At 39.9% G+C, this 230,686-nt stretch carries 188 protein-coding genes and 7 tRNA genes (2 of these 195 cut by a window edge); 132 read left to right on the forward strand and 63 right to left on the reverse strand.

The genetic code is table 11. The features are described 5' to 3' along the window. On the forward strand, window positions 1–688 hold the 3' portion of the coding sequence (pdxJ, locus tag FFU37_RS02845) for a pyridoxine 5'-phosphate synthase (RefSeq protein ID WP_002958712.1). The gene continues 44 nt to the left of window position 1, outside the view; only the last 688 of its 732 coding nucleotides appear in the window; the start codon falls outside the window, past its left edge; its stop codon occupies window positions 686–688. 80 nt (window positions 689–768) lie between these two features. On the opposite strand, the gene barA is transcribed toward pdxJ, so the two are convergent. Then, the gene (barA, locus tag FFU37_RS02850; protein ID WP_002958711.1) at window positions 769–3,543 is read right to left on the reverse strand and encodes a two-component sensor histidine kinase BarA; all 2,775 of its coding nucleotides are present in this window, start codon (window positions 3,541–3,543) and stop codon (window positions 769–771) included. A gap of 109 nt (window positions 3,544–3,652) precedes the next feature. On the opposite strand from barA, the gene rlmD reads away from it, so the two are divergent. The 5 genes from rlmD (at window position 3,653) to eno (ending at window position 11,151) form a co-directional block, all read left to right on the forward strand. After that, entirely contained in the window at window positions 3,653–4,978 is a 1,326-nt protein-coding gene (rlmD, locus tag FFU37_RS02855) for a 23S rRNA (uracil(1939)-C(5))-methyltransferase RlmD (RefSeq protein ID WP_138488669.1), read from the forward strand. 8 nt (window positions 4,979–4,986) lie between these two features. Continuing rightward, entirely contained in the window at window positions 4,987–7,143 is a 2,157-nt protein-coding gene (gene relA, locus FFU37_RS02860; protein ID WP_138488670.1) for a GTP diphosphokinase, read from the forward strand. A gap of 2 nt (window positions 7,144–7,145) precedes the next feature. After that, a complete protein-coding gene (gene mazG, locus FFU37_RS02865) occupies window positions 7,146–7,943 on the forward strand; it encodes a nucleoside triphosphate pyrophosphohydrolase (RefSeq protein WP_138488671.1) in 798 nt (265 codons plus the stop codon). A gap of 162 nt (window positions 7,944–8,105) precedes the next feature. After that, entirely contained in the window at window positions 8,106–9,740 is a 1,635-nt protein-coding gene (pyrG, locus tag FFU37_RS02870; RefSeq protein WP_033020682.1) for a CTP synthase, read from the forward strand. A gap of 112 nt (window positions 9,741–9,852) precedes the next feature. Then, entirely contained in the window at window positions 9,853–11,151 is a 1,299-nt protein-coding gene (gene eno, locus FFU37_RS02875) for a phosphopyruvate hydratase (RefSeq protein WP_002958706.1), read from the forward strand. Between the two features lie 192 nt (window positions 11,152–11,343). Here the strand turns inward: eno and mutH are convergent, their stop codons facing one another. Then, window positions 11,344–12,015, reverse strand: a complete 672-nt coding sequence (gene mutH, locus FFU37_RS02880; protein ID WP_138488672.1) for a DNA mismatch repair endonuclease MutH — start codon at window positions 12,013–12,015, stop codon at window positions 11,344–11,346. 530 nt (window positions 12,016–12,545) lie between these two features. On the opposite strand from mutH, the gene rppH reads away from it, so the two are divergent. From rppH to FFU37_RS02940, 12 genes are all read left to right on the forward strand, one after another. After that, a complete protein-coding gene (gene rppH / locus FFU37_RS02885; RefSeq protein ID WP_002958704.1) occupies window positions 12,546–13,064 on the forward strand; it encodes an RNA pyrophosphohydrolase in 519 nt (172 codons plus the stop codon). A 30-nt stretch (window positions 13,065–13,094) separates the two neighbouring features. Further along, a complete protein-coding gene (gene ptsP, locus FFU37_RS02890) occupies window positions 13,095–15,359 on the forward strand; it encodes a phosphoenolpyruvate--protein phosphotransferase (protein ID WP_002958703.1) in 2,265 nt (754 codons plus the stop codon). A 90-nt stretch (window positions 15,360–15,449) separates the two neighbouring features. Further along, window positions 15,450–16,259: a sulfite exporter TauE/SafE family protein gene (locus FFU37_RS02895; RefSeq protein ID WP_002958702.1), complete on the forward strand. Its 810-nt coding sequence runs from the start codon at window positions 15,450–15,452 to the stop codon at window positions 16,257–16,259. Between the two features lie 13 nt (window positions 16,260–16,272). Further along, window positions 16,273–17,076 (forward strand): prolipoprotein diacylglyceryl transferase, encoded by an 804-nt coding sequence (lgt, locus tag FFU37_RS02900; RefSeq protein ID WP_039484768.1) that lies wholly within the window; start codon window positions 16,273–16,275, stop codon window positions 17,074–17,076. 10 nt (window positions 17,077–17,086) lie between these two features. Beyond that, window positions 17,087–17,938, forward strand: a complete 852-nt coding sequence (locus FFU37_RS02905; RefSeq protein ID WP_138488673.1) for a thymidylate synthase — start codon at window positions 17,087–17,089, stop codon at window positions 17,936–17,938. 23 nt (window positions 17,939–17,961) lie between these two features. Continuing rightward, window positions 17,962–18,840 (forward strand): UTP--glucose-1-phosphate uridylyltransferase GalU, encoded by an 879-nt coding sequence (gene galU / locus FFU37_RS02910; protein WP_024594910.1) that lies wholly within the window; start codon window positions 17,962–17,964, stop codon window positions 18,838–18,840. Between the two features lie 700 nt (window positions 18,841–19,540). After that, window positions 19,541–20,224 (forward strand): SPOR domain-containing protein, encoded by a 684-nt coding sequence (locus FFU37_RS02915; RefSeq protein WP_024594911.1) that lies wholly within the window; start codon window positions 19,541–19,543, stop codon window positions 20,222–20,224. 107 nt (window positions 20,225–20,331) lie between these two features. Next, window positions 20,332–20,922, forward strand: coding sequence for an SPOR domain-containing protein (locus FFU37_RS02920; protein WP_138488674.1), 591 nt, complete (start codon window positions 20,332–20,334; stop codon window positions 20,920–20,922). A 48-nt stretch (window positions 20,923–20,970) separates the two neighbouring features. After that, entirely contained in the window at window positions 20,971–21,564 is a 594-nt protein-coding gene (locus FFU37_RS02925) for a FlgO family outer membrane protein (protein ID WP_039484754.1), read from the forward strand. A 13-nt stretch (window positions 21,565–21,577) separates the two neighbouring features. Continuing rightward, the gene (locus FFU37_RS02930; RefSeq protein WP_138488675.1) at window positions 21,578–22,279 is read left to right on the forward strand and encodes a FlgO family outer membrane protein; all 702 of its coding nucleotides are present in this window, start codon (window positions 21,578–21,580) and stop codon (window positions 22,277–22,279) included. Between the two features lie 8 nt (window positions 22,280–22,287). Then, window positions 22,288–22,962, forward strand: coding sequence for a FlgO family outer membrane protein (locus FFU37_RS02935; RefSeq protein ID WP_138488676.1), 675 nt, complete (start codon window positions 22,288–22,290; stop codon window positions 22,960–22,962). A gap of 72 nt (window positions 22,963–23,034) precedes the next feature. Continuing rightward, a tRNA-Arg gene (locus FFU37_RS02940) sits at window positions 23,035–23,109 on the forward strand. Window positions 23,110–23,173: 64 nt separating this feature from the next. On the opposite strand, the gene FFU37_RS02945 is transcribed toward FFU37_RS02940, so the two are convergent. The 7 genes from FFU37_RS02945 to FFU37_RS02975 form a co-directional block, all read right to left on the reverse strand. After that, complete coding sequence (locus FFU37_RS02945) at window positions 23,174–24,070, reverse strand: type II toxin-antitoxin system RelE/ParE family toxin (protein WP_138488677.1); 897 nt, start codon at window positions 24,068–24,070, stop codon at window positions 23,174–23,176. Between the two features lies 1 nt (window position 24,071). Beyond that, window positions 24,072–25,139: an AAA family ATPase gene (locus FFU37_RS02950; RefSeq protein ID WP_138488678.1), complete on the reverse strand. Its 1,068-nt coding sequence runs from the start codon at window positions 25,137–25,139 to the stop codon at window positions 24,072–24,074. After that, window positions 25,136–26,350 carry a DUF262 domain-containing protein gene (locus tag FFU37_RS02955; protein ID WP_138488679.1) on the reverse strand — a complete coding sequence of 405 codons (1,215 nt, stop codon included), beginning with the start codon at window positions 26,348–26,350 and terminating at the stop codon, window positions 25,136–25,138. Before FFU37_RS02955 ends, FFU37_RS02950 begins: the two co-directional genes overlap by 4 nt. A 298-nt stretch (window positions 26,351–26,648) precedes the next feature. Further along, window positions 26,649–28,415, reverse strand: a complete 1,767-nt coding sequence (locus FFU37_RS02960) for a replication endonuclease (RefSeq protein ID WP_138488680.1) — start codon at window positions 28,413–28,415, stop codon at window positions 26,649–26,651. A gap of 3 nt (window positions 28,416–28,418) precedes the next feature. After that, entirely contained in the window at window positions 28,419–28,712 is a 294-nt protein-coding gene (locus FFU37_RS02965) for a hypothetical protein (RefSeq protein WP_138488681.1), read from the reverse strand. Next, a complete protein-coding gene (locus FFU37_RS02970) occupies window positions 28,705–28,950 on the reverse strand; it encodes a helix-turn-helix transcriptional regulator (protein WP_008170945.1) in 246 nt (81 codons plus the stop codon). Before FFU37_RS02970 ends, FFU37_RS02965 begins: the two co-directional genes overlap by 8 nt. A gap of 82 nt (window positions 28,951–29,032) precedes the next feature. After that, a complete protein-coding gene (locus FFU37_RS02975) occupies window positions 29,033–29,908 on the reverse strand; it encodes a hypothetical protein (RefSeq protein WP_138488682.1) in 876 nt (291 codons plus the stop codon). A gap of 257 nt (window positions 29,909–30,165) precedes the next feature. Here FFU37_RS02975 and FFU37_RS02980 point away from each other — a divergent pair, with 257 nt between their 5' ends. Then, the gene (locus FFU37_RS02980) at window positions 30,166–30,723 is read left to right on the forward strand and encodes a hypothetical protein (RefSeq protein ID WP_138488683.1); all 558 of its coding nucleotides are present in this window, start codon (window positions 30,166–30,168) and stop codon (window positions 30,721–30,723) included. Between the two features lie 7 nt (window positions 30,724–30,730). Here the strand turns inward: FFU37_RS02980 and FFU37_RS02985 are convergent, their stop codons facing one another. From FFU37_RS02985 to FFU37_RS03010, 6 genes are all read right to left on the reverse strand, one after another. Then, a complete protein-coding gene (locus tag FFU37_RS02985; protein WP_138488684.1) occupies window positions 30,731–31,876 on the reverse strand; it encodes a site-specific integrase in 1,146 nt (381 codons plus the stop codon). Window positions 31,877–32,308: 432 nt separating this feature from the next. Further along, window positions 32,309–34,066, reverse strand: a complete 1,758-nt coding sequence (locus FFU37_RS02990) for a GGDEF domain-containing protein (RefSeq protein WP_138488685.1) — start codon at window positions 34,064–34,066, stop codon at window positions 32,309–32,311. 336 nt (window positions 34,067–34,402) lie between these two features. Next, window positions 34,403–35,443 (reverse strand): IS481 family transposase, encoded by a 1,041-nt coding sequence (locus tag FFU37_RS02995; protein WP_138488686.1) that lies wholly within the window; start codon window positions 35,441–35,443, stop codon window positions 34,403–34,405. Window positions 35,444–35,674: 231 nt separating this feature from the next. Then, on the reverse strand, window positions 35,675–36,607 hold the full coding sequence (locus tag FFU37_RS03000; protein ID WP_002961341.1) for a DHH family phosphoesterase: 933 nt from the start codon (window positions 36,605–36,607) through the stop codon (window positions 35,675–35,677). A 145-nt stretch (window positions 36,608–36,752) separates the two neighbouring features. Further along, on the reverse strand, window positions 36,753–38,201 hold the full coding sequence (locus FFU37_RS03005; protein ID WP_138488687.1) for a dihydrolipoyl dehydrogenase: 1,449 nt from the start codon (window positions 38,199–38,201) through the stop codon (window positions 36,753–36,755). Window positions 38,202–38,282: 81 nt separating this feature from the next. Continuing rightward, complete coding sequence (locus FFU37_RS03010; protein WP_002961336.1) at window positions 38,283–39,011, reverse strand: glutathione peroxidase; 729 nt, start codon at window positions 39,009–39,011, stop codon at window positions 38,283–38,285. A 112-nt stretch (window positions 39,012–39,123) separates the two neighbouring features. On the opposite strand from FFU37_RS03010, the gene FFU37_RS03015 reads away from it, so the two are divergent. Then, window positions 39,124–40,026, forward strand: coding sequence for a LysR substrate-binding domain-containing protein (locus tag FFU37_RS03015; protein WP_138488688.1), 903 nt, complete (start codon window positions 39,124–39,126; stop codon window positions 40,024–40,026). Here the strand turns inward: FFU37_RS03015 and FFU37_RS03020 are convergent. Then, complete coding sequence (locus tag FFU37_RS03020) at window positions 40,023–41,216, reverse strand: flagellar assembly protein FlgT (RefSeq protein ID WP_138488689.1); 1,194 nt, start codon at window positions 41,214–41,216, stop codon at window positions 40,023–40,025. The two genes, FFU37_RS03015 and FFU37_RS03020, sit on opposite strands and share 4 nt — an antisense overlap. A gap of 140 nt (window positions 41,217–41,356) precedes the next feature. Here FFU37_RS03020 and FFU37_RS03025 point away from each other — a divergent pair, with 140 nt between their 5' ends. The 3 genes from FFU37_RS03025 to FFU37_RS03035 all read left to right on the forward strand — a co-directional run bounded on the left by FFU37_RS03025 (window position 41,357) and on the right by FFU37_RS03035 (window position 44,607). Further along, entirely contained in the window at window positions 41,357–41,815 is a 459-nt protein-coding gene (locus FFU37_RS03025) for an LPP20 family lipoprotein (protein WP_138489998.1), read from the forward strand. A 129-nt stretch (window positions 41,816–41,944) separates the two neighbouring features. Beyond that, window positions 41,945–42,652 (forward strand): transglutaminase-like cysteine peptidase, encoded by a 708-nt coding sequence (locus FFU37_RS03030; protein ID WP_002961331.1) that lies wholly within the window; start codon window positions 41,945–41,947, stop codon window positions 42,650–42,652. Beyond that, window positions 42,652–44,607, forward strand: coding sequence for a bifunctional diguanylate cyclase/phosphodiesterase (locus tag FFU37_RS03035; protein ID WP_138488690.1), 1,956 nt, complete (start codon window positions 42,652–42,654; stop codon window positions 44,605–44,607). The genes FFU37_RS03030 and FFU37_RS03035 overlap by 1 nt, the downstream gene beginning before the upstream one ends. 22 nt (window positions 44,608–44,629) lie before the next feature. Here FFU37_RS03035 and FFU37_RS03040 read toward each other — a convergent pair whose 3' ends face one another. The 4 genes from FFU37_RS03040 to FFU37_RS03055 all read right to left on the reverse strand — a co-directional run bounded on the left by FFU37_RS03040 (window position 44,630) and on the right by FFU37_RS03055 (window position 50,880). Then, window positions 44,630–45,217, reverse strand: a complete 588-nt coding sequence (locus FFU37_RS03040) for a response regulator transcription factor (RefSeq protein WP_138488691.1) — start codon at window positions 45,215–45,217, stop codon at window positions 44,630–44,632. A 22-nt stretch (window positions 45,218–45,239) separates the two neighbouring features. After that, window positions 45,240–46,661 carry an HlyD family type I secretion periplasmic adaptor subunit gene (locus tag FFU37_RS03045; protein WP_138488692.1) on the reverse strand — a complete coding sequence of 474 codons (1,422 nt, stop codon included), beginning with the start codon at window positions 46,659–46,661 and terminating at the stop codon, window positions 45,240–45,242. Further along, complete coding sequence (locus tag FFU37_RS03050; RefSeq protein WP_138488693.1) at window positions 46,658–48,796, reverse strand: type I secretion system permease/ATPase; 2,139 nt, start codon at window positions 48,794–48,796, stop codon at window positions 46,658–46,660. Before FFU37_RS03050 ends, FFU37_RS03045 begins: the two co-directional genes overlap by 4 nt. 107 nt (window positions 48,797–48,903) lie before the next feature. Continuing rightward, a complete protein-coding gene (locus tag FFU37_RS03055) occupies window positions 48,904–50,880 on the reverse strand; it encodes a TolC family outer membrane protein (RefSeq protein ID WP_138488694.1) in 1,977 nt (658 codons plus the stop codon). Window positions 50,881–51,118: 238 nt separating this feature from the next. Between FFU37_RS03055 and FFU37_RS03060 the strand changes: the two genes are divergently transcribed. After that, window positions 51,119–78,262, forward strand: coding sequence for an Ig-like domain-containing protein (locus tag FFU37_RS03060; protein WP_175413885.1), 27,144 nt, complete (start codon window positions 51,119–51,121; stop codon window positions 78,260–78,262). A 147-nt stretch (window positions 78,263–78,409) separates the two neighbouring features. Here FFU37_RS03060 and flgN read toward each other — a convergent pair whose 3' ends face one another. The 3 genes from flgN to flgA all read right to left on the reverse strand — a co-directional run bounded on the left by flgN (window position 78,410) and on the right by flgA (window position 79,938). After that, window positions 78,410–78,841 carry a flagellar protein FlgN gene (gene flgN, locus FFU37_RS03065; RefSeq protein WP_039484691.1) on the reverse strand — a complete coding sequence of 144 codons (432 nt, stop codon included), beginning with the start codon at window positions 78,839–78,841 and terminating at the stop codon, window positions 78,410–78,412. After that, window positions 78,834–79,154 (reverse strand): flagellar biosynthesis anti-sigma factor FlgM, encoded by a 321-nt coding sequence (gene flgM, locus FFU37_RS03070; protein ID WP_002959436.1) that lies wholly within the window; start codon window positions 79,152–79,154, stop codon window positions 78,834–78,836. Before flgM ends, flgN begins: the two co-directional genes overlap by 8 nt. 76 nt (window positions 79,155–79,230) lie before the next feature. Beyond that, window positions 79,231–79,938 carry a flagellar basal body P-ring formation chaperone FlgA gene (flgA, locus tag FFU37_RS03075; RefSeq protein ID WP_007581857.1) on the reverse strand — a complete coding sequence of 236 codons (708 nt, stop codon included), beginning with the start codon at window positions 79,936–79,938 and terminating at the stop codon, window positions 79,231–79,233. A gap of 140 nt (window positions 79,939–80,078) precedes the next feature. Between flgA and FFU37_RS03080 the strand changes: the two genes are divergently transcribed. The 17 genes from FFU37_RS03080 (at window position 80,079) to fliD (ending at window position 98,576) form a co-directional block, all read left to right on the forward strand. Further along, window positions 80,079–81,011 carry a chemotaxis protein CheV gene (locus FFU37_RS03080; protein ID WP_002959434.1) on the forward strand — a complete coding sequence of 311 codons (933 nt, stop codon included), beginning with the start codon at window positions 80,079–80,081 and terminating at the stop codon, window positions 81,009–81,011. A 20-nt stretch (window positions 81,012–81,031) separates the two neighbouring features. After that, entirely contained in the window at window positions 81,032–81,862 is an 831-nt protein-coding gene (locus FFU37_RS03085) for a CheR family methyltransferase (protein ID WP_138488696.1), read from the forward strand. Window positions 81,863–82,007: 145 nt separating this feature from the next. Continuing rightward, on the forward strand, window positions 82,008–82,415 hold the full coding sequence (gene flgB, locus FFU37_RS03090) for a flagellar basal body rod protein FlgB (RefSeq protein WP_002959431.1): 408 nt from the start codon (window positions 82,008–82,010) through the stop codon (window positions 82,413–82,415). 5 nt (window positions 82,416–82,420) lie between these two features. Next, on the forward strand, window positions 82,421–82,852 hold the full coding sequence (gene flgC, locus FFU37_RS03095) for a flagellar basal body rod protein FlgC (RefSeq protein WP_002959429.1): 432 nt from the start codon (window positions 82,421–82,423) through the stop codon (window positions 82,850–82,852). Between the two features lie 13 nt (window positions 82,853–82,865). After that, window positions 82,866–83,546 (forward strand): flagellar hook assembly protein FlgD, encoded by a 681-nt coding sequence (locus tag FFU37_RS03100; RefSeq protein WP_039484684.1) that lies wholly within the window; start codon window positions 82,866–82,868, stop codon window positions 83,544–83,546. 58 nt (window positions 83,547–83,604) lie between these two features. Further along, window positions 83,605–84,948 (forward strand): flagellar hook protein FlgE, encoded by a 1,344-nt coding sequence (flgE, locus tag FFU37_RS03105; protein WP_138488697.1) that lies wholly within the window; start codon window positions 83,605–83,607, stop codon window positions 84,946–84,948. 157 nt (window positions 84,949–85,105) lie between these two features. After that, window positions 85,106–85,849, forward strand: a complete 744-nt coding sequence (locus FFU37_RS03110) for a flagellar basal body rod protein FlgF (protein ID WP_007581863.1) — start codon at window positions 85,106–85,108, stop codon at window positions 85,847–85,849. Window positions 85,850–85,870: 21 nt separating this feature from the next. Next, complete coding sequence (flgG, locus tag FFU37_RS03115; RefSeq protein WP_002959420.1) at window positions 85,871–86,659, forward strand: flagellar basal-body rod protein FlgG; 789 nt, start codon at window positions 85,871–85,873, stop codon at window positions 86,657–86,659. A gap of 17 nt (window positions 86,660–86,676) precedes the next feature. Continuing rightward, entirely contained in the window at window positions 86,677–87,360 is a 684-nt protein-coding gene (gene flgH, locus FFU37_RS03120) for a flagellar basal body L-ring protein FlgH (RefSeq protein ID WP_002959418.1), read from the forward strand. Between the two features lie 11 nt (window positions 87,361–87,371). Then, the gene (locus FFU37_RS03125) at window positions 87,372–88,466 is read left to right on the forward strand and encodes a flagellar basal body P-ring protein FlgI (RefSeq protein WP_039484677.1); all 1,095 of its coding nucleotides are present in this window, start codon (window positions 87,372–87,374) and stop codon (window positions 88,464–88,466) included. 165 nt (window positions 88,467–88,631) lie between these two features. Beyond that, entirely contained in the window at window positions 88,632–89,648 is a 1,017-nt protein-coding gene (gene flgJ / locus FFU37_RS03130) for a flagellar assembly peptidoglycan hydrolase FlgJ (RefSeq protein WP_138488698.1), read from the forward strand. Between the two features lies 1 nt (window position 89,649). After that, window positions 89,650–91,692 (forward strand): flagellar hook-associated protein FlgK, encoded by a 2,043-nt coding sequence (flgK, locus tag FFU37_RS03135; protein ID WP_138488699.1) that lies wholly within the window; start codon window positions 89,650–89,652, stop codon window positions 91,690–91,692. Window positions 91,693–91,694: 2 nt separating this feature from the next. Next, window positions 91,695–92,963: a flagellar hook-associated protein FlgL gene (gene flgL, locus FFU37_RS03140; RefSeq protein WP_138488700.1), complete on the forward strand. Its 1,269-nt coding sequence runs from the start codon at window positions 91,695–91,697 to the stop codon at window positions 92,961–92,963. A gap of 277 nt (window positions 92,964–93,240) precedes the next feature. Continuing rightward, entirely contained in the window at window positions 93,241–94,722 is a 1,482-nt protein-coding gene (locus FFU37_RS03145; protein WP_138488701.1) for a flagellin, read from the forward strand. 304 nt (window positions 94,723–95,026) lie between these two features. Next, window positions 95,027–96,505, forward strand: a complete 1,479-nt coding sequence (locus FFU37_RS03150) for a flagellin (RefSeq protein WP_138488702.1) — start codon at window positions 95,027–95,029, stop codon at window positions 96,503–96,505. 155 nt (window positions 96,506–96,660) lie between these two features. Continuing rightward, a complete protein-coding gene (locus tag FFU37_RS03155) occupies window positions 96,661–97,083 on the forward strand; it encodes a flagellar protein FlaG (RefSeq protein WP_138488703.1) in 423 nt (140 codons plus the stop codon). Window positions 97,084–97,142: 59 nt separating this feature from the next. Next, window positions 97,143–98,576 (forward strand): flagellar filament capping protein FliD, encoded by a 1,434-nt coding sequence (gene fliD / locus FFU37_RS03160; RefSeq protein WP_138488704.1) that lies wholly within the window; start codon window positions 97,143–97,145, stop codon window positions 98,574–98,576. 94 nt (window positions 98,577–98,670) lie between these two features. Here the strand turns inward: fliD and FFU37_RS03165 are convergent, their stop codons facing one another. Both FFU37_RS03165 and fliS read right to left on the reverse strand, forming a co-directional pair. Beyond that, complete coding sequence (locus FFU37_RS03165) at window positions 98,671–98,985, reverse strand: hypothetical protein (protein WP_138488705.1); 315 nt, start codon at window positions 98,983–98,985, stop codon at window positions 98,671–98,673. 8 nt (window positions 98,986–98,993) lie between these two features. Further along, entirely contained in the window at window positions 98,994–99,395 is a 402-nt protein-coding gene (gene fliS, locus FFU37_RS03170; RefSeq protein WP_024592736.1) for a flagellar export chaperone FliS, read from the reverse strand. A 422-nt stretch (window positions 99,396–99,817) separates the two neighbouring features. Here fliS and FFU37_RS03175 point away from each other — a divergent pair, with 422 nt between their 5' ends. Continuing rightward, the gene (locus FFU37_RS03175; RefSeq protein ID WP_138488706.1) at window positions 99,818–101,254 is read left to right on the forward strand and encodes a sigma-54 dependent transcriptional regulator; all 1,437 of its coding nucleotides are present in this window, start codon (window positions 99,818–99,820) and stop codon (window positions 101,252–101,254) included. 308 nt (window positions 101,255–101,562) lie between these two features. Here FFU37_RS03175 and FFU37_RS03180 read toward each other — a convergent pair whose 3' ends face one another. Then, window positions 101,563–102,156, reverse strand: a complete 594-nt coding sequence (locus FFU37_RS03180; RefSeq protein WP_138488707.1) for a DNA-3-methyladenine glycosylase I — start codon at window positions 102,154–102,156, stop codon at window positions 101,563–101,565. A 132-nt stretch (window positions 102,157–102,288) separates the two neighbouring features. Here FFU37_RS03180 and FFU37_RS03185 point away from each other — a divergent pair, with 132 nt between their 5' ends. The 31 genes from FFU37_RS03185 to FFU37_RS03335 all read left to right on the forward strand — a co-directional run bounded on the left by FFU37_RS03185 (window position 102,289) and on the right by FFU37_RS03335 (window position 132,580). Further along, window positions 102,289–103,401 (forward strand): sensor histidine kinase, encoded by a 1,113-nt coding sequence (locus FFU37_RS03185; RefSeq protein WP_008168789.1) that lies wholly within the window; start codon window positions 102,289–102,291, stop codon window positions 103,399–103,401. Beyond that, entirely contained in the window at window positions 103,398–104,864 is a 1,467-nt protein-coding gene (locus FFU37_RS03190; RefSeq protein ID WP_138488708.1) for a sigma-54-dependent transcriptional regulator, read from the forward strand. Before FFU37_RS03185 ends, FFU37_RS03190 begins: the two co-directional genes overlap by 4 nt. A 156-nt stretch (window positions 104,865–105,020) precedes the next feature. After that, on the forward strand, window positions 105,021–105,353 hold the full coding sequence (gene fliE, locus FFU37_RS03195; RefSeq protein ID WP_138488709.1) for a flagellar hook-basal body complex protein FliE: 333 nt from the start codon (window positions 105,021–105,023) through the stop codon (window positions 105,351–105,353). A 20-nt stretch (window positions 105,354–105,373) separates the two neighbouring features. Next, window positions 105,374–107,089, forward strand: a complete 1,716-nt coding sequence (gene fliF, locus FFU37_RS03200) for a flagellar basal-body MS-ring/collar protein FliF (RefSeq protein ID WP_039484629.1) — start codon at window positions 105,374–105,376, stop codon at window positions 107,087–107,089. Continuing rightward, window positions 107,082–108,122, forward strand: a complete 1,041-nt coding sequence (fliG, locus tag FFU37_RS03205) for a flagellar motor switch protein FliG (protein WP_007581881.1) — start codon at window positions 107,082–107,084, stop codon at window positions 108,120–108,122. The genes fliF and fliG overlap by 8 nt, the downstream gene beginning before the upstream one ends. A gap of 3 nt (window positions 108,123–108,125) precedes the next feature. Then, window positions 108,126–108,932, forward strand: a complete 807-nt coding sequence (gene fliH, locus FFU37_RS03210) for a flagellar assembly protein FliH (protein ID WP_002959339.1) — start codon at window positions 108,126–108,128, stop codon at window positions 108,930–108,932. Between the two features lie 18 nt (window positions 108,933–108,950). Further along, window positions 108,951–110,285 carry a flagellar protein export ATPase FliI gene (gene fliI / locus FFU37_RS03215; protein WP_002959338.1) on the forward strand — a complete coding sequence of 445 codons (1,335 nt, stop codon included), beginning with the start codon at window positions 108,951–108,953 and terminating at the stop codon, window positions 110,283–110,285. After that, window positions 110,285–110,731 (forward strand): flagellar export protein FliJ, encoded by a 447-nt coding sequence (gene fliJ, locus FFU37_RS03220; RefSeq protein WP_002959337.1) that lies wholly within the window; start codon window positions 110,285–110,287, stop codon window positions 110,729–110,731. The genes fliI and fliJ overlap by 1 nt, the downstream gene beginning before the upstream one ends. A gap of 89 nt (window positions 110,732–110,820) precedes the next feature. Then, window positions 110,821–112,944 carry a flagellar hook-length control protein FliK gene (locus FFU37_RS03225; RefSeq protein ID WP_138488710.1) on the forward strand — a complete coding sequence of 708 codons (2,124 nt, stop codon included), beginning with the start codon at window positions 110,821–110,823 and terminating at the stop codon, window positions 112,942–112,944. Between the two features lie 57 nt (window positions 112,945–113,001). After that, window positions 113,002–113,526: a flagellar basal body-associated protein FliL gene (fliL, locus tag FFU37_RS03230; RefSeq protein WP_138489999.1), complete on the forward strand. Its 525-nt coding sequence runs from the start codon at window positions 113,002–113,004 to the stop codon at window positions 113,524–113,526. Between the two features lie 9 nt (window positions 113,527–113,535). Next, a complete protein-coding gene (gene fliM, locus FFU37_RS03235; RefSeq protein WP_002959334.1) occupies window positions 113,536–114,627 on the forward strand; it encodes a flagellar motor switch protein FliM in 1,092 nt (363 codons plus the stop codon). A gap of 20 nt (window positions 114,628–114,647) precedes the next feature. Continuing rightward, window positions 114,648–115,046: a flagellar motor switch protein FliN gene (fliN, locus tag FFU37_RS03240; RefSeq protein ID WP_002959332.1), complete on the forward strand. Its 399-nt coding sequence runs from the start codon at window positions 114,648–114,650 to the stop codon at window positions 115,044–115,046. After that, complete coding sequence (gene fliO, locus FFU37_RS03245; protein WP_002959331.1) at window positions 115,043–115,426, forward strand: flagellar biosynthetic protein FliO; 384 nt, start codon at window positions 115,043–115,045, stop codon at window positions 115,424–115,426. The genes fliN and fliO overlap by 4 nt, the downstream gene beginning before the upstream one ends. Before the next feature lie 4 nt (window positions 115,427–115,430). After that, window positions 115,431–116,171: a flagellar type III secretion system pore protein FliP gene (gene fliP, locus FFU37_RS03250; protein WP_002959327.1), complete on the forward strand. Its 741-nt coding sequence runs from the start codon at window positions 115,431–115,433 to the stop codon at window positions 116,169–116,171. Between the two features lie 40 nt (window positions 116,172–116,211). Then, on the forward strand, window positions 116,212–116,481 hold the full coding sequence (gene fliQ, locus FFU37_RS03255; RefSeq protein WP_002959325.1) for a flagellar biosynthesis protein FliQ: 270 nt from the start codon (window positions 116,212–116,214) through the stop codon (window positions 116,479–116,481). Between the two features lie 2 nt (window positions 116,482–116,483). After that, the gene (gene fliR, locus FFU37_RS03260) at window positions 116,484–117,263 is read left to right on the forward strand and encodes a flagellar biosynthetic protein FliR (protein ID WP_024596364.1); all 780 of its coding nucleotides are present in this window, start codon (window positions 116,484–116,486) and stop codon (window positions 117,261–117,263) included. Between the two features lie 9 nt (window positions 117,264–117,272). Then, window positions 117,273–118,403 (forward strand): flagellar biosynthesis protein FlhB, encoded by a 1,131-nt coding sequence (flhB, locus tag FFU37_RS03265; protein ID WP_024596365.1) that lies wholly within the window; start codon window positions 117,273–117,275, stop codon window positions 118,401–118,403. A 72-nt stretch (window positions 118,404–118,475) separates the two neighbouring features. After that, window positions 118,476–120,587, forward strand: a complete 2,112-nt coding sequence (gene flhA, locus FFU37_RS03270) for a flagellar biosynthesis protein FlhA (RefSeq protein ID WP_039484610.1) — start codon at window positions 118,476–118,478, stop codon at window positions 120,585–120,587. Window positions 120,588–120,608: 21 nt separating this feature from the next. Further along, on the forward strand, window positions 120,609–122,090 hold the full coding sequence (flhF, locus tag FFU37_RS03275) for a flagellar biosynthesis GTPase FlhF (RefSeq protein ID WP_138488711.1): 1,482 nt from the start codon (window positions 120,609–120,611) through the stop codon (window positions 122,088–122,090). Continuing rightward, window positions 122,083–122,943: a MinD/ParA family ATP-binding protein gene (locus FFU37_RS03280; protein WP_002959312.1), complete on the forward strand. Its 861-nt coding sequence runs from the start codon at window positions 122,083–122,085 to the stop codon at window positions 122,941–122,943. The genes flhF and FFU37_RS03280 overlap by 8 nt, the downstream gene beginning before the upstream one ends. 26 nt (window positions 122,944–122,969) lie before the next feature. Then, the gene (locus tag FFU37_RS03285; protein WP_002959310.1) at window positions 122,970–123,680 is read left to right on the forward strand and encodes an RNA polymerase sigma factor FliA; all 711 of its coding nucleotides are present in this window, start codon (window positions 122,970–122,972) and stop codon (window positions 123,678–123,680) included. 40 nt (window positions 123,681–123,720) lie between these two features. Continuing rightward, window positions 123,721–124,104: a chemotaxis response regulator CheY gene (gene cheY, locus FFU37_RS03290; RefSeq protein WP_004588308.1), complete on the forward strand. Its 384-nt coding sequence runs from the start codon at window positions 123,721–123,723 to the stop codon at window positions 124,102–124,104. Between the two features lie 17 nt (window positions 124,105–124,121). After that, window positions 124,122–124,895 carry a protein phosphatase CheZ gene (locus FFU37_RS03295; protein WP_002959305.1) on the forward strand — a complete coding sequence of 258 codons (774 nt, stop codon included), beginning with the start codon at window positions 124,122–124,124 and terminating at the stop codon, window positions 124,893–124,895. Between the two features lie 15 nt (window positions 124,896–124,910). After that, complete coding sequence (locus FFU37_RS03300; protein WP_138488712.1) at window positions 124,911–127,121, forward strand: chemotaxis protein CheA; 2,211 nt, start codon at window positions 124,911–124,913, stop codon at window positions 127,119–127,121. A gap of 58 nt (window positions 127,122–127,179) precedes the next feature. Continuing rightward, on the forward strand, window positions 127,180–128,343 hold the full coding sequence (locus tag FFU37_RS03305; protein WP_138488713.1) for a protein-glutamate methylesterase/protein-glutamine glutaminase: 1,164 nt from the start codon (window positions 127,180–127,182) through the stop codon (window positions 128,341–128,343). Then, window positions 128,336–129,100 carry a flagellar motor protein gene (locus FFU37_RS03310; protein WP_002959300.1) on the forward strand — a complete coding sequence of 255 codons (765 nt, stop codon included), beginning with the start codon at window positions 128,336–128,338 and terminating at the stop codon, window positions 129,098–129,100. Before FFU37_RS03305 ends, FFU37_RS03310 begins: the two co-directional genes overlap by 8 nt. A 1-nt stretch (window position 129,101) precedes the next feature. After that, window positions 129,102–130,061, forward strand: a complete 960-nt coding sequence (locus FFU37_RS03315; RefSeq protein ID WP_024595392.1) for a flagellar motor protein MotB — start codon at window positions 129,102–129,104, stop codon at window positions 130,059–130,061. Window positions 130,062–130,073: 12 nt separating this feature from the next. Next, window positions 130,074–130,844 carry a ParA family protein gene (locus tag FFU37_RS03320; protein WP_002959298.1) on the forward strand — a complete coding sequence of 257 codons (771 nt, stop codon included), beginning with the start codon at window positions 130,074–130,076 and terminating at the stop codon, window positions 130,842–130,844. Between the two features lie 3 nt (window positions 130,845–130,847). Further along, window positions 130,848–131,639 carry a chemotaxis protein CheW gene (locus FFU37_RS03325; RefSeq protein WP_002959296.1) on the forward strand — a complete coding sequence of 264 codons (792 nt, stop codon included), beginning with the start codon at window positions 130,848–130,850 and terminating at the stop codon, window positions 131,637–131,639. Between the two features lie 24 nt (window positions 131,640–131,663). Beyond that, window positions 131,664–132,161 (forward strand): chemotaxis protein CheW, encoded by a 498-nt coding sequence (locus tag FFU37_RS03330; RefSeq protein ID WP_002959294.1) that lies wholly within the window; start codon window positions 131,664–131,666, stop codon window positions 132,159–132,161. 17 nt (window positions 132,162–132,178) lie between these two features. Next, complete coding sequence (locus FFU37_RS03335) at window positions 132,179–132,580, forward strand: DUF2802 domain-containing protein (RefSeq protein WP_138488714.1); 402 nt, start codon at window positions 132,179–132,181, stop codon at window positions 132,578–132,580. Window positions 132,581–132,593: 13 nt separating this feature from the next. Here FFU37_RS03335 and FFU37_RS03340 read toward each other — a convergent pair whose 3' ends face one another. The 3 genes from FFU37_RS03340 to fliK all read right to left on the reverse strand — a co-directional run bounded on the left by FFU37_RS03340 (window position 132,594) and on the right by fliK (window position 136,812). Next, window positions 132,594–133,922, reverse strand: a complete 1,329-nt coding sequence (locus FFU37_RS03340; RefSeq protein ID WP_039588252.1) for an IS4 family transposase — start codon at window positions 133,920–133,922, stop codon at window positions 132,594–132,596. A gap of 125 nt (window positions 133,923–134,047) precedes the next feature. After that, entirely contained in the window at window positions 134,048–134,356 is a 309-nt protein-coding gene (locus FFU37_RS03345) for an EscU/YscU/HrcU family type III secretion system export apparatus switch protein (RefSeq protein WP_138488715.1), read from the reverse strand. A 2-nt stretch (window positions 134,357–134,358) separates the two neighbouring features. Then, the gene (gene fliK / locus FFU37_RS03350; protein ID WP_138488716.1) at window positions 134,359–136,812 is read right to left on the reverse strand and encodes a flagellar hook-length control protein FliK; all 2,454 of its coding nucleotides are present in this window, start codon (window positions 136,810–136,812) and stop codon (window positions 134,359–134,361) included. Window positions 136,813–136,915: 103 nt separating this feature from the next. On the opposite strand from fliK, the gene ccmA reads away from it, so the two are divergent. Genes ccmA through FFU37_RS03400 form a run of 10 tightly spaced genes read left to right on the forward strand, consistent with a single transcriptional unit; the run spans window position 136,916 to window position 144,636 of the window. After that, complete coding sequence (ccmA, locus tag FFU37_RS03355) at window positions 136,916–137,536, forward strand: cytochrome c biogenesis heme-transporting ATPase CcmA (RefSeq protein WP_100218342.1); 621 nt, start codon at window positions 136,916–136,918, stop codon at window positions 137,534–137,536. Then, on the forward strand, window positions 137,536–138,222 hold the full coding sequence (gene ccmB, locus FFU37_RS03360) for a heme exporter protein CcmB (protein ID WP_002959286.1): 687 nt from the start codon (window positions 137,536–137,538) through the stop codon (window positions 138,220–138,222). The genes ccmA and ccmB overlap by 1 nt, the downstream gene beginning before the upstream one ends. Further along, window positions 138,222–138,959 carry a heme ABC transporter permease gene (locus tag FFU37_RS03365; protein WP_138488717.1) on the forward strand — a complete coding sequence of 246 codons (738 nt, stop codon included), beginning with the start codon at window positions 138,222–138,224 and terminating at the stop codon, window positions 138,957–138,959. Before ccmB ends, FFU37_RS03365 begins: the two co-directional genes overlap by 1 nt. Before the next feature lie 2 nt (window positions 138,960–138,961). After that, on the forward strand, window positions 138,962–139,165 hold the full coding sequence (gene ccmD / locus FFU37_RS03370) for a heme exporter protein CcmD (RefSeq protein WP_002959284.1): 204 nt from the start codon (window positions 138,962–138,964) through the stop codon (window positions 139,163–139,165). Continuing rightward, window positions 139,162–139,641, forward strand: a complete 480-nt coding sequence (gene ccmE, locus FFU37_RS03375) for a cytochrome c maturation protein CcmE (protein WP_002959283.1) — start codon at window positions 139,162–139,164, stop codon at window positions 139,639–139,641. The genes ccmD and ccmE overlap by 4 nt, the downstream gene beginning before the upstream one ends. A gap of 2 nt (window positions 139,642–139,643) precedes the next feature. Next, window positions 139,644–141,614: a heme lyase CcmF/NrfE family subunit gene (locus tag FFU37_RS03380; protein WP_138488718.1), complete on the forward strand. Its 1,971-nt coding sequence runs from the start codon at window positions 139,644–139,646 to the stop codon at window positions 141,612–141,614. Beyond that, complete coding sequence (locus FFU37_RS03385; protein WP_138488719.1) at window positions 141,611–142,180, forward strand: redoxin family protein; 570 nt, start codon at window positions 141,611–141,613, stop codon at window positions 142,178–142,180. Before FFU37_RS03380 ends, FFU37_RS03385 begins: the two co-directional genes overlap by 4 nt. Further along, window positions 142,180–142,641 (forward strand): cytochrome c-type biogenesis protein, encoded by a 462-nt coding sequence (locus FFU37_RS03390; protein ID WP_002959280.1) that lies wholly within the window; start codon window positions 142,180–142,182, stop codon window positions 142,639–142,641. Before FFU37_RS03385 ends, FFU37_RS03390 begins: the two co-directional genes overlap by 1 nt. Continuing rightward, complete coding sequence (gene ccmI, locus FFU37_RS03395) at window positions 142,642–143,895, forward strand: c-type cytochrome biogenesis protein CcmI (protein WP_138488720.1); 1,254 nt, start codon at window positions 142,642–142,644, stop codon at window positions 143,893–143,895. 9 nt (window positions 143,896–143,904) lie between these two features. Next, the gene (locus FFU37_RS03400) at window positions 143,905–144,636 is read left to right on the forward strand and encodes an MlaA family lipoprotein (RefSeq protein WP_039484557.1); all 732 of its coding nucleotides are present in this window, start codon (window positions 143,905–143,907) and stop codon (window positions 144,634–144,636) included. A gap of 147 nt (window positions 144,637–144,783) precedes the next feature. Here FFU37_RS03400 and FFU37_RS03405 read toward each other — a convergent pair whose 3' ends face one another. Further along, entirely contained in the window at window positions 144,784–146,010 is a 1,227-nt protein-coding gene (locus tag FFU37_RS03405) for an EAL and HDOD domain-containing protein (RefSeq protein WP_004335679.1), read from the reverse strand. A gap of 331 nt (window positions 146,011–146,341) precedes the next feature. On the opposite strand from FFU37_RS03405, the gene putP reads away from it, so the two are divergent. Further along, on the forward strand, window positions 146,342–147,817 hold the full coding sequence (gene putP, locus FFU37_RS03410) for a sodium/proline symporter PutP (RefSeq protein ID WP_024595350.1): 1,476 nt from the start codon (window positions 146,342–146,344) through the stop codon (window positions 147,815–147,817). Window positions 147,818–148,091: 274 nt separating this feature from the next. Here the strand turns inward: putP and FFU37_RS03415 are convergent, their stop codons facing one another. Next, window positions 148,092–148,409, reverse strand: a complete 318-nt coding sequence (locus tag FFU37_RS03415) for a YebG family protein (protein WP_004335683.1) — start codon at window positions 148,407–148,409, stop codon at window positions 148,092–148,094. A gap of 314 nt (window positions 148,410–148,723) precedes the next feature. Between FFU37_RS03415 and FFU37_RS03420 the strand changes: the two genes are divergently transcribed. Further along, window positions 148,724–149,020: a ComEA family DNA-binding protein gene (locus FFU37_RS03420; protein ID WP_039484552.1), complete on the forward strand. Its 297-nt coding sequence runs from the start codon at window positions 148,724–148,726 to the stop codon at window positions 149,018–149,020. A 24-nt stretch (window positions 149,021–149,044) separates the two neighbouring features. Here FFU37_RS03420 and FFU37_RS03425 read toward each other — a convergent pair whose 3' ends face one another. Then, entirely contained in the window at window positions 149,045–149,347 is a 303-nt protein-coding gene (locus FFU37_RS03425) for a DUF6170 family protein (protein WP_138488721.1), read from the reverse strand. A gap of 1 nt (window position 149,348) precedes the next feature. Then, window positions 149,349–149,867: a disulfide bond formation protein DsbB gene (gene dsbB / locus FFU37_RS03430; RefSeq protein WP_138488722.1), complete on the reverse strand. Its 519-nt coding sequence runs from the start codon at window positions 149,865–149,867 to the stop codon at window positions 149,349–149,351. Between the two features lie 530 nt (window positions 149,868–150,397). Between dsbB and fadR the strand changes: the two genes are divergently transcribed. Both fadR and FFU37_RS03440 read left to right on the forward strand, forming a co-directional pair. Continuing rightward, window positions 150,398–151,111, forward strand: a complete 714-nt coding sequence (gene fadR / locus FFU37_RS03435) for a fatty acid metabolism transcriptional regulator FadR (RefSeq protein ID WP_004335692.1) — start codon at window positions 150,398–150,400, stop codon at window positions 151,109–151,111. 362 nt (window positions 151,112–151,473) lie between these two features. Further along, window positions 151,474–152,079: a peroxiredoxin gene (locus tag FFU37_RS03440; RefSeq protein ID WP_007378637.1), complete on the forward strand. Its 606-nt coding sequence runs from the start codon at window positions 151,474–151,476 to the stop codon at window positions 152,077–152,079. Between the two features lie 86 nt (window positions 152,080–152,165). Here FFU37_RS03440 and FFU37_RS03445 read toward each other — a convergent pair whose 3' ends face one another. Further along, window positions 152,166–154,757 (reverse strand): TonB-dependent receptor, encoded by a 2,592-nt coding sequence (locus FFU37_RS03445; protein ID WP_138488723.1) that lies wholly within the window; start codon window positions 154,755–154,757, stop codon window positions 152,166–152,168. A 426-nt stretch (window positions 154,758–155,183) separates the two neighbouring features. Continuing rightward, window positions 155,184–155,663, reverse strand: coding sequence for an SsrA-binding protein SmpB (gene smpB / locus FFU37_RS03450; protein WP_004335699.1), 480 nt, complete (start codon window positions 155,661–155,663; stop codon window positions 155,184–155,186). 147 nt (window positions 155,664–155,810) lie between these two features. Here smpB and FFU37_RS03455 point away from each other — a divergent pair, with 147 nt between their 5' ends. Both FFU37_RS03455 and FFU37_RS03460 read left to right on the forward strand, forming a co-directional pair. Further along, entirely contained in the window at window positions 155,811–156,251 is a 441-nt protein-coding gene (locus tag FFU37_RS03455) for a type II toxin-antitoxin system RatA family toxin (protein ID WP_138488724.1), read from the forward strand. Then, window positions 156,248–156,571, forward strand: coding sequence for an RnfH family protein (locus FFU37_RS03460; protein ID WP_138488725.1), 324 nt, complete (start codon window positions 156,248–156,250; stop codon window positions 156,569–156,571). Before FFU37_RS03455 ends, FFU37_RS03460 begins: the two co-directional genes overlap by 4 nt. Window positions 156,572–156,704: 133 nt before the next feature. On the opposite strand, the gene FFU37_RS03465 is transcribed toward FFU37_RS03460, so the two are convergent. Further along, on the reverse strand, window positions 156,705–157,064 hold the full coding sequence (locus FFU37_RS03465) for an outer membrane protein assembly factor BamE (protein WP_004335706.1): 360 nt from the start codon (window positions 157,062–157,064) through the stop codon (window positions 156,705–156,707). Window positions 157,065–157,171: 107 nt separating this feature from the next. On the opposite strand from FFU37_RS03465, the gene FFU37_RS03470 reads away from it, so the two are divergent. After that, window positions 157,172–157,501, forward strand: coding sequence for a GIY-YIG nuclease family protein (locus FFU37_RS03470; RefSeq protein WP_004335709.1), 330 nt, complete (start codon window positions 157,172–157,174; stop codon window positions 157,499–157,501). Window positions 157,502–157,595: 94 nt separating this feature from the next. Here FFU37_RS03470 and FFU37_RS03475 read toward each other — a convergent pair whose 3' ends face one another. Together FFU37_RS03475 and ilvC are read right to left on the reverse strand one after the other, a co-directional pair. After that, on the reverse strand, window positions 157,596–159,515 hold the full coding sequence (locus FFU37_RS03475; RefSeq protein ID WP_138488726.1) for a methyl-accepting chemotaxis protein: 1,920 nt from the start codon (window positions 159,513–159,515) through the stop codon (window positions 157,596–157,598). Between the two features lie 192 nt (window positions 159,516–159,707). After that, window positions 159,708–161,180: a ketol-acid reductoisomerase gene (gene ilvC / locus FFU37_RS03480; RefSeq protein WP_004335714.1), complete on the reverse strand. Its 1,473-nt coding sequence runs from the start codon at window positions 161,178–161,180 to the stop codon at window positions 159,708–159,710. A 138-nt stretch (window positions 161,181–161,318) separates the two neighbouring features. Here ilvC and ilvY point away from each other — a divergent pair, with 138 nt between their 5' ends. The 6 genes from ilvY to FFU37_RS03510 all read left to right on the forward strand — a co-directional run bounded on the left by ilvY (window position 161,319) and on the right by FFU37_RS03510 (window position 166,963). Beyond that, window positions 161,319–162,224: an HTH-type transcriptional activator IlvY gene (gene ilvY, locus FFU37_RS03485; RefSeq protein ID WP_004335717.1), complete on the forward strand. Its 906-nt coding sequence runs from the start codon at window positions 161,319–161,321 to the stop codon at window positions 162,222–162,224. Window positions 162,225–162,340: 116 nt separating this feature from the next. Further along, window positions 162,341–163,387: a GGDEF domain-containing protein gene (locus FFU37_RS03490; protein ID WP_175413886.1), complete on the forward strand. Its 1,047-nt coding sequence runs from the start codon at window positions 162,341–162,343 to the stop codon at window positions 163,385–163,387. 401 nt (window positions 163,388–163,788) lie between these two features. Next, a complete protein-coding gene (locus tag FFU37_RS03495; protein WP_138488727.1) occupies window positions 163,789–164,601 on the forward strand; it encodes a MipA/OmpV family protein in 813 nt (270 codons plus the stop codon). Between the two features lies 1 nt (window position 164,602). Further along, the gene (locus FFU37_RS03500; protein WP_024594944.1) at window positions 164,603–164,983 is read left to right on the forward strand and encodes a DUF3019 domain-containing protein; all 381 of its coding nucleotides are present in this window, start codon (window positions 164,603–164,605) and stop codon (window positions 164,981–164,983) included. Window positions 164,984–164,997: 14 nt separating this feature from the next. Further along, complete coding sequence (locus tag FFU37_RS03505; protein ID WP_024589922.1) at window positions 164,998–165,690, forward strand: response regulator; 693 nt, start codon at window positions 164,998–165,000, stop codon at window positions 165,688–165,690. Between the two features lie 25 nt (window positions 165,691–165,715). Continuing rightward, window positions 165,716–166,963 (forward strand): ATP-binding protein, encoded by a 1,248-nt coding sequence (locus FFU37_RS03510; RefSeq protein WP_138488728.1) that lies wholly within the window; start codon window positions 165,716–165,718, stop codon window positions 166,961–166,963. A gap of 91 nt (window positions 166,964–167,054) precedes the next feature. On the opposite strand, the gene FFU37_RS03515 is transcribed toward FFU37_RS03510, so the two are convergent. Together FFU37_RS03515 and FFU37_RS03520 are read right to left on the reverse strand one after the other, a co-directional pair. After that, window positions 167,055–167,276, reverse strand: a complete 222-nt coding sequence (locus FFU37_RS03515) for a DUF3820 family protein (protein ID WP_024606183.1) — start codon at window positions 167,274–167,276, stop codon at window positions 167,055–167,057. A 350-nt stretch (window positions 167,277–167,626) separates the two neighbouring features. Then, window positions 167,627–169,201, reverse strand: a complete 1,575-nt coding sequence (locus tag FFU37_RS03520; RefSeq protein WP_004335737.1) for a cation:proton antiporter domain-containing protein — start codon at window positions 169,199–169,201, stop codon at window positions 167,627–167,629. A gap of 266 nt (window positions 169,202–169,467) precedes the next feature. Here FFU37_RS03520 and FFU37_RS03525 point away from each other — a divergent pair, with 266 nt between their 5' ends. Beyond that, window positions 169,468–170,211 (forward strand): sporulation protein, encoded by a 744-nt coding sequence (locus FFU37_RS03525; protein WP_138488729.1) that lies wholly within the window; start codon window positions 169,468–169,470, stop codon window positions 170,209–170,211. Between the two features lie 69 nt (window positions 170,212–170,280). Beyond that, window positions 170,281–170,730, forward strand: a complete 450-nt coding sequence (locus FFU37_RS03530; protein WP_138488730.1) for a GNAT family N-acetyltransferase — start codon at window positions 170,281–170,283, stop codon at window positions 170,728–170,730. Between the two features lie 78 nt (window positions 170,731–170,808). Here FFU37_RS03530 and FFU37_RS03535 read toward each other — a convergent pair whose 3' ends face one another. From FFU37_RS03535 to FFU37_RS20270, 6 genes are all read right to left on the reverse strand, one after another. Further along, window positions 170,809–172,164 carry a sodium-dependent transporter gene (locus tag FFU37_RS03535; RefSeq protein WP_138488731.1) on the reverse strand — a complete coding sequence of 452 codons (1,356 nt, stop codon included), beginning with the start codon at window positions 172,162–172,164 and terminating at the stop codon, window positions 170,809–170,811. A 204-nt stretch (window positions 172,165–172,368) separates the two neighbouring features. Continuing rightward, a complete protein-coding gene (locus tag FFU37_RS03540) occupies window positions 172,369–173,661 on the reverse strand; it encodes a sensor histidine kinase (RefSeq protein ID WP_138488732.1) in 1,293 nt (430 codons plus the stop codon). A gap of 19 nt (window positions 173,662–173,680) precedes the next feature. Beyond that, on the reverse strand, window positions 173,681–174,385 hold the full coding sequence (locus tag FFU37_RS03545; RefSeq protein ID WP_024597092.1) for a response regulator: 705 nt from the start codon (window positions 174,383–174,385) through the stop codon (window positions 173,681–173,683). 24 nt (window positions 174,386–174,409) lie between these two features. Continuing rightward, window positions 174,410–174,793, reverse strand: a complete 384-nt coding sequence (locus FFU37_RS03550; protein WP_138488733.1) for a DUF3019 domain-containing protein — start codon at window positions 174,791–174,793, stop codon at window positions 174,410–174,412. Further along, a complete protein-coding gene (locus tag FFU37_RS03555; protein ID WP_138488734.1) occupies window positions 174,783–175,640 on the reverse strand; it encodes a MipA/OmpV family protein in 858 nt (285 codons plus the stop codon). The genes FFU37_RS03550 and FFU37_RS03555 overlap by 11 nt, the downstream gene beginning before the upstream one ends. Before the next feature lie 402 nt (window positions 175,641–176,042). Then, window positions 176,043–176,846 (reverse strand): hypothetical protein, encoded by an 804-nt coding sequence (locus tag FFU37_RS20270; protein ID WP_002963149.1) that lies wholly within the window; start codon window positions 176,844–176,846, stop codon window positions 176,043–176,045. Between the two features lie 112 nt (window positions 176,847–176,958). On the opposite strand from FFU37_RS20270, the gene FFU37_RS03565 reads away from it, so the two are divergent. Both FFU37_RS03565 and FFU37_RS03570 read left to right on the forward strand, forming a co-directional pair. Further along, window positions 176,959–178,113 carry a serine hydrolase domain-containing protein gene (locus FFU37_RS03565; RefSeq protein WP_138488735.1) on the forward strand — a complete coding sequence of 385 codons (1,155 nt, stop codon included), beginning with the start codon at window positions 176,959–176,961 and terminating at the stop codon, window positions 178,111–178,113. Then, on the forward strand, window positions 178,110–178,610 hold the full coding sequence (locus FFU37_RS03570; RefSeq protein WP_002963152.1) for a SixA phosphatase family protein: 501 nt from the start codon (window positions 178,110–178,112) through the stop codon (window positions 178,608–178,610). Before FFU37_RS03565 ends, FFU37_RS03570 begins: the two co-directional genes overlap by 4 nt. Before the next feature lie 83 nt (window positions 178,611–178,693). Here FFU37_RS03570 and yhbY read toward each other — a convergent pair whose 3' ends face one another. Further along, on the reverse strand, window positions 178,694–178,990 hold the full coding sequence (yhbY, locus tag FFU37_RS03575; RefSeq protein WP_002963153.1) for a ribosome assembly RNA-binding protein YhbY: 297 nt from the start codon (window positions 178,988–178,990) through the stop codon (window positions 178,694–178,696). 88 nt (window positions 178,991–179,078) lie between these two features. On the opposite strand from yhbY, the gene rlmE reads away from it, so the two are divergent. The 8 genes from rlmE (at window position 179,079) to FFU37_RS03615 (ending at window position 187,158) form a co-directional block, all read left to right on the forward strand. Continuing rightward, on the forward strand, window positions 179,079–179,708 hold the full coding sequence (rlmE, locus tag FFU37_RS03580) for a 23S rRNA (uridine(2552)-2'-O)-methyltransferase RlmE (protein ID WP_002963155.1): 630 nt from the start codon (window positions 179,079–179,081) through the stop codon (window positions 179,706–179,708). A gap of 66 nt (window positions 179,709–179,774) precedes the next feature. After that, a complete protein-coding gene (gene ftsH, locus FFU37_RS03585) occupies window positions 179,775–181,709 on the forward strand; it encodes an ATP-dependent zinc metalloprotease FtsH (RefSeq protein ID WP_138488736.1) in 1,935 nt (644 codons plus the stop codon). Between the two features lie 79 nt (window positions 181,710–181,788). Beyond that, entirely contained in the window at window positions 181,789–182,634 is an 846-nt protein-coding gene (gene folP / locus FFU37_RS03590) for a dihydropteroate synthase (RefSeq protein ID WP_138488737.1), read from the forward strand. Next, complete coding sequence (glmM, locus tag FFU37_RS03595) at window positions 182,634–183,983, forward strand: phosphoglucosamine mutase (protein ID WP_138488738.1); 1,350 nt, start codon at window positions 182,634–182,636, stop codon at window positions 183,981–183,983. Before folP ends, glmM begins: the two co-directional genes overlap by 1 nt. 71 nt (window positions 183,984–184,054) lie before the next feature. Beyond that, window positions 184,055–184,804, forward strand: coding sequence for a triose-phosphate isomerase (tpiA, locus tag FFU37_RS03600; RefSeq protein ID WP_138488739.1), 750 nt, complete (start codon window positions 184,055–184,057; stop codon window positions 184,802–184,804). Between the two features lies 1 nt (window position 184,805). Continuing rightward, the gene (secG, locus tag FFU37_RS03605; RefSeq protein WP_002962769.1) at window positions 184,806–185,159 is read left to right on the forward strand and encodes a preprotein translocase subunit SecG; all 354 of its coding nucleotides are present in this window, start codon (window positions 184,806–184,808) and stop codon (window positions 185,157–185,159) included. Between the two features lie 80 nt (window positions 185,160–185,239). After that, window positions 185,240–185,324, forward strand: a tRNA-Leu gene (locus FFU37_RS03610). Window positions 185,325–185,532: 208 nt separating this feature from the next. Then, a complete protein-coding gene (locus FFU37_RS03615) occupies window positions 185,533–187,158 on the forward strand; it encodes a methyl-accepting chemotaxis protein (protein WP_138488740.1) in 1,626 nt (541 codons plus the stop codon). Window positions 187,159–187,385: 227 nt separating this feature from the next. Here the strand turns inward: FFU37_RS03615 and FFU37_RS03620 are convergent, their stop codons facing one another. The 3 genes from FFU37_RS03620 to FFU37_RS03630 form a co-directional block, all read right to left on the reverse strand. Beyond that, window positions 187,386–187,793, reverse strand: coding sequence for a type 2 periplasmic-binding domain-containing protein (locus tag FFU37_RS03620; RefSeq protein WP_039484474.1), 408 nt, complete (start codon window positions 187,791–187,793; stop codon window positions 187,386–187,388). Window positions 187,794–187,805: 12 nt separating this feature from the next. Then, on the reverse strand, window positions 187,806–188,954 hold the full coding sequence (locus tag FFU37_RS03625) for a porin (protein ID WP_039484471.1): 1,149 nt from the start codon (window positions 188,952–188,954) through the stop codon (window positions 187,806–187,808). Between the two features lie 321 nt (window positions 188,955–189,275). Further along, window positions 189,276–189,866 carry a LuxR C-terminal-related transcriptional regulator gene (locus FFU37_RS03630; RefSeq protein WP_138488741.1) on the reverse strand — a complete coding sequence of 197 codons (591 nt, stop codon included), beginning with the start codon at window positions 189,864–189,866 and terminating at the stop codon, window positions 189,276–189,278. A 409-nt stretch (window positions 189,867–190,275) separates the two neighbouring features. Between FFU37_RS03630 and FFU37_RS03635 the strand changes: the two genes are divergently transcribed. The 10 genes from FFU37_RS03635 (at window position 190,276) to purF (ending at window position 205,819) form a co-directional block, all read left to right on the forward strand. Beyond that, the gene (locus FFU37_RS03635; RefSeq protein ID WP_138488742.1) at window positions 190,276–192,498 is read left to right on the forward strand and encodes a TonB-dependent receptor; all 2,223 of its coding nucleotides are present in this window, start codon (window positions 190,276–190,278) and stop codon (window positions 192,496–192,498) included. Between the two features lie 255 nt (window positions 192,499–192,753). Further along, window positions 192,754–193,875 carry a 4-phosphoerythronate dehydrogenase gene (locus FFU37_RS03640; protein WP_039484462.1) on the forward strand — a complete coding sequence of 374 codons (1,122 nt, stop codon included), beginning with the start codon at window positions 192,754–192,756 and terminating at the stop codon, window positions 193,873–193,875. Window positions 193,876–193,923: 48 nt separating this feature from the next. Next, window positions 193,924–194,940 carry an aspartate-semialdehyde dehydrogenase gene (locus FFU37_RS03645; protein WP_002962779.1) on the forward strand — a complete coding sequence of 339 codons (1,017 nt, stop codon included), beginning with the start codon at window positions 193,924–193,926 and terminating at the stop codon, window positions 194,938–194,940. A 354-nt stretch (window positions 194,941–195,294) separates the two neighbouring features. After that, on the forward strand, window positions 195,295–199,536 hold the full coding sequence (locus tag FFU37_RS03650) for a FimV/HubP family polar landmark protein (protein ID WP_138488743.1): 4,242 nt from the start codon (window positions 195,295–195,297) through the stop codon (window positions 199,534–199,536). A gap of 279 nt (window positions 199,537–199,815) precedes the next feature. Continuing rightward, window positions 199,816–200,610, forward strand: a complete 795-nt coding sequence (gene truA / locus FFU37_RS03655) for a tRNA pseudouridine(38-40) synthase TruA (protein ID WP_002958360.1) — start codon at window positions 199,816–199,818, stop codon at window positions 200,608–200,610. A 155-nt stretch (window positions 200,611–200,765) separates the two neighbouring features. Beyond that, entirely contained in the window at window positions 200,766–201,641 is an 876-nt protein-coding gene (gene accD / locus FFU37_RS03660) for an acetyl-CoA carboxylase, carboxyltransferase subunit beta (protein ID WP_007376856.1), read from the forward strand. A 25-nt stretch (window positions 201,642–201,666) separates the two neighbouring features. Then, window positions 201,667–202,932 carry a bifunctional tetrahydrofolate synthase/dihydrofolate synthase gene (gene folC, locus FFU37_RS03665; RefSeq protein ID WP_138488744.1) on the forward strand — a complete coding sequence of 422 codons (1,266 nt, stop codon included), beginning with the start codon at window positions 201,667–201,669 and terminating at the stop codon, window positions 202,930–202,932. 11 nt (window positions 202,933–202,943) lie between these two features. Further along, entirely contained in the window at window positions 202,944–203,585 is a 642-nt protein-coding gene (locus FFU37_RS03670) for an SPOR domain-containing protein (RefSeq protein WP_138488745.1), read from the forward strand. 194 nt (window positions 203,586–203,779) lie between these two features. Then, window positions 203,780–204,274 carry a CvpA family protein gene (locus FFU37_RS03675; protein WP_002958356.1) on the forward strand — a complete coding sequence of 165 codons (495 nt, stop codon included), beginning with the start codon at window positions 203,780–203,782 and terminating at the stop codon, window positions 204,272–204,274. An 18-nt stretch (window positions 204,275–204,292) separates the two neighbouring features. Next, entirely contained in the window at window positions 204,293–205,819 is a 1,527-nt protein-coding gene (gene purF / locus FFU37_RS03680) for an amidophosphoribosyltransferase (RefSeq protein ID WP_024596369.1), read from the forward strand. A 114-nt stretch (window positions 205,820–205,933) separates the two neighbouring features. Here purF and FFU37_RS03685 read toward each other — a convergent pair whose 3' ends face one another. Next, complete coding sequence (locus tag FFU37_RS03685; RefSeq protein WP_002958354.1) at window positions 205,934–206,533, reverse strand: Yip1 family protein; 600 nt, start codon at window positions 206,531–206,533, stop codon at window positions 205,934–205,936. A gap of 206 nt (window positions 206,534–206,739) precedes the next feature. On the opposite strand from FFU37_RS03685, the gene miaE reads away from it, so the two are divergent. Continuing rightward, window positions 206,740–207,501 carry a tRNA isopentenyl-2-thiomethyl-A-37 hydroxylase MiaE gene (gene miaE, locus FFU37_RS03690; RefSeq protein ID WP_039484442.1) on the forward strand — a complete coding sequence of 254 codons (762 nt, stop codon included), beginning with the start codon at window positions 206,740–206,742 and terminating at the stop codon, window positions 207,499–207,501. A gap of 2 nt (window positions 207,502–207,503) precedes the next feature. Here the strand turns inward: miaE and FFU37_RS03695 are convergent, their stop codons facing one another. The 3 genes from FFU37_RS03695 to FFU37_RS03705 form a co-directional block, all read right to left on the reverse strand. Beyond that, on the reverse strand, window positions 207,504–208,289 hold the full coding sequence (locus FFU37_RS03695) for a transporter substrate-binding domain-containing protein (protein ID WP_138488746.1): 786 nt from the start codon (window positions 208,287–208,289) through the stop codon (window positions 207,504–207,506). Between the two features lie 54 nt (window positions 208,290–208,343). Beyond that, window positions 208,344–209,081 carry a UDP-2,3-diacylglucosamine diphosphatase gene (locus FFU37_RS03700; protein ID WP_138488747.1) on the reverse strand — a complete coding sequence of 246 codons (738 nt, stop codon included), beginning with the start codon at window positions 209,079–209,081 and terminating at the stop codon, window positions 208,344–208,346. 89 nt (window positions 209,082–209,170) lie between these two features. Beyond that, entirely contained in the window at window positions 209,171–209,662 is a 492-nt protein-coding gene (locus FFU37_RS03705; protein WP_002958350.1) for a peptidylprolyl isomerase, read from the reverse strand. A gap of 155 nt (window positions 209,663–209,817) precedes the next feature. Here FFU37_RS03705 and cysS point away from each other — a divergent pair, with 155 nt between their 5' ends. Further along, on the forward strand, window positions 209,818–211,197 hold the full coding sequence (gene cysS / locus FFU37_RS03710) for a cysteine--tRNA ligase (RefSeq protein WP_039484435.1): 1,380 nt from the start codon (window positions 209,818–209,820) through the stop codon (window positions 211,195–211,197). 72 nt (window positions 211,198–211,269) lie between these two features. Here cysS and folD read toward each other — a convergent pair whose 3' ends face one another. Next, complete coding sequence (gene folD, locus FFU37_RS03715) at window positions 211,270–212,124, reverse strand: bifunctional methylenetetrahydrofolate dehydrogenase/methenyltetrahydrofolate cyclohydrolase FolD (protein ID WP_002958348.1); 855 nt, start codon at window positions 212,122–212,124, stop codon at window positions 211,270–211,272. A 353-nt stretch (window positions 212,125–212,477) separates the two neighbouring features. Here folD and FFU37_RS03720 point away from each other — a divergent pair. The 8 genes from FFU37_RS03720 (at window position 212,478) to clpX (ending at window position 216,909) form a co-directional block, all read left to right on the forward strand. After that, window positions 212,478–212,554, forward strand: a tRNA-Pro gene (locus FFU37_RS03720). A 57-nt stretch (window positions 212,555–212,611) separates the two neighbouring features. Then, window positions 212,612–212,688: transfer RNA gene (locus tag FFU37_RS03725), tRNA-Arg, on the forward strand. Window positions 212,689–212,711: 23 nt separating this feature from the next. Then, window positions 212,712–212,787: transfer RNA gene (locus tag FFU37_RS03730), tRNA-His, on the forward strand. A 14-nt stretch (window positions 212,788–212,801) separates the two neighbouring features. After that, window positions 212,802–212,878 (forward strand) — tRNA-Pro (locus FFU37_RS03735). A 70-nt stretch (window positions 212,879–212,948) separates the two neighbouring features. Further along, window positions 212,949–213,025: transfer RNA gene (locus FFU37_RS03740), tRNA-Pro, on the forward strand. A 378-nt stretch (window positions 213,026–213,403) separates the two neighbouring features. Beyond that, complete coding sequence (gene tig, locus FFU37_RS03745) at window positions 213,404–214,708, forward strand: trigger factor (RefSeq protein ID WP_002958347.1); 1,305 nt, start codon at window positions 213,404–213,406, stop codon at window positions 214,706–214,708. Window positions 214,709–214,872: 164 nt separating this feature from the next. Then, window positions 214,873–215,490, forward strand: a complete 618-nt coding sequence (gene clpP, locus FFU37_RS03750; RefSeq protein ID WP_002958346.1) for an ATP-dependent Clp endopeptidase proteolytic subunit ClpP — start codon at window positions 214,873–214,875, stop codon at window positions 215,488–215,490. Window positions 215,491–215,625: 135 nt separating this feature from the next. Next, the gene (gene clpX, locus FFU37_RS03755; RefSeq protein ID WP_138488748.1) at window positions 215,626–216,909 is read left to right on the forward strand and encodes an ATP-dependent protease ATP-binding subunit ClpX; all 1,284 of its coding nucleotides are present in this window, start codon (window positions 215,626–215,628) and stop codon (window positions 216,907–216,909) included. A gap of 47 nt (window positions 216,910–216,956) precedes the next feature. Here the strand turns inward: clpX and FFU37_RS03760 are convergent, their stop codons facing one another. Then, entirely contained in the window at window positions 216,957–218,285 is a 1,329-nt protein-coding gene (locus FFU37_RS03760) for an IS4 family transposase (protein ID WP_039588252.1), read from the reverse strand. Between the two features lie 211 nt (window positions 218,286–218,496). On the opposite strand from FFU37_RS03760, the gene lon reads away from it, so the two are divergent. The 3 genes from lon to FFU37_RS03775 all read left to right on the forward strand — a co-directional run bounded on the left by lon (window position 218,497) and on the right by FFU37_RS03775 (window position 223,413). After that, window positions 218,497–220,866 (forward strand): endopeptidase La, encoded by a 2,370-nt coding sequence (gene lon, locus FFU37_RS03765; protein WP_024596372.1) that lies wholly within the window; start codon window positions 218,497–218,499, stop codon window positions 220,864–220,866. A gap of 201 nt (window positions 220,867–221,067) precedes the next feature. Continuing rightward, window positions 221,068–221,340: a nucleoid-associated protein HU-beta gene (hupB, locus tag FFU37_RS03770; RefSeq protein ID WP_002958342.1), complete on the forward strand. Its 273-nt coding sequence runs from the start codon at window positions 221,068–221,070 to the stop codon at window positions 221,338–221,340. Between the two features lie 171 nt (window positions 221,341–221,511). Next, window positions 221,512–223,413, forward strand: coding sequence for a SurA N-terminal domain-containing protein (locus FFU37_RS03775; protein ID WP_024606161.1), 1,902 nt, complete (start codon window positions 221,512–221,514; stop codon window positions 223,411–223,413). Between the two features lie 53 nt (window positions 223,414–223,466). Here FFU37_RS03775 and FFU37_RS03780 read toward each other — a convergent pair whose 3' ends face one another. The 7 genes from FFU37_RS03780 to pspF form a co-directional block, all read right to left on the reverse strand. Next, entirely contained in the window at window positions 223,467–223,937 is a 471-nt protein-coding gene (locus tag FFU37_RS03780) for a VOC family protein (RefSeq protein WP_138488749.1), read from the reverse strand. Window positions 223,938–224,024: 87 nt separating this feature from the next. Continuing rightward, window positions 224,025–224,786 carry an ATP-binding cassette domain-containing protein gene (locus FFU37_RS03785; RefSeq protein ID WP_138488750.1) on the reverse strand — a complete coding sequence of 254 codons (762 nt, stop codon included), beginning with the start codon at window positions 224,784–224,786 and terminating at the stop codon, window positions 224,025–224,027. After that, complete coding sequence (locus FFU37_RS03790; protein ID WP_002958338.1) at window positions 224,786–225,778, reverse strand: peptide ABC transporter ATP-binding protein; 993 nt, start codon at window positions 225,776–225,778, stop codon at window positions 224,786–224,788. The genes FFU37_RS03785 and FFU37_RS03790 overlap by 1 nt, the downstream gene beginning before the upstream one ends. Further along, the gene (locus FFU37_RS03795) at window positions 225,779–226,672 is read right to left on the reverse strand and encodes an ABC transporter permease subunit (protein ID WP_002958337.1); all 894 of its coding nucleotides are present in this window, start codon (window positions 226,670–226,672) and stop codon (window positions 225,779–225,781) included. It lies immediately after the preceding gene. Next, on the reverse strand, window positions 226,659–227,693 hold the full coding sequence (locus tag FFU37_RS03800) for an ABC transporter permease (protein ID WP_002958336.1): 1,035 nt from the start codon (window positions 227,691–227,693) through the stop codon (window positions 226,659–226,661). The genes FFU37_RS03795 and FFU37_RS03800 overlap by 14 nt, the downstream gene beginning before the upstream one ends. Continuing rightward, window positions 227,693–229,300, reverse strand: coding sequence for an ABC transporter substrate-binding protein (locus FFU37_RS03805; RefSeq protein ID WP_024596506.1), 1,608 nt, complete (start codon window positions 229,298–229,300; stop codon window positions 227,693–227,695). The genes FFU37_RS03800 and FFU37_RS03805 overlap by 1 nt, the downstream gene beginning before the upstream one ends. 15 nt (window positions 229,301–229,315) lie before the next feature. Then, window positions 229,316–230,380, reverse strand: coding sequence for a phage shock protein operon transcriptional activator (gene pspF, locus FFU37_RS03810; RefSeq protein WP_138488751.1), 1,065 nt, complete (start codon window positions 230,378–230,380; stop codon window positions 229,316–229,318). A gap of 186 nt (window positions 230,381–230,566) precedes the next feature. On the opposite strand from pspF, the gene pspA reads away from it, so the two are divergent. Then, a protein-coding gene (pspA, locus tag FFU37_RS03815) for a phage shock protein PspA (protein ID WP_002958333.1) crosses the window boundary here: on the forward strand, window positions 230,567–230,686 show its start. The gene runs 540 nt beyond the window's last position; the window shows 120 of its 660 coding nt (coding positions 1–120); it begins with the start codon at window positions 230,567–230,569; its stop codon lies beyond the right edge, outside the window.

Genomic DNA, 230,686 nt, shown 5'->3' on the forward strand with positions numbered 1-230,686 from the left:
ACTTCGCCAAGCGCGTGGAACAAGCTATCCTGATCCAGCTCATGCAGCCAGTGTAGCAGAGCATGCAGGCGCAGACGGTATTACGATTCACTTACGTGAAGACAGACGCCATATTCAAGATCGCGACGTTTATGTAATGGCTAAAACCATTCAAACTCGTATGAATCTTGAAACCGCTGTTACCGATGAAATGATAAAAATAGCGCTTGAAGTAAAACCTGAGTACGTGTGTTTAGTACCTGAAAAGCGCGAAGAATTAACAACCGAAGGTGGCTTAGACGTAGCCGGTAATATAGATAAAATTAAAGCAGCAACAAAAACGCTTACCGAAGCGGGTATTAAAGTATCGCTATTTATTGATGCAGATAAAGCACAGTTAGATGCAGCCAAAGAATGTGGTGCTCCTTATGTAGAAATACACACAGGCGCGTACGCTGATGCAACAAATGATACTGATTTACACAAAGAGTTAGAGCACATTCGTGAAGGTGTTAAATACGCAGCAAGCTTAGGTTTGATTGTTAATGCTGGGCATGGTCTTCATTATCATAACGTGAAACCAATCGCTGCAATGCCTGAGATTTATGAGCTAAATATTGGCCACGCTATTATTGCTCGTGCAGCGATAGATGGGCTCGATAAAGCCGTACGAGACATGAAACGATTAATGATTGAAGCAAGAATGTAAGATAAGCAAATATAAGTATTTAAAAAGCTTAATTAAAAAACGCGGTAAATACCGCGTTTTTTGTATCTAAAATTCTAAGCTTATCTTTGCAGTTCGGTCACACTTGCATCTGCAAGTAGGTTTTCAAGCTCGTCCTGTAACTCAAATAATTCAGGTTCAATATTCTCTAACAAGCATTTATTTTTAAGTGATGTTTCAATTGTTTCTGCGAGTGATTTAAGTTTAGGTACACCAGTGTAACAACATGCACCATGAAATTTATGAACAATACTTAACACTTGCTGGCAATCGTTACTCTCTATTGCTTTAGCAAGTAATGTAAGGGTCTCAGGGACACTTAAAAGTAGCATGTTAAGCATCTCTAGCGCTAACTCGCTCTTTCCGCCAGCACGCTGCAGGGCTTGTGCCCAATCAATTCGACTACTTTGAAATGGTGCAGGACTTTGTGGTGTATCTGTTTTAGCTTTGTCACGATTAACAGGAGTCTGTGGACTATGGTCGCTAATAATTTGTTTAAGCATATCTTCATCAATAGGCTTAGTTAAATAGCCTTTAAAGCCATCTTTTAACAGTTGCTCTTTTTCGCTTTGAAGGGCGTGTGCCGTTACAGCGATAATGGGTGTATCTTCATTAAGTGATGATTCTTGTATAAGCTTACATGCGGTTATACCGTCCATAATTGGCATTTGTATATCCATAAAAATTATGTCGTATTTATGACTTTTACTTAAGCTGTATGCTTGTGAACCATTATGAGCCGTTTCTATTACTTCAATCTGTTCACTTAATAAAGTATGAAGAAGTTTTAAATTGGCATCGTTATCATCAACAACCAATACTTTTAACGGCAGTAGAGCTTGATCGTTTTGTTCAATATTATGAGTAGGGTGGTCAAGCCTGTAAGGTGCTGCGAGTACTTCACATAACTTACGGTGATTAAGTGGTTTACTTAAGCATGCATCAGCTCCGCTGCCTATAAAGGCTTCTCGCATATTGTGCGATACAGTATTAAGCATTAAATATAAGTAATCTGTAGATTCACGCACGGCTTTTACATAGCTTTTTAGTTGCTGCATATCATCAACTGATGCCATATGGCCAATTAAGCAAACATCATATTTATGTTCAGTATTTTTTATAGCGTCTAAAAAGCTAGTTTCGTTAAAGCATGCCGTAACGTTTGATTCCCACTGGGTTAATAACGAAAGTACGGCATGGTGCGTATGCTCATGTGGCTCTAAATATAAGATACGCTTACCAATGAGCGATTTAGTCGGTAAGTCATTTGTAAATACGTGATTTGGCAAACTAAACACACTATTGAATGTAAAGCAGGTACCGTTACCAGGCGCAGAATTTAACGTTATACGGCCACTCATTGCTTCAACAATATGCTTGGTAATAATAAGACCAAGGCCTGTACCACCAAACTTACGTGTAATGCTTGAGTCTGCTTGCCCAAATGGAGTGAATAAAGAGTCTTGCTTATCCATAGGTATACCCACGCCAGTATCTGTTACTGACACAAGTAAAGAAGTGCGTTCGTCGTCGAGTAACCGATGGCTTATGTCGACCTTAATAGAGCCTTTTTCGGTAAATTTAATCGCATTACTTAATAGGTTTATTAAGACTTGTTTAAAGCGAGTGGGATCGCCTGTTAAGTCATCCGGTACTTGTTGGTTAATGTAAATGGATAGCTCTAATTGCTTATCGTGTGCGCTAGGAGCGAGTAGTGTCATTACTTCATTTACAGCATCACGAAGTTGAAACTGAATCGACTCAAGCTCCATTGCCCCGGCTTCTAGTTTGGAGAAGTCTAGAATGTCGCTAATAATAGTCATTAAACTATTTGCTGAGAGCATAATAGTGTCGAGGTAATCTTTTTGATGTTTATTCAGCGGTGTTTTATAAAGCTGGCGTGTAAATCCAATAACACCGTTTAACGGAGTACGAAGCTCGTGACTCATTTTAGCTAAAAAGTCTGATTTTACACGGTTAGCATCTTGCGCTTCTTTTTTTGCAAACGAGAGCTCTATATTTGACGTTTCGTATTGCTCTAGTGTTTCGCGGTAGTCGCTTGTTGCTTGATCAATATTTTTTTGCATTTCATCTTTTTGCATCACCATAGTGTGAGCAATGGTGTTTAAGCCTTCTCGAAGTAACTCAAACTCACCAATCATGTTGTCGTTAAGGCCAGTACTTCTTTTACCTTCAACTAACTTGTCGGTTGCAAGTACTAACTTATTCAGCGGCGTCATAAACATGCGGCTTAACCTTAAAGCTAAAATAGCTGCAAACACCAATGATAAAATAATCACAATACCGCTAATTAATAACGCTCGTTGTTGCCCTATAACAGCTTGGTCTTTGTTTAGCTGTATAATAACGGTGCCCAGAGATGACTGAAAAGCCGACGGGTCCCATTTAGAATCGTGACTTGTATGGTTAATAATGGGGGTGAAAAATGTAACAAGCTCATCTGACTTTTGCACATGGGTGGTTTTTAAATTTATGAGCGTTTTTTGACTAATTAACTTTTCAAATGAGCGGTGATAATTACTGGTCATTAATAGCGCATTATTTTTATCAAAAATTGCAATCGACTTAATTGTAGGAGAGTGCTTGTTATGTGTGTAGCTAATAAGGCGATTCAATAGCTGTTTGTTTTTTTCGAGCATGGGTTGCTCAAGCGCAATAGCAAGGGGCTCAGAAATAGTAGTGCCTTGCTGATATAAAATTTCATCAAGCTCAATGTAACGATTTATTGTAAAATAGCCACCAAGTAGTAATCCTATGATCACCGTTGGGATCAGGGTCAGTGTTAAAACAGAATCGCGTAAGCCTAATTTGGTCATAATGAGAGCGTTTTATCGTTATTAGTATGACTTGAGTATATACGGTTCAACACGCATTCTAAAGCATCTAAATATAGGTGCTTCATAAATAAAGTTAAGGTAATGCCTAATGGCGCAAATTTTTAAAGCGAAAAAAAAACCGTTAAAGCAACAAACACTAGAATTAACTATAACGGGAATGGATCATCAAGGGCGTGGCATTGCTAAACATAACAATAAAGTATGTTTTGTAAGCGGTGCATTACCAAACGAAACAGTCAAAGCAACACTCGTCGAAGATAAAGCTAAATACAGCAGTGCAAAAGTAATTAAAGTTATTCAAGCGAGTGAATCAAGAGTAGATGCTTTTTGTGAGCACTATAATCAGTGTGGTGGTTGCCAATTACAGCATTTAGAAGTAAGCCAACAAGTTGTAGAAAAACAAACTGCAGTTACTCAGTTATTTAGTAAGTTTGCTAAATTAAACAGCTTAAACTGGCAAACCCCATTATTAAGTAAACCTGTGCATTACAGACGCAGCGCTCGCATAGCCGTTATGTTTGATAAAGCAGCTAAAAAAATGCGCGTGGGTTACAGAGCAAGTGGCTCAAAAAATATTGTGAGTATTAATAAATGTGCAGTACTTGATGAAGTATTTACAGATGTTTTTACACTTTTTGATGATTTAATTAATCAACACAAAGCACTGCACAGTATAAGCCATTTACAGTTATGCCAAAGTGATAAACAAAACTTTGTTGTTATTCGTCACACTAAAGCAATTAATGATGATACAAAGGCTTTGGTTGAGCACATAACAAAAAGCCAGCAGTTTGAAATTGTATGGCAAAGCGAGAGCGATGCAATAGAACATTCACACTTAGCCATGCCATTTTATTATCTTAAAGAATTTGATCTAAAATTTGAATTTGGTTTAGGTAATTTTATTCAGGTAAATGCACAAGTTAACGAAGCTATGTTAAAGCAAGCTGCAAATTGGCTTGATTTAAAAGGTGATGAAAATTTATTGGATTTATTTTGTGGGATTGGTAATTTCTCATTAGTGTTAGCAAAACAAGCAAAATCTGTAATTGGTGTAGAAGGTGTGACTTCAGCGGTTGCAATGGCTGCTCAAAATGCGCAAACTAACTCTATTACCAATGCGCAGTTTCATTGCTTTGATTTAACCCAAAGCATACAGAGCGCCCCATGGTTTAGCAAAAACTTAGATGTGCTTGTGCTCGATCCTTCTAGGACTGGTGCTATGGCTGTATTAGAGCAATTACCTTTAAAGCAGTTTAAAACTATTTTATATGTCTCTTGTGACCCTGTTACTTTAGCCCGTGACAGCGCAATTATTTCACAAGCTGGCTTTGATCTTAATAAAATTGGGCTAATGAATATGTTTCCTCATACAGGGCATATTGAAACTATGGCGTTATTTCAACGGAGGTAGAACGCATTATGGTAGCTACACGACAATCACATCAACAAGATGAGACAACAGATTTTAGCACTCGGCTTTCATTTCTTGCCTTGTCTGAAGAAAAAACAGAGCTACTTACTAAAGCCCAAGCGCTCTGCGTTAAATGTGATAGTGAAAGCAGGCAAACTACTGCAATCGAAATGGTTGAAATTTTAGCTGAGCTAAATCTCGACCCCGAATCGTTAGCTACTGCGTATTTAACCCCGTATTTTTTAAACGACTTAATATCGCTTGAAACCATCGAAGAGCAGCTTGGGAATAACATTGCCATGCTGCTAACTGGGGTTGCACAAATGGCCACTATTAGTACTTTATCGCATCAAGGTAAAGGCACTATGCAAGTTGATAATATTCGAAAAATGTTATTAACCATGGTTGAAGATGTGCGCGCCGTGGTCATTAAGCTTGCAGAGCAGGTATGTCATTTACGCAATGTAAAAAATGCGGATGAAGAAGACCGCGTCATTGCCGCTAAAGAAACGGCTGATATTTTTGCACCATTGGCAAACAGATTAGGAATTGGGCAATTAAAATGGGAACTAGAAGATTTATCGTTTAGATATTTGCACCCAGGCACCTATAAAAGCATAGCCAAACAACTTGACGACAAACGCCTTACACGCGAAGCCTACATGGAAGATATGGTTGAGCAAGTAAAAAGCCGTTTAAGTGAAGCAGGCATAGAAGCCCAAGTTTATGGTCGTCCTAAGCACATTTACAGCATTTATAAAAAAATGCAGCAAAAAAACTACGAGTTTGATCAGCTTTTTGATATTCGGGCTATGCGTATCGTCGTTGAACGCCTGCAAGACTGCTACGGTGCGCTTGGTATTGTGCACACCAATTGGCGTCATCTTAATAAAGAGTTTGACGACTATGTAGCAACCCCAAAGCAAAACGGCTATCAGTCAATTCATACCGTGGTATTTGGACCTGAAGGTAAAACGGTAGAGATACAAATTCGTACCAGCGACATGCATCAAGATGCTGAGTTAGGAGTGGCTGCACACTGGATGTACAAAGAAGGTGCATTACCAGGGCGCGGCTCGGGTTATGAGCAAAAAATCAGCTGGTTGCGTAAGCTACTCCAATGGCAAGAAGAAGTGGTTGATGGTGGCGATTTAGCAGAAGAGCTTAAAAACCAAGTAGTAGAAGATCGCGTATACATATTTACCCCAAGCGGCGATATTATCGATTTACCACTTGGCGCTACACCGCTTGATTTTGCTTACTACATTCACTCAAATGTGGGGCATCGTTGTATTGGTGCAAAAATATTCGGCAAAATAGTGCCGTTTACGCATCAACTTACAACAGGGGATCAGGTAGAAATACTGACCCAAAAACAACCAAATCCAAGTCGTGATTGGTTAAACCCGTCATTAGGATACATTAAATCATCCCGTGCTAGAGCTAAAATCCATCACTGGTTTAAACAGCTCGACCGCGACAAAAACTTAAGTGCGGGGAAAGAAATTCTCGACAGTGAATTACAAAAGCTCAATTTAACATACAAAGATTTAGAGCCAGCCATCAAGCGTTTTAACTTTAAAGAACTTGATGACTTAATGGTTGCGATTGGTGCGGGCGATGTTCGCCTCAATCAAATGCTTAACTTTGTAAGTGATCGGACAGAAGATGAGCCGGTTATTCGCATTAAAGCACCAAGTAAAGTAACTGGTGATAAAAACGGCATTGTGGTTGATGGTGTTGGCAGCTTAATGAGCCATGTAGCCAAGTGCTGTCGCCCAGTACCTGGCGATGAAATAATAGGTTATATAACGCAAGGTCGAGGAATAGGTGTTCATAAGGAAGACTGTGATTCGTTTAATAACTTAAAAAACCAGCATCCTGAGCGTGTTATTTCGGTAAGTTGGTCTGATGATATTAACGGCTCGTACGCACTAAGTATTAAAATAGAAGCCACCGATCGTTCAGGGCTGATACGCGATATAAGCTCAGTACTTGCTAACGAAAAAGTAAATGTTTTAAACATGAACGTAAATACGGTTGAAGATAATCAGTTAGCTATATTTACAATGCAAATAGAAGTACATGACTTATCGGGGACTAACCGTGTTCTTTCTAAATTACACCAAATTGAAGGTGTACATGATGCCAAGCGTGGTCATTAATCATGAATGATAATACAGCGCTTACACAACTTCTTAGCATAATGAAAACGCTGCGAGATCCCAAGAGCGGTTGTCCGTGGGATCTCAAGCAAGATTTTAAATCTATTGTGCCGCATACGCTAGAAGAAGCGTACGAAGTTGCCGACTGTATTGAATCTGGCAACTTAGATGAGCTTAAAGGTGAATTGGGTGATTTGCTATTTCAAATAGTTTTTTATGCGCAACTTGCACAAGAGCAAAATCTATTTGATTTTAATGATCTAGTAGAGCAATTAAACGATAAGCTTACCCGTCGTCATCCGCATGTGTTTGGTGAAAAAAAAGAGTTAACAGACGATCAATTATCGCAGCAGTGGCAAGCAATCAAAGCACAGGAGCGAAGTGCTAAAGCGCAAACCGAATCCCCTTCTTTTTGGCAAGATATCCCTGGCAATATGCCAAGCTTAAGCAAAGCCAAAAAAATTCAACAACGCGTGGCTTCCCTTGGCTTTGATTGGCCAACGTATCATGGTGCACTAGATAAAGTGAGTGAAGAAGTGCTTGAAGTAAAAGAAGCGATTGAGCAAGACCCGCTATCTGATCATACAGCGGAAGAACTCGGCGACTTACTTTTTGCCACTGTTAATGTTGTACGCCATGTTAAACGAGATCCCGAACAATTGCTTCGTAGCGCTAATGATAAGTTTTCAGCGCGTTTTGAAAAGGTAAACGCTTATTTGCATGCGCAAGGTAAAAGCTTAGATACAGCAACCTTTGAAGAGATGGATAGTGCGTGGGATGCGATTAAAAAAGTAAAATAGGCTTAATGTTAAATAGTGCACATTTTTTGTGCGCGTATTAGCTAATTTTAGCTGGATTGATAAGCAGTGTTTTGGTACAATTTCGCCCCGTCTTGATGATATACCCTTAGGCTCTTCTTTGGGTGTTATATTCCTTTTAATTCCTGATATTCTAGGGTTCGCATGAGTACAAAATTTATCTTCGTTACTGGCGGAGTTGTTTCTTCGTTGGGTAAAGGTATTGCCGCAGCTTCACTGGCCGCTATTTTAGAAGCCCGTGGTTTAAATGTTACCATTTTAAAGCTGGATCCTTACATCAACGTTGACCCAGGCACAATGAGCCCAATTCAACACGGTGAAGTTTACGTTACAGAAGACGGCGCAGAAACTGACCTTGATTTAGGTCACTACGAGCGTTTTATTCGTACCAAAATGACTAGTCGTAATAACTTCACACAAGGCCGTGTATATGAAGACGTATTACGTCGTGAGCGCCGTGGTGAATACCTAGGTGCTACTATTCAGGTTATTCCACATATCACTAACGATATTAAGCAACGTGTATACGACGGTGCTGAAGGTTATGATATTGCTATTGTAGAAATTGGCGGCACTGTAGGTGATATTGAATCACAACCGTTTATTGAAGCAATTCGTCAGATGGGAACTGAAATTGGCCGCGAACGCGCGCTATTTATTCACTTAACGCTAGTGCCATTTTTAGGCCCTGCCGGTGAAGTTAAAACGAAACCAACTCAGCACTCTGTTAAAGAGTTACGCTCAGTAGGTATTCAACCAGATATTCTTATTTGTCGTTCAGACCGTAAACTACCTAATAATGAGCGTGCAAAAATCTCATTATTCACAAACGTAGAAGAAAAAGCGGTTATTTCACTACCCGATGTAGACAGCATTTATAAAATTCCTGCGTTATTAAAAACACAAGAATTAGATAACTTTGTATGTCGTCGTTTTCACTTAGATCCACCAGAAGCTGATTTAGCTGAGTGGGAACAAGTACTTTATCAAGAGTCTAACCCAACGGGTGAAGTGACCATTGGTATGGTTGGTAAATATATTGAATTACCAGATGCGTACAAATCGGTTAACGAAGCATTAAAGCATGCGGGTCTTAAAAACCGCCTAACAATCAACATTGAATACGTAGATTCACAAGACTTAGAAAGCAAAGGTGTTGAATTACTTTCACACTTAGATGCTATTTTAGTACCGGGTGGATTTGGCGGACGTGGCGTTGAAGGCAAAATTTTAGCAGCTAAATATGCACGTGAAAATAAAGTACCATACTTAGGTATTTGTTTAGGGATGCAAGTAGCATTAATTGAATATGCACGTAATGTTGCAGGTTTAACGGATGCAAACTCTACAGAATTTAATGCAAATTCAGAAGCACCGGTAGTTGGCTTAATTACTGAATGGCTAGATGCTGAAGGTAATGTTGAAACACGTAGCGAAAAATCTGATTTAGGTGGCACTATGCGTTTAGGCGCACAAAAATGTCATTTAACGCCTGGTTCTAAAGTACATGGAGTATATGGCAGCGACGAAATTGTTGAACGTCATCGTCATCGCTACGAAGTAAATAATAACTTCGTAGAAATACTTGAAAAAGCAGGCTTAAGCTTTACTGGTTTATCAGAAGATAAAAAACTGGTAGAAATTATCGAAAATAAAGATCACCCATGGTTTATTGCCGCGCAGTTCCACCCGGAATTCACGTCAACGCCACGTGATGGTCATCCGTTATTTGAAGGGTTTGTAGCAGCTGCGCACATCCACCAAAAAGCGAATTCGTAATTTTAAAAGCCGTGCATATTGCACGGCTTTTTTGTTTTAAGGGCTGACTAAGCTATATAAAACGTAGTAAAGTTAGCTGAACTCACCATTTTGGGAATATAGAGGAATCAAGATGTCAGAAATCGTAAAAGTAATCGGTCGCGAAATTATGGACTCGCGTGGTAACCCAACTGTTGAAGCAGACGTACATTTAGCAGATGGTTCTTGGGGTCGTGCAGCAGCACCTTCAGGCGCATCTACTGGTACTCGTGAAGCATTAGAGTTACGCGACGGTGATAAATCACGTTACTTAGGTAAAGGCGTATTAAAAGCAGTTGGTTATATTAATAAAGAAATTGCTGATGCTTTAGCTGGTCAAAATGCATTAGATCAAAACGCTGTTGATAAAGTGATGCTAGATTTAGATGGTACCGAAAATAAAGAAAAATTAGGTGCAAACGCAATCTTAGCTGTATCACTAGCAACTGCGAAAGCAGCTGCACAGTCTAAAAAAGTTGAGCTTTATGAACATATTGCTGACTTAAATGGCACACCAGGTGTTTACTCTATGCCACTTCCAATGATGAACATCATCAATGGTGGTGAGCACGCAGATAACTCTGTAGATATTCAAGAATTCATGATCCAACCTGTTGGCGCTAAAAACTTCCGCGAAGGCCTACGTATGGGTGCTGAAGTATTCCACAGCCTTGCTAAAGTGCTTAAAGCTGATGGTCACTCAACAGCGGTTGGCGATGAAGGTGGTTTTGCACCTAACCTTGCATCTAACGAAGCGGCTCTTGCTGCAATCAAAGTTGCTGTTGCAAACGCAGGTTACGAGCTAGGTAAAGATATTACTTTAGCGATGGATTGTGCTGCATCTGAGTTTTACGACAAAGAAGCAAACATCTACGATCTTAAAGGTGAAGGTAAAAAATTCACTTCTGAAGAATTTAACTTCTTCTTACAAGATCTTACTAATCAGTACCCAATCGTTTCTATTGAAGATGGTCTTGATGAGTCTGATTGGGATGGCTTTGCACACCAAACTAAACTAATGGGTGATAAAATCCAATTAGTAGGTGATGATTTATTTGTAACTAACACGAAGATTTTAAAACGTGGTATCGACAACGGTATTGCTAACTCAATCTTAATTAAGTTTAACCAAATCGGTTCTTTAACTGAAACTTTAGCTGCAATCAAAATGGCTAAAGATGCTGGTTTTACTGTTGTTATTTCTCACCGTTCTGGTGAAACTGAAGATTCAACAATTGCTGATTTAGCAGTGGGTACTGCTGCAGGTCAAATCAAAACAGGTTCACTGAGCCGTTCTGACCGTGTTGCAAAGTACAACCAATTGCTACGTATTGAAGAGCAATTAGGTGATAAAGCACCGTACAACGGTCTTAAAGAAGTTAAAGGTCAGTAATTCTATTTAATATAGAATCTAACTTTTAATTTAGATGATAAAATCCTCGCCTATGCGGGGATTTTTTATGCCTGATACTTTTTCCAAAGAGATGAAAATAAATTGTAGGCTTTAAGCTTGTTGATGTACGCAGCACTAAAGAGTGGTACACAAAAGTATAACGCTTTATTCATACTTTAATTTCTTACGCACTCATAGCTGAAACTGCTGCTTTAAAATATCACCTGTAAAACTGGTTTTTAAATAAAAACCACGGGGTAGGGTTTTAATTATTTGCCCATTTGGGCCAATAGCATCAGTGACTATTTTACTATGAGCAGCTTTAGGGCGTATTTGCATAGCATCGCCTAAATGGCCTGATATTTCGTCGACTCTACCTAGCGCAATTAGCTCCATTTGCTCTTCCCAGTCGCGTTGTAACAAAGCGTCTTGTTCAGGTGAAGGCTGCCACAAAAAGCCGCTGCCGATGGTTCTGTCAAACGGCGCAATATCACGTTCGCTTAAAATTGGCAGCCATAAAACATGATTTAGTTTTTTACGCACAGAGCTGGTATGCCACGTCATTCCCGTCACGTTCATTAAAGGTGTAACCGATACAAACGTAGTTTCCAGTGGCCTACCTTTATAAGAAATAGGCAGTGTTTTTAGCTCAATTCCTAAATCTTCAAAATCGGGGAGGGGTTTTGAGCCTGCAGTAGCGCCTAGTACGTATTCAATGAGTTGCCCAGTCCAGCCTTTTTCACGTAGTAAATCATCAGGTGTTTTAAAATGGTACTGGTTTGCAAGTTGCCCAAGTGTTAATCCGGCAATACTGTTAACGCGTTGTATTAAGTCGTTTATTGAGTGTGGTTTTGTAGGTCGCATATTCTTAATTTCGGTTGTATAAATACCATAGCCATGATAGCAAATAGGCTAAGCCGTGGATATCTTTAGGGTTGTACGTTTTTTGCCCGCCTGTTGTTTGTGTTAATTTTGCACATATTGAAATTAAGCTACTTTACTTTAAGTTACTGACTCTGCAGGTTTTTTTAAATGTTCACGTTCAGTTTTGATTAAGCCATTTAAAAGTTGTAAGGATAAATACAACTATATAAACATGTTTATCCACAGAATCTGTGGAGAAGCTAAGTTTTAAGATCTAATATTGTGGATTTGTTTGCAAAATGAGCGTGTTTTACAAAAGTTATGCACAAACTGTGAGTAACTAGAGGAAAACAAGAACCGCAATAGCTTTGCTGAGTTATTTTCTAAATATTTACCTATTCTCTATTAATTTATCAACATACTAAAAGCTCAAACTTAGCTCACTAATTGGCTTGGGTATAATAGTATTTGCCGTATTGCGGCTAATGTGGAACAATCATTAAAAATCGACTTACAAATGAGGCACTAAGGTGATTGATGCCGAAGGTTTTCGTGCCAATGTCGGAATTGTGATTTGCAATAATCAGGGACAGGTTTTTTGGGCCAGACGTTATGGTCAACACTCTTGGCAATTTCCCCAAGGTGGTGTTGATGATGGCGAAACTGCAGAACAAACCATGTACCGTGAATTACACGAAGAAGTAGGGTTGCGACCAGAAGATGTAGAAATAGTCGCAAGCTCAAAACATTGGTTACGCTATAAATTACCCAAACGATTAATCCGCCGAGACTCTAGTCCGGTGTGTATTGGGCAAAAACAAAAATGGTTTTTACTAAAATTACGCTGTAAAGACGAAGATGTAAATTTACTTAAAACCCATCATCCAGAGTTTGATGATTGGCGCTGGGTAAGTTATTGGTATCCTGTACGACAGGTTGTATCGTTTAAACGGGATGTTTATCGACGAGTAATGAAAGAGTTTGCTCCTTTCGCTATGCCTTTTAATAAGAGAGAACAACATAAAGATCATTGGCGAAGTAAAAGGTAGTAATTTCTCGATACAATAAAGGAGCAGGGTATGCTGGCTACACTGAGATCTATTGCGGAGTCTGTATCGCGACAAGCGAATTTAGACAGCGCATTAGTGTGCTTTGTGCAAATGGTTAAAGATGCCATGAAAACCCAGTGCTGCTCCATTTATTTTGCAGATTACAGCCAAGACAATTTTGTGCTTATGGCAACCGAAGGACTAAACCCCGATGCGGTAGGTAAGTTTAGAATTGGTTTTACCGAAGGTTTGGTTGGCCTAGTAGCGCAACGCGAAGAGCCTATTAATATTGCATTTGCTAAATCGCATCCTCGTTTTAAGCTTTCCCCCGAAGTAAATGAAGAAGGCTACAACGCTTTTTTATCTGTACCCGTTGTTCATCAAAAAAAAGTACTGGGTGTTATTGTTGTTCAACAAAAAATGGCACGTGTATTTAGCCAAGACGAAGAGTCGTTTTTAATAACGCTTTCTGCCCAGCTTGCTTCACAGTTAGCGCATGCTGAGATTAAAGAAATACTCCGCCAAGATGAGTCATCTCATCAAACGTCTGTTTTAAAAGGCGTATCGAGCGCGCCTGGAATAGGTATAGGGCAAGCATTTGTAGTATTACCAAAACTCGATTTTAAATCTATTGAGCTTTTAAAAGACAGTGACGTTACTGAGCAGCGCCGTTTATTTACACAAGCTGTAGCTGCAACGCGCAAAGAATTTAATACCCTATCTATGACGCTAAGCGATTCTATTCCGCACGAAGCTCTTGCGGTATTTGATGTGTATCAACAACTGCTTGACGCTAAAAGTTTAGGGCATAATGTTGAAATGCAATTACAAGAAGGCTGGTGTGCTAAAAGCGCCCTAAAAATTGTAATAGAGCGTTTAATATCTCAATTTAATGCCATGCAAGACCCTTATATAAAAGAGCGTGCTGTTGATGTTAAAGATATTGGCCTTCGTGTATTACATCATCTTGTAAATACCGAGCATGCTGTTAAAAATTATCCGGCCAATACTATTTTAATTGCTAATACCTTAACACCTGCGATGCTTGCTGAGGTGCCAAAAGGTCACTTAACTGGTGTTGTAAGCGTAAATGGCTCTGCAAATAGCCATGCTTCTATATTAACGCGTGCGATGGGGATCCCTGCCATTTGGGGTATAGAAGATTTACCTTTACTGCAGTTTAATGGCAAACCGATGATTTTAGATGCATTTGCTGGGCGTTTATATATATCGCCTTCGCAAATGTTGATGGATGAATACACAGAGTTACAGCATCAAGATAACCTACTTAATAACCGCTTTTTAGCAGAGCAAGACTCAGAATCAATTACGCTTGACGGTGAACATGTTAGCTTATTATTAAACGCAGGCCTTGAGCTTAATACCGAGCAAAGTAGCGCGCATATTTGTGACGGTGTAGGGCTTTATCGAACCGAAGCGTGGTTTATGCAAAAAGGTCAGTTTCCTTCGCAATCAGAGCAAGAAAATTGGTACCGAGAAGTACTAACTAGCTATCATCCTAATCCTGTGGTTATGCGAACATTAGACATAGGTGGCGATAAGGTACTCGATTACTTTAACATTACCGAAGAAAACCCATTTTTAGGTTGGCGTGGCATTCGTATTAGCCTTGATCATCCAGAGTTATTTTTAGATCAACTAAAAGCGATGCTTAAAGCAAACATTGGTTTGGGTAATTTAAAAATAATGCTCCCTATGATCAGCGGCACTGAAGAAGTTGATGAGTCACTTGCGTTATTTGAACAGGCTTATTTTGAGTTAAGTGAAAAATACCCAGAGCAAACCATAGAAAGACCCGACATAGGTATAATGCTAGAGGTACCTTCAAGTGTATTTATGCTTCCAGAGTGGTCAAAAAAAGTCGATTTTTGCTCAGTAGGTAGTAACGATTTAACACAGTATTTATTAGCAGTAGACAGGGCTAATGCACGAGTTGCCGAACTTTTTAACCCTTATCATCCGGGCGTACTCAGGGTACTAAATAAAGTAGCGCGTGAATGTGAGCAATATGAACTGCCATTTAGTTTGTGTGGTGAACTAGGCGGCGATCCTGAAGGGGCTATTTTGCTTATTGCCATGGGTTACAGGCGCCTTAGTATGAATTTATCATCGCTTAATAAAGTTAAATGGGTACTTAGGCGTTTAAATGTTAGTGACATGGAACAACTATTAAGTGAATGCTTAGCGCAATCTACAGCCAAACAAGTACTACGTTTAACGCGAAGCTTTATGCTAGAGCATAAATTAGGTGATTTGTTTTACACTCCTAAATAAGCTTATACGCCTAATTAATTGCAATACACAGATGCTATTAGTTTTATAATCCTTTAATATATAAACCTTAAAAGGGTATTTGAGATTACTATGTATGACTTAGGTTTGTTAGTCGCAAGCTGCGCACTACTAGGCTGTATTGTTGGGTTTTTAGCTGGGTTACTAGGCATTGGTGGCGGTTTAATTATCGTTCCAGTTCTAAGCACTCTGCTACTCTCATTTAATGTAACGTCAGCTGATCATGTATTAGTAATTGCTATTGCAACCTCACTCGCTTCTATTTTATTTACTTCAACGTCTTCAGCGCTGGCTCATCATAAAAATGATAACGTGCCTTGGGATATAGCCCCATGGGTTATGTCGGGCGTGGCTTTAGGTGCACTTATTAGTGGCTTTGCAGCAAGTTTAATCCCTGAACAAATATTGCGTACAGTGTTTGCTATAAGTGTTGTATTTATTGCAGCAAGAATGGTGCTATCCGCGCGTAATAAACCGATGTCAGATAAACCGTTACCGGCAGGTCCTATTTTAGGTGGATTTTCTGCGATAATGGGCGGATTATCAGGTTTAATTGGTATTGGCGGTGGTGCTTTAATAGTACCTATGCTTAATTATTTCTCGGTTGATATAAAAAAAGCAATTGGCTGCGCAGCCGCGTGCGGAATTGTTATAGCATTATTTGGCTCTATTGGTTACATCAGCGCAGGTTGGCATGTTACCGATTTAGAGCATGGTTTTGCTGGGTTTGTTTATTTACCTGCATTATTTGGAATTGTTATTACCTCGTGGTTTGTTGCGCCTATTGGCGCCAAAGCAACTCACTATTTACCTGTTAATACAATTAAAAAAGTTTTCGCGGTGCTGCTTGTAGTTATCGCAATTAAAATGGTTTTTAGCTAAAGGTTTATTTTTTATGGCACTTGAGTTTCCTCAAATTGATCCAATTATTTTTTCTGTTGGACCGCTAAGCGTACGTTGGTATGGCTTAATGTATTTAATAGGTTTTGCATTTGCGATGTGGTTTGCAAATCGTCAAGCATCAAAGCCAAATTCGGGTTGGACTAAAGAGCAAGTAAGCGATTTACTGTTTTACGGCATGTTAGGGGTAATACTAGGCGGGCGTATTGGCTACGTATTGTTTTACCAGTTTAGTTACTTTATAGAAAACCCACTGTATTTATTTAGAATAGACCAGGGCGGTATGTCGTTTCATGGTGGAACACTTGGCGTTATAACTGCCGTCGCAATTTTTTCGTGGACGCGTAAAAAGTCGCTTCTTCAAGTGGGCGACTTTGTTGCACCACTGGTTCCTGTAGGGCTTTTAGCTGGACGTATTGGTAACTTTATAAACGGTGAATTATGGGGCCGAGTTACCGACGTGCCATGGGCAATGGTATTTCCAACGGGCGGTCCGCTTGCGCGTCACCCATCGCAATTATACGAAGCATTTTTTGAAGGCCTAGTGCTGTTTTTAATCCTGCAATGGTTTATTAAAAAGCCACGCCCAGCAGGCAGTGTAGCCGGTGTATTTTTATTAGGCTATGGCGTGTTTAGATTCTGTATTGAATATTTCCGCCAACCTGATGCACAATTAGGTTTATTTGCAGACTTTATTTCAATGGGACAAATACTTTCGTTACCTATGATAGTGGGTGGTTTAGGCTTGTTAATTTGGGCATATAAGAAACCACAACACGTTACACCAGCTAAGGCATAATAAGAAAAGCATGAAACAATATTTAGAATTATGTCAGCGTATTGTTGACGAAGGGCAGTGGGTCGAAAATAAACGTACAGGTACGCGTTGTTTAACCGTTATCAATGCTGATTTAGAATACGATGTGGCTAATAATCAGTTTCCGATGATCACTACACGCAAAAGTTACTACAAAGCAGCGATTGCTGAATTGCTAGGCTATTTACGCGGGTACGACAGCGCTGCGCAATTTCGTGAAATTGGCTGTAAAACGTGGGATGCTAACGCAAACGATAACAATGCATGGCTTAATAATCCTAACCGTAAAGGTGAGGATGACATGGGGCGTGTTTACGGCGTACAAGGTCGTGGTTGGCAACGACCAGATGGCTCAACGCTTGATCAGCTTTCCAAAGTTATTAATAACTTAAAAAATGGCATTGATGACCGTGGTGAAATAATCACGTTTTATAATCCAGGTGAGTTTGAGCTTGGTTGCCTGCGCCCGTGTATGCATACACACACTTTCTCCTTACTTGGTGATACGCTATATTTAACGTCATACCAGCGAAGCTGTGATGTGCCACTTGGCCTTAATTTTAATCAAATTCAGTGTTTTGTGTTGCTTGCGCTAGTGGCTCAAATTACCGGCCACAAAGCGGGTAAGGCGTATCATAAAATTGCTAATGCACATATTTACGAAAACCAACTTGAGCTGATGCGTGATGTGCAGTTAACGCGTAAGCCATTTGCATCACCTCAGTTAAAAATTAATCCAGAAATTAAATCATTAGAAGACATAGAAACGTGGGTAACACGAGACGACTTTGAAGTAACAGGCTATCAATGCCACGAAGCGATTCAATATCCATTTTCAGTATAATAAAAGATTAAGGAAAACATAAAATGAAAGCAGTGATCCCAGTAGCAGGCCTTGGTACTCGTATGTTACCAGCCACTAAAGCAATTCCTAAAGAAATGCTGCCAGTGGTAGACCGTCCTTTAATTCAATATGTAGTAAACGAAGCCGTTGCTGCAGGCATTAAAGAAATAGTGTTAGTAACTCACTCAAGTAAAAATTCAATCGAAAATCACTTCGATACGAGCTTTGAACTAGAAGCTACTTTAGAAAAGCGTGTAAAGCGGCAACTACTTGCCGAAGTGCAAGCAATCTGCCCTAAAGACGTAACCATTATTCACGTACGCCAAGGTGAAGCAAAAGGCTTAGGCCATGCTATTAGTTGTGCTGCGCCTATTATTGGTAACGAACCGTTTGTAGTTATTCTACCGGATGTAATTATTGACGATGTAGAGAGCGATCTTAAAAAAGATAACTTAGCAGAAATGATCGCTAATTTTGAGCAAAACAAGCATAGCCAAATAATGGTTGAGCCAGTACCAATGGATGAAGTAGATAAGTTTGGTGTGGTTGATTTAGGCGATGTTGACCTAAAGCAAGGTGAAAGCTCAGCAATCTTTAATATGGTAGAAAAACCGCCAGTAGACGAAGCACCATCTAACTTAGCTGTAGTGGGTCGATACGTATTAAGCGAAAACATATGGCCGTTACTTGCAAAAACTCCGCAAGGAGCAGGCAATGAAATTCAATTAACTGACGCAATTGCGATGTTAATGGAACACGAAAAAGTAGATGCATACGCTATAAAAGGCCGTAGCCACGATTGTGGAAGTAAAATTGGTTATTTAAAAGCAACTATTGAATTTGCACTTCGTCGCGATGAATTTGCTGATGAATTAAAGTCATTTATTAAAAAACTGATTTAACAGTTAATGTAAATCATGAAAGGCGCCTATATCGGCGCCTTTTTTATGAGTTTTATCAGGGCCTGTTTATCTTTCGAGGTTAAATTTGCAGCAGGCTGTTTGGTATTTAGGCAAGGCAGAGCCTATGTAGTGTGGTTATTCCCCATAAATAGGCGATAACGTAGCATAGATGCCAAACATGCGCTGCCCGAAGGGTTCTGCCTCGGGGCAATTTACTCTTTGTTGCCTACATGGATGTAGGTAAGGGGCGTGAGCAGGACGCGGAAGCTTTACTCGGTTTTTACTTATTCTTACAGGGATGTAAGTCAGTAGAATAACGCAGGAGCAGTTATCGAGCCCACTAGATTACAAACCTCGCGCCGCGATTAAATGGCCCCTAGATTGAACAAATTTTAATTCTGAAAGGTCAACATGCCCTAGAATAAAATAAGGAAAGGAATAGCTCTAAAATAAAAGTTTTTAAGTCATTACAGACATATTGTTATTTATGTTGTAAAGTTTGTGTTAACTGGCATTGAATTTGTATTAAATAATGCTCTCAAGGAAGGGTGGGAGTATGCAACGTTGTGTTTTACAAAACACTGACAAGCATGCGAAGAGCTAAGTTTTATAGCTCACAGCTTAAATAAAGTTAAACGCTTTCTTGTGAGAATGTTTAACTGAAATGTAGTGAAAACACTGCTTTCAGGACAGCAAATACATGTTTATATATAAAAAAAATAACATTGGGCTTTTACTTAGCTTGCTAATGCTTTTATTTGGCACAGCATGCAGCGTTACGCCTGAAATAAAAACCATTGACGAACAACCTCAAAGTAACTCGCCAGACTACGTGTCAATTACAGCCTTGGAGCTTGCTCAACTAAAAGATGCTGCAATGCAGTGGCAACAAGCACGCGAAGGTATAGAGCGAATTTTAAGATTAGAAAAAGAAATAACTTACCTCGTAAATCATATTGATATTATAAACAGCAAAGCTATTGCGCAGTCTAATCAAGGGTATAGCAGCAAGTCTGTACGCTCACCTCGAAACACACGTAATGTTAAATCACGCCAACAAGTTAAACAAAACTACAGTAATAAAAAACAAGCTGTAAAATTAAATAAACCAAAACATGTATTTGCTTTGCAGGTAGCTTCGGTTGACTCAGAGCAAGGTGTGGCTAAAGCATGGCAAGAGCTAAATACTAAAGCAGCACCGTTGTTTAGAGACAAAATATTGACTAACGTAGAAACCGCCAAAATAAACGACAAAATGTTTTACAGGCTAAAACTTGGCTCTTACCAAAACTTTAAAAATGCAAAAGCAGACTGTGACGTATTCAAGCTGTATAAACTCGATTGCATAGTAAGTAACTACACCGATAAGCCAGTAAGGCTGTAGTTAAGAAACTTGCTTAAAAATTGTTTATCCATAAAATACACCCTTCATAATTAAATACGTTTAGGGGATAAATAACCCCCTAAACAACGTCATTTTAGGGAAGTTAAATGTTATTAAAATGGAGTTTAGAATGCATGATGCTAATGGGTGTACTTGTTTTATCTGCATGTAACTCATCTCAACAAGTTAAAATGACTCAAGCAACCCCGCAACCGATTCTTATTGAAAAGTCTGATTTAGAGCAGCTCAAAATCTCTGCGGCACAATGGGAAAGCTCTCAACCAAAAGTAGAGGAGCTACTCAAGTTAGAAAATAAATTAACGCAGCTTGCTACTAATCTAAAACAACTGAATGATTCTGATTCTCTAAATAGTCTTGTAAATGATGAAGTCAATAACGAAAGTATATTAAAAACCCACTCGGCATTGTTTGCTTTACAAATTGCCGCTTTTAAAAATAAAAATGCATTGCATAAGAAGCTCAGCGAATTCCAAGAAAAAATACCACAAAATATTATCTCACCCACTGAGATAAATGTAGAAACCGTAAGTGTTAATAACACAACTTTTTATCGATTGAAGTTAGGTGCTTATAGTAATTCAGCGGACGCAAAAAGTGATTGTTTAGCCCTTATAAAGCAACAAGTAACATGTTTTGTTAGCTATTATGTTCAACAACCTTACAGAAGTACGATATAGGCATACAAATTGCTTCATCCTCAGTATGTTTTGAAGAGGATGGCAATTATGCGCCTTTTACTGCCTTTATTATTTTTAAATTTAGCTGCTTGCAACTTGGTGCCACCACCAGAACCAAGTGTGCCTACAAATGCATCTAAAGCGGCCATGGCTCCTTTTACGGTTAATGATTATGTAGTTAATTTAACGTCGCAACTTAACCACCTAAATGGAGCGTTAAATGCTAATGCACGTGTTGGCGTTAGTAGCTTCTTTTATGCAGACGCACTAGATACAAAATTAGTGACTGGGCAGGCCTCAGGCTTAAGTCAGCAGATCCAAGAAAGTCTGCTTACACAATTTACTCAACTAGGTTATCACACCGTTGAGTACAGACTTGGGAATAACCTTTCTTTATCAGAAAACTCAGACAGTATTTTAAGTCGCGATTTAAGTAAATTACGTAATCGCCAAAATATTGACTTAGTTATCACAGGAACAGTGACTCGCCAGCAGCACGCATACATAGTTAATGCACGGCTTGTGAATATAGAAAATAAACAGGTGCTCTCTGCGGGAAGTACCGAGATCCCAATTAATGTAATGTGGGGCAATGAAAAAATACAGCAACGCGATGGCTACTTATACCGCAGCGAATACTAATCAGGAGCACAAAATGAGAAACCTATTAATTACCCTCTGTTTACCTTTGGGCTTTGGCTGTTCGCATATACTAAATGGTATGGATACAGGTACAGATGAAGCCCAGGTTCAAAATAATAACCAAACAATGCAACTCGTTAATAATCAGCGTGATGTTGCAGATCCAGTATCCAATGACCGTTTATTTCAATCGGACTTTGCTCAAAAAAATAGTCATACTAAGCCGACTCCGCCAATGCGAAAGAACATAAATCATTATGTACGCGGAATAATGCAAGACATGGTTGAAAATCTGCAATATGTTAATGGAAAAACACCATTAGCTGTTTCAAGTTTTGTATTTTTAGATGATGATTTTAATGACAGTAGTTTACTGGGTAATCAAATATCAGAAAGTTTTATGCACGAGCTACATAATTTTGGTATACCCGTTATTGACTTTAAAACAACCGACTACATGCGTGTTACACCTGAAGGAGACTTTGTATTTAGTCGAGATTATTTAGAGCTTAACCAAGATCAAAACTTTAAATACGTACTCGCTGGAACATTAGTGAGTAGTCAAGGAGGAGTCCTTGTAAATGCACGTATTATTGGGCTGCAAAGCAAAGCCGTAGTAGGCACTGCGCAAGGTTTTATTCCGCAGTCAGTTGTTGATGCACTTAATAGTAACTACCGCACTGATGGCATAATGCTTAAGCAAGCAAGCAAGTGAGGCTAACTATGTCGTATATACTAATTACTATCGTTGGATTTACTACTTTAATTGGGTTAACAGGCTGCTCAATGACGCATAATAATGAGCATAACGAAAGCACAACACGAACAGATTACACAGTAAACGGTGGTAATGATCAGCTTAATATTGCTTATAATAATCAAGCGATACAATCGCAAGTTGAATACGATCCATCTCAGCAGTTCACACCACTTAAGCACCATAAAACACTTGCTAACTATGTAGAGCAAATGGCACTTGATCTGGTTGATACGCTTGAGTATGAAAGTGATACCGACACCAATATTAATATTGCCGTTACTACCTTAGTAGATCTTGATTCATCGCTTACTAAAAGCAACCAATTGGGTAATCAAATTTCTGAAACGTTAATTCATCAGTTACAAAAGTTTGGTTATGGCGTGGTTGATTTTAAAACAACCCAAACAATAGATGTAAATAGCCGTGGTGATTTTGCTTTCTCGCGTGATATTGAAAAGCTTAGCGAAGAGCAAATGGCGAGCCATGTATTAGCGGGTACATTAATTTATCGCAGTGATGCTGTTGTTGTAAATACACGTGTAATTAACGCGCATACAAAAAAAATCGTCGCGAGTAGTCGAAAACTAATCCCAATTTATGTACTAAATAAAGAAGATATATACTTATCAAGTAATTAAGTTCAGTTGTCGCTTGATATAAAAAACCAGATGCCGTTATAATTCACACCTCTAAGCACACAGCTTATTTGTGGCCTCTTAGTTAAATGGATATAACGGCCCCCTCCTAAGGGGCAGTTACAGGTTCGATTCCTGTAGGGGCTACCAAAAAAATCAATGAGTTACGGTTTTAACCCTTGCTTCCCACCTTTCTGTGTAGCACATGTGTAGCTCAAGCTGCGTATGTTTTGATAAATATATCTTCGGCTTGTTGTATATTTTGTTTGTATCCTTCATTGTCAGATTTTTTAATGAAACCTACTAAGAGGATATTCTTATTATTGTAAGTTCTATAAAGCATCCTAATCGCTCCTCCTGAAAAGGCACTGAACCTGACTTCCCATAGGCCTGGTGTTCCAACAATTGATTTAAACAGCGGCTCATTGCCTCTGAAGTTTCTTTCATTGCAGTAGCTTAGCTTCTTGTAGACAATATTTTTGTTTTCGATATTTAATTCAGAAAACCATTTTAAGACTTCATTAGATATTAATGCTGTAGAACAAGCCGTATTTAATTGTAGTGAGTTATATATCTCATACAAAAGGCTACCATGCGCTTTTGTAGAGATATTATCAATGATACAAGTATTATGATTGTATTCACCGTTCTGTGTTTTATTAAACTCTAATTGATGATTATTCCACTCTGGAGAAGTGTTCAAGCTTAAGAGTTTTGCACTTAGATGATCAGATATACTAAAAACATCAGAAAATTGATATATACCTTGGTTGGGAAGAAAATATGTGAAGTTGCCAATTTCATCCAATTCATTATCATTAAAAAAATCTAAGGCGGGAGATTTATCTTCTATTTCTAATAAAACTGATAGGAGGTCAAATTCGCTTTGAGCCTCAAGGTAAGTTAAGAAGTCATTATATGTAAACCCCTCACAAAGCTCTAATTCATGCAAACATAAATCTTTTAAAGCATCTAAATAAAAAATGACTCTATCGTTATCTTCTATAAATAATTCCAATACGCCCTGAAGAGCGTCACCAAACAGCTCAACTGCTAACTGTTCAGAATCTGCTGGAAAGCTATTTGTATTAATACAAAGCAAATGATCCATATTACTTCCTTGCTAATTTAGCTCTTACTTTCATTGATTGATCAAAAAAACCATTAGGCCAAAAGTTTAGCTTCCCGTTTTCGTCCATCTTGGGAGTTTGAATCGTTGTTTCGGATTTTGTATTTTCTTTAGATAGGTAATGAAAAACTACATCAGAGTGCGAAACATGTTTCTCTTTGCAGGCAAGTCTAATGCCATCCATCAAATGGTCGCTATGAGTTTCAATTATCATCTGTATGCCGTGAGAAGCGGCAATACCTAGTAAAACCCCCATAGCAGTTTGACCTTTGGGGTGAAGGTGGGTTTCAGGATTTTCAATTATAATGATAGTATTATTTTTTCTTAATTTATCCCACTTATCACCCCAGTCATCATCCCATCCCTGCAGTGGTTTTTCAGCTATATGTCCTAAAATTGTAGTAATTATAGGAAGAGCATTACTTATTCCAAAGCCAACATTTTTAGGTCGGAACTCATCGAATGTAGCTTGTGATATATCAACCTTGGGATTTAGTTTATATTGAAATTCTACATTAGGAGATATTTCAGATAACCATCCTTTTATAGCTAAAGGAAGTGTATCTCCTTCACCATTTTCATGCTGAATCGATTCTGGAACTATAGAAAGTGATAGCTTGTCAATAAACTCATATACATATTCACCTCTATCGCCTATGGTAGGAAAGCTTAAACTATTACTTAGAGGCAAATAAGTCTGAGGGCCAAGTCTATCAGCTGATATAAAAGATAATATAGGTTTTTTCCTAGGAGCTTCTTGCTTTGATTCATCTTCATGAAGTATGAGTTTATCATCTGATTTATCAACAAAGCATAGCTTTATCTCTATTGGTTCGTTTGGGTTTGCGAACTTTGATCTTAGTTCCTTTAAAGAACCATAACCTTCTAGTAAAGGTGATCTATTATTGCATGCTCTTTCATACATTCTTAGTGATTGTATAATTGAACTTTTCCCACAATTGTTTAAACCAGAAAGAATTGTCAACGGTTTAAGTGGTAATTTTAAATCAACAAAAGATTTAAAATTTACTAGGTTTAATGTTTCAATCATAACACTTCCAAATATTTGTTAACTAAGCTATTGAAAGTGTTATACCGAAAGTTAACACCTCTAACTGCTTGTGAAGCATGTCTACTAATAGAGTTAATTAAATCGTCATTCAATAGTTGTTGCTTATAGTCCCTGTTGAATTCAATTTTATTTTTTAGTAGCTTATTAAAGTCCTCTTCAGAAAGTTTACATAAAATGTTTGACCAACATTCGAAGAGAGCTTTATTCACAGGAGTCTTTTTATCATCATGAATTGTAGACTTTCTAAAAGCATGCTCACCAAATAACCTTTTAGCTCTATACATTGCTAATTCAAAGTTATACCTAATTTCATCAATGGAATTTGTTTTTATTACTGGGATCTGGCTTTCAGGAAATAATTTTATGAGTTTACGTTCTTCAAGCTCTGGAAATAAATTAATTACTCTCATTGCATCACTAAGCCATTTATCTAGGCTAGCTTTATAATCAACCTTATCAAATATATAAAATGCGACAAAGCGAAGGATTAGCTCTCTTGTTGCCATCCTTTTATCGTTTATTTTTGAGTTAATGGCGTCGATAAAATATTGACTCCCCATTAATTGTTTTAGCAACTCAGTTGAAGTTCCTTGATATAACGCATGCCTTATTTCTTGGCTTGTTAATGGTAGTCCACCAGTGTTGATTCTTTTGAAAATATTGCGTTTTACATCTTCAGGTGTTCCGGGGTTAATAACAGTAAACCTTAACTCCGTTTCCATTATAGTATTTAGTACTCTTTGACACTTTGGATCTTCTTCCATTTGCGCAAATGTCATTGCACCAAATTTCTTTTGTAGAAACTCTAGCTTTTGTAACTTTAATGGCAAACCAGTCAGTGGACTTAACAGTAAGAAATCTCTAATTGTAGATAATCTTTGTAGGCCATCGACTACCTCCCATTCGCCTTGCTCATTTGCAGATACATAAAACATTGGCAAAGGGATTTTAAGCATAATAGATTCTATCAGCTGACTTTTACGAGTTTCATCCCAAACTTCGTTTCTCTGAAAGTCGGGCGATAAGCGAATAGAGCCTTGTTTCAACCTTCTCTTAATTGCATCCATAGATACAACTTTCTGTTCGATAGATATTTTTTCTGGATCAAAGGGCTCAAGTATTTCTTCTTCAAACTCCTCTTCAAAATCATCATCTGTTAGTCGAGGAGCATCAATATTTATATTTTCCAAGAGAAATCCCTATTACTTAAGTCATTTTTTATATTCTATACAAATTTTATAATAATAGAACCTTAACAAGATACCACACTTAATATAGGCTCAAACTAAAGTACAGTTATTTACAGAACTCCAAGTAAGATCTTTTTTGCCATTCTGGCAAATAGTGAACTAAAGGTTATTTTGGACTTTGAGATAGTATTTGATGTGAGCTAAAGCTCAATAGGTAGCTTTAGCTATTTGAAATGTAGTATTTAACTGTAATTTTATCTAAATGTGATAGCTTTAGCTATTACGTTTTAGCTTTAGGTTATGCCTTTTCTACCTTCCATGAATAGTGCCTTGTGATTATAGCTTTACCAGCGAACCACAATCCTTTTACTTTAAGTATGAGCTCACCATCATAATAACTTTGTAAGCACTCGCCAGTTTCCTCAACGATGTTTAAATCGTAATGTAATTTGATAGGTCTATCTTTTAGCTTTGTGTGTAAACCGCCCATAGCAAGTATGTAGCCTTTCCAATCACTGTTATCAGCAGCAAAGCGAGCTTGTTCTAGTAGGCTATCTTTTTTATCATTAAATATTGAGTGTAAACGTCTTAATTCACGCCATACAGACACGCTAGCACCGCCAATTTGTTGAAACTGGCGAATACACCAACACGATGCCCACGCATCAATACGTTGCGCTACGAGTAGCGAATCGTTACCGAATTTATCTTCGCCAACACCTTCACCATCTATATTTTTCGCTATGTATTTTAAGATATAACCAGTTGCAGAGCCTTTGTTTGGGTCGATTTGTTTAAAGTCACAACGGTTTTCCGCTGCGCCTTTTTCGTCACCATCAACTTCTAACGCGTAATGGCGAATAATTGCCTTTAATGCGTCAAGCTTTTCGCTCTCAATAAAAAACAGCATATGCCAATGCGGTGTGCCGTCATGTTGTGGTTCTGCTACACGAAAACCATAAGGCGCAATATTTTGACGTTTAAACTCTGCACGGGCTTTTTGCCATTGGTGGTTTAAATAGCTATTGGCTTCATCAGGCATAAAACCTTCCCACTTAGGGTTTGCAGCTCCCGACTTTGAAAAGGCACGATGGTACTTAGAAGGGCAGGTAACCGTAATAAAAAGTGCTTCATGGCCTAGCTCTTTCGCTAGGTCTTCAAAGCCTCTTGCACGACATAGTAATTCATCCTTTCGTATCTTAGGGTTTGATACATTTAGGTCGGATATTTCTTTTAACGAGTAGCGTTGCCCTTGCTCGTTAAGTATGTAAGTTGAGCTAAGTAACTCATCATTTCGTTGGCGCTGAGTAATGCGATTTTGAGTTGTTATATTACTTGCATAGATTTCTCTTTTTCTGTTTACGAAATTTAAATGCAGAGCTGCTTTTTCGTTTGCTTGAGTAATGAGTTTACGAAATTTTCGTAGCCACCAACGGTTATCGATATAGCGTTTTATACAGCCTGATATTTTAATGTTGTTTTTAGGCTCTATAGGCGAAACACCAAACTTAATTGCGTAGTTTGATAAAAAATCAAAAAGGGCTTTTTGCTTGGCATCAGCGAATTCGCCACTAATTTCGGTATTAGCAGAGCGAAACACAGCGGATTTTTCGCTATTGGTTTCGCTATTAGTGATTTTAGTACTACGAAACTCACGCAAAACTGTTCGCTCTAGTTCGCTATCATTTTGCTGTTTGTTTTTAGTTTGATAGTAAAGGAAGTTAACTTTTTCGGGGTTAATGGCAATCTGGCGGCAATAGTTTGCACACTCTTTCGCTATGTTGTTAATGTCATCATCAAAGCAAAAAAATAGGTGAGCGAGTTTTTTAGGTAAGAGTTTATAAAGCTTATTCGTGGTATCTAAAACATGGCGATTGCGCTCAAAGTTATTAGGCTTGTTAAAAGCATCAGTTAAAATTGTGCTTTTAATTTTATTGGAAAATGGCGCTAATTTTTTCGTTAAAAACGCCGCATCGTACTTATCAACGAGTTCTAAATACGGCGTTAAAATATCGTCTTGTTCATTAATCGCTTTTGCAATTAATGTTTCTCTAAAGATACTCATTGGTTATTTAGGGTTAGCGTAAGCAAACACAAAACCACGACCCTTTTTGGTCAAAAAGTAATGTTCATATTTAACGCCAAAATGATAAATTATTTCACTTGTTACCAGTTCTTCGTTAACTAGCTTTCCAAGTGTACGCGTATCAAATTTAAACGGTTGGCCATGCTTATTAACATAGGTATGTAGTCCATTTTTTTGCCGATATGAGTAACCAATTTCACGGCAAATTTCGAAATATGTATTTTCTAACGATAACCAAATTAACAGGCGCGTTTGCTCTTTAGTTAACTTAGGCATGATCACCCCCGTTAGGGTTTTGACCTAAATGCTCTAAGCGACAAAAGTTATTTAGCCAGTTATCTAAATCATCTTTTAAATAACGAACAGTGCGACCAATTTTAATAAATGGTGGGGCAGGGGTTCTATTAGTGCGATTGCCTTCCATACGTGATTGACGTAAGAAAGAGCGACTCATACCGATATATTCGGCTGTTTCTATTTCTGATAATGCGCGTTTGTTTGTGGTGGTTGGCATGATAGCCTCCATGTACGTTTAAGTTCATGGAGGACTTTAAGTGTGGTGTTTAGTCCTAGGACTCCTTCGAGGAGTTATGACTTTAATTATTTTTTAATCTACTGACTAAGTTATAAAAGCTCTTTCTTTTTATTTGTTGAATTTCAGCGTTATGGTCAAACCAATAAAGTGTATCTTTACCCACTTCATCTACTATCTCATTAGTATCTAATTTACGTGGCTCGTTACTTAAATCCTCTTTTAATCTTTCCCATATCTTACTTGGTCTATCGTTAGGGAATTCATTAAGTATATTAATCAGCATGACATCAATAGGTCGAAGTTTAGTATTACTTGTTGATTCTTCTTTATTGCCAAATAAGTAATGTTTAGCCTTTTCGAGTTCATCAGGCTCAATACAAACATCATCGAATGTGAATATTTTTGACGTTGGGAATAGTTCATCAGGAACGGGTTGTGATGGATCAAAAACAGCGGATGCTTTTTCCATTAGCTTTTCTTTATTATCTGATATGTCAAAAATCCCTTTGCAAAACTGCTTTAACATACTTTGTCGTTGTTCAGGCTGAAAATAGAAAGGAATAGTTACTAGCGGTATTTTTTCAAAAGGTGCTGCAAGCCAATCTTCAAACATTTTGTTTGGTAGCTCTAAAGAGTAAGGATAGCGACTACTGTAGTTAGTTACTTTATCTTTCTGCAAAAGAGTGGACTTAGTTAAGCTAAGCTTTTTACTTTCAAAAATTGTTGTTTGCTGTGCTTTAGTTAATTTTATTAAACCTGAATAAGTAGCCTTACCAAAGCCAAAAAATTTAGACTCCTTGTAACCACCTAGAATTATATCTGATGTTTTACAATAGAGACAAAACGAAATATCAGTTTCTGAATTTAGGTAATGGGCATCATCAACTGATATATCATAGGCTTTATCTAGCTCAGTTAGCTTGTAGTACTTCTTCAAAAAAATGTCCTTTTAAAAATTATACTTTACTGTTTATGCAAGATGATAATAAAAGTTTGCTTTAAAATACAACTTAAGTAAAAAGTAAGTTGTGTATAGCCACACAGGAAAAGTAATTATATGTTAAGGAAAGGGAAGTTCGCTTTTGAGTCAATGAGAGCGCGGCCTATTATAAATATGCAACATAAACTTTAGAACATAAATTTATTTTACTAGGTCTAATATTAAAGATTAATCGTAGATAAAAGGGGAAAAAATTGAAACGTATTACTAGAGACTTTATTACTTTATTTAATGTACTTTGGTACAGGGACTTTCCCTTAACAAAAGAACACAAGGAAAAAGCATCTAGAGCTGAGTGGACTACACATATCGGTATCTGTGCTAGAACAGCTTCTGACCTTTTAGGCTATTTTATGTATTTTGAACATGGAAATAGGACTGATGCAGTAATTAAAGATAATGATGAAAAAATAATTTCTAATTTAGAGTGGGAATGGGCTGAACCTAGAAATATTGAGAAGGTAAATGAGGTACGTCAATTAAAAGCTGCAAAGGAAGATTGCGAGTTTTCGGTTTTTGTTTCTTATTCAGATAATCGTTATTATGAAGATAACTTAAATGCAGTAAAAGACCAATGGGGTGATTCTCCAGAGCCTCTTCTTTTTATTTTAATTAGGTATAACCGCAAGGTTAAACGCGTTTTTGATCTCATAGAAACATTTCATATCCAGAATGGTAGGTGTAAAAAAGTTAGAAGCCAACCCGCACTTCCATGGCATGCAAGAGGAAAGCGTTGGGAAGACTGGAGTTAATTAAAACTTATCCAATCAAGTTAACCGCTGCTGCTTTATGTTCTGGCGCTAAGTGTGCATATCTTAGCGTCATTTTTAGGTCACTATGACCTAGCAACTCTCGAACTGTATTCAAATCAACACTTGCCATTACTAGCTTACTTGCAAAGTGGTGGCGTAAGTCATGGAACCTAAAATCGGTAATGTTTGCATCTTCCAACAAAGCCGCCCAATCATATCTAAAATCTATTATCCGTTGTTGATTGCTATCTTTAAATACATACCCAATATTCCCCGATAGCTTTTGCCAATCACTCAAAACATTAAATGCTTGTGTATTTAAAGGTATATGGCGAGTATTTCCCGATTTAGCATTTTGAAAATCAACAGTGAGTACTTTGTTTTCTAGGTTAATGTCATTCCATTGGAGCGATAAAATCTCGCCTTTACGCATACCTGTATTAATAGCGAGGATAACGATAGTGGTAAGATGTTTAATATCGAACTTAGCAAGACTTTCACGTAAACGGGATTCTTCATCTTTTGATAAATAGCGAACCTTGGCGTTATCTACAGTTTGCGCTTTCACTTTTTGTAAATCGTGGCTATCAATAACTTCCCATTCGACCGCACGACTTAAGCAGCCTTTAATTAAATTTAGTTGGCGGTTTGTAGTTGCTGGTTTTATTCCATCGGCCAAACGTTTATTACGCCATTTTTCCACTTCCCATGCTGTAATAGCCGATAGCTGAAAATCCATAAATTTGCTAAAAGCTGATTGAAAGGCTTTTTTTGTTTTCTCTGCTGTTTTGGGATTACGAGATAACAGCCAAGGGAAGTATTTTTCGTCTAAAAAGTGTTGCAGGGTGGATAGCTTAGACTGCTTTGTTTTAATGCGGTCTTGCTTTTTTACTTCGTGAACATTAATACCTTGGGTTACTTCAGCGATTTTATTTTTAGCTAAGTCTCTAGCTTGTGCTGGAGTAATTTGCCCATCATAACCTAAGTGATAATTTACTTGTTTGCCTTTGTGCCTATAAAACAAGAAGTAAGAGATTGCTCCTACACTAGATATGCGAGCATGAAAGCCTGCTATTTCAGTATCATTTAATCGTTTATCGGCAGGTTTTAAAGCTTTAATACTAGATAATGTTATTTTGGCTTTGACTGGCATGCTGTTTCTTCCTGTGTAGCACATATGTAGCAAGCGCATTGTGCCGCAAAGAACAAGGGAGAACAATGATGTATTTTTAATTTTATTTTTAGTTTATTTAAAACAATGGTTTATGTTGTTTATTTGTTTTTGGTTGTTCATTGTGGTTTATAGGAATACATCAATAAAATGCACTCCTAAGGGGCAGTTGCAAGTTCGATTCTTGCAGGGGCTACCAATTAAATCAAAGACTAATCTTTATCCAAAACGAAGCGATACTAGCTACTTGTTTGGCCAACTTTAGTTCTTTAGTAATCTTTGAAACTTTCGCTCAAAAGTAAAAAGCTGCCGTTCAAATTACTATCTTTTGGATAATTGTGTATCCAAGCTAAAAGTCAGTTTTGTCATCGATATATATTTTCTTACCGCACATAAGGTAAAGTTCTTAATTAGCTATTTTGGGGCAAAGCAAACTCTGTTTTTACCAGATTTTTTAGCTATATATAACTTATCATCGGCTTTCCTTATTAATGAATTTAAATCTGAATCAGAATTGCTATAAAGTTCAACTGCTCCCATTGAGAATGTTATATTTGAAAGACCATCGACTTCAACCTTGGATAATTTACTTGAAAGACGCTCAAATAAATTTTTTGCTTCTTCAATCGAAGTAGCTGGTAGGATAAATAACCACTCTTCACCTCCCCAGCGACCAAATTTATCCATTGCTCTAATATTTTCTGAAGCAATATCTGCAAATTTCTTTAGCACAAAATCCCCCACATCATGCCCATAAATATCATTTATAGATTTAAAGTTATCTAAGTCAGCCAATAGTATTGTTAAATTTTGACATTTACGTTGAGCAATTGCTAATTCTTTGGTTGCTTGAAGGGTAATTGCTCGTCTATTTGGCGCACCAGTTAGCACGTCAATCATTGCTAATTTACTCAGTTCATTTTTAGATTTTTGACTCCGGTAAACAATGAGTGAAAGCAAAAGTACAGTTATCGATAACGTGATAATAAACATAACTAAAATATAATTTTTTTGTTTTTCATTTTCTTTTTCTAATTTAGTTACTTCAAGCGACTGTTCTAAAATTCTGTTTGCGCTTTTTTGCTCTTCAACTTTATATTCAGAGAGTAATTCATCTAATTCTTTTTGGCTCTTATCGTCTTCACTAAGTAAGTTTTCGTAATACTTATCTTTATATTTCATAGCATCTTCGAATCGTTTTTGTGACTTACTAAATTCAAAAAGCCATTCATATAACTTTTTTATCTGATAGTCGTCCATTAAGCTATAGTGGTCTTCAATTAATTTATTAATCATGAACTCAGCTTCTGACAATTCACCATAACTTTGTAATAATTGAATATATAATATGGAGCCGTCTAATGCCGTTCTAGTGACGCCAAAGTCAGATAATATTTGGATAGCCTCTTTTAATGTTGATAAGCTTTTGTTCTTGTCTTCAATCTCCAAGTACCCCCAATAAAGTAATACTTCAGCTTTGGTTACACAAGAATCCACTGAATCTAGCATGCTAACCCATTTATCTCTTTTCTTTTTATATTCAACAGCACTATCAGTATTTAAATCGGGATAGGCTTCGCTGCCTTTTCTAAAGTTAACGTATAATATTAATTCAGGATCACCAATTTCATTTGCTTTAATCTCAGCTTTATCAAAATAGGTATTTTTTTCTTTTTCTATGCTCGATTCGGCATTATCAAAATAGCCGCCTATTAAAGATAAAGCTCTAACTTCAATAGAGTTTTTTGGCTCACCTATAAAATAGGATTTGTATTCACTAAGTAATGCAATTGCTTTTTCAGTCTTTGAATCCCAAAACCAACTTTGAGCCATTACGTATAGATGCCATGCAAAGCGAGGATTACTTTTATCTAAAATATTTAAGGCTGTAATCTTGTTTCTAATAAGCTCTATGTTATTTCTATCTTTTTCAGCATCAGCAATTGTTAACTCACTGAATAAAAGGTGAGTTTCAATATTGTTATGAACACAATGATTTTTTAAATGTTCGTTTATTGCCTTTAATTTTTTGACGTTTAGAGTCTCTATCGAATTATAAAGACTTGAAATAACAGAGCCATAATTTGTACAACGACTCTCTTGCGCATTGCTATGAAATGTAATGAGAGTCATTACTAAAAGAGCGGTGAGGATTAAAGGTTTTAACTTCATTGTTATTTACTGCAAATTATAGTGGTAAACCAATTTCCGTTTAGGTTATCAGAAAGAATAAAAGTTACTACACATACGCTAAAATTTATATGCTGCTATGCATATAAATAAACTTCGAGACATTATAGTTAGGAGTTGTAAGTTATATCCGATGTTGTTTATAAGCGAGTATTAGGAAGGAGAGTGCTTAGGGAAGGTCTGCTTTGTAAAGTTAAGTGAAAAATACAAAATGATCGTAATCTTTCCTGAACGTTCAATGCTGTTCTTGGAAACTTAAGGTGTACTAGCTCAGACTTGATCTGACAGTTACCCGTTTTTTAATCGGTGACTGTCAGTCTAGATTTGAGCTAAATTTTTCTCAGCCCAGATCAATTTTCCATCTAATAAAGTTTCTAATGGCGTTCTGCCACAGCATATTTTTCCTTGATGAGTTCGGTCATTATTGTAATAAATCATCCATTCGTCCAGATCCTTTTGCAATTCCGCTAATGAGCTATATAGCTTTTTACGGAATGTAACTTGATAGAATTCATTGAGTATCGTTTTGTGGAAGCGTTCGCAGATACCATTTGTTTGCGGTGACATAGCTTTGGTTTTTGTATGATCGATATCATTAATAGCCAGATATAACTGGTAATCATGATGTTCGACTTTGCCACAATATTCAGTGCCTCTATCGGTTAGAATACGTAGCATGGGAAGCTCGTACTGTTCGAAGTACGGCAGTACTTTGTCGTTGAGTATGTCAGCCGCAGTAATTGGCGTTTTCGTGGTGTAGAGCTTAGCGAACGCTACTTTGCTGTATGTATCAACGAAGGTTTGTTGGTAGATACGCCCAACGCCTTTGAGATTACCCACGTAAAATGTATCTTGAGAGCCTAGATAACCTGGGTGAGCCGTTTCAATTTCACCACACGCTTCGTCATCATGTTTTTTCTTTTCAAGCGCAGCTACTTGAGCGTCGGTGAGAATGATACCTTCGTTAGCAACTTTATTTTCTAGTGCCTTGAGACGCTTTTTGAAGTTCTCTAGGTCATGACGTAGCCATATTGAACGAACACCGCTGCCAGAAACGAATACGCCTTGTTTTCTGAGTTCATTACTCGTTCTGTGTTGGCCATGAGCTGGATAATCGACAGCGTATTTAATGACGGCTTGTTCAGTTGCTTCATCAACTCTATTTTTTAAGTTTGGCGCTCTACGACTTTTATCAATTAACGCATCAAGTCCACCGTCTTCGACGAGTTCTTGATATCGATAAAATGTATCACGGGATACGCCCATCACTTTGCAGGCTCTTGATACGTTGCCAAGTTCTTCTGCAAGATTAAGTAAACCCGCTTTGTGTTTAATAATTGGATTGTTAGTATGTAGCATGAGAGTTACCTCTTATATGTTTTGATTTAAAGATTCGACACCTTTTATCAAAACGGGTAACTCTCACTTTTTCAAGTTGATGTGTCAGATCTTGTCTGAACTAATACACTTAAGGCGTTAATAACTAATCCGTGAGGCGTTAGCAAAGAATCAACTTTCTGGTTAAGTTCTTATAAATAAAAAAGCGAGTAAATATAAATCTACTCACTTTATAATTTTGTTAGCTAGGTCTTAACCATCGCTAGTAATTTTATCGATTAACTCACTAAGCACGGCTTCAGCTTTACTTGTTTCTACTTGGCAAGTACCTGCATTTAAATGGCCGCCGCCGCCGTATTTAAGGCACAGTTCGCCAACATTGGTGTTTGAACTGCGGTTAGTGATTGATTTACCTATGGCATACACTACGTTTTGCTTTTTAAGGCCCCACATTTTATGAATCGAGATATTGCAGTCGGGGTACATGGCATAAATAACAAATCGGTTTGTGGCGTAAATTGTTTCTTCTTGAGTTAAATCAAGGACCACTAAGTTTTTATGGACGGTAGCGCATTGAGAAATTTGCTCTTTGGCTTTTTCGTTATGCTCGTTATATAAAGCAACACGTTCGGCTACGTCTTCCATTTGTAGGATTTCTTCGATGCTCTGATCTTTACAAGCATCAATCAGTTTCATCATTAATTGGTAATTTGAAATTTTAAACTCGCGAAAACGGCCAAGTCCAGTTCGCGCATCCATAATAAAGTTCATTAATACCCAATCTGTTGGGTTTAATATTTCGTCTTTTGAAAACTGAGCAGCATCGCCTTTGTCTACCGCGTCCATCATTTCAACAGAAATATTTGGAAGTTTTTCAGCGCCGCCATAATAGTCATAAACTACGCGAGCTGCTGATGGGGCTTTTGGGTCAATAATATGGTTTTTTATGTCGCTTGAGTTGCGAACGGTTTCGCTAAGATGATGATCGAATGCTATATGACAGCCTGCAACGTAGGGGAGGTTGGTCGTAATGTCGTTTTCGGTAATGTCTATTTTGCCATCTTGCATGTCTTTTGGATGAACAAATAAAATATCGTCAATTAGGTCTAAGTCTTTGAGCAATACGGCACAAACTAAGCCATCAAAATCGCTGCGAGTGACTAGTCTAAATTTATTATTGGGCATAGCTATTCCATCTTTTTAATTGAATTATCAATTAAGTGTAACAGCTAAATTTTTTTTTGAGAGGTCAGCTTAAAAAAATTATAAAAAAAAGCCAAAACGTTAGTTTTGGCTTTTGCTTAGCAAGTTTGTATGTGTGGTAAATAGGTTATGCGCCTGGGCCACATTCCATACATGAATTTACAATGTCTGGGCCAAATTTAAGTTTGGCGTTTAAGTCGCGAAGGGCGGTACGTAACCCTTCTTCAATTACTGGATGGTAAAATGGCATATCAAGCATTTCTGGTACGGTCATTTTGTTTTGTACAGCCCAAGCTAATAAGTGAGCGATGTGTTCGGCTTGTGGGCCAATAAATTCTGCACCTAAAAATAAGCCTGTACCTTGCTCTGCATATACACGCATATGACCTTTGTTTTTAAGCATTACTCGGCTACGGCCTTGGTTTTCAAAGCTTACTTCGCCTACTTCAAAACAACCGCATGGGCCTAATCGGTCAGTAATTTGCTTGTAGCTTTCGCCGACCATGGCTATTTGTGGGTCGCTAAATACAGCTGCAATTTTTGCTCTGCGCAGACCTATACGTACATCTGGGAAGTGCCCTGCATTTTGACCTGCAATAGCACCTTGGTCAGATGCTTCGTGTAACAATGGGAGCATGTTACTTGCATCGCCGGCTATAAATATGTTCGACTCACCACATTGCATTGTATGTGTGTCTGCGTGCGGTACGCCGCGTTCATCAAGTTCAATGCCGGTGTTTTCAAGGCCTAGTTTATCTACGTTAGGTACTCGGCCTGTGGCTGCAAGTACGTAGTCAAACTGTTCGGTGTGTTTTTCACCTTGTTTGTCGGTGTAAGTTAGCTGTGCTTTGTCGCCAACTTGCATCATGTCAGATACGTTTGAGTCGGTATCTACAAAAAATTCTTCAGCAAAAACAGTATTCGCGTAGTCTTTTACTACTGGATCTGTAAGTGGGCCAATTGCGCCGCCTACACCAAATAGTTTTACATTTACGCCTAGTCGGCTAAGTGCTTGGCCAATTTCAAGACCTATTACACCAGGGCCAAATACAGCGACTGATTCTGGTAGGTCATCCCAATCAAATACATCGTCGTTTATAATAAGTTTGTCACCAAAGTTATTAAATACGCCAGGGTATGAAGGGCGTGAACCGGTGGCAATTACAAAGCGTTTTGCTGTTATAATTGTATGGTCGTCTATTTGTATGCGGTTTGCGTCTAAAAATTTAGCGTAACCACGAATTTTATCACCATCTGGTAATTCATCTACGGCTTCTACTACGAATCCTACAAAACGATCTCGTTCACTTTTAACGCGTGCCATAACTGCTTTGCCATCAATGACTGGCTTTGAGCTATGAACACCAAATGCAGGTGCCATTTCAATTGCGTGTGCGGCTTCGGCGGCTGCAATCAATAACTTGCTTGGCATACAACCAACACGTGCACATGTGGTGCCGTATGGACCTGATTCGATCATTAATACATTTTGTGTGAACTGTTTAGCATTACGATAAGCACTTAAACCAGCAGTGCCAGCGCCTATAACAACAACATCGGTTTGCAATTCTTTCATAGTGGTATCCTTTATTATTTTCAATCTAAGCGATGAGATTGATATAGAGGGGCGCGTACGCCCCTGCTATTTTTTACTTAATTAAGCAAAGTATTTTTCTAAGTCGTCTGAACCACCGATGTGTTTACCACCAATGAATATTTGTGGAACAGTGTCACGACCAGATACAGCTTTTAGACTTGTTAGTGATGCGCCGGCACCCATAACAATCTCTTCATATGCGAAGCCTTTTTCTGCAAGAAGCTCTTTTGCTTTTTTACAGAAAGGACAGCCAGGTTTAGTAAAGATGCTTACAGGTTCTGGTTTAGCTTGCTTAGGGTTGATGTAATCAAGCATTGTGTCTGCGTCAGATACTTCAAACGGGTCACCTGGTAAATCTGGTTCGATGAACATTTTGTCAATCACGCCATCTTTAACCAGCATAGAGTATCTCCAGCTGCGCTTACCAAAGCCTAGATCGTTTTTGTCTACTAACATGCCCATGCCGTCAGTAAACTCGCCGTTGCCGTCTGGTAATAAAGTAATGTTTTGCGCTTCTTGATGTTCAGCCCATGCGTTCATTACAAAGGTATCGTTTACTGATAAACATACAATTTCGTCAACGCCATTTTGCTTAAGTACGCCCGCTAATTCGTTGTAACGTGGTAAGTGAGTTGATGAACATGTTGGTGTGAATGCACCAGGTAGTGAAAACACTACAACCGTTTTACCTTTAAAAATTTCATCTGTTGTTACTGATTTCCATTCGTTATTTTGACGAGTTGCAAATGTAACACTTGGGACTGTTTGACCTTCGATATTGTTTAACATAGTTTTTGTTCCTCTTGATTTGTTGATAGCCATTATGGCGAACAATTAAATATAGTTCCAATCGTTTGTTTGTATTAAACTGATAGTTATAAACTATCACGTAGAGCTGAATATGAACTTAAAAGATTTTGAATATGTAAAAGCAATAGCGCAATACAAGCACTTTCGCAAAGCTGCCGATGCATGTTTTGTAAGTCAGCCTACATTAAGTGGCCAAGTAAAAAAACTCGAACATGAGCTTGGCGTTACTTTATTTGACCGCTCAACTAAACAAGTTACGTTAACAGCAAAAGGTGAACGTTTGTTGACGCAAATAGAGATTATTTTAGAACAAACGCAAATACTCAAAGAACTTGCTGCTACTTCTAATGAGCCTCTACAAGGTAAATTAACTATTGGTATTATTCCTACCATTGCGCCTTACTTGTTGCCTGCGTTATTAACATCAATGAAAGCGGCATTTATTGATAGTCAGTTTTCGTTTATTGAGATGCAAACAGCAACAATTTTAGAAGCTTTAAATAATGGCGAACTCGACTTTGCTATTTTAGCCGATGTGCCAGAGCTTATTAATTACCATACGGTTGCTTTATACAAAGAAGATTTTTTAGTGGCGGTATCACAAGATAACGCGCTTTCTAAGCATAAAAAAGTGGCGTTGAGCGACCTTCAAGGATGCAGCCTACTAATGTTAAGTGATGGTCATTGCTTTAAAGATCAAGCCCAAAAGTTTTGTTTTTCTGCGGGAGTCGATGTATCTAACCAGTATAAAGGTAATAGTTTAGAAACATTATTAGCGTTAGTGGCCATGGATGACGGTATTACATTTGTACCAAAACTGGCATGTACCGACCGTGTAGGGATTGATTACTTGCCTATATTCCCTAATCAGCAGCGTAATGTGGTGTTTGCATGCAGAAAGCATTATCCGCATTTATCGGGTGTAGAACAATTGGGCGAGTGGTTATCGGCTCACCCTAATTTAAAAGCTAAATTAACTAAAAAGGTTAATTAAAGATCTTGGCTGATTATTTCTACTACATCGTTAATTTGCACGCCAGGTAGCGGTTTATTGTCAATACTGACTGCTACTGCAGTTTGCTGATAAAGCTGCTCAACGCGAATTTTATTAAGCGTGGTGATGGTGTGCGGCATAACATTACCTGCCGCGTCGGTTAAATAGTTATGGTGAGCAATGCTTAGCATCTGGCCTTTTTTTAAACCATGAGCTTTACCTAAATTAATAACGATTTTGCTATTTTCCATGTGCATTATTTTGCCTTGAGTTGGCAAACACGCCATGGCTGCTTGAATGTCATAACTTACTGCTTGGTTGATATCAGTTATGCTTTGCCCATAAGGCGATTGCCAAAACCTATCACTATTAACGTCAACTATGGTTGTTTTTTCAAATGGCCATATTGCTTGAGTATGGTAACTATTTTGCCAAAGTTGCTCATAGGTAGTGCCATCAAATAATACAAATTCAATGTTGTAGCTGCGCTCATACGCCTCGTCTTGCCAAAATGCATAATCGTTATTGAGTTTGTCGCTAGTCGAAAGGCTGGTTATTTGGCTAAGTAATACATATTGAGCGTTACTGCGCGAAGATATTTCTTCTAATTGGGCATTTGAATAGTCGTGCTGCTGCGAAAAGTACTTATCAACGCTTATTGCATTATTATAGTAAGCAATAGGCACTGCGCTCATTTTTGATTTTTGCAGGGAAGTAAAAATATTTTTGCTAATCGCTTTGCTTACGTCAAATATTTGACCCATTTTGGCATGTTCACGATGAACAAGTTGGCTTTGTGTAACGGCCACAAACTTATTAAAACTATTTTGTGGGCATTGCTCTGTTTGAGAAAAAATATCGAGCCGTAATGTAACGGCAAATTTATTGTCGTATTTATTTTCGCTGACCAGTTCAATTTTTTGAATTTCTCCGTGGCTGCTAATTTTTAGCTGATCTTGCATCAACACGCCATCTACCAAGGTTTGCACAGAGCTAATCCGTGCGCCAGAGAATACTAACGCCTGTGTAATCGCATCTTTTATAGCGGCAGATTTAGCCGCGCTTGTATCGCCATTTTGGACGTTCGCGTGACCCGTTGATTCATACCACTGTGCTTTAGTAAAAGGGGAGAACGTTAATAATGCCGTTGCACTTAACCCTGCAAATGCCAATGATAAAAACGACTTCATACCTTTACTCCAATTAAACGTTAGCTATTAACTAGGTAGAGCAAGGACTGTACCAATGTTATTTGGTAATTATTAGTAATGCTATAAATGGCATTAAACGTGCATATGTAATGCTAATTACTATACAAGGGCTAAATGCTATGCGAGCAATTTCATTACTTATTACACTTGGGTGTTTAACCTTAGGTGGTTGTAGCAGCGTTTTTGATAAGCATGTTGAATATAAATATGTAGAGCCAAATAATTACCCCGTTTTAAAAGCGATAGGGTATGCGCCTATTAGCTTGCAAAAAGGCGCTAACGCGTCGCAAAAGCAACTTATGGCCATTAAGGCTTCTAAGCTTGAAGCTTACCGCGAGCTTACTGAGCAAGTCTATGGGCAAAAAATTACCGCAGGAACAACGGTGGAAGGCTCAATTGCTCAAGATGATTACTTAGAAAGTAAAGTGCAGGGGCTTATTAAAGGTGCACAAATAATTAAAACTTACGCAGTAGATGATACTTACGTGACCGAGCTTGAGCTTAATATGAAGCGTGTGCACGATTTATACATAGATGAAGTAAAACCACGCGAAGTTAAAAAAGTAACGTACTACTAAAAAAGTTATTCAAAATATCTCATCCTCTTATATTGAGTGCTATGCTGTTGTTAGGATTAATTTTAAGCAGATTGCGTAGTGCTCAACAGATGTATTTTATTGCCACTTATATTAACAGTGGCTCTGTAAATGGCGATTAAGCCAAGTCATTTAAATCCTCAATTATTTATATGGTGCAAAGCCAATTTGCGCTACCTATTGCTGTTTTTTGTACTCTCCAGTGGTGTGCTTGCAAGCCGACTAACTATTCAATTTAATACCTTTATAGAGCTCATGGGTCAAAAATACGGGCCTGCGCGAGCGGCGGTTGCACGCAACTGGCAAAGCATGTTGGTGCAAACTCAAAACAAGCCAGAGCAACAACAAATTCTTATTGTTAATGATTTTTTTGCGCGTAATTTACGCTACCAAACAGATATTTTGCTTTGGAAACAAAACGATTATTGGGCAACCCCTTTAGAAACATTAGGCAGAGGCCTCGGTGATTGTGAAGATTACGCAATAGCAAAGTATATAAGCTTAAGAGCGTTAGGTGTGAGCGACGACAAGTTACGCCTTATTTATGTAAAAGCAAAAATTGCGGGCACTAACAAAACGCAAGCGCATATGGTGTTAGGTTATTTTGCTACACCAAACGCTCAGCCACTTATTTTAGACAGTTTAATAACAAAGGTTTTACCTGCTGCAAAACGTGTAGATTTAAGCCCTGTTTTTAGCTTTAACAGCCAAGGTTTATGGGCTAATAATTCAACCAAAAGTGTAGCCAGCCCAACAGCAAGACTTTCACGCTGGCGTAAAATTTTGGAGCAGACAACCAAAGAAGGAGTTATGTGGTAATGGCATCATTTTCCTTATCTAAGTATCTTAAAAAACGAAAAATAACACTCAGGCAAGAGCTATGGATTGCATTATTAATTGTTATTTTTGTGGGCTTTATAAGTAGTGTTTTAATTAGTACTAATTCGGCTAAAAGTTATTTTTCGACCCAGCTGTACTTAAAAAATGTAGATAACGCCAGCTCACTTGCATTGATGATCAGTCAATTAGACAAAGACCCCGTTGAGCTTGAATTATTAGTTTCAGCCACATTTGATACCGGTCACTATAAGCGAATAGAACTACAAAACCCTAATGGTGAGGTGATTGTTAAACGCACATTTACCGATGAGCTTAAAGCGACGGCTCCACAGTGGTTTAGGGCAGTGTATGGATTAAATGTTCAACCAGGGGTTGGGCAAGTAAATAATGGTTGGCAGCAGTTTGGTACTTTGTTTATAGAAAGTCATAGTCAATATGCTGAGCAAGCCTTATGGGAAAGTGCGCTTAAACTATTTTTTAGTTTTTTAATTGTCGCTTTTTTTGCTTGTATAGTTAGTGCTTACTTTTTAAGTAGAATATTAAAACCACTAGATGATGTTGTGTATCAGGCTAATGCATTTGGTGAAAAACGTTTTATTAAATCCACCGTCCCTCGTACATTTGAGTTTGCACGTTTAGTGCAATCAATGAACCAATTATCTACCCGTTTTAGCCGTATTATTAAAGAAGATAATAAACGTTTAGAAGAGCTTAGATTTAAATCGCAACACGATGAGCTAACTGGTTTAGCAAATAGAGAATACTTTGGTGCAACGCTTGAGGCCCACTTACAAAAATCGAAAGATCATGCCCATGGCGCCTTGTTTTTATTTCGTGTTGTAAACCTAGATAAAATGAGCGAACAAATTAGCCGTGTAGAAATGGTTAATTTCTTACGTCGTTTTTCGCAGGTTTTAATCGAGTTTTTAGAATCAAATGAAGCACACTTTTCAGAAAACTACATAGCCCGAATATCACATAATGACTTTACTGTACTGTTTAGTGATACTGATGATATTGAGGTATTGAGTGAAAAAGTAGTTAGGCTTCATGAATCTTTTATTGAAGAGTATAAAAATATTGAATTAGCTATACCGCATAGTTGCACTTACATACAAAAGAATGACACGCGGTTTGATGTATTAAAACGAGCCGATGAACTTTTAAAATCAGCCGATAATAAACCAGGTGTTCAAGCAAAAGTAAGTGACAATAAACAAAAAAGCGAGTTATTTGATGATGCAACGAGTTGGCAAAATGCAATAGAAGAAGCTCTAGATAACAAATCGCTAGAAATTAACACATACCCAGTAACGAGTTTTACGGGGCAGTTGATGCAAAATCAATTAGGACTGAGCCTAGAGCTTGGCGGGCAAATATATCGGGCAAGTTATTATTACCAATGGGCTAATCGCTTAAAGTTATTAGCGCGTTTAGATTGGGGATTAATTAAGGCGTTGGTTGCTCAGTATAGTATTGAGCCACCAAGTGAGCTGATTTCGGTTGAATTATCTGCCCAAACATTACTTGATGATGCTGCGCTTGCTTCAATTCTTACCTATCTATCGGCATTTCCTGATTTAGCTTCTAAAATCTGCTTTGATATACGAGAAAGTATTGCCGTCAGCGAAATTAAGATATTTAAAGGCTTTTGTGAAGATGTAAGGTGTATGGGCGCTAAGGTGGCGTTAAAACGTGTAGGTCCTGAGTTTACTAAAATTGAAAAAATTCAGGAGTTTGGGCTTGAAATGATTAAGGTTGATAGCGTTTATGGGCATAATATTAGTTACAGCCAAGATAACCAAACATTCCTGCGAGGGGTGTGTACGTTAGCGCACTCTATTGGTATTAAAGTGGTCGCACAAGGTGTTACCAGTCAAGATGACCTCGATACACTTATTAACTTAGGCTTTGATGGGGTTATTAAAGAGTAAGTAGTAGGCATTAACCGTTCGGTTAATGCCCTTTTACAACTAACATTAATTGGATGCGGTCGCGTACTTTTAGCTTATTAAATATAGAACCCATATGCTCTTTAATCGTACGCTCTGTAATATTTAAAGACTCTGCAGCCTGTTTATTAGTAGCGCCAGTTACAACAATATCAACTACTTGGCGTTCTCGTTTTGTGAGTAACTCAAGCTCGCATGTACTCGCATATTTAAACGGTGTATTTGATAAAGCTCCCACTAAATTAGATAGTAATTGTCCTGGTAACCATATTCCGCCAGAACAAATTGTCTCAAGTACTTGTTCAATAATTACTTTAGTGGCGAGTGCTTCTACGTATCCTTTAGCTCCTGCTTCAAGCGCACTCCTAAGTTGATTTATTTCAAGTTCGTTGGTCATAACAATAACGAGTAAACGTTGTTGCGAATACTTTTTAACTAGCTCAAGCCAGTTCGGTGTACCGGCTAAAACCCAAATAATACTTGATGCCGTTACTCTGTTTGGTTCTTTTGTGCATATTAAACAACCAGGAAACGCTGCACGCCAGTGCTTCGATTCAAATTCAGGCTGTGTAATAAAAATACTTTGGCGCATTATTTCTCCATTTATTAAATGCTTAACGCTCTGTCATTGCTTGCGATGTAGCTCTAAGAACTGGTTTTAAAAGATACTCAAGTACGGTTTTTTTACCGGTAATAATATCCACTTGAGTGGTCATTCCTGGAATAATAGTCAGCTCTTTTGAAAAGTTATTTTTGGTGGTTTTTAGTTGCACCAAATAAAAGGTATTCTCACGGTCATCTGTAATGGTATCGGCGCTAATATGTAAAACCTCTGCCTCAAGGCCTCCATATACGGCAAAGTCGTAGGCACTAAATTTTATCATCGCAGATTGCCCAGGGCGTAAAAATGCAATGTCTTTAGGCGGAATTTTTGCCTCTACTACAAGTTGATCGTCAAGCGGCACAATTTCCATAACATCGCTACCGGGCTGTAAAATACCGCCAACAGTATTAACTAATAATCGCTGTACAGTGCCTTTAACAGGAGAACGTATTTCAGTTTGAGTTACTTTATCGGCCAAGCCAGATTCAGTTTCTTTAATTGAATCTAGTCTAAGTAGCGCTTCGGATAGTTCATTGTTCCAACGGTTAATCATAACGAGTTCAACTTCGGTTACTTTATTTTTAGCTTCGTTAATGGCCGAAAGGCTCCTATTTATAACTGCCTTGGTTCTGTTTATCTCGCCGTTTAGATCAACTATTTGGCGCTCTAAACGAATAATATCTATATCTGAAATAGCACCCGTGCGTAACAGTGGGCGAGTAACAGAGAGCTCTCTGTTTGTTAAGCGCAGCGCGCTCGTATGCTGTTCAAGTGCCGCTTTGGCTTCAATGTAATCCTGGTGTCGCTGCTCTAATTGGCGTTTGTGAATACTTACTTGTTGCTCTAATTCTTGGCTGTTGCTCAAATAAAGAGAGCGCTCATGTTGCACAACTCTAGGCGCATTTTTAATAACAGACTCGCTAAATACGAGCTCCTTTTTTTGAGTGAGTGCTCTGAGTCTCGCTACTTTTGCGCTTAACGACTCAACTTTGGATTGGTTTTCTCTAAAGCTAGAAATAAAGCGGGTAGGGTCTATTTTAATGAGTACATCCCCCTCATTTACTATTTGCCCCTCTTTTACATTTATTTTTTCGACCATACCACCATCATAAGATTGAATAAGTTGTAATTTATTGGAGGGAATAACTCGCCCCTCACCACGGGCAACTTCATCTAAATTAGCAAAACCAGACCACACAATAAGGCATATAAACGTTAAACAAATTAAATAGAGCAATAACCTAGCGCTTGCTGGCTCCTGTTGCATTTTTTCCCACTGAGCATCTACTACCCAGTCTTGGCTGTTAGGCGGAGAAATCCATCCTTTAAATAGTTTATTAAATACTGATGGCTTGCCTTGTTTTCTTGCTTCTATTGCTCTGCTAACAGATTCAAAGGAGCGCTGTTCAAGTGGTTTTTTATTGTCACTCATGAGGCTTGCTCCACTGTCTTATTATTTAACGCTGCAATTACTTTTTGTTTTGGTCCATCAGCAACTACTTTTCCGTTATCTAAAACTATAATTCGGTCAACAAGCTCAAGTAATGATGAGCGGTGAGTCACCACGATTAAGGTTTTATCTTTAGAATAACCCTTTAAATTATTAATAATTTTACTTTCACTATTATGATCTAGTGATGAGGTTGGCTCATCTAGTAATAGTATTGGAGGGTCGTTAATTATGGCTCTTGCCATACCTACAGCTTGGCGCTGCCCACCTGATAATTGACGACCTTGCTCGCCTACTTGTAAATCAAATCCGTCTGGGTGCGAATTAATTAAATCAAATAATTGGCTTCGCTCACAGGCTTCAATAATTTGCTCGTCTTTGGCATGCCAAGCACTCATGGTGAGGTTGTCTTTCAAGGTTCCATAAAACAGAGCAACGGTTTGTGGTAGGTAGCCAATATTATGACGAAGCTCAGCTGGGTCAATTTGATGTATATCATTATTGTCCATCAAAATTGATCCTGAACAGGGTTCGTATAGTCCTAAAATAAGCTTTTCTAATGTACTTTTACCTGAGCCATTACGTCCTAGAATGGCGACTTTTTCACCGGCTTTAATTTTAAAACTAACGCCGTTGAGCGCATTATGCGATTCGTCAGAGTATTTAAAACATACATCTTTAAATTCTATATCGCCTTTCAAAATAGGGTGGCTTAACCAATGCTTACCAGGTGGACGCTCGATCTCTTTTTCCATAATCTCGTTCAGTGATTGCATTGCTATTGCGGCATGATGATATTGTGCTAAAACAGCGGCCGACTGCCCGATTGGGCCCATAGCACGAGACGATAATAGGTAGGCTGCAATTAACCCGCCTTGAGTTAGCTCACCTTCAATAACGAGGTGCACGCCTATTATCATTATTATTACGCCTACGCATTGCTGTATCCATGATGCTGTATTTGATATAGAGCTAGAAACGAGTCGGCTATGTGCGTTTACTTGTGCAATGTAAATGGTCGACTTTTCCCATATAGACTGTGTTTTACACTCTGAGTGAAAGCTCTTTACATCTTCAATATTGGTTAAGCTTTCGACTAATACTGCATTTCGCATTGAGCTTGCTTTCATTGTTTGTTCTGAAAGAGCCTCAAGTTTGCGGTGTGCGGCTATAGCGTAAGCTAATAATATAAGTGCGCCCGCGATAATAGGTAAACTTAGAGGTACGCCAATAATGGCAATAACAATTAAATACAAAACTACGAATGGTAAGTCGACTAATGCGACAAGTGTTATGGAGCTAAAAAAGTTACGTACAGCTTCAAATGATTGAATGTTGCTAGCAAAGGAGCCTGCGGATGATGGGCGGTTTTTTAGTTTCATACCTAATACCCGCTCCATTATTACAGCCGATACTTTGACATCTATCCTACTGGCAGCAAGCTCTACAAAGTAGCCTCTTACTAAGCGCAAAACAAAGTCAGCAGTGAGTGCTATTAAAATGCCAATGGCAAGTACCCATAAGGTTTCTGTTGCGTGGTTGGGCACTACGCGGTCATATACGTTCATTACAAATAAAGGCATAGCAACCGACAAAAAGCCCAAAGCAACAGCCGAAATAATTACGTCTTTATAAAGTGAGCGGCATTCTTTAATTACTCCCCAAAACCATCCGTCTTTCGATAGTTTTTCAAGTACAGGTGTTCGCTCATCAAATGCAAACTCTGGTTGAGCATAAATAACTAAACCTACACTGTTAGCAGCTAACTCATCAATGCTTTGTTCGATAACTGATTCTGTAAGTTCTGGGTAAATTACACTCACCAACTGTTTATCGTAATCAATAGAATTAATAACACAGGCTTGGTTATCTTTTAAAATTAAGATGGCAGGTAGCAGTGCTGTATTTATTTTTTGTAGTGGCTTATTAACTACTTTTGATTTAAAGCCAATGCGCTTTGCTGCGCGCGAAAAACCTGATGGAGTAAGATTTCCATCAGTTAGAGGAAGTCCATTTAATAGTGCTTCTCTTGAAAACTCTTTACCATGATGACGACATAAAACTGCTAGGCAGTCAACGAGGATGCCACCATGATCAAGTACATCGTTTAATTCCATACACCATCCAATGTTATGTAGAACTGCATACGATTGTTACTAGTAAACCTAAACTCGACTTAAATATTTCAAGTCGAGTCTAGGTTATTTACATAACGTTAATTGACTTAGATATCAGTAATTACAGCTTCGATACGTCGATTCGCAGCATTTGCTCTTACTGATATTTCGTTTACACGTGGTTGATCGATGCCATACCCAAACGATTTAACACGTTTAGGTTCTACATCGAATTGCTTAATCAGAATTTCAGCTACGGCAAACGCACGTTTTTCTGATAGTTTACGGTTATATATACGGTCTCCATCTAAAGAGGCATGACCTTGTATTTCAACCTGTTTAGTTGGGTTCTCTTTTAAAAAATCTGCAAGCCGACTAATTTCTTGAATATATTGAGACCTTACATCGCTTGAGTCAGCAGAAAAAGGAATACCAATTTCTATATTTGAGGTTGATGCGCTATAAATTGTGCAACCAGATAAATCTACATTTGTACTCAAAGGTGTGCTTGGGCAAGTGTCTTGCTCATTTGGTACACCGTCACCATCATCATCGGTAAAGCTGCTTGCTGACGTGTCGGTTTCCAGCGGTATATCTAAGTACCTTGGCATAGCCGTTACACTCATGTAGGCATTATCTTGCTTAGCTTTTTTTTGAAGAAATGCCTTGCGGCTAAAGGTGGTTGCTACATCGTAACTCGGACAAATATTTTGTGCGTTATGAACAATAGGGTCGTCAGTTAGCTCTTTTAATGTAGGATATTTATCTGACATCACGTTAAGTGCTGGCAGTAATTTCCCCATTTCTTTTAGCATAGTTAAAATAGCTGATTGACGGTCGTAAAGCGCGACTATGTATGAACGTGTTGATTGAAATGATTCGTTTTCGGCATCAAGTACGTCTAGTAGAGTTCGTTGGCCTATATCGAATTGATCCTTATACGCAATTTTAACTTTAGTTGATGATGCACGATGTTGATCAAGCGCCGGTAACTTTTGCTCTAATATAGTGACGTTGTAATAAGCAATTTGCAGACTCTGACGAATATCAATACAAGACTGATCGCGTTGATATTTTGCAATGTTTATATCCTGATAGGCTTGTTCTAAATTGGCATTATCAAGACCACCATTATATAAATTATAGCTAATATCGATGCCGACTCGCGCTTCTGTTCTGGTTTCATTTTGACCAAGTTCATCTCTATCTTGGCTACCGTAGCGGGCAGATAAATCTACGTTAGGATGAAACGCTGCTTTTTGTGCTTTTGCGTTCGCTTTTTGTGCTTCAATATTATACAAAGAGGCGTAAAACGAAGGGCTATTTTTGTAAGCGACGTCTAGCGCTTGATTAACTGAAATTGGTATATTTTTTTCATCAAGGTCAGCTTGCTTTGTGTCGTTCATAGGAAGCTCTCCTACAACCCTTAAGTAGCGAGCGCTTACATCATGTAAATTTGAGTACTCCGTTAATACGTTAGATTGTGCTAAAGATAAGCGCCCACTAATTTGTTCTAGATCGGCAGCGCGCGCTACACCAGCGCCTACACTTTGTTCTATTTGTTGATATACAGACTCGTGCTCTTGTAAATTTGCTTCTGCAAGTTGTACTAACTCTTTGAATTTTTGTACGTCAAGCAAGGCTATTGAGGCTTCAAGTGCTGTTTGTTCTGTTTGAGAAATAAGCTCAAAGTATCTAATGAGTTGAATGCGTTTAAAGCGATCAACAGTATTAGAGGTCCTAAAACCGTCGTAAAGCATTTGAGTAACACTTAACTCGGCTGTATTACGGTTATATTCTTCTTCAACACCGTAATTTCTTCTTTCATACCCCGCGCTTGCCGATACATCAACACTTGGTAAATAACCAGAGCGGGCAGCATCGACCCCATAAATCGAAGATTTAAAAGCATGCCATGCTTCTTGTACTTCAGGATTGTTTTCAATTGCCTTACTTGAGACATAGGTAAGTGGCATTGCTGATTGTTCATTCGCATGCACATAGTTTAGTAGAGTTGCGGCTGTAATCGTTAGCCCGATTAACATAGTCCCTTGATGTTTCTTAAAAGTGTTTTTTGTAATCATTTCTTCCTCTTAGATCCTGTTAAGACCGAAAATACTCCCTTAAGTATTTAGTAAAGGAATACTATTTTTGCAAGTAATCGTTTTGGTTAGCATAAAAAAAAATTTCTACCACTTTCTTGTTGATTTTTATTTTTGAATTTTTCTTCTAAACCTGTACTTGAGTACAGTATCTATGTGGCTTTTTTGTCCTACCTTTAACTTATTAGATTGTTATTTTAAAAAGTTTGAGGGTACCAAAATGGAAGCAAATCAACTGGTAATTATTGATATTCAAGGCTCGGCAGGTGTTGTGCTGGATGATGGGTCAATAAGAGCATTAAATGTTGGTGACACTATCACCGTGGGGGATTTAGTTGTTACTGCTATTAAATCGTCTTTACAAATTGATGTGCAAGGTGAAACCTTATCTATACCCGCAAATCAAAAGGTAAAAATAACACCAGACTTATTAACTAAAGAAGCCAGAGATTCTAGCGAAACAACTGTTTTTGATGAAAGTTTAGATGAAGCAATTGCAAGCTTAGATTTAGGGGCAGAGCAAGACCCATCAACAGCGGCTAATTCTGATGTAACAGATTTTTTAGATGCATTAGAGGGTGATGGGGACATTTTAGATAATTTAGAGGCAACAGCCGCTGGTGGCGGTAATGCAGCTGGTGCAGATGGAGGTAGTTCGTTTGTACAGTTAACCCGAATTTCTGAAAGTGTTGATCCTAGTAGTGTTACTTTTGATTCTTCTTTTGATCAAAGCGCTACTGAAGCTTTTAATTTAAGAGATACCTCTGATGGTATTGTGCCTGACGCAACTTCGGCTTCTATTTCACTTAATGAGCTGGGCGTTACTAATTCATCACAACCAACAATTACCGGTACGAGTGAAAACTTAATTGGCGAAACGGTTAATGTGACGGTAACTGATGTTGATGGAAATTCTCAAGTAGTTAGTGTTGTGATTGGCCCTGATGGTACCTTTGAAATAACTCTACCAACTCCGGTTGCTGATGGCCCTGTGACCGTTGTTGTTGAAGCAACAGATCCTGTTGGCAACCCTATAAACGACACTATTTCTATAGAAATTGATACAACACCTCCGCTTATTGCTATTGATCCTGTTGCCGATTCTGCTTCTCAAACAGTGACAGTAACAGGGACTGTATCTGGGTTGAACACTGGGGATAATGTGTCAGTCACGTTAACGGATAGTGCAGGTACGGTACAAACAATTGTTACTCAAGTTGATGCGCTAGGAAATTGGGTTGTTACTACTACCTCACCTTTATCTGAAGGAGAGTTTAACGTAAGCGCAGTGGTGATTGATGCCGCTGGAAATCAAGCTGTAGATCAAGCTTTAGCGAATGTAGATTTAACTGCTCCGGTAATCACCGTAAATGTAACTGATGAAACAAATAACTCAACACCACCACTTGTTGGAACAACAAATGGTGTTCCTGAAGGCACGCAAGTAACAATTACTGTTACAGATAGTGCAGGACAAATACAAACATTAACTGCAGTTACCCAAGCCGATGGAAGCTGGAGTGTAGAAGTTGGGACTCCTTTACCCGAAGGTGATTTTACTGTTGATGCACAAGTAAGCGACAGTGTAGGAAACTTAGCATTAGCAAGTGATTCAGGAGTAGTTGATTTAACGGCGCCTACGGTACAAATTAATAATATTAACGACACTCAAGACACCACGCCAACTATTACAGGTAACGCGCAAGATGTACCTGCTGGCTCTATTATTAGTGTGGTTATTACCGATTTTAACGGTCAAACTCAAACATTATTAACCCAAACTAACGCTGATGGTGATTGGTCTGTTGACGTAACTACGCCATTGGCTGAAGGGCAGTTTGAGGTTGATGCAAGTGTAAGCGATGCTGCAGGTAATCAAGCCCAAGCAAATAACCAAGGTGTTGTTGATTTAACAAATCCAGATATTACCGTTACTGCAATTGCTGATACTAACGATACTACACCAACATTTGTAGGTAGGGTAGAAGACGCCCCAGCGGGCTCTGTAATTACAGTATTAGTAACCGATATAAACGGTAGCGTACAAACTTTAACTACTTTATTAAATGAAGATGGTACATGGAGTGTTGATGCTAATGAAATCTTGCCAGGTGGTGAGTTTACAGCAACTGCGTCAGTAACCGATGCAGCAGGGAATGAGGCTACTGCGCAAACAAACGGCGAAATAACGTTTGCTCCTATTTCAATTCAAATCGATGCAATTGCTAATACTAACGATACCACTCCATTTTTAAGTGGTAACACCGGTAATGTGCCTGCTGGTACAACCATTACTTTAACTATTACGGCAAGCGATGGGAGTACATTTACATTACTTGCAGTGACGCAAGCAGATGGTTCGTGGACTGCACAAGTAACAACCCCTCTACCTGAGGGCGACTTTACAGTAGTTGCTGCTGTTATAGATAACTCGGGTAATGAAGCGCAAGCAAGTGCAGTAGGTAATGTTGATTTAACGGTAAGCATTAATTTTATTATTGATACTAACGATACAACACCAACAATTAGCGGCTCTACACAAGACGTAGAACCTGGTGCATTAGTAACCGTTACATTTACAGGAAGCGATGGCGTAGCAGAAACCGTGCAAGTAGTTACTGGTGCTGACGGAAGCTGGTCAGTTGAGGCAAGTAATGAGTTAGTTGAAGGCCAGTTTAGTGTGGTTGCAACTGTAACTGATGCTGCGGGTAATACAGCTTCTGCAAGCGAAACTGGAGAAATTGATTTAACAGATCCTGCAATCACGATTAATCCTATTGAGGATACGAATGATGTAACCCCATCAGTAAGTGGTAACGTAATTGATGTACCAGCAGGAACAGAAGTTACCTTAGTAATAACTGACAGTGAAGGTAATGAACAAACACTTACAACAATTACAAATACAGATGGTACATATACAGCGGATATTATTGCAGATCTCAGTGAAGGAGATTTCACAGTAACAGCGAGTGTTAGTGATACTGCTGGTAATAGCAGTACTGCAACTGTTACAGGTACGGTTGATTTAACTGCACCAAGTGTGACTATTAACAATATTGCAGATACAAACGATACAACACCTACTCTTACAGGCTCTACCCAAGGATTAGCATCGGGCAGTGAAGTAACTTTAATTGTTACCGATAGTCTAGGAGCAGAGCAACAGTTAGTGACTACTATAAGTGCTGATGGTACTTGGAGTATTGAGATTCCAACTGCTTTGAGTGAGGGGGATTTTACCGTAACTGCTAATGTATCTGATAATGCAGGTAACGCAGCTCAAGATTCACAATTAGGCACAGTTGATACCACCCCTCCTTTAGTTGCAATAAATGACTTTGCTGATTCAAACGATACAACACCTACATTTAGCGGAACAACGAGTGATGTAGCTCCGGGTAGCCTTGTTAGTGTTTTAGTTACTGATGCAAATGGTGAGTCTCAAACATTGACGGCGGTTGTGTCAGAAGATGGAACTTGGCAAGTAGGTGCAACTCAAGCTGTTGCTGAAGGCGACTTTACAATTACGGCAACAGTAACAGACGCTGCAGGTAATGAAGCAAGCGATACCGGTACTGGAATAATTGATTTATCAGCTCCAATTATAGCAATTAATGCAATCCCAGATAGCGCCGATACTACTCCAACAATTTCAGGTTCCGTACAAAATGTGCCAGCTGGAACAACGGTTACGTTAACATTGACGGACGCTGCTGGTAATACACAAACAATTACAACACAAACGCTAGCTGATGGTACTTGGACAGCTGATGCTATTAATGAGTTAGTTGAAGGTGACTTTAGCGTTAATGCCATCGTTAGCGATGAAGCAGGTAACCAAAGTGAAACTTTAGCACAGGGAACTATCGATAATACCGCACCAACTATTACGATTGATGCACTGGCTGATAGCAATGATACAACACCGACAATTTCTGGCACAGCAACGGGCGAGCCAGAGGGCACCGTTGTTACTATTACCGTGACTGATGAAGCAGGTAACCCACAAACCATCACTACAGAAGTACTCGCCGATGGCACCTTTAGTGTGGATGTACCAAATGAATTAAGTGAAGGCGAATTTACTGTTGAGGTATCCGTTACTGACACTTCAGGTAATGAAACCACAGCAACTACGACTGGAGAAATTGATACTTCAGCACCGGTGATCGCGATAGATGCACTGGCTGATAGTAACGACACCACTCCAACTATTTCAGGGACTGCGACGGGTGAGCCAGAAGGCACGGTTGTTACTATTACCGTGACTGATGACGCTGGTAACGAACAAGTTATCACTACAGAAGTGCTCGCTAATGGCACTTTCACTGTTGATGTACCGAACGAATTAAGTGAAGGTGAATTTATTGTTGAGGTATCGGTTACCGATACCTCAGGTAATGAAACCACAGCAACAACGACGGGCGAAGTTGATACTGCCGCGCCAACAGTTACTATTGACCCCATAGGTGATACTAACGATACCACACCAACAATTTCAGGCACCGCAACGGGTGAGCCAGAAGGCACATTAGTTACAATTACGGTAACTGATGAAGCAGGTAATCCACAAATAATCACCACTGAAGTACAAGCCGATGGCACCTTTAGTGTTGATGTGCCGAACGAATTAAGTGAAGGTGAGTTTACTGTTGAAGTATCGGTTACCGATACTGCAGGTAATGAAACTACCGCAACAACAACAGGCGAAGTCGATACTGCCGCGCCAACAGTTATTATTGACCCAGTAGGTGATACTAACGACACCACCCCAACTATTTCAGGCACCGCAACGGGTGAGCCAGAAGGCACGGTTGTTACTATTACCGTAACTGATGAAGCAGGTAATCCACAAACTATTACCACAGAAGTACAAGCCGATGGCAGCTTTAGTGTGGATGTACCGAACGAATTAAGTGAGGGTGAATTTACGGTTGAAGTATCGGTTACCGATACAGCAGGTAATGAAACTACCGCAACAACAACGGGAGAAGTCGATACTGCCGCGCCAACAGTTATTATTGACCCCGTAGGTGATACTAACAATACCACCCCAACTATTTCAGGCACCGCAACGGGTGAGTCAGAGGGCACAGTTGTTACTATTACCGTAACTGATGAAGCAGGTAATCCACAAACTATTACCACAGAAGTACAAGCCGATGGCACCTTTAGTGTTGATGTACCGAACGAATTAAGTGAGGGTGAATTTACTGTTGAAGTATCGGTTACCGATACTGCAGGTAATGAAACTACCGCAACAACAACGGGAGAAGTCGATACTGCCGCGCCAACAGTTATTATTGACCCCGTAGGTGATACTAACAATACCACCCCAACTATTTCAGGCACCGCAACGGGTGAGCCAGAGGGCACAGTTGTTACTATTACCGTAACTGATGAAGCAGGTAATCCACAAACTATTACCACAGAAGTACAAGCCGATGGCAGCTTTAGTGTGGATGTACCAAACGAATTAAGTGAAGGTGAATTTACCGTTGAAGTATCGGTTACCGATACTGCGGGCAATGAAACCACAGCAACTACGACTGGTGAGGTTGATACTTTAGCACCGGTGATCACGATAGATGCACTGGCTGATAGTAACGACACCACCCCAACTATTTCAGGCACCGCAACGGGGGAGCCAGAGGGCACGGTTGTTACTATTACAGTTACTGATGAAGCAGGTAACCCACAAATCATTACCACTGAAGTGCAAGCCGATGGCACATTTAGTGTTGATGTACCAAATGAATTAAGTGAAGGTGAGTTTACGGTTGAAGTATCGGTTACCGATACTGCAGGTAATGAAACTACCGCAACAACAACAGGCGAAGTCGATACTGCCGCGCCAGCAGTTATTATTGACCCTGTAGGTGATACTAACAACACCACCCCAACTATTTCAGGCACCGCAACGGGTGAGCCAGAGGGCACGGTTGTTACTATTACCGTAACTGATGAAGCAGGTAATCCACAAACTATTACCACAGAAGTACAAGCCGATGGCACCTTTAGTGTTGATGTACCGAACGAATTAAGTGAGGGTGAATTTACTGTTGAAGTATCGGTTACCGATAACGCAGGTAATGAAACCACAGCCACAACAACGGGAGAGGTTGATACCACAGCGCCAATAGTTACTATTAATGCACTAGGCGATACGAGTGATACAACACCGACCATTTCAGGCACGGTTAGCGGGGAGCCTGCTGGTTCAACCATAACTTTAACAGTGACCGATGCTAATGGTGCAGTACAAACAATTTCAGCACAAGTAATTGCAGACGGAAGTTGGACAGTAGAAGTACCTGCGGCTTTAGCTGAAGGGACCTACTCTGTAGATGCAAGTATTAGTGATAGCGCTGGTAATGAAGGCACAGCAAGTGCTTCAGGCACAATTGATACAAGCGCATTGACTATTACCATTGATGTTATCGGCGAAACTAACGATCAAACCCCTCAAATAAATGGTGATACTTTTAATGCACAAGTTGGCTCGCCGGTTGAAGTTCAGATCACTGACTCTGCGGGTGCAGTAATTACTTTAACTACAACTGTTGATGAAAACGGGCTATGGAGTGTTACTCCGCCAGCCGATTTGGCTGAAGGCACCATTTTAATTAGTGCGACAGTAACAGACATAGGTGGTGGAAGCGCAAATGCAGAGCTTGATGCTGTAATTGATATTACGCCTCCAACCATACAAGTAAATGAACTAGAAACAAGTAATGATACAACACCGGTTATTTCTGGTAACACAACTGACGTAGTTGCAGGCACAGTTATAAATTTAACGGTTACTGATTCTCAAGGGGTTGTTCGCACATTTAGCACAACAACAGATGCCGATGGTAATTGGAGTGTTGAACTTTCTCAAGAGTTGGCCTCGGGCGATTATTCTGTAGAAGCTGAAGTATCTGATGCAGCAGTAAATAGTGCTTCAGATACGGCTACAGGCAACATAGATACATCAGGGCCTAGCTTAACCGTTGACTTTGATACTGTAACCAACGACTCAACGCCTACCATTTCAGGTACTAGTGATGCAGAAGTTGGTACTAGTATCACGGTGGTTATTACAGATGAAAATGGAATTGAACAAACACTTACCACCACAGTAGATGCAAATGGTAATTGGGAAGTAACGCCGCAAACAGATTTAAATGAAGGTGATAACACCATAGAAGTAAGTGTGTCTGATGAAGCCGGTAATACAACAACAGTTACAGATACAATTACGTTAGACACGCAAGCACCCACATTAACCATTCAAACCGTAGGCGACGTAAACGACCTAACACCGACATTACAAGGCACCAGTAACGAAGTTGGTGGCACAGTCACACTTACCGTGACCGACAGCGACGGCGTCGTGCAAACCATTACCACCACCGTTGAAAGTGATGGCCACTGGGATATTGAAATCCCCAGTGCGCTTGCGCAAGGTGACTTTACAGTAAGCGCTAGTATTACGGATGCTGCAGGCAATGAGAGCACAGCAAACAGCAATGGTAATGTGGACACCATCACCCCAGTTGTGAGCGTAGATGCACTGGGCTTGGGTAACGACAGCACCCCAGTGATTAGTGGTACTTCAACAGAGCCTGAAGGCACCGTTGTAAATATTGTTATTACCGACAGTAATGGTGATGAGTATCCAATTACCGCCACCGTTGATGCAAACGGGGAATGGCAAGCGACTAGTCTTGAGTTACCAGATGGAAGCTACAGCGTACAAGCCAGCATTACCGATGCGGCAGGAAACACCGGCGGCGCCGTTCAATCAGGCACTCTTGATACCTTAGCACCGACATTGGCACTGGATACCGTGGGCGCGACCAACGACAGCACCCCAACTATCAGCGGAAGCAGCAATGCGCCAGTGGGCACAGTGATAAACATCAGTGTGAGCGATGGCACCACAACCGAAACGTTCACCGCGACAGTACAAGCTGATGGCAGTTGGTCAGCAGATGTACCGAACGCGTTAACTGATGGTCCACTCACTATCGAAGCAAGCGTTAGTGATAACGCCGGTAATACCACTACATTAAGTGAAACCGCAACACTCAACACTACGGCCCCAAGCATTAGTATTAATGCACTGGTTGACACCAACGACACCACCCCAACCATTAATGGTACAAGCGATGCGGCAGATAACACCATCATTAGCTTAACGTTTGAAGACAGTGCAGGGAATATTACGACTGTTGATACAACCGTAACGGGTGGGGTATGGAGTGTCGATGCACCAACTGATTTAGCCGAAGGCGAATATACTGTCACCGCACAGGTAGATGATGGTCTAGGTAATATCGGCAGCGCCACCGAAACAGGTCAGATAGACCTTACTGGCCCGAGCCTTGTTATTACAGACAACGGTGTAGGCAGCGACACCACGCCAACGATTGCAGGTACCAGTGATGCACCGCAAGGCAGTGAAGTAACCATTGTTGTCACCGACAGCAGCGGCGCAGCGCAAACAATGAGCGCCACCGTACTAGCCAATGGCACGTGGTCAATCCCTGTACCGATAGCACTCGCAGAAGGTGCATACACTATTAGCGCGAGTGTTGAAGATGTGGCAGGCAACGACACCATCGCCACAGGCGCAGGTGAAATAGATACCACTGCACCGACACTTGTACTTACCAGCCCAGGCTCAAGTAATGACATCACCCCGACACTCAGTGGCACAAGCGATGCGGTTGAAGGCACCGTTATTAACTTCACGGTAGTGGACGATCAAGGCAATACACAAACGTTCACCACCACGGTGGATGCCGATGGCAACTTCTCAGTGGAAGTACCGACTGCCTTGGCAGAAGGACCATATAGCATCGAAGCAAGTATTAGCGATGTGGCAGGAAACAGCACCGATATTACCGGCAACGGCACCATTGATACCACAGCACCAAGTGTGAGTGTAGATGCGCCAGTACTCACCAACGACAGCACGCCAATAGTGACAGGCACCAGTGATTCACCTAACAGCACCATCACGGTGACGTTTACAGATGCAGCAAATGCTACTCAAAGCATTGATGTACAAACCGATGCCAATGGTAACTGGAGTGCGACACCAACAGGCACATTAGCCGAAGGTAATTATAGCGTCAGCGCCAGCATCACCGATGCGGCAGGTAACACAGGCACTGGCACAGACAGTGGTGAAGTGGATATTACTCCGCCAACCCTTGCCTTTACACCAACCTTTGAGCTTGGTTTATTGGTTACCCTAAGTGGGACGTCTGACTTGCCAGCAGGCAGTGAAATTACTATTACCGAGCAACTGGTAGGCGGTGGTATTGGTGCAACATATACCACTACAACCGATGCAGATGGCAACTGGTCATTAGTCGGATTAGATGTATCGTTACTTGATGTTGGCTCAGTGATCGCCACAGCGACCGATGCCGCAGGTAATACCCGTACAATTAGCTCAGATGACTTTGATAATACACCGCCTACGCTGACGGTTGAAGTGGATGCACAAAGTAATAGCAACACGCCAATCATAAGCGGCACAAGTGATGCAGGTGAGGGTGCACAAGTGACGATAGTCGTTACCGACAGCAACGGCAACCCACAAACCATCACCGCCCTTGTTGATGCGGATGGTAATTGGAGTGCCACTCCAACCACACCATTAAGTGAAGGTCAAAGCACCATTGAAGTGAGTGTACGCGACAGTGTCGGCAATGAAACTACAGTGAGTGATACCAGTACCATCGACACGCAAGCGCCCACTTTAACCATCCAAAACGTAGGCGATGTTAGCGACTTAACACCAGAGCTTCAGGGCACCAGTAATGAAATTGGTGGCACTGTTACACTCACCATCACCGACAGCGCAGGTGCTGTGCAAAACATTGAGGCCCTAGTTGGCAGCGATGGCCACTGGAACATTGAAGTGTCAACAGCCCTTGCACAAGGTGACTTTACTGTAAGCGCGAGTATTACTGATGCGGCAGGCAATGAGAGCACCGCAAACAGCAGTGGTAATGTGGATACTATTACGCCAGTTGTCACCGTTGATGCACTGGGCTTGGGTAACGACAGCACCCCAGTGATTAGTGGTACTTCAACAGAGCCTGAAGGCACGGTTGTAAACATTGTTATAACTGACAGCAACGGTGATGAACACCCCATCACCGCCACCGTGGATGCAAACGGTGATTGGCAAGCAACCAGCCCTGAATTACCAGATGGAAGCTACACCGTGCAAGCCAGTATCACCGATGATGCAGGCAACACCGGCGGTGCGACACAAACAGGCAACCTAGATACCTTAGCACCGACACTGACGTTAGACACAGTCGGCGCCACCAACGACAGCACGCCAACAATCAGCGGAAGCAGCAATGCGCCAGCGGGCACAGTGATAAACATCAGTGTAAGCGACGGCACCACAACAGAAACGTTTACCGCAACAGTACAAGCCGATGGCAGCTGGTCAGCAGATGTACCGAACGCGTTAACTGATGGTCCACTCACTATCGAAGCAAGCGTCAGTGACAGTGCAGGCAACACCACCACGTTAAGTGAAGGCGCAACATTGGATACCAATGCACCGAGTATTAATATTGATGCATTAATGGATACAAATGATACAACGCCGAATGTGAGCGGTACCAGCAGTGCAGCAAATGGCACTATTATCACCGTCAGTTTCACGGACAGTAATGACATAACAAACACGGTACAAACAACTGTTACAGACGGTATCTGGAGTGTTGAAGCTCCTGTTGACTTAGCTGAAGGCAGTTATGAAGTTGAAGCGAGTGTTACAGATGGAAGCGGCAATACAAGTACAGCAACAGAAAATGGTGTAGTGGATACGACCATTCCTAATATTGCCGTAAATGATGTAACAGTGACTGATGACACAACACCTACGATCACCGGCACAGCGAATGCGCCACAAGGCAGCACCGTGAGCGTTGAAATCACCGACAGTAATAATATTACTCATACCGTAACGACCACATTAGGGGTTAATGGCACATGGAGCGTAGCTGCCACGCAAGTGCTGGCTGAAGGCACCTTTACAGTGAGCGCCAGTGTGAGCGATGCCGCAGGCAACGAAGCCACTGCCACAGGCACTGGTGAAGTAGACACGACTGCACCGACACTGCTCCTAACGAATCCTGGTTCAAGTAATGACATCACCCCGACACTCAGTGGCACAAGTGATGCCGTTGAGGGCACGGTTATTAACTTCACGGTAGTGGACGATCAAGGCAATACACAAACGTTCACCACCACGGTGGATGCCGATGGCAACTTCTCTATAGAAGTACCGACTGCCTTGGCAGAAGGACCATATAGCATCGAAGCAAGTATTAGCGATGTGGCAGGAAACAGCACCGATATTACCGGCAACGGCACCATTGATACCACAGCACCAAGTGTGAGTGTAGATGCGCCAGTATTAACAAACGACAGCACGCCAACTGTGACAGGCACCAGTGATGCGCCTAACAGCACCATCACGGTGACGTTTACAGATGCAGCAAATGCCACTCAAAGCATTGATGTACAAACCGATGCCAATGGTAACTGGAGTGCGGCACCAACGACTGATTTAGCCGAAGGTAATTATAGCGTCAGCGCCAGCATCACCGATGCGGCAGGTAACACAGGCACAGGCACAGACAGTGGTGAAGTGGATATTACTCCACCGGCACTTGCCTTTACGCCGACCTTTGAGCTTGGCTTATTAGTCACATTAAGTGGTACGTCTGACTTGCCAGCAGGCAGTGAAATTACCATTACCGAGCAACTGGTAGGCGGTGGTATTGGTGCAACATATACCACTACAACAGATGCAGATGGCAACTGGTCATTAGTCGGATTAGATGTATCGTTACTTGATGTTGGCTCAGTGATCGCCACAGCGACCGATGCCGCAGGTAATACACGGACAATTAGCTCAGATGACTTCGATAATACACCGCCTACGTTGACGGTTGACGTGGATGCACAAAGTAATAGCAACACGCCAATCATAAGCGGCACAAGTGATGCGGGCGAGGGTGCACAAGTGACGATAGTCGTTACCGACAGCAACGGCAACCCACAAACCATCACCGCCCTTGTTGATGCGGATGGTAATTGGAGCGCCACTCCAACCACACCATTAAGTGAAGGTCAAAGCACCATTGAAGTGAGTGTACGCGACAGTGTCGGCAATGAAACTACAGTGAGTGATACCAGTACCATCGACACGCAAGCGCCAATACTCACCATTCAAAACGTAGGCGATGTCAGCGACTTAACACCAGAGCTTCAGGGCACCAGTAATGAAATTGGTGGCACTGTTACACTCACCATCACCGACAGCGCAGGCGCTGTGCAAACCATTGAGACCCTAGTTGGCAGCGATGGCCACTGGAACATTGAAGTGTCAACAGCCCTTGCACAAGGTGACTTTACTGTAAGCGCGAGTATTACCGATGCGGCAGGCAATGAGAGCACAGCAAACAGCAGTGGTAATGTGGATACCATTACACCAATCGTCACCGTTGATGCACTGGGCCTTGGCAACGACAGCACCCCAGTGATTAGTGGTACTTCAACAGAGCCTGAAGGCACGGTTGTAAACATTGTTATTACTGACAGCAACGGTGATGAACACCCAATCACCGCTACTGTGGATGCAAACGGTGATTGGCAAGCAACCAGCCCTGAATTACCGGATGGAAGCTACACCGTGCAAGCCAGTATCACCGATGATGCAGGCAACACCGGCGGTGCGACACAAACGGGCAACCTAGATACCTTAGCGCCGACACTGACGTTAGACACAGTCGGTGCCACGAATAACAGCACGCCAACAATTAGCGGGACATCGAACGCGCCAGCAGGCACGGTTATAACGATTAACGTCACGGATGCAGATAATACAGAAACGTTTACCGCGACAGTGCAAGCCGATGGCAGCTGGTCAGCAGATGTACCGAACGCGTTAACTGATGGTCCACTCACTATCGAAGCAAGCGTTAGTGATAACGCCGGTAATACCACTACATTAAGTGAAACCGCAACACTCAACACCACGGCGCCAAGCATTAGTATTAATGCACTGGTTGACACTAACGACACCACCCCAACCATTAATGGTACAAGCGATGCGGCAGATAACACCACCATTAGCTTAACGTTTGAAGACAGTGCAGGGAATATTACGACAGTTGATACAACCGTCACCGGTGGCGTATGGAGCGTTGATGCACCAACTGATTTAGCCGAAGGCGAATATACTGTCACCGCACAGGTAGATGATGGTCTAGGTAATATCGGCAGCGCCACCGAGACAGGTCAGATAGACCTTACTGGCCCGAGCCTTGTTATTACAGACAATGGTGTAGGCAAAGACACCACGCCAACGATTGCAGGTACCAGCGATGCACCGCAAGGCAGTGAAGTAACCATTGTTGTCACCGACAGCAGCGGCGCAGCGCAAACAATGAGCGCCACCGTGCTTGCCAATGGCACGTGGTCAATCCCTTTACCGATAGCACTTGCAGAAGGTGCATACACCGTAAGCGCGAGTGTTGAAGATACCGCAGGCAACGACACCACCGCCACAGGCGCAGGTGAAATAGATACCATTGCACCGACACTTGTGCTTACCAGTCCAGGCTCAAGTAACGACATTACTCCGACACTCAGTGGCACAAGTGATGCGGTTGAAGGCACCGTTATTAACTTCACAGTTGTGGACGATCAAGGCAATACACAAACGTTCACCACCACGGTGGATGCCGATGGCAACTTCTCGGTGGAAGTACCGACTGCCTTGGCAGAAGGGCCGTATAGCATCGAAGCAAGTATTAGCGATGTGGCAGGTAACAGCACCGATATTACCGGCAACGGCACCATTGATACCACAGCACCAAGTGTGAGTGTAGATGCGCCAGTATTAACAAATGACAGCACGCCAACTGTGACAGGCACTAGTGATGCACCTAACAGCACCATCACGGTGACGTTTACAGATGCAGCAAATGCTACTCAAAGTATTGATGTACAAACCGATGCTAATGGTAACTGGAGTGCGACACCAACAGGCACATTAGCTGAAGGTAATTACAATGTCAGCGCCAGCATCACCGATGCCGCAGGTAACACTGGTACAGGTACAGATACAGGCGAAGTAGATATAACACCGCCAGATTTAGCGTTTACACCTACCTTCTTATTAGGTTCATTAGTGTTATTAAACGGCACCTCTGATTTACCGGCTGGCAGTGAAATTACCATTACTGAGCAACTTGTTGGCGGCGGTGTGGGCGTAAGTTACACCACAACCACTGACGCCAATGGTAACTGGTCACTGACTGGTATTGATATCTCATTACTGAACTTAGGCTCAGTGATCGCCACAGCGACCGATGCCGCAGGTAATACCCGTACAATTAGCTCAGATGACTTTGATAATACACCGCCGACACTCACGGTTGATGTTGCAGCACAAAGTGACAGCAACACGCCAATCATAAGCGGCACAAGTGATGCAGGCGAAGGGGCACAAGTGACGATAGTCGTTACCGACAGCAACGGCAACCCACAAACCATCACCGCCCTTGTTGATGCGGATGGTAATTGGAGTGCCACTCCAACCACACCATTAAGTGAAGGTCAAAGTACCATTGAAGTGAGTGTACGCGACAGTGTCGGCAATGAAACCACCGTGAGTGATACCAGTACCATCGACACGCAAGCGCCAACACTTACGATACAAAATGTAGGCGATGTAAACGACCTAACACCGACATTACAAGGCACCAGTAACGAAGTTGGTGGCACAGTCACACTTACCGTGACCGACAGCGACGGCGTCGTGCAAACCATTACCACCACCGTTGAAAGTGATGGCCACTGGGATATTGAAATCCCCAGTGCGCTTGCGCAAGGTGACTTTACAGTAAGCGCGAGTATTACCGATGCGGCAGGCAATGAGAGCACAGCAAACAGCAGTGGTAATGTGGATACTATTACGCCAATCGTCACCGTTGATGCACTGGGCCTTGGCAACGACAGTACGCCAGTTGTTAGTGGTACTTCAACAGAGCCTGAAGGCACCGTTGTAAACATTGTTATTACCGACAGTAACGGTGATGAACACCCCATCACCGCCACCGTTGATGCAAACGGTGACTGGCAAGCAACCAGCCCTGAATTACCAGATGGAAGCTACACCGTGCAAGCCAGTATCACCGATGATGCAGGCAACACCGGCGGTGCGACACAAACGGGCAACCTAGATACCTTAGCGCCAACACTGACGTTAGACACAGTCGGCGCAACCAACGACAGCACGCCGACAATCAGCGGGACATCGAACGCGCCAATAGGCACGGTTATAACGATTAACGTCACGGATGCAGATAATACAGAAACGTTCACTGCAACAGTACAAGCCGATGGCAGTTGGTCAGCAGATGTACCGAACGCGTTAACTGATGGTCCACTCACTATTGAAGCAAGCGTTAGTGACAGTGCAGGTAACACCACCACATTAAGTGAAACCGCGACACTGAATACCACTGCGCCAAGCATCAGTATTAATGCACTGGTTGACACCAACGACACCACCCCAACCATTAATGGTACAAGCGATGCGGCAGATAACACCACCATTAGCTTAACGTTTGAAGACAGTGCAGGGAATATTACGACTGTTGATACGACCGTCACCGGTGGCGTATGGAGCGTTGATGCACCAACTGATTTAGCTGAAGGTGAATACACGGTAACCGCCGAGGTAGATGACGGCCTAGGAAATATCGGCAGTGCCACTGAAACCGGTATTATTGACACCACTATGCCAGCGATTGAAGTTGATACACTGAGCGTAACAAACGATACCACTCCAACGATCACTGGTACCGCGAACGCACCGCAAGGTAGTACCGTGACGGTTGAAATCACCGACAGCAATAACGTTACTCATACGGTTACAACTACGCTCGGGGCTAATGGCACCTGGAGTGTGGCCGCCTCACAAGTACTTGCTGAAGGCAGTTATACAGTAACTGCAAGCGTAAGCGATACGGCGGGTAATGCCGCGACGGCCACAGGCGCAGGAGAAGTAGATACTGTTGCACCGACACTTGAGTTAACCAGCCCAGGTTCAAGTAACGACGTAACCCCAACGTTAAGCGGTACCAGTGATGCCCCTGAGGGCACAGTGATCAGCTTCACCGTAACGGATGATTTAGGGGCCGAGCAAACGTTCACCACCACGGTTGATGCTGATGGCAACTTCTCAGTGGAAGTACCGACTGCCTTGGCAGAAGGACCATATAGCATCGAAGCAAGTATTAGCGATGCAGCGGGCAACAGCAACGATATTACCGCCAGCGGTAATATCGATACCACAGCGCCAAGTGTGAGCGTGGATGCGCCAGTACTCACTAACGACAGCACGCCAACTGTGACAGGCACCAGTGATGCACCTAACAGCACCATCACGGTTACGTTTACAGATGCAGCAAATGCTACTCAAAGCATTGATGTACAAACCGATGCCAATGGTAACTGGAGTGCGGCACCAACAGGTACATTAGCTGAAGGTAATTACAGCGTCAGCGCCAGCATTACTGATACTGCAGGCAACACAGGTACAGGTACAGACAGTGGTGAAGTGGATATTACTCCACCGGCACTTGCCTTTACGCCGACCTTTGAGCTTGGCTTATTAGTCACATTAAGTGGTACGTCTGACTTGCCAGCAGGCAGTGAAATTACCATTACCGAGCAACTGGTAGGCGGTGGTATTGGTGCAACATATACCACCACAACAGATGCAGATGGCAACTGGTCATTAGTCGGATTAGATGTATCGTTACTTGATGTTGGCTCAGTGATCGCCACAGCGACCGATGCCGCAGGTAATACCCGTACAATTAGCTCAGATGACTTTGATAATACACCGCCTACGCTGACGGTTGACGTGGATGCACAAAGTAATAGCAACACGCCAATCATAAGCGGCACAAGTGATGCAGGTGAGGGTGCACAAGTGACGATAGTCGTTACCGACAGCAACGGCAACCCACAAACCATCACCGCCCTTGTTGATGCGGATGGTAATTGGAGCGCCACTCCAACCACACCATTAAGTGAAGGTCAAAGCACCATTGAAGTGAGTGTACGCGACAGTGTCGGCAATGAAACCACAGTGAGTGATACCAGTACCATCGACACGCAAGCGCCAATACTCACCATTCAAAACGTAGGCGATGTTAGCGATTTAACACCTGAGCTGCAGGGCACCAGTAATGAAATTGGTGGCACTGTTACACTCACCATCACCGACAGCGCAGGTGCTGTGCAAACCATTGAGACCCTAGTTGGCAGCGATGGCCACTGGAACATTGAAGTGTCAACAGCCCTTGCACAAGGTGATTTTACTGTAAGCGCGAGTATTACCGATGCGGCAGGCAACGAGAGCACAGCAAACAGCAGTGGTAATGTGGATACTATTACGCCAGTTGTCACCGTTGATGCACAGGGCCTTGGCAACGACAGCACCCCAGTTGTTAGTGGTACCTCAACAGAGCCAGAAGGCACCGTTGTAAATATTGTTATTACCGACAGTAATGGTGATGAGTATCCAATTACCGCCACCGTTGATGCAAACGGGGAATGGCAAGCGACTAGTCCTGAGTTACCAGATGGAAGCTACAGCGTACAAGCCAGCATTACCGATGCGGCAGGAAACACCGGCGGCGCCGTTCAATCAGGCACTCTTGATACCTTAGCACCGACATTGACACTGGATACCGTGGGCGCGACCAACGACAGCACCCCAACTATCAGCGGAAGCAGCAATGCGCCAGTGGGCACAGTGATAAACATCAGTGTGAGCGATGGCACCACAACCGAAACGTTCACCGCGACAGTACAAGCTGATGGCAGTTGGTCAGCAGATGTACCGAACGCGTTAACTGATGGTCCACTCACTATCGAAGCAAGCGTTAGTGATAACGCCGGTAATACCACTACATTAAGTGAAACCGCAACACTCAACACTACGGCCCCAAGCATTAGTATTAATGCACTGGTTGACACCAACGACACCACCCCAACCATTAATGGTACAAGCGATGCGGCAGATAACACCACCATTAGCTTAACGTTTGAAGACAGTGCAGGGAATATTACGACTGTTGATACAACCGTAACGGGTGGGGTATGGAGTGTCGATGCACCAACTGATTTAGCCGAAGGCGAATATACTGTCACCGCACAGGTAAATGATGGCCTAGGTAATATCGGCAGCGCCACCGAGACAGGTCAGATAGACCTTACTGGCCCGAGCCTTGTTATTACAGACAACGGTGTAGGCAGCGACACCACGCCAACAATTGCAGGTACCAGCGATGCACCGCAAGGCAGTGAAGTAACCATTGTTGTCACCGACAGCAGCGGCGCAGCGCAAACAATGAGCGCCATCGTACTAGCCAATGGCACGTGGTCAATCCCTGTACCGATAGCACTCGCAGAAGGTGCATACACCATTAGCGCGAGTGTTGAAGATGTGGCAGGCAACGACACCATCGCCACAGGCGCAGGTGAAATAGATACCACTGCACCGACACTTGTACTTACCAGCCCAGGCTCAAGTAATGACATCACCCCGACACTCAGTGGCACAAGTGATGCCGTTGAAGGCACCGTTATTAACTTCACGGTAGTGGACGATCAAGGCAATACACAAACGTTCACCACCACGGTGGATGCCGATGGCAACTTCTCTATAGAAGTACCGACTGCCTTGGCAGAAGGACCATATAGCATCGAAGCAAGTATTAGCGATGTGGCAGGTAACAGCACCGATATTACCGGCAACGGCACCATTGATACCACAGCACCAAGTGTGAGTGTAGATGCGCCAGTACTCACCAACGACAGCACGCCCACAGTGACAGGCACCAGTGATGCACCTAACAGCACCATCACGGTGACGTTTACAGATGCAGCAAATGCTACTCAAAGCATTGATGTACAAACCGATGCCAATGGTAACTGGAGTGCGACACCAACAGGTACATTAGCTGAAGGGAATTATAGCGTCAGCGCCAGCATCACCGATGCAGCGGGCAACACAGGTACAGGTGTAGATACGGGCGAAGTGGATGTGACCCCACCGGCGCTTGCCTTTACTCCGACCTTTGAGCTTGGTTTATTGGTTACCTTAAGTGGTACCTCTGACTTGCCAGCAGACAGTGAAATTACTATTACCGAGCAACTGGTAGGCGGTGGTATTGGTGCAACATATACCACTACAACGGATGCGGATGGTAACTGGTCATTAGTCGGGTTGGATGTATCGTTACTTGATGTTGGCTCAGTGATCGCCACAGCGACCGATGCCGCAGGTAATACCCGAACAATTAGCTCAGATGACTTTGATAATACACCGCCTACGCTGACGGTTGACGTGGATGCACAAAGCGACAGCAACACGCCAATCATAAGCGGCACAAGCGATGCAGGTGAGGGGGCACAAGTGACGATAGTCGTTACCGACAGCAATGGCAACCCACAAACCATCACCGCCCTTGTTGATGCGGATGGTAATTGGAGTGCTACACCAGCGACACCATTAAGTGAAGGTCAAAGCACCATTGAAGTAAGTGTACGCGACAGTGTCGGCAATGAAACTACAGTGAGTGATACCAGTACCATCGACACGCAAGCGCCAATACTCACCATTCAAAACGTAGGCGATGTCAGCGACTTAACACCAGAGCTTCAGGGCACCAGTAATGAAATTGGTGGCACTGTTACACTCACCATCACCGACAGCGCAGGTGCTGTGCAAACGATTGAGACCCTAGTTGGCAGCGATGGTCACTGGAACATTGAAATTCCAGGTGCCCTTGCACAAGGTGACTTTACTGTAAGCGCGAGTATTACCGATGCGGCAGGCAATGAGAGCACAGCAAACAGTAGTGGTAATGTGGATACTATTACGCCAATCGTCACCGTTGATGCACTGGGCCTTGGCAACGACAGCACCCCAGTGATTAGTGGTACCTCAACAGAGCCTGAAGGCACCGTTGTAAACATTGTTATTACTGACAGCAACGGTGATGAACACCCAATCACCGCCACCGTTGATGCAAACGGTGATTGGCAAGCAACCAGCCCTGAATTACCAGATGGAAGCTACACCGTGCAAGCCAGTATCACCGATGATGCAGGCAACACCGGTGGTGCAACACAAACAGGCAACTTAGATACCTTAGCGCCGACACTGACGTTAGACACAGTCGGTGCCACGAATAACAACACGCCAACAATTAGCGGGACATCGAACGCGCCAGCAGGCACGGTTATAACGATTAACGTCACGGATGCAGATAATACAGAAACGTTTACCGCGACAGTGCAAGCCGATGGCAGCTGGTCAGCGGATGTACCGAACGCGTTAACTGATGGTCCACTCACTATCGAAGCAAGCGTTAGTGATAACGCCGGTAATACCACTACATTAAGTGAAACCGCAACACTCAACACCACGGCCCCAAGCATTAGTATTAATGCACTGGTTGACACCAACGACACCACCCCAACCATTAATGGTACAAGCGATGCGGCAGATAACACCACCATTAGCTTAACGTTTGAAGACAGTGCAGGGAATATTACGACTGTTGATACGACCGTAACGGGTGGGGTATGGAGTGTCGATGCACCAACTGATTTAGCCGAAGGCGAATACACTGTCACCGCACAGGTAGATGATGGTCTAGGTAATATCGGCAGCGCCACCGAGACAGGTCAGATAGACCTTACTGGTCCGAGCCTTGTTATTACAGACAATGGTGTAGGCAACGACACCACGCCAACAATTGCAGGTACCAGTGATGCACCGCAAGGCAGTGAAGTAACCATTGTTGTCACCGACAGCAGCGGCGCAGCGCAAACAATGAGCGCCACCGTACTAGCCAATGGCACGTGGTCAATCCCTGTACCGATAGCACTCGCAGAAGGTGCATACACCATTAGCGCGAGTGTTGAAGATGTGGCAGGCAACGACACCATCGCCACAGGCGCAGGTGAAATAGATACCATTGCACCGACACTTGTACTTACCAGCCCAGGCTCAAGTAATGACATCACCCCGACACTCAGTGGCACAAGCGATGCGGTTGAAGGCACGGTTATTAACTTCACGATTGTTGACGATCAAGGCAATACACAAACGTTCACCACCACTGTGGATGCAGACGGCAACTTCTCTATAGAAGTACCGACTGCATTGGCTGAAGGACCATACAGCATCGAAGCAAGTATTAGCGATGTGGCAGGTAACAGCACCGATATTACCGGCAACGGCACCATTGATACCACAGCACCAAGTGTGAGTGTAGATGCGCCAGTACTCACCAACGACAGCACGCCCACAGTGACAGGCACCAGTGATGCACCTAACAGCACCATCACGGTGACCTTTACAGATGCAGCGAATGCAGTGCAAAGCATTGATGTACAAACCGATGCCAATGGTAACTGGAGTGCGACACCAACAGGCACATTAGCCGAAGGGAATTATAGCGTTAGCGCCAGCATCACCGATGCCGCAGGCAACACAGGTACCGGCACTGACAGTGGCGAAGTGGATGTAACTGCTCCTGAACTTGAAATTATTCCATCGTTTTTATTAGGTAATTTAGTTTCTCTTTCGGGGGATTCTGATTTACCGGGAGGCTCTGTAATCACTATTACAGAGTACCTAGTTGGTGGGTTAGTTGGCGCAACTTATACAGCAACGACAAATCCTGATGGTACCTGGGGGCTTGCAAACATAACAGTACCTTTACTAAACCTTGCCTATGTGACTGCCAGTGCAACGGATGCCGCTGGTAATGTCAGAACAATCAATACACTTGATTTTGATAACGTAGCACCAGAATTAACCGTTAGTGTTGATGCTTTATCTAATGACAGTACGCCAGTAATTAGCGGCACCACCGATATGGGGCAAGGCACTGTAATTAATATAACCGTGACTGATAGTGAAGGAGAAAGCCAAGCGTTTACTGCGACAGTTCAAGCCGGTGGCAGTTGGTCAGCAGATGTACCAGCAGAGCTAGCGCAAGGTCAATACACTGTTGTTGCAGAGGTTAGAGACAGTGTTGGTAATTTAACAACGCAGCAGGCTCAAGGTGAAATAGATAGCGTTGCTCCTTCATTAATTGTGAACGAAGTTAACGCGACAATAGATACAACCCCTACAATTTCAGGCACGAGTAATGAGATTGGTGCTGATGTAACCATCCTTATCGGCGGTCAAACACTAACAGCAACAGTGGGTACTGATGGCAATTGGCAAGTAGATGTCCCCGTAGCACTTGTTGATGGTGATTATACGGCTCAAGTAAGTGTTACCGATGATGCTAATAATACCAGCAGCACGGCTATTGATTTAACAATTGATACCCAAGTACCTGTTATTGTACTTAATGACATAACTGTATTTAACACTGAGACACCAGTTATAAATGGTACTTCAACTGAACCACAGGATACGGTGGTCGATATAGTCATTACAGATAGCAACGGTGATATACATACTTTAACTGCAATAGTTGATGCTAACGGCGATTGGCAAGTTACAGCGCCAAGTTTGCCTGATGGTAATTATGATGTAGAGGTAAGTATTACCGATGATGCTGGCAATCAAGGAGTGGATACAGGCTCGAGCTTTATTGATACTCAAGCACCAAGTATTACTATAAACGCATTAGGTACAATTAATGACAGCACGCCAACTATTTCAGGCACATCCAATGAACCTGAAAACACGAGTATTACAGTAACTGTGACCGATAGAGATAGTACCGAGACTTACACAACTATTGTTGGTGCAGGTGGTGCTTGGACTGTAGATATTACAGATGTACTGACTGATGGTGAAGTTGCAGTTTCTGCAAGTGTTACTGATGCCGCAGGGAATGAATCAGTTGCAAATAGTACCGCAATGTTAAATACCAATGCGCCTACAATTAATATTAATACAATTATTGATACAAACGATCAAACACCAGCAATATCAGGCACAAGTAGTGCGGCAGATAACACAGAAATCACGGTTGTTATAACTGACGTTAATAACGTTTCACATACTGTAACTACAACTGTGGTAGGTGGGATCTGGAGTGTTGATGCGACAGATATTCTACCTGAAGGTGAATTTACTGTTTCGGCAAGTGTAACTGAAGGAGGCTTAACGAGTAATACAACAGGTAGCGGTGTTATCGATTTAACTCCACCAGCCCTTAATATTACACCGCTTACAATTTCAAATGATACAACGCCAACAATTTCAGGCACAACTACAGCTCCACAAGGCGCCATAGTCGCTATTTTAATTACAGATAGCTTAGGTGTAGAGCAAACGGTTAATGCTACTGTTGGTGCAAATGGCACATGGTCAGTCGCTGCAAGTACAGAGTTGAGCGAGGGCACTTACACGGTTTTAGCTTCAACAACAGATACTGCAGGTAATCCTGTAAACACAAGTATTACAGGGGAAGTTGATATAACAGCACCTGTTGTGACCATTAACGATATTGTTGGAAGTACAGACCTAACCCCGGGTATTTCTGGAGGTGTGACAGGTGCCAATGTGGGTGATGCTGTTGCTGTGGTATTTACCGATGCACTCGGGAATAAGCATGCTGTAAATACAACAGTTCAAACGGGTGGTGTATGGTCTGTAGAGGCAACTAGCTCTCTATCACAAGGAGATTATTCAGTTGAAGTATTTGTTACTGACAGCGCGGGTAATACCGGGGATGCAACAAATACAGCAACCATTGATACAATTGCTCCCGAAATTAGTATTGATCAAAGTTCATTAATACTTACCCAAGACAGCACGCCATTAATTAGTGGCATATCAAACGAGCCAAATACAAACGTTTTCGTTACGTTTACTGACTCAGCTGGCGCATCGCATCAAATTACCGTACAAACGGATGCTAATGGAGACTGGCAAGCCGCTGCAGACAACGTATTAGCAGAGGGGGTTTACAGTGTTTCGGCAACGATTACTGATAGCGCAGGAAATACCTCTGTTGATAGTAAAACAGGTGGCGAAGTAGATACAGTAGGGCCAGAGCTTACTATTGTGCCTTCGTTCGTATTAGGACAGCTAGTATCTTTATCTGGTACTTCCGATTTAGGTGAAGGTAAAACAGTCACCGTTAATTTAGAATTAGCAGGTGATTTGGCTAACTTAACTTACGATGTAACCACCGATGCCAATGGTGATTGGGAGTTATTAGGCCTAGCGGTTAATATTATTGGCTTATCAGTTGTTGAAGCCTCCGCAACTGATGAAGCGGGTAACACCACCACTATTACGACTGCAGATGTAGATGCTTCAACGCCGTTACTTAATGCGGTGGTTGACTTTGTAGCTGGCGAGGGTGATTTACCAATAATTAGCGGTACGACCGACCAAGCCCCAGGCACCGAAGTGCTAGTGAGAGTGGTAGATAGCGATAACATAGCACAAGATTTGGTTGCTATAGTGCAGGCAGATAATTCATGGACTGTACAGGTTCCTCAATCACTTGCTGAGGGCGTGTTTACTGTAACTGTAAATGTATTAAGTGAAGTCGGGATCACAGCTACACAGCTGCTAAGCAGTGTAGTAGATACCATCTCGCCAACACTTAATTTGCAAGTGATTGGTACAACGTCAGATTCTACTCCAATTATTCAAGGGACCAGTGATTTAATTAATGGCGTGGTAGAGATTCAGCTGGACGGAGGCTCAGTACTAACAACAACAGTGAATGCAGCAGGGCTATTTTCACTGGAGGTTGATGCGCTGACTGAAGGGCAGCATGTTGCCAACGTGAGTATCACTGATGATGCCGGCAATGTAGTAACACAAACGCTCGAGTTTGTTGTTGATACGTTAGTACCTGTGGTAGATATTTTACCGTTGAGCATCAGCAATACTGACATACTCACTATTTCGGGTACTTCAGAGGAGGCTCCGGGTACAGACATTGATGTAACTGTAATTGATAGTAACGGCAACGCAACAGTATTTGATGCCCTTGTTGGGAGTGATGGAACATGGTCGTTATTAACCACGAGCCTACCTGATGGTATATATAGTGTATTTGCAAGTATTACTGATGCTGCGGGTAATCTAGGCCAGTCTGCTACTGAGCAAGTGACGATTGATACCATTCCACCAGCGCTAGGGATAGACGCCTTTGGTGTACTTAATACATTAACGCCAACTATTACTGGCACCAGTGACGAAGAAACCGGTAGCTTAATCACGGTTAACATTACTGACTCTACAAATACACTTTTTGAAGTTACCACAACGGTATTAGGCGATGGCACGTGGCTTATTGTTGCACCTGCACTTGCTGAGGGCGATTTAACCATAGAAGCCATTAGTATTGATGATGCTGGAAATATAGCCACAGTAACGCAAACTGGCACTGTTAGTACCACTTTACCGAGCCTACTAATCAATCCAATAATAGATACAAGCGATACAACCCCTACTATTAGTGGTACTACCGACGTAATAAACGGTAATGTAGAAGTTGTTATTACAGATAGCAGTGGTAATGCAACAACCTATAACACTCAAGCACTTGGTGTTGTATGGACATTAATACCGAGCACGCCACTAGCTGAAGGTGCTTTTACAGTTGATGCGACAGTCGAAAACTTTGGCCTTACAAGCTCTACAAGCCTTGATGGCATAGTTGATTTAACACCGCCCACAATTGAAGTTAATGAACTTGCAGTTACGAATAACTCACTGCCAACAATTACAGGTACAAGTGATGCTCCAGCAGGTACAACCATAAGCGTAGTACTTACTGATGCTAATAGTGATTCGCAAACATTAACTGCGCAAGTGGCAGGTAACGGAACTTGGTCAGTCACAGCTGTTACGCCGCTTAGTGAAGGCGGTTTTACTGCTACTGCAACAGTTAGTGATGCTGCAGGAAACTCATCAAGCGATACCATGGTTTCAAGTACTGATTACACAGCACCTATTGTATTTATAGACTCTATTGCAGTAGGCCAAGATACCACACCGACTATTACAGGCTCGGTAACCGGAAGTTTTGCGGGAGCTGCAGTTATGGTGATGTTTACTGACGCACTAGGTGAAACACACAATGTTTCAACAACAGTAAACACAGACGGGTCGTGGATTGTTACAGCTTCGCAGCCTCTTAGTGAAGGGAATTACAGCGTTGATGTAAGCGTACTTGATAATGCAGGTAATATTGGCGAGCAATCAATAAGCAGCATAGTTGATTCAGGCATAGTAATTAACTCTGGTTTAGAATTAACAGCCGATAGCACACCTAAGATCACCGGTACCGCAGGAGCAAATGAAGATATTACCGTAAGTTTTATAGATGAAAGCGGTACTGTGGTAACCAAGGATACAACAGCGGGTGAGACAGGTGTATGGAGCGTATCACCAGACAATGACTTACTTGATGGAGCATACACTGTAACGGCTACCGCTACTGATGAATCTGGAAATGTTACTTCAAGTGGAAGCTTATCTGGGTTAGTGATTGACTCAACGCCGGTAGACTTCGAAGTGTCTAACTATTACTGGGGCTTACTAGGAATAGGTTTAACTGCAGAAGGCACAGTAGAAGAAGGAAATAGTGTATATGTTGTAGGAGCAAACCTACTTGGCCTTGAGGTGTTAAACCTAAACTTAAATGTGCTAGAAAGCGCTAGAGAAATTCAACCTGATGAGAATGGAAATTGGAGTTCATTATTATCAGTTCTTGATTTAGGTTCTTGGTCTGATTATCGCTTTATCACAGTTGATGAAGCCGGTAATTATTTAATTAAGGATATTAATGACAATATTATTGACCAAGGAAACGACCCACAACTTGCTAGCGCAGGAAGCAGTGCAAGCGCTGCTTCCGGCGACACAATCCCTGAATCATTTAGTGAGGAGTCGGCTTTAGGCGATACAACCCCTAATGAAGTTTCAAGCAACAACGTATTAAGCACTGAAACGATTGATTTAGGTAACTTGAGTGGTCTATCAACACCTGAGCAAACGGTGCAAGTGAGTTCGGCGGAGCCACTTAACATTAATGACGTAATCATTAACGAAGATGCAGAGCAGCTTATAGCGCTAAATACACTGGTTGAGGATGAAGGCTCTGCAATTGCTTATACTCCAGCTCAAAGTGGGGGAAGCATTGATGCAGCAGCACCTGCGGTTGATGTACAAAATCAATCGGAAGAGATGATTAAACACTTAATTGAAGGTAGTAATAATCAAACGGATATTTAATATCAATAAAGCCCTCTTAATTATTTTTTAAGGGGGCTTACATTATTAAGCAAATTGATATTATTTATAACGAAATTTAAGAACAAAGGACATTAAAAAAGCCTTATTGATTTATCAATAAGGCTTTTTTAATGTAAAATTTTGGGCTTACGCTTTTAGATTACGAACCAGTTTACTCTCGGTATTTACAGATTTACCGGCTTGGTCGTAGGTCATTGACGTTGGTGCGCCAATTAATATCTCTTTTAATTGTTTAACACTAAGTTGCGCTTGACGGGCAGCATGAGCATTAACATTATTTTGTTTTTGGCATTGTGCAAGTTGAGTTTTAACTTGGCTTATTAGCTCAGATATTTCAGGGCTTTGTGTATCGTTACTGGCAATTAGCTTACTTAGCTCTTTATCTAGAGTGCTTAGCTTAGTTAAAAAAGACATTTTTTGTTGGGCAATTTCTTTTAGACCAGCACCACGTCGTGAGGCAATAGCAGTAAGCTCATCGTTTAATAGCGTGTGTAAAGAGTCTAAACAACTTACTTGTTGGTTTAGCTTTACGCTAATTAAACTATTATGATCAGCCATACACGTTAAACTCAAAATCAGCTAAGTTTTTAGCAAGCTTTTCACTGTCCACTTGGTATTTACCTTCAGTTATTGCTTTTTTTAGCTCAGCAACTTTATCGCTGTCAAAGCCAGGCGATTGCTGTGCTTTATCTTGAAGCGTTTTTAATTGCTGCGCTTGCGGCGTTAAACTTACAGAATCACTTGCAGCTTTAGGCGAAGGGGCCTGAGCAGCTTGTGTATTTGCGTTATCTTTTTTTAAATCAACTTGTTGCTGCTTTGCATTTGTTAACGCATTAGCTTGTTGATTACTGCCATTAACTTGATTAACCATAATAATAAACCCGTATATTACCCAACTTATGCCATGTTATCGGCATATACGTAGGATACTTTAGTATAAATCTAAATTAAATATTCACCTGAACAGACTCTACACCATCTACTCGCGCATTTAAAACTTTACCTGATTTTTTGTTTTTTATTTGTATTTGTTCGCCCAAAGTACCGTCTTCTAAAGCAATACCTGTGGTTTTAATTCTAAGACCCCTCAGGTTTGCGTAAATATTAACAGAGTCACCTTTACACACCATGCAAATTTGGTTTAGTAATACTGGCATACCACTTCTAATATTTCGTTTACTTCTACTACCTATTAGCATTGTGGGATCGTCTAAGTACTGTATTCGTACAAAGTGAGTTGGTTTCATTTCAATACTTAAATGCGATTTAGTTATTACTTCACCGCGGGTTAAATTAGCAGTGGCAACAACAACTGGGGCCATTTCAACAACTCTTACATGAACGTATTGAGCCCACGTTTGCGCATCATTGCACTTGGCTTGTAAGGTTACTTGGCGGTTAAATGGTGGCTCATCGGATGTTGATAATTCAAGCTCTGTATTACAGACACGATCAGGAATGCGACTGTCTAAAGGCAGAGCACTTAATTGAGTATTAGTATTTTGTAATGTACCAATTTGCTTAGCTATGTAAGCAACGGCCATGTCTTGTAATAAATCTTTACTAAACACTTTAGCTTGCAAAGGGAATACAAAGCACAAGCTAGTAACAAAATAAAAAACACTGTATCTTCTGATTTTTTTTAACAAACTCATAATGTTTCGACTATGCTTATGGTTTCAAACAGGGTATAAATATTTTGCGTCAAAAAGTAGACGCACCCGCGATGTTATGTAGCTTTATAAATAGAAAGCAATTATCGTTCCGTATTATTTGTTTTCTTTAGGAGATTTGAATGGCAGGCATTTTAGACTCAGTAAACCAACGCACACAGTTGGTTGGGCAGAACCGCCTAGAATTACTTTTATTTAAGCTCAGAGGGCGTCAGCGTTTTGGTATTAATGTATTTAAAGTGAGAGAAGTGCTGCAATGCCCTCCACTAACAAGCATGCCAAAATCTAATCCGTATATTCGTGGTGTTGCACATATTCGTGGTCAAACCATTTCGGTTATTGATTTATCAATGGCTGTAGGTGGGCGCCCAATCGACAACATTAAAGACAGCTTTATAATCATTGCTGAATACAATCGCTCTGTGCAAGGGTTTTTAGTGGGCGGAGTTGAACGCATTGTAAATATGAATTGGGAAAAAATAATGCCACCGCCATCAGGCGCCGGACGTTATTCATATTTAACGGCAGTGACCGAAATCGAAAATGAATTAGTCGAGATTCTCGATGTAGAAAAAATTCTCAACGAAATTTGTCCAGTAAACACAGAAGTAAGTGCTGAAGTTGCACAAAGTGGCGATATTCAAAGAGATTTAGGCGAACGTATCGTATTTATTGCAGATGACTCTGCTGTTGCGCGTAATCAAGTTAAACGGGCCTTAGAGCCGCTAGGTGTTCAAACAGAGCTTGCTAAAAATGGTAAGGAAGCTTTAATTAGGCTTAAAGAAATAGCAGAGCTTGATTGTAAAAATGATATTACAGAGCGAGTAGCATTACTTATCTCAGACGTTGAAATGCCAGAAATGGACGGCTATACCTTAACAGCTGAAATAAAAGCAGATCCCAAACTTGCACCTTTGCATGTTATTTTGCATACCTCTTTGAGTGGTGTTTTTAACCAAGCGATGATTGAAAAAGTAGGGGCAGATGACTTTATTGCTAAATTTAACCCAGATGAATTAGCAACAGCGGTTAAAAAGTGGGTTCATTGTGATTAACAAAAATAGGTGCTACTAACTTGAATAATAAAGATTTGCAGCAAAGTGAATACGACCAGTTTCGTTCGTTTTTAGAGCAGCAATGCGGCATTGTTTTAGGTGAAAATAAACAGTATTTAGTTAAAAGCCGACTTGCTCCGTTAATGACTCGATTTAATGTGGGATCTTTATCGGAATTGGTTAGTAAAACTCTCGGGCCTCATGAGCGGCAATTAAGAGCCGCTGTGGTTGATGCAATGACCACCAACGAAACTTTGTGGTTTAGAGATCAATACCCATTTGAGTTACTCCAAAACAAGCTTTTCCCTGAATTTAAAGATTTAAGAAGACCTTTAAAAATTTGGTCTGCTGCCAGTTCGTCAGGCCAAGAACCTTATTCAATAGCTATGTCGGTTGCTGAATTTAATGCTAAGCAACCAGGTGTGCTTCGTATGGGGGCACAAATTATCGGTACCGACATATCTAATACCATGCTTGATATGTGTAAAAATGCAGAGTATGACGCGCTGGCACTCGCCAGAGGGTTATCTGCAGAGCGTCGTAAAAAGTTTTTTAAAGACAGCGGCAACGGTATGGCACAAGTAAACGATACAATAAAAAAACAAGTTAGTTTTAGGCATTTAAATCTGCTTGATTCTTACGCGTTAATGGGCAAGTTTGATATTATTTTTTGCCGAAATGTACTAATTTATTTTGCGCCTGAAATAAAAGCTAAAATTATTAACCAGTTTGCACAAGCGTTAAATCCAAACGGTTACCTATTTTTAGGCGCGTCAGAGTCCCTAACTGGCCTAAGTACTGAATTTGATATGGTTAGGTGCAACCCTGGTATTATTTACCAAAAGAAGTAATTAAGCTAACTCCCTTCCCTAAAACGACGCACCTAGCGTCGTTTTTCTATTTAGATACATAGCCTTATAAAAATATAGCATGCCCTAATATTAATGGCTTATTTTTTGCTTTATTAATGGGTAAGTCAATTTTTTGGAGAAGGTTATGGCTATCAGTTTTGATAAAGCATTAGGTGTGCATCCGCAAGCCATGTTGATCCGTTCACAGCGAGCAGAATTAATTGCAACTAATATAGCTAACGCTGATACGCCTGGCTATAAAGCAAAAGATATTGATTTTGCCTCTGCTTTAAAAGCGGCAAGGTCAACCCAGCAAAGCGGCAATACTATGGTAAGAACTAATGATAAACACATTGGTGGAGGTACTCATAGTATGGGCAGTTCAGAATCATTTCGTTTGCCAAATCAATCAGATACTGGTGATGGTAACTCGGTTGATATACAAGTGGAACGAAACTTGTATACACAGAATGCTATGGAGTATCAGGCCAGCTTGCAATTTTTAAGCGGCAAATTTAAAGGCCTGAATAAAGCTCTCGGTAGTCAAGGATAAAAATTATGAGTTTATATAATGTTTTCGATATTGCAGGTTCGGGTATGAGCGCACAAAACGTTCGCTTAAATACTACAGCTAGTAATATTTCTAATGCTAACACCATTAGTTCATCTCAAGACAAAACGTACCGAGCGCGCCAACCTGTATTTGCGGCTGAGCTAACAAAGGCTTCAGCATCAGTAAGTAACCAGCAGGGCTCCGCAGTTGGTGTTAAAGTTTTGGGCATTGTTGAAAGCGATGCGCCATTGCAAATTGAATATAACCCAAACCATCCAAGTGCGGATGAAAATGGCTATATCTATAAACCCAACGTTAATGTTGTAGAGGAGATGGCAAATATGATTTCTGCCTCTCGTTCTTACCAAACAAACGTGCAAGTTGCTGATGCAGCTAAGCAAATGCTAAGTAAAACACTGTTGCTAGGGCAGCGGTAACCGAGGGTAGGTTATGAGTAACGATATTAGTACATCTTCATCCTATTTAGACTCTTTGCGTTGGCAAGAATCGCAAGTAGCGACCAGCGACAATGAGAGTGATGCGTTAACGCAAGAAGACTTTTTTTCTTTGTTAACTCAGCAATTATCGTATCAGGATCCCAGTAACCCTGCGGATAACGATCAAATGATTGCTCAAATGACTAGCTTTACGATGGCGCAAGGTATCAGTGATTTGAATTCAAATTTTGATACGTTGGCTACTTCGATGACATCAAACTCAGCCCTGCAAGCTTCAACGCTTGTTGGCAAGCAGGCTTTACTAGAGTCAAATACTGTTGATTTAAATGAATCAGGTGATGCTAAAGGGTCTATCGTTGCTGAAAGTGCAGTTGAAAGCTTAACACTTAGTGTAACTGACGCTTCAGGACAGCTAGTGAGAACAATTGATATGGGTTCTCAGCCTGCGGGCGCTGTTCGCTTCGCTTGGGATGGTAATAATGAAAGCGGTGAGCGTTTACCTGAAGGGGAATACACATTATCGGCACAAGGTAGTACCAATGGCCAGTTTTCTAGCTTGCCTATTGCAACTTTCAAAAATATTGAAAGTGTAAACATTAACGGCTCAAGCGGCATCATTGTGAACACCAAAGAAGGTGCGGTTAGGTTAACCGACATTGCAGAAATCGCGTAACAAATTTAATATTTCTTGCCTGCCAGCAGGCCACAGATTAACAGGTTAGAGGTGAATTATGAGCTTCAATATTGCATTAACCGGCCTAGCTGCCGCACAAAAAGATTTAGACGTAACTGCAAATAATATTGCAAACGTAAATACAACAGGTTTTAAAGAGTCACGCGCTGAGTTTGCCGATGTTTACGCTTCATCAGTATTTAGCTCTGGTAAGACTAAAAATGGTGATGGTGTTCAAACCGCTATGGTTGCACAGCAGTTTCATCAAGGCTCACTGCAATTTACAAATAACTCACTTGATTTGGCTATCACTGGTGAAGGTTATTTCGCGATGAGTGAAGACTTAGGTTCTCAAGATTTTTCTTACACTCGTGCAGGTGCATTCAAATTAAATGAAGATAATTTTGTAGTAGATGCCAAAGGTAATTTTTTACAAGGTTTCCCTGTTGATGAAGCTACAGGTGCCACTACATCAGTAAGTTTGAGTACTTCATCACCATTACAGATACCGGATTCGTCTGGTTCTCCTCGCGCAACAAGTAAAGTGTACTCATCATTTAACTTAGATTCACGAGAAACTCAACCTACAGTAACTCCTTTTGATTCAAGTACGAGTGCTTCTTATAATAGTTCTACATCAACTACAGTTTATGACTCATTAGGTGAGCCACATGTTTTACAGCTTTTCTTTGTAAAGCAAGACCCAACGACAACACCAAATCAATGGCAAGTTTATGGAACTTTAGACGGGAAAAATTTTGGGACAGATGGAGTTGAAACAGTCGCAGGTTCACATACTCCTATAGATACTTTTGAATTTACATCAGCAGGTTTGCCTAATGTAACATCACCGGCTACAACTTTTGATGATATAGACTTATCTTCTGATGCGACTACAGGTTTGACTTCTCTTTTGACTAATGGTGCAAGTTTTCCTGATGATGTGTCAGTCAGTTGGCGTGATGAAGCGGGAACCAGTAATAAAGTTCCCACTCAGTATGCAGGTAACTTTGAAGTAAAAGCGCTTGAGCAAGACGGTGCTACTGTTGGCCGTTTAGCCGGTATTGATATTGGTACTGATGGTAAAGTAGTTGCATCTTACAGTAATGGTGACTCAACTTTTCTAGGTCAAGTCGCTATGGTTCGTTTTTCTAACTCACAAGGCTTACAGCAAGTCGGTGATACCGCTTGGAAAAAAAGTTTAACATCTGGTGATCCAATTGCAGGCGAACCAGGATCAGGTACTTTAGGATCGATCAATTCATCAGCGCTTGAGCAATCAAATACAAACCTTACTAATGAACTAGTAGACTTAATTACTGCACAGCGTAATTACCAAGCAAACTCACGTGCGCTTGAAGTTAACTCAACTATTCAGCAAAGTATTTTGCAGATTCGATAAGCTAAACCCCATTAAATATATTAGGCTGCACTTTTGCAGCCTTTTTTGTAAGTCCTCTTTGTAAGCCCTTCTAAAAACCTCTCAATGTTGCGTCAAATTTAATCTGGCACCTATTTTGCATTTATAAGTTCAGAGATTTTTTATGTGAGTCGATACTATGGACAAAATGGTCTACATTGCGGCCTCTGGCGCTAAGCAAAGCCTACAAGGGCTTGCGCTTAAAGCCAATAATTTGGCGAATGCAAATACAACAGGATTTAAAGCTGACTTTGCCCAGGCGCGTTCTATGCAAGCGTTTGGCGAAGGTTTGCCTACACGTGTATTTTCAATGCAAGAGCGTCCGGGTTCAAACATGGTATCGGGTGGCATTGTGCAAACCGGGCGAGACTTAGATATCGCAATGAGCGATAACGCATGGCTTGCTGTGCAAGATGCCTCCGGTAATGAAGCTTACACAAAAGTGGGTACGTTAAACGTTACTGCTCAAGGCATGCTTGTAACCAGTCATGGTCGTCAAGTTATTGGCGAAGGGGGACCTGTAATTTTACCCGTCCCAGTCGAAAAAATAGGGTTTAGCCAAGATGGCGCTATTCAAGTTCGACCACAAGGCGCTCCCGCTAACTTTTTAGAAGAAATCGACACGCTTAGAGTGGTAGAAGCAAATAGCTCACAGCTCGAAAAAGGTAACGACGGTTTATTTAGACCAAAAGCAAATGTAACAGTAGATACCTCTGCCAATGTAAAAGTTTTAAGTGGTTCGCTTGAAATGTCGAATGTGAATCCGGTTCACGAAATGGTCGACATGATAAGCCACCAGCGCCAATTTGAATTACAAGTGAAATTAATGAAAACAGCTGAAGAAATTGACGAGCGTCAAGATCAGTTATTACGCATAGTTTAACTTTAAAGTGAGGACACGATTATGAATCCAGCATTGTGGATCAGTAAAACTGGGCTAGACGCTCAACAAACCGATATATCGGTTATCTCAAATAATTTAGCGAATGCGAGTACCGTAGGTTACAAAAAAAGCCGCGCTATATTTGAAGATTTACTTTATCAAAATATTAATCAACCGGGTGGTCGTTCATCGCAAGATACCGAAATGCCGTCGGGCTTAATGTTAGGTGCGGGTGCTAAAGTTGTAGCTAACCAAAAAGAGTTTACGCAAGGCAACATGTTGACCACCGAAAACTCACTAGATTGGATGATTTCTGGCGAAGGTTTTTTTGAAGTACTGCAACCAGATGGCAATATTGCTTACTCACGCAATGGTCAGTTTACTACTGATGGCGATGGACGAATTGTAACATCGGGCGCAGGTTACGTTATTCAGCCAGAAATGAATGTACCTGATGACGCGCAATCAATTACGGTTTCGCAAGACGGCGAAGTATCTGTGCGTGTTGCAGGCCAAGCCGATAACGTTGTAATTGGTCAGCTGACTATTAGTGACTTTATTAATCCATCGGGTCTTGAGCCAATTGGTCAAAACCTTTATACCGAAACGGCTGTAAGTGGTGCGCCTGTACAAGGTAATCCTGGTGTTGAAGGGTTAGGTAGTATTATTCAAGGCTCACTCGAAACTTCAAACGTAAATGTGACTGAAGAGCTGGTAAATCTAATAGAAACTCAGCGTATTTACGAAATGAACTCAAAAGTAATTTCGGCCGTTGACGAAATGATGAGTTATATCAATCAACAGCTTTAATAGAGTAGGGGGGAATTATGCGTAATATTATTTTATTTGCAGCGGGCACATTATTTTTAAGTGGCTGTATGTCTACGCAAAATAGTGAGGTAGTGCAGGACGACCCTTACTACGCACCTATGTACCCTGAGCCTATTCTCGAGCCGCTGGTAGCCACAGGTTCATTGTTTAATACTCATACATCAAACGACTTATATTCTGATAAAAAAGCGCTACGTACTGGCGATATAATTACGGTTAAATTGCAAGAGTCTACTCAAGCAACAAAAGCCGCTAAAACAGAAACAGACAAAGAAACCGACGCAAGCTTAGACCCAGTGATTGGCTTAGGTGGTCTACCTGTAAATATAGGTGGCGATAGTATTCAGTTTGGTATTGGTAGTGATTCGTCGTTTACGGGCGATTCAAAATCTAACCAGTCAAACAGCTTAGTGGGCGATATTTCGGTTAATGTTATGCGCGTTTTACCTAATGGTAACTTAGTTATACGCGGCGAAAAATGGCTAACGCTTAATACTGGCGAAGAGTTTATTCGTTTAGAAGGGCTAGTACGCCCTCAAGACGTAAGCGCCGATAATACGGTTGAATCAAATCGTATCGCTAATGCACGTATTCAATACTCAGGTAAAGGGCAAACGCAAGAGGCGCAAAGTCCTGGTTGGCTTACACGTTTCTTTAGCAGTTCGCTGTTTCCATTTTAGAGGGTAACAACATGAATAGCCTTAAAGCTTTATGTTTAGTTGTGTTATTAGGTTGGCAGTTTACTGCCAGTGCTGAGCGCATAAAAGATGTGTCTATGGTTGAAGGCGTACGCTCTAACCAATTAGTCGGTTATGGCTTAGTGGTTGGTTTACCGGGCACCGGCGAGCAAAACTCATACACACAACAAAGTTTTAGAGGCATGTTGAACAGCTTTGGTATTACGCTACCTTCAACTCAAAGTCCTAAAATTAAAAATGTTGCCGCTGTTGCTGTACATGCAGAATTACCTGCATTTAGAAAGCCCGGGCAAACAATAGATATTACGGTTTCTTCTATTGGTAGTGCAGGCAGCTTACGTGGCGGTACTTTACTACAAACTTTTTTAAAAGGTGTAGATGGTAACGTGTATGCAATTGCACAAGGTAGTTTAATTGTCGGTGGCTTAGGCGCACAAGGCCTTGATGGCAGTAGAGTTGTAATTAACACCCCTACAGTTGGCCGTATACCAAATGGCGCTACAGTTGAGCGCGCCGTGGAAAGCCCATTTATGCAAGGCGATTACATTACTTTTAATTTAAACCGCCCAGACTTTACAACGGCAAAACGCCTAGAAAAAACAATTAATGACTTAGTTGGCCCAAATAGCGCACAAGCAATAGATTCTGTTTCTATTCGTGTTATAGCACCACGCGATGCATCCCAGCGTGTATCGTACTTATCAACACTCGAAAACTTAGAATTTAAACCAGCTGATATGGCCGCTAAAATTATAGTTAACTCGCGCACCGGTACAATTGTCATTGGCAAAAACGTTAAGCTTCAGCCTGCGGCTATAACTCACGGTGGCTTAACAGTAACAATTGCAGAACAACAAAACGTGTCACAACCAAATCCGCTAGCAAACGGTGATACAGTTGTCACGCAGCAAAGTATTATTGATGTAAACCAAGATGACTCGCGTGCCTTTGTATTTAATCCAGGTGTAAGCCTTGACGATTTAGTTCGCGCAATTAACGAAGTAGGCGCAGCGCCTGGTGACTTAATGGCTATTTTAGAAGCACTAAAAGAAGCTGGCGCAATTAACGGACAGTTAGTTGTTATATAATAACCCAGGCCATTAAATAACGTATTACTTAAGCCCTATATTTTTGAAATTAGGGCTTTTTATTTACAGCAACTTAAGTTTATTATTTTTATCTTCCTTGTTTTATCGGTAGTGGCTCAATTTTTGCATTTTTAACTGCATTATTCATTTTGTGTCAAAAAGCCGATGGAAACTAATCATCTCGATAAACAAAACTTTTTTGATTTAGGCAACTTAGATTCACTTCGTAAAGAAGCCTTAACGAGTGGCGATGCATCAACTGATGCCTCTAAAGCTGCGCTCAAAAAAGCGGCCGCACAATTTGAAGCTATTTTTACGCAAATGTTGCTCAAAGGAATGCGCAAAGCTAACGAAGCGTTTGAAGACAAAGACAGCCCATTTAATTCAAGTGGCGTAAAGTTTTTTGAAGAAATGCACGATCAGCAACTTTCAACAGAGCTTTCATCAAATGGCTCGTTAGGCCTTGCCGATTTAATAGTTCAGCAGTTATCGCCTGAGTCTAAAAACTTTATGCCAGGCTCGGTGCTTAGAACAACCAACGATATTTTTAGCGATACGCAAGTCGGTTCTGCTCTTCCTCATGAGCAAAAAAATAAGCAACCCGATCTTATCGTTAAGAGTACTAAAGCCGATATTGCTGAGCCTAAAGTCGATACTGCAGAGACTAAAACCGATAGCCCAACATTTAAAAATGCAGAAGAGTTTGTAAGTTCAGTGTGGGAACACGCTAAAACTGCAGCGCAAAAAATTGGTTTAAATCCTGCGGTAATGGTTGCACAAGCGGCACTTGAAACCGGTTGGGGTAAGCACATTATTAACAAAAGTGACGGTGGCAGCTCAAATAACTTATTTAATATTAAGTCAGATAAAAGCTGGGAAGGCGATAAAGCAAGCAAAATAACGCTTGAGTTTGAGCAAGGTACACCCGTTAAAAAACAAGCCAGCTTTAGAGCCTACGACTCAATTAAAGACAGCGTGAACGACTTCGTTGATTTTTTAACGCAAAACCCACGCTACAAAGAAGCATTACAAAATACAGCTAAACCAAACGACTTTTTAGATTCATTACAAAAAGCAGGTTATGCAACCGATCCAAATTACGCCAGCAAAATAAAAAAAGTGCTCAATAGCAGTCAGCTAAAAGACATTGCGGCAAACGTGATCCGCCAAGGAGTAGAGTAACATGTCGTTTAATTTATTAAACATTGCCAGTTCTGGGGTTAGATCAAGCTCGGAGCTACTGCAAACGACAAGTAAAAATATCGCCAATGTAAATACCGAAGGCTATGTGCGTGAGCGTACAGAGTTTACTACTATGGTTGACAACCAAGTAGGGCGAGGCGAAACATACCGATTACTAAACGAGTTTGCTCAGTCACAGCTAAATCGTGACACCTCTAATAAATCGTTTTTCGATCAGTTTATTACTGAGGCTAATCGAGTTGATACTATTTTTTCTGAAGAGTCGAACAACCTTTCGACTGGTATTAACTCTTTATTTAATAATGTGCAAGAAGCGCTAAATCAGCCCTCATCTACTGTTGCCCGCTCATTAGTAATGACAGATGCGCAAAGCTTAATTGATCAAATGGATAGGCTTTCGGGCATCGTGCTTGATCAAAAAAGTATAGTAAACGAGCAGCTCGAAATATTTTCAGATGAAGCAAACTCACTCATTCAAAGTATTAGCACGCTAAATCAAAATATAGCAGCCGTTAATGGTACTAATAACGCCGCAGATGCCAGCTCTACCTATAACGAACGCGATAAAGCAATACGCGACTTATCAGAGCTAATAGACATAGAAACGCTTGATGGTCCAAATGGCGAAAAACTCGTTTTTATGGGCACAGGCGAAGCAGTTGTTATGCAAAATGGCGCATTTAACTTATTTTCGATGACGGGCGATCCTGATCCTAATTTTAAAGAATTCACGCTTGATGTTAATGGTGGCAAAGCTGTGCCGCTTGAAGTTGATGTAAGTAAGCTTAAAGGCAAAATTGGCGGCTTACTTGCTTTTAGAGATGACATATTAGTCCCTGCGCAAAACCAAATTGGTCAAATGGGCTTAGCGATAGCTGATGCATTTAACGAGCAAAACAAATTGGGTATGGATGCAACAGGTCAGCTAGGGGGTAATATTTTTAATATACCTACCGTTGGCGCTTATGCATATCAAGCTAACACCGGTACTGCCGGTATGACTGCAACAGTAGAGCCAGGTAAGGGCAGTGAACTTCCTGCCAGTGACTTTATTATTACTTATACAGCTAATGCTAATGAAGTAAGTATTCAGCCCATAGATAACAAAGGAAACAAGATTGGTGATCCGGCATTAGCCGATATTTCTAGTGGTGAAATTAATACAGCTTCAATTAAAAGAGCAATACCACCAGCTCTGCCTACCCCTGATACAGTTGAAGAATCTTTTGGCCTAAAGGTTAATATAAGCGGCATTGGTAACGTCGGAGATCAGTTTCAAATTAAACTTAATTCTGACTCGGCTTCTAGCATTACGCTTGCAACAGGGCGCGCAGAAGATTTAGCACTAGCATCGCCTATTCGTACAGCTAACAGTATAGATAATACCGGTACCGCTACTATTTCAGCAGGAGAAGTTACAAGCGTGACATCGGGTGGTTTTACCACCGCTCCCGGTTTGACCAATGGCGGTATTACCCTAGTTAAAACAGGCACTGCAAACGAATATCAAATTTCTGATGAAAATAATACGGCAACAACAATTATTATTCCACCGCCAGGTAATAACGTTTTATCTCAAGCTGGAACGCCATACAGCGATTATGGTTTTGATTTTGATATAGAAGGTACACCAGCAACAGGCGATACCTTTACACTTGAGTTTAACGAAGGCGGCTTTGACGATAACCGTAATGGTTTAAAATTAGCTGATTTACAAAATGGTGAGTTAGTCCGTTTAAATGTAGAAACAACAGCAACGGCCGACAACCATAAAACGTTCAACCAAGCTTATTCAGGATTAGTGAGTGATATAGGAGTTGTAACTGGCCAAGCAATCACAAGTGGGGCTGCATTTGATGCTCTAGCACAGCAATCTGAGGCATGGTACGAGTCGTTATCGGGTGTAAACCTTGATGAAGAGGCCGCAAATTTACTGCGTTTTCAACAATCATACTCAGCATCAGCACAAGTTTTAGCAGCAGCTCAAGAAATTTTTGACACCTTATTAAATGCGGCGAGGTAATTATGCGTTTATCAAATAATTTAATGTACCAAAACAACATAAATAAAATACTCGACAACCAACAAGGTGTTGCAAATGCACAAGAGCGAGTAACAACAGGTGAAAAGTATTTAACCACCTCAGAAGCGCCAGCTGCTATTTCGCAAGCTATGCTGTATTCAAATAAAATACAAACTAATGAGCAATACACTAAAAATATCGATCAGCTAAATGGCCGCCTAGAAACTGAAGAAAGCGTATTACAAAGCATAAATAGTAATATTCAACAAGCGCAAGAGCTGACTATTCAGGCAGGTAATGGTGTTTATACTAAAGACGATTTAAAATCGATTGCATCAGAACTTAGTGGCATTCAACAAACGCTAGCTAACTTAATGAACACCCGATCAGAAGACGGTAAATTTATATTTTCAGGATACCAAGACAGCACCCAGCCTTATCAACTTGAGTCAGGTGAATATAACTATAAAGGCGATCAAGGCCAGCACCAAATAACTATAGCTGAAGGTGTATCAATTAAGGCGAGTGATAACGGCTTTGATACGTTTGAAAAAACAGATGCCAGACTAAATGTACTCGATAATAAAGCAGACATACCAACAACAACACCTACAAATAATATTACTAAAGGCACTGTTTATGTTGATGGCCAAGCCGAGTTCGATAAGTTCCATCAAGCTCAATACAATGCTGACCCAACGACTCCAGTTTCACCTACAGCAAATACTTTTAGTGTAGTTACAACCGCTGGTGCGACAACAAACGATCCTGATACATACGAAATTTTACAAGATGGTGTGTCGCTTACCCCTCCTCAAACTGGTGAAGTTACAGATGATACAATTGAATTTGCAGGTATGAAAATTCAATTTGAGGGCAATGCTCCAGGCCAACTCGATTTTAGTCTTGAAAAACCACATAAAGAAAACGTACTTAATACATTGCAAGCACTTATTACCGGCCTTAACGATGGCACACTTGAAGGTGAAGACTTTCAGCAAGTACTTGCTGATGGCTTAGTGCAATTACAAAACGCCAGTGAGCAAGTCGTGTTTACCCAAGCAAGTTTAGGCGGGCGTATGAACGCACTTGAAAGAGTAAGTGATTCAAACTTAGCACTCGATATTCAAAATAAAAGTAATCGCTCTAACTTAGTTGAAGTTGATATGGCAGAAGCTATTAGCGAACTGACTAAACAAGAAACGGCACTGCAAGCATCGCAAGCTACTTTTGGCCGTTTAACTAACCTTTCATTATTCGATTACTTATAAGCAGAAATACCTTGCCGCTTTACCTACTTTTAAAGCGGCAATACTTTGCGGCAAAAATTGGCTACAAAATCGCGGCAAAAAAATGTCACTCCTTTCTAAATAATCTCACCTCCAACTTTTCAACTCAACAAAATCAATTTTTATAATTAAAAACAATAAGTTAAAAGCGATTAAAAATTGGCACAGTAAATGCTTTCTTATTTTAAGAAATTATCGAACAGTGGTTCCTGTTAAATCGTGTTGAACCACACTCTGTTTAAATCTAGGAGATGGTAAAATGGCATTAACAGTAAATACTAATGTGTCGTCACTAAACGCACAACGTAATCTAACTAAATCTGGTGAAGGCTTAGCAACGTCAATGGAGCGCTTATCATCAGGCATGCGTATCAATAGCGCAAAAGATGATGCCGCCGGTCTACAAATTTCAAACCGCTTAACATCGCAAATAAATGGCTTAGCTGTAGCTCAACGTAACGCAAACGATGGTATTTCAATGGCGCAAACTGCCGAAGGGGCGATGCAAGAGTCTACTAATATTTTACAACGTATGCGTGAGCTTGCTTTACAATCTGCCAATGGTTCAAATTCATCAGATGATAGAGAAGCATTACAAAAAGAAGTTAGCGCATTACAGAGCGAATTAACTCGAATTGCAGAAACTACTTCATTCGGTGGTCAGCAATTGTTAGATGGCTCATTTGGTACAAAAAGCTTCCAAGTAGGTGCTAATGCGAATGAAATTATTAATATGAGTCTAGGTAATGTAGCTGCTGAAAACTTAGGCAGTCAGTCGCTTTCAGCTGGAGGTTCAGTGATGGGGGTGGCAACTACTGCAGCCGCAACTGCACCAGTTAACGGCATTTTAGCTGAAACTGACTTAGTCATTACAAGTAATAATGGTAAGTCGACAAGTGCAATTTCATACGACCTTAGTGACTCAAGTAAAACAGTAGCTAATGCAATCAACAAAGCAACCGCAGATGGAAGTGTGCCAGTAAAGGCATCGGTTGAAAATGTAGTATCAATGACATTTGATGCTGCAACGAATGGTGAATCACTTTCGATGAGTCTAAATGGAGAGTCAATTAATCTTACGAATTTCAGCCAAAGTGATATGACCGAATTAGCAGCAGCTATCAATGATAACGCCAATACAAATGTGGTAGCAACAGTTGATGAAAATGATTCAAGCAAATTGATTTTAACAGGCGACGATGATATTAAAATTGACAACCTTTCTTTCACAACTGTAGCTAGTGGTGCCGCAACAGCTACAGTTACGGGTAATAAAGAAGGTAGTACACCTGCTTCACTACTTAATTCAACAAATGATAGTACAACATTGACTGGTGAAATTAAATTATCAGGTGTTAAAGGTTTTTCAGTAGCAGGAGGGAACACTGATGTGTTTGCAACAGCTACAATGAATTCTTCGTTAGAGTCAGTGAAGTCAGTCGACCTATCAACACAAGCGGATTCACAAAGTGCGATAGAAGTAATTGATGCGGCATTAGCATCAATTGATGACCAGCGTGCCGGTTTAGGTGCTGTTCAAAATCGATTTAGCCATACTATTAGTAACTTAGCAAATATCCATGAAAACGTATCAGCCTCACGTAGTCGTATTCAAGATACTGACTTTGCAACCGAAACTGCACAAATGACTAAAAACCAAATATTGCAACAAGCGGGTACATCAATACTCTCGCAAGCAAACCAAATACCACAAGCAGCCATTAGTTTATTAGGTGGTTAACTATTAACTTCACCAGTAAATACTTATAAACGCACTTTAATTTGAAGTGCGTTTTTGTTTCTTGAGATAGTAAAAGTTATTTGCGACATAACTTTATGCATTATAAAAATTAATAAATAACTATTTTTCATTCTAAAACAGATAATTACGTTTCATTGAACAAATAAACTAATTTTTTTTCAAAATACTCCTAAAGATAATTTACCTCCTGCCGTTAACTTAATCAGTACGGAGCTGAGCATACATTTGTGACAGCTCTTGGTTAAATTAAAATAGCAACATTACGAAAGTAATCAGGAGTTTTATTATGATTTCGGTAAACACAAATGTATCCTCACTAAACGCTCAACGTAACCTTTCTCAATCGGGTTCTAATTTAGCAACATCAATGGAACGTCTATCATCAGGTATGCGTATCAATAGTGCAAAAGATGATGCGGCAGGTCTGCAAATTTCAAACCGTTTAACATCGCAAATAAATGGTTTAGGTGTAGCACAGCGTAATGCTAACGATGGTATTTCAATGGCGCAAACAGCTGAAGGGGCAATGCAAGAGTCTACTAATATTTTACAACGTATGCGTGAGCTTGCTTTACAATCTGCCAATGGTTCAAATTCATCAGATGATAGAGAAGCATTACAAAAAGAAGTTAGCGCATTACAGAGCGAATTAACTCGAATCGCAGAAACTACTTCATTCGGTGGTCAGCAATTGTTAGATGGCTCATTTGGCACAAAAAGCTTTCAAGTAGGTTCTAATGCGAATGAAATTATTAATATGAGTCTAGGTAATGTAGCTGCTGAAAACTTAGGCAGTCAGTCGCTTTCAGCTGGAGGTTCAGTGATGGGGGTGGCAACTACTGCAGCCGCAACTGCACCAGTTAACGGCATTACTGCTGAAACTGACTTAGTTATTACAAGTAATAATGGTAAGTCGACAAGTGCAATTTCATACGACCTTAGTGACTCAAGTAAAACAGTAGCTAATGCAATCAACAAAGCAACCGCAGATGGAAGTGTGCCAGTAAAGGCATCGGTTGAAAATGTAGTATCAATGACATTTGATGCTGCAACGAATGGTGAATCACTTTCGATGAGTCTAAATGGAGAGTCAATTAATCTTACGAATTTCAGCCAAAGTGATATGACCGAATTAGCAGCAGCTATCAATGATAACGCCAATACAAATGTGGTAGCAACAGTTGATGAAAATGATTCAAGCAAATTGATTTTAACAGGCGACGATGATATTAAAATTGACAACCTTTCTTTCACAACTGTAGCTAGTGGTGCCGCAACAGCTACAGTTACGGGTAATAAAGAAGGTAGTACACCTGCTTCACTACTTAATACAACAAATGATAGTACAACATTGACTGGTGAAATTAAATTATCAGGTGTTAAAGGTTTTTCAGTAGCAGGAGGGAACACTGATGTGTTTGCAACAGCTACAATGAATTCTTCGTTAGAGTCAGTGAAGTCAGTCGACCTATCAACACAAGCGGATTCACAAAGTGCGTTAGAAGTAATTGATGCGGCATTAGCATCAATTGATGGACAACGAGCTGACTTAGGTGCGATTCAAAACCGTTTTGATCACACAATTAGTAACCTAGCTAACATTTCTGAGAACGTATCAGCCTCACGTAGCCGTATTCAAGATACAGACTTTGCGACAGAAACAGCGCAAATGACGAAAAATCAAATATTGCAACAAGCAGGTACGTCAATCTTGTCGCAAGCGAATCAGTTACCACAGGCAGCACTTAGCTTATTAGGTTAATAAGTTAAAAGTAAAACCTTAATGGTTAGCTAACTAATATATAAAGTCAGTATTAGTATTTTAAAAAGGAGGTGGCTTTAGCCACCTCCTTTTGTAGTTTAAGGATATAAATTAAGCTATTGTTGGTTTAATTAAGTGAAAAATAGGAATCTGTTATGAATACAATTACTTCAAACGCAGAGGTTACAACATTACCGACTCCTGCTGGTGATGATAAGCAAGTAGGGCAAGCTGCTAGTTCGCTAACTGAACGCGCTGTTGACGATGTAAAGCAAGCTGATGCACAAAATCAACAACGATTACAGCAAAATCAATACGAAAAAAATAATCAAGAAGTAACTGCTCAGCCGTTAGAGCGTGAACAGCTAGAACAAATGGCGCAACAATTGCAGGACTTTATGGGTGAAATGAACCGAAGTTTGCAATTTAAAGTTGATGAAGATTCAGGTCGTGATGTTATTAAAGTACTCGATAAAGACAGCGGCGAAGTTATCAAGCAGTATCCTTCTGAAGAAGTATTAAGTTTGGTTTCTAAATTGTCTGAATCTGCCGGTATTTTAATTGACCAAACAGTTTAGTAAGTAATTCAGATTACTATTTTAAGTTAGTTTATTTTTAAGAATTTAAGAGGTGAAGCATGGCTATTTCGTTTACTGGTTTAGGTTCTGGGTTAGCAGTATCAGATATTGTTGATGCACTAGTTAATGCTGAACAAGCACCCGCTGAGTCTCGTTTAAATACTACTGAAAGTAAGTTAACTACGGATATTTCTGCTGTTGGTGCACTTAAGTCAGCGCTCGAAAAAGTACAAACCTCAATGGAAGCATTGGGTGATAGTGATAATTATCAAAAGCGAACAGCATCAGGTAATGATGACTTTATTTCTATTAGCTCAGATAAAGAAGCCCAGCCTGGTAGCTACAATGTAAAAGTGGATGCATTAGCACAAGCTCATAAGTTGTCATCCCCTGCGTTTGCTGCAGACGAGGCTATAGGTGCGGGTGTGATCACGATAGGCTCTGGCGCAAATAGTTTTTCTACGGTTTTATCGGCTACCAATAAGTTAGAAGATTTACGAGACCAAATTAATAACGGCCCTTTTACTGGCAGTGATAGCAATGATTCGGTTGTCGCCACTATAATAACCAGTGATACCGGTCAGCATTTAGTGCTTACAAGTAAAGAAACCGGTGAAGATAACGCTATAACAATTACCGTACAAGATGATGACGGTAATAATACTGATACAGGCGGGTTATCTCGATTAGCTTATGATGTATCAGACGCAGATCCGGCTAACCACACAACTAACATAACGCAAGTTAACGCTGCTCAAAACGCACAAATAACAATTGATGGCACGTTAACTGTATCAAGCAATACGAATGAATTTAGTAATGTGATTGATGGCGTGGATATTACCGCTAAAAAGTTACATGCCACTGACGACGACTTAAGCGACATATCAGTTACTGAGAACAATAATAATATTAAAACGGGTTTGAATAGTTTTATTGAAAGCTATAACGAACTGTTAGAGCTTAGTAATAATTTAGGTGCCTCCGGAGAAGGTGGTGCAGGCGTTATGGCGGGGGATTCACTACTTCGTGGTGTTATGTCAAAGTTACGTAGTGAAATCACCGAGTCAGTTGACTTAGGTGATGGTAACTCATTATCGCTTTCGCAATTAGGTGTTGAAACAGATCGCTACGGTGTTTTAACGCTAAATACAGAAACACTGGATGAGCAAATAGACGCAGATGTAAATCTAGTGCAACAGTTTTTTGTAGGCGATGACGATGATGGCTTTGCACAGTCGTTTGATGAGCTAATGAGCTTTTATACAGATTCTGACGGCATCATACAAAACCGAATAGATAGTAAAACAAATCAACTAGATGATTTAGATGATGATCGCTTGGACCTTGCCAGTAAAATGGAGTCGCTATCGTCTCGCTTATATGCTCAATATAATGCGATGGATTTATTAGTGGCGAGCCTTAATAACACCAGTAGTTATGTTCAAGCTCAATTAGAGAATATGCCAGGCGTAGTACGAGATAACTCTTAGTAGATAAATATGGTACTAAATTAATAGCTAAACTAAGAAAGCACAAAAAACCGTTACTTAAAACGGTTTTTTGTGCTTTCTATTTGAGTAGATTTTAGCGACTTGCTTTATAAGCTTTTATCGCCTGTCCTGACTTTTTATGTTTAATAATAGCTTTTGATGATTCGTTTTTTGCACTATTCGCTTTTACTAAAATAGTATTTATACGAAGCTGAATTAATTCTAATTGCTCTGCACTTGGGCCGTCGCTGCTTTCGCACCATTGCTTTAGTTCAGTATTTAAAGTGTCTAAAAGAGGCCGAGCTTCGTCTGCGTTATTATCATTTACTAACACTTCAATATTACTAAGCAACGTTTGTATGAGCTCAGAGTAGTTTGTTAGTTGCTCTGAAGATGTTGGCGAGTCCATAATTGAAATTAAACCGCAGGGCTTCGTTGATCTAGTGGAATGTTATCCCAACCTTCTTTAATTTCTTTAACGATACTTGATACTTCCACAATTGCTTCAATATCGTTGTTTATGTTCGCTTGCGTTAAACGGCGTTGGCAGTAGTCGTACAGTGCCAATAAATTGTTAGAAATACTAGGGTCTTGTTCTACTTCTAAATTGAGTGCGTCTTGCAGTGCACCAAATAATAAAACACAGGCTGAAATGTTTTCACCTTTTTTTTGTATTTCTTTGCGCTCAATAAACCCTTTTGTTGCTGCTAAGCGACCGATTATATTACTGAATATAAGGTTTATTTGTTCATAAGGAGCCATTTCGGCAATACTACTAGCACGAACTTGACCGTATTTTTTTACTGAGACATGAGCCATGGGAAGATCCTAAAATTTAAAACAATAAAATTATGTGAAAGCTAATATAAAAACTTATATAAAAAATCAATAAAGCTTTTATACTTTTACATAAACAAAGCAATATTAATGCCAAGCATTTTCACTTATTTATGTATCGGCATTTGTAACTTCAACTTAAATTTATAATTGAGTTTATTTACTAACAATAGCATTTTTATAGCCGAGTAAATTAATTTTTAGAGCTAAGTTATAGCTAGGTAATAACTAAGTTAAAACTATAACTCATACTTAATGATTAACTATTAAGTATGATTGACTTAACTAGCCCGCCTGTTTTTTGGCGTTTATGTCAAAAAACTGCCGCTATCACTTGCATCCATGCTGAACTGGCTTACAATTTAACTAATTATACAAATTAGTGAAAGTACGGCTCGCTAAATATGATCTTGATTTTAGATAATAATAACAACCGCGCAATAGGATTAAATGCTTCACTTGGCTTTATTGGTGAAGCTGTACAACTATTAAGCGAAGACTGCTTTGAACAAGAATGCAAAAAATATCAGCAGCAAGAATGCATGATTATTTTAGGAGCGTTGCAATCACTTGACCACGAAAGCTTAATTAAACGCTATCCAACATTACCGTTTTTATTAATTGGCGAAACGCTAAAACCACTATTAAGTATCGCTAATGTGGTGGGGCTTATTTGCGAGCCATTTAATCACGAAGTGACAACGCAGTTACTTCACGATTGCCAACAGTATCAGCGCATGCTGCCTAATGAGCATAAGCATAGTAAACCACATAAAATTTTTGATGGACTTGTTGGTGAAACAGAGGCCGTAAAAGATGTTCGCTTTTTAATTGAACAAGTGGCAAAAACCGATGCTAATGTTTTAATTTTAGGCGAATCAGGCACTGGTAAAGAAGTGGTTGCCCGTAATGTACACCTGCTTTCAAAGCGCATTAATGGACCGTTTGTACCTGTAAACTGTGGTGCTATTCCTGCAGAGCTGCTCGAAAGTGAACTATTTGGCCACGAAAAAGGCGCGTTTACTGGTGCTATATCGGCTCGTAAAGGGCGCTTTGAACTAGCTCAAGGTGGGACGCTATTTTTAGATGAAATAGGCGATATGCCACTGCAAATGCAAGTTAAGTTGCTGCGAGTATTGCAAGAACGCAGCTATGAACGTGTTGGTGGTACAAAGGCAATCCAAGCTGATGTACGCGTTATTGCTGCCACGCATCGTAATCTTGAAACAATGATTGAAGAGGGTAGTTTTAGGGAAGATTTATATTACCGCTTAAATGTATTCCCTATCGAAAACCCATCGCTGAGTGAGCGAGCTGATGATATTCCGCTGCTTTTAAAAGAGTTAATGCGCCGTGTTAACGACCAGACTGGTTCTACCGCTAAGTTTACAGAGCGCGCAGTTGAGAGCTTAAAAGAACATGCTTGGCCTGGTAATATTCGTGAGCTTGCTAATTTGGTGGAGCGTATGGTTATTATGTTCCCTGACAAAGTGGTCGATATTCCTGATTTACCTAACAAATATCGTTACATTGAAGTTGAAGCCTACGAGCCAGAATACCCTGAAGAGTTAATGGAAAAAGACGCCTTTAACGACATATTTAGCACAGGCTTTAGTGATTACGAAAGTGAGCCAGACGCTGAGTTTAGCCAAACGGGTAGTGGTCTATTGCCTGATGATGGTATTGAACTTAAAGATTATTTAGCCGAACTTGAAATTAGCTTAATAACCCAAGCGTTAGAGCGCTATGATTACGTTGTAGCTCGCGCTGCAGAGATATTAGGGGTTCGCAGAACAACACTCGTTGAGAAAATGAAAAAGTATAATCTTTCACGAGATTAGAAGTACGAAAATGGTGAAATACTTTTCGTTATTTATTATTCATTTGTGATCAATCACTTTACGGGCTTTGCCCGTCACGCAAGCAAGCTTGGCGTCTACAAGATAATCGTAAACTTAAACCTTGGCGGTAGACGCTAGACTTGCTCGCGTGAAAAACAAGACTTTTAATCATTTAAATAAAACCGTTATTTCACAAAGAGAAAAACGAAGGTAAATGAGAAACCATAGTCAACTTACGCTTTACTTCTCTAAAGCGCAGCGTCTCTTAACCTCTTTGTGAACTAATCACTTTTATGGTTATAAATCGCTTACTCACTAAAAGTCTTAATAATTTCTTCTTTTCTAAAACAATCATTACTGTGATCGTTAACCATACCGCAGGCCTGCATATGAGCGTAAACCGTTGTAGGGCCTAAAAACTTAAAACCCCGTTTTTTTAAATCTTTAGCAAATGCAGTTGATGCCTCTGTAATTGCTGGATAATCCTCAGCGTTATTTAAATTACTTATAATCGGTTTATTATCGACAAACTGCCACTGGTAGTTACTAAAACTTCCAAATTCTTTTTGTATTTTTATAAAGCACTTTGCGTTGTTAACAGTTGCCGCAATTTTTAAGCGATTGCGCACAATACCCTCATCAAGCATTAATCTCTCAATGTCATCTTGTGTGAATTGTGCCACTTTATCTACATCAAAATTAGCAAATGCTTTTTTGTAACCGCTACGCTTTTTTAAAATTGTGTACCAGCTTAAGCCGGCTTGCGCTGATTCAAGAGTGATAAATTCAAACAGCTTTGTATCATCATAAAGAGGGACGCCCCATTCTTCATCATGGTAAATAACGTAGTCGGGTTTAGTGGTGTCGAGCCACGGGCAACGGCACTTTTTTTGCTCACTCATTATTATTCCTTTTTGTGTGCGTCATTTTTATGTCGCTCAAATTATTGATGTAACTTAATGATAAGTATGTAAATAAATTTTGGTATAAATCGTGCATTTAGACATGTATCTACATCAATTCGAGATTTGATTATGGCCCTTGCTAGCGTGCTAAAACCACAGTTTTTTTCTGCAAATCAGTATAACCCATGTTTACTTCAAGAGGAGTACATTGGTGAATTAAGCGATCTGCGCAAGCAAGCAAGTTGGCTTTCGCACTTGGTTGATACCATGCCAGCAGGTGTGGTTGTACTTGATGGCAAAGGGTTGATTGCAAAAGCGAATCAAATAGCGATTGATATGCTTGGCGAGCCACTTGAAGGCGAACGTTGGTTTAATGTTATTCAGCGCTCTTTTAGGCCACATCAAGATGATGGCCATGAAGTGTCTTTAAAAGACGGACGCCTAATAAAGCTTGATATTACTGCTTTAGCACCAGAGCCTGGGCAACTTATTTTAATGACGGATTTAACCGAAACTCGCCGCTTACAAAAACGTGTTGCACATATGCAGCGATTAAGCGCGCTGGGTAAAATGGTTGCATCATTAGCGCATCAAGTACGTACGCCGCTTTCAGCCGCTATGCTTTACGCAGCTAATTTAGGGTCTAAGCGCTTACCCGAAGCATCTCGTGATAATTTTCAAACAAAGTTAATGTCGCGTTTAAAAGATTTAGAAACTCAAGTAAACGACATGCTGTTATTTGCTAAAAGTGGCGATCAGCAAGTTGTTGAGCAAGTTTCAATGCAGCAGCTTTTAACCGAAGTTAAAGCAGGTGCCGATGCGATGGTCGCACTTAATGAAAGTGAACTGGATGTAAGCTTACCAGAACCCGATATACAAATAGTTGGTAATAAAACAGCATTGGCCAGTGCTATTCAAAATCTAGTGCACAATAGTATTCAAGTTATTGGCGGCGGCGCAAAAGTAAAAATTAGCGCACAAAGAGATTTAAAAGATTTAGATATGGTTCGTATTAGTGTGAGCGACAATGGCCCAGGTGTTGATTTAAGCCAAAGCGATAAAATTTTTGAACCATTTTTTACTACAAAAAGTCAGGGCACAGGTTTAGGGCTTGCTGTAGTGAGTTCGGTGGCTAGTGCGCACCAAGGCCGTGTTGATGTGACTAATAATACGCATGGTGGTGCCTGCTTTAGCTTGTTATTGCCTATTAAGGCAACATCTAAATTAGAGGGGTCATTATGAGTAACACTATTTTAGTTGTCGAAGATGACGCAGGGCTTCGTGAAGCCTTAATAGATACCCTTGAAATGTCGGGTATTGAATGTGTTGCAGCGAGCAGTGCTGAGCAAGCAATGTTACTGCTTAAAAAAGATCAATTTTCGCTTGTTGTAAGCGACGTGCAAATGGGCGCAATGAGTGGCCTTGATTTACTACGCAGTATTAAATTAAACCACCCTGATTTACCTGTATTGATGATGACGGCCTATGCCACAATTGACGATGCGGTAGAGGCCATGCGCCTAGGTGCAATTGACTACATGGCAAAACCATTTGCACCTGAAGTGCTGTTAAATATGGTGAGCCGTTATTTGCCTGAAAAAGCAAAAGAAACCGACGGCCCCATTGTTGCTGACCCAACTAGTATTCAATTATTGGAGCTTGCAAGTAAAGTAGCACGCTCTGATGCAAGTGTAATGGTACTTGGCCCAAGTGGTTCAGGTAAGGAAGTACTTGCGCGTTATATTCATGATAAGTCGAGCCGATGTAATGAGCCATTTGTAGCGATTAACTGCGCGGCTATTCCTGAAAATATGCTCGAAGCCACGTTATTTGGTTACGAAAAAGGGGCTTTTACGGGGGCGATTCAAGCATGTCCGGGTAAGTTTGAGCAAGCACAAGGCGGTACTATTTTACTTGATGAAATTACTGAAATGGATTTAGGGCTACAAGCTAAACTTTTACGCGTACTGCAAGAACGTGAAGTAGAGCGTTTAGGGGGGCGTAAAACTATTCAGCTCGATGTACGTATTTTGGCAACCAGTAATCGTGATTTAAAAGAAGCCGTGTCTGAAAATCAGTTTAGAGAAGATTTATATTACAGGCTTAATGTTTTTCCACTTATGTGGCGACCATTGTGCCAACGCCCTGGCGATATTATTGTATTGGCTAAGCATTTAATTGAGCGCCATATAAGTAAAAGCAAAGAGCCTATGGCGTATTTAGATAAAGCTGCTGAGCAAAAGTTACTGGCTCACGCGTGGCCTGGTAATGTACGCGAGCTTGATAATGTTATACAGCGTGCGCTTATACTGCGCACGTGTAACACAATAAACGAGCATGCTATTTTTATCGAAAACTTAGTATCTAATAACTTTGTTATGGAGCCTTCATTGGCACCGGCGCAAACCGTATCGCCAACAGAGTTAGCTCACGCAAACAAAGGTGTTGATAAAAGCACGTTAAGCTCTGCATATTATGATGAAAAGTCGCATGCTGAGGATGAGCCTAAACAAGGTTTATTAGCGGCAGATACCGGTAGCTATAAAGATGAGCTTAAAGACAAAGAGCATCGAATTATTTTAGAAACCCTTGCACGTTGCCAAGGTAAGCGTAAAGACGTTGCCGAAACGTTGGGCATAAGCCCACGAACTTTACGTTATAAACTAGCGCAAATGCGCGATTTAGGTATTTCACTTCCTGCATAACCTCCTATAAACCCTAAGTTTGCGCTGCGAGCTTAGGGTTGTCAAAACTCTGACTCACACAAATTAAAGTTAACCTACTGTATTTTAATGATTAATTATTTGGCATGCTTTGTGCTTTATTACTTATAAGAGTTCACTGCGTGTCAGAGATAAATTATGAAAATTCAAAACAGTGCTGTATTTCAAGAAATGCAATCAATGGCTTTAGAAGCCGGCCGTAATAATCAAACTAATAAACTGCCAACTCAGGTGCAGACTACTTCTACAGCACAATTTGGCGACATGCTAAGTGATGCAATAAATTCAGTGCACGGGTTACAACAAGATGCCGCGCAAAAAGTAACAGCAGTTGAGATGGGGGATCGAAGTGTATCTCTTGCTGAGGCGATGATTGCTTCTCAAAAATCATCAGTTGCTTTTGAGGCTACAGTACAGGTTCGTAATAAACTTGTTGAAGCTTATAAAGAAATCATGAACATGCCTGTTTAATTAGGTAGTGGAGAATTATTGTGGCGCAATCTAACCAATCTACAGACCTAGCACTTGCTGGTGGCGGTATTGACCAAAGTGGTGGTGATGATCAACAAGAACAAAAGTCAGGCTACTTAAGTGCTTTAAATGGTGTTGATGTATTGCGCCAAGTAACATTGGTTATAGCATTGGCTATTTGTTTAGCTATCGCGATTTTTATTATTATTTGGGCTCGTCAGCCAGATATGCGCCCGTTAGGCAAAATGCAAACAGAAGAGCTTATTCAAACATTAGACTTTTTAGATGCTCAAAAAATTGAATACCAACTAGATGGCAATGTTGTATCGGTTGATGAAAGCGAATACCAAAACATTAAATTGCTAATGACCCGCGAAGGGTTAGAGCAAGGCCCTGCATCTGGTTCTGACATAATTATGCAAGATATGGGCTTTGGTGTAAGCCAGCGCTTGGAGCGTGAACGCTTAAAGCATGGTCGTGAACAGCAATTAGCACGCACCATTGAAGAGCTAAATAACATTACTCGCGCCAAAGTATTGTTAGCCATCCCTAAAGAAAACGTATTTGCCCGCAGAGAGAAAAAACCATCTGCTACTGTTGTATTAACACTTAAGCGTGGCCGCTCACTTGACCGTGAAGAAGTAGACTCTGTTGTTGATATGATTGCTTCAGCAGTACAAGGCTTAGAGCCTGCACGTGTTACAGTTACTGACCAAAATGGTCGATTATTAAATTCAGGTTCGCAAAGCTCATTAGCAGCACGCTCTCGTAAAGAATACGATTTAGAACGTAAGCGCGAACAAGAGTATCTTGAAAAAATAGACAGTATTTTAATACCGGTTGTTGGGCTTGCAAACTATACAGCTCAAGTTGATTTGAGCATGGACTTTAGCTCAGTTGAGGAAACTCAAAAACGTTATAATCCAGACCTACCAGCGGTTAGAAGCGAAACCACATTTGAAGAAAATAACATTGGTGGTTTAGCTGTTGGTATTCCTGGTGCGCTTACAAATCAACCACCGCTAAACTCAAACATCCCTGAAGTTGCAGGACAAGGCGGCGCAGGCACAGCTACGTCACCAACACGTAGCCACAAAGAAGCAACACGTAATTATGAACTCGATACAACAATTTCTCACAAGCGCCAGCAAAGTGGTGTAATACGCAGAATAAGTGTGTCAGTTGCTGTTGACTACGTCCCTAAAGTGGGAGAAAACGGCGAAACAACTATGGCCCCGCGCTCGGTAGAGGCATTGTCAAATATTCGTCGCTTACTACAAGGTGGTGTAGGTTTTGATATGCAACGTGGTGATGCACTTGAAGTAGTAACAGTGCCGTTTGTACGTGAAGCAACAAATTTAGCAATAGAAGTGCCACTGTGGGAACAAGACTGGTTTATGAAAATAGCCCGCCTTGTACTAGGAGCCTTAGTTATCATTGTATTGATAATGGCAGTAGTAAAACCAATGCTTAAGCGCTTAATTTACCCAGACGATACACTAGAAGAATACGACGAAGATGCATTAAGTTCAGGCGTAGATATTGGCGACAATACACTTGATATGCTAAATAAAGACTTTGATTCTGCTTCGGTTGGTTTCTCAAGTGATGGTACACTGCAGTTACCGGATTTACATGGCGACGAAGATTTACTCAAAGCAATTCGTGCCCTTGTAGCTAACGAACCAGAACTATCATCACAAGTAGTGAAAGCGTGGTTAACAGAAGATGACTGATCAAGAACAAAAACAACTCCCGCCAGCCTTTGATGTTGATAAGCTAGATGGGGTAGATAAAGCCGCTATATTACTTTTGAGTTTATCAGAAGAAGATGCCGCGCAAATCCTTAAACACTTAGAACCTAAACAGGTGCAAAAAGTGGGTATGGCGATGGCTGGGCTACAGGACTTATCACAAGCTAAGATTAGCGCTGTACACAACTTGTTTATAGAACAAATTCAAAGCTTTAGTACCATTGGTTTTCAGTCAGAAGACTTTATTAAAAAAGCGCTTACAGCAGCACTTGGTGAAGACAAAGCCGCTAGCCTTATTGACCAAATTGTTATGGGCTCAGGCGCTAAAGGTTTGGATTCATTAAAATGGATGGACTCTAAGCAGGTAGCAAACATTATTCGTAATGAGCATCCACAAATTCAAACCATTGTATTATCGTACTTAGAGCCAGAGCAGTCTGCTGAGATTATTGCTCAGTTCCCTGAAAAAGTGCGCTTAGATTTAACCATGCGTATTGCAAACCTTGAAGAAGTTCAGCCAGCAGCACTGCAAGAGCTAAACGAAATCATGGAAAAACAATTTGCCGGCCAAGCAGGTGCACAAGCCGCTAAAATGGGGGGCTTAAAAGCTGCTGCAGATATTATGAACTACCTAGATACCAACGTAGAAGGGCAGTTAATGGACTCTATTCGTGAACATGACGAAGAGATGTCGCAGCAAATTCAAGATCTTATGTTTGTGTTTGAAAACTTAATGGATGTTGAAGACCGCGGTATTCAAGCAATCCTACGAGAAGTACAACAAGACGTATTAATGAAAGCAATTAAGGGCACCGACGATGCGCTTAAAGACAAAATACTGGGCAATATGTCTAAACGTGCAGCCGAAATGCTTGCTGATGATTTAGAAGCTATGGCACCGGTACGTATAAGCGAAGTAGAGGCGGCGCAAAAAGAGATTTTATCAACAGCGCGTCGTTTATCTGACTCAGGTGAAATTCAGCTGGGCGGCGGCGGTGGCGAGGAGTTCTTGTAAACCATGAGCAAACTCAAAGGGCGCACACTTCGGGCTGATGAAGCAGATGAATTATTAAAAAACTGGGCTATTCCAGATGTAGCACCAGATGAGAGCAGCTTTGGCAATCGCTCTACGGCTTACGGCACACCGCTTAGTGATCTGTATAAAAAAGAATTAGCTGAAGAAATGCCAATTGATGAGCCACAAGAACCAGAATTACCTGCGCTTACTATGGTTGAGCTTGAACGCATTAGGCAAGACGCCTACGAAGAAGGCCTTAAGCAAGGTCATGAGCAAGGCTACATAGACGGTTTTGAAAAAGGCGTTGGCGAAGGCAAAGAGGCAGGCTACAAAGAAGGCTTAGAACAAGGTAAAACAAAAGGCCTTGATGACGTAAAACCATTAATTGAAGAGCAGTTAACAAGTTTAAAAACTATTTTAGAGGGACTTACTGCACCGCTAGATAAAGTAGATGAACAAGCTGAAAAGCAATTAGTACAACTTGCCAGCATGTTAGCGGAAGCTGTTATTTATCAAGAAGTAAAAACATCGCCAGATGTGATTTTACATACGTTAAAGCAAAGTATAGATTCTCTTAATGCCGAGCAAGAAAAAGTACGAATTCATTTAAACCCCGAAGATTTAGAGCTCATAAAAGAGAGTTACGGCGAACAAACCATTATTGATAATAACTGGCAATTAATGGCAGAGCCCACTCTTGAGCGCGGTGGCTGTGAAGTTAAAACAGCGCAATCATCACTCGATATGACCCTTAAAACACGTGTCAAAGAAACGTTGGATAGTTTTTTGCATAATAGTGGTATCTAACTATTTTATTGGCGTGTTATGTCAACTCAACGTGCACCTTTAAGCGAACGCTTATCTCAATATCAACAACATATTAAAACCCCAGCGCCTGCTGTGGCAGGTATTTTAACGCGTGTTGTTGGCCTTACCCTTGAGGCTAGAGGTTTACGTGCTCCCGTTGGTAGCCAATGTAAAATAGAAACTATGAACGGCTTTGTAGACGCCGAAATAGTCGGTTTTAACGATCAAACTTTGTATTTAATGCCTAATGATCATATCTCTGGTGTACTTCCTGGTGCGCGTGTAATTCCTCAAGTTAATAACTTAGGTTTACCTGTAGGGATGAGTTTACTAGGGCGCGTGGTTGATGGCTTAGGGCGACCGCTAGATGGCCTTGGTAAAATTAATGCTGAGCATCATTTAAAGTTTGCACAAAATACTATAAACCCGCTTTCAAGAAGACCAATCACTAAGCCTATGGATGTAGGTGTGCGTGCTATTAACTCGGTTATTACAGTAGGGCAAGGCCAGCGCATGGGCTTATTTGCAGGCTCTGGTGTGGGTAAATCAGTACTTCTCGGTATGATGACCCGAGGTAGCGAAGCCGATGTAATTGTTGTTGGCTTAGTGGGGGAACGTGGTCGCGAAGTAAAAGAATTTATTGAAGAAATACTCGGTGTAGAGGGGCGCAAACGTTCAGTTGTTGTCGCAGCGCCCGCTGATTCATCACCGCTTATGCGTTTAAAAGGTTGTGAGAGCGCCGTAACTATTGCAGAGTATTTTAGAGATCAGGGTTTAAACGTATTATTGTTACTCGATTCGGTAACGCGTTATGCAATGGCGCAACGTGAAATTGCACTTGCTGTAGGCGAGCCGCCTGCGACAAAGGGTTATCCGCCTTCGGTGTTTGCTAAATTACCTGCGCTGGTGGAACGTGCTGGTAATGGCGGTGAAGGGCAGGGTTCAATTACCGCCTTTTTTACGGTGTTGAGTGAAGGCGATGATATGCAAGACCCTATTGCTGATGCAGCGCGAGCTATTTTAGATGGCCACATTGTATTATCGCGTGATTTAGCCGACAGCGGGCACTATCCCGCCATAGATATAGAAAAATCGATTTCGCGTGTTATGCCTCAAGTCGTTTCTGAACCACACATGCAACAAGCCCGTGTACTTAAGCAAGTTTATTCAATGTATCAACAAAACAAAGATATGATTACTTTAGGTGCTTATCAAAAAGGGACCGATCAAATGCTCGACCAAGCCATAAATATGATGCCAAGAGTAAATGCATTTTTACAACAAGGTATGCGAGATGTCATTAGTTACGATGATGGTCTGCAAGGTCTTGCTCAGTTACTAGGACAAGCATAATGGCTAAAAATAAACTCGATTTATTGCTCAAAATTGAAAATGATAAAGAAGAAAATTTGCGCATGAGTTACTTACAAGCCAATCAAAATTTGCAAGCAAATCAACAAAAGCTGCAAGGTTTAAATAACTTTAGACTTGAATATTCTCAACAGTTACACCTAAAAGGTAAGTCGGGTTTATCTAGTGCAGGGTTTGGTCAGTACCATGCTTTTATAGCTAAAATTGAAGAGGCAATTCGCCAACAAGCAAGTACAGTAAATACCGCTAAGCAAGTTGTTACTCAACGTAAAACGCTATGGCTTAAGCAGCAAATTAAAGCTAAAGCAGTTGCCAAATTAATCGAGAATCAAAAACTCAAAGCAAATGCATTAATGGCTAAAAACGAGCAAAAAATGTTAGATGAGTTTTCAGCTAATCAGTTTTTTCAACGTCGGAAAGCTTTGTAATTCAGGCACGTTAATTGCTTTGTTACTTAGTGGTATTTAACTTTTGGCGGTATGCGGTGGCATATTGCCGTAATGGTATTAGGTGATTTATGGCGATGAATAACATTTCGTTTTTAGTTTCTTCTGAAAAAGATTCACTGTTAGCTTTTAAAGACAATAGCTTAGCTAATGGCGAAGGAAATTTAGGCGAGGAATTTTTAAGCCAGCTAAACGAAGCGCATAACTCTATGGGGCCTTTGCTTAAGGGCAATAAAAATCCCGATGCCGAAAACTCGATTGCCATACCTAAGCATAAACAGCCAGAAGAAAATGAAAATCTGAGCGTAAAGCTAGATGAAGTAACAACGGACGAAGTTACTTTTGTGTCTGTTGAGATGCTTGATCAAATTAATTCAGCACAAGCAATGAGCACCTCGATTAATAAGCCGTTCGATGCAACTAAAAGTATAGAATCAGAAAATGCAGAGTTAGAAGCTACACAAGCAGAGAATACAGACATAGAAAACACAGAAATAGAGAATTCAGAATTACAAAGCACACGAGTAATTGCTTCCACTAATACAAGTGATGAAGTATCGCCTGAAGAAGCGAATACAGCCAGTGTAGTGCAAAATCTAATTGCCACTAATGTAGACTCTAAAACGGCTAAATTAACTGATTCAAAAAGTGATAGCTTAAGCTCAGCATCTTTGAATTCATTACCATTAAATGAAGGCAAGCATCGTAAAAGTGATGTTGCCAAAGCTATTGAAAGCCCATTAAATTCTATAAATAAAAAGCCCGATGACAGTCTAGGCCCTATAGTTGATGACACTGAATTAGTTTCAATGGATATAAAGGATCAATTAGCTCAAGATAAACCTGTCAGTAAAAGTGCAAAGAATATAGTGCTGCCAACAGCAATACTTACAGAAGCTCCATCTGTATCGCCACCTCCTTTAACTGAATCACAAACGACACAAGCAAGTTCACAGACATCTGAGAGTGAAAAAGGTGTAGCAATAGATACTCTAATGACTAAAGATGCGAGCTTAATTAAAGCTAATAGCGTTATTGCTAGTTTAACGCCTGAGCAACGCTCACAACTTAACGCGCAAGTTAAGGTATTAGAGAATACTGATTCAACAAATAGCGCAGCTAGTAGTACTTCAAATCTTAAGCAAATGCTTGCACAATTTATTACTGATAACGAAAAAGCGCAAAGCACGGTAACAAAACATCCTTTTAGCGCAGAAATCAATTCACTTAATACAACTGAAAAACAAAGTTTATTAACGCAATTAAACGCTTATATTAAAACAGAGCAGCCTAAAGGCGAGCAGTTGTCAGTGCTTAAGCAAACAGTTAATGAGTTAAAAGCTTCTATTGAAATAGGGCTTGCTGATACCGCTAAATCAGACTCAAAAACGTTTGTGGCGTCAGAGACTCCTAATACAGTATATAATCCACAAAAGTTAAGCTTAAAGGCATCGACAAACGAAGGCGCGGATTTAAATAAAGCCGCAATAACCCCAACTAAGCGTGATGATTTATTAAAATCACTTGAAGAGTTACAAAAAGATGGGCTTAGAAAAATAACTTCAGAACAAACGCCTGCACGCGTAGCACAAGTATTTACGCAAATTACAGCCGCTTTAAATACTCAACAAATGAGCACATTAAGCCAATACGACTCATTAAGTTACGAGCAGAGCTTACTTGATACCCAAGTAATACAAACTCAACAATTACAAAGTACATCACAAGTTAAGCAAGTAAGTATTGATCCAGGTGTAATGCAGGCAATTAATATTGTTAAAAGTGATGCAGCTAAATTACTGCAAGAGCGCGTTAGCTCAATGCTGAGCATTAATAATAAAGAAGCAGAAATTCGCCTCGATCCTCCAGAAATGGGCAGCATGCAAATACGTATTCGTAGCGATGCAGAACAAGCACATATAAACTTTGTTGTACAAAACCAGCAAGCCAAAGAAGCGCTTGAGCAATCAATGCCGCGCTTACGTGAAATGTTAGCGCAACAAGGGCTAGAGCTTGGTGAAAGCACTATTTCTTATGGGCAATCAGGTGGTGAAACAGCTGAGCAAAGTGAGAGTGGAGCCCAAGGTAATTTGGCTAATAATAAGTCAGTTAATGATGAAAACGACGAGCAAGCAAATAACACTGCACAAAGTTCTCGACAACAAACTTCATCATCAATAGATTACTATGCCTAAGTACTGCTATTATAATAGTTAAAACAAGCAAGTACCTTTGCGATTAAAGGAATCATGATGGCTGAAGAAGCAAGTTTAGAAATCGAAGAAACCGGTAAAAGTAAAAAGAAACTAATAATAATCATATTAGCTGTACTAGTTATTGTAGGTGGTGCAGCGGGTTACTTCTTTATGTCAGGTTCGGGTGCGTCAGTTGAAAGCTTAGATGAAGAGACTGCAATATCAACAGATGCAGCTGAGCCTACTGATTCAGCTGAAATTGGTAGTGCTTTATATGTGGCTATGCCACGCCCATTTGTATTTAATGTGCCAGGTTCAAGTCGCGATAGAATTGTACAAATTAAAGTGCAGTTATTAGTGCGTGGTGAAGTAAACGAGGAAACAGCCAAAAAACATATTCCACTGATAGAAGGGACGCTATTGAGTGTATTTTCTACTACAACTGCTGATGAGTTAAGTACGAGTACGGGTAAAGAAACACTTCGTTTTTCTGCACTTGAAAAAGTCCAAGCGGCTTTAAATGATGTTGAAGGCAGCAAAGTAATTGAGCGGGTATTGTTTACCGGCTTTGTGATGCAATAAGGGGTTAGCGTGAGCGATTTATTATCCCAAGACGAAATTGATGCGCTATTACACGGCGTTGATGACGTTGAAGAGGAAGATATACACGAAGGTGAAGATGGCGGGGGAAGTACGCTTCAGTACGATTTTTCTTCGCAAGATCGGATCGTACGTGGTCGTATGCCGACGCTGGAAATTGTTAACGAACGCTTTGCTCGTCATATGCGAATTAGCCTATTTAACATGATGCGTCGCACCGCAGAGGTGTCTATTAACGGCGTGCAAATGATTAAGTTTGGCGAGTATATTCATACTTTATTTGTTCCAACCAGTTTAAATATGGTCCGTTTTAGGCCTTTAAAAGGCACAGGCCTGATTACCATGGAAGCACGACTTGTGTTTATTTTGGTAGATAACTTTTTTGGTGGTGACGGGCGTTATCATGCAAAAATAGAGGGCCGAGAATTTACCCCAACAGAGCGCCGGATTGTACAAATGCTCCTTAAAATAATCTTTGAAGATTATAAAGAAGCATGGGCTCCGGTTATGGATGTATCGTTTGAATATCTCGATTCAGAAGTAAACCCCGCTATGGCGAATATTGTAAGTCCAACAGAGGTTGTGGTTATTAGCTCTTTTCATATTGAGCTTGATGGCGGTGGTGGCGATTTTCATATTGCACTTCCGTATTCGATGCTTGAGCCAATCCGAGAGCTTTTAGATGCGGGTGTTCAATCTGATACAGAGGATACCGACTTACGTTGGAGCAAAGCACTTCGCGATGAAATAATGGATGTTGAGGTTGATATGTCGACTCAGTTACTTGAAGTTGATTTGACCTTAAAGCAAATTATGGAATTAAAAGCAGGTGATATTATTCCGGTTGAAATGCCTGAGCATATAACCGTATTTGTTGAGGAACTCCCTACATTTAGAGCCAAGATGGGTCGCTCTCGCGATAATGTTGCGCTTCAAATTAGTGAAAAAATTAAACGACCTGATTCAGTTAAATCTGAGCTGCATGTATTTACCAAAGGCGGCAAGAAAATTGACTCAGATGCAGAATTAGCAGAACTAGAAGATGATTTACACCTCTCTGACGGTGTAGACTTAGACTGGTAATTGATTAAAAGGTTAAAAGTATGAGCGATGATCAAGACACAATGGATGAATGGGCAGCAGCATTAGCAGAAGCCGAAGGTCCAGATGATAGTGGCGAAGCACATGTTGCAGAGCTTGATGAGTTAAGTGATTCAAAACACGAAATGAGTGGTGATGAAAAACGAAAACTCGACACTATTTTAGATATTCCCGTTACTATTTCAATGGAAGTAGGGCGCTCTAAAATCAATATTCGTAACTTACTGCAACTTAATCAAGGCTCTGTTGTTGAGCTTGACCGTGTTGCGGGTGAGCCGCTAGACGTGCTAGTTAATGGTACTTTAATCGCTCATGGTGAAGTAGTTGTAGTAAACGACAAATTTGGTATTCGCTTAACTGACGTGATAAGCCAAGTAGAGCGGATCAAAAAATTACGATGAGCTTATTAGTTGCTTTAACGACTACCGTTTTTTCAAAAGCAGATGTGGCAACACCCACAGGGGATATACTCTCTATGGTGCTGTCGCTTGTAATGGTGCTAGTACTGATTATTGTACTGGCATTTTTTGTTAAAAAGCTTAACCCTAATTTAGCAAATAGTGATGAGTTTAAAGTAGTCAGAAGTCTACCTTTAGGTTCTCGCGAGCGTTTAATGGTTGTTGAGATAGATAATGCTCAGCATTTGCTTGGTGTAACTCCCCACAGTATTAATTATTTACACAAGTTAGAAACCCCATTAAGTGAAAAAGAACTGCCTGAACTCGCTAAACGATTTGGTAAACTTTTAAACCCGCAATCAAACCAAAATAAAAAGAATTAAACCTATGACAAAGTGGCTGCTTATTATTTTTGCCATGGTGTTTGTACCAAATGTAAGTGCAGAAGGAATTGATGCCCTTACTATTACAACAAACGCTGATGGCACACAAGATTACTCAGTAACGTTACAAGTTTTAGCAATTATGACGGCGCTGAGTTTTATACCGGCCGCCATAATTATGATGACCTCTTTTACACGAATTATTGTTGTACTCGCCATTTTGCGCCAAGCAATTGGTTTGCAGCAAACACCGTCAAACCAAGTGTTATTAGGTATGTCACTTTTTTTAAGTATTTTTATAATGGCGCCTATTTATCAGCAGGTAAACGAGCGAGCTATAGAGCCTTACTTAAATGAGCAGGTTACATCAGTAGAGGCTTTAGAGCTTGCTAAAGAGCCAATGAAAGCATTTATGCTTTCACAGGTGCGTTTAAAAGATTTAGAAACGTTCGCTAAAATTGCTGGTTACGATCAGCTAAATTCGCCACAAGATACGCCATTAATAGTGTTAATACCGGCCTTTGTAACCAGCGAACTGCAAACGGCATTTATAATTGGGTTTATGTTTTTTATCCCATTTTTAATTGTTGATTTAGTGGTCGCTTCGGTATTAATGGCGATGGGTATGATGATGCTTTCCCCCATGATAGTGTCCTTACCGTTTAAAATTATGCTGTTTGTACTTGTTGATGGTTGGAGCTTAGTGATGGGGACTCTAGCTAAAAGCTTTGGTTTAGGGACTTAGTATGCAAAGCATTAACATGACCCAACAATAGGAGTACAACATGGAACCGGAAATTTTTGTTGATATTCTAAGTGACGCGCTGTTTTTAGTTATTAAATTGGTGTCTGCAATCGTAGTCCCAGGCTTAATTATTGGTTTAGTGGTTGCTGTATTTCAGGCGGCAACATCAATCAATGAACAAACGTTGAGCTTTTTACCTCGTTTATTAATTACCATTAGTGCGCTTATTGTAGGTGGGCACTGGCTTACTCAAGAACTGATGGATTTTTTTACTCGCCTAGTATTACTTATTCCTGAAATTGCAGGTTAAACGTGGAATACCCCTTTGCAGTCGTTATTCAATGGTTGAGTGATTTTTTGCTGCCCCTGGTACGTATTAGCTCAATGATTATGATTATGGCTGGTTTAGGTGCTAAAAATGTACCTACACGGATAAAAATGGGGTTATCAGTTGTTGTAACTTTTCTTGTTGTTCCTGTTCTGCCGCCCGCTACATTCACTAATTTATTTTCGTTTGAGATGATTTTAGTCGTTATTCAACAAATGCTGATTGGTGTTGCTATTGGTTTTGCATCTATACTTTTATTAAATACTTTTGTGTTAGCAGGGCAAATACTTGCGATGCAAACCGGTTTAGGTTTTGCTTCAGTTATTGACCCCTCTAATGGCGCAAGCGTCCCAGCGGTTGGGCAGTTTTTCCTTATTTTGGCTACCTTGTTATTTTTTGCTTTTAACGGCCATTTAATGATGATTCAAATGGTGGTACATAGCTTTCAAGTGCTACCTATTGATGGCACATGGTGGTCTGTAGATCATTACTGGGACATAGTGACCTGGGGCGGCTGGATGTTTACTACCGCACTGGTACTCTCACTTGCACCGCTTACCGCAATGCTCGTTATTAATATGTCGTTTGGGATTATGACGCGTGCAGCGCCGCAATTAAATATTTTCTCTATTGGTTTTCCGTTTACCTTGGTAGCGGGACTTATTATTATTTGGGCGACACTAGGTAACTTTGTTACTCAGTTTGAGTTTCAATGGTTAAAAATGGTTGAGCTAATGTGTACTTTAGTTGGTTGCTCACCTTAGGAGAAAGTCATGTCTGAAGACTCAGGACAAGAAAAAACAGAAGAACCGACATCCAAAAAGCTTGAAGAATCTAAAAAGAAAGGCCAAATAGCACGCTCAAAAGAGCTAGGTACCATGTTTGTACTTATTTTTTCGGCTATATCGCTTTTGATGTATGGTCCTGAAATTGGTAAAGGTTTATACAATGTAATGGGCCGAACCCTTAGCTTAAACCGCAACGAAGCCTTTGATACCACTAAAATGTTTGCCGTGTGGGGAGAGGTTGCAGACGCGTTGATGTTTCCTATGGCTATGTTTGTGTTAATTATCGTTTTGGCTGCATTTATTGGTAATACGTTACTCGGTGGTTTTAATTTTAGCTGGGAAGCTGCTGCACCTAAAGCAAGTAAAATGTCGCCAATGAAGGGCTTTAAGCGGATGTTTGGTCCACAAGCGGCTATTGAGCTTGTAAAGTCACTCTTAAAATTTGGTTTGGTTGCAAGTTTTGCTGTGTTTTTAATTAATACTTATTTTGATGAAATACTGCATTTAAGTTTAGAAAGTGCACCGGGTAATATTATTCATGCCTTAGAAATTTTAGGGTGGATGTTTTTAGGCCTTTCGTGCACTTTAATTGTTATTGCCGCCATTGATGCGCCATTTCAAAGTTACAACCATAACAAACAACTTAAAATGACAATGCAAGAAATCAAAGATGAGTATAAAAACTCTGAAGGTGACCCGCAAATAAAAGCGCGCATTAGGCAAACACAAAGGCAAATGTCGCAAAACCGCATGATGCAAGATGTTCCTGACGCTGATGTTATTGTTACCAACCCAACTCACTACTCTGTAGCATTAAAATACGACACGGAGCGCGCAGGTGCGCCTATAGTACTTGCTAAAGGCATTGATGAAATGGCGATGCAAATTCGAAAAGTAGCAATAGGGAATGAAGTACCTATATTAGAATCCCCCATGTTGACCCGAGCGCTTTATCATACGGCTGAAGTAGGAGAGCAAATACCCGATCAGCTATTTACCGCAGTAGCGCAAGTTTTAGCGTATGTATTTCAGCTTAAACGCTTTAATAAAGGGCGCGGAAAACGTCCAACTAAGCTCAATAAAAAGCTGCCAATCCCCGATGCCTACAAGTATTAAACCGTTAACTGAGTAACTTGGAATAGTTATTGCAAATTCTACGTAGTGTCAATTTTTTGAAATTGTAGAATTATGAGTTTTAAAGCGGTATTACAACAACTTAACAGAGACAAAAAAGACTATGCCAAAGGAGTAGGTACTCCTTTGCTTGTGCTTGCTGCCTTGGGAATGGTGATTTTACCACTACCGCCATTTTTACTCGATATCCTTTTCTCGTTTAATATTGCTCTCGCGTTAGTGGTTTTACTTGTAACTGTTTACACGATGAAGCCGGTTGAATTTGGTATTTTCCCCTCTGTATTACTAATCGCTACAATTATGCGCTTAGCACTTAACGTTGCCAGTACTCGAGTTGTGTTACTTGAAGGCCATAATGGTGGTGATTCTGCCGGTAAAGTAATTGAAGCGTTTGGCTCAGTTGTTATCGGTGGTAACTACGCTGTTGGTTTGGTTGTGTTTTTAATCCTGATCATTATTAACTTTGTAGTAATTACTAAAGGTGCTGGTCGTATTTCTGAGGTATCTGCGCGTTTCACCCTTGATGCAATGCCGGGTAAACAAATGGCAATTGACGCCGATTTGAACGCAGGCTTTATCAGCGCAGAACAAGCGCGTGACCGCCGCGAGGAAGTAACTCGCGAAGCTGATTTTTACGGCTCAATGGATGGTGCGAGTAAATTTGTAAAAGGTGATGCGATTGCAGGTATTGTTATATTAATCATCAATATTGTTGGTGGTTTATTTGTCGGTATGATCCAGCACAATTTGAGTTTTGGCAATGCAATGGAAGTATATACATTACTTACCATTGGCGATGGCTTAGTTGCTCAACTCCCTTCTTTACTGCTTTCAATTGGTACCGCGATTGTTGTAACACGCCAAAATGAGTCGCTCAATATGGGGGACCAATTTAAGAAACAACTAGGCAACGAAAAGTCACTCTTTATTGCATCTGGTATTTTGATCATCATGGGCTTAGTGCCTGGTATGCCGCATATTGCTTTTTTAAGTTTAGGTGCGTTACTGGGTTACTTAGCTTACTACACACAGCAAAGTAAATTAAAAGCTGCTGCGGCAGAAGCTGAAGAGGCCGCTAATGGCGGAAGCGTTGCAACGGGTGTTGCTAATAAACAAGAACAAAAAGAACTAGGCTGGGATGACGTTCAACAGGTTGATGTAATTGGCTTAGAAGTCGGTTATAGATTAATTCCGTTAGTGGACCAATCACAAGGTGGTGAGCTACTTAATCGTATTAAGGGTGTGCGTAAAAAGCTTTCTCAAGAGCTTGGTTTTTTAGTACCGCCGGTACATATACGCGACAACTTAGAGCTTGACCCTAATGCTTACAGAATAACGCTAATGGGGGTTTCAACCGGTGAAAGCGAGCTTAAGCATGGCGACGAGCTAGCGATTAACCCAGGACAAGTATTTGGTCCAATTAAAGGGGTTGAAACAAAAGATCCTGCGTTTGGCCTTGATGCAGTATGGATCAAGCCAGATCAAAAAGATGAAGCACAATCACTAGGTTATACCGTTGTAGATTCAGCCACGGTAGTTGCCACTCATATTAGCCAGTTATTAACTAACAGTGCAGCGTTATTACTAGGGCATGAAGAAGTTCAAAACCTACTTGATATGCTTGCTAAAAGCCATCCTCGCTTAGTGGAAGGACTAGTACCTGATGTATTGCCATTAACTGCTATTGTAAAAGTACTACAAAATTTATTAAATGAAGGCGTGGCTATTCGCGATATGCGCTCAATTGTTCAAACCCTTGTTGAGTATGGCCCACGTAGTCAAGACCCTGATGTATTAACGGCTGCAGTGCGTATTTCACTGCGTAGATTAATTGTTCAAGATGCGGTGGGAATGTCATCAGAAATCCCTGTCATAACCTTGGCGCCTGAGTTGGAACAGATGTTGCATCAGTCATTACAAAATGCAGGCGATGAAGGTGCCGGTATTGAGCCAGGACTTGCAGAGCGACTTCAAGTGTCATTGACACAAGCGCATCAAAATCAAGAAATGGCCGGCGAACCTTCTATATTGCTAACGTCAGGAATGTTACGCACTGTGTTATCTCGTTTTGTTAAGTACACCATTCCAGGATTGAGAGTGATGTCTTATCAAGAGGTACCAGACGAAAGACAGATCAAAATTGTAAGCTCGGTAGGCCAACAATAAGATTTTAACAGGGGTTGAATCATGAAAATTAAACGTTTTTTTGCTAAAGATATGCGCACAGCACTTAAAGAAGTTAAAGATGAGTTAGGTGTTGATGCGGTTATTATGTCAAATAAAAAACTGGCTAACGGTGTAGAAATTGTAGCGGCAGTTGATTATGACAAAGCAGCCCCTAAAGTAGCAGCGCAACCACAACGCCCTGCAGAGCCGCGTACTCAGGCGCCACAACAAAGCATGCATAACTTTGTAAAACCAGAGCCACAGCGTGCCAAGCCTGAGCCTCAAGCAAAAGTTGCTGACAGCCTACAAGCATTATTAGAGCGTCAATCACCGCGTCCTCGTTCTCCTGAGCTTGCATCGATGTTTTCACAATCGGGTATTGATACTACTGATAACTATCAAGAACCTGATATGGGGCAGCGTACTAAAAATATGTTTGCTCCTGAAGCTGCTGCGCCAGTTCGTCCACAAACTCAAGCGGATAGCTTAGGTTTTGATGATTTAGACCGCGACTTTGATGATTTAGATAGCCCAGTAACCACTCGCCAACAAGCACCTAATAATGAAAGCGAAGAAATGACAACAATGCGTGAAGAAATGAACGCAATTCGTCAATTACTTGAGCATCAAGTATCAGGCTTGATGCAACAAGATATGGCGCGTCGCGATCCAACACGCGCTTGTATGGTTGACCGTTTAGTCGGTATGGGTATTGATAAAGAAGTAGCACAGCAAATGGCATGTTTTGTACCTGATGATGTGTCTCGTAAGCAAGGTTGGAAAGCATTGTTAACTATGGTCGAAGATCAAATGCAAACAACCAATAATGAAATACTTCGCCAAGGTGGTGTATATGCGTTAGTGGGTCCAACAGGTGTGGGTAAAACAACGACTGTTGCTAAGCTTGCAGCTCTAGGCGCACAAAAATATGGTGCCGATAAAGTGGCGTTAATAACCACTGATACATACAGAATTGGTGCTTATGAACAACTTGCAACATATGGTCGTATTATTGGTTGTGGTGTTAAGCAAGTTAAAGATGCTAATGAATTAGCTGAAGTTTTATATCATTTACGAAATAAACGTCTAGTATTAATTGACACAGCAGGTATGAGCCAGCGAGATTTACGTTTAACTGAGCAATTAAACACGTTAATGCGTAACCAACGTGTAGATATTCGCAGCTACTTAGTACTTAGTGCGACAGCACAAATTAATGTATTGCAAGAAACTGTACGCCACTTTAAAAAAGTACAGTTAAGTGGCTGTATTTTCACTAAGTTAGACGAATCATTAAGTTTGGGTGAGATTATTAGTATTGCGATTCAAAATCGCCTTCCAATAGGGTATCTTACTAATGGTCAACGAGTACCAGAGGATATTCGTGTTGCAAATGCTGAGAAACTAGTTAAAAAGGCTGAGCAATTATATTTAAAAAGAACAAAAGCACAACATTCAAGGCACCAAGCAGTGGCGCCAAGCACAGTAGGGATGTATGATTAACACAGTATTAGATCAAGCAAGCGGCCTGCGCAAAATGAGTCAAAACAATAACAACGGCGTAAAAGTTATCGCTGTAACCGGTGGTAAAGGTGGAGTAGGGAAAACAAATGTTTCTCTAAATACAGCTATTGCACTTGGGCAGCAAGGTAATCGAGTATTAGTGCTGGATGCTGACTTGGGTTTAGCAAACTGTGATGTGATGCTTGGTTTACGTGTAGAGCGTAACTTGTCACATGTCTTGTCTGGTGAATGTGAGCTTGATGAAATTTTAGTTGAAGGCCCTGCAGGAATTAAAATTGTACCCGCTACATCGGGTTCGCAAAGTATGGTTGAATTATCACCATCTGAGCATGCTGGGCTAATTCGTGCGTTTAGCGAATTGAATACCGAATTTGATATTTTAATTGTAGATACAGCTGCTGGTATTTCAGACATGGTACTGAGCTTCTCGCGTGCAGCGCAAGATGTAATGGTTGTTGTATGCGATGAGCCGACATCAATCACCGACGCTTACGCACTTATTAAAGTATTAAGTCGTGAGCACGGCGTTTATAAATTTAAAATTGTTGCCAATATGGTGCGCAGTATGCGTGAAGGCACTGAATTGTTTGCAAAGCTATCTAAAGTTACCGACCGCTTTTTAGATGTATCAATGGAGCTAGTAGCAACGGTTCCTTATGATGAAAATATGCGCAAAGCAACACGTCGTCAAAAAGTAATAGTAGAGCTCTTTCCAAATTCGCCAGCCGCTCTTGCGTTTAAAACGCTGGCAACAAAAGCAGTTAAATGGCCAATACCCAACCAACCATCTGGGCATTTAGAGTTTTTCATTGAGAAACTAGTAAACGGTTAATTATGACAACACTGGTGAATAGAGCTATGGGATATCAATCAACACAAAATTTAAATGTGATTGTTGAGAAGCATGCATCACTTGTTAAAAAAGTGGCATGTCATCTGATTGCTCGATTACCACCTAGCGTTCAACTTGATGATTTAATTCAATCAGGAATGATAGGTTTAATAGAAGCTTCGAAAAACTTTGATGCAACAAAAGGCGCAAGCTTTGAAACTTTTGCCGGTATTCGTATTCGCGGTGCTATGCTTGATGAAATGCGCCGTGGTGATTGGGCTCCTCGTTCAGTTCACCGTAAAAACAGGCAAGTTGCAGAAGCAATTACTGAGCTCGAAAGTAGTCTGAATCGCGAACCAACGGATATAGAAGTTGCTGAAAAACTTGAAATTTCGCTCAATGAGTACCATCATATTTTAAATGATGCGAATACGAGTAAAATATTAGGCATTGAAGACCTTGGTGTAGATGAGGATGTTATTACTCCCGTAGGCCAAGATTTAGCACAAGATAAACCTTTTAATAATGTTAAAAATGATAGGTTTAATGAGTCTTTGCTAAGTGCAATTAAGTCATTACCAGAGCGTGATGCAATGGTGCTTTCTTTGTACTATAACGATGAAATGAATTTAAAAGAAATAGGACATATACTCGATGTAAGTGAATCGCGTGTAAGTCAGATACATGGTCAGGCGATGATTAAGCTTAAAGCTAAAATCAATGACTGGATAAATTAGTAGTAAGTAAACAAAGGTTAATACCTCACTGGGGGATGTTTTGGATAAAAACATGAAAATTCTTGTAGTTGATGATTTTTCAACGATGAGACGCATTATAAAAAACCTGTTACGTGACTTAGGTTTCACTAACGTTCAAGAAGCTGATGATGGGTCTACAGCTTTGCCTATGTTGCAAAATCAAGTGTTTGATTTTGTAGTTACGGATTGGAATATGCCTGGAATGCAGGGTATTGATCTTTTAAGAGCAATACGTGCAGACGAGAAGTTAAAACATATCCCTGTATTAATGGTAACGGCAGAAGCTAAAAAAGAACAAATAATAGCTGCAGCGCAAGCTGGCGTGAATGGTTATATTGTTAAGCCATTTACGGCTGGAACATTAAAAACTAAATTAGAAAAAGTATTTGAACGCTTAGGCTAATGATGGGGGAGAGGCTTATGCCAGCACCAGCTGCGCCTCAAATAACGTTAGAACAAGCTCGTCAGCTCGTTGTTTTTTTAGAAAATGATGAGCAAGATAAAGCAAATCAGTTGATTTTAGAGGCTGCATCTAAAGAGCAGTCTGAATTATTTGCTGAAGTTGGAAAGTTGACTCGTCAACTGCACGAAGCTCTTAAAAGTTTTGAGCTTGATACTCGCTTAAGTGACATAACTACAGATGCGATTCCAGATGCTAAAAAGCGGCTTAATTATGTTATAGAAATGACAGAAAATGCGGCTAATAAAACAATGGATGCAGTGGAGGCCAGTTTACCTATAGCCCAACAGTTAGCGGACGAAATATCTCATATTAAACCGACATGGGATCGTTTAATGAGCCGCGAGATTGAGCTTGGTGAGTTTAAGCAACTTTGCCATAGCATCGATAAGTTTATGAACAACTCTCACCATAAGACTGATGAGCTTCAAAACTTAATGACAAATGTATTAATGGCTCAAGACTATCAAGACTTAACAGGTCAAGTTATTCGCCGTGTTATCGAACTTGTTAGGGAAGTAGAAGAAAGTTTACTGCATCTTTTAACTGCGTTTGCTGAACAAGACGACAGTAACAGCACCGCGAATAAAGTAGAACAACAGAAAATAAAAGAACCAGTTGCCACACAAACTTTAGCAGGTCCTGAAGGCCCTATTATTGATAAAGAATCGCGTAATGATGTTGTATCTGATCAAGATGAAGTTGATGATCTTTTATCAAGTTTGGGCTTCTAAGAGGAGAGTAACTGCATGTTTGAAGTCGATGAAGATATTTTACAAGACTTTCTTGTAGAGGCTGGAGAAATCCTAGAGCTTTTATCTGAACAGTTAGTTGAGCTGGAAAATAATCCAGAAGATACCGAGTTACTAAACGCTATATTTAGAGGTTTTCATACTGTAAAAGGTGGTGCAGGCTTTTTAGCTATGACAGAACTTGTAGATGCTTGTCACGGTGCTGAAAACGTATTTGATTTACTACGTCAAGGCGTGCGAACAGTCAACTCAGAATTAATGGATGTTATTTTACAAGCACTAGACACCATTAATGAGATGTTTGCGACTATCCAAAACAGAGATAAGCCTGAACCTGCAGATCCTGAATTACTTCATACTCTTCATATCTTAGGTCTACCTCCAACAGAAGCCGAAGCCTCTTCACAAACAGAGGTTGAACAACCTCATAATGAAGTGGTGGATACACCGGTAGCTGATGATGAAGATCCGTTTGCATTTGATGAACTATTTAGCGGAGCGCCTTCGGTTAGCGATGCTGAAATAGATGAAATCACTGAAGACGAATTTGAAAGCTTACTTGATGAGCTGCACGGTAAAGGACAAGGTCCTGCAGTTGAAAAACCAGTAGCAAGTAGTAGTGATTTTAATGGTGATATTACTGATGATGAATTTGACAGCTTATTAGATGAGTTACATGGTGTTGGCAGTTTTGGGGAAGTTACTAGCAAACCTGAACAAAATAATGCCAATAAAACACCTGTAGAACCACCTACACCAGCGGCTAATGTAGTTAATTCATCAGATGATGAAATTAGTGATGACGAATTTGAAGCGCTTCTTGACGAACTTCATGGTAAAGGTACTGCTCCTAAATCGATAGAAAGTGCGCCAGCTGAAAAACAACCTGAACCTGTTTCACCGCCAGCTAAACAAGTGAGTGAACCAGTAAAAAAAGCTGAGCCAGCTAAAGCTCCTACTCCAAAACCAGTTGAAAAAGCGCCAGAGAAGCCAGCAGCTAAAGCACCACCAGCAGCAGCTCCAAAAAAATCAGCGCCACCAGCAGCAGAAACCACCGTTCGCGTAGATACAAAACGACTCGATCAAATTATGAATATGGTTGGTGAGTTAGTTCTTGTACGAAATCGTTTGGTTAGTTTAGCGACTAACTCAGACAGTGAAGCGATGGGTAAAGCAATCTCTAACTTAGATGTAGTGACTGCGGATATTCAAGGTGCGGTTATGCAAACGCGAATGCAACCAATTAAGAAAGTATTTGGTCGCTTCCCTCGCGTTGTACGCGACTTAGCACGTAGCTTAAATAAAGATATTGATTTAAAACTTATTGGTGAAGAAACCGATCTAGATAAAAACTTAGTTGAAGCACTTGCCGATCCGCTTGTGCATTTAGTTAGAAACTCAGTTGACCATGGTATTGAAATGCCCGCTGTTCGTGAAGCTGCAGGTAAGTCTAGAACAGGTAATGTTACTTTATCAGCGTCTCAAGAGGGCGACCATATTTTGCTAACCATCAAAGATGATGGTGCAGGTATGGATGCTGAGAAACTGAAAAAAATTGCAATTAGTAAAGGCGTACTCGATCATGACCAAGCGAGTCGACTTTCTGACACCGAAGCATATAACCTGATTTTTGCACCTGGCTTTTCTACAAAAGAAGAAATATCTGATATTTCAGGCCGTGGTGTAGGAATGGACGTAGTTAAAACTAAGATCACGCAACTTAATGGCTCAGTAAGCATTCAGTCTGAACTTGGTGTTGGTACTATTTTAGAAATAAAAGTACCACTTACCTTGGCTATATTACCGACATTAATGGTCGTTGTTGGCGCACAAACATTTGCGTTACCACTGGCTGGTGTTAGTGAGATATTTAATTTAGATTTAACGAAGACGAATGTAGTTGATGGGCAATTAACAATTATTGTGCGTAAAAAGGCGATACCGTTATTTTACCTTGAGCATTGGTTAGTAAAAGGCTCAGATCGTTCTCAGCGAAAATCTAAAGGTCACGTCGTTATTGTACAAATTGGTACGCAACAAATTGGTTTTGTTGTTGACTCATTAATTGGCCAAGAAGAAGTAGTGATTAAGCCGCTTGATGCGTTACTTCAAGGAACGCCAGGTATGGCAGGGGCTACAATAACTTCAGATGGCGGCATTGCACTGATTTTAGACGTTCCAAACATGTTAAAACATTACGCAGGCTAATAATAAAGTAGGTATATATTTAATATATACCTACGCATAAATTTAATAAGAGAGCTAAATGGCCGTTAAAGTTTTAGTTGTTGATGATTCAAGCTTTTTTCGCCGTAGAGTAAGCGAAATCCTTGGGCAAGATAGCGATATACAAGTTATAGGCTTTGCTGTTAATGGCAGAGAGGCTGTTGAGAAAGCAGCTCAATTGCGTCCTGACATGATCACCATGGATGTCGAAATGCCTGTGCTTGATGGTATTAGCGCAGTTAAAGAGATAATGGCGAGTAACCCAACTCCTATCTTAATGTTTTCATCACTTACACGTGATGGTGCAACAGCAACGTTTGATGCGTTAGATGCTGGCGCAATGGATTTTTTACCGAAAAAATTTGAAGATATTGCACGCAATAATGAAGATGCAATTAAGCTTTTGCAAAGTAAAGTAAAAGATATAGGGCGAAGACGTTTACCGCGAACATTTAGAGCGGCAACACCTGTTAAACCATCCATTTCAACTAAACCAACAAGTTCACTTTCGCAAAGAGCAAGCACATCAACAACTCAAATCAAGCAGCCTGATAGAAGCTTTCAAAGAACTGCGCCTGCTGCATCGACAAGTTCAAATGTTGCCTCAATGCGAGCAAGTGGAAAACAATATCAACTTTTAGCTATTGGTACTTCTACAGGTGGTCCCGTTGCTTTGCAAACTATATTGACTCAATTGCCTGCTAATTTTCCTCACCCTATTTTACTTATTCAGCACATGCCCGCTGCATTTACACCCGCGTTTGCAGCGCGCTTAAACGGTTTGTGCCAAATAAAAGTGAAAGAAGCACAACAGGGCGATCGCTTACAACCAGGAACTGCTTATTTAGCGCCTGGCGGACAGCAGATGATGGTAGAGGGGCGTGGAGCAAATAGAACGCTGCGCGTATTTGAAGATCATAGCGAGAGAATAAGTTATAAACCAAGCGTAGATGTAACGTTTGCTAGTGCAGCTAAAACGTATCAAGGCGATGTGCTTGCTATTGTTTTAACAGGTATGGGCGCTGATGGTCGTGATGGTGCAAGAATGTTAAAACAAACGGGGGCAACTATTTGGGCACAAGATGAGAAAAGCTGTGTCGTTTATGGAATGCCCCAAGCAATAGCTAATGCGGGGCTTTCAAGTGAAAGCTTAGCATTGAGTGATGTTGCAGCGCGTATAATGAGAGAGGTAGGTTGTGGATAAACTCTCAATATTTGGACTATTGGTAGCACTCAGTGCAATAGGTCTAGGTTATTCTTTAGAAGGCGGTGTTGTTTCAGCTTTATTTAATGGCCCTGCGCTTATTATTGTACTTGGTGGCACGCTTGGCGCTGTTATGTTGCAAACCTCTGCTAGCACATTCAAAAAAATGATAAATATGAGCTCGTGGGTTTTTGTTGCACCACAATACGATATTGAAGACGCAATAGAGCAAGTTAAACGATGGTCTCATAAAGCACGTCAAGAAGGTTACTTAGCGCTTGAGAATGAAGCTTTAGCTCACCCAGATGCGTATGCAGCAAAAGGTTTAAGCTTACTTGTCGATGGCTGCTCAGAGCAAAAACTACGTGACACGCTTGAAATTGATTTACTGCTAGAGCGCGATCGTTTGCTTGAAGCCGCGCGTGTTTATGAAGCAATGGGGGGTTACAGCCCTACCATAGGTATTTTAGGTGCGGTGCTTGGCTTAATACAGGCAATGTCGTTTATTACCGATCCACAAATGCTTGGCGCCGGCGTTGCAACGGCATTTATTGCGACCATTTATGGTGTTGGCTTAGCTAATTTATTGTTTTTACCTATGGCAAATAAGTTAAAACAGCGTGTAGAGCAAAAAATGCTTTACCATGAAATGCTTGCTGAAGGCGTTATTGCAATAAGCATAGGTGAAAGCCCAGTAAATATAGAATTAAAGCTTGAAGCCTATCGTGTAGAGCGCCCTAATTTAGTGGACGAATAACATGTTACGCCGACGACTTCGTCACTCTGCTGCTAAAAGTCAACATACCGAACGTTGGCTTGTATCGTATGCCGATTACATGACTATTATGTTTGCTTTTTTTGTGGTTCTGTATGCGATAGCGATTAATAAAGAAGAACAATTCCAAATATTGTCAGATTCCCTTGAACAGGTTTTTGATAAGTCAGCTCGCCAATACTCCCAGCAAGGTGAAGGTGTCAACGGTAATGGAATATTGACAGATAGAGTGACACCTGAACAAGAAGTTCTTTATGGCGAAAGTATATTAAAAGAAGAGCAAGGTCCTGAGCTACTCGACGGCCAAAGTGATACAAGCAACATCCAGCAAAAGTATTTAGGCAAACCTCTTGATAGTTTACTAATTAAATTACAGTCAGCGCTTATTGATGAAATCCGTGATGGAGAAGCCAGTTTAGAGCTTAACCAAGATTGGCTGATTATAGAGCTAAGCTCAGGTATGTTATTTTCAAGTGGTAGTTCAGTTGCACACTCTCGAGCAAAACAGGTCGTCAAGATTGTTAAAGATATTATTGCACCAGTAGATAACTATGTAAGAGTACGAGGTTATACTGATGATGAAAGTATTCGTAATGAGATATTTCGTTCGAACTGGGAACTGTCGGTAGCTAGAGCCACGTCAATTTTAGTAGAGCTGGAAGCACTAGGCATTAATTCAGCTAGAATGGCGATAGAAGGTTATGGCCAATATTCACCTTTTGCAAGTAACGATACAGAACAAGGGCGCGCAGAAAATCGTAAAGTTGTTATCGCACTTTCTAAGTATGGATTACCGCCAAAACAAGAGGTTAAAAGTGACGGGCAAGCTGATGAGCCTGCAGTGATTGAACCTGAAATTGAACTTCCTTCAGATGACGATACAATAAAAATAATTCGTTTGCCTCATGGCGGTATTCGCATAACAACGCGCAATGAACAGTAATTAGGATGTAATGTGAAGATTTGGACTGTCGCTAATCAAAAAGGAGGGGTTGGTAAAACAACAACCGCAGTGAGCCTTGCCGGTATTTTGGCATTACAAGGTAAACGTGTATTGCTTATAGATACAGACCCTCATGCGTCACTCACTTATTACTTTGGCATTGATTCAGAGGATTTAGAAGTCAGTGTGTACGATATTTTTGCCCGTGGTACAAGTATGCAAAGTGAAGAGATACTCCAAGCTTTATGTCCATCAACACTTCAAAACCTGGATATTTTACCTGCGACTATGGCAATAGCTACACTAGATCGAAGTATGGGTAATAAAACAGGGATGGGGTTAATACTAAAAAAAGCGCTTGCAAAAATTAGCGAACATTACGATTATGCCATTTTAGATTGCCCTCCAGTTTTAGGGGTGTTAATGGTCAATGCGCTTGCAGCAAGTGAGCGAATTTTAGTGCCAGTGCAAACGGAGTTTTTAGCACTCAAAGGGCTTGATAGAATGATGCGTACTATGGATTTGATGCAATCCTCTCAAGCAAAAGATTATCAATATACTATAATTCCTACCATGTACGACAAACGTACCAAAGCATCGTTAGAAGCATACAAAACATTGCAAAGTACATATGGTGATAAAGTTTGGCCAGGTGTGATACCGGTGGATACCAAATTTAGAGATGCAAGCTTTGCACAAAAAGTACCTGTAGAGTATTGTCCTCGCTCGCGCGGTGTATACGCATATAAAGCACTGCTAGAATATTTAATTGAACAAGGTTAATGAATGAGTAAGCAATTGTTTGCTAATGAAAAAGTAATGAAACAATACCTCGGGGCTTTGTTATGTGAAGATGAGCCTGTAGATAACCTTGAGCCAGTTGCAAAATTACTTGAGCAAATCCCAGATGATTCACAACATCATATTCATTCAAAACCTAAAGAACAATTAAAAGCAGCAGAGAGTACATTTGATAATGACTTGCTCAATGTTGAAATTGAGCCAATAGCTGAGCCAGCGTTTGAAACTGAAAAAGTTAATGAAGTGGTTGACGAGGAAGTAATAGCACCTGCAATTACTACTATAGAAAAGCCAGAGCTGGAGATTGTAACTACTAGCCAATCAGACTATTTTGATGGTGAATTTCAGGCACTGTTTTTTGAAGTTGCTGGCTTGACCTTGGCTGTGCCATTAAAAGCACTCGGCGGAATACATCAATTAGGTGAAGTAAATCATTTGTTTGGTAAGCCGAAATGGTTTAAAGGCGTTATGCTCAACAGAGAAGAAAAGCTTAATGTTGTTGATACTGCGCGTTGGGTTATGCCAGAAAAATATGATGATAAATTAGAGGCATCTTTAGATTATCAATATTTGATTACACTAGGTGATAGCCAGTGGGGTTTATTAGCTGAAAAGTTGATAAATAACATTACATTGAGTAAAGAAGATGTAAAATGGCGTACAAATAAAAGCAAGCGCCCATGGCTTGCTGGCGTTATAAAAGAAAAAATGTGTGCTTTGATAGACGTAGATAATTTAAATATATTATTAGAGAAAGGCTTAGATAGCCGTCAGTAGTAATGACCATTACGGGGTAATAGCATGAATCAAGATAAATTACTGTCAGCAAATAAAAACGCAGATAATAACGATGAAATTTTACAGTGGGTTACGTTTAAGCTAGAGGAAGAAACCTACGGCGTAAATGTAATGCAAGTACAAGAAATACTTCGTTATACAGAGATAGCTCCTGTACCAGGTGCACCTTCATATGTGATTGGTATTATTAACTTACGCGGCAACGTTGTTACCGTTATTGATACTCGCGCACGTTTTGGTTTGCTAGCTGCTGATGCAACTGACAACTCTCGCATCTTAATTATTGAAGCAGAAGAGCAAGTTATTGGTATTTTAGCCGACAGCGTATCGGAAGTGGTTTACTTGCGTAGCTCTGAAATCGACAGTGCGCCAAATGTTGGTACTGAAGAAAGCGCTAAGTTTATTCAGGGTGTTTGTAACCGCGATAATGAATTACTGATTTTGGTTGATTTAAATAAGTTACTCAGTGATGACGAATGGGATGAGTTAAGCGATATATAAGCTTTACCAAATAAATTATGGTGTTACTTAGTATAGCTATATCAGCGTTAGCGGTAGGACTTATATCGCTGGCGTTAATTATTGCATTAAAAAATAAACACGCGAATGAAATTAATGCTGTATCGCAGCAGCTTAAAGATAGCTCAGAGCAGACTCATATTTTGCGCAGTGAAATTTCGGAGATTAGAACCGGGCTCTTAAGTATTGGTAAGCGAGTGCTTGAAGTTGAACAACAAAACCAAGATTTAGTGCAACAGCAAGCGGCGCAAAAATACGATGACCCTGATGCTAAAATTTACTCTCGTGCTGTAAAAATGGTTGAGTTAGGTGCAGACCTTGATGAAGTAATACGCGAGTGCGAACTACCACGAGCAGAAGCCGAATTACTATTTTCATTACATAAACAAAAAGGTGCTTAGCGCCTAATGCCAGTCAGTTAAGCTGACTGGCATCTTTCTTTTTATGGGGATACTTAGATGGTTTTGGCTTAACCCATCGGGGATATCTTCTATCCTCTCGTCTAGCTGGAAGCTTAAATAAGACCAGTGTATCGAGTAAGTGCTGCCAGTGTATTGGAATGTTCCCTGGGCTCATTATAGATACTGACGAGAAATACTGAATGACAGCCATCGAACTGCTAGAGAAACTAAGCTGGTTAGGCCATATCCCTGTGACTGTCGCCGCCATCGTCATTATTCTTCGTATTAAATTATAGGCGAGTAACACGGCCCATAGCTCCTGACGCACCATGTCTGGACGCTTACTTCTTAAATGGTATGCGCTATCAAGCATGGTTTGTTTGATTTCTCTAAACCCAAGTTCTATCTCCCAACGATGACAATATAATTCAACAATTTCATTACCTGGATAACGCAATCTATCCGTCATCGAGGTTAATATACGGTAGCTTTTGCCCTTTATTGTTTTGCTGATTAATCTCGCTTTAATCGTTTCAGGAACATCGGGAAAGTTTTTTTGTGCATGCTTTGTGGTTTTCAATTCAATGATATGGTCATTTTTACCCGCGCTGGAGATGATTTCATACTGTAAGTCGGGCCTTGCTGGTATCAGCCAGTGCCTCATCTCCCCAGTTTGATGCCAACGGTTTAACAGGCCTAAAGAATAATATCCTTTATCAAACATAGTCAGTGAATTATCTGGTGTACGTTCAATTAAACGCTCAGCTAATTTCATCTCGTTGGTTTTATAGTTATCAAACTCGCTACTGAGAAGTTGATGGCTGGTCAATTCCATATGACAGACCATGCGTATTTGAGGAAAGGCTGTATCACCGTATTGGTTGCTACCTGAAGAGAAGGCTTTACGATTATCAGGCGTGTCGGCTGTTCGCCACACAACACCGTCAACAGCTAATAGGTTCAAACCATTCCATGTTTCGAATGACTGTTGCTTATACATTGATTGAGCAGATTTATTGAAAACGTGTTTAACGGAATCATCACCTAACCTTTGTCTAGCCTGTACCATCGCACTTGGAGCAACGAGTTGGTTCTTGCCAGGTAACATGATATCTAGCTTATTAGCGATATTCCAAACTGATTCTTTTCGAAACAATGCCATGCCAATAACTGACCACAAAACGGCTTCAAGCGGTAATCTTCGCTTACGAACGGTTGCAATCCCTGCTTGTTGAAAACCTTGTTCAATGATTTCAGGGTCAAGAATTTCTGATAATTTTTCAAAGGTATGGTATCGGCTGCTTTCTTCAAGTGTTGCTTGCAGTGCTTGTTCTATATTCACAAAAAAATCCGTAGTTAGTTTCCTAACTACGGATTTTGCATGATCGTTTGGATCGGTCAACCGGTCATTTTCTTAACTGATCGGCATTATGCTTAGCGCCTTTTTTTATGTGCGGATAAATTGGCTCAAGCCTTAATATTTAACTTACCTTGAAAATCCTGCCAACCTGGCGGAAATTGACCTCTTAATACATACGAAAACGCAATAAGCTCTGCAATAACATAATAAAGCTCTTTGGGAATTTCTTCTCCTAACTCTAAATGTGACAACGTTTTAGCAAGTGCTGCATCTTCGTGGATCATAATTCCTTTTAGTTTAGCCGCTGCTATTATTTCATCAGCTAATTCACCAAACCCTTTAACACTTACAGTGGGTGTGTTTCCAGCTTCGTACAAAAGCCCAATGGCTGATTTATTAATCGGTGTTTCACTCATAGCTAAACCTTAATATTAATAATTGCGTGAGATTTATAGAATGCCTGATTGTTGGCATCGCCTCTCTTTAAGTTGAGCTCGCCAACTTGTAAGCCATGTTTAGCTAGTTTTGATCTTAAATTATCTAAGTGAGGATGAGCAATTGCACTTACTTCTTGGCTCGAGGCTAATAGCTGGCAATCGAGTGCTTTATCCATTAACTCAGCAGTAATTTGGAGCTGCCCAAGTTGGGCATAATCAAAGTTTAACCTGACAAACCATACATTTTTATCTTCTAATTTACCGGCGCTTGGCTTTTTATACTGTCCAAGTGTTATTTCTGTTTGGGCTGCTTCTGGAGGTAATCTCATCGGTAATAAAAATTGTGCAAGCGGGTTTGTGTCTGGCTGTTGATTTGGTGTTGAGACACTCACTTGGGTAAGTGTGTTTTTAACGTGTACGATTTCACTGGCCAAAGCTTGTACTTGAGCTTGTTGAAGCTGTTCAAGCATTTTTGCTCCCGTGTTACCCATTTTAAAAGTAGGTATAAGTACTTGTAAGAGAGCATCTAAGCCAGTTTGATTATTAAAACTGATAGGCGTTACTGATTGGCTAATCAGAGGCGCAGCTAAAATACTCACAGCCACCTGTTCAAGCCCTTTAGTGAAACTACTTTGTAGCATATCACCCGCTAGTTGAGTGGGCTGTAAAGTAGCAAGTATCTCACGCTGTATGGTTGCAGGGTTTATGTTATTACTTGAAACCATACGGTTAAATGCCTGATTAATTAAGCGAGTTAAATCAGGGGTGTCTTTTGTTGCCTTATCTGTAATATCAGTAATTTGACTGCTTAAAAGTTGTTTATTGTAAGCCAGCCTATCTGTAGGGGTTGTGGCATCAGGAAGCTTTAATAATGTACTTAATAGTTTTGCTTCTATTGGTTGTAGCATTTGACTACGAGAGGGCGCATTAGATAACGGCTCAGTTAACAAGGTAATGCTTTTACTGTTCACTGTGCTTGTGTTGTTTTGATTATTATCGTTTATTGCAAGCTGTGCTGAGGAGGTGGTAAGTCCCTTAGTGACTACTTCATTGGTAGGGTTAAGCAAAGTGTTCGATTTACTGTTTTCACTAGTAATAAGGGGTTTTAATTGGCTTGCTTTTAAATCACTTAGCTTAGCGCTCGCCACTTCACCTGGGGTAGTATTATTTGTTATTGGCGTGTAGGTTGTTGCTGTGTTTGCAGGTGTTTGCCAAACACTAACACTTCCTTTTACTAGTTGCGTTAATTGTACAATCGGCGGGAGCCTTGAAAAGTGCTCTGGCAAAATATTGCTCGTATTGTTATTTAACGCAGTACTCACACTTTGAGTAATGTTAACTCTATTTAGCGGTGATTCACTCAGTTGTATAGCTAAAGACGTTTTTTGTTGCGCGGGCGAAGTTGATAGCTGCGTTAACTCAGATTTACTTATTGTAGCAAAAGGCTTATTTTCAAAATATTTAACCGCATCATTAATTCGCGTTTTTAAATCACTAAAACTACTTTGTAGCCACGATTTTATTGGACTATTTAGGGTCAATAATGGATTTACTTTTACATTACTTGCAGAAACGGCTACTTCAGGTGCATTGCTTTTTTGCGCTAAAAGTAACTCGTTGAATGGTTTTGAGAATGAGTTGTTAAGCGTTACTTTTATATTGTTTGTATCGGTTTTAATAAATAATTTATCTGCCTGGTTCACTAAATTTACTTTAATAGGTGTATTCGGTAGTTCGGCAAGTTGTTGATTAGTGATAGGTGTTGTAAATGAACCTGACTTTTGAGGATGAGTTAAAATAGCCAGTTTTGGTGTTACTTGAAGCTGTGCACTGGGTAACAAGGCCGCGAGTAAATTAGTAAGTTTAGTTTGGCTAAGTGGTTGCGAGTGAACCGTATCTGCAAAGCGGTTAATAACATTAATCTGTGCGCCTTTATTAGTCGTACTAACAACTACTTTTAAAGGCTGTTCTGTTGTAAGTAACTGGGCTACGTCTTTATTTATGGCAATACTTGCGTTGAGTTTATCAATAACTAACTTGGGAGAAGGGGATACAGCAACTTGTACATCCATTGGTTGGCTTTGTACCTCAGTGCCCGTGCTTACATAACTTAACAAGCGCTGTAATTGTACCGGCTGATTTAAAGTAAGGGTTGTACTGTTTGGCGAGATGTTGAGCTGCTTACCATCAGGGCTGATCTGTATGTTAGCACTGACTATTTTTTGCAGGCTTTGTGGTGCGCTTGTAGTGCCAAGCCTTAATGTTTGCCAATGCTTATCAATATATACATCAAGCGTAATCGAGTCTTTCGAAAATTGGATGTTTTTAGCCGCAAGTACCTCACTAGGTAACTGTGGTAACTCATTGGTCTGGCTGTGAGCAGATTGATTGATAACCAATGAGTTAGATAATGTTATTTGCGTTGGTGTATTCATTATTTTAAATCAAGTTTTTGTTAATCGATTATAAAGCAATATTCGTATTACCCTATCATTATGGTAGACTAACGCCTAATTTTTGGCAGAGAGAATCGTCATCTTGTTACACATTAAGTCCGTCACCTGCATCAAGCAAGATCGTTGTTTGTTTGCGGATCTTAATTTTAGCCTTAATAGCGGTCAAATCATGCAATTAGCGGGTCCTAATGGGGCTGGTAAAACATCGCTATTGCGTATTATTGCTGGCTTTTCTGTGCCTGATGAAGGGTCTGTTCTGTTCCAAGAACAACCTATATCTAAGTACTATGAAGAGTATGCCAGAGAGCTGCTTTTTATAGGGCATAAAACAGGTGTAAGTACTCAGCTTAGTGCAGTTGAAAATGTTCGCCACTGGTTACAAATCAATGGCTACATAAATGAGCCTGATTTATATCCTATTTTAGCGCAACTTGGCCTTGTTGGACTTGAAGATGTACCCGTTAGAATGCTATCTGCTGGACAACAACGACGTGTAGCGCTTGTTAGGCTTTGGTTAAGTGATGCTAAATTATGGGTACTTGATGAGCCGTTTACCGCGCTTGATAAAAGCGGGGTCGCCTTTTTACAGCAGCGATTTACTGAACACTTACAAAGCGGTGGTGCCATTTTATTAACGACCCACCAAGACTTAACGACCCACTTTAGTAACTTACAAACGGTTACACTGGAGTATCGCCACTAATGACTCGTCAACACTCTTATTGGTTGCTATTTAGTGCGGTATTTACCAAAGATGTAAAACTTGCGTTTCGCCAGCGCGCCGAAATTGTAAATCCTATTTTATTCTTCTTAATTGTAATTTCATTATTTCCGTTAGCAATAGGGCCTGAGCCCGGTCTACTTGCGAGAATGGCGCCAGGTATTATTTGGGTTGCCGCATTACTCTCTACCATGTTGGGTTTAGATAAGTTGTTTAGGGATGATTTTAACGATGGCTCGTTGGAGCAGTTAATTGCATCCTCTTATCCATTATCGCTAACCGTACTTGCTAAAGTGGCTGCTCATTGGGTGGTAACAGGTTTACCGCTTGTATTAATGACCCCGTTGTTTGCGTTGTTGTTAAACCTAGAAAGTACAGCGTTAACAGCAACCGTTTTAACATTATTATTAGGCACACCATTATTGAGCTTTATTGGCGCAATAGGCGCTGGGCTTACTGTGGGATTACAAAAAGGGGGTATTTTGATGAGTTTACTCGTACTGCCTTTGTATATTCCTGTTTTGATTTTTGCAACGTCGGCTATCGATACCAGCACCATGTCGCTGGATTATAGTGGGCAGCTTGCCATCCTTGGTGCAATGTTACTTATTGCTATTATTAGCGCACCAATTGCCATATCGTCAGCTTTAAAAGTGAGTGTAAGTTAATGTGGAAGTGGTTACATCCCTATGCTAAAGCAGAGCGTGCATACCAGTTATGCAATACGTTACTGCCTTATTTTGCCGTAGTTACCTTAGTTAGTATGATTGTTGGATGGGTATGGGGGCTTGGTTTTGCACCTGCCGATTACCAACAAAAAGACAGCTACCGTATCATTTTTATTCATGTGCCTTCTGCCATTTTATCTATGGGCGCCTATTCCTCAATGGCTATTGCCGCCATTGTTGCACTTGTATGGCAGCTACGAAATGCCGAGCTTGCTGTTATTGCTATTGCGCCTGTTGGTGCATGTATTACTGCTATAGCGCTAATTACTGGCGCTGCTTGGGGCAAACCTATGTGGGGTGCTTGGTGGGTATGGGATGCACGTTTAACGTCTGAGCTTATTTTATTATTTTTATATCTTGGCGTGCTTTCGCTTTACCATGCATTTGAAGATAAGAAGTCAGCAGGGCGTGCGGCTTCTATTTTAGCAATTGTTGGCGTAATTAATTTACCTATTATTCATTACTCTGTTGAGTGGTGGAATACGTTACACCAAGGTGCAAGCATTACAAAGCTAGACACAAAAGCAATAGATCCAAGTATGTTTTGGCCTCTTATGGTTAATATTTTAGCCTTTGCTGCTTTTGTTGGAACAGTGACTTTAATTCGTCTTAAAAATGAAATTTTACAACGAGAAAAGCACCGACCGTGGGTGCGCTCGTTGTTAAATAAGGGGTAATTATGCAGTTTGACTCTTTTTCTGATTTTATTGCAATGGGAGGTTATGGATTTTATGTCTGGCTTTCTTTTGGTACATGCGCACTTATTTTACTCGGTATTTTAGTGAACTCTTTGAGAGACACCAAACGTATTATGGCTTCAGTTGAGCAACAAATAATACGTGAAGCGCGAATTAAAAAAGCTAAGCAGGAACAAATCTCATGAATCCAAGACGTAAAAAGCGCCTATTGGTAATCATTGCCGTACTGTTTGGTATTGGTGGGTCAATTGGTTTAGTGCTTTATGCACTGCAAGAAAATATTAATCTTTTTTATACGCCAAGCGAATTAATTGATGGCAAAGGCCCTAACAAAGAAAAACCACATATAGGTCAAAAGTTACGTATTGGCGGCATGGTTGTGCCAGGAACGGTTGAGCGTAATGAACAAAGCTTACAAGTAAGCTTTAAGTTGATAGATACAGGCCCATTAGTGACTGTGCGTTATCAAGGCATATTGCCAGACTTGTTTCGTGAGGGGCAAGGCATTGTAGCGCAGGGCGTATTAGTCGAGCCTAATGTTATTGAAGCATTTGAAGTGCTTGCAAAGCATGACGAAGAATATATGCCAGCAGAAGTTGCAGAGGCAGTTAAAGGTATTAAGCACGAAAAACCAAAATACAACTTAGATAGTGGTAATTAGCTATGATCCCAGAAATTGGTTATTTTTCTTTAACGCTTGCCATGGTGCTAAGCGTTTTACTGTGTATTTTTCCTCTTTGGGGCGCGCATACCGGTAATCTTCGATTAATGCGTGCGGCTCCATCTTTAGCAATAGGCCAGTTTGCTTTTGTACTAATCTCATTTGCTGCACTTATTTATGCAAGTTTAACAGACGACTTTACCGTATCTTACGTAGCGTATCATTCAAGTAGTACGCTGCCTTGGTACTATAAAATCACCTCTACGTGGGGCGGTCATGAAGGAGCTATTTTATTATGGTTAGTAATGCAAGCGGGTTGGACTGCTGCTGTAGCAGCGCGTTCTAAATCATTACCTTGGGTATTACGTGCTCGCGTACTGGGTGTACTTGGTTTTTTAGGTGTAGGTTTTATGATGTACACCTTACTGCTTTCAAGCCCGTTTGAGCGCCTACTTCCTTATTTTCCGGTAGAAGGGCGTGATTTGAATCCGCTGCTTCAAGATCCAGGTATGATTATTCATCCACCATTACTGTACATGGGTTATGTGGGGCTGTCGGTTGCTTTCTCTTTTGCTATAGCTGCATTGTTAACTGGTAAACTTGATAACACATGGGCTAAATGGTCACGCCCGTGGACGATGACTGCATGGGGTTTCTTAGGTTTAGGTCTTACTATTGGTAGCTGGTGGGCGTATTCAGAACTAGGCTGGGGCGGCTGGTGGTTTTGGGATCCAGTAGAAAACGCAGCGCTTATGCCTTGGCTTGTTGCAACCGCATTACTGCATTCATTAAGTGTGACAGAAAAGCGCGGTATATTTAAATCATGGACAGTATTACTCGCAATTGCAGCATTCTCTTTAAGTTTGCTAGGTACGTTTATTGTACGCTCGGGTATTATTGTATCGGTACATGCGTTTGCTACAGACCCTGATAGAGGCTTATTTATACTCGCCTTTTTAGGCATAGTTGTCGGTGGTGGCTTGGCGTTATATGCAATGCGTGTGTCACAAGTTCACAGTGAAGGACGATACAAGCTGGTATCGCGCGAAGTGGCGTTATGGCTCAATAATATATTTTTAGTTGTTGCTACATTAATTGTTATGTTAGGTACATTGTTGCCAATGGTTCATAAAGAAATGGGCTTAGGTAGCATTTCTATTGGCGAACCGTTTTTTAATAAGATGTTTGCAATAATTTTAGTACCGTTTGCTATTTTGATGGGTATAGGACCACTTTTACGTTGGAAGCAAAACAAATGGGCTTTTTTGCAAAACAAAATATTAATGGGCGTATTAGCAAGTGTTGTGATTACCTGCGCTTGGTTGTTCTCAAGTTACGATTTAGTAAAACCACTTACGTTATTAGCGACAACACTGGCGGTTTGGATTGCAATATCAACAGGGATTGATATTTACACCAAAGCAGCTGTGCACGGGAGCTTAAAAGAAGGCTTAAAACGCTTTACTGTAAGTTACTGGGCTATGGTACTTGGGCATATTGGTATTGCATTTATTATTGCGGGCGTAACACTTACCTCTGCTTATTCAGTAGAGCGTGATGTATCGATGAAACCGGGTGAAATAGCACAGCTTAATGAGTATGAATATCACTTTGATGGCGTTAAAACTATTCGTGGGCCAAACTACAGCGGTCATGCGGGCGTTGTATCTGTGCTTAAAAATAATGAGCTAGTAACACGTTTACACGCCGAAAAACGTAAATATGACATTGGTATGCAGTTTATGACTGAGGCGGCGATAGATGCCGGTTTTAAACGTGATTTATATTTAGCATTAGGTGAGCAATTAAGTGGTGATGCATGGTCACTTCGCATTTATCATAAACCATTTGTACGCTGGATATGGATTGGTGGCGTGCTTATGTCATTTGCAGGTTTCATGATTTTGTTTGATAAACGTTACCGTACATCAGCTAAAACAGCCCGTAAAGATGTACCGGAGAGTGTTTTATGAACCGTAAAATTTTAGCTATTGCGCCGCTTTTAGTGTTTGCTTTTGTGTGTGTATTTTTATACCAAGGTCTTTTTGCCAACCCTCGTGAAATTCAAACAGGGCGGTTAGGTCAAGAAATGCCAGCATTTAATCTACCTGATTTAATGCAAGACAATAAGCAGTGGACCAACGAGTCGTTAAAAGGTGAAGTTTACTTATTAAATGTATGGGGTACGTGGTGCCCAACATGTTTAGTCGAGCTTGGTTATTTAACTAAGTTACGTGAGCAAGGCGTTAAAATTATTGGACTATATTACGTACAAGGTTACGACGCTGATTTTGATGGCCCGTTTGATATGCAATCACTTCGCAGCGAAGTCACTGATATGCTGCAACGTGCAGGTGACCCTTACCAATTTAATATTTTAGATTTACACCGTACTTTGTCGTTGGATTTAGGCGTGTCGGGTGCGCCAGAAACTTTTTTAGTCGATAAAAAAGGCACTATTTTGTTGCATCACACCGGTGATATAAATCCGCGAGTATGGCGAGCTAAATTTGCGCCAATTATGCAGGAGCTTAAATGATGAAGTGGTTACTACTTACGCTTAGCCTTTTTGTAAGCATGGGTGCGTTTGCACAGCAAGATCGCTATCAATTTGATAACAACAAACAAGCAATATTGTTTGAAGAGTTAACCAAAGAGCTACGTTGCCCTAAGTGTCAAAATCAAAACATTGCGGACTCCGACGCTGTTGTTGCTAAAGACTTGCGCGATAAAGTGCTCGTATTGGTTAAAGAAGGTAAAAGCAAAGACGAAGTGATTGATTATATGATTGACCGCTTTGGCTATTTTGTTCATTACGACCCACCTGTTACACCAGCGACTTTAGTGCTGTGGGTACTACCGGTATTAATTGTAATTGTTGGCTTTGGTTTTATTGTTATTCGCCAACGAAAAGCATCAGTAAAACAAACATGGAGCAGCGACGATGAAATGCTGCTAGCGAAGCTAATTGAACAAAATAAACGTCAGGAGCAAAGCTAAATGATTTTAATGTGGGCGTGTTTTGCCTTACTCACACTGGTTGCTCTTAGCTTTGTTATGATACCTTTTTTAAAAAAAGAGCGTGTTCAAACGATTACTCATAACGCCAATGCTGAATTAATTAGTATTTATGAGCAGCGTTTAGTCGATTTGCAAACTGATTTAGATAATCAACGCATTGATAGCTTAAATCACGCAGAATCAATTGTTGAATTAAAACGTCGCTTATTGAACGAGCTATCACCAGAGAAATCACTTAACAGCAAAGGTAATAACCGTATTTTTGCTTTAACAGGCGGTGCATTTGTTCTTGCACTTACAGGGATTTTTTATAGTTTTACAGGCAGTCAGCAGCAAATTTCGGCTTGGCATGACGCAATGGATAATTTAGCTGATTATGGCGAGCGTGCTGTAATGCAAAAAGGTGAGCCGCTTAGCCAAAATGAGCTGCAGGCTTTTGCATTGGCGCTCCGTACTAAACTTAGCCGCTCTGGCGATGATGAAGTTGCTTGGATGCTACTTGGTCGAGTGGCTATGTCGCTTAATGAATTTGACATGGCGCAGCAGTCATTTGATAAAGCACTACGTATGAACCCTGATAATATGCAGGTTCTTATTAGTTACAGTCAGGTTTTATTACTTGAAGGTAGCGAAGCTAATATGACTCGTGCGGCAGGTATGCTTTCAAAAGTGCTTAACGTTGAGCCTACTAATTTAGATGCTATTTCGTTACTAGCGCTGATAGCGTATGAGCGTAAAGATTGGCCGCAAGCTAAAACTGCATTTGAAGTTTTATTGGCGAGCATGGAAAAAAATGATTCACGTTATAACATGATCTCAGAACGTATTGCTGATATTGAGCAGCAAATGCAAAGTGAAGGCTCAGTTATGCCAGTGACTACTACAACGGGTGCTATTGCAGTTACAGTCGACATTGCAAAAGAGCTTATTGATAAACAGCCAAAAGACGGTATTTTGTTTATATATGCAAAAGCTGCAACTGGCTCACCTATGCCATTGGCTGCTGTTAAGCTGACTAAATATTCATTTCCAATTACAGTTGAGTTGAGTGATAGTAGTGCAATGGTTGCAGGGCTTAACTTATCTAGTGCAGAAAATATTATTATTTCGGCACGTATTTCTATCGATGACTCTGTTATGCCAAGCTCTGGTGAGCTAGAAGGTCATTCACAGGCGTTAAAGCGTGAAAGTGTAAGTGACTACCAACTTCAAATTGATACATTAATACCTTAAGGACGTTAGATGTTAAAACACAGTTTTACTTTTTTATGTTTATTGATACTAGCCGGCTGTGCTCAAGTACCTCAAAGCAAAGTAGATGACAGAGATCCGCTGCAAAGTATTAATCGTCCATTATATGACTTTAATATGGATGTACTGGATGCTTATTTATTGCGCCCAGTTGCTGTAGGTTATGTTGAAGTAACGCCTGTACCGGTAAGAAACGGTATTGTTAATTTTACAGGTAATATCACCGCACCTGTAGATATGATCAATGCGGGTTTGCAAGGTAAACCGGGTAATGCAAGTGTGAGCTTAGCACGCTTTTTAGTTAACTCTACTGTCGGTCTGTTTGGTATCTTTGATGTTGCAAGCTCACTAGGTCTTGAAATAGTCGATGAAGACTTTGGACAAACGTTGGGTGTATGGGGCGTAGGTGATGGCGCCTATTTAATGCTACCAGGTATGGGGCCAACAACAGCACGTAACCTGACCGGTGATGTAGTCGACAACTTTGTATTACCTGAAGTTGCGCTAACGACTCCACAAACTATTTTAGTATTTGTTTTAAAAGCAGTTGAGGCGCGTGCATCATTAATCCCACAAGAAGGGCTATTAAATGATTCACTTGATCCGTACTTATTTGTAAAAGATATTTACTTCCAGCGTCAAATTTATGAGCTGTACGATGGCAATCCACCTATAAAAGAAGAGCCAACTGATTTTGATGAAGACTTTTTAGAAAGTTTATAATTGATGCCACTGATAAAAACGCCAGCTAAATGCTGGCGTTTTTATTTACTGTTTATATAGAATCTGAACTTTGGCTAGAGAAAAATAAACTTAAGTATCATTATGATTCAATATATTAGTAAACACCTTAACCAGAGTTCGGGTTACTTATTTTTCGTTAACTATTAACTGCATTTGCTCATTAACCCAAGTGAGTGCTTCATGATAGGCATCAGGAACTTTTTCACCTAGGTTTAGCTCTTTCGTTAATTCGTTTGCGGCTGACCAGTTAGCTTGTTCATAATACTTAACTAAGTTTAAATATTTTGCCAGCAACCCCTCATCGTTTAATAACGCTGCTTTTATGTCATTCGAAAGTGGAAGCTTTTTCATAACGCTTTCCATACTCTCATCTAAAATAGCATCCATAAGAGACATCATACCGGTTAAAAATGCCATGCCGGTATCTTTAAATTGTCCGTGGGATATAGCGAGTAACTCACCAAAACGAGCGCGCGTAAGCGATAGCCTAATTAGCTCTACTGGTTTATCTGCTGATACTTGCGCTGCAAATAATAATGATAATAGTTTTTTTATTTCGTTAGCACCAAGCACTATAAGGGCTTGCTTAATGGTACTTATTTCAGCACGCCTTGCAAAGGCAGCAGAATTTGAATACCTAAGTAATTTGTAAGATAGGTTTACATCACGCTCAAACACATCAGTGATTTTTTTAAGATCCATATCAACGCTTGATGTTTCGTAAAGTAATTCAGCTAATGCCATTTCTGAAGGCGGTAGAGCCTTACTTTGTACCATTTCCGGTTTGGAGAAGAAAAATCCTTGGAAATAATCAAAACCAAGCTCTAGAGCTTGTTGGTAAATTTCATAGGTTTCTACTTTTTCGGCAAGTAACTTAATATGCGAGTGCAGTTTTAAATCATTAAGAACCGTTTTTATTGTATCTATATCAGATGCTAAAAAGTCTATTTTGATAATATCAATAAATGGATAAAAGTGGCGCCAAACAGGCTGATGAATATAGTCATCAAGAGCAATAGTGTAACCTTTATCTTTTAGATCTTTCACTATGGCTAATAATCGCTTCCCAGGTTGCACAGTTTCAAGGATTTCTACAACTACAGTATCTTTGCCCAGTAGTGTTGGGTAGCCCTTTGATAGCGTTTCTAGGGTAAAATTTATATAGGCGGGTTTATTGTCGGTTAAATCTTCTAAGCCGAAATTAAACTGACTACCTTCAATTAGTCGTGTAGTTGCCTCGTCACCGTCTATATCGGGAAATACGTTATCAACGCCATCGCGAAATAAAAGTTCATATCCGATGAGCTTTTTATCTCTGTCTAAAATAGGTTGGCGTGCAGCGTAAAAATACATAAACAGTTCCGTAAGAGTAATCTAATTAGGTATTGTAATAATATATGGCAAAAGACTCAAAATAGCATTACGTATATTTGCTAGATTAATAAATTATCATTAAAAATTAAGGTGTTTCTTGTATTTAATTTATTATATTTCACCAATTCGCTTTAAAATTATTCAACATGAGTATTTTTGTATCAGGTGAGGGCAACAAGTTGGAGATTTTATTATCAAGCATGATATAGTCAGCGAGAATGGTTTTTACCCCAATAGTGTCTTAACTATAAAATTTTAAGAGTCATTATTTGGATTAAAGCCTATTATTAATAATTATGCGGAGGCTAATTTGGAAACAGGAATGATTATTTCACTAGCATTATATTTTATTGTAATGTTAGGTATCGGACTATATGCATATAAGCAATCTACTGACGATGTATCTGGTTACATGTTAGGTGGACGAAATCTATCTCCAAGTGTAGCTGCACTGTCTGCAGGTGCATCTGATATGAGTGGCTGGATTTTAATGGGCCTACCTGGTGCGATGTTTGTTACTGGTTTTAGTAGTACATGGATAGCAATTGGCTTGGTGATTGGTGCTTGGTTAAACTATCTGTTAGTTGCACCGAGATTACGTGTTTACACTGAAAAAGCAAATGACTCTATAACCATCCCAGATTACTTTTCAAATCGCTTCAATGATAAATCCAACCTATTACGAGTTGTATCAGCTGTGGTAATTATTGTTTTCTTTACTCTTTATACTTCATCTGGTGTTGTCGCTGGTGGTAAATTGTTTGAAAGCTCATTTGGTTTAACTTATGAGATGGGTTTATACATTACAACGGGCGTAGTTGTTTTATATACCTTGTTTGGTGGTTTTTTAGCTGTAAGCTTAACTGACTTTGTGCAAGGTTGTATTATGTTCATTGCACTTATTCTAGTACCAACGGTTGCATACTCTTTGCTTGAACAACCTTTAGAATCAACTTTACATAGCGTAAATCCAGATATGCTTAACTGGATTGGTGCAGGTTCTGCATTAGGTATTATTTCTGCAATGGCTTGGGGTTTAGGTTATTTTGGCCAACCACATATCATTGTTCGTTTTATGTCGGTACGTAGTGTTAAAGATATGCCTAAAGCACGCCGTATTGGTATGACATGGATGATTGTTGCTGCCATTGGTGCTGTTGGTACTGGTATATTTGGTGCAGCTTATACTTATGAGAACAACATTGTAGTTGAAGACCCTGAAACAATTTTCTTAATTCTTTCTGAATTGCTGTTCCACCCACTTATTGCTGGCTTTTTACTTGCTGCAATTTTGGCTGCGATTATGAGTACTATCTCATCTCAATTATTGGTTAGTTCAAGTTCATTAACAGAAGATTTCTATAAAACATTCTTACGTAAAGATGCCAGTGATAAAGAGCTAGTTGCTGTTGGCCGTATAAGTGTTGCCGTAGTTGCTATGTTCGCTATTTATTTAGCTTACGACAGAGATAGCTCTATTTTAGACCTAGTAAGTAATGCGTGGGCTGGCTTTGGTGCTGCGTTTGGACCACTTGTATTGTTTAGCCTTTATTGGAAACGCATGAACTTTGCTGGTGCGTTAGCTGGTATGTTAGTAGGCGCATTTACTGTGCTAATTTGGATATATGGACCATTTACTATCAATGGTGAAAGCTTAAGTAGCTTTATGTACGAAATAGTACCTGGCTTTATTTTAGCAAGTATTGCAATTGTTGTTAGCTTAGTAACAAAAGAGCCTGAGCAAAACATCACTGCTTTATTTGATGAAGTAGAAAAAGAGCTTTAATTAGCAATTACTATTTATTTTAAAATGAGTAGTAATTAATACCAATCCGCAATAATACTTAATCATTTTGCGGGGCTAAACGTGTTGCTATCGGTGTTAAAAAATTCTCATTTAGAATAACTAAATATCGAATTTTTGCCTAGCTACCAACACGTTTTTCCACCCTCAAAGAGATCACTTAATTAAGCGAATTGGTATAATAAAAAAAGGGAGCAACTTAGTTGCTCCCTTTTTTATTTAGTTTGTCCCGTCCGAGGAGGGAACATTCTATGAATTAACTTACTTTTTTATCGTTGTTATCTTCAATTGATGCAACGTTATCTGACTTTTTACTTTTTGCTGGCGCTTTGGTAACAGCTGGATCTTTGCCACCTTTTAATATGGTCATAAAATCATCTTTGCTTTTCGCTATTTCTAAAGCAAGTGATTCAATTTGTTGCTCACTAAGCGGTACGTCTACCTTTTCTAGCATCAGCTCAAGTGATTCTGCTATATCGAGCATCTTGTCATAAGCATCCGCTTCTTTTTTGGTAGTAAACGTCATACGCTCGACTCCGTTTCGTTCTACAACATATTTAACAACAACAGCCATGATTTCTCCTGCAAAATTGCTTGGCACCGTGGTTTTTAAAAAACCATTAGATTACTGTTTTTATGTACAGTAATGGTTTGTAAGTAAATTTGCAAGCGCGAAGTATTAATTTTTAGGTGTCTTAAATTTGACAAAAAACGGTAACTTTACTTTAGTTAAGCAATCACTTTGTTGTACCAGCTGCATTTTCAGGATTTCGGATTATAGTGATAATGCGTTTAGGTACACTTTAAGTGATGAACTTTACAGTTCCTTATTTATTGATTTCCTGAGCAATACTCAAAATTAAGAAAAGAAGAATAAGGGCAAGTTTAATGAAAACGTTAAAAAATTTACTCATCATAAGTTTATTATGTTTACTACCCGCGACTACCGCGTACGCACAATTATCAGAAGTAACTAAGCAAATGCCTCAAGCTGAGGCAATTAGTATAAATAATGCTGATACAGAGATGCTTGCTAAGTTACCAGGTATAGGTAAGAAAAAAGCGCAGGCAATTGTGGATTATCGTGAAGAAAATGGCGAATTTAAAAGCGTTAGTGATTTATCGCAAGTTAAAGGGATTGGCAAAAAACTTTTAGCTAAATTAGAGGGGAAACTTTCACTTTAATATTTCTAAATAGTAATCAGGGTGCTAGGTGCCCTGATTAAATTCTTTTAGTGCATCGCTTAAGTGCTTTTTAGCAAAGTTAATTTCAATAGGTGTAGTTAATAGTGGATAGCACAATCCGCCAAGTATCAAAAATGGTATTAATATCCAACCTTTAAATACAGTGAATATTAAAAATAGTGGGCTAAGTAATAGCAACTTTATAATACGCAATAGAACTTTATCAGTTGGCGATAGCTTACTTAATGCAAGCGCAATTACGTCTTGACGCTGGCGTACTTTTAAATGCTTAAGCTGGGCTAATTGGCTTGAAAAAAATGTAAACATATCAAATCGACTTTTTAATTAATAAACGGGCAATAATTATAATAAATAGCGTTAGTGAGAAAATCCCAAATATCACTTCCATCCAAGCAGGCATGCTCATGCCAACAAACTGCCAATCTATATTTCCACAATCCCCGGTAGCTTGAAAAAAGCTAGGTATCCATTCATGTAGTGGCATAAATGATGGGAAATTTGGTTCAAACTCGCAGCTAAATGCAAAAGGGTCTGTGGTGGTTTGCATATCAATATGTTCGCGAGCAATTAAGTATCCCCAAACACTCGATATCCCCCAAATAACATACGCTATCATACGCACAGTTTTACTTTGTGGTTTACTCGAGCCTACAATCCCTGCGCCTAACAAACCCAATACTGCTGTGCGTTGATATATACACATTATGCAAGGCGCTAACCCCATTTTGTATTGAAAGAAAAGAGCGGTAACTTCAAGCAAAAAAACGATAGCTGTAAATAAAAGCCACGGGGTTCGTTGGGTAGGTAATTGTGCAAGCCAGTTCATAAAAATTCCGCGTTTTAATAGGACGTTAGATTATGACGTAGGATAAAGTATGCAGCAACAAAAAGGAAAAAAAAGCTACCGAAGTCGCTTTTTATAAGATGAAATTAATGACTACTCAATTCAGCCTTAGCAAAGGTTAAATGACGTTCTATTATTTCCCCATCGATACATAAGCTCAGTTATATTGCTTACTTATACCAAGGTGATGCATCATATAAAGAATTTTTTATGGTTGCACTTTTTTGTACTTTTTCTTATGGCAAGTGCGGGATAAGTTAATTAAGCTCGGGCGCTGCGTAAATAAAAATATCTCCATAATAACAATGTACCTACAATGAATATTACTCTAGATATTCATGCATTGTAGCTAAATTAGAGAAACCCAAATTTAATTATTTATTAATTTTAAATTTCTACCCATTTGCTTTATTAATATATATTACTTTACTTGTTAGTTGTGCTTCGTCTGGTACAATCAGTCAGTTATTCGTGTAAAACGATGAGTGTTGATTAATTCGAGTGGGAACTGGATGAGAATTTTTAAAGCGAAAAGCCCAGCAGGATTTGCTGAAGAATATATAGTTGAGTCCATTTGGAACGGCGATTTCCCTCCAGGTTCAATTTTACCTGCCGAGCGAGAACTTTCAGAGTTAATTGGTGTTACAAGAACAACCTTGAGAGAAGTATTACAGCGTTTAGCACGTGATGGTTGGCTAACAATTCAGCATGGTAAACCTACAAAAGTAAATAACTTTTGGGAAACGTCTGGCTTAAACATTCTTGAAACATTAGCGCGCTTAGATGAAGACAAGATGCCAGAGCTGACAGATCAGCTTTTATCTGCACGTACTAATATTAGTGCTATTTATACACGTGCTGCAATTAAGTTAAATCCTGAACGCGTAATTGAAATTTTATCACAAAGCCATGAGCTAGAAGACACCGCTCAAGCATTTGCTGACTATGATTATAAAGTGCATCACGAATTAGCCGTTGCGGGTAATAACCGTATTTATGTATTAATACTTAATGGTTTTAGAGGCTTTTATTCAAAGATTGGTTGTCATTACTTCTCTGATGCCGGAACTCGTGAACTTGCTCGTCAGTTTTATAAAGATTTAACCATTTTGGCAGAAAATAAAGAGCATGATGGTGCTATTTCTATGATGCGTAAATATGGTCATCAAACGGGTGAGATTTGGCAAAAAATCCGTGGTGATATGCCCTCAGATATAATGGACTAAGTCTAAGCGAGAAACCTGCATTTGCAGGTTTTTTTATATCTGTAAAATTTAGCGTCACCGTATATGAAATTCTAAAAAGTTTAATGTATAAACCACTTCGATATTTTTAAAATTTCTACTTAGTTACAACGCAACTTACCCTTTAAAATAGACCTATTATTTAAGCAGATTAGTGCAAGTTGCAAGTGTTCGTTATTTTCGATTGCTCACATCGTTAAATGCGATTGTTCTTTTGTGGTGAATAACTTTAGAATGCCAATTAATTATATGTATGCGCTATTGGTTTTTAATTTTTAGCGCCCATATAAGTACCAGCATTGCGAAAGCAATTGAAAACAAACTCAAAATATTTGGAGAATAAAATGGGTGTATTAGTAGGCCGCCAGGCACCAGACTTTACCGCTGCAGCTGTTCTTGGTAACGGTGAAATTGTAGATAGCTATAACCTTCATGAAACAATTAAAGGTAAAAAAGCAGTTATCTTCTTTTACCCACTAGATTTCACGTTTGTATGTCCTTCTGAACTTATTGCATTTGATAAGCGTTTTGAAGAGTTTCAAAAGCGTGGCGTAGAAGTAATTGGTGTTTCTATCGATTCACAATTCTCACATAACGCATGGCGTAACACTGCTGTTGCAGACGGCGGTATTGGTAAAGTTCAATACGCACTAGTTGCAGACGTTAAACACGAAATTTGTAAAGCATACGACGTTGAGCATCCAGAAGCGGGTGTTGCGTTCCGTGGTTCTTTCTTAATTGATGAAGAAGGTAACGTACGCCATCAAGTAGTGAACGATTTACCACTAGGTCGTAACATCGACGAAATGCTTCGCATGGTTGACGCGCTAGCGTTCCACACTGAGCACGGTGAAGTATGTCCTGCTGGTTGGACTGAAGGTAAAAAAGGTATGGACGCAAGCCCTGAAGGCGTTGCTAAGTTCTTATCAGAAAACGAAGGCGAGCTATAATTTAGCCCTTAGTTTTAAATAAAAAAACCGCCAATTGGCGGTTTTTTATTTGTAGCGTTAGCTCACTTTAAAATAAGCTCGCAAAGTTAAAACGAGAAGCTAACTTTAGTGTAAAAGTATCGGCCTCTAGGGTTGTGTACACCTGAAGCATAACCGTATAGATCAGCGTCGCCATCACCAATTGCAAATGGTGGCTCTTCATCAAATAAGTTATTTACACCTAACGATACTTTAGTTGAGTCAGTAACACGATAAGATGTTTGTAAATCTACCAATGTTTGCGAATCAATCATACGTGATGTATTGCTATCAAAGTCTAAATTACCGTCAAAATCAATATCTGGGGTATCTTCAAACTCACCTACATAACTGATGTTTACGTTTGTATTAAACTCGCCAATTTCCCAGTTTGTAGAGAAAATCCAGCGGTGCTCTGGATAGCCATACTCACCGGTGTAATCGCGGCCATCTTTTTCAAATTTATCTTGGTATGCCCATTCTAAATTAAATTTCAATAAACCTAAGTCATCAAGTGAGTGATTGTAGTTAGCTGAAACATCAACCCCAGATACTTCTTGCGAAGAAACGTTTTCAAATGTGCTGTAAATTTTTTGAATTGTTCCTAAGCTATCGCCACCTGTAGGTGTTAAGCGCACACATACAGTACTATCTTGGTTATTACACTCAGAGTTATAAATTGGACCAAACTCTTGCTCATCAATTTTGTTATCTTGAGTGATGCTCCACACATCGACACTCAAACCAAACTCAGCAGAAGGCGCCCAAATAAAGCCGACATTCCATGATTCTGATTCTTCAGCTTCAAGGTCAGGGTTACCAGCAAATTCAATGTTGTAATCAAGTGCATCACAATCAAGGCCCGTTGCTTCACATCGGTATGTATCTACAAAGAATTGGCTTTCTTGAGATGGACCTAAACCAACTTGTGCCAAAGAAGGCGCTCTAAAGCCTTGTGCCCAAGAGCCACGCACTGTGATTTCATCAGTAGGCGCCCAGCGAAGAGCTACTTTAGGGTTTGTTGTTGTACCGAAGTCACTGTAGTCATCGTAACGGCCAGCAAGTTGTAGCTCTAAATTATCAGCAAGAGGGATAGAAAACTCGACATAGGCAGCGTATTGTTCACGATCTGCAGATGCAGATACAGACTCTGTGCCAAATATTAAACCACGTTGAAATTGATCATCAGGAATGTCATTAACGTCTTCTTCACGGTACTCAATACCTGCAGCCATCATTACTACATCATCGCCAAAACTAAATGCTTCGCCTGTAATGTTTGCATCAAAGGAAGTCATGTGAGACTCACCACGACGCACTAAACTTGTTGTAATACGATCAATTACAGCAGGGTCGTTGTTTGTGCCACCAAATGGATTGTAGTTTCCTGCATCAATTTCTTGTTGTAAGAAATCAGTACGCACCCAACCTTGTGTTCTATCACCTGTTTGCAGAGATTTACTTCGGCCTTTTTGTACAGCGGTTTCCCAGCTCCAGTCATTAAACTCACCTCTAAGCCCTGCAACAAAGCGAAGAGTATCTGATTCAATATCCCATTGGCGTGCGCCAGCATCAACTGTACGGTAACGACCAATTTGAATGTCTTCACCAAATGGATTGTTAGGGTGGCTAGCTGGGACAGTTAAGCCTGCATCTTCATCAAGTGGAGTAGGGGCTCCGGCTGCAACAGACGTATTGTGCTGTACTGCCATTTCTAAAAAGCCCGTAATGCCATTATCAAAGTTATATTCAAATTGAGAAATAGCACCCACGCGTTCAGACGCTGGTGCGATATAACCGTAAGGGCCGTAATCAAATAAACAACTGCCGCTTGAAGTTGCATTTTCAGCAGGACAAGCCGGATCAATTGTTTTAACACCGTCTACATAAAAATATCCAGGGAAGCCACGAGATGAGCGAAAATCTTCACCACCATAAGGTGATTGATTTGCTGTACCTAAGCTGCCCATTTCATCAGAAGAAAGAGATGTATTTTTGAAGTAATCGATAATAACTGACGCGCTACTTTTCTCGCTAGTAGTACCCCATACTAAACTTGCTGTTGTTTCTTCATAATTGGGACCATCAGTACCACCGTAGCCCAAATTAACTTCAACACCGTCAATGTCTTTTTTCAAGATAACGTTTACAACACCCGCCACTGCGTCTGAGCCGTAGATAGCTGAAGCACCATCTTTTAGTATATCGATTCGCTCAATGGCAGAAACTGGGATACTGTTAATATCTACAAATGAGTTTGTGATACCTTCGGCAAATGCACTAATAGAGACACGACGGCCATTGATGAGTACCAGCGTAGCATCAGCACCTAAGCCACGTAAACTAACAGCAGCAGAACCATTTGCAGTTGAATCTTGGTTGTTACCACGTGTTGAGAAAGTACCGCTACCCGCGACAGGCATTCTTTCGAGGAGTTGTTGTAGGTTGTCATAACCCATGTTCTCAATATCAGCTCTTGCGATTGATTGAACCGGAGAAGGTCCTTCGATATCTGAACGTTTGATTCGTGAGCCAGTTACTTCAATGCGCTCTACTTTTTTAGCTTCTTCAGCAGCGTAAGTTGTTGTTGTAAAACCTGCTGAAAGTGCGATTGTAGCACCTGCAATTAAGCTAGGTGTAAATGCAATTGATTGCTTCATCCTTAAGTCCTTGTTGATATGTTATAAATTTAGTTGCTCTATACCAATCCTTTTTAAATTGTTAAATAAATCCCATATTTAAGCGGATTGATATAACAAGCGACGACATTAATATCATGTAACTTAAGTGTTAGCAATTAGACTGAAATGTGATTTTAGTATGGTTTTTTGTATGTTTTTGGATGATTTTAAAGCAGATGTTATGCGCTGAAGGAGGTTGAAATAGGCGCACATGCTTTATTTTGGAAATAACAAATACAGCCTAAATGCGAGTAATAATTAAATTAATTAATTCACAATAAAATTGTAATAAATTATTTACATGTATATTCTGAATGAATAGTAATCTTATTGTATATTAATAAAACAAATAATAGTTGGCTTTTTAATAAAAAAAACGCCTAACTTGTTAGTTAGGCGCTGTACTTATACTTTGTGTTTCATTAAACGTTCTTTTTCGCGAGACCAATCTTTATTTTTCCCGTCGTCACGTTTATCGTGCAACTTTTTACCTTTTGCTAGATGAAATTCAAGTTTCACCCAACATTTTTTCCAGTACATAGCTGTAGCTATTAATGAATAGCCATCTCGCTCTGTTGCACCGAGTAGACGGTCAAGTTCGCGTCTGCTTAATAGTAACTTACGATAACGCAACGGATCGCAAATTACATGGGTTGATGCACTATTAAGTGGCTGGATTTGCGCGCCAAGCAAGAATGCTTCGCCATTTTTAAGATGAATATAAGTTTCGGTGATGTTTACCTTACCTGCTCGGATACTTTTTACTTCCCAGCCTTGTAGTTCAACACCTGCTTCAAACTTATCGTGTAAAAAATACTCATGTCGCGCTTTTTTGTTTAGCGCGATGGTATTACTTGTCGATTTTGATGAATTTTTCTTAGCCATAGTGCCCTATAATATACGTAATGTGAGATGTTTTACATCGATTTTTTTAATAATGCTTTTAAAAATTAAGCTTTAACTTAAGCAGCATGAAAATTTGGGGAAACGCGCAAAGCTTGCTAAAATTCGCCCACACAGTTGGGAGTGAGTATGCCACAAATAGAAAAAAGTGCGCTGGTTATGTACAGCACTAAAGAGATGTTTGATCTAGTTAATGATGTAGAAGCTTATTCGCAGTTTTTACCAAATTGCTCAGACTCAAAAATTGTTTCACAGCATGATAATAACATGACCGCGAGTTTAGAAATATCTAAGGCGGGTATAAAAAAGTGGTTTACCACCGAAAACACCTTTGTTGATGAGCAAACAGTGTTGCTAAGCCTTGTTGATGGACCATTTAAGACGTTAAAAGGGCGCTGGCATTTTCAAGAGCTTGACGCCAAAGCATGTAAAGTTCATTTGCACCTAGAGTTTGAATTTTCAAGTAAGTTAATAGAGCTTGCCTTTGGAAAGATTTTTAATGATGTAGCAAAAAATATGGTGAGTGCATTTACTCAACGTGCAAAACAGGTTTATGGAGCGAGAGCATGATTAATGTTGAGGTGGTATTTGCGTTGCCGACCACGGCCACGTGTTTATCAATTGAAGTGCCACTAGGGACTACAGTCGAGCAAGCTGTTATTCAGTCAGGTATTATACAAAAGTGCCCTGAGATAGATGCTACATCGCTAACGTTAGGTGTGTGGAATCGAACTGTAAAAGCTAACTATGAATTAAAAGACGGTGACCGTATAGAAATATATCGCCCATTAATTGCAGACCCTAAAGATGCGCGTAGAAAGCGTGCAGAAAAAGCTAAAGAAGAGGGGCGTGCAAATAAAATAACGGGTGGCCGCCCACTCGAAAAGTAACGCAAATCGGTATAAACGTGGAAAAATTTAACGGATTAAATCACACGCTAACGTTGTTTAAAATGGTAAAAGCTTTTAAATAAACCAATAAAAAAGGTGAGCCATGCTCACCTTTTTTTACCACTTGAGAAATTTATTGCTCGAGCGGTGTAGTAAAGTTTTCAGGTTGGTCATAATCACCTGAGATTGAAACTAACTTTTCATTTTCAAAGTTAATTACTAACTCTTTATTTTGCTCGTTTTTACGGCCCTTATTAAAGCTGTAAATATAACGCCAAGTATTGTTATCAAAGGCGTCCTCAGCAATAGGTCTGCCTAATACGTAAACAACTTGCTCTCGAGTCATATTTACACGAAGTTTTTCAACATCCGATTGCTCTAAAAAATTGCCTTGGGGGATGTTAATTCGGTATACCCAGCTAGAGCAACCTGCTGCTGAGCTAAGTGTTAAAGCAACGATAAGCCAAAGAGAAAAAGTTTTTAACGACTGCATTGTTAGTTGTGATCCTTATTTTTTATAATCTGCATGATACCGATTAGTCACTGAAGGTAAAACCCTTTTAAGCAATTGTTTTATGTTAAGGGCGTTAAGGTAATGTTTTGACCATTAATAATGAAAAAAGTTTACAGCACATCGAAACGAATATTTTAAAAACGGAGTCTACTTGGTTTTTATACATAGTTGAGACACGATTTGGTCATTGGTACACAGGGATCACGACTAATGTTGAAAAACGCTTTGCAACTCATCAAGCCGGCAAAGGGGCCAAAAACCTTAGAGGGAAAGGGCCGCTTTTACTTATCCATCAACAACAAGTTGGTAATAAAAGTGAAGCAAGTAAACTTGAGTATCAATTAAAAAAGCTTTCTAGAGCCAAAAAAGAAGCATACGTTTTAGCATTTAATACCGGCGACACTAAAATCATTTAGTTAATTTACTTAGATTAAACCGTATTCGCTGTGGGCAAAAGCTAGCTTTTAATATAGCTTTTGCTCACAAAGGAAATATAGCAGTTATAGCTGCTTAGCGATGTTTTTCAAAGGTAGCGACAAGTGCATCGAGTGTTTGAGCGCTGTTTGCCAAGTCACGAATAGCTTGCTCTGTATTGATTTGCTCGCTCATTGCTTTATCGCTAATTTCACTTATTTGCTCTATGTTACGACCTACATCAGCAACCACATTACTTTGCTGCTCAGTTGCAGTTGCAATAAGCGTAGCCATATCGTTTATTTGATTAGCTGTTTCGGCTATCGCATCGAGTAATTCTACTGAGCTTTGCATGGCTCCAACGCTTTGCTGCGCTTTATCTTTTGATTGGCTAATATCGTTAACTACATCATCAGATATTCTTGTAAGCTCTTCAATCATAGACTGAATTTCGGTGGTTGATTGCGATGTACGGTTTGCCAGAGCGCGTACTTCATCAGCAACAACAGCAAAGCCTCGACCGTGCTCACCTGCGCGAGCAGATTCAATTGCCGCGTTTAAAGCAAGTAGATTAGTCTGATCCGATATCCCTCTAATTGAATCCACAATACTTGCTATATCAACCGTTTTTTTAGAAAGCAAAGTAACTTGCTCTGTTATGCCATCAATATCGCTAGCTAGGGCTGATATAGTTGCCTGGCTTTGTAATACTTGTTTGTGGCTTTGAATGGTGTTCTCACGGCTGTTATCGGTTAACTTAGCTGTATTCGCTGCGCTTTGTGCTATTTCTTGCACTGTAGCACCCATTTCGTTGATAGCTGCTGCGACAGATATTGTTTGCTCTTTTTGATTATCAATTGCTTGCGAGTTTCGTTTTGCCTGTTCAAATACATGATCAGAACTTTGGCGAATATCGTGGCTTTCACTGGCAACTTGAGTAATAGCTGTTTCTATTTTATTTATAAACTGGTTAAAGCCATTACTTAGATTGTTGAGCTCTGGTTGGCTTGATTCTGGTAAGCGGTACGCTAAGTTTGCATCGCCAGAACCTAAGCGTGAAAATAACTCAGCCATTTTAGAAAGTGGAGATGAAAGAGAGCGAGCAAGTAAGTAACTAATCAAGCTAGCAACTAACGCGGTGATTACTGTAAAAGTAAATATTTGCCATTGTAGGGTGTTTACACTTGCGAATACTTCACTTTTTGGTACTTGAGCTACAACATATAAGTCAGTGTTTTTAATTGGGGTTGCAGCTATAAGAGTAGGTTCGCCATTTAAGTTAATTTCTTCTAGTGCAAAGCCATTACTATTAAATAGTTGGTTGTGGATATTTGCAGTATATAAATCGTCAATATTTGCTTTTGCTACTTTATTGGCATCTTTATGAAGTTGAATTAATCCATTTTTATCTGCAATAAATACAAAACCTGTCTGCTCAATTTTAAATTGCTGTAATAGCTTTTGCATATCAGTGATGCTTTTTGCAAGACCTGCTAAACCAGTACCATTAGCCTGCTGATGATTTACAAACATTTTCACATCATTGGCTGACTCTTGATAAATACTGATAGAATAAGGTTGTTTTGATTGCTTAAAAGCAAAGAACCAGCCATCGGCTGCATCATTTTTTAACACACGCAAAAAACCATTTTGGTTCCAATACTGTGCAGTGTCTCTATTTGCCCAAGATGCTGTTGCTAAATCGTATTGCTGGGCAACACGGTTTAATTCTTTTAATAATAAGGTGTCGTCTTGGTTGTTTGATTGAGCCCATTGTAAAACAAATTCGTTTGATGATAGTTGCTGAGCAGCACCAAGTAACTCATTAATTTCACCGCCTATATGATTACTGATTGTTTGCAGTTTACTAGGTAGCTCTGACTCGATCATACGTTGCTCAATTATGTCTTTAGAGCTGTATAAAGAGGTCAAGCCAATCAGTGTCGCTACGCATATAGCAATAACACTGCCTAAAGCTGTGATTTTTTGAGTAATAGAAAGGTTTTGTATCGTCATGATATTAATTAATTTTACAACTGAGTAGAGGACTATACTAGCACATTATTTATTTAGAGCTAGATATTGCCTACTGTGAAATGAATAGAAGGTAGCGTGTTATGGTTAAAGTTTTATGAATATGCATAAAAAAGCCCATAAGCAAAGCATATGGGCTTGGTTTCTAACAAGCGAAACATTTATCGTTTAGGGTTAAACAATCTTTTTCATTGCTGACATGTAGCCACGTAATTTAGCACCTACTTTTTCAACTGGGTGTTCACGAAGGGCGGCGTTAATTTGAATTAATGTTTGGTTATCAACTTGGTTACTGTGCTCGCCAAGGCCTTTACCAATAACATCTGTATCAATTTTTTTCATAAAATCTGCAAGTAATGGTAAACATGCATGGTTATATAGGTAACATCCATACTCTGCAGTGTCAGAAATTGTACGGTTCATTTCAAAAAGCTTTTTGCGTGCAATAGTATTAGCAATTAATGGCGTTTCATGTAAAGACTCGTAGTAAGCTGACTCTTCAATAATACCGGCTGCTGTCATGGTTTCAAAAGCAAGTTCAACACCTGCTTTTACCATTGCTACCATTAAAATACCGTTATCAAAAAATTCCTGTTCTGAGATTTCTACATCGCCAGCAGGGGTCTTTTCAAAGTTAGTCTCTGCTGTTTCAGCGCGCCATTTAAGTAAGTTTACGTCATCGTTATTCCAGTCTTCCATCATAGTGCGTGAGAAAGTGCCGTCGATGATGTCATCTTGATGCTTATTATAAAGCGGGCGCATAATTAGTTTTAGCTCTTCGCTTAGTTCGAACGCTTTTACTTTTGCAGGGTTTGAAAGGCGGTCAAGCATGTTTGTAACGCCGCCGTACTTAAGTGCCTCGGTAATTACTTCCCAGCCGTATTGAATTAGCTTTGATGCATAACCCGCATCAACGCCTTTTTCTATCATTTTATCAAAACATAAAATAGAGCCAGTTTGTAACATGCCACATAAAATGGTTTGCTCGCCCATTAGGTCTGACTTAACTTCAGCAATAAATGATGATTTAAGTACACCAGCACGGTGTCCGCCAGTCCCTGCTGCATACGCTTTAGCTTGTGCTAAACCATGACCTTGAGGGTCATTTTCTGGGTGAACAGCAATTAGAGTTGGTACACCAAAACCGCGTTTGTATTCTTCACGTACTTCAGAACCAGGACACTTAGGCGCAACCATGATTACAGTAATGTCTTCACGTACTTGCATGCCTTCTTCAACAATATTAAAGCCATGAGAGTAGGCAAGTGTAGAGCCTTTTTTCATAAGCGGCATAATTGCACTTACTACAGCAGTATGTTGCTTATCTGGTGTTAAATTAAGTACTACATCAGCTGTGGGGATTAGTTCTTCGTAAGTGCCAACAGTAAAGCCGTTTTCAGATGCGTTCAAAAATGATTGGCGACGCTCAGAAATAGCTGATGCGCGTAATGTGTAAGAAACATCTAAACCAGAGTCACGTAAGTTTAAGCCTTGGTTTAAACCTTGTGCGCCACAGCCTACAATAACTAGTTTTTTACCTTTAAGTGCATCAACGCCATCGGCAAATTCGCCTGCGTCCATAAATTCACATTGCGCTAATTGCGCTAATTGCTCGCGTAAAGGTAAGGTATTGAAATAATTCGCCATTGTTAGTGTCCTATAAAGTCATGTTTGTTAGATGCGCAATGTTTACTGCGCTTACAAACACCATATGTAAAATCGTTGCTTGCGTAAAATGATATATTTGAATTAAAGTGTTTCATAATATGAAATACAGGGGGTTGGATGGAACATAAGCACTTAAACTACTTTTTAGCGTTGGCTAAAACACTTCACTTTGGGCGCGCAAGTGAGCTTTGCCACATAAGCGCACCCACTTTGAGCCGAAATATAAAACACTTGGAAGAAGAAGTTGGAGTGGCATTGTTTATCCGCGATAACCGAAGCGTTAAATTAACGCGTGAGGGGGAGTCCTTTATTGATTACGCAACGGCAACGCTTGCTAATTGGCAACGTTTTAAAACGAATGTAAAAGACCCACAACAGCATATTTACGGCAAAGTAAGTATTTATTGTTCTGTAACTGCATCTTATAGTTTTTTACATCAAATATTAGAACAACTTCGTGCGCAGCATCAGTACATAGAAATAACATTAAATACCGGTGACCCAGCACTTGCTATAAATCGTGTCCTAGATGGCCACGAATTAATGGCAATTGCAGCTAAGCCTAATAAATTACCGTCGCAAATTGCCTTTGTTGATATTGGGCACTCACCACTTTTATTAATTGGCCCAAAAATTCAATGTCCGATCACACAAAAGCTTACACAAAATAGTGATGGTATTAATTGGTCTGATTTAGAGTTTATTGTCCCAGAACAAGGTTTTTCTCGCCAAAGGTTAGAGCACTGGTGGCGCAAAAATAATATTCACGGAAAAATCTACGCCCAAGTTGCAGGACATGAAGCAATGGTATCTATGGTGAGCTTAGGGCTAGGCGTCGCAATGGTCCCTAAAATAGTGCTAGATAACAGCCCGCTGCAAGATAAGGTACAAATCCTAACACCAAAAATGCAAGCACCTGAAGGGTTTGATATCGGTTTGGCGGTATTAAGAAAAGAGTTAAATGACCCTGCAATCAGTGCGTTGTGGAATATAGCGCAAACTTTAGAAGCAAAAGCAATTTAATATGCACACAGAGCAAGCAAATTAGTTAAATAGTATTAATATAGGTTGCGTATGAGTTTACTATTACTTAACATTGAGTGCTAATAATAAAAACAATGACGCTTGAGAGTTTATTTATGAACCACGCCGTATCACTTGCTCATTCTGCTCAATGCCTTAAAAAGGCGATTCCTTTGATGGTAAAATACCGCATGCCGGTTACGCCTATCAACTATGCAATTTGGTACTGTTACATTCAAGGGAGTAATCCTTCATTAAATGCTGAATTAGACCATGTTATTGCTGAGCAACAAACATGCTCACAAGACAAAGCAAAAGAAATTTTTGATAAGCATTTAACGCAAGACGATCTGGCTTTTTTTCAAGAAATGACTGAAAAGTTCCATACAACCATGGAGCAAGTCCAGCAAGATATAAGCACCACGCTTGAGCATTCCAAAAGCTTTACAACAAGTTTAGTTGATTCACAAAATGAATTAAATATGCTTGCTGATGTAAATTCTTATAATGAAATATTAGGTTGTGTAGAGCGCTTAACCGACGATTCTATTGCTATGCAGGATTATGCTAGAGAATTTCAAACTAAGTTAGCTGTTGCTTACAACGAAATAAAAGATTTAAAAGAAGCACTTAATATTTCAAAAGAAGCAGCGGATACCGACACGCTTACGGGGTTTTATAACCGAGGTAAGTTTGATTCAGATATCGTAAAATTTTGTTTTGAATACTCAGAGAAAGCACAGGAAGATTCTCTTGCCGTACTAATTATGTTTGATATTGATCACTTTAAACGTTTTAACGATGACTTTGGTCATCAAAAGGGTGACGAAGTATTGAGGTTAGTTGCCAAAAAAGTGAGAGAAAATACAACTGAAACAGCAAATATATATAGATACGGTGGCGAAGAGTTTTGTATAACAGCTTATTTTGACACTATTAACGATATAATAGCGTTTGCCGATTGTATACGTTTAGCTATTGCGAAATTAGCGATTCGTAAAAAGCATGATGTAACAGCTAAACGTGCTATTTCTGCAAGTTTTGGTTTAGCTATTTTACGTCCATTTACTAATAGCTCAGTTTTAGTTGAGCGTGCAGATAGAGCCTTATATATCGCAAAAACACATGGCCGAAACCGAATAGAAATAGCCCCTGATATTTAATAAGCATCAGATGCATGATTTATTACGGCTAAAGCCGCTATTAACTTTGGTAACCTAGTAGGCTGTAAGGTTAATAAAATAAAGTTGTTAGAGTTGGCTTCCTGCGGATTTTATTTGAATTAAAGCATTTGCCAGGTTATTCCTCTTTTCCAAAGTTTCTCAAAGTACTACTAGCTTAGCCAACGCACATAACTAATTTGAAGGATTTGTCACTTCAAAAATATAAAAGTTAACATTTGTGTATACAAATTGTGAATAATTGTAACCAGCTAGAGCTAGTTTAAAAAGACCTTGCTAGTATGGGGAACTTACTTAATTTAATTCTTTGATGTACGCTGATGCGGTATTCCTTCTCCTTATTAACAGCTCTATGTTTTAGCACTTTGTTTGCTTGCCTTTCGGTGCAAGCAACACAGGCAAGCAAGCATGCTGACGATTATACAGAGCAAGATATAACAACCGATCGTCTGCATTTGAGTTTAAGCGTTGGGGCTGGAGTTATAACCAACCCTTTGCATGGTGGAGATAATATTCCGCTTGTGCTTATTCCACAAATTGCGTTTTATGCAGAGCAATGGTTTTTTGATAATGGCCGCCTTGGCTATTCATTTTCACAATCCTCAAAGCATCACTTTAATCTAGTTAGTGAACTCAACTCTGAATCTCGCTTTTTTATAGACTGGCACCCTAAAAATGTATTTGCATTGCAAAGTAGTGCACTTAATAATCAGTTTGTACTGCAAAATGAAGCCTCGTCCTCTCGCTACGCTGATATTGATAATTTGCATAAACGGCAAATTGCCTTGGATGCGGGTATTGCATATCACTATGTAAATGAGGACCATGTTTTTTCAGTTCAGGCTCTGCATGATATAACCGATGTTTATCGAGGTGTACGCGGTGCATTGCAGTGGCAATATCATACTGTGCTAGGAAAGCTTAAAATAAAGCCAACACTTGGAATAAACTATAAATCTGCGGAACTAAATAGCTATTTTTATGGACTTAATGAGGGTGAAACTCAATTTGGCAAAATAGACGTTGGTAGTAGTTGGCAACCTTATGCTAAAATCGACGCCCGTTGGCCACTGAGTAAGGCTGACTCTCTTCGTTTTCATGTAGCATATTACGACTATTCGGCTATGGATGGCAGTCCGCTCTTTGAACGTACTTATTCAATGACTGCATTTATAGGATTCGATCGTACTTTTTAATATGAAGTATTCAATATTAGTTGTGTTTATTACCACTTTTTTTAGTGGTTTTAGTGTGGCACAAACCCCTGTTTTTAGTGTTTCTCCTAAAGTCTGCGTGGTTTCCGAACAGCAGGATTTTTGCGATCTTGATTTACAGTTTAAATGGCTATTAAACACCTATAGTGATGTCTGTTTGTATCAACAAGAACAACTACTTCAATGCTGGCAGCAGCAGCGTTCTGGGCAATTTAATTATAAAGCGCGTGTTCAGGTGGAGACCATATACTCCTTAATCAATCCTCATACGGGTGTGTTAATAGCAAAAACACAGGTTGAAGTACAAAGCGCCCATGCTAAAAAAAATAGGCGTAGGCTTCGCTCTCCGTGGAGCTTTTTTTAATTTAGGAGCAACTAATGCCAAAAATTTTACTTGTTGAAGATGATCTAGGTTTACAACAGCTAACAAAAGATTACCTTGAACATAATGGCCTTGAAGTCGAAGTGTTAGAGCGTGGTGACGAAGTGTTTAATTACCTAGAAAACAATACACCCGATTTAATGATTCTAGACGTTATGCTGCCAGGTAAAGATGGCTTTAGCGTTTGCCGCCAAGTAAGAGATAAATTTACTCTACCAATTTTAATGTTGACTGCTAAAGGTGAGGACTTCGACCAAGTGCTCGGTTTAGAACTTGGTGCTGATGATTATGTAATAAAACCAGCAGAGCCGCGTGTATTACTAGCGCGGATCAATGCATTACTACGACGTGGGCAACCAATAGTAAAGTCTAGTGAAGAACTGCAGTTTGGTGATTTAGTCATCGATAAAACAAGCCGTATTGTAAAACTAAGTGATTCAGAGATTGTATTAACTTCGCACGAGTTTGAACTACTATGGCTACTAGCATCAAATGCGGGTGAAGTACTAAGCAGAGAGCATGTGCACCAACATATGATTGGCCGCCAATACGACGGACTTGATAGAACTGTGGATGTACGTGTATCTCGAATTCGTAAAAAATTAGGCGATAATAGTGATAAGCCGTATCGTATAAAAACTGTATGGGGACAAGGCTATTTATTTGTTTCTGATGCGTGGGATCTCTAGAACTATTTAAGGTTAATCGGCTGTAATGGGAAAACTGTTTACCAGCTTATACTTATATATCATTGTTTCATTATTTGTTGTAAGTGGTGTTATTGAGCAGCTGTGGCCCTATGAAGAGTCACAGCAGCAGGTCTTCTTAGACGATGAGTTTGGGCAATCACTCTGGTTGCTTTCACAAACCCCAAATGGTCTTAAAAAGCTAAAGCATAACTTTGAAAGTAAAGTGATTGAACGACGTGATTTAATACTCCCTCAAAAACAACAATCGCAGCTAAATCAAAACCACTACTTATATTTGTATGATAAGCAACAACGCATTGTTTGGTATGTAGATCTCGGTAATGATTCATTACTTCAAGTAGGACCGGTAGGTGTATTAACGCAGCAATCATCTTCTGTTTGGCCGTATTTATTACTACTTATTATTGTAGGTATACCAGTTGGGCTGTGGAGCTTTTTACTATGGCGTGACTTTGCAAAGCTACGTAAAGCGTGTGAAGCGGTAGAGGGTTTGCAAGACTTTCAACTAAATGACTCTTCTAAGTCTTTCTTTTTACCTATAACTGATACACTAAAAGTAATGCAGCAACGTATTGAGTTTTTGCTTAGTGCACAGCAAGAGCTTACCTCATCCGTATCACATGAATTTAGAACGCCATTAGCACGTTTAAAATTTGCAATTGTAATGTTACAAGAGCAAATGCTTGATGAAAAAGGCGAAAAATACCTAACCAATATGCAAACAGATATTAGTGAGCTTGAGTCACTAGTCTCTGAAATGCTTGAATACGCGCGATTAGACTCTCAACAACCAAGTTTACAGCCAATAAACTGCGATTTAGCTGGGCTGGTAAAAACCACTGTTGAAAAGCTAAATTTTGAAGCTAGAACAACGCTCTCTATAAACCTCCCTGAGCATTTAAATTACTACTGTGATAGCCACTTTATGGCGCGAGTATTTCAAAATTTAATTGGCAATGCGCTCAAATACACTCATCAACAAGTCAAAATTTCATTGCTACAAGAGGCAACTCACATCGTATTGATTGTTGAAGATGATGGTGAAGGAATTGACCCCGTTGAGCGAGAAAACGTATTTAAGCCTTTTACTCGATTAGATAAAAGTAGAGGCAAGGACACTGGTGGCTTTGGTTTAGGGCTTGCTATAGTTGCTAAAATTGTGTCGTGGCACCAAGGAGAGTGTAAAGCAGAAAGCTCAAGCTTAGGTGGTGCTAAATTTATTGTATATTTACCTCTCAAACTTAAGACATAAAAAAAGCGCCTAAGGCGCTTTTTTTGCGGTTAAAAACCAAAATCAACAAGTAGCAATATAATAGACCGCAAGTATTTAAAAAAGTTCTCAATTATTTTTTATTTTTTTCAAGTAATGGCATTAACATTTGCTCAAGGCCATTTAGTTTAACCTCATACATCATCGCTAGTTGGCTACCAAGTTTTGAGTCAGGAAATCCCTGCTGTTTGAACCACACCAAATAAGGTTCTGGTAGTAGTAATAAAGGGCGCCCAGCATATTTCCCAAAAGGCATCGTTGTATTTACAGCTATTTTTAATTGTTTTGGATCCATAAGAGTTACTTAGGTTTTAAAGTCTGCGTAAGTGTAAGGGATTTTAGAAATATAAAATAGGCTGTGACGGGCAAGAAACAGCCTATTTTGCGAGAGAGTAGGCCCTCTGTTTTAATAATTTTTTGTTGATTAATATAAACCTAGTTGAACTTTAATTAGCTGGGATCTAATTAAGTTATTATTAGAACATGGGTTTTTATTTAACCAACATGGATAGTCTACCTGTTTTTTATGGTCGTGGTGAAATGGCTTGTAAAGGAATGTAAATAGAATTGCTTTTCATTTAAAAACTAATAACAAAGCCTTAATGATTTTAAGGCTTTGTTATTTATAGACGTTATAAAAAGTGATTATTCGTTAAATAGCTCTTGTTTAACGTGCTCAGCAAAACCACTACCTGCCTCTAAGTAAAAGTTATAAGTAGAATGAACACCCATTTCTTCTAGCTCTTTTTGTTGATCAGGGTAGTTTGCAATAGCTGTTACTTGGCCTTTATAACCTGAGGCTTGTAGTTGCTCTAGCGCAAAAATATTTTGCATATGCTTTGGCATTGCAAGCATGACCATTTCTACTTGCGAATGATTTACTCGTTGCCAAAAGTCAGGATCTGTTGCATCAGCAATTAATACGTTGCGGCCTCTGTTAACGTGTTTATCTACCACTTCAGGTTTTATATCTATGCCTGCAACAACATTTGGGTGAGTCGCGTTGATTGTTTCATAAGCACCAGTACCAATACGTCCCATACCAAAAATGACTATTTTAGTATCGTTTAGGTTAACGGGTAGCTCTTCAGCTAAACGAGTTTTGCTTTCAAACTTTAATAGCCAGTGCTCTATTTTTACGTATAGCTCATTTGAGCGCTTATTTAACGGCGAGGCAATTACAAAGGTAATAGAAACAGCAATTGCCATTACGGCCAGCCACTCTGAAGTGATCATGCCTGTGCTAGCCGCTACTGCACATACAATTAACCCAAATTCACTGTAGTTAGATAAACTAAAGGCGGTAAGTAATGATGTACGCGCGCGTAGTTTGAATATATTTGTGAACACGTAATAAAGCGCTATTTTAATAGGTAAAACTAAAACAAGTATAATGGCGACGATTAATGAGCTAGTGGTTAGCTCTGCGCTCAAGCCAATACTTAAGAAAAAACCGACTAATAATATGTCTTTTAAATTAAGCAGAGATTTTGATAGTTCTCCTGCTTTTTTATGTGGTGCAAACATCATCCCAATTATGAGTGCGCCTAGGTCGCCTTTTAATCCTGCAAATTCAAATGCATGATAACCAGCAACTAAAGCAAAGAAAAAACCAAATAGTGGTAATAGTTCACCATGTTTAGAGCGATTTAATACGCCATACATGACAGGTCGTAATAAAGGCAGAGCAATTATTAATGCAATTGCCCATACATTTGGAATTTTACCTGTACTAATCGCTAAAAAGATAACAGCAAAGATATCTTGCATGACTAGTATACCAATGGCTATTTTACCGTGTAGGCTTGCCATTTCTCCGCGCTCTTCAAGCACTTTTACTGCAAAGACAGTACTTGAAAAGCTAAGCGCAAACCCAACTAATAAAGCACTTTGCCAACTTAAATCAATAAACAGTGGAATAGCGAAAACACCAAGCAATAACATAAAGCCACTAAAAAGCGCGCTGCTAAAAATAATATGCAATGTTGCAGGCGCCCACACTTGGGGTTTAATTAAACTGTTTACCTTTAGCTTTAAACCAATACTAAAAAGAAGAAGGGTTACGCCAAGTGCTGCTATTGTATCGAGCAACTCTGTACTTTTATAACCCGATAAGTTTAAAGCAAAACCTGCTAATAAAAATCCAATAAGAGGAGGCAGCTTTAACTGATAAACAGCAAAACCACACACAAACGCGGCGGCAAAATAGATTAGTTCCATAATTCTTAATATCACTTCATTTGGGGTTGCAGTGTAACGAAAAATTTATACCATTGAAAATAAAAATAGACCTAAAAATGAACGCGTCTAATCAAATACTTGCCTAGCTGTGTATAAAAAATGCGCATCAAACATATATTTAATCGTAAATAGTATGTAAATAACATTTTTTCACTGACATTGGCTTTTAAATATGGTTAAGATGCGATAACGAAGAAGTTTAAGCATGAGCAAATAATAGAACCGCTCAGCTTAAGGAGAAATATATGTTTAAAAAGATTTTAGCGTCGGTAGGTATTGGTGCTGCAAAAGTAGATACTGTTTTAGAGACTGAACACCTTCAACCTGGTCAGCTTTTTAATGCACAAATAGTCATTACCGCAGGTGATGTTAGCCAAGATATTGCAGGCTTAGATTTATTACTTATGACCCGTGTTAAAGTGGCAGGTGATGATGGCGATTTTTTTACCAATCATGTGATTGACCAATGGCGAATTACAGATATAGGTACAATTGAGCCGGGCGAAGTTAAAAGTATCCCTTTTGAAGCACGTCTTCATTCTGAAACACCTATTACAGAAATTAATGCAGGTTACAATCAATCTCATGTGTGGCTTGAAACAGGTTTAGATATTGATTTAGCACTTGATCCGAGCGATAAAGACCATTTACATATTTACCCTAATGAAGCTGTTAAAACGTGCATGCAGGCGATGGAAAAGCTAGGTTTTAGCTTAATGAAGGCTGATGTAGAAAAAGGCCATTTGCGCGCTTCAACATTTCAATCGTTATCGGGCTGTTATCAGGAACTTGAATATAAACCAAATAGCCGTAGTTTATTTGGCATTCAAGAGATTGAGTTGTCATTTGTACCAGAGGCACATAAAACACATGTGCTTATAGAGCTAGACAGGGCTTTTAGAGGCGATGGTTATGTAGATTTGACAATAGAGCATGACCACGTGAATTTATCGCAGTTGTGCGACCAACTAGAGCGCTTATTTGCTTAATATAAACTAACAAGTGAATATTTTTATTAAACCCGGCCTAGGCTGGGTTTATTGTTTATAGGATTTAAAATGCAATTTAAATGTGAACCGTTTAAAGCTTTAGATGCGCATACTCTTTTTACTATTATGCGAGGACGTGTAGACGTATTTGTTGTAGAGCAGGCGTGTCCTTACCCTGAACTTGATGATGTAGATATTGATTTAAATACACAGCATTTATATACACTAGACAATGGGCGGCTACACACTTATGCGCGATGCTATGAAAAAAATGAGCAATACAGCGCAATAGGACGCGTGCTGGTAAGTAAAAGCGCGCGTGGCAAAGGCGACGCCACTTTACTTGTAAGTAAAGCTATAGAGTGCTGTAAAGAGCGGTGGCCTGAACGAGATATTTATATTGGCGCACAAACCTACTTACTTGATTTTTACCGCTCCTTTGGCTTTGAAGATTACAAAAGTGAATATCTAGAAGACGGTATACCTCATCAAGATATGATTTTAAAACTCACTCAATAAATCCAATTTAAGCAGCTATAAAAAAGCCCACTACTGTGGGCTATTTTATTTAAAACTATTTTAAGGCTAAGGTATCATTTAGCTCAATAGTGAATGTAAAAACACCATGCCAATAGCAAGTGGACATACAAACTTAGTATACCAAGGCCATATCTTCCAAAACAATGTATTGTGAACCTCTGGGTTACCCTCTTGAATTGCTTTTAGTAATGAGCCTCTATACCAAATCCAGCCTACAAATATACAACACATAAGGCCAAGTAAAGGCTGAGCTACTTTTGTAGTGAGAGTGATTACTAAACCAAATAAGCTGCTAAGGTTACACACAATTGTAATGCTAACGATAGCAATTAAAGCTCCAATTAACCACGTTGCTTGAACGCGTTTCATTCCAAAGCGCTCTACGGTGTATGATACTGGCGCCTCTAACATTGAAATAGATGATGTTAAAGCGGCAATACTCATTAACGCAAAAAATGAAAAACCCACAAATAAGCCAACTTCGCCCATTCCATCAAATAAAGCGGGGAGTACCTGAAACACTAATGTATCTTCAGAGAGTAGCTTACCCGTTGTGGCCGAGAATATTTCAACGCCTTGAGCTTGTGCTACGTACATAGCCGGAATAATCAGTAAACCTGCAACAAAGGCTATAAATACATCAATAAGGGTTACATAGGCACCTAAAGAAACGAGGTTTTCTTTTTTACTAATGTACGAGCCGTAAATAATCATTACGCTAGTGCCAAGCGATAAAGAGAAGAAAGCTTGCCCTAGTGCACTTACTAATAGTTTTGCGTCAAAAATAGATGAAAAGTCAGGAACTAAGTAGGCTTTTAAGCCTTCCATAGCACCATCTTGCGTCATTACGTAGGCAATAAGTGCAAATAAAATGCCTAAAAGTGCAGGCATTAAACGCTTAGACCACTTCTCAATACCGTTTTCAACGCCTCTACTTATAATAGCGACAGTTAGTACGATAAAGATCATAGTAAATATAATATTTCGAGTAAGTGATTGCTCGCTTAACCATGTAGATGCTGTGTTGGCACCAACTAAAGTGGCTATGGGTTCAGCTGTGGCGCTGAGCATCCAACCGGCAACAATGGCGTAAAAGCTTAGTATAAAGCCAGCGCATAAAATACCGCCAAAACCAACAGCAAAGGCAAAGTGTTTTTGCCATGGCTTATTAGATATTTTTTGAAGTGATGACACTGCGTTTGCTTGGCCATGACGTCCAATCATAAGTTCAGCCATTAAAGCGGGGTAGGCTAAAAAGAACGCAAGGACTAAATATGCGACTAAAAATGCAGCACCGCCATTACTTGCTGTTTGTGTAGGGAATCCCCAAATATTGCCCAAACCAACGGCAGAACCCGCGGCGGCCATAATAAAACCAAAGCGAGAGCTAAACTCGCCTCTAACTGCGCTCATATTATTGTACTTCTCTATTGTGTGACGGCGGTGACAATCTACTGGAAATGTAAAAAAATAAAAAGTGCTTATTTGCTGATCTAGCACAAATTAATAAGTAAAGTGTATGTTATAACCATCGATTTTAATTGTTGTTATTAAGTCGTTTAAAATAACGAGTTGATTTTGTTTAATAATTGTTAATTACAGTCTGTAACTATTGCTTTACGGATTATGGTGCTGTGCAATAGTGAGAGTAAAGCACGCACCACCTAACTGGGTGCTTTTACTTACTTTAACGCTGCCATGATGCCAATCAGCTACTTTGGTAACAATGGCTAAGCCAAGGCCATAACTCTTATCGGCTCTATTACGGTGAGCTTCCTCTCTAAAAAATGGGCTAAATACATTACTAAAGTTCTCTTGTGCGATACCAGGGCCGTCATCTTCTACCGTTATTATAAGCTGTTGCTCGTGTAACTTTGCACTGAGGTAAATATGTTGGTTTGCAAAATCACATGCATTAGTTAATAAGTTAGTAATTGCACGAGCCAGCCAGTGAAGATCTGCATTTATTATTTTATCTGTACTATTGAGTTGTACGTTGAGCATTTGCATTTCAAGTTTTGGTGCAAGTTGAACTAAAATATCTTCAAGGTAGGATTTAATATTGGTTGATGAATAGGTTAGTTTATTCGCGTTTTGCTCTAATGTAGCAAAGGCTAAATAGCTACTAAGCATCGATTCCATATGATCTAAATCGTTCTCCATACGAGTTAAATACTGTTTTACTTTTTGCTCATCATGGCTATCTAATGCCGCATCTAAACCAAATCGCAGGCACGCGATAGGGGTGCGTATGTCGTGAGACAAGCTTGAGGCCATTAGTTTGTTTTCGGCGACAAGTTTCTCTATTTGGCTAGCCATGCGGTTAAAAGTAAGTTCTACATCTTTTATATAGGTAAAGTGCGATACCTTTATTCGGGCTTGAACATTACCAGAGGCAAACTTTTTAGCGGCTTCATTTAAGACAGTTAGCCGTTTAGCTAAGGGCGCGATAATAAACCCCATAAATACACATAGGCCTGCGTAAAATAGTAGAGTTAATATAATGTCGTTATGCTGCTCGCTATCAAAAATTTTATCTAAACGCATTGATAAGTGAAAAGGATTTAAAACGTCGCTACTATAAAGCATATAAAAGCCTTGCTGATCCTCTAAAATCAGCCCACCTGGCGTGTGCATTTGTAATAATAAAGAAGGTGGTAAAGCGAGTGACTCATTTGGCTTGTAGTCAATTAAAACATCAAACTCTCGGGCTAGTTGTTTTACATAATCGCTGCGCTCAGATGTAGGTATGTTAGCTAACTGCTTATTAAAACCCATGATCATTTTACTTTGCTGACTAAATTCATCTTGTGGGGTATGCGCTTGTTGACTAAAAGCATCAATAAGCCAGCCCAATACCACAATAGATAAAAGTGCACTGCCTAGAAGCGATATATAAAACTTTTTCATTTATTTATTCATCGCTCTATTACCACGCGGTAGAAACAAGTAAATATCCACGGCCCCAAATAGTTTTAATTTTTTCAGGGTTTTGTGGATCATCATTAAATTTTTTACGAAGTGCAGAAATAAGTACATCAACACTTCTATCAAGCCCGTCGTACTCTCTACCTTTCGTCGCTTTAAATACGGCATCGCGTGAGACAACTTGACCTGCATTGCTTGCAAGGTAGTGTAATAATAGATATTCGGCGCTTGATATGTTTATATCTTGCTCGTTAAGGGTCACATTTCTAGATTCGGTATTAATACTAAGTGCACCAACTTGAATAACGCTTTGGCTAACCTGTGGCTTATTTGGCTCATTGTTTTGACGCAGTGCTGCTTTTATGCGCGCTAGCAATGCACGCGGACGCACCGGTTTCATTATGTAGTCGCTTGCGCCAACTTCTAAACCAATAACTTCATCCATCTCTTCATCGCGTGCGGTGAGCATTATAATAGGCGAATTATAAAAGCTACGAAGCTCTCTACATACGCTGATACCATCTTGCCCCGGGAGCATAATATCAAGAAGCACAATATTTGGGTTTAACGTTTTGACTTGGCTAACAACTTCGTCACCACGATGACAAACATGCGTTGTATAGCCTTGCTCTGTTAAATATTCAGCAACCCATTGCGCTAGTGATGCATCGTCTTCAACAAGTAAAATAGTGCCGTAGTTATCCATAAAATATCCCTAATGCAATTGGTATTAAAATAGTCGCCAGCGGCGTTTTTTTTGTCTGTTCTGATAAACCCATTGTAGTTTTACTTCTGCTGTACTGATGACTTTGGATGTATTGCTATCAAATAGTTCAAATGAAATGCTGTGCTGTGAGTCAAAAGCATAATTAAAAGTACCACTTTGTTGCTTTAGCCAACATTGCATAATGTACTTTGAAGTTGCATCGCGTAAGCAGTAATTACCAATGATAGGTTGCTCCCACGTAAGTGTAACATCGGCATAGCAATTACGCCCTTCGCGCAGTGCAACGCAAGTGTCGGGTAGTGCTATGAGTGCTTCAGGGGGGTCCTGCGCTTTAACAGTAAAGGTACTGGGAAAGATCAGTAATACCCAGATCCATCTAAAATACATAACGTAGGCCTACCTTGGCTTTATGTTGATATCCTTGGGAAATAATTGGACTGTCGTCAATTTCTTTTGAAAACCATGTAGTAAGCCAACCGGATAAAAACACCCAATCTTGGCTTATTGGATATTCAGCATGGAACTCAAAGATAATACTAGTACTGGCATTGCTGGTATAAACCGGGCGAAGGCTGGTGGCTTCATCGCTATCAATGCCAAAGTAATAATTGGTAAAGTCAGCAGAGTAGGCGCTTAAACCAACACCAGATCTAAACTCCCAGTTTCGCCATGGCAAAATGTGGCTAAAAAAGCTATTTATAACCCAGCCATTATGGGCACCAGATACGTCATGAAGGTATTCAAAGGAGAATTGTGAGTTTTCAAATCGGCGCGAGAGCCTAAGACCAACATCAAAATCGTAATTACGTTTTTTAATACCTTGGAGTTCTTTTATAACACCGTGGTTATAAAACCCGAGGCCTTTTTCGTCAAACCCGGCTTGAGTATTTGTGCCAAGTATATCTAAGCCCCAATCAAATTTATCTATAAGACTGTAACCAATTACAAGGCCACCGCTGAGTTGATTGTGATCAAAATCAAGATAAAATTTATCGTAAGAAACAGCAAGACTTAAATCAAGCTCAACGCCCTTATCGTAAGATTCGATACCGATTAGGTAAGAATCTTCAATATAAAAGCCCGCACCGGCACTCCAATCCCACGCAAAGCCTTGGGTTGGTTCTAACGTATTGTCTGCATAATAGCGATTACTTGCCATACTTGTGGTGCTAAAAATAAAGCAAAAAAGCAATGTTATGCTCACTAAAGTATGGTTAAGCAAAGTGTTTCTCATCCCTATAGGGCCTAATTATTATTTGTTATTAAGCGTAGTATATTGTTAATTCGTTCCTTTAATCTGTAAAAAAATGTAGTAAGTGTTAGGTCTGTTGAACTTTTAAGGTTAAATTTTCAGCAGTCTGTTTGGTATTTAGGCAAGGCAGAGCCTATGCAGTGTGCTATTCCCCATAAATGGGCGATAACGTAGCATTAATGCCAAACAGGCGCTGCCCAAAGGGTTCTTCCTAGGGGCTATTTACTCTTTGTTGCTCGGTTTTTACTTATTCTTACATGGATGTAAGCCAGTAGGGTAACGCAGGAGCAGTTACCGAGCCCACTAGGTTACAAACCTCGCGCCGCGATTAAATAGCCCCTAGTTTGAACAAATTTTAATCCGTAAAGATCAACAGACCCTAATTTACTGAACTTTAATTTTATCGATTAATATACTGCTTAAGTAAAACTGCATCATAGGCGTTAATGCGCTTACTTCTGTTCTGTTACATGGACCACTAAGCTTGGCAAGGCTAGATAACTTTGACAACGTTTTGTACTGAGGAATTTGAATGTCTTTTCCAAGTCTTTCCATGCGGGCTTCATCAGTATTTTGCTGATGGACAAAAGCGACAACCTCAAGCTCATTAGTTATTTTTTGCTCTTCGGTGAAACTATAAACTAGCGGCTCACGATGAAAACTTGCACTATCAATAGAAGATTTAGCAAACCAAACAACATCACCCGATGCTTTGTGTGTGAGGCGCATACTTACTTGTGCAAATATTGCAGCACATTCCTGAGTTGGGTATTGCTGAGCAATATCTGAATATAATGTAAAAGGGTTCTCAGGTTGCTTTATTGCGTACTTAACATCGTCAGTGAAAGTTAAATCAAGTTGCTGAATAGTTAGTGTGTAGTCGCTGTTATTTTTAGTGGTTACTTTTAGCTGTTTATCGTTAAGTGCTTGGCTAATTTGCGATAAAAGTTTATCGGTTACACTTGCCTTATCGGTAATAATTTTTACTGTTTGGTTTCTAACTACCTTATGTGCAGGAAGTTGAACGGATTTAACTTTTGGGGATGAGTGTTCTGTGGTGTACTCAAGCTGGTAGGTTTGACTTTTTAATGTTGGCTTTAATGGCATAGCCAGTGGCTCGGCCGGCTGCTTTGTAAGAGTACAACCAGTTGATAATATAACAAAAAGTGACACAACTAAAAAACGCATAAGTACTAAACACTCACTAAAAACCAAATAATCGTCGTATTGTACGTTAGTCCAAACAAAACTTCATGATATTATCTACATAGATGTAGTTAAAAAGATAAAATTTATAAAAATGAAGTATCTCAAATCTTTATTGTATAGCCTACCTGCTTTGTGTTTGTTGTTCAGCTCTGTGAGTTTTGCAGCAAAAGCAGATCCTGATTGGGATGCATTTGTAAAAAAGTACGGCCGTTATGCGCAAAAAAAACTGAAAAATAAAGGCATACCAGGCGCTGCACTTTCGATTGTAAGTACAAACAACTCAGACTACATCCACACCATGGGTGTAACTAAAACCCGAAATGGACAAAAAGTAAATAAGCATACCCGGTTTAGGCTCGCGTCTGTTTCTAAAACATTTGCAGGCTCGTTATCTGCTAAATTAGCCAATGAGGGTTTACTTAAATTAGATAAAGCTGTTAGCGATTACATAACTGAGTTCAAAGGGACTGTTTATCAAGATGATTTAAAGGTATTTCACCTTCTAAGTCATGCAAGTGGGTTAGTGCCTAATGCGTACGATAATTTGATAGAGTCTCGTATGGATTACCCCAGTATTGTTGAAAAATTACTTAGTGTTAAACCTATTTGCAAACCAGGCGAATGTTATGGTTATCAAAATGTTATGTTTAGCCTTATAGGTAATGTGATATTACAAAGCAGTGGTAAAAGTTACGCGCAGTGGTTACGAGAAACTATTTTTGCGCCTTTAAAAATGAGTGATGCCAGCTTAGGTTTTGAATCTATGGTTCAGGATGAAAATTACGCATTACCACACGTGCGCGGTACAAAACGTTGGTATAGCGCTAAGCTTAAAAAAAATTATTATAAAGTGGGACCTGCAGCGGGTGTAAACGCAAGTGCAAGTGACATGGCCATTTGGTTAAAAGCCCAGCTAGGGCAATACCCTGATGTTTTGTCATTGGATACTCTCGCAAAGCAAACGCGTCCTTATACACATACAAAAAAAGAAATGCATCGCAGGGTGTGGAAAAAACACCTTAATGAGGCTTATTACGGACTAGGTTGGCGGGTTTATAATTACGCTGATGAAACGCTTTACTATCATAGTGGCTGGGTGCAAGGATATAGAAGCGATGTGGTTGTGTTTCCCCACTTAAATGTTGGTTTTAGTTTAATCGTTAATGCTGAAACCGGCGTAATAAATGAATTAACAACTGAATTTATCGACAGGCTATTAGAATACAAACGAGGTGAAAAAATATGAATAAAATAATATTAGCAATCACTTTTTTAGCCTTGTCATTTAATTGTAGTTTGGCATTTGCCGCACCTGATGAGGTATATTTGTTTCGTCATAGCGAAAAGTTAACTGGGAAAAACCCAGCGCTCTCAGAAGAGGGTAAGGCACGTGCAAATAATTTAGTTACTTTGTTTAAAGAACATCAAAATATACATCTTTTTAGCAGCAACTATAAACGCACGTTGCAAACAGCCGCACCTTTGCAGGCACATTTTAATACCAAATTAAATGTGTATAACGCAGGTGAGCTAGGTGATTTAAAAAATGAGTTACTCAAACTAAAAGGTGTAGTTGTTGTTATTGGGCACAGTAATACGACGCCGCAACTGGCTGAACTACTCTCCAATGAAAAAGTGCCAGCTATGAGTGAAACACAATTTACTCAGTATTTTATATTGCATAATAAGCCCAGAAGTAATGGCACTGATTATGATGTAACGCACCATACAATGAGCTTTTAAAATAAAAAAGTGTTATATAACAAAAAACCAGCATTGAGCTGGTTTTTTAATTTAAACGTACTAAATCCTTTAAATAGGATTAATTAGTTACGTGGTAAATGTATTTTTTTCTCAACACTTTGACGATAAAGCACAATAGTGTGACCTATCGTTTGTAGCTTAGTCGCACCAGTTTCACGTACGATTGCTTCAAAAATAAGTGCTTTTGTTTCACGATCATCAGTTGGAACTTTAACTTTGATTAATTCGTGAATTTCTAATGCACTTTGAATTTCGACTACTACGCCTTCGGTTAAACCGTTAGAACCTAGTAAAACTACAGGCTTGAGGCTATGTGCCTGACCTTTTAAAAACTGCTTTTGTTTGTTTGATAATGTCATGTTTATACAAATTTTGCTGAATATGGCTTGAATTAAGGGTATTCTAACGCCATCTAGAGAATATTACTAATTAGTTGCGTGTTAATTTATGACAAATAAAAAACAGTCAGCCAGTTCACAGCGATGGCTGAAAGAACATTTTGATGATAAATATGTTCAAGAAGCGCAAAAAAAAGGCTGGCGTTCACGAGCGGTTTTTAAATTAGATGAAGTACAAAATAGAGATAAGTTACTTCGCCCTGGTATGACCGTTGTTGATTTAGGAGCAGCTCCAGGAAGCTGGTCACAGTATTTGGCAGAAAAAGTAGGTGACAAAGGTCAAGTAATTGCCTGTGACATATTACCTATGGACTCACTTGCGGGTGTTGACTTTTTACAAGGCGACTTTCGTGAAGAAGCTGTGTTAAATGCGTTGCTAAAACGTATTGATGGTAAAAATGTTGATGTGGTACTCTCTGACATGGCACCAAATATGAGTGGTAATAACTCAGTAGATCAAGCGGGTAGTATGTATTTGGTAGAACTTGCGCTGGATATGTGTAGTCAAGTACTAAAGAAAAATGGCGCATTTATTGTTAAGGTTTTCCAAGGTGAAGGCTTTGATCAATACTTGCAAGATGTACGTAATAGTTTTAAAGCAGTGAAAATACGCAAACCTGATGCCTCACGTGCCCGTTCTCGGGAAGTATATATAGTAGCGACTGGATACAAACTGTAGTACAGTTGCTTGGCGTTTAGTTGAATTTAAATTAATTGGATACAAGAGGTTAACCCCTTGAGCGATATGGCGAAAAATTTAATACTATGGCTGGTGATTGCAGTTGTGCTGATGTCAGTCTTTCAGAGCTTTAATGGTGGCGAGCAAGTTGATCGTCAAACAAGTTACACTCAATTTGTTAAAGATGTCCGCAGTGGCTCTTTACAAGAAGTTATTATCGACCGCGGTACAGGAAATATTACTGGTACTAAGAGCAGTGGTGAGCGTTTTCAAACAACGATGCCAATGTACGATGAAGACTTAATAAATGATTTACTTAAAAATGATGTAAATGTGAAGGGTGTACAACCTGAAGAACAATCATTCTTAGCAAGTATATTTATTTCTTGGTTCCCGATGATACTGCTTATAGGTGTATGGATATTCTTCATGCGTCAAATGCAAGGCGGCGGCGGTAAAGGCGCTATGTCATTTGGTAAGAGTAAAGCTCGCTTAATGAGTGAAGATCAAATTAAAACAACGTTTGCAGATGTTGCTGGTTGTGATGAAGCGAAAGAAGATGTTACCGAATTGGTAGACTTTTTACGTGACCCTTCTAAGTTTCAAAAGCTTGGCGGTAGTATTCCTAAAGGCGTACTAATGGTTGGTCCTCCTGGTACTGGTAAAACGTTACTTGCAAAGGCTGTTGCGGGTGAAGCGAAAGTACCGTTTTTTACAATTTCTGGTTCAGATTTTGTTGAAATGTTTGTCGGTGTGGGTGCGTCACGTGTACGTGATATGTTTGAACAAGCTAAAAAAGCGGCACCTTGTATTATCTTTATAGATGAGATTGATGCGGTTGGTCGTAAACGTGGCGCAGGTATGGGCGGCGGTAACGATGAACGAGAGCAAACACTTAACCAAATGCTAGTAGAAATGGATGGTTTTGGTGGTAACGAAGGTATTATCGTTATTGCGGCAACTAACCGACCAGATGTTCTAGATCCTGCATTACTTCGTCCAGGTCGTTTTGACCGCCAAGTAGAAGTTGGTTTACCTGATATACGTGGTCGTGAGCAAATACTTAAAGTACACATGCGTAAAGTGCCATTAGGCGATAACGTAGAAGCGGCTCTTATAGCACGTGGAACACCTGGTTTTTCTGGCGCTGATTTAGCGAACTTAGTAAACGAAGCTGCACTTTATGCTGCACGTGGTAATAAACGTGTTGTAAGCATGGCTGAATTTGATGCTGCTAAAGATAAAATCATGATGGGCGCAGAGCGCAAAACCATGGTGATGAGCGAGCAAGAAAAAGAAATGACAGCATATCACGAAGCAGGCCACGCAATTGTGGGCCGTATGGTTCCTGAGCATGATCCAGTTTACAAAGTATCTATTATTCCACGTGGCCGTGCGCTAGGTGTAACAATGTACTTGCCTGAACAAGACCGTGTTAGTCATTCAAAAGAGCTTTTAGAATCAATGATTTCAAGCCTTTATGGTGGCCGTATTGCTGAAGCGCTTATTTATGGTGCTGACAAAGTAACAACGGGTGCAAGTAACGATATTGAGCGCGCAACTGATATTGCACGTAAAATGGTTACACATTGGGGTTTAAGTGAAAAGCTAGGTCCATTGCTTTACGCTGAAGATCAAAACGAGATGTATATGGGTGGTGGCGGAAGCCGTGCATCTAGTATGTCGGATGATACTGCTAAAGTAATTGATGCTGAAGTACGCTTGTTTTCAGATCGTAACTACCAAAGAGCAGAAGAAATATTAAAAGAAAATATTGATATTCTTCACTCAATGAAAGATGCGTTAATGAAATACGAAACAATCGACGCTAAGCAAATTGATGATTTAATGGCGCGCCAACCAGTGCGTGAGCCGCGCGATGCTCATGACCGCCATGAAGCTAAGCCGGTAAAAGAGCAAGAGCCAGTGCTTGATGAAAGTCAAAAAGCGGATGATTCATCAAAAAAAGATGAAACAAACCTTGATGATAAAGCTGAATAATCGTTAAAATAGCTAGTGAAGGCCCCGAATTTCGGGGCTTTTTTGTATCAGCTATTTAGAAAAAGAATAAAGGTTGGCAATGACTAATATATTAAAGCTTCCCAGAGGACGTACGCTCAATATTGAAAAGCCTGTTATTATGGGAATATTGAATGTAACGCCTGACTCATTTTCTGACGGCGGGCAGTTTTTAGACCCCAAAATAGCGCTAAAGCGCGCAATGCAATTGTTAGAGGATGGTGCGCAAATTTTAGATGTTGGGGGGGAGTCTACCCGGCCCGGCGCGCCAGATGTGAGTTTAAAAGATGAACTTTCCCGAGTAATTCCTGCTATTAAAGCGATACGTGAGTACAGTGATTGCGTTATTTCAATTGATACTAGTAAAGCGCAAGTTATGGAGCAAGCAATACTCGCTGGGGCAGATATAGTCAATGATGTAAGAGCTCTACAAGAAATAAACGCCTTAGAAACGGTTGCGCAGTATGAAGATGTAGCAATTTGTTTAATGCATATGCAAGGGCAACCTCGCAGCATGCAGTGCGCACCTAATTACGACAATCTGTTTGCAGATATAAATATGTTTTTTAGTGAACGTATTAAAGCATGTGAAACAGCAGGGATTAAGTTTGAGCGACTTATTCTAGACCCTGGTTTTGGATTTGGAAAAACACTTAGCCATAACTATCAAATATTGGCTAAGTTTGATGATTTTAATAAGTTAGGTTTGCCATTATTGGCCGGATTATCTCGTAAGTCGATGATAGGTAATCTATTAAATAGAGAAACAAATGAGCGATTAGCGGGCAGCTTAGCTGGTGCGTTAATCGCGGCGCAAAATGGCGCAAAAATTATTCGTGTACATGACGTTAAAGAAACCGCAGATGTACTTGGTGTATATCAAGCCTGCGAGAAAGGATTTGTATAATGAAAGAAAGAAAATATTTTGGTACTGATGGCGTACGTGGTCTGGTAGGAACGTCACCAATTAATCCTGAGTTTGCAATGAAGTTGGGTTGGGCTGCCGGACGCGTATTATCACAAAGTGGCACTAAAAAAGTAATTATAGGTAAAGATACGCGTATTTCGGGCTACATGCTTGAAACTGCACTTGAGGCTGGTTTAATTGCCGCTGGTATTGATGTTGTATTACTGGGTCCAATGCCGACACCTGCAGTTGCGTATTTAGCGCAAACATTTCGTGCAGAGGCAGGCATAGTAATTAGTGCCTCACATAACCCTTATTACGATAATGGTATTAAGTTTTTCAATGGGCAGGGTCTAAAGCTTGACGATGAAGTAGAGCTTCAAATTGAAGCGATGCTTGATGAGCAAATGACATGTGTTGCTTCAGATAAACTAGGTAAAGCTTCGCGTTTAGTTAGTGCAGACGGCCGTTATATAGAGTTTTGTAAGAGCCAGTTCCCCCAAGGGTTATCTTTAGAAGGTCTTAAAATTGTTGTCGATTGCGCAAATGGCGCTACATACCATATAGCTCCTTCTGTCATGCGTGAACTTGGCGCTGAAGTTATAACACATGCATGCGAGCCTAATGGCGTTAATATAAATCATGAATGTGGTGCTACTCATGTAGATACTCTTAAACGCAAAGTGCTTGAATTTAAAGCTGACGTAGGTATTGCATACGATGGGGATGGCGATCGTGTAATGATGGTTGATCATAATGGTCGTGTATTTGATGGTGACGATTTAGTTTATATTATTGCTTGCCAAGCTGCCGAAGATGATATGTTGGGTGGAGGTGTAGTTGGCACTGTAATGTCTAACATGGGTCTTGAAAATGCTTTAAAAGCGAAAGGTATCGAGTTTGCTCGCAGTAAAGTGGGTGACCGCTATGTAATGGAATTACTACAGCAAAAAGGCTGGAAAATTGGCGGTGAAAGCTCAGGCCATGTATTAAATTTAGATTTAATTAGCACGGGTGATGGCATTATATCAAGTTTGCAAGTACTTGCAGCTATGGTTGCACAAAACCGTACACTACAAGATTTGGGTGCTGGTTTTACTAAATATCCAATGAAAATGATTAACGTGCGTTATACCGCTGGAACAGATCCGACAAAAGCGCCAGAGGTACTTTCAGCTGTAGCAGAAGTTGAGCTTGCTTTAGGCGAAAAAGGACGAGTTTTACTGCGCAAATCAGGCACTGAACCTGTTGTTCGTGTTATGGTTGAAGCCGAGCAGGAAAAAATTGTAATAGACAGCGCTCAAAAAATTGCAGCTGTTGTAGAATCTATGAGCAAACAGACTGATTAATAACAATAACCTCTTGTAACTTTGGGCGAGAAAAGTTAATATCTCGCCCGCTTTCTAATGTGGAGTGGAAAATGGCAATACGCAAGGCGATGGTCGCAGGCAACTGGAAAATGAATGGTTCGTTAGAGCTAGTTAAACAAATGTCTGATGCTATTAACGATGTAAAATCACAAGAGATGGACATTGTTTTATTTCCTCCATTCCCACTTGTACCAGCGATGATAGCTAGTGGTGTTTCTACAGGCGCTCAAACTGTTTCTGAAAATACACCTGGTGCGTTTACCGGTGAAGTAGATGGACAGCTTCTAAAAGATTTAGGTGCAACTTACGTACTCGTTGGTCACTCTGAACGCCGTAGTATTTATAACGAAAGTAATGAAACTGTCGCTGAAAAGTTTGCTAGAGCACAAAAAGTTGGGTTAACACCAATTTTATGTGTTGGCGAAAGTGAAAGTGAGCAAGAAAACGGTCAAACCGAACAAGTAGTTGCTGCACAAATTGATGCAGTAATTGAAAAATTAGGTGTAGCAGCACTGAAAGATTCTGTGATAGCATACGAGCCCGTTTGGGCCATAGGCACAGGTAAGACTGCATCGCCAGAGCAGGCACAAACTGTTCATAAATTTATCCGTGATAAAATTGCTGCACTTGATAGCACTTTAGCACAAGGGCTTTCCATCTTATATGGTGGTAGCGTTAATGAAAAAAATAGCGAATTATTATTTGCACAAACAGATATAGATGGCGGCTTAATTGGCGGCGCAAGTCTAAAAGCAGAATCTTTTACTGCAATCTGTAACAGTGCAAAAGGGACTGTATAAGATGTACGAAATTTTATTAGTAGTTTATTTAGTTGTGGCTTTAGCTCTAGTTGGAATGGTTTTAATTCAACAAGGTAAAGGCGCAGATATGGGTTCTTCATTTGGTGCTGGTGCATCAGGCACGGTTTTTGGTTCGTCAGGTGCTGGTAACTTTATGACAAAAACAACCACAAGCTTAGCAACAGTATTTTTTGTTTTAAGCATTGTGCTAGGTAACCTAACTGCAGGTCAAATTAAAAAGACTGACGAGTGGGAAAACCTAGAAGCAGCTCCTGCAGTGGAAACTGTAGTTCCTGTTGAAGAAGATGTTCCGGTAACATCTACGAAAGAGCAAAGCTCTGACGTACCGAACTAATTTAGAGTAATGTTATCGTTAAACGATTTATACTCCTCAAATAAATCATATGTTTAACAAATAAGCGAAAGCTTAAAAATGCGGATGTGGTGGAATTGGTAGACACGCCACCTTGAGGGGGTGGTGCTTTCGGGCGTGGGGGTTCAAGTCCCCCCATCCGCACCAAATTTGGAAACCAGTAACAGAAATGTTACTGGTTTTTTTGTGCCTGCGATTTAAATTGAATGTTATTTGTACTTTCTTTTTTAAAGAGCAATTAGTTATGTAAAATTTTGAATTATTTGTAAAAAAAACTAGAAATATTACAAATTTAGTTAACACTTATGAGTAATAAGCCGATAATAGATTTAGACAATAAAATAAGGTATTCACAATGGCTTCAGGCTTCTCTTTTCAAAATCTCAGCATAAGTAAAAAAATACATGCGATTACGAGTATTGCTGTCGTTGCATTTTTAGTGATTGTTCTGATCAACTATTTTGCTATGAATGATAATAGAATTGCACTTGATGAAATGGAAAAATCATCCTACAAAGTTGTTAAGTTAACATCAGCTAATGTTGGCATTTTAGAGAAGCTGGACGAACTTTACACCCAAGCCGTAACATTTGGTGAGCAAGATTTAGTCGAGAAAGCATCTGACACATACAAGCAACTTGAGTTGAATATTATTGCGATAGAAAAAATAAATGCATCTTACATTCACAGTGACACTAAAGAGCAGCTCGCAAATTACGAAAAAATATCAGCGACTATCGCAAATGGCATGGTAAATGGAACAGCAGATTTTAGTGAAATTCAACAACAAGCACAGAGGAAAACAGCGCTTTATACCGATGTCCTAGAAAAGTTTAAGGCAGCACAAGTCAAAGCTGACGATCGCTTTTTTGAACTTGTTGCAAGCACAAAGGACCGTTCTGATTACGCCCTTACGTTAATGTTAGTTGTTTCTATTGTATCGCTTATTTTATTACTCTTTATGGCTATTTGGATAGCTAAGCGAATTGCTTCTTCGGCAAGTGATGCGGCAAATAATTTAAGCTTATTAGCAAGCGGTAAAGGCTCGCTAAGCACTAAATTGACAGTTAACTCTGAAGATGAAATAGGTCAAGTATCTATAAACTTCAACTCTTTTATTGGCATATTGAAAAAAACGGTGTTAGAAATTATCGCGGTTTGCGAACCGTTAATGGAAAACTCTACTCGTTTAGTGCAGGGGATGGAACAAGCGGAGCGTGCAACGACCAAACAAACCACTGATGCTGAGATTGTAAAGCAATCGATGGAAGAGATGAAACAGAGTGTAGGAGATATCTCTCAATCAGCTGCAAGTGCTTCTCATGCAGCGCAAACGGCAGAGAAAGAAGTTGAGCAAAGTCGAACTCAAGTACGAACATCAGTAACCGCTTCTCGTACGTTAAGTGATGAGATTAATCACGCTGCTACAACTATCAATAAATTAGCAGACGATACAAAAAATGTGTCGCAAATATTAAATGTTATTACATCAATAGCGGAGCAAACAAATTTACTAGCACTTAACGCTGCCATTGAGGCTGCTCGTGCTGGTGAGCATGGCCGAGGCTTTGCTGTTGTTGCTGATGAAGTTAGAGAGCTTGCATCGCGAACTGCTCACTCTACAAATGAGATTCGAGAGCTGTTGACTACTTTAACTGAAGCGGCTAACGAATCAGTTACTGCAATGACGACTGCAAGAGATATGGCTACAGATAATGCAACTGCAGCAGAAAAAACGGGCATTTCTATAGAGAAAATTGCAGAGCAAATGCTAGAAATAAATGGGATGAACTCACAAATTGCTGCTGCCACAGAAGAGCAAACATCAGTTGCTGCTATGGTTGTAGAAAACGTGACAAATATGCACGTATCATTTGAAGATACAATGGACTCGCTAACGGCTGTGAGGGATGTAGCTAAAAACCTTCATTACCTTTCAGATAACCTATTAGATGCCACGGCTAAATTTAAAGTTGAGTAATGTAGCTAAATCAATTCGCAGTAATGCTTATTCATTTTGAGAGGGCAGGTCAGACGCTAGCCGCGTTAAAATTTCTTATTTAGAATACTAAATAAGAAATTATTTACCTTGCTATCGACACCGTTTCTCTCCCTCAAAATATTTTACTTAATTGAGCGAATTGTTATTAAAGTTAAGTTATAAAAAAAACCACCGATTAGGTGGCTTTTTTAATTTAATAATAGCAATTAAAAGGTAGCAATCACTTTAACTTTATCAGTTGCTTTACTGCTATCTATATAGCCGATTGAATCACCATTAGCGGCAACAAAGTCAATGACAGCTTGATCTGAATCAAACTTTTCAGGCGGTGTCCCTTTACCTGTAAAAACAAGTTTTGACCAATAGGCATTTAATTGGCTGCTCGATTTACCTACCACTTTCGAATTAAATTCATCAGCAATAGCGGTACCGTTTTGAGTTGCTGGGTTGACTTTATTGCCGTTATCAAACGACTTGGCCTTTCCTAAGTAAATTTTCTTAATAGTCTCTGCATCAAGTGCATTTGCATTACTAGGATTTACAATTACTGCAACTTCAGCCAAAGCACCGAAAGAACATAATGAAAGCGCACTAGCTAGGATTAATTTTTTCATATTCCGCTCCAATTAAAATACTAAATCAACACCAACGGCGACTATATCCGTTTCAGTGTCAGTGATGTCATCATCAAATCGACTGAAGTCAATTTTAAATGCAGCTGAAGGGTGGAAGTCATAACGTGCGCCAATTGTGTATACGTTACTCTCTGCACGCATGCTCTCGAGGGCAAAGTTCACAGTAGTATTTAATAAAGGAATTGATTCAAGAGTATTAAAACGTGACGAATCATGCTTATCATCATTTTTTTCATAGGTGAAGTGAACAATAACATCATCTATACGATAACCCGCAGAGGCATAGTATTGTGATTGTTCAGCCAAAATACTTCCCTCTACTTCAAACTGTGTATATTCAGCATCAAATAAGAAGTTATCATAGTCAATAGAGAAGCCAATACCAACAAAAGTTGTTTCATCTTCGTCAGTAATCAGATCATTTACTGTACTGGTTAAACCGTTAGTATTGAGTACATCAATAATTCCATTTAAGGCACTTAAGTTACTTGAGTCACTGCTATCAATAGAAATGCTAGTGTCGGCCACAATATATGCAGCTCGTGCACTGAACCAGTCGTATGATAGGCTCCAGTTTATACCGCCTAAATTATTTAACTCAGCAGGTAAGCTATCTCCAAATACATCTATATCGCCATCAAAAGCGCCGTAAAACCCTTGCAAAGTAGAGTCCCAATCTCCTAATTGATTGTTGTAAACAACACTCAAGCCTTCATAAGTCGAAAATGGGATACCGTACACTGAGCGAGGTGGGCGTACCCAGCGATAAGCATAGCCAACATCCAAAAAATCTGAGTATTTATAGAAAGGGACACGCATTTTACCAGCGCTAAATTGCAGTTCATCGCTGTATTCATAAGTAACATATGCCCATTCGAACGTGGCGTCAAAGTCGTCCTCTCCACGCGCAATAATTTGAGCCGTAGCCGTCAGTTTCTCTTGAAGATCAGCAGATAGTTGTAAAGCGAACTTACTCTCATTTTTAAATGAGATATCGTCGTCATATCCGTATAAGGTTTGATCACTGTCTAGGCTTTTACCACCCACAATAGATGCAAAACCATTAATACGTACTTCAGCGCTTGCATAGCTAGATGCAAGTACAGCACATACAGCTACTGCTACAGATAGCTTTTTCATATGTATTTCCTATTTGTTATTTAGATGTTGATTTCAATAGGATTATAGAAGTGATAGTGTTTTTTATCTAATAAATTTAGGAAGTTAATAAAATAAATTTAGTAACGGCTTTTTAATTTTGTAACATATATATTTTATGTATGTATTAAAAGCAGAATAGTATGATTTTATTAGAATAAATTTTAAATCTAGTTAATAAGGCTTTTTTAAAGTGGCGGGAATATTATAACTAAATTTTCTTTTTACGTTCTTTGGTTAAGGAGTTAGAACGAATGTTGCTGGTAATTACAATGGCTATTATCAAGTTTGCTTAATCGGTTTTTAACTATTAATCTTATTTAAGTTTTTTTGACACCAAAGCAATGCTTGTTGCTTGTTTTTTACAGCGATTTTTTGATACACCTTGTGTAAATGTACACGAACTGTAGCTTCACTGATAAATAAAGTGTCTGCAATTGCGCTTGAATGTAAGCCAGAAAATAACAAGTTTAATACTTTCATTTCTTTGCAGGTTAAGTTATTTGATTGCAGCGCAGTTTGTTGTTCACTCGCTAGCATTTGTCTCATCCAACCATCAGTTACCGCACGTGGAAACCAAAGTTTTCCTTGTTCTATTGCTTCTAATCCTTGCTGCAGTAGTACTTCGTCAGTGCCTTCATAAAACAAACCTTTTAAATTAGGCCACTCTTTTAATGCCAAAACATCACCGTCTTTGGGCACGTCAAAAATAACGAGGCCTTGATGACCGTTTTTTAGCATAAACTGATTTATAAGTTCATGGTTGATAATGACGTTTAAAGCTTGATAATTGACAAGTAGGACGTTGAAGTCAGCTGCAACACAAAAAAGTGACGTGTAATTTGGGCTGGTGAAGCATGTGGGGCTTTTATTGGCTGTATTTTCAATATTCATAATATTCTATCCATAGACTACATTTTAGCACTATATTCTTATTTTTAGTTAATTTCAATGATAGCTGAACGTGTTCTAGCTCTTTTTTTATACACTTAAGTACATGTATAAGTATATTTTATGCGCTTTCTAAAATGGTATTTATGCGATTTTTTGTTTTAAAACAGTTTATTACTGAGGTAAATATCAAAGGGGTTTATTTATGATAATTCATTTAAAGCTAACAATGCTTAAATTACTGTCATTTTCTATGAATTTATTTAAATAATTTTATACATTTATTCACAATAATGTCATATAATACCTGTCCAGAGGAAAGATGCTATTTAGCGTCTTTTTTTATGCCTAAAATTTATATTATCAATATAAAAGCATAACAAAAATCACACGGTATCCTTTGGAGAATATTTTGAAACTACGCACACTCTCACAGTTAAGCCTAGCAATTGTCGCTGCACTATCTACCTCAGTAAATGCTGAAGAAGCCAAAACAACAGCAAAACAAGACGCGTTTGAAAAAATCGAGGTCACAGCTCGTAAACGTACAGAGAGCTTATTTGAATCTCCAACCGCTATCACATCAATTGGGGCGAACCTAATTGATAAAGCCAATATGAGTAATCTTGAAGATATTGGTAAATATGTTCCAAACTTAAACATCACCCGTTACGGTGTTGGTAATGCAGCACATGCGTCTGTATTTATTCGTGGTATTGGTCTGCAAGATCACATAATAACTACTGATCCAGGTGTAGGTGTATACTTAGATGGCGTTTATTTAGGTCGTCAAATGGGTTCTAATTTATCATTACCTAATGTTGAGCGTGTTGAAGTGCTTCGTGGTCCACAAGGTACTTTGTATGGTCGTAATACATTAGGTGGCGCTGTAAATGTAATTACAAAGCAACCTGGTGATGAAGGTATTGTAACTACTTCAGCTAAGCTGGGAAGTCGTGGACGTATTGCTGGTGATGTTTATTTTAATAACTCACTAAACGATGAACTAAGCATGTCTGCGAGTGCATCTTACAAAACACGTGATGGTGTTGGTGAAGCTGTTAATTTAGCAAATCCAGAGAAAGAAATTGGTGAGGAAGAAGAATTTAGTGGTCGTGTAGCCTTTAAATGGCAAGCGAACAGCGATTTAGCATTCACTTTTGCTTTAGATGGAGTTGATAACGAGTCAGGTCAATCGCCTTACACAATTGAATTAACTGACCCGCTAGATGCAAACGATGTGTTTAATGGCGACTTCCCATTATTGACTCAAGATTTAATTCCATCAGACCCTGATGATTTAGGTACAACCGTTGCAGGTATTGAATCAACTTCTTACTCAGGTTGGGGCACATCGTTCTCGGCTGATTGGGCAATTAACGATACTTATACTACTAAGTTTATCTCAAGCTACCGTACATCTGAGTATGAAGGTGGCCTAGATGACGATGCATCACCTTTAAACTTATCTGAGTTTCCAGAAGAGGGCGGAGCTGATCAGTACTCGTTTGAAATTCAACTAAATGCCACATTTGATAATATGGACTTTGTGTCAGGCCTTTACTTTTTTAATGAAGATGGCTTTACACGTTCAGGCCCATTTGTATTCAGCCCATTTAATACACCCAATGGCTTATTGAATGACGGAGTAACAGAATCATTTGGTGGTTACGGCGATTTTGAAATTAACCAAGAAACTAATTCTTACGCAGCCTACTTTAATGCAAGCTACGATTTAACTGACGATTTAACCGTTGGTGGTGGTCTTCGTTATTCAAAAGATGAAAAAGATGCAAATGCTATATTCCCATCATTTCCTACTCGTAAGTATGTAAGTGCAGATTTTGATGCAGTTACGTGGGATGTAAATGCCTCTTATCAGCTTAGCAATAATATGAATGTGTATGGCCAGATTCAAAAAGGCTATCAAACAGGTGGTTTTCCACCGCGCCCATTTGGTGGACCAGACCAGTTTGTATCATTTGACGAAACGAAAGCGATTAACTACGAAATGGGTCTAAAAGGCCAAGTACACGAAAATGTATCTATGATGCTTGCGGTATTTGTGACTGATTACACTGATTTAGCATTACCGTTTTCAGACCCAACAGCAGGTGGCGGTTTCGTAACAATTGTAGAAAATGCGGGTCAGTCTAAAGCACAAGGTATTGAGCTTGAAACAACCGTCGCTATTACTGATGATTTTACTATTCGCAGTGCAGTTGGTTATTTAGATTCTGAAATAACAGAAGTGGCTGAGGGTGTACAAGGTATAGGTAAAGGCGATTCACCAGCACTTACACCACGCTGGACTGTCATGGTTGCACCTTCTTACTTTATGGATTTAGAGAGCGGCGCAACACTTGCGTTTAATGCTAATTATTCGTACCGAAGCGAAATGCAAGGGCAATCAGTTTATAACCAAAGTGAGACCATTGACTCTCGTGAACTAGTTGGTTTTAATATTTCCTACACTAATCCATATGGCGATATGGAAGTTACACTGTATGGTGAAAACGTTCTAAACGAAGTTTACGATGTTGGTCGTCTACAACAATCAGGTTTTGTTGGCGTAATGCGCAGTAATGATCGAAGTGAATTTGGTTTGAAATTCAAAAAAGATTTTGAGCTATAAACTAAAATCAAGTAAATGTAATTGAAGTTTATTTTGCATAATAAAGGCCGAATCATGCTGTGATTCGGCCTTTGTGTATTCAATAGTAAGGTTATTATTTGCATCGTTTAAATTCCTAATTTTAATTGCTGATTTAAAACAATCCACATCCCCATTTTTGAGTCTTTGTATTAACTAAAATGCGCCTTTTTAGTTTGTGTAAAGGCTAGGTTGTTCGCTACAATGGCGCCTCTTAATTGCCAAACGGACTCTGTAATGAAAATTCTTGCCGATCAAAATATGCCTTTAGTTGAGCAGTACTTTGCAGACTTTGGTGAGGTTGAGCGTTTTGATGGTCGTAAATTAACGCCTGAACAATTAATAGATGTAGATGTTCTTCTTACTCGTTCGGTGACAAATGTTAATCATGAACTTTTGGTACAAGCTAACAAGTTGAGCTTTGTAGGTACTGCCACAATCGGCATTGACCATATTGATACGCAATTACTGCATGATAGAAATATTGCTTTTACAAGTGCACCTGGTTGTAATGCTGTTGCTGTAGCTGAATATGTAATTAGTAGCTTATTTGCATTAAGCCAAGAAAATGCGCGTCCATTGTGTGCTCAAACAATTGGTATTGTAGGGATGGGCAACATTGGTACATGTTTGGCGCAAAAATTAAAAGCATTAAACGTAGTTGTACTGCTGTGCGATCCGATTAAGCACGAACAAGGCTTATTACAAGAGCATGTAGCGCTTGATGAGTTATTAGCGCAGTCAGATGCTGTTACTTTTCACGTTCCCCTTGTTAAAAGTGGCGAGCATAAAACACTGCACATGATGGGTAAAGAGCGTTTAAAAGCACTTAAGCCAGGAACCACGCTAATTAATGCAAGCCGTGGCGATGTAATTGATAACCAAGCATTGCTTGAGGTAATGGAAGCTGGGGCTGATTTAGATTTAGTACTTGATGTATGGGAGAAAGAACCCAATATTTTAACTGAATTACTAGAGCATGTTCGTTACGCTAGTGTGCATATTGCAGGGCATACACTTGAGGGGAAAGCTCGTGGTACACAAATGTTGTATCAAAAACTGTGTCAGCTCAAAGGTGTTGAGGCGATTAAATCGTTGGATGATTTTTTACCAACACCAGCCGTTACAAATGCAACTGTTACGCAAAGCCTTAATGAGCAAGATATTGCTCGTTTAGTGCATTTAATTTATGACGTTCGCCGCGATGACGGAATATTACTTCGCCGCCTAGAGAGCGACGGCTTTGATAGTTTACGTAAAAACTATCCTATAAGGCGAGAATTTAGCACCTTATTTCTACAAGGTGATAGCCCACAACTAGCAGCACTTAGCCAGCTTGGCTTTAGCATAGCTGAATAATTATTTAACTAACGATGTTGTTTTAATGTCGTTTATAGAGGAAGAAATATGTCGCAAAAATATAACGTTGCCGTACTTGGCGCTACTGGTTTAGTAGGCCGTCAAATCATTGAAACGCTAGCAGATCGTAAGTTTCCTGTTGATCAGCTTTTTTTACTTGCTAGCAGCCGCAGCGCAGGTGAAGATATAAAGTTTCGTGGTGAGACCATTGAAGTACTTGACGTTGAAGGCTTTGACTTTAGCCAAGCGCATATAGGTTTGTTTTCTGCTGGTGGCAGTGTATCTGAAAAATATGCTCCTATTGCTGCTGATGCCGGCTGTATTGTAATCGATAATACATCGCACTTTAGAAATGATTTTGAAATCCCACTCGTGGTGCCAGAAGTTAATGCTTCAAGCCTAGCTGATTTTAGAAATCGTAATATTATTGCTAACCCTAACTGTTCAACTATTCAGATGATGTTAGCACTTAAACCAATTTATGATGCTTACGGAATAGACCGCATTAACGTATCTACTTACCAAGCTGTATCGGGTGCAGGTAAAGACGCGGTTGATGAACTTGCAAAGCAAACAGCTAATTTGATGAATGCACGCCCTATGGATAATAAAGTATTTCCAAAGCAAATTGCATTTAACGTTATTCCTCAAATTGATAGCTTTGAAGATAATGGCTATACGCGCGAAGAAATGAAAATGGTAAACGAGACTCATAAAATTTTGGGTGATACCACTATTGCAGTGAACCCAACGTGTGTACGTGTTCCCGTATTTTTTGGGCACTCAGAATCAATTAATATTGAAACGCGCATGCCTTATGACTTTGAACACGTTAAGCAACTTTTAAAAGATGCGCCTGGTGTCGAGCTAATTGATGATGAAGGTGACTACCCAACAGCAGTGTCTGACGCTAGTGGTAACGATACTGTGTATATAGGTCGATTACGTGCTGATATTTCTCATCCTCATGGATTAAACATGTGGGTTGTAAGTGACAACACTCGTAAAGGTGCTGCGACTAATAGCATTCAAATTGCAGAAGAGCTTATTGCCAATTACATGTAATAGTTAATTGCGCTAAACATGCCTTTGAAGCGGTAAACAGTAATTGTTTGCCGCTTTTTGTTTATATAGCTTGTCAAATTTTTGCCGTTTAATTTTAAAAATACAAAAACTGATTGATAACACTCAATAAATTAATATTTATAAAGATGTTTTAAGGCATTTATTTTCAAGGTGTTGCGATGGATATTACGCTCTAACTGGTTTATAGTTTGTAATTGGAATAGAGCTTGCAATAAAAATAGATTGTAATAATAAATGCGAGTCAGTCATTTGGCTGATAATAGCAATAATAAACAATATTTATGCACTTAAGTTTTAGGTGTTTTATTAATATTTAAATATTAAAGGATCAGCATGCGCGGTTTAGCTACACTTATTATATTAGCGTCTGCATTGATAGTAACGCCAGTTTACTCTCAGGACAGTACCCAATTAAAGGGGCCTAAAGGCGTTGACTATGGTGCGCAAGGGCGATCAATTGGGCCAATTAAACCAACAGATACGCTTTGGCGTATAGCAGCTAAAGTGCGCCCAGACAATTCTGTCAGTATTTATCAAGTTATGCAGGCTTTGTATAACAAAAATCCCGATTCATTTTTAGAACAAAATCTTAACCACATTCAAAATGGTGCCTATTTAAAAATCCCTACCTTAGCCGAAATAAAAGCTGTAAATACGCAGCTCGCAAAGCAACGCTCTGAGCAAGATGATGCATTATGGGAAAAGAAAAAAAATGGCACGCTTACACAAAGCGAAATTAACTCAGCGCAAACAAAAGTAACTCAAGCGCGTAAAATTGATGTAGACGATGCTAAAAAAGAGATACAGAAAGAATTAAATGAAATAAAAACAGAGCAAGGTACTAAGCTAGTTGAGTTACAACAACAGTTTAAAAGCTCAGTTAGTAATGTAGAAGAGATTTTAGTTGAAAATAATAATCTTAAAAAACAGTTATCAGGAATATCAAAAGAGCTCGAAAACTTACGTTTGCAATTAGGACAAGACAGCGAAATTCAAAATCAGTTAAAAGAACTCATTGTTAAACAAAACGAGATTATTGCCCAACAAAAAAAACAAGAAGTAATACCAAAAGAGTCATTTGATTTTGGCTCATTATTTTCAAATCCCATAGTACTGGGCTTGTTAATGTTTATTCCTGGGTTACTGATTATTTTTGCAATCGTTATGTTTTTACGCAAACGAGCAAGTAATCAAGAAGAGCCGCAAAACGATGATGACTTTTTACCACAAACCCCAACCTATGCTGGCGATGATGATTTAGGCCCAAGCTTAAATGACGATCCAATTGTACCTGACCCTTTAGATGACTTGAGTGTTCAATTAGATGATAGTCTCGAAAGTGATATGTTGCCTAATGATGATTTAGACGACGGCTTAGATGATTTTTCTGGCGACGAAAATTTACTTGATCAGGATGAGCTCGAAAGCTTGCTAAGCGATGACATTGTTTTTGATGATGAAAATACCGATGACGATGATGAGCTCGATATTTTTATGCAGCAAGGGTTTGATCAACCTTCAGATGAAAACGCTGAAGATATAGATTTAGACTTATCTGATGACTCAATTAACAATGATGAAATCCTAACTAATGACGATTTAGATAGCTTGTTTGATGAAGACGATAGTCTACCTGAATTTGATGCACCGCAAACAAGCGAAGCTTTAGAGGATGACAGCTTAGAATCTCATGATGAAATGGCGGCTTTAAGTGAAGAGCTTGCAGATGAAGATAATTTTGATATAGATGAATTGTTAGATCAAACATCAACAGAATTAGATACCTCAAATAACACTTCAGCTGAACTTGATACAAGCGACGATTTTGATTTAGACGATATAGATAGCTTAATTGATGAGGCGAATGACCCAAAAAGTGATGTGGTAGATGACTCACTTGATGCAGAGTTACTCGACGAAGATGAACTTCTAGAAGAAAGCGACGACTTTGATTTAGACGACATAGATAGCTTAATTGATGAGGCTGCAGTCGATACTGCAGATGACTCATTAGTTGAGGAAAGTGAAGACTTTGATTTAGACGACATAGATAGCTTAATTGATGAAGCAGCAGTTGATACTGCAGATGACTCATTAGTTGAGGAAAGTGACGACTTTGATTTAGACGACATAGATAGCTTAATTGATGAAGCAGCAGTTGATACTGCAAATGATTCATTAGTTGAGGAAAGTGATGACTTTGATTTAGGCGACATAGATAGCTTAATTGATGAGGCTGCAGTTGATACTGCAAATGACTCTTTAGTTGAGGAAAGTGACGACTTTGATTTAGACGACATAGATAGCTTAATTGATGAGACTGCGGTTGATACTGCAAATGATTCATTAGTTGAGGAAAGTGACGACTTTGATTTAGACGACATAGATAGCTTAATTGATGAGACTGCGGTTGATACTGCAAATGATTCATTAGTTGAACAAAGCGATGACTTTGATTTAGACGACATAGATAACCTAATTGATGATGAAGTAAAAAATTCAGATGTAAGAGATTCAGAAATTGATAATGCATTGGCAGACTCAGTTGAGGATTTAGCAGATGCTCAAGAAGAGTTAAATGTTGATGATATTGAGTCGCTTGCTTCATCATTAAATGAAGAGCCCGAGCTTATAGAAGAACCTGAGCTTGAAGAAGAGCCCGAGCTTATAGAAGAACCTGAGCTTGAAGAAGAGCCTGAGCTTATAGAAGAGCCTGAGCTTTACGATGAGCCTGAGCTTGTAGAAGAGCCTGCGCTTGAAGAAGAGCCTGAGCTTGAAGAAGAACCTGAACTTGAAGAAGAACCAGAGCTTGTAGAAGAACCCGAGCTTGTAGAAGAACCTGAGCTTAAAGAAGAGCCTGCGCTTGAAGAAGCCCCTGCGCTTGAAGAAGCCCCTGAGCTTGACGATGAACCTGAGCTTGAAGAAGAACCTGAACTCGCAGAAGAGCCTGAGCTTTACGATGAGCCTGAACTTGAAGAAGAACTCGAGCTTGTAGAAGAACCTGAGCTTGTAGAAGAACCTGAGCTTGTAGAAGAACCTGAGCTAAAAGAAGAACCTGAACTTATAGATGTAACGGTTGATGATTTTTCAGATACATCAGAGTCGCTTCTTGATCCAGAAGATGCGCTTGAAGAATATACAGATGATACTTTAAAGAGCGTTGATGAGCTTTTAAATGAGCTACAACAAGCGACGGATGATGACTATATAGAAACACCAGATTGGTCATTAGATGAGCTTGACGACGATCTTGAAGAAATAGAAGTAGATCTTGGTGACGATCCGTTAGCGGGCGACGATGACTCAGATCTTACAAAAGTTGAAGAGCAGCTTGATAGCGATCTTATAACGCCAAGTGAAGAGTTAGATGAATATCCTGAACTTGAATTAGATGATGATCATTCATTATTGGATAATGAACCTTCGTTTGAGCCGCAAGAACCTAAAGAAAATGCACCGAGTGAAGAAAATGCAGTAGCACTTAGTCAAACAGAGAAAGATCTTGCAAATGCGCTTTCTGAAAATGCTAACTTAGATAGCTTAGAAGATGATTTTGATGATGAACTATTAATTGATAATGACTTCTCTGAATCAGAAGCTAAGGTTGAAGACGAGTCGTTTGATGATGATTTACTGCAAGAAATTAATGACGGAATTGATTCTGTTGAACCAGTTAGTATAGAAGAGGATACCAAACCTCTTAACCTTGATGAAGTTCAAGAAACACTAGAAAGTGAGTTGCCATTTACCCCCGAAGAATTACAAGGTGATGATTTAGACGGTGAGGCGCAGGGAGTCGCTTCCAGCCAAGCTGAGCAGGACTTATCAAATGCGCTTTCTGAAAATACTGATTTAGATAGTTTAGAAGACGATTTTGATGATGAAATTTTAATTGAAGACGATTTTTCTGACTTAGATGTTGAGTTTGACGAAGATACTTTAGAGCAAGCGCTAACTGATGAGTTATCAGACGAGCAGCAAGAGCAAACAAATGCAGAGCGCGAAGCACAGTTAACAAACTCAGATGAAGCAGGTAGCACTGATATTAGCTCTGACGATGAACTTGATGAAGAGTTTATGTCAAATTTGACGCAAACTGATTTTGATTCATTACTTAGTGAGTTAGCGGAGCCTGAAGAATTAAGTGCTGAGGATAGCAGTGAATTTGATGTCGACTTTGACAGCTTGCTAAAAGAAGACTTAGAGGAAGATGACTCATTAACTACAAAAGAGCCACTTGTTGAAAGTAGTGATATCGAGCAACTTGATAATGATGAATTTGTAGATATAGATTCATTATTAGAAGAAAGTGAAGAGGCTGAACTTGAACACGAACCTTACACCGACGTTAATATGGATGTCGGTTTGAGTGAGTTTGATGCATTACTTGCTGGTGATAACCCAACCGATGTTGATGCTGAAAGTGGTGGCTACTCAGCTAAACTAGATTTAGCGCGTGCTTATATTGAAATTGATGATTTTGATTCTGCGCTCAAGGTCATTGAGGATGTCATCAACAAAGGCCCAGAAGAAGTTCAAGAAGAGGCACTTAGTTTAAAAGCGAAACTAAAATAACAAATTGTTTTAAAAAACCCTTAATTGGTTATTCTAATTAAGGGTTTTTTTATGGAAGTTAGTTTAATTATAACAAGGAAAAGCAACGCATTAATGAAGCGAATTTTATAGTATGTAATTGTTATAAAAGAATAATTTACATCGTGATTATTAAGTTATTTGATTCATTAAAATGATCATGTTTTTAATAAAAAGGGTATTACCGCACACCTCCTTTTATTGCGTCGAGAGATAGCATAAAATGCCGTGTTCATTAGCACAGTAGGTAAAGCAGTAATTATGCGAGTAGCACTTGGAGTTGAATACAACGGCGTACGCTATAGTGGGTGGCAACGTCAATCACATGTAAATAGCGTACAACAAGAAGTAGAAAAGGCATTGTCGCGTATTTGTAATCACCCAGTTGAAGTAGTATGTGCGGGGCGAACTGATGCGGGTGTGCACGGTACAGGTCAAATAATACATTTTGAAACTGAAGCTTCGCGTGACATGGTCGCATTTACAATGGGTATGAATACCTTATTGCCTAAAGATATTGCTATTCGCTTTGCACAACCAGTCGCTGTCGATTTTCATGCTCGTTTTAGTGCAACCGCTCGCCGATACCGCTATATTATTTATAACTCTCCTTTTCGAGGAGCGGTGTTAAGCGAAGGGGTTACGCATTTCCATCACCCATTAGATGAAGTTAAAATGCAGGAAGCCTGTCAGTATTTGATCGGGACACACGATTTTACATCTTTTCGAGCAATCCATTGTCAAGCGAATACACCGACTCGTACTATTCATCATTTATCGGTACAGCGCCAAGGGTGTTACGTTATTATTGATATTAAGGCGAATGCGTTCTTACATCACATGGTACGTAATATAACGGGGAGCTTGATGGATATTGGCATACATAAGCAACAGCCCATTTGGTTGAAAGAATTACTTGATTGTAAAGAGCGTGCTAAAGCAAGTGCTACAGCTAAAGCTGCAGGTTTATACTTAGTTGATGTCGATTATCCTGAAGAGTTTAATATTCCTAAAATGCCTTTAGGTCCATTGTTTTTACCTGACGCTGAAATTTAGTTATGGTTGCCGTTAGTGTTTTTTATGAACACTTTTAACTACTAAGACCAGTTTTTTATACCGCGTTAGTGTAATTCATGTTTTAATTGAAAAAATTTGTCTGCTAATTGCTATTGGCAGGCTCGCGACACAGAACAGCATTAAGAGAGTTGCAAATGAGTTGGCTAGAAAAAATCTTACCTAAAACGACAAAATCATCAGGTCGTAAAGAAATCCCAGAAGGTGTTTGGGCTAAGTGCACATCGTGTGATTCAATTTTATATAAAGCTGAATTAGAAAAGTCATTAAACGTATGTCCTAAGTGTGACCACCACATGCGTGTTAGTGGCCGTAAGCGCCTGGAGCACTTTTTAGATGAAGGTGACCGTCAAGAGCTTGGCACACAACATGAGCCTAAAGACATTCTTAAGTTTAAAGATTCTAAAAAATACTCTGATCGTATCAGTGCAGCCCAAAAAGCAAGTGGTGAAAAAGATGCACTTGTAGCTATGAAAGGCCGATTAAAAGGCATTCCAGTTGCAGCAGTAGCATTTGAGTTCTCATTTATGGGTGGCTCAATGGCTTCTGTTGTTGGCGCTCGCTTTGTTGATGCTGTTGATCAATGTTTAGAGCATAACATGCCGCTTATTTGTTTTTCTGCATCAGGCGGTGCACGCATGCAAGAAGCGCTTATGTCGCTTATGCAAATGGCTAAAACAAGTGCTGCACTTGCAAAAATGACTGAAAAAGGTCTTCCGTTTATTTCAGTCATGACTGACCCAACTATGGGTGGTGTATCTGCATCACTTGCTATGCTGGGCGATATTAACGTTGCAGAACCTAAAGCGTTAATTGGTTTTGCAGGTCCTCGTGTTATTGAGCAAACAGTTCGCGAAACATTACCTGAAGGCTTTCAGCGTAGTGAATTTTTGCTTGAACACGGTGCAATTGACATGATTATTGACCGCCGTGAAATGCGCGATACCCTTGCACGCATTTTAGCTAAATTTATGAACTTGCCTTCTACGGAACAAGAGCATAGAGTAGCGTAAATTTCAGCTTTACTGATTACACGCTATGACAAAAAAAATTCCTAGCCAATCATCAAGCCTTGATGATTGGCTTTTTTATTTAGAAAGTGTTCACCCAGCTAACATTGCTATGGGCTTAGAACGAGTTGCTAATGTTGCTAACAATATTGGCCTGTTAAACACTCCAAGTAAAATTATTCTTATTGCCGGTACAAACGGTAAGGGCACCACAGCACGCTGCTTAGAGTCGCTATTGCTAGCGCAAGGTTTCAGTGTGGGTACTTACGCATCTCCACATTTAATTCGTTATAACGAGCGTGTACGAGTTAATGGGGAAGAATTGGCAGACCAATTTCATATAGATGCTTTTCACCAGCTTGAGCAAGGCCGTAAAGACACGGCTCTGACTTATTTTGAATATGGTACTTTGGGGGCGTTGGCAATTTTTAAACGCTGTAACGTCGATTATGTATTACTAGAGGTTGGTTTAGGTGGGCGCTTTGACGCCACAAATATAGTCACTCCCTTTGCAAGCGTGATCACCACTATAGACTTAGACCATAAAGAGTACTTAGGTGATACCCGTGAGTTAGTGGCTTATGATAAAGCCGGTATTTTTCGTGAAAATACGCCCGCTATTATAGGGGATTTAAATATTCCTCACACAATGACTGATTACGGCAAAGAAATTAATGCCAACATGACGCTGTCGGGCAGTGACTTTATTTTTAAAGAAAATGCTGAGAGCTTTAATTGGCAATATAAAGAACATAATCTTGAAATAGATAAGCCTGCAATACCGTGTCAAAATGCAGCTACCGCATTAACTACGCTAAGTGTTTTAAACTTATTACCTAGTGAATCAATTATACGAAGTTGTTTAGCTAATTTAGTTGTCGAAGGGCGCTTTCAACAGTTAAGTGTTGAGCCTTTAGTCTTTACCGATGTAGCACACAACCCTGAGTCGGCGCGTTATTTAGCCAATAAGTTATCAAGCTATAAAGATAAAGGCTTTAAAATTCATGCATTAGCCGCTATGCTTGCTGATAAAGATAAAGCGGGTGTACTTAAAGAAGTAAGTCACTTGGTCGATGAGTGGTCATTAGCGAGCTTAAGTGGCCCGCGAGGCGATACTGCAAGTAATTTACAAAATGCACTGCAGGAATTGTCTCATAATAATACTATTAATAGCTATGATAGTGTGGCACAAGCACTGAATGTAATTTTACCAGAACAACTAAGCGATACTATGTTGATTATATTTGGTTCATTTTTTACAGTTGCTGGCGCTATTAATTACTTTAAAAAATAGAGAGGATGTCGGTGAACTCAAGTTTTATTAATCGCTTAGTCGGAACAAGTATAGTGGTGATCGCAGCAATTGTGTTTATCCCTAATATACTCGATGGCGAAAAAGTGCATTATAAAGAAGGCTTTAAAGCGATCCCAGACCGCCCTGAGTTCAAAACAATCGATCTTCAAGAGTCAATTGATGAAAATATGGCTAATGCTGAGCCACTAAAGCAAGATGAAATTGAAGACATTCCAGCTGACGATGAAGCTTTTGAGCAGCAAAGCGCGATGGATGAGAGTGATTACGCTGTGGAAGATAAAGTTGTTGAAGCAACTATAGAACCCAAAGCTACACCAATTACAAAAGCGCCTGTTCAAGCTAAGCCAGAGCCAATTGCACCACGTAAAAGTGATGAAAACCTAACGAGTATGGCCTATGTTATTCAATTAGGTAGTTTTTCACATGTTGCAAACGTTAAAGCATTACAGGCTAAATTAAAGGCTGAAGGGTTTAAAACGTTTACTAAACCGATTAAAACCCCAAATGGGACATTAACCAAAGTATTTGTTGGTCCTTCGCTTGATAAAAGTGAATTACAAAAGCAGCTCCCTCAGCTCAAAGAGCTTACTAAATTAAATGGTAAAGTTACGCAGTACGAAGTGACAAAATAATTTAAAAAAGGCTTGTATAACAAGCCTTTTTTTATTTATTTATATTTTTTTTATCATTATCTTTATCTCACAATACCTAGACTAGAATGTTAATTTTTTGTATTAACCACAACCCAGTAATCTCCCGTTTAAACTTGCATACTAACGATGTTTGGGTATAGAATGCGCCCCAAATTAGCGACTAATTGGTTCTTATGATCTGGGTTGATTACGCCATTATTGGCATCATTGTATTGTCTACCATCATCGGTTTAATACGCGGCTTTGTAAAAGAAGCAATGTCATTAGCGGTATGGGCTGGCGCCTTTATCATCTCTAGCTTATTTTACCAATATTTAGCTTCCTTCCTAACAACCATTTCTGAACCCCTTTTAAGAAATGCGGCGGCCATAGCCATATTATTCTTTGCGACGCTACTGTTAGGCGGTTTACTAAACTACATTTTAGGTGAACTTGTACATCGTACTGGTTTATCGGGTACCGACCGTGTCTTTGGCATAGTGTTTGGTGCTCTACGAGGCGTGTTGGTCGTGAGCGCGTTACTCTTCTTTCTTGATGCTTTTACTGGTGCACCCAATACGCACTGGTGGGGCAATTCTATTTTGATTCCAGAATTTGGCTTTGTTGTTGAATGGTTCTTTTCGTACCTAGAAAACAACTCGAGCTTTTTAAATTCAGTAAACCGTTAATCGGCGAGGATAAATTACATGTGTGGTATCGTTGGAATAGTCGGAACATCCCCTGTCAATCAGGCGATTTATGATGGCTTAACTGTTTTGCAGCACCGTGGTCAAGATGCCGCGGGTATCATTACCATTGAGAATAATACGTTCAGCTTACGCAAAGCAAATGGCTTAGTGAAAGATGCCTTTCACACTCGTCATATGAAACGACTACAAGGTACGATTGGTCTTGGCCATGTGCGCTATCCTACAGCAGGGTCTTCAAGCTCATCTGAAGCACAGCCTTTTTATGTTAACTCACCGTTTGGTATAGCGCTTGCCCATAATGGTAACCTTACTAATGCAGAAGCTTTAAAAGAGCAGTTATTCTCAGAAGCACGTCGTCATGTAAATACAACATCTGATTCAGAAATCTTACTCAACATCATGGCACATGAACTAAGTAAATCTGATAAGTTGCATTTAGACCCTGAAGATATATTTACTGCGGTAACCGAGGTAAATAATAAAGTAAGCGGTGGTTATGCAACAATTGCTATGATTATTGGTCACGGTATTGTTGCTTTTCGCGACCCTAATGGTATCCGCCCACTTGTATTTGGCAAACGTGAGACTGCAAAAGGCACTGAGTACATGTTCGCCTCAGAAAGCGTTGCGTTAAAACCGGACGGCTTTGAGTTTGTACGTGACGTTGCCCCTGGTGAAGCTATATATGTTACAGAAGAAGGTGAATTTCATTCACTTAGTTGTGCAGATAAAGCATCTTACTCGCCGTGTATTTTTGAATTTGTTTATTTTGCTCGACCTGATTCAACAATAGACCGTATGTCTGTGTACGCAACACGCGTAAACATGGGCACAAAACTAGGTGAAAAAATTGCACGCGAATGGGCTGATAAAGACATTGATGTAGTTATCCCAATCCCAGAAACTTCATGCGATGTAGCACTGGAAATTGCACGTGTGCTTGATTTACCGTATCGTCAAGGTTTTGTTAAAAACCGTTATATCGGTCGTACATTTATCATGCCTGGCCAAGAGATGCGTAAAAAATCAGTGCGTCAAAAGCTAAATGCAATTGATCGCGAGTTTAAAGGTAAAAACGTATTATTGGTTGATGACTCAATTGTTCGTGGTACAACATCAGCACAAATTGTTGAAATGGCTCGAGAGTCTGGTGCTAAAAATGTTTACTTTGCATCCGCAGCGCCTGAAATACGCTTCCCTAATGTGTACGGTATTGATATGCCTTCAGCAGCTGAGCTTATTGCTCACGGACGTGAAGTTGAAGATATTAATGCAAGTATTGGTTCTGACGGTTTAATCTTTCAATCGTTAAAAGATTTAATAGCTGCAGTTAGCCAAGAAAATCCTGAAATTACTAAGTTCGAAACCTCAGTATTTGATGGGCAATATATTACAGGCGACATTGATCAAAACTATTTAAACCGTATTGATGAGCTACGTAACGATTCAGCAAAAAGTACCCGCGAAAGTGCGATGTCTTCAAGTTTAGAGATTCACAACCAAGACGAAAACGAAGCTGATTAATTATTAGTTAATAAAAAGTCGTTACATAAAAAAAGGAGCTAATTAGCTCCTTTTTTGCGAAGGAAAGAAAGGGAACATTTCTATCAAACACGACTCTTTTTTAGCTAAACTTTATTAAGTAAACATTGGACTAACAATCCCATTTGTCCAAAGCATAGCTGTTACAGCTAAAATAATAACCAGTAATATTAATCCACACGTTACAACCGAGCTGGCATAAATAAAGCCACGCTCTTGTGGAATATGCATAAGTATTGGTACGCCGGTATAAAGTAAGTAGACCGAGTAAGCTAGTGCAATAATTCCAATACACACTACAAACCAAAGAACAGGCCAAAAGGCGGCAAGCGCCGACATAAACACAGGTGTTGCAGTATAAGCTGCAAGTTCAAGTGTTTGTGTAAATGTAGGCTTAGAGCCAAATGTAACGGCCATCCAATGAGCCAAATACGCCAATGCAAAAACACCCGCTATTAAAGCAAAATACATTGCAACTGCAATTAACAGCGCACTATCGTGCGTTAAAAATACAGGATCGCCTGCGCCTATACTCCATCCTAAATAAACAGATGAGTAATAACCCATTATTGAAGGAAACAAAGCAATCAGTAAAATATGCGACAAACTATAGGTTAAACTTTCATGGCGATTATCTATTGTTTGCCATTCTTCAAGTGGGTGAGCATAAATGCCCCAGAGGTGATTTAGTATCATAGTGCTTACTCCATAAAAGGAACGTATTACTGTTTTGGTTGGTTTATTTTTATACAGTCTATGTACAGTTATGGTTCACTTATTTTGCAAAGTCAAGTTAACTCACTATTAACACTTTTGCACAGGTTAGGGCTTTGATTTATCCCAACCAAAATTTCGTGTTAAAATAATGGCATATCAAATTTATTTAGTAATGAGCAGTCAACGTGCCACATAGCCAACTTTTAGAGCCGATCAATAACTTTTTAGTGTGTACAACCCCACAGCAGTGGGTGGAGCAGGCAATTAAAAAAGAGAACTTATCAGTAATCTTAATCGATCACTTAATTTGTGAGTTAAAAGCGGCTCAAAGTGCGATGTTTTTAATACGTAAATACGCTGTTGATAAAGAGGGCAGTGATGCCTTACTCGAGTGGCTAAAGCCATTTGAAACGCTTATTTATAAGCGTGAAGGAAACTGGCGTGATCTCGTGGCTAAAAATAAGCTAACTAAATCAATAATTCCTAAATCTAATTCGCCATATGGACAAGATTTAATTGATAAAATGGTATTGTTGATAAAAGAAGAGTTGCATCATTTTTACCAAGTGCTCGAAATTATGGACGAGTACGGTGTAGAGTACCAAAGCATTACACCATGTCGTTATGCAAAAGGCATGCTTCGTCATGTTAAAACGTTTGAGCCAAACGCCCTTGTTGATAAATTAATTGTAGGCGCTTACATTGAGGCGCGTTCGTGTGAGCGTTTCGCAAAGCTTGCGCCGCATGTTGACAAACGTTTAGGTGATTTTTATATTTCGCTGCTGCGCTCTGAAGCCCGTCACTACCAAGATTATCTAACTTTAGCGCAAGAAATTGCTGATTTTGATATTACCGAACGAGTTAAAGAATTTGGCGAGATTGAAGCCGAATTAATTTCATCACAGGATGAAGATTTTAAGTTTCATAGTGGCCTGCCAATAGCATAAAGCTAATTTTCTTTTAAAAAATTAATGTATTCAGCTGTTTTTTGATTGCTGAAATTGTGTTTTTTCATGATTTCAGCAATGCTTCCGTTTTCAATTATTATATCAATCCCTCTATTAAATTTTTGTAAGTACTCTTTTGCTCTGTAATTTGATTTAGAGACAACTAAATATAGTTTATGAGAAGCAAGATCTGGCAATAAGTACTCAATTTTATTCTTATCTAAATCAACTTCGTTATTATGCTCAAGCCAATACTTCCCTACTTCTTTAGTGCCTGCGACCAAATCGATACGACCTTGTTGTAGCAGGTATAAACTTGTAGGAAGGCTTTTAGTAGATGTTATTGCCAGCTCAGTATTTCTTGTAAACTCTTGGCTTACAAAGGCATTATCTTCCGTACCAATACTATAAGGTGTTAATGATTTAACTGTACCATCGAAATTAATAGCACTCTCTTTGCGTTTAAAAATTCCTGAATGAGCAACTGCAAGTGGGCGAGAGTAGTAAAAAACTTCATTTCTTTTTAATGAATAAAAAGCGCCTAAAATAGCTGTTTTTCTCTTTTTTTCTAATAGCTTTAGGGCGCGGTCCCATGTCGTAAACTCGGCTTCGCTATTAATGCCTTGAGTTTTAAGGGCTGATTGAGTGATTTCGTATAACCAACCGTTATCAGGAAGGTTTTCGCTAAAATAGGGAGGGTAGTTTTCAGTAACAATTTGCCATGTTTGCTCGCTAAATACTTTGGTAGGAATGGCAATTACTACGATGAAAATTAACAGCTTAATCATTAAACCTCTCACTATTATTCAAATATATAGTTAAATAATAGTCAGGATTTTAAATTATGCGAAAGGCGTGCTAATTAATTCTTGTGATTGAGGGGTAACGACTAAATAAGAGCCTTGGGTGTACCAGTCACCTAGCACTGTACGAGTAAGCGTTTGTTCATTAACTTTATAGGTATGAACATTAGGGCGGTGAGTATGACCATGAATCATATTAGTAACGTTATGTTTGGCAAAGGTAGCAAGCACGGCTTCATCTACAACGTCTAAAATTTCGATAGGTTTATCAGCTTGGCTCAACTTACTTTTTTCGCGGGCATTACGCGCTATTTTTTTACGATACCAAAGTGGCATTGCAAGCATTAATTTTGGCCACCACCAACCACGGCTTTTTTTACGAAATTTTTGATACTCAGTATCTTGAGTACACATTTCGTCGCCATGTAAAATAACGGTAGGCTTACCATATAAATCAATGACTGTTTGTTCTTCGAGTAAAGTCATTGCGGCCATGTCTGCATATTGCTTGCGCATGATGAAATCACGGTTGCCATGTATAAAATAAACAGGTGTCCCACCATCATTAACGGCGCTTAAATGCTTTGCTACATCGGCACTCAGCGCTGTAATGTAGTCATCTCCAACCCATACTTCAAAAAAATCACCCAAAATATAAAGTGCATCTACATCTTTATTTAGTATATGCGTATTTAAAAAGTCAAAAAATGCAGCGCTAATGTCGGGGCGGTTTTCGCTTAGGTGTAAATCTGCAATAAAGTAAGTTTGGCGAGTCATAGGTCAGTCTTTTCGATATAAATAAAGCGGGCGTATACACATTGCGTAAATGCCCGCTGATACTCCACATTACGTGGGCAAACTTACTATTAGCTAACAGTAACGCTTTCGATGATCACATCTTCAAGAGGCACGTCTTGGTGAAAACCAGTACTACCTGTTGCTACGCCTTTTATTTTATTTACTACGTCCATGCCTTCTACTACTTCAGCAAAAACACAGTAACCCCAGCCTTGCGATGTTTCGCTGCTGTGGTTTAAAAAGTCATTGTTGTTCACGTTAATGAAAAACTGCGCTGTAGCTGAATGAGGATCAGGCGTACGCGCCATTGCTAAAGTACCTATCTTGTTAGATAGGCCATTATTAGCTTCATTTTTAATTGGGTCGTTAACTTCTTTTTGTTCCATACCTGGTACAAAACCACCGCCTTGAACCATAAAGCCATCGATTACACGATGAAAGATAGTGCCGTTGAAAAAATCAGCATTTGCATACTCTAAAAAGTTTTTAACTGTGTTTGGAGCTTCTTGCTCAAACATTTTAATGGTGATGTCACCAAAATTGGTGTGTAGAACAACCATGTGTTTTCCTATATCTGGTTTAAATATTGGCGCTATTTTATCGTAGTTGGCTAAGATTAACAAAGTAGATGTTTGGTTTGTTATAAAGCGCTAGAGCAGGGGCTTTTCAAGTGGTAACATAACTGTTCAAGTAAATAGTCAAGGACTCAAAGTAAATGGTAAATATATACAACACACTAACGCGACAAAAAGAGCAATTTAAACCTATGGTCGAAGGCAAAATCGACATGTATGTGTGTGGTATCACCATTTATGATTACTGCCATATTGGACACGCTCGTACTTTTGTTGGTTTTGACGTTATTGTGCGCTATTTACGTCATATTGGTTACGATTTAAAGTATGTACGTAACATTACAGATATCGACGATAAAATAATTAAACGCGCAAATGAAAATGGTGAGTCAATAAACGATTTAACTGTGCGCATGACTAAAGCGATGCATGAAGATTTTGATAGCCTAAATATGCTACGCCCAGATATTGAACCAACAGTTACAAGCCATATGGATGAAATCATCGCTATGGTTAAGCGCTTGATTGAAAAAGGCCATGCCTATGTTGCAGCTGATGGCGATGTTTTGTTCGATGTATCAACGTTTGAGCAATACGGTGCGCTTTCTCAGCAAGATTTAACTATGTTGCAATCAGGTTCTCGCGTAGAAGTGGCTCAAGATAAAGACGATCCACTTGATTTTGTGTTATGGAAAAAAGCCAAAGCAGGTGAGCCATCATGGTCATCACCGTGGGGTGAAGGGCGTCCTGGTTGGCATATTGAATGTTCGGCAATGAGCTCAAAACACTTAGGAGAGCATTTTGATATTCACGGTGGCGGGTCTGATTTACAGTTTCCACATCATGAAAACGAAATTGCCCAGTCGTGCTGTGCAAACAACGGCAAGTATGTAAATACATGGATACATACTGGCATGGTGCAAGTAAATAAAGAAAAAATGTCTAAGTCGTTAGATAACTTTTTTACTGTGCGTGAAGTTTTAAAAGCATACGATGCCGAATCTGTTCGTTACTTTTTAATTTCAGGGCATTACCGCAGCCAATTAAATTACTCACAAGAAAATTTAGACCAAGCGCGCTCATCACTTGAACGCATTTATACAGCGCTTCGTGATGTCGTACCGGTAGAATGCGATTTAGAAGGCAATGAGTTTGTTGCTAAATTTAGAAAAGCAATGAATGATGACTTTAATACACCAGAAGCACTACCTGTGTTGTTCGAACTTGCTAAAGAATTAAACCGCGTAAAAGAAAGTGACGCAGGTCAAGCTGGCAAGTTAGCGTTTATACTGCGTAGCCTTGGTGAAGTGTTAGGCGTTGCTCAACAAGCACCGGAAGCTTTTTTACAAGGTGGGCAAGATGACGACGAAGTTGCGACAATTGAAGCATTAATTGTAAAACGTAATGAAGCACGTGCTAGTAAGGACTGGGCTGCTGCTGATGAAGCTCGCGATGCACTTAATGCATTAGGTGTAATACTTGAAGATTCAGCTGGTAAAACAACGTGGCGTAAAGCCTAAGCGTTTAAAGTAATTCAGGTCAAACTAAAAAAGGGTTGCCAAATGGCAACCCTTTTTTAATTATTTAACAGCTTAGCTGTGATACTTTTCACACGCTTCAAGTGTGTTTTCAATTAAGCTTGCGACAGTCATCGGGCCAACGCCACCTGGTACAGGTGTAATAAAGTGCGCTTTTTGTTCGGCAACACTGTATTGAACATCACCGACTAATTTACCCGTATCTAAGCGGTTAATGCCCACATCGATAACAATAGCGCCTTCTTTTATCCAATCTCCCGGTATAAATTCAGGTTTACCGACAGCCACAACTAATAAGTCAGCGCGGCGAACATGTGTTTCTAAGTCTTGAGTAAACTTATGACATACAGTGGTAGTACAACCTGCTAATAAAAGCTCTAACGACATTGGACGACCAACAATATTTGACGCGCCAACGACAACTGCATGCATCCCTTTATAACGTACACCCGTTGAATCAAGTAATGTAATAATACCTTTAGGCGTACATGGGCGAAGGGCAGGCATACGCTGTGCTAATCGACCAATGTTATATGGATGAAATCCATCAACATCTTTATGTGGGGTAATACGTTCTAAAATCTTTTCAGCATCAAGACCTTTTGGCAGTGGTAACTGCACTAAAATTCCATCAACTTCGGCATCATTATTTAGCTCGTCAATTAAATCTAAAAGAGTTTGCTCTTGTGTGTCTGCTGGTAAATCAAATGATTTAGAGATAAAACCGACTTCTTCACAGGCTTTACGTTTTGAACCAACATAAACTTGGCTTGCTGGATCAAGTCCTACAAGTACTACTGCAAGTCCTGGTGCACGTAAACCATTTGCTACACGTTCACTTACGCGTTCTGCTACAGCGCTACGTACTTGTTTTGCGATTGCCTTACCATCAATGATGTTTGCCGTCATGGGTGACCTTTAATTGGGGTTAATTAACTAGATACCGATACTCTAAAAACGAATGCATAATAAAATAGGGGTAAAAATGCTAATAAAGAAAAATACGCTCTTTATTTAACTCGTTTTATAATGTGCCTACTATTTTCGCAGAAAAGCATAGCAGCGCCAAGTTGCTTTTAAGGTATATAACGTTTGAGCTGTTAAATAGTTTAAAATTCAGCCGACTATTGTAATATTTAACCATTGTGCACTAAAAATGAGCACTTGATTGGTTTTCTTAAAAAAACGTTTGACCTAACCCCGTCAAATCACTATTATGCACCCCGTTGTCAACGAGGTCACTCGCTAGCAATAATAAGTTTCGGCGATTAGCGCAGTTTGGTAGCGCACTTGGTTTGGGTCCAAGGGGTCGCAGGTTCAAATCCTGCATCGCCGACCATTTTTTTATAATTTTTTATAATCGAATAGCTTATTGGTAAACTATGAAGTTTTCGATGCGCCCATAGCTCAGCTGGATAGAGCAACGCCCTTCTAAGGCGTCGGTCGAAGGTTCGAATCCTTCTGGGTGCACCATTTGAAAACATGTAAATATAGCGGTGATTGTAGCTCAGTTGGTAGAGCCCCGGATTGTGATTCCGGTTGTCGTGGGTTCGAGCCCCATCAGTCACCCCATTTACAACGAATATCGGCGATTAGCGCAGTTTGGTAGCGCACTTGGTTTGGGTCCAAGGGGTCGCAGGTTCAAATCCTGCATCGCCGACCATTTTCTTAAAATGGTCTTAAACTCTCAGTTTAAGTGTTCAGTATGAAAAAAGAAGTTAACTCTTCAATGTCGGCGATTAGCGCAGTTTGGTAGCGCACTTGGTTTGGGTCCAAGGGGTCGCAGGTTCAAATCCTGCATCGCCGACCATTTTCTTATCCAATAAGAACAATAAGTAAACTCCTCTAAGTTATAAATCTAAATCTGTTAGCCTATAATTCTATTAAATAATTTCTATTTTATTCTATTTAGTCCGTAGTTAGCCTGTTTTTTATTCAGTTAGTCTTTATAGTCCCTTATCTAGTCCAAATAATTGCCCCCTATACTCGACTATCATAAATATTAGGTTATAATGCCGCGTCTATTGTTTAACATAGTGCCCGAAGGGCAAAGCAGCAATGGTGTCTCATGGTAGCGACGGATGCTTTTAAGTGTGAAAAACCGCTTAAACTTTATCAAGACTCATGCAGAACACTTTGTTTGTAAAGGAAGGCGAACAGTCGCCAAAATTGAATATTGAGGTAAATCATGCAAGTTTCTGTTGAGACGACCCAAGGCCTTGAGCGCCGTATAACTATCACCGTTCCTTCAGAGAACGTTGAGACCGAAGTAAAAAAACGCCTACAACAACTGTCAAAAACACAGCGTATAGATGGTTTCCGTGCTGGTAAAGTTCCAGTATCTGTAATTAACAAGCGTTTTGGCCCTGCAGTTCGTCAAGAAGTTGCTGGCGAAGTAATGCAACGTAATTACATTGAAGCAATCGTTTCTGAAAAAATCAACCCAGCTGGCGCGCCTACATTCGCTCCTAAATCACTTGAAGCAGGTAAAGATTTAGAATTCTCAGCAACGTTTGAAGTTTACCCTGAAGTTGAAGTTCAAGGTTTAGATAAAATTACTGTTGAAAAACCAGCAGTAACAGTAACTGACGAAGATTTAGCTAACATGCTAGAAACACTTCGTAAGCAACACGCAGCGTGGGCTGATGTTGATGCAGCTGCTGGCGAAAACGACCGTGTAACAGTTGATTTCGTAGGTACTATCGACGGTGAAGTATTTGAAGGCGGCAAAGCTGAAGACTTCCCATTAGAACTTGGCCAAGGTCGTATGATCCCAGGTTTTGAAGATAACATCGTAGGTAAAAAAGCAGGCGAAGAAGTAGTTGCTGATGTAACTTTCCCTGATGATTACCACGCTGAAAACTTAAAAGGTAAAGCGGCTCAATTCACTATCACAGTGAAAAAAGTTGAAGCGCAAGAATTACCAGAATTAAGCGAAGAGTTTGCAACTAAATTCGGTGTTACCGAAGGCGGCGTAGACGCGCTTAAAGAAGAAGTTAAAAAGAACATGACACGTGAGCTAGACCAAGCGGTTAAAGCAAGCGTTAAAGACCAAGCAATCAAAGGTCTTTTAGCTAACAACGAAATCGAAGTGCCTAAAGCACTTGTTGATCAAGAAGTTGATGCTCTACGTCAGCAAGCAGCTCAACGTTTTGGCGGCGACGCTCAAAACATGCCAGAGCTTCCAGCTGAATTGTTCCACGAGCAAGCTGTAACACGTGTTAAAACTGGCCTTTTATTAGGTGAAGTGATTAAAGCTAACGACATCAAAGTTGATGATGCTAAAGTTGAAGCATTAATCGCAACAGTAGCTTCTGCATACGAAGATCCAACTGAAGTAGTAGAATACTACAAAGGTAATGATCAACTTATGCAGCAAATGCGTAATGTAGCAATGGAAGAGCAAGCTGTTGAAGCTATTTTAGCTAAAGCAGTTGTTACTGATGTTGAAAAAGCATTTGATGACATCATGAATCCACAGCAAGGTGCTTAATAAGTCATTGACTTAAGCTCTCGCTAACGATTAAATGGCTCGTGTTACTCTGTTTATACAGCGTGCCCGGGCCATTTTAGTTTTTGGCTCTAAATTTGCGAAAAACGATAACTATGCTTCCTTATAATAAGGATAAGTATAAGCGCATAAGGAATTAAATAAGTATGAATACTGGTATTACAGATCCCCTAAATGCATTGGTCCCAATGGTTGTTGAACAAACACCAAAAGGCGAGCGCTCGTATGATATTTATTCGAGATTATTAAAAGAGCGTATTATCTTTTTAACAGGTCAAGTTGAAGACAACATGGCAAATCTGATCTTAGCGCAAATGCTATTTTTAGAATCAGAGAACCCTGATAAAGATATCTTTTTATATATCAACTCACCAGGTGGTTCAGTAACTGCGGGTATGGCTATTTACGACACAATGAACTTCATCAAACCAGATGTAAGTACAATATGTGTAGGTCAAGCTGCAAGCATGGGTGCTTTTTTACTTACTGCTGGTGCTAAAGGTAAGCGTTTTTGCCTACCAAACTCACGTGTGATGATTCATCAACCATTAGGTGGTTTCCAAGGTCAAGCATCTGACTTTGAAATACACGCTAAAGAAATTCTGTCTATTAAAGATAAGCTTAACCGCTTAATGGCTGAGCATACAGGCCAACCATTGGATATTATCTCTAAAGACACAGATCGTGATAACTTCATGAGTGCTTCGCAAGCTGTAGATTACGGTTTGGTAGACTCTGTGTTTACAAATCGCGACAAAAAGTAAGCGCTTGGTAAACAGGACTACCTGTTTGCCACTTTGAGTTACTATGCGAAAACCAATAAATTTTGGTATAGTTAAAGCGTATTGAAATAGCCGCCAATAATTTTGGTGGCCAACGTAATAAAATGAGGTAGCTGAATGTCTGACACTCCTACAGACGGCGACAAAAGTAATAAATTGTTATACTGCTCTTTTTGTGGCAAAAGCCAACATGAAGTGCGTAAATTAATTGCAGGCCCTTCAGTATACGTTTGTGATGAATGTGTAGAGTTGTGTAACGATATTATCAGGGAAGAGATCAAAGACATTGCTCCTAAGCATGATACGTCTGACAAACTACCTGTACCAAAAGAAATTCGTAAACACTTAGACGATTATGTTATTGGTCAAGATCATGCTAAAAAAGTATTGTCTGTTGCCGTTTATAACCATTATAAACGCCTACGTAACCAATCGACTAAGCAAGACATTGAATTAAGTAAAAGTAATATTTTGCTTATCGGCCCAACAGGTAGTGGTAAAACATTACTTGCAGAAACATTAGCGCGCCTACTTGATGTGCCGTTTACTATGGCCGATGCCACTACATTAACCGAAGCAGGTTATGTAGGTGAAGATGTTGAAAACATCATTCAAAAGCTTTTACAAAAGTGCGATTACGATGTTGAAAAAGCACAGCGCGGTATTGTCTACATCGATGAAATTGACAAGATTTCTCGTAAATCAGATAATCCTTCAATTACGCGTGACGTATCAGGCGAGGGCGTTCAACAGGCGCTACTTAAACTGATTGAAGGCACCGTTGCTTCTGTTCCACCGCAAGGTGGTCGTAAACATCCACAGCAAGAGTTTTTACAAGTAGACACATCTAAAATCTTGTTTATTTGTGGTGGTGCATTTTCAGGCCTAGATAAAGTAATTGAGCAACGTAGCCATAAAAACACCGGTATCGGTTTTGGCGTTAGCGTAAAAGAGTCTGCGGCGAATCGTTCTTTAAGTGAAACATTTAAAGACGTAGAGCCAGAAGATTTAGTTAAATATGGCTTAATTCCTGAGTTTATAGGTCGTTTGCCGGTAGTGGCTACGTTAACAGAACTTGATGAAGCAGCTCTTGTACAAATATTGAGTGAACCTAAAAACGCGATTACTAAACAGTTTTCAGTATTGTTTGGTATGGAAGACGTTGAACTTGAGTTTCGCGATGATGCCTTAGCTGCAATTGCCCACAAAGCAATGGAGCGTAAAACAGGCGCACGTGGTCTTCGTTCAATTGTTGAAGGTGTATTACTTGATACTATGTACGAACTTCCTTCAATGGATGATGTAAGCAAAGTGGTTATTGATGAAACCGTTATTAAAGGTGAGTCAGATCCAATCTTGATTTATGAAAATAATAAACAAGATAAAGCTGCATCAGAATAGTTTTTAAGCTATTTGAATGGAAAAAGGAGCCTTAGGCTTAATGCCAGTCAGTTAAGCTGACTGGCATCTTTCTTTTTATGGGGATACTTAGATGGTTTTGGCTTAACCCATCGGGGATATCTTCTATCCTCTCGTCTAGCTGGAAGCTTAAATAAGACCAGTGTATCGAGTAAGTGCTGCCAGTGTATTGGAATGTTCCCTGGGCTCATTATAGATACTGACGAGAAATACTGAATGACAGCCATCGAACTGCTAGAGAAACTAAGCTGGTTAGGCCATATCCCTGTGACTGTCGCCGCCATCGTCATTATTCTTCGTATTAAATTATAGGCGAGTAACACGGCCCATAGCTCCTGACGCACCATGTCTGGACGCTTACTTCTTAAATGGTATGCGCTATCAAGCATGGTTTGTTTGATTTCTCTAAACCCAAGTTCTATCTCCCAACGATGACAATATAATTCAACAATTTCATTACCTGGATAACGCAATCTATCCGTCATCGAGGTTAATATACGGTAGCTTTTGCCCTTTATTGTTTTGCTGATTAATCTCGCTTTAATCGTTTCAGGAACATCGGGAAAGTTTTTTTGTGCATGCTTTGTGGTTTTCAATTCAATGATATGGTCATTTTTACCCGCGCTGGAGATGATTTCATACTGTAAGTCTGGCCTTGCTGGTATCAGCCAGTGCCTCATCTCCCCAGTTTGATGCCAACGGTTTAACAGGCCTAAAGAATAATATCCTTTATCAAACATAGTCAGTGAATTATCTGGTGTACGTTCAATTAAACGCTCAGCTAATTTCATCTCGTTGGTTTTATAGTTATCAAACTCGCTACTGAGAAGTTGATGGCTGGTCAATTCCATATGACAGACCATGCGTATTTGAGGAAAGGCTGTATCACCGTATTGGTTGCTACCTGAAGAGAAGGCTTTACGATTATCAGGCGTGTCGGCTGTTCGCCACACAACACCGTCAACAGCTAATAGGTTCAAACCATTCCATGTTTCGAATGACTGTTGCTTATACATTGATTGAGCAGATTTATTGAAAACGTGTTTAACGGAATCATCACCTAACCTTTGTCTCGCCTGTACCATCGCACTTGGAGCAACGAGTTGGTTCTTGCCAGGTAACATGATATCTAGCTTATTAGCGATATTCCAAACTGATTCTTTTCGAAACAATGCCATGCCAATAACTGACCACAAAACGGCTTCAAGCGGTAATCTTCGCTTACGAACGGTTGCAATCCCTGCTTGTTGAAAACCTTGTTCAATGATTTCAGGGTCAAGAATTTCTGATAATTTTTCAAAGGTATGGTATCGGCTGCTTTCTTCAAGTGTTGCTTGCAGTGCTTGTTCTATATTCACAAAAAATCCGTAGTTAGTTTCCTAACTACGGATTTTGCATGATCGTTTGGATCGGTCAACCGGTCATTTTCTTAACTGATCGGCATTAGCCTTAGGCTCCTTTTTTTATAATTAATTTAATCGAGTAAGGGAAAATTGTTGAACTTTAATTAGGTTATCCCCATATACTTGAGTAATCTTTAAAATAAATGAAGTGCGAAGAGAAACTATAATGACGCTTGAGAGAACCGACCGAGTCGAAATCCCAGTCCTTGCACTGCGCGATGTTGTGGTATACCCGCACATGGTGATCCCGCTTTTTGTTGGCCGTGAAAAATCAATAAAATGCCTAGAAGCGGCAATGGACAAAGACAAACAAATTTTCTTGGTTGCACAAAAAGATGCAACTGTAGATGAACCAGAGCAAGATGATATTTATCGTATCGGTACTATTGCCACTGTACTTCAGTTATTAAAATTACCAGACGGTACAGTTAAAGTTTTAGTCGAAGGTACACAGCGCGCACAAATTGAAGAGTTTGTAGATAACGATGACTTTTTTGTCGCTAATGCTCAATTTATTGAATCTGATTCTGTAGATGAACAAGAGCAAGATATTTTTATCCGAAGCGCAATTAGCCAGTTTGAAGGCTATGTAAAGCTAAATAAAAAAATTCCACCTGAAGTACTAACTTCAGTTTCAGGTATCGATGAGCCAGCACGCCTTGCCGACACAATGGCAGCGCATATGCCGCTTAAAGTACCTGAAAAACAAAAAGTGCTCGAAATTTCAAGTGTCACAGAACGTCTTGAATATTTAATGGCACTAATGGAAGGCGAAATAGACTTATTGCAAGTTGAGAAGAAAATTCGTACCCGCGTTAAAAAGCAGATGGAAAAATCTCAGCGCGAGTATTACCTCAATGAGCAAATGAAAGCCATTCAAAAAGAACTTGGTGAGCTTGATGATGTGCCTGATGAATTTGAAGCGCTTAAAAAGCGTATTGAAGATTCTGGCATGCCTGATGAAGCTAAAGAAAAGGCAACTACAGAGCTCAATAAGCTTAAAATGATGTCGCCAATGTCTGCAGAAGCAACTGTAGTGCGTTCATACATAGATACATTAATTAATGTGCCATGGAAAAAACGCTCTAAAGTGAAAAAAGACTTAGCAGGCGCACAAAAAATTCTTGATAGCGATCATCACGGCTTAGATAAAGTAAAAGAACGCATTATTGAGTACCTCGCAGTACAACAGCGTACTAATAAGCTCAAAGGGCCAATTTTATGTTTAGTCGGACCACCAGGTGTTGGTAAAACATCACTTGGGCAATCTATTGCACGTTCTACTGGTCGTAAGTATGTTCGTATGGCGCTTGGCGGCGTTCGCGATGAAGCTGAGATTCGCGGTCATCGTCGTACATATATAGGTTCAATGCCAGGTAAGCTAATTCAAAACATGACAAAAGTGGGCGTTAAAAACCCATTATTCTTATTAGATGAAATCGATAAAATGTCATCAGATATGCGCGGCGATCCAGCATCAGCATTGTTAGAGGTGCTTGATCCGGAGCAAAACAGTCATTTTGCCGATCACTATCTTGAAGTCGATTACGATTTATCTGACGTTATGTTTGTAGCAACATCAAACAGCTTTAACATTCCTGGTCCATTATTGGACCGTATGGAAGTTATTCGCTTGTCGGGTTACACCGAAGATGAAAAGCTAAACATTGCAAAAGAGCACTTAATTACTAAACAAGTTAAACGTAACGGCTTAAAAGAGTCTGAAATAGTTATCGAAGACAGCGCAATTATTGGCATTATTCGTTATTACACACGTGAAGCGGGTGTACGTAACTTAGAGCGCGAAATTTCGAAACTATGTCGTAAAGCAGTTAAAAATATCTTGCTTGAAAAAGACACTAAAATAGTGACCATCAATCAAGATAACCTAGAAGACTTTTTAGGTGTGCAGCGCTTTGATTATGGCAAAGCTGAAGATGGCGACCGTATTGGTCAAGTTACAGGCTTAGCATGGACAGAAGTTGGCGGTGATTTGCTAACAATTGAATGTGCGGCAGTGCCAGGTAAAGGCAAGTTAAGTTACACCGGTTCTCTTGGCGATGTAATGCAAGAGTCGATTCAAGCGGCAATGACGGTTGTGCGTAATCGAGCAGATACTTTCCGTATTAACAGCGACTTTTACGAAAAACGTGATATTCACGTACACGTACCTGAGGGCGCAACACCAAAAGATGGTCCTAGTGCGGGCGCAGCAATGGTAACGGGTCTTGTATCTAGCTTAACGGGTAATCCTGTACGAGCAGATGTTGCTATGACTGGTGAAATTACGCTACGCGGTGAAGTACTTCCGATTGGTGGCTTAAAAGAGAAGTTATTAGCGGCGCATCGTGGTGGAATTAAAACAGTGATCATTCCAAAAATTAACGAACGTGACTTAAAAGAGATACCAGACAACGTGCTGGCAGGTCTTGATATTCACCCAGTTACTTGGATTGACGAGGTGTTAAAGCTTGCTTTAGTGCATCCTGTTGAGAGTTTTTCGGTCGAAACACCTAAAAACCAAGAAAAAACATAAAAAAAGTGCTTTTTAGGGCTTTTCAAATCTAAACGGTATGATAAGTTAAGCACTGGTTTTCAAGCCTAGCCCTTACGGGGCCTAGGCTTAAGAAAAATATAATCATGTGGGCATTAAAAGTTTGCTCTAAAATTTTCAAAAAAGTGATGTTAGTTTAAAAAACCATCGCTCTTGATAATAACAATGAAAGAGGATGATATTGTGAATAAATCTCAATTAATCGATCAAATCGCAGCTGATGCTGACATTTCTAAAGCGGCTGCAGGTCGTGCACTAGATTCATTCATCGAATCTGTATCTGGCGCGCTAAAAGATGGCGACTCAGTTGCACTTGTAGGTTTTGGTACTTTCTCAGTACGTGAACGTGCTGCACGTTCAGGCCGTAACCCGCAAACTGGTGAAACTATCCAAATTGCTGCTGCAACTATTCCAGCTTTCAAAGCCGGTAAAGCGCTTAAAGACGCAGTAAACTAATCACTGTTTTAAACACATTAGTTATGGCGAGTGTAAAGTTACTGATTCACCAAAACAGATGAGTTAAGTAACTTTTCCGCCAGTTACTTCAAGTGAAAAAGCGTATCTGGTAAGATACGCTTTTTTTACATGTGACAAGGTAAAATACCTTGATCAAAAAGAGATAAACAAATGCTTGAGAAAATCAGAGAAGGTTCGCAAGGACCTGTAGCCAAAATAATTTTAGGCGCGGTGATTTTATCTTTTGCCTTAGCAGGGATCGGTAGTTACTTAGGTCAAACCACAGAACAACCCGTTGCTGAAGTAAATGGAATTAAAATTAGTCAAACCGATTTTAACCGTGCTTACCAAAATGAACGTAGCCGTTTAGAGCAACAATTTGGTGAATACTTTACACAAATTGCAGCTGATCCAAATTACATGGCACAAATTCGTCAAGGTGTAGTTGACCGCTTAGTACAACAAGAATTGCAATCACAGCTAGCGGCTGATTTAGGCCTTCGCGTAAGCGACGAAAGTGTACGTAAAACAATTTTAGAATTACCATACTTTCAAATTGGTGAAAAATTCAATAACGACCGTTACCTACAAGTAATTCGTCAAATGAATTTTCAACCAGATGCTTTTCGTGAATATTTACGTAAAGATATGACACGTAGTCAGGTAGTATCTGCTGTTGCAGGTACAGACTTTGCCCTAGAGAGCGAGCTGAAAAGCGCAATTGCTCTTCAGCAGCAAACTCGTAGTATTGATTACGTAGTTGTAAACAAAGAGGCACTTGCCGCGAATGTTGAAGTATCAGATCAAGAAGTATCTGATTACTACGACTTAAACGCATCTCAATTTTTATCTCCAGAGCTTATCTCAGTAAGTTACATTGAGCTTAAAGCAGCAGATATCAATGTTGAATCGGTAACCGAGGATGACGTTAAAGCGTATTATGAGCAAAACAAAGCACAATACGTTGAGCCAGAAAAGCGTCGTGTATCACATATCTTAATTGATAACAGTGAAGACGATGATGCAGCAAAAGAAAAAGCCAATGCTCTTCATGCACAGCTAGAGCAAGGTGCAGACTTTGCTGAGTTAGCACAATCATCGTCTGACGATATTGTTAGTGGCGAAATGGGCGGCGATCTTGAGTGGATTGAGCGTGACGTAATGGACCCTGCATTTGAAGACGCGGCTTTCGCGCTTGAAAATAAAGGTGATATTTCTGACGTTGTTACTTCTGAGTTTGGTTATCACATAATTAAACTTACTGACATTCAACCACAACAAGTTAAAGCGTATGACGATGTTAAAGCTGACTTACGTGCTGAATTAGAACAAGCTGAAAAAATAGATGCATTTTACGAAAAGCAAACTGAAATGGGTGCACTTGCATTTGAAATTTCAGACCGCTTAGATGATGCTGCAGAAGTTGCTGAAGTGGAAGTTAAATCTACACCTCTTTTAGCACTTAATGCTCTACCAGAGCCGTTAAACAGCCCTGCAGTTGTCACAGCACTAACATCAGTTGATTTACTTGAAGATAAAGTAAATTCTGAAGTTATTGAGCTTGGCGATGAGCATGCAATCATTGTTCGTATTAACGAGCACAAAGCTGCTGCTACTAAGCCGTTAGACGAAGTAAGCGAGGAAATTAAAGCGCGTTTAGTTAATGAAAAATCATCTGAGCTTGCTAAAGAAAAGGCACGTAGCTTATTTGCAGAAGTACAAGCAGGTAAGAGCTTAAACGATGTTGCTAACGAGCAAAGCTTAACACTTCGCCAAGAAGCTAAGTTAACACGTCAAAGCTATACTGTTTCACCTGCTATTGTGACTCAAGCTTTTAAAATGGCTCACCCAGCGGATTCTGCGGTAGTCGATCTCGTTAATTTAAATAATGGTGATGCAGCAATTGTTGCGCTTAAGTCGGTAACAGATGCACAAGTTGCAGCTAATATTGACCCTCAAGCAAAACAAAGCATTACTATGGCGCAAGCTAATAAAAACTACATGGTATTTATTGAAGCGCTTAAAGCCAATGCTGAGCTTAACTTACCAACGGCTACACAAACTGTTGAGTAATTAATTTTAGCTCATAAAGAAAGGCGCTTTTAAAGCGCCTTTTTTATTGTCTTTTAATTACCTCTGGCAATAAACTCAATCCGATTGCCGCTAGGCTCTCTTATCATCATATGTTGGGTTGGGCCGCTACCTAAGTTTTCGGGTGCAAACTCTATAATAATATTATTTTGCATTTTTAAGTGTTCATGTAGCTCGCTTAACTTTTTGATACTTTCAACACTGAGTGCTAAATGGTGTAAGCCCACATTTTCTGCACGATTAAACTCCACACGTTTTGCATCGTTTTTCACGCGCCATAATGTAATGGTTATTTTATTGTTTGATAAAAAATAAGCAGGATAGGCTGGGTCATTCCCTAGCGTTTTAAAGCCAAGTACATCAGTAAAAAATGCTTTGGATGCATCTAAGTTTGATACGGTTAAACCTAAATGATCAACGCCACCAACCCAATTTGTATCAGCAATAGCTGAGGCAGATAGAAGGAGTAATGAGGAAAGGCTAAGTAGTAACTTTTGTTTAAGCATGAGATCTCTTGTTAATTAAATACAATTAACAAGAAGACCTAGTTAAATACGGTTATCTTACAAAAAGTTAGGTATTTATAATCTGCTTTAGCAGCTTAATAAACGCTGCGTTACTTTTGATTGAGGGTTTTGAAAAACATCTTCAGTAGGACCGTATTCAACCACTTCACCTTTATCAAGTACAACTACAAAATCACTAATGTGACGTACTAAACTTAAATGATGCGTGATCATCACATACGTAAGGCCTGTATCGCGCTGCAGCTTAAGTAACAAGTTTACTATTTGCGCCCGTATAGAGGGATCTAAAGACGAAACAGCTTCATCAAGTACAATCACCTTAGGATCTAAAATTAATGCACGAGAAAACGCTACACGCTGTAACTGCCCCACGCTAAACATATGCGGGTAGTAGTGTTTATGATCGATTAACAAACCCACCTTAGAAAGCGTTGCATCAATCTTTTCAGTGCGTTCACTAGCATCAAGCTCAGTATTATATTGGAGGCAATCATCAAGCATTTCGCCAATGGTTAAGCCCGGGTTGAGCGATGCAGCTGAATCTTGAAAAATCATACGAATATGGCGACATTGATTATCGCGTACGCCATTATCTTCGATAATATTATTCTCGAGCAAAATTTGCCCGCTATCAGCGCTATCAGCTCCTGAAAGTAGTTTTGCCAACGTACTTTTACCTGCGCCTGTTTCGCCAATTATGGCAATGCTTTCACCTTTACCTACGCAAAATGAAATGCTTTTAAGGACTTCAAACTTTTTACGTGAAAAAAGCCCAGCTCGCACATTAAAGGTTTTACAAAGTGCTTGTACTTTTAACAGTGGCTGCATTACTTCATGTCCTTAATTAACGGAAAGTGACACGCATAACTATGCCCATGATGTTTAGTCAGGGCTGGTGTAACCACACATGCTTTTTGCGCTTGTGGGCAACGCGGCCCAAGGCGACAGCCAATAGGCAAATGTTGCAGAGTAGGGATAGTCCCTTTAAGCGCATAAAAAGGTTCTTTATGTGCTAAGCCTTGCTCGTAGTCTGGCAAGCTTTTTAGTAATGCTTGCGTGTATGGATGGCGAGGCTGTTTAAATATTTCATGGGTTGGGCCTGCTTCAACCATTTGCCCGCAATATAAAACATGAATGCCATGCGACCAATGTGCAATCTCTTCAAGTTCATGAGAGATCATCAAAATAGACATGTTTTTTAGCTGGTTTAAGCTTTTTAGTAACCTAAATACTTGTGCGCGAGTTGTGCTTTCAAGTGCTGTAGTGGGCTCATCAGCGATTAAAAGCTTAGGCGTTCGAGCAATGGCCATCGCAATCATTACTTTTTGACATACGCCTTCAGAGAGCTCATGAGGGTAACTACTTAGTACCGCTTCGTGGTTTTTAATACCCACCTTATGAATAAGCGCTTTTACTCTGTCTTTTCTCTCTCGGTTACGTTTTAAAAAGAAACCTTTAGTTGCGACCTCTGGGAGTGTTTCGGCAATTTGGTCAAATATTTTAGCGGTTGGGTCAAGGCAGCGACTTGGATCTTGATAGATCATTGCTATATCTTGGCTTACTATTTTACGGCGTTTCTCTGGGCTTAAACGCATTAGGTCTACGCCGCGCCAATGAATACGGTCGGCAGTAATGTCCCAGCGCTCGTTTAATACACCAATAATCGCTTTTGCTATTAGGCTTTTACCAGAGCCAGACTCGCCCACAAGCGCATGTACTTCACCTTCTTTTAAGCTAAAGCTCACTCTGTCTACGGCTCTAATTACAGTTTCAGAGGTACGTAGTTCAATTGTTAAGTTACGAACATCGAGTAATTGCATTTAATCAGCCTTACGTGCTTTTAGCACTTGTCGCAGGCCATCGCCTACTAAATTAGTAGATAACACGGCTAAAAATAACAGGACACCAGGTAGCGCTACAGTCCACGGCGCTAAATAAATAAGGCCTAGATTTTCGGCTAATATTGCGCCCCATTCGGTCGTTGGTGGCTGAGCCCCTAATTTTAAAAATCCCAGTGCTGAAATATCTAATATCGCGGTAGAAAGCGCCATCGTGAATATAACCACAATATGCTCATAAATATTAGGGAAAATACCGCGCGATATTATATGCCAATTAGATGCGCCATCGAGTCTAAACGCAGTAATGTAATCTTTACTTAATTCATCAACAATTAGGTTGCGCACCGAGTGAATAAACTGCGGTAGTAACGCTAAAATAATTGCCCATACGGTATTCATTAAACCTGGGCCAAGTATGGCGATTATTATTATGGCCAATAACAAAGAAGGAATAGAAAGTGTTATATCAAGTAAATGATTTAAAAAGCTTGAACGCAGCCCTTTACTAATCCCTGCAAAAGTCCCCACTAATACACCAAACAGGGTCGTGATTAGGGCAGCTACAACAGAAAGTCCAAACGTATATGTTGCACCATTCATTAAGCGCGAGAGTACATCACGGCCTAAATCATCGGTGCCTAAAATAAAGCGTACATCGCCCATCTCTCGCCATGAGGGCGGTATGAGTAGTGCATCACTATGCTGTTGGTTTACGCCATAGGGCGCTAAAAAAGGAGCGGTGGCGGCCAATAATGCAAACGCCATAAATATCCATAAACCAACCAAAGCTGGGTGATTGTTTTTAAATTTGCGCCAAAATCGCGCAAGTGGCGATTTATTCGACTCTTCAGAAAATAAATTAAACTTTGCCATGGGCCTGATTCCGCGAGAGTGGATCGAATAAAGTGTAAGTAAGCTCAGCTGTAATAGAGGCTAAAATAACAAATAAAGACACCGCCATTAATCCACCTTGAATTGCAGGAAAGTCACGCTGATAAATACTATCGATTAACCATCGGCCAATACCCGGCCAAGAAAAAATAACTTCAGTAATCATCGCAAGTGTTATCAAGGTGCTAAATTGCAAACCAATTTGCTTAATTACCGGTAGTAGTGCATTACGCAGTGCATGGTGCATGATAAGTTGACGGCGGTTAAGGCCTTTTGCCCTAGCTGTTTTAATAAAGTTTTGATCCATTACCTTAAGCATAGACTCGCGAGTAAAGCGCACTAATACCGTGGTTGGATACATGGCTAGTACAATAGTAGGGAGTGTTAAATGGCGCAGCGCATCAACAAAGGCCATCCCTTTATATGGAAATCCAGCTAGAGCAATATCAATTAATATAAACCCAGTACTGGCGGGTATTTCGTAAAGGAGGCCCATTCTGCCCGACATAGGAAACCAGCCAAGCTTTAATGAAAAAACCATTATTAACAACAATGCGAGCCAAAACACAGGCATTGAATAACCTACCATAGTGACAGAGTTTATAAGTTTGTCGGGCCAGCGTTTATGATAGCCAGAGCCTAAAATGCCAGTAGGTACACCAATAACAACCGATACAATTAATGCATATACGCTTAGCTCTAAAGTAGCCGGTAGTAAGTCAATAATATGGCTAAACACGCTGTTACCAGAGGCAAATGAAAGCCCCCAGTCGCCTTGAAATATTCTCCCTAAAAAGGCAATGTATTGCATAAAGTAATTGCTGTTGTATAAATATTTATCTTCAAGCTCACTATGCTGTGCAAAGTTACCACTTGGTATGCCACTTAAATTACTTAGCGGATCACCGGGAAATAAATACGCCAGTGAAAACGTAAATACGCTGAGCATTAGTATCATAAAAAAGAACAAACCAAGGCGACGTAAAATATAATCTAAGATCATTATTTTTTCCTCGCATTAGCAAGCGAAATAGCACCAAACGGGCCAAGTGTTATGCCTTCCACATCAGCGCTACTTGCTTGAAAGCGCAAGCCATGAGCAATAGGTAATAACGGCAACTCTTTAATAATTAAGCTTTGTGCATCTTCGTAGTATTTTTTACGTTTGTTTAAATCAGTGGTGTCTAGTGCTTTAGTAAGCAATAAATCAAATTGGGGATTACACCAGTTTGCAGGGTTTTTACCACTAAAAGTAGCGGTGCAACTCAGCAGCGGGCTAAAAAAGTTATCAGGGTCGGGTGTATCTGCGGCCCAACCAAGTAATACACTGTCGTGTCGATGTTCGCCAATACGTTGAATAAACGTATTCCACTCATATTCTACAATACTGACGTTAACGCCTACTTTGCGTAAATCACTTTGCATAAGCTCAGCCATTTTACGTGCGTTGGGATTATAAATACGACTCACAGGCATAGCCCATATCGTCATATCAAAGCCATTAGGCAACCCTGCTTCAATAAGTAACTTTTTAGCAAGTTCTGGATCAAACGTAGGTATATCTTCTTGTGGCTCAAATGCCCAAGAGGTTGGCGGCAAAATAGATTGTGCGCGAGTACCGTTCCCGTAATAAACCGCCTGCATTATTTTATCTACATCTATTGCGTGCGCAAGCGCTTGGCGTACGCGTAAGTCGTCAAACGGAGCACGCTCTGTATTAAATGCCCAATAACCTATGTTTAAGTTTGTTTCTTTTTCGACGTTTATATCATCACGTTGCGCTAAAATGCTCAATTGTGCACTACTTGGATGAGCCGTTACATCGCACTCTTTAGTCAGCATTTTTGCTATGCGCGTAGTGCCGTTAGGGGTTATATCGTAAACCAATTGCTCAAGTGCAACGTCATGCTTCCAATAAAGTGGGTTACGGTAAAAGCGCACAAGATGATCCCGGCGGTATTCTTTATAAATATACGGGCCGGTGCCAATAGGGTACTGATCAAATAAGTTTTTTTGATTATTTTTCTTAAGTTTCATGGCGTATTCTTCTGAAAGCACCACGGCAAAGTCGGTAGCCATATTAGCTAAAAAACTACTTTCAGGATTAAACAATTCAAAACGGACTTGGTAGTCAGACACGCGCACAATTTTGCGAATAAGTTGATCAATTCCTACACTTTGAAAATACGGGTAATCGGCATCGCCCACAAAGTGATATGGATTATATACATCGAATAATCGGCTAAAGGTGAATATAACGTCGTCGGCGTTAAAGTCCCGCGATGGGGTAAAATAAGAAGTTGTATGAAACTTTACATCTTTACGCAGGGTAAAGGTAACCGATTTACCATCTTTGCTAATTTTCCAATCGGTCGCCAGCTCACTTTGAAACTCTGCCGTAACAGGGTCAATGCTAATTAAGCGGTCGTATAATTGGTTAGCAATTATATCAATAGTTGAACCGGTGGTCGTGACTTGCGGATTAAACGACACAGGGTTAGCTTCAGCGCAATAAACTAAGCCTTGGTTTTTTTCTTCTATGATTTCTTCTTTGCTATCAAGGCAACCAACTAAAGTGGTGGTAAGCAAAACAAGTAATAATTTATGCACCCGCATAACCTCTGACTATTGTTGATCCAACAAGTTGTATTTTTTAAGATAACCACGTAATTGATGATACGTTAAACCAAGTACTTCTGCAGTTTTCTTTTGATTAAATTGGCTATGTTCGAGTGCTTTATTAATCATGTTTATTTCAAAGTCGTTTGAACGCTCTTTTAAGCTGCACGGAAATTGAATATCAACGGCTGAATCATTGCTTGTTTGAGTAATCGGCGGCGCAACAACAATAGGCTCTGCATTAACCGTTTGAGCCGCTACAGGTGCTTTAATACGCGCTTTTGGTCTAAATGGGCTATCGAATGGGTCTAAAATAATCTGGTGAACGGGGATATGTTCACTACCGTGGCGATACAAACTGCGTTCAACCACATTTTTAAGTTCACGAATATTACCAGGCCAATCATAACTAAGCAGTGTTTCTGTTGCGCTTCGGGTAAAACCGCTAAAGAGTTCCCACTCTAAATCGCGTGCCATATTCATCGCAAACTGCTCAGCAAGAAGCATAATATCGTCTTGGCGTTCGCGCAGTGGCGGCAGGGTAATTACATCAAAGGCAAGGCGATCGAGTAAGTCACTTCTAAATTCACCTTGCTCAGCTAAATAAGGAAGATCTTCGTTTGTAGCACACACTAAGCGTGTATCTACTTTTACAGTTTGTTTGCCGCCAACACGTTCAAATTCACCGTATTCTATAACTCGCAGCAGTTTTTCTTGTACCATAGCTGAGGTATTAGCTAATTCATCTAAAAACAGTGTGCCGCTGTTAGCGCGTTCAAAACGACCTTCGTGGCGTTTGCTTGCCCCCGTAAAAGCACCGCTTTCGTGGCCAAACAATTCACTTTCGAGTAAGTTTTCGTTAAGCGCTGCACAGTTAAGTTTTACGTAGTTTTGATCCCAACGCTTAGATAAAAAGTGTAAGCGTGCTGCTATTAGCTCTTTACCTGTGCCGCGTTCACCAATAATAAGTACCGGTTTATCTAAATTAGCCAGTTGCGATACCTGATCTAATACAGACAGAAAGCTATCTGATTGGCCGAGTAAATTATCCTGTTGGCGATATTGGCTCATATTTCCTAACTCTTGGTCATTTTTACTAACAGTTAGTGTATTTCATAAGTAGGGATAACTAAAGAAATTTGTATATTTAGTTTAACGTAATGAAAATAAAGTGTATTTTAACTTTTAAAAAGTTGGCAAGCATATTGATACTAGTTATAGCAGACTAACTAAGTTTTAATTACAGAGGTAAATGTTATGGGAATTTTTTCACGTTTTGCAGATATTGTTAATTCTAATATCAACGCCATTTTAGATAAAGCAGAAGACCCAGAAAAAATGGTTCGTCTGATTATTCAAGAAATGGAAGACACGCTT

It is taken from the genome of Pseudoalteromonas distincta, from assembly GCF_005877035.1.
GTDB classification, from domain to species: domain Bacteria; phylum Pseudomonadota; class Gammaproteobacteria; order Enterobacterales; family Alteromonadaceae; genus Pseudoalteromonas; species Pseudoalteromonas distincta.

Coding starts and splice junctions, on each gene's coding strand:
- FFU37_RS03050 (WP_138488693.1), bottom strand. CDS start 48,796: ATGGAATTAAACGATGTACTTGATCATGGTGGCATCCTCGTTGACTGC.
- FFU37_RS03030 (WP_002961331.1), top strand. CDS start 41,945: ATGGCGATTAAGCCAAGTCATTTAAATCCTCAATTATTTATATGGTGC.
- FFU37_RS03645 (WP_002962779.1), top strand. CDS start 193,924: ATGTCGCAAAAATATAACGTTGCCGTACTTGGCGCTACTGGTTTAGTA.
- FFU37_RS03415 (WP_004335683.1), bottom strand. CDS start 148,409: ATGGCTGTTGTTGTTAAATATGTTGTAGAACGAAACGGAGTCGAGCGT.
- ccmB (WP_002959286.1), top strand. CDS start 137,536: ATGACTCGTCAACACTCTTATTGGTTGCTATTTAGTGCGGTATTTACC.
- FFU37_RS02915 (WP_024594911.1), top strand. CDS start 19,541: ATGTTTATATATAAAAAAAATAACATTGGGCTTTTACTTAGCTTGCTA.
- FFU37_RS02895 (WP_002958702.1), top strand. CDS start 15,450: ATGTATGACTTAGGTTTGTTAGTCGCAAGCTGCGCACTACTAGGCTGT.
- fliS (WP_024592736.1), bottom strand. CDS start 99,395: ATGGCTCATGTCTCAGTAAAAAAATACGGTCAAGTTCGTGCTAGTAGT.
- FFU37_RS03545 (WP_024597092.1), bottom strand. CDS start 174,385: ATGGATAACTACGGCACTATTTTACTTGTTGAAGACGATGCATCACTA.
- FFU37_RS03005 (WP_138488687.1), bottom strand. CDS start 38,201: ATGAAAGAATTGCAAACCGATGTTGTTGTTATAGGCGCTGGCACTGCT.
- eno (WP_002958706.1), top strand. CDS start 9,853: ATGTCAGAAATCGTAAAAGTAATCGGTCGCGAAATTATGGACTCGCGT.
- FFU37_RS03280 (WP_002959312.1), top strand. CDS start 122,083: ATGATTAACACAGTATTAGATCAAGCAAGCGGCCTGCGCAAAATGAGT.
- ilvY (WP_004335717.1), top strand. CDS start 161,319: ATGGAACATAAGCACTTAAACTACTTTTTAGCGTTGGCTAAAACACTT.
- fliJ (WP_002959337.1), top strand. CDS start 110,285: ATGGCTAAAAATAAACTCGATTTATTGCTCAAAATTGAAAATGATAAA.
- tig (WP_002958347.1), top strand. CDS start 213,404: ATGCAAGTTTCTGTTGAGACGACCCAAGGCCTTGAGCGCCGTATAACT.
- folD (WP_002958348.1), bottom strand. CDS start 212,124: ATGACGGCAAACATCATTGATGGTAAGGCAATCGCAAAACAAGTACGT.
- ccmE (WP_002959283.1), top strand. CDS start 139,162: ATGAATCCAAGACGTAAAAAGCGCCTATTGGTAATCATTGCCGTACTG.
- FFU37_RS03705 (WP_002958350.1), bottom strand. CDS start 209,662: ATGGTTGTTCTACACACCAATTTTGGTGACATCACCATTAAAATGTTT.
- ftsH (WP_138488736.1), top strand. CDS start 179,775: ATGGCGAAAAATTTAATACTATGGCTGGTGATTGCAGTTGTGCTGATG.
- FFU37_RS03305 (WP_138488713.1), top strand. CDS start 127,180: ATGGCCGTTAAAGTTTTAGTTGTTGATGATTCAAGCTTTTTTCGCCGT.
- fliQ (WP_002959325.1), top strand. CDS start 116,212: ATGGAACCGGAAATTTTTGTTGATATTCTAAGTGACGCGCTGTTTTTA.
- FFU37_RS03790 (WP_002958338.1), bottom strand. CDS start 225,778: ATGCAATTACTCGATGTTCGTAACTTAACAATTGAACTACGTACCTCT.
- fliG (WP_007581881.1), top strand. CDS start 107,082: ATGACTGATCAAGAACAAAAACAACTCCCGCCAGCCTTTGATGTTGAT.
- FFU37_RS03035 (WP_138488690.1), top strand. CDS start 42,652: ATGGCATCATTTTCCTTATCTAAGTATCTTAAAAAACGAAAAATAACA.
- FFU37_RS03700 (WP_138488747.1), bottom strand. CDS start 209,081: ATGACTCGCCAAACTTACTTTATTGCAGATTTACACCTAAGCGAAAAC.
- rlmE (WP_002963155.1), top strand. CDS start 179,079: ATGACAAATAAAAAACAGTCAGCCAGTTCACAGCGATGGCTGAAAGAA.
- FFU37_RS03550 (WP_138488733.1), bottom strand. CDS start 174,793: ATGTATTTTAGATGGATCTGGGTATTACTGATCTTTCCCAGTACCTTT.
- fliH (WP_002959339.1), top strand. CDS start 108,126: ATGAGCAAACTCAAAGGGCGCACACTTCGGGCTGATGAAGCAGATGAA.
- flhF (WP_138488711.1), top strand. CDS start 120,609: ATGAAAATTAAACGTTTTTTTGCTAAAGATATGCGCACAGCACTTAAA.
- FFU37_RS03780 (WP_138488749.1), bottom strand. CDS start 223,937: ATGCTTAAACAAAAGTTACTACTTAGCCTTTCCTCATTACTCCTTCTA.
- FFU37_RS02985 (WP_138488684.1), bottom strand. CDS start 31,876: ATGCCAGTCAAAGCCAAAATAACATTATCTAGTATTAAAGCTTTAAAA.
- FFU37_RS03380 (WP_138488718.1), top strand. CDS start 139,644: ATGATCCCAGAAATTGGTTATTTTTCTTTAACGCTTGCCATGGTGCTA.
- galU (WP_024594910.1), top strand. CDS start 17,962: ATGAAAGCAGTGATCCCAGTAGCAGGCCTTGGTACTCGTATGTTACCA.
- FFU37_RS02945 (WP_138488677.1), bottom strand. CDS start 24,070: ATGGATCATTTGCTTTGTATTAATACAAATAGCTTTCCAGCAGATTCT.
- flgB (WP_002959431.1), top strand. CDS start 82,008: ATGGCTATCAGTTTTGATAAAGCATTAGGTGTGCATCCGCAAGCCATG.
- secG (WP_002962769.1), top strand. CDS start 184,806: ATGTACGAAATTTTATTAGTAGTTTATTTAGTTGTGGCTTTAGCTCTA.
- clpX (WP_138488748.1), top strand. CDS start 215,626: ATGTCTGACACTCCTACAGACGGCGACAAAAGTAATAAATTGTTATAC.
- FFU37_RS03020 (WP_138488689.1), bottom strand. CDS start 41,216: ATGAAGTCGTTTTTATCATTGGCATTTGCAGGGTTAAGTGCAACGGCA.
- flgM (WP_002959436.1), bottom strand. CDS start 79,154: ATGGTTAATCAAGTTAATGGCAGTAATCAACAAGCTAATGCGTTAACA.
- FFU37_RS03365 (WP_138488717.1), top strand. CDS start 138,222: ATGTGGAAGTGGTTACATCCCTATGCTAAAGCAGAGCGTGCATACCAG.
- fliL (WP_138489999.1), top strand. CDS start 113,002: ATGGCTGAAGAAGCAAGTTTAGAAATCGAAGAAACCGGTAAAAGTAAA.
- FFU37_RS03155 (WP_138488703.1), top strand. CDS start 96,661: ATGAATACAATTACTTCAAACGCAGAGGTTACAACATTACCGACTCCT.
- smpB (WP_004335699.1), bottom strand. CDS start 155,663: ATGGCTAAGAAAAATTCATCAAAATCGACAAGTAATACCATCGCGCTA.
- FFU37_RS03345 (WP_138488715.1), bottom strand. CDS start 134,356: ATGAGTGAAACACCGATTAATAAATCAGCCATTGGGCTTTTGTACGAA.
- FFU37_RS02920 (WP_138488674.1), top strand. CDS start 20,332: ATGTTATTAAAATGGAGTTTAGAATGCATGATGCTAATGGGTGTACTT.
- FFU37_RS03405 (WP_004335679.1), bottom strand. CDS start 146,010: ATGTATTTTTACGCTGCACGCCAACCTATTTTAGACAGAGATAAAAAG.
- FFU37_RS03440 (WP_007378637.1), top strand. CDS start 151,474: ATGGGTGTATTAGTAGGCCGCCAGGCACCAGACTTTACCGCTGCAGCT.
- FFU37_RS02930 (WP_138488675.1), top strand. CDS start 21,578: ATGAGAAACCTATTAATTACCCTCTGTTTACCTTTGGGCTTTGGCTGT.
- FFU37_RS03420 (WP_039484552.1), top strand. CDS start 148,724: ATGAAAACGTTAAAAAATTTACTCATCATAAGTTTATTATGTTTACTA.
- flgK (WP_138488699.1), top strand. CDS start 89,650: ATGTCGTTTAATTTATTAAACATTGCCAGTTCTGGGGTTAGATCAAGC.
- yhbY (WP_002963153.1), bottom strand. CDS start 178,990: ATGACATTATCAAACAAACAAAAGCAGTTTTTAAAAGGTCAGGCACAT.
- FFU37_RS03500 (WP_024594944.1), top strand. CDS start 164,603: ATGAAGTATTCAATATTAGTTGTGTTTATTACCACTTTTTTTAGTGGT.
- flgL (WP_138488700.1), top strand. CDS start 91,695: ATGCGTTTATCAAATAATTTAATGTACCAAAACAACATAAATAAAATA.
- FFU37_RS03385 (WP_138488719.1), top strand. CDS start 141,611: ATGAACCGTAAAATTTTAGCTATTGCGCCGCTTTTAGTGTTTGCTTTT.
- FFU37_RS02990 (WP_138488685.1), bottom strand. CDS start 34,066: ATGAAGTTAAAACCTTTAATCCTCACCGCTCTTTTAGTAATGACTCTC.
- FFU37_RS03025 (WP_138489998.1), top strand. CDS start 41,357: ATGCGAGCAATTTCATTACTTATTACACTTGGGTGTTTAACCTTAGGT.
- FFU37_RS02960 (WP_138488680.1), bottom strand. CDS start 28,415: ATGAGTATCTTTAGAGAAACATTAATTGCAAAAGCGATTAATGAACAA.
- FFU37_RS03625 (WP_039484471.1), bottom strand. CDS start 188,954: ATGAAAAAGCTATCTGTAGCAGTAGCTGTATGTGCTGTACTTGCATCT.
- flgA (WP_007581857.1), bottom strand. CDS start 79,938: ATGAGTTTGTTAAAAAAAATCAGAAGATACAGTGTTTTTTATTTTGTT.
- FFU37_RS03775 (WP_024606161.1), top strand. CDS start 221,512: ATGCTTGAGAAAATCAGAGAAGGTTCGCAAGGACCTGTAGCCAAAATA.
- FFU37_RS03445 (WP_138488723.1), bottom strand. CDS start 154,757: ATGAAGCAATCAATTGCATTTACACCTAGCTTAATTGCAGGTGCTACA.
- dsbB (WP_138488722.1), bottom strand. CDS start 149,867: ATGAACTGGCTTGCACAATTACCTACCCAACGAACCCCGTGGCTTTTA.
- FFU37_RS03285 (WP_002959310.1), top strand. CDS start 122,970: ATGGGATATCAATCAACACAAAATTTAAATGTGATTGTTGAGAAGCAT.
- FFU37_RS03620 (WP_039484474.1), bottom strand. CDS start 187,793: ATGAAAAAATTAATCCTAGCTAGTGCGCTTTCATTATGTTCTTTCGGT.
- fliE (WP_138488709.1), top strand. CDS start 105,021: ATGAAAATTCAAAACAGTGCTGTATTTCAAGAAATGCAATCAATGGCT.
- ccmI (WP_138488720.1), top strand. CDS start 142,642: ATGATTTTAATGTGGGCGTGTTTTGCCTTACTCACACTGGTTGCTCTT.
- cysS (WP_039484435.1), top strand. CDS start 209,818: ATGGTAAATATATACAACACACTAACGCGACAAAAAGAGCAATTTAAA.
- FFU37_RS03045 (WP_138488692.1), bottom strand. CDS start 46,661: ATGAGTGACAATAAAAAACCACTTGAACAGCGCTCCTTTGAATCTGTT.
- FFU37_RS03325 (WP_002959296.1), top strand. CDS start 130,848: ATGAGTAAGCAATTGTTTGCTAATGAAAAAGTAATGAAACAATACCTC.
- FFU37_RS03185 (WP_008168789.1), top strand. CDS start 102,289: ATGGCCCTTGCTAGCGTGCTAAAACCACAGTTTTTTTCTGCAAATCAG.
- FFU37_RS03145 (WP_138488701.1), top strand. CDS start 93,241: ATGGCATTAACAGTAAATACTAATGTGTCGTCACTAAACGCACAACGT.
- FFU37_RS03530 (WP_138488730.1), top strand. CDS start 170,281: ATGCAATTTAAATGTGAACCGTTTAAAGCTTTAGATGCGCATACTCTT.
- accD (WP_007376856.1), top strand. CDS start 200,766: ATGAGTTGGCTAGAAAAAATCTTACCTAAAACGACAAAATCATCAGGT.
- FFU37_RS03505 (WP_024589922.1), top strand. CDS start 164,998: ATGCCAAAAATTTTACTTGTTGAAGATGATCTAGGTTTACAACAGCTA.
- FFU37_RS03300 (WP_138488712.1), top strand. CDS start 124,911: ATGTTTGAAGTCGATGAAGATATTTTACAAGACTTTCTTGTAGAGGCT.
- FFU37_RS03615 (WP_138488740.1), top strand. CDS start 185,533: ATGGCTTCAGGCTTCTCTTTTCAAAATCTCAGCATAAGTAAAAAAATA.
- FFU37_RS03335 (WP_138488714.1), top strand. CDS start 132,179: ATGGTGTTACTTAGTATAGCTATATCAGCGTTAGCGGTAGGACTTATA.
- rlmD (WP_138488669.1), top strand. CDS start 3,653: ATGGCGCAAATTTTTAAAGCGAAAAAAAAACCGTTAAAGCAACAAACA.
- FFU37_RS03685 (WP_002958354.1), bottom strand. CDS start 206,533: ATGATACTAAATCACCTCTGGGGCATTTATGCTCACCCACTTGAAGAA.
- FFU37_RS03295 (WP_002959305.1), top strand. CDS start 124,122: ATGCCAGCACCAGCTGCGCCTCAAATAACGTTAGAACAAGCTCGTCAG.
- FFU37_RS03040 (WP_138488691.1), bottom strand. CDS start 45,217: ATGCGCCAAAGTATTTTTATTACACAGCCTGAATTTGAATCGAAGCAC.
- FFU37_RS03390 (WP_002959280.1), top strand. CDS start 142,180: ATGAAGTGGTTACTACTTACGCTTAGCCTTTTTGTAAGCATGGGTGCG.
- ccmD (WP_002959284.1), top strand. CDS start 138,962: ATGCAGTTTGACTCTTTTTCTGATTTTATTGCAATGGGAGGTTATGGA.
- fliD (WP_138488704.1), top strand. CDS start 97,143: ATGGCTATTTCGTTTACTGGTTTAGGTTCTGGGTTAGCAGTATCAGAT.
- fliI (WP_002959338.1), top strand. CDS start 108,951: ATGTCAACTCAACGTGCACCTTTAAGCGAACGCTTATCTCAATATCAA.
- FFU37_RS03640 (WP_039484462.1), top strand. CDS start 192,754: ATGAAAATTCTTGCCGATCAAAATATGCCTTTAGTTGAGCAGTACTTT.
- glmM (WP_138488738.1), top strand. CDS start 182,634: ATGAAAGAAAGAAAATATTTTGGTACTGATGGCGTACGTGGTCTGGTA.
- flgN (WP_039484691.1), bottom strand. CDS start 78,841: ATGGCTGATCATAATAGTTTAATTAGCGTAAAGCTAAACCAACAAGTA.
- FFU37_RS03510 (WP_138488728.1), top strand. CDS start 165,716: ATGGGAAAACTGTTTACCAGCTTATACTTATATATCATTGTTTCATTA.
- folC (WP_138488744.1), top strand. CDS start 201,667: ATGACAAAAAAAATTCCTAGCCAATCATCAAGCCTTGATGATTGGCTT.
- FFU37_RS03225 (WP_138488710.1), top strand. CDS start 110,821: ATGGCGATGAATAACATTTCGTTTTTAGTTTCTTCTGAAAAAGATTCA.
- fliK (WP_138488716.1), bottom strand. CDS start 136,812: ATGAATACACCAACGCAAATAACATTATCTAACTCATTGGTTATCAAT.
- FFU37_RS03540 (WP_138488732.1), bottom strand. CDS start 173,661: ATGAAAAAGTTTTATATATCGCTTCTAGGCAGTGCACTTTTATCTATT.
- FFU37_RS03555 (WP_138488734.1), bottom strand. CDS start 175,640: ATGAGAAACACTTTGCTTAACCATACTTTAGTGAGCATAACATTGCTT.
- tpiA (WP_138488739.1), top strand. CDS start 184,055: ATGGCAATACGCAAGGCGATGGTCGCAGGCAACTGGAAAATGAATGGT.
- lon (WP_024596372.1), top strand. CDS start 218,497: ATGACGCTTGAGAGAACCGACCGAGTCGAAATCCCAGTCCTTGCACTG.
- FFU37_RS02995 (WP_138488686.1), bottom strand. CDS start 35,443: ATGCTACATACTAACAATCCAATTATTAAACACAAAGCGGGTTTACTT.
- FFU37_RS03465 (WP_004335706.1), bottom strand. CDS start 157,064: ATGCAGTCGTTAAAAACTTTTTCTCTTTGGCTTATCGTTGCTTTAACA.
- mazG (WP_138488671.1), top strand. CDS start 7,146: ATGAATGATAATACAGCGCTTACACAACTTCTTAGCATAATGAAAACG.
- FFU37_RS03400 (WP_039484557.1), top strand. CDS start 143,905: ATGTTAAAACACAGTTTTACTTTTTTATGTTTATTGATACTAGCCGGC.
- FFU37_RS03570 (WP_002963152.1), top strand. CDS start 178,110: ATGAATAAAATAATATTAGCAATCACTTTTTTAGCCTTGTCATTTAAT.
- FFU37_RS03785 (WP_138488750.1), bottom strand. CDS start 224,786: ATGCAGCCACTGTTAAAAGTACAAGCACTTTGTAAAACCTTTAATGTG.
- FFU37_RS02925 (WP_039484754.1), top strand. CDS start 20,971: ATGCGCCTTTTACTGCCTTTATTATTTTTAAATTTAGCTGCTTGCAAC.
- fadR (WP_004335692.1), top strand. CDS start 150,398: ATGAGAATTTTTAAAGCGAAAAGCCCAGCAGGATTTGCTGAAGAATAT.
- FFU37_RS03000 (WP_002961341.1), bottom strand. CDS start 36,607: ATGCCCAATAATAAATTTAGACTAGTCACTCGCAGCGATTTTGATGGC.
- flgG (WP_002959420.1), top strand. CDS start 85,871: ATGAATCCAGCATTGTGGATCAGTAAAACTGGGCTAGACGCTCAACAA.
- FFU37_RS03080 (WP_002959434.1), top strand. CDS start 80,079: ATGGCAGGCATTTTAGACTCAGTAAACCAACGCACACAGTTGGTTGGG.
- FFU37_RS02950 (WP_138488678.1), bottom strand. CDS start 25,139: ATGATTGAAACATTAAACCTAGTAAATTTTAAATCTTTTGTTGATTTA.
- FFU37_RS02905 (WP_138488673.1), top strand. CDS start 17,087: ATGAAACAATATTTAGAATTATGTCAGCGTATTGTTGACGAAGGGCAG.
- FFU37_RS03190 (WP_138488708.1), top strand. CDS start 103,398: ATGAGTAACACTATTTTAGTTGTCGAAGATGACGCAGGGCTTCGTGAA.
- FFU37_RS03515 (WP_024606183.1), bottom strand. CDS start 167,276: ATGGATCCAAAACAATTAAAAATAGCTGTAAATACAACGATGCCTTTT.
- FFU37_RS03650 (WP_138488743.1), top strand. CDS start 195,295: ATGCGCGGTTTAGCTACACTTATTATATTAGCGTCTGCATTGATAGTA.
- FFU37_RS03015 (WP_138488688.1), top strand. CDS start 39,124: ATGAACTTAAAAGATTTTGAATATGTAAAAGCAATAGCGCAATACAAG.
- folP (WP_138488737.1), top strand. CDS start 181,789: ATGACTAATATATTAAAGCTTCCCAGAGGACGTACGCTCAATATTGAA.
- flgH (WP_002959418.1), top strand. CDS start 86,677: ATGCGTAATATTATTTTATTTGCAGCGGGCACATTATTTTTAAGTGGC.
- fliN (WP_002959332.1), top strand. CDS start 114,648: ATGAGCGATGATCAAGACACAATGGATGAATGGGCAGCAGCATTAGCA.
- FFU37_RS02965 (WP_138488681.1), bottom strand. CDS start 28,712: ATGCCTAAGTTAACTAAAGAGCAAACGCGCCTGTTAATTTGGTTATCG.
- FFU37_RS03675 (WP_002958356.1), top strand. CDS start 203,780: ATGATCTGGGTTGATTACGCCATTATTGGCATCATTGTATTGTCTACC.
- FFU37_RS20270 (WP_002963149.1), bottom strand. CDS start 176,846: ATGCGTTTTTTAGTTGTGTCACTTTTTGTTATATTATCAACTGGTTGT.
- purF (WP_024596369.1), top strand. CDS start 204,293: ATGTGTGGTATCGTTGGAATAGTCGGAACATCCCCTGTCAATCAGGCG.
- FFU37_RS03110 (WP_007581863.1), top strand. CDS start 85,106: ATGGACAAAATGGTCTACATTGCGGCCTCTGGCGCTAAGCAAAGCCTA.
- FFU37_RS02935 (WP_138488676.1), top strand. CDS start 22,288: ATGTCGTATATACTAATTACTATCGTTGGATTTACTACTTTAATTGGG.
- FFU37_RS03535 (WP_138488731.1), bottom strand. CDS start 172,164: ATGAGCGCAGTTAGAGGCGAGTTTAGCTCTCGCTTTGGTTTTATTATG.
- FFU37_RS03180 (WP_138488707.1), bottom strand. CDS start 102,156: ATGAGTGAGCAAAAAAAGTGCCGTTGCCCGTGGCTCGACACCACTAAA.
- truA (WP_002958360.1), top strand. CDS start 199,816: ATGCGAGTAGCACTTGGAGTTGAATACAACGGCGTACGCTATAGTGGG.
- pyrG (WP_033020682.1), top strand. CDS start 8,106: ATGAGTACAAAATTTATCTTCGTTACTGGCGGAGTTGTTTCTTCGTTG.
- ptsP (WP_002958703.1), top strand. CDS start 13,095: ATGCTGGCTACACTGAGATCTATTGCGGAGTCTGTATCGCGACAAGCG.
- FFU37_RS03455 (WP_138488724.1), top strand. CDS start 155,811: ATGCCACAAATAGAAAAAAGTGCGCTGGTTATGTACAGCACTAAAGAG.
- ilvC (WP_004335714.1), bottom strand. CDS start 161,180: ATGGCGAATTATTTCAATACCTTACCTTTACGCGAGCAATTAGCGCAA.
- flgC (WP_002959429.1), top strand. CDS start 82,421: ATGAGTTTATATAATGTTTTCGATATTGCAGGTTCGGGTATGAGCGCA.
- FFU37_RS03525 (WP_138488729.1), top strand. CDS start 169,468: ATGTTTAAAAAGATTTTAGCGTCGGTAGGTATTGGTGCTGCAAAAGTA.
- FFU37_RS03165 (WP_138488705.1), bottom strand. CDS start 98,985: ATGGACTCGCCAACATCTTCAGAGCAACTAACAAACTACTCTGAGCTC.
- fliO (WP_002959331.1), top strand. CDS start 115,043: ATGAGCTTATTAGTTGCTTTAACGACTACCGTTTTTTCAAAAGCAGAT.
- relA (WP_138488670.1), top strand. CDS start 4,987: ATGGTAGCTACACGACAATCACATCAACAAGATGAGACAACAGATTTT.
- clpP (WP_002958346.1), top strand. CDS start 214,873: ATGAATACTGGTATTACAGATCCCCTAAATGCATTGGTCCCAATGGTT.
- flgJ (WP_138488698.1), top strand. CDS start 88,632: ATGGAAACTAATCATCTCGATAAACAAAACTTTTTTGATTTAGGCAAC.
- FFU37_RS03490 (WP_175413886.1), top strand. CDS start 162,341: ATGAACCACGCCGTATCACTTGCTCATTCTGCTCAATGCCTTAAAAAG.
- FFU37_RS03315 (WP_024595392.1), top strand. CDS start 129,102: ATGTTACGCCGACGACTTCGTCACTCTGCTGCTAAAAGTCAACATACC.
- mutH (WP_138488672.1), bottom strand. CDS start 12,015: ATGCGACCTACAAAACCACACTCAATAAACGACTTAATACAACGCGTT.
- FFU37_RS03565 (WP_138488735.1), top strand. CDS start 176,959: ATGAAGTATCTCAAATCTTTATTGTATAGCCTACCTGCTTTGTGTTTG.
- FFU37_RS03695 (WP_138488746.1), bottom strand. CDS start 208,289: ATGATTAAGCTGTTAATTTTCATCGTAGTAATTGCCATTCCTACCAAA.
- FFU37_RS03800 (WP_002958336.1), bottom strand. CDS start 227,693: ATGATCTTAGATTATATTTTACGTCGCCTTGGTTTGTTCTTTTTTATG.
- FFU37_RS02970 (WP_008170945.1), bottom strand. CDS start 28,950: ATGCCAACCACCACAAACAAACGCGCATTATCAGAAATAGAAACAGCC.
- FFU37_RS03460 (WP_138488725.1), top strand. CDS start 156,248: ATGATTAATGTTGAGGTGGTATTTGCGTTGCCGACCACGGCCACGTGT.
- fliP (WP_002959327.1), top strand. CDS start 115,431: ATGACAAAGTGGCTGCTTATTATTTTTGCCATGGTGTTTGTACCAAAT.
- FFU37_RS03060 (WP_175413885.1), top strand. CDS start 51,119: ATGGAAGCAAATCAACTGGTAATTATTGATATTCAAGGCTCGGCAGGT.
- FFU37_RS03125 (WP_039484677.1), top strand. CDS start 87,372: ATGAATAGCCTTAAAGCTTTATGTTTAGTTGTGTTATTAGGTTGGCAG.
- FFU37_RS03425 (WP_138488721.1), bottom strand. CDS start 149,347: ATGTTTACATTTTTTTCAAGCCAATTAGCCCAGCTTAAGCATTTAAAA.
- FFU37_RS03520 (WP_004335737.1), bottom strand. CDS start 169,201: ATGGAACTAATCTATTTTGCCGCCGCGTTTGTGTGTGGTTTTGCTGTT.
- FFU37_RS03100 (WP_039484684.1), top strand. CDS start 82,866: ATGAGTAACGATATTAGTACATCTTCATCCTATTTAGACTCTTTGCGT.
- FFU37_RS03475 (WP_138488726.1), bottom strand. CDS start 159,515: ATGACGATACAAAACCTTTCTATTACTCAAAAAATCACAGCTTTAGGC.
- flgE (WP_138488697.1), top strand. CDS start 83,605: ATGAGCTTCAATATTGCATTAACCGGCCTAGCTGCCGCACAAAAAGAT.
- FFU37_RS03055 (WP_138488694.1), bottom strand. CDS start 50,880: ATGATTACAAAAAACACTTTTAAGAAACATCAAGGGACTATGTTAATC.
- flhB (WP_024596365.1), top strand. CDS start 117,273: ATGTCTGAAGACTCAGGACAAGAAAAAACAGAAGAACCGACATCCAAA.
- pspF (WP_138488751.1), bottom strand. CDS start 230,380: ATGAGCCAATATCGCCAACAGGATAATTTACTCGGCCAATCAGATAGC.
- FFU37_RS03175 (WP_138488706.1), top strand. CDS start 99,818: ATGATCTTGATTTTAGATAATAATAACAACCGCGCAATAGGATTAAAT.
- flhA (WP_039484610.1), top strand. CDS start 118,476: ATGAGTTTTAAAGCGGTATTACAACAACTTAACAGAGACAAAAAAGAC.
- lgt (WP_039484768.1), top strand. CDS start 16,273: ATGGCACTTGAGTTTCCTCAAATTGATCCAATTATTTTTTCTGTTGGA.
- barA (WP_002958711.1), bottom strand. CDS start 3,543: ATGACCAAATTAGGCTTACGCGATTCTGTTTTAACACTGACCCTGATC.
- FFU37_RS03795 (WP_002958337.1), bottom strand. CDS start 226,672: ATGGCAAAGTTTAATTTATTTTCTGAAGAGTCGAATAAATCGCCACTT.
- FFU37_RS03010 (WP_002961336.1), bottom strand. CDS start 39,011: ATGTTAAACAATATCGAAGGTCAAACAGTCCCAAGTGTTACATTTGCA.
- FFU37_RS03330 (WP_002959294.1), top strand. CDS start 131,664: ATGAATCAAGATAAATTACTGTCAGCAAATAAAAACGCAGATAATAAC.
- FFU37_RS03630 (WP_138488741.1), bottom strand. CDS start 189,866: ATGAATATTGAAAATACAGCCAATAAAAGCCCCACATGCTTCACCAGC.